Source organism: Polynucleobacter sp. es-GGE-1, from assembly GCF_018882005.1.
Classification (GTDB): domain Bacteria; phylum Pseudomonadota; class Gammaproteobacteria; order Burkholderiales; family Burkholderiaceae; genus Polynucleobacter.
The window spans coordinates 57,672-220,571 of sequence record NZ_JACVPE010000003.1 but is presented as its reverse complement, the minus strand read 5'-3'; the positions used below and the strand labels follow the sequence as shown (position 1 = coordinate 220,571).

Genomic DNA, 162,900 nt, shown 5'->3' with positions numbered 1-162,900 from the left:
TAGTCAGACCACACTCAAGTTTGGATTATCAAACCCCAACAGAGTTTGTCGCTGGATGGCAAAAAGAATTAATAACGGGAGCCAGAGTTTCTAGATGAGATTGGTCCGATAAAACCAGACAGGTCAGTACCATTCAACCAAAGATATCATAGATACCCAGTTGATTGTTGGAGATTTTATCCTGACAGCGGAAGTGCCCTTATTAATTGGGGAAAAAGAAATGGGTATGACTCAACGCTACTAGAATCCTACATCTCTAAACAAGGTGTAGAGGGCCTAAATGATTATGTCGGAGTTTTCTTAAAGGATAAAAATTTTGCAAGTCAATTTAAAATGCGAATAGTAGATAATCACCCGGGATTCTTTGATGGCTGGAGATCTGATCATGCAGAACTCCTGAACCCATCGAGCACAAGCGAAGATAAGCTAAATATAATTAAACTTAAAGCACTTATCAGACCTTAAGATAATTAACTCTCTATTCCCTCATTCAGATTTCTGTAATTGTTCCACCAAAATTCTGACATTTCACATTCTTTAAACTCTTTAAAACAGGGGGCCCCTAAGGTATAGTGAATTAAATTTGCATTTATATTGTCTTGGTATTCAGTAACAAGCCAATTCCAACTGATCGGCAAACCCCCAATTTGCCATTCTTCTAGCCACGAAAATCGATGTAGATATGAGCCTGTACTTTCTTGAATAAACTTTGGAGTTAGAATTTTATTAGAAGGATGTCCGCAATTGAACATTATCAAACTTGACCAATTTTTTCTGGGGTAGTCTACATTCTTATTGCCAAGATACTTGACTTTCATCTTTGTTTTATAGTCATGCTTTACAACCTGAACTGCAAGATTATCGTCATATAAATCAACTAAGTTTTTAATATCAGAGTTGAAAATCATGTCACTATCAACATAGATCGCGATACCTTCGTAATTGCATAGATAAGGTGTCAAAAATCTACTGTAAATAAATTTATTACTGCCATCTTGATGTTTTTCTTCATAAAAATTCATCGTATTTAATGCTAGCGGAATAAACTGAATTGGCATAGATGACTTATCAATGACGCTCTGGCAAAGAGCATGATACAGAATAGACTCCCTTTGATCAAAACCAACAACAATAGTTATCTTATCTATTTTCATAAGCATCTTCTAGAAATTATTTACTTGATTTGTGGGTTGAAAGATAAAGTCTAGTAATCATGGCCTTAATCTAACTTGAGACCCATTCAGTAGATGATCCCGTACCATTTGTATAGGCTTGTCCCAATTACTGAAATCTACTTGCTGGTAAATTGAAATTGTTGGATACCATATATTTTTGCCATTAAATTGATTGGCCCAATACCACAAACTTCCCTTGCCTTTTGGATAAAGCAAGTGCATTTCCTTGCCTAACGATCCAGCGATATGGGCAGAGCTATTACTAACTCCTACTAAAAAGTCGCATGCCCCAATTAAATCTACATGTCCCTCTAAGTCATGGTAGTTATCAATCAAAGGATATTCAATAATCTCTATCCCTTTAGAATTTTTTAATTGTAATATTTCACTACTTACATCCCCATATTGAAGATTTATAAAGGTAATCCCTGGAATTTCAAGTACAGGTAATAAATCAAAAAGTGAAATTGACTTTGACTCTTTTAAAGTAGCGTTATTACTCTGCCATGTAATTCCACATATCAAATTATTTCCCTGTTTGATTTTTGATCTTATATCACTTACTTCTATATTATTTGACTTAATATAAGGCCCAGCATTCAAAGCCACCTGCTCTAAGGAATCTCTGAAATATTTCATGCAATTTCCTAAGGGGATGTGCACTTCAAAATCTAATTCAGAAAAATCTTTATTTCCACTGACGAAATTCAATTTTGGGAATGATCTCTTGTAAATTGGAATTAATCTCTCGTCAATTGAAATTATTGAATTTGGCATCCTCCCGACAACTTCAGGTAAAACAGAGCTATAAAATATCTGGTCGCCAATACCCTGCTCATTCCAAATTAAAATTTTTTCTTCGGAATAGGGCTCTATACTTTTGATTTGAGGTTTCTCAGTTTTAATGTAAGAATTTTTCATCTCCTTTGTATTCCATCTAAACTCATAATCTAACCAACTATTTTTTGTCAGTTGACCTAGAGAGAGCATGAGCATTCCTTTATAGCTCCGTGTTTTAGCATCGCTGGGATCAATCTCAATCCCCCTATCATAAGCAGCAAGAGCCATTTCAAATAATCCAAGTTCCTGCAAAACAACCCCGAGATTTTTATAGGCTGATAGATAATTCGGATCTATGTTGATTGCTTTTTCATAACTAATGAGAGCTTGATCAAAATCTTTTAGTCCTTGTAAAGCAATCGCCTTATTCATATGGGCTTCTGAATGCTCGGGATTGATCTCTAGAGCCTTGTTATAGCAGGTTATAGCCTGTTTGAATTTACCAAGTGCAATTAACGCACCTCCTAAATTATTATGGGCTTCTACAAATAAAGGATTAATCTCAATTGCTTTTTCAAAGCTTAGAATCGCCTCTGAAAAATTTTTTAGCTCGTGAAAGGCTACTCCACGATTATTATAAGCACCGGCATAATATGGATTGATATCAATTGCCCTATCGAAGCTTCTAATTGCATCATCATATTGCTCAAGTTTATTCAGAATATTTCCACAATTACTGTGGGCATGCGCATAATTAGGATCTATATCTATTGCCTTTTTGTAACTCTCAAAAGCTTGATCTAATTTGTGTAGGTCTTGTAATATGTTTCCGAGATTACTTAAAGCTTCAGCATAATTGGGGTTGATTTTAATAGCTGCTTCAAAGCATATGACCGCCTCTTCATAATTATTTAGCGTTCGTAAAATATTCCCGCGATTATTGTATGCTTCAGCATAATTAGGATTAATTTGGATTGCTTTTTCAAAACTAGCAAGCGCTAAATCGAGCAACTTAAGATCCAATAAAACATTTCCACGGTTATTGTATGCTTGAGCATAATCAGGCTTAAGTTTAATAGCCCTGTCGTAACTTTCAAGTGAATATTCGAGCTGCTTTAGTTCTCGCAAAACAATACCCAGATTACAATGAGCTTCTGCATTATTGGGATCGACTTTAATCGCTTGTAGTAAATATTCATTAGCCTCGGAATAATTCTTAAGTCTCAATAATATTGCACCCGTAATTCCCAAACAATAAGAATTATTAGGCTGAACTTTTAAGGCATTCAAAAAGAATTGCTTCGCTTTATCAAATTGGCCTAATTTAATTTGGCCAAATCCATCCTCTATCAACTTTGAAACTTTTGATTTTTGTGTCGACATCCTACTGGTATTGACTGCTTGATTTCTCAGAACGGTGCTTGGAGGAGGCATATATTTAAAGAGATCCCATTGAACTATGAACCAGTACCAACTTTCTTAATAACACCGGCCAGTTTTTTTGCGTAATCAGGATCAGTTGCATACCCTGCTTTGGCCATTGCATCGGCATAACTGTTGATGTTACTCAGATTGTTTAAGACATTCTGGTAACGCGGGTTACTCGAAATCAGGTTCGCGAAATCTTTAAATGAGTCTGCATAAGAGTCGTAGGCTCTAAATTTTTCAACTCTGGTCTGCTTCTCACCATTGATAAATTCAGTCGTGACTGCAGAAACAGTCTTACCCGTCCAATTCCCGCTGGCCTTAATACCAAATAGATTACTACTGGGGGTACCATCAGCGCCTTTGATTTCTTTTTTACCCCAACCCGTTTCTAGTGCGGCTTGACCCAACATAAACTGCGCTGGTAGTCCGGTAGCATTACTGGCTTGCTGCGCATAACTAGACATTTTGTTCGTAAATGAGCTAACGGTTTCTTTAACAGCATTGCCCACTGAAGAAGCCATTGCGTCACCTGCATCTTCGAGCGAACTAAAGAGTTTGGAGACTTTATCCATAAATGAGGGAGTAGGCTTAGTGCTGCCATACATGGATGCTACCGAGGTATAGGCAGATACCTTAGAACTGATATTGGGATCAAATCGATTTAGACCTAGTGCTTTTGAGCTAATGGGTTCATCCCCTGGCTTGATCGCATCGGTTTGTATACCTGCGGCTTTACTGAGCTGTTTAACCAAGACGTCGGCTAAGCCAATGCCTTTGCCTGACGAGAGTTTTTGGCTCAACTGTTGGTCGAACATGGAGGTGTAGAGTTTATTTTGCTCAGTATTAAAGACACCATCCTGTGGACTAGCCTCTCGCATACTTTTGAGCATCATATTGATAAAGATCGCCTCAAATTGCTTTGCGACTCCCTTTATAGCTTCAGGAGAATTTTCTTTAGCAGATTTTTTGAGACTAGATAGGCTATTAGTATCCAATGCCAGTTGATTGCTGACATCAGACGCTGAAATAGAGTTACTAGGCAATGCCATGGTGGTGTTGCTTAAATAATCTCAAGCTCAGCACGTAGCGAACCAGCGGCTTTGATAGCCTGCAAGATGGCGACCAAGTCTTGTGGTGTGGCACCAACAGCATTGAGTCCGCGAACCACATCAGATAATGATGCACCACCAGCTAACTGAATCACATTACCTGGGTCTTGGTTCAGGCTCACTTGAGATACCTTCGCCTCAACCGTATTGCCCGTATTCGAGAATGCACTTGGCTGACTGATTACTGGTGTTGTACTGATCACCACAGTCAAGTTACCGTGCGCTACTGCACAGTTCTCTAGCTCAACCGTTTGATTAAGCACAATGGAACCTGTTCTTGCGTTAAGAATGACCTTCGCCTCACCCTTGGCTGGAATGACGTCGATACTTTCTAAGGCAGCTAAGAATTGCACTCGATTACCGTTCTCGACAGTATTCGGATCAATCTGAATCACTCTAGAGTCTTGGGCAAAAGCAATGGGCTTGCCAAAACGCTTATTAATGGCCGCAGTCACAATGCTGGCAGTAGAAAAGTCTGAGCTTCTTAACTCAAGACTGACCATTTCCATGCCCAACAAATTACTCGGAATGGTTCTTTCAACGGTTGCTCCTGCTGAAATACGGCCGGCATTGAGTTGGTTAATCGTTGCAGAGCTGCCGTTAGCAGATGCGCTTGCGCCCCCAATCACCACGTTGCCCTGAGACATTGCATAGACCTGTCCGTCAGCACCCTTTAAAGGGGTCAATAAAAGTGTGCCACCTCGCAGTGTTTTGGCATTACCCATAGCGGAAACAGTCACGTCTAAGTTCTGACCAATTTGCGCAAATGGCGGCAAGTTGGCAGTCACAATAACTGCAGCAACGTTCTTTAACTGAATTTGTGAATAGGTACCTGGCGGCAGTGTGACGCCTAATGACTGCAACATATTCAAAGTAGTCTGAAGAGTAAATGGGGTTTGGGTAGTTTGGTCACCAGTACCATCTAAGCCCACCACCAAACCATAACCAATTAACTGGTTACTACGAACGCCTTGAATATTAGCCAAATCTTTGATGCGCTCTGCTTGCGCTGCAGGAACAATCACCATGCTTGCCAAAACACCAGCGCAGACTACCAAGAATGCCACTAGGCTTTTTTGCCATTGCGGAGCTTTATCTGCTCTAAATAATGAAAAACGGTGGGTTCTGGTTGGCAATAACATAAGTAATTAGAAAGGCATCATAGTTTTGAAAAAACGGGTGATCGAACTTGCCATGTAAGAACTATCCATGGTGTTATTAGTACGATATTCGATACGGGCATCAGCTACAGTATTGGAATCCACTGTATTGTTGACAGTAATCATTTTTGGATTTACGGTTCCTGAAAAACGAATGAACTGGGCACCTTCATCAAAGCCAATTTGCTTCTCGCCTGCTACAGTTAAGTAACCTGTTGGCGATACTTCAAGCACAGTCGCAGCAATGCTTCCCGTAAAGGTGTTGTCTTGCTGGCCTCCACCTTTATTTTCATTAGAAAGATTGTTAGCCCAACTCCAAGTTGGACTAATCGTATTGCCAAACTGATCTTTTGCGGTAGCAGTAGATGAAGAGGTTTTAGAAGATAAATTATTTAAAGTCGTTTTAGATGTGGTGCTTTCAGCAACAACCACAGTCACGATATCACCTACACCACGGGCACGATTACCCTCAAAGATGGGGCGGTAACTTGCAGTGCTATAGATCGTTCCAGGAGCATTCTGCATATTGAATTGACGTGCAGTACCGGGACCAGGGTTTTGAGTAATGGTCGAAGGCGTCACGGCACACGCACCTAAGATGGATAGTACCGAGACAGTACTAACAAGCTTGATAGCGGAGTTGCAAGAATTAAACATTAAACGCATTTGGATTAGCCGCCTAATTGAGCTAAGCGTTGCAACATTTGATCGGATGTTGTAATCGCTTTACTGTTGATTTCATAAGCGCGTTGGGTTTGGATCATATTGACCATCTCCTCAACCACATTCACGTTAGAGGTTTCAATAAAACCTTGTACTAAAACACCAGTACCGTTCGCACCAGGGTTTGATGGATTTGGTGTACCAGAAGCAGCAGTTTCGGCGTAGAGGTTCTCACCTTTAGCACTCAAGCCAGCTGGGTTAATAAAGGTTGCTAACTGAATTTGACCAACCTGGGTCTGTGCCACGGTATTTGGCAAGGTAACGGAAACGACACCATCGGCTGCAACCGTAACAGTTTGAGCATTTGCTGGAATCGTAATCGGTGGCTGAACGGTATAACCACTAGAAGTCACTAACTGACCAGTGCTATTAATCTGAAAACTACCGTCGCGGGTATATTGGGTTGTGCCATCAGGCATCAATACTTGGTAAAAGCCACTTCCGTTAATCGCGATATCAGTATTGTTGCTGGTTTGCTGTAGGTTACCTTGCGTAAAGATGCGCTCAGTTGCGACTGGCTTTACACCAGTACCAATTTGCATACCAGAAGGGAGTTGGGTTTGTTGTGATGACTGTGCACCAGGCTGACGTAGAGTTTGATAGAGTAAATCCTCAAACACCGCACGTGATTTTTTAAAGCCAGAAGTACTCACGTTCGCCAAGTTATTGGAGATTACGTCCATTTGAGTTTGTTGTGCTTCTAGGCCAGTTTTTGAAATCCAGAGCGAGCGTATCATCTTATTTCCTTTAATTTAGGTGCATCTTGACACATAAAGTCTTAACTTAAATTGAAGAGCTGAGCGGCATGTTGGTCGCTATTCTCAGCATTCTTCATGAGTTGCATTTGAATATCAAAGCTACGCGCCAACGAAATCATATTGACCATGCTATGAATCACGCTCACGTTACTATCCTCCAAGGCGCCATTCACTACCTTAACGGTAGGATCTGCTACAAAACCAGCGCCACTGGCAGATTTAAATAGACCATCGTCACCGCGAACTAAGCTTTTTTCATCAGGATTAGAGAGCTTGATGACATCAATCGGAGTAGAAGGACCACCACTCACAGCAGGATCCACGCTGGATATCGTGCCATCGGCACCAATCGAGATATTGACGTTGGGAGGAATCGTAATCGGACCACCGCCACCGAGAACGTTACGACCACCTGCGGTTTGCAAAATACCATTCTCACTAATTTTGAATGAGCCATTACGGGTCAAACCTTCTGTACCATCAGGGCGTTGCACACTAAACCAACCCTTACCTTCGATTGCTACATCCAGAGTACGTCCTGTTTGCTTAATAGCGCCAGGAGAAAAATCTGTACCGCCTGAGGCATTGACTACAAAAGAGCGTGTATCCAAGCTGCCACCTTGAATCGGTACAGATAAAAAAGAATCAATCTGCGCCTTAAAGCCAGTAGTCGATACGTTAGCCAAATTATTGGAGTTCGTCGCCTGCTGATCCAAGATATGTTGGGCTCCAGTCATTGCGGTATAAATTACACGATCCATGGTTTCTCCTTAGCTTTCTCTGGCATTCAAAGTATTAATGGCCGTCTTAGCCATTCATTCCGATGAGGGTTTGATAGATTTGGTTTTCAATTTTGACCACCTGAGCACTAGCTTGATAAGCCTGCTGGGCTGCCAACAATGCCACCATATCTTGCGTTTGATTCACGTTCGAGCCTTCTAATGCAGAACCCTGAATCTTGCTGCCGACCAGTTGTACGCTACCTAATAAAGGCACACCTGATTTAGAGGTTTCCACCCAGGTATCGTTACCCACTGCTTTTAAACCGGTATAGCTTGGGATGCTTGCCACACCAATTTGCGCGAGTTCACTAGTAAGGCCATCGCTATAAGTACCAATGATGGTGCCCGTTTCGTTAATCGCCATCGTATTTAAATGTGCAATAACGGTACCGGGAGTTTTAGTCGCCACCATCGGAATAGAACCCGTTAAGAAACCAGATGCAGTCACATTAATCGCAGGCTGCTCACCAAATCCAGTAAAAGTCGCTTGGACCCAGCTGGTATTTGCTTGCTGAGCTGGTGTGATGTTTTGACCTAAGTACGTTGTTGGAATATTGGCTGGTATTGCAGCTAAGGTGTTGTAGTTACTCAACACTCCGCCAAACATACCCGTCATGACTGGTGCTGTATTGGCAACGATTGGAGTATTTCCATTCGAAGCGCTGATAGACAGCAGTGTATTTAAGGTGTTATTGCTATTGGTAAACGCTAATGCGCCATTGCTTGCTTGCGCACTCGTTGTTTGTACACCAGCCAATGTGCCATTGAGAACACCATTAGTCACGCTCACACTATTTTTCACAGTGCCATCAGCTAAACCAGTAAATGCTGCTGCCACATTCGCTGACGTTGCACCTGATGTACCAGCGGTAAAGGTAAGCCCTGCAACGGTAACGCTTTCGTTAGCAGCCAGATTATTAAAACTCACTGTATTGTTTGCAGGAGTAAATAATGGGTAATTATTTGTACTTGAATTACTAAAGCGAGCTGCAATCGTTGCCGGTGTATCGCCTGCTTGCAGACCACTAAATAGAGAGGCCACTTGCGCCGCAGTTAATACTTTGCCATCGGTATTGGTATAGCTTAAGCCACCAAAAGTAACAGTGCCATAAGGTGATAGCGGTGAATTAAAGCCAACCGCATCTACTTGATTAGTATTAGCAGAACCAGGGCGAATATCATTTGGTGCTAATGGCAACTTAATAGGTGCACCTGCAATATCGAGTACCTGAAAGCCGGAACCATTGACCAAGAAACCTTCGACGTTCTGAGTGAATTGACCATTGCGGGTATAGACTGTTTGACCTAAAACCGGGTCTTGTAGTGCAAACATGCCTTGACCATTAATCGCCGCATTAAGTGGTACGGTTGTTGTATTGATCGGGCCTTGGGTAAACGATTGCATCACATTTGATGCTAGTACCCCACCCCCAGTTTGTACTGGTGATCCAGAATTAGCGGCATTGAGTTGTCGGGCCAGCACATTGGTAAAGTCAACATGTGAGGCTTTAAAGCCGACCGTTGCACTGTTGGCAATGTTATTGCCCAACACGCTCAAATGTTCTGAGGCTGCATTTAAACCGCTCAATCCTTCGACAAATGACATATAGATCCTTTAGTGATTAACAGTGTTTTGGTAATTAGTGTTTAACTGACAAATTAGCGAATCTGCGCCACATTTGAAATATTGGTGGTCGTGTTGTTATCCAACATGATCTGTGCGCTGGTATTCGCGGTAGGATTGAGAATGCCAGTGACATTAGCCGTTGCTAAGCCAGTTGGATTCACATTCTTACCAGCTACGTTAGCTGCTAGTTGAAATCTATATGAGCCATCTGGTAACTGATTGCCATTGATATCTTTACCATCCCAAGCTAAAGGTACAGTACCGGCAGGTTGTGGGCCCAAGGTCATCACATCGACTGACTGACCTGCGCCGTTCAAAATATTGACCTTCAAGGAAGATGCGGGAGAATCTAGTTGTACACCAAAAGTCGCCTGTCCTTTTGTGAGGTTCAATGTATTACCTGGAACCAGCACACTTTTACCAACCAGACTTGAAGCTTGAAATGCCTGACTCGATTGCATTTGCGACAAGAGAGAGTTCATGGAGCTATTAAGCTTATTGACGCCTTCTACTGTAGAGATCTGCGCCATCTGACTAGTCATCTCCGCACTCTTCATTGGATCAGTAGGATCTTGATATTTCATTTGCGCAACCAACAAGGTCATAAACTGATCCTGGATTTGCGCTGCAGAACTAGCAGATGCGTTCAAGGCTGCCGTAGCACTTCCGCCGATAGATTTAGTGTTGATGCCATTACTTGCGCTATTGCTTGCACTGTTACTGACTGTATTATTTTGAATCGCACTCATCTTTAGTCCCTATTAGTTTTGGCCAATGGTTAATGTTCTTTGCAACATTGTTTTTGCAGCGTTCATGGTTTCAACGTTGTTTTGATAAGAGCGTGATGTTGAAATCATGTTCACCATCTCTTGGGTTGCATTGACGTTTGGCATCGCCACAAAGCCATCTTTATCTGCTAGTGGATTTGCTGGATCGTGCACCATACGTGGTGGCAACTGATCTTCAATTACCTTATTGACTTTGACGCCTTGATGACCAGAGCTACCTACTGGTGTTGCTTCAAAAACAACTTGCTTGGCTTTGTAAGGTTGACCGTTTGAACTAGTAGCACTATCCACGTTCGCTAAGTTACTAGCGACCGTATTTAAGCGCTGCGACTGTGCACTCATCGCTGAACTAGAAATATTAAAAACGTTTTGTAAGGAGGCCATTTGAATTTACCGTTCTATCGAAAAGAATTAGGAAGTAGGACTGAGTGCTGCAGTCATGTCTTTAATCTGGGCATTGAGCATCGTGATATTGGCTTCGTAATGAATCGCGTTATCCACGAAGGCTGTTCTTTCCACCTCACCATCGACCGAGTTGCCGTCAACGCTGCCCTGAATCAAGGGGCGATAGAGTAAGTCTGCTTCATTAACGCCGCCAGTACCCCCGGGAATATGTTTGCCATGAGTAGTCGCGAGCGACATATTGCCGTTAGAGCTCACCGCCGCATTATTAGCAGCACTAGCCACATTGGCTTCTAGGGCTTTTTTGAGTGAGGCAGCAAAGTCGATATCCCGTGCTTTATAGTTCGGGGTATCCGCGTTGGCGATATTGGCCGCTAAAATTTCCTGGCGTTGAGCCCTCACCCGCAGGGCGGTTGCATTAAAATCAAAGAGCGCGTCTAATTTATCCATTTATTTCTCCAATTTCCCTAAAGAAATCCTCAAGTCAGCCGTAATAGGTTATGTAGCATTGCAAATACCTATTAATGGCATTTTCACTAATGTAATTTGCCCGCCCCTTCCTTGATTTGCCAATAAAAGGGGTAATAGTTCGGCTAATTGAGGCATTGACTGGCCCCCAAAATCCTAAAATTATGTTTTCGCCATCCTTTTGGACTGGAATTAAGCATGCATTCCTCATACGAAACGCCCTTTGAATTCAAGAAAAGTACTGAAAAGCCCCTTTTCGGGTCTTTTTTGCGTGGTTTTGAGACCTTGATCATTGGCATGATTGCCAGTGTGTTGCTCTCATTTATGGTGCTCTACCCCAAAATCAGCTGGGCACAGGTACAAAATCAAGCACCAGCCCAAGGACAGAACCCAGGATCTAACTCAGCCACTAACGCTGGTAATCCACCTGCTTTCCAGAATCTGCGCATCATTAATCAAAAAGTGAAAGACTTTTTGACCACCCAAAGTGCCGGCTCCCCTGGCAAACCAGAAATTACCGTTACTCCGATGGAAGAAGGCACGCAATTAACCTATTGCCCTTCTCCAGAAGCCTTTTTTCCCCCAAATAGCGCTGCTTGGGGCAGAACAACAGTGGGCGTGCGCTGCGGCCAACCTAAACCTTGGACCGTGTATGTCCAAGCGAATGTGAGCATCATTGCCAACTATGTTGTCGCCGGAGCCCCAATTGGACAGGGTCAAACCATCTCCGCCAATGAATTACAACTCCAAAAAGGCGATCTCACTACACTCCCAACCGGCATTTTTACGGAATTTAACCGTGTTATTGGTCAAACCGCCAGAATGTCCCTAGTAGCAGGCACAGTCCTCAAAAAAGAAATGCTCAAAATGCCCCTGATTGTGCAAAAAGGGCAATCTGTGAGGGTTTCTAGTGGCGGCAAGGGATTTTCGATTAGCACCGACGGTCAGGCTCTAAATGAAGCCTCAGAAGGTGAACTAGTCAAAGTCAAGGTCAGTAATGGCAGTGTTGTGACCGGAATTGCCAAAGAAAATGGCGTAGTTGAGGTAGGCGGCCAAAGCAAGTAGGCTAACCAATAATTTATATTCTTCTAACGCGCCTAGGAAAGCCGGATTTAGCTAAAGTTAGGCTAGATAAAGCCGTTAGAGAAAATGTAGAAGTAGATCAGGTGATGTGGCAGTAAGTTGTATAGTGTTTTGATAGTTGACTCAAAAAAACTGAGAAACGAGCAGTACCTAAATTAGGCTAAAGTGTTCCCATGAAAATTAATGATTCTTTGAAGACCGCGCTGAACACCGTAGTGGAAAAACCCGCTGCGAGCGAGAGCATCCCTACTTCAACGATTGGGCCTAGTGCTAATTCAGTAAAGCCACCTGCTGCTGATATCACTACACTTTCTAGTCAGTTGCAAGCATTACAAGCGACGATTGCTAATAGCCCAGTGTTTGATTCTAAAAAAGTCGACATGATCCGCAGTGAAATTGAAAGCGGTCAATTCACAGTTGATTCTGGCAAAGTTGCTGATGGCATGATTAACGATGCCGTTGCTCTGCTCAAAAAATAATTAGACGCGTTACGTAATTACGTAACAAACCTAACTACAGTAAGCAAAGCAACAATACACAGAAACTAGGCAAGATCAAAGATCATTATGAGTATTGCCAAAACTACCTTAGTTGATACTTTTACTAACTATGTAAAAGATTTTCAGACAAAAATTAATTCCATTAATACGCAGTTAAAGAATGGCAAAGCCACGCTAACAACTGCGCAGCAAGACGAAGTTACCAAACTTTCTACAGCGGCAAAAAGTTATGCAACACCGCAAGACAGTATTGCGAATGCGCAGAAGACGATTGGGGTTGCGCAAACTGCAATTACTTCCATCTTAAAACTGATGCCGCAGATGCAACAGCTGGCAGCTCAAGCTAGCAACCCTACCCTGGGTTTTTCTGACAGCATTAACCTCAACTTTAGATTTCAACAACTCGTCACTGAGATTGGTAAGCTAGCTACTAAAGCAGGCTTAAATGGCACTAACCTACTCTCCGGTACAGCTGGCATGAATGTCATCATTGGTACTGATAAAACACCTGCCTCAAGATCATTCATTAATAGCGTCAATATCTACGGCATGATGACTACCGGCCTGATGAGTAATATCAAGCTCGATACACCGCAAAACGCTGAAGCAGCAATGAATGCTCTCAATAGCGCTCTAGCCCAGATCAATAATGGTCAAGCCTTGCTCAAGATGACTTCCACACGTCTCGCAGCCCAGGCAGACAAACTTACAGGTCAAGCAAAGACTGCGCAAAATTCGGTCAATGCAATCCAAAACATTGACCCAGTAAAACTTAAGGCTCAATTAGCTGAATTACAAAGTCGTCAAAATATTGACTACCAATTGATTAGTCAGCTGGACCCAAATGCCTATAAGGCTCTCATTGTTGCTAATGCCAAGGCAAACGCAAGCATTTAAGCCCACCATCTAATGATGATTAGTTGCTAATTTATACATGGCAACCTGGAATTAAATCCAAAAAGTACTTAAGTTTTACCAACCCACTCCGTTATAGAATATATAGAACGAAGGCTTCTTCGGAAGTTTTCAAATAGCTAATGTCATAGTTAGCGCCAAGCTCTGTTGATGTGGTCTACGCACTGCGCACTGATGCTTTTCGTAAGTTGGTTTGTTGTTATGCATTTCGCGTAACCAGACTATTTATTGCAATCCATTGTGGATGCATAAATTTATACTAAAGGAAAAGAATCATGCCAATGCCATTATCAGGTTTAGCACTTACTCTGTCATCTTCAGTAAAAGATATTCAGAATCAAGTCGTCGAAGTTCAAAATCAACTCTCTTCTGGCAAGAAAACTCTTAACCCTGCCCAAGATGGTATAGTCACCCGTTTATCAGCTCAGGCTGCAGCATATGGAACGGTTCAAGATAATATTTCAACCGCACAAAATGTGATTAACGTGAGTCAAACTGCGCTAAGTTCTATCGCAACAATCTTGACTCAGATGAAATCTCTAGCAACGCAGGCTAGCAGTTCTGGCCTCAACCAAACTGATTTAACTAGCTTAAATACAACCTTTACTGAGTTGAGAACGCAAATCTCTGGTCTCACAAATGCTGCGACTATCAACGGAAATAATTTACTCCAAGGTACGGACGGTCTTAGTGTTACCACTGGTATTGCAGGAGCTGCAAGTGACTCGACTTCGATTGGCGGCATTGGACTTACTGCTGGTGTGATTGCAAATATTGCCAGCTTAAAAATCAATGCAACCACCACATCTACATCAGTTACCTCAGCAATTACAACTACCTATGCGGCAGCAGCTGGTTCTACCGCTGCAGTTCCGCAAGTAGATACTATGACATTTGCAAATGATTTTTATTCTGGCGACACAGTAACAATTGGTGGCCTTACCTTTACGGCTTCAAGTGATGTAACAAAAGAAAACGTAATAACTGACATTGCAGCATATATCAATAACGGTACTACTTCAGCGTATGGTAATTTTTCACATACAGGAACCAGAGCAGCAGCCCTAACAGCAGGCACCATTCTCAGCGCCACAACTACGACTACAACGCTTTTAGTCTCAAGAACTGGATCAGCAGCAGCAGCTGTACTTTCACCCACTTCTAGTGTATCTACTACGACAGGTGCAGCAAGTGCTGCTACAGCCATTGCCACATTAACTACACAACTAACCACTGTATCTACTGGTCAGTCAAGTTTAAGTGCATCTGCTACTGGTTTAACTGCAAAAACTAAGGCAACTGCAGCATTGCAACAAGGCCTTCAAAACACTGTAGACACAATCCAAAACATTGACGCTACTGCGATGCAGGCTAAGTTACAGCAATTGAACAATCAACAATCGATCGATTATTATTTGGTTAGCCAAATGAATACCGAAGCAGCAGCGATTTTGTCGATTTTCCGTTGATTTAACTAGTGTTTTAGCTGTTTAAGCTTAGAAAAGCCGGGTAATTCCCGGCTTTTTTAATGGATTCAAAGGGTTGATAAACCCTTATAGTTTCCCTAATTATTGATTTTTGTCGTGTATAGGGCCAGGATTTACTAGAGTTTGTACCTGGATTTTACATAAAAAGATTGGATATTTAAGGAAAAAATATCATGAGCAATACAATTACTTCGCTAGCTTCAACACTGACTCAGTCTGTAAATGAGGTGCAAAAGGGCATTGTTGAAACCCAAACCCAACTTGCCTCTGGTAAGGCGACGCTAAATGCCGCTGAAACTGGGGTTGTCAGTCGAATGACTGCTCAAGTAGCGGGTTATGGCTCGGTTACCAAAAACTTAACTGATGCGGGTAGCGCGATTGATGTAGCGCAGTCTGCCTTAACGTCAATCTCTACGATCATGAGCCAGCTTAAAGGCTTGGCCACCCAAGCTTCAAGTGCGGGATTTGCCTCAACCGATCGCGACAGCTTAAATCTGACCTTTCAGAACTTAACAAATCAAATACAACAGTTAGTTACCAGTGCTAGCGTGAATGGCGCCAATCTACTCAATACAGATTTTGGTCTACAAGTGACTACTGGTATTGATGGCACCCCAGATTCTCAAACTCAAGTTAACGCAACCAATGTGGGTGAATTAGTTACGGCTCTAAAGCAGTTATTAATTACTGGCATGCAAATTACCGACCAGACCTTTGCAGCCACGAATTTAACTACTCCTGTGAGCACGATTGTTGGATCAGCCATTGGAACAGTAGCTGGAGCTGTAAATGACTCCACCGTAACAGCACCAATCGTAACCTTTCCAGCAGCCGGCCTTAAAGCGGGTGATTCTTATTCAATGACAGTTAATGGAACACCACAGACAACTATCACCCTTGCTGTTACTAGCGATATGACTGCCGCCCAGTTGGCTACTGCTTTTGCAGACTATATTACATCTGGTTCTTCAACAACTTATGGCAATTTCTCCATCACTGGTACTCGCACTGGTCTAGCTGGAACAGCCTCTGGCAGCGCTCTTAACATCACAGCAGCTGGAGCAACATCAACAACTGCCACATATACCAATCCTGCTAGCAGCCAGACTCAAACTATTACCCTTCCAACTACTAGTATGGCTCAAGGTAATTCTCTGACGATTGGTAATTTAACTTTTACTGCAGGTCCTGGACCAGGAACTAGCGCTGCTGGCATTTCACCATCACAAGTGAGTGCGGCGTTTGCTAACTACATTAATAATGGTGTTCAACCTGATCCAAGCATTGGAACTTTTACCACTACAACAAGTGCGGTTGCTCAAGTTCAAACAATTACTTTCCGTGATTTAGCAATTGGTGATAGCTTCTCTGCTGGTGGATTGACCTTTACCGCTACAGCAACTACAACAGCGGCTCAACTTTCAACAGCATTTCTAGCCAAAATTGGTAACTCCGCTACGCTGAGTCAATATGGTACTTGGAGTGGCTCTAAAGTAGGTGGACTAGGAGCAGCAGTTAGTGCTGGTGGTTCGACAACATCGATTGCGTGGAGCTACAGTGCGGCTGGTGGTCAGTTAACCAATCTTTTGACTACTGGCACCACATCCACCGGTCTTGCTTCATATACCCTTTCGGGCCAGAGCGCTGTAGCAGTGCCTTCAACTATTACAAAAATTGGTATGAACGCTAATACTGGTACGAAGATTACCGGTGGCTCCGCCTACGGTGTCAGCGCAACTGTTACTTCAAGCAACACATTTAGCCTAACAACAATAGATCCACTAACAACAGGCAGCGCTCCTGGCGAAATTGCCTTGCTGTCTCAAAACAGTAATACCACCACCAGAAATACCTTAACATTCACCAACACTAATTTATTGGCTGGTACTGCCAACTTATTTCCTGGTGACAGCGTCACAATTAATGGGCTCACTTTTACTGCATCACAAACTACAACGCCTCAGCAAGTTTTAGACGCTTTCAAGAATGTGATTAATAGCGGCGATACAGGCAATCTATATGGCACCTTTGCCAATACCGATGTTGGTGGTAGCTCTTTAACTGGTAAGGTTTCTGAATTCACCAATTACTTCACTGCTATTGATTTGGGTAATAACGTTTTAGCAATTGATAACAAGCCTGGTAATACCTCAACAGTTCCACCTGAAATCAAATGGAATACCCAGAATGCTGCAATTGCTAATGCTAATAAAGCTACTCAGGTGATTACTGGTCAAATTGATACCGTTTCTACAGCACAAGCATCTCTTGCTGCAGCTACAGCTGGTATTCAAGCTCAATTGAAAAATGCAACTAATATCAAGAATGGTATGCAAAAGACGATTGATGCAATTGCCAATATTGATCCGACTGCTTTGCAGGCTAATCTACAACAATTAAATACTCAGCAAAGCGTTGACTACTATTTGGTAAGTCAAATGAACACCGCAGCGGCTGCAATTTTGTCAATATTCCGTTAATTTGAACACTGATACCCTTTGATTTGCGCTAATGATCATTTCACCATTAGTTCATACAAATCAAAGGGGTTTCAGATAGAATACTTTTAACTAAGAACACAAAATAACGGATAACGAGAGACCATCATGTTTAATAGCAAAAACGCCATTAATGCTTATGTGTCAGTTGATAATAATCTGACTGGTGCTAGCTTTGAAAAACGCTGGTTTGAATCTGTCATTAGCATGGTCAAACGTATCATGGCTGGTGAATTTGATCCTGTAACTAATCACAAAAGATTATTAGAAATCGCTGAAGGCTTGCAGTGGGTGCAAGAGAACCTCAATGAGAAATTACATTCTCAACACCGCACCATGCTCAAGACAATCTATAGCACTAACATTCAGATTCTCAATGGCGCCATTCAGTCACAGAATTTTGAGTATCTTCCCCTGGTCATTGCCTCCATGGAAGTCATCTTGGGCCCCTATAACAAGGGAACCGCTGGAACCATAGCTGCACCAGCTGAGGCTGCAGAGCCAATGAAGCACACTGCTTAATTCTGTAATTCCCCATTCGATTGATATTCAATACACCTAAGCCGTAGCTTAGGTGTATTGCTTTGTGCTATGCATTAATTATCTTACTCAGTTGTATTGAGTAGACTGCTTTAATAGCGGTACCAGATCATGGCGGATTTTATCTAGAGGCGCATCCCAAACGCCCTGCTGCTCTTGTCGGTAAAGCCTTAAGCTAGGATACCAAGGGCTTAAAGTCACACCAGATAGCCAACGCCAATGAGGCGCCTTGGGTAATAAGACCCAACAAGGGATATTCATAGCACCTGCCAAGTGAGCCACTTCATTATCTACTGAGATGATGATGTCACATGCGCTGATAAGTGCTGCTAAGTCATCAAAACCCAATGAGCTATTGAGCTGCTCATATCCATAAACCTGGATCATCAGTTTGGACTGAAGATCTGCAAGCTCTTGATTACTAATACCCTGTTGTAAATTCACGAATTTAATGCCAGGCATGTTTAAAGAAGAGACTAATTGAGTAAGCTCTATGTTGTTTGTTTTGTTGGAATTGCTTGATTTATTAGCTGAGTGATCTTCTTCTTTCCAAGAAATGCCAATGAGTAACTCATCTTGCTTGGCTAGCGTTTCTTTAATGAGGTTTCTTTGCTCAAATTTTGGCTTGAGATACTGAAGTTTGACATTCAGGAAATCATCGATTTGATTTCTAAAGAGTCCAGGTAGATCTCCTAAGGGGATATGAGCATCGTAGAGTGATTCATCTACGGTTTCTGTTGCCGAATAAAAGGTAATTTCTGGCATCGAGCGTTCAAAAATTGGTATTAAACGCGGGTCAATCTGCACCAATAGATTTGGCACCAATCGCTGCATCTCTAGTAGTAAGCCGCCAAAGAGAATATGCTCACTTACGCCCTGCTCTGCCCAAACTAATAGTTTTTTGGCTGTGCTACCGTTTCGCCACTTTGGCTTGCTAGTTTTTAAGGGCTGGGTTGTCAGGCCAAGGCCTTTCCAGCGCCAGTGATACATACCCCAACCCGATTGCAAATTACCATTGAGCAAATACAGCTTTGCCAGGCTATCGTGTGCCGCTCCTAACTGAGGGTCTAGAGCAATCGCCTTTTCTTGGCTCTCAATCGCAGGATAAATCAGGTTTAAGTCTTGATACGCCAGCCCTCGATTAACATAAAAGGTAGCGTCTTCTGGGTCTAACTCAATCGCTGTTTGATATTCTAGTAATGCTTGTTCATACTGCCCTAGCTCCTTAAAGAGATTGCCTCTGTTGGAATAGAGTTTGGCCATGGTTGGCGCAATGCTAATAGCGGCATTAATCGAGACCAAAGCATCTTCTTGGCGCTGGAGATTACGTAATGCCTCTGCAGCATTCGCGTATGTCGTCCAATTTCCAGCTTCAAGTGCGATGGAATGACGGCAGCACTCTAGTGCTAAAGCGTGCTGCCCTAGCTTCATCAGCGCATGGGCTGCATTATTAAAGCATTCTGGCATGGTTGAATTAATCTCAAGCGCTTTGGAGAGTAATTGCACTGCTCTTGAAGGATCTTCATCGGTAACTGCCACTCCGAGCATATGCAGAGCATCAAAATGATGAGGATCATTTTGAAGAATATCTTCGTAAAGTAATTTTGCTTGCTCTACTTCACCTTGCTGGTGAAATATGAAGGCTTTTTCGAAGGATGTACTCATGTGCTTTATTGAATCACTCAGTAGCTAGTTTAATAAACCGCATCATGATCACCAACATTGATCAAAACAATCTCATATTCAGTAATAATCATTTCAATAGTGACTCGGTATTTCAGATTGATCGAAATGCTTTGTAAGCCATCAAGCCTTCCAGATAAACTATGAAGACGCAGAGAAGGATGATGGGGATTGAGCTCTAACAGTTCCAATGCTTTGGCATACTGTGTTTCCACATCAGGATGACGCTTTAGAAACTTCGCAGCGCGCCGGTTGTATTGCTCAGTAAAGATTAACTGCCAACTCATTAGGCTGACTTGTTGATTTGCTTAAGACGTTTAATATGCTCAGCCACGGTTTCTTTAACAAAGCGTCCACCCGCCAAATCAGCCCTGGATTCAGCTAGTGCAGCCTCCAGTTCGCATTCACGTAAATATTGATATTGCTCCTGGCTCATCACCACATACTTCACCTGTCCACGCACGGATACAGGCGCTTCTAGTTGATCTAGTAAAGCTTCCTCAATGGCTTTTATGCCCTTAGTTTTTAAATTATTTGCTACGACGGTACCCATTATCACCCCCTTAATAACACTATTAATAGCATTGTATAGAATATTATTTATGCTGGCAAGGCTCTTGGTTGGGTAAAAATCAATGCCTAACATGGAGAGTTCAAATAGCGGCATTCATTGCGCGTCAATTTGCACAAGTGCCCGGGTACACTGCACTGCTCTTGAAGGATCTTCATCGGTAACTGCCACTCCGAGCTTATGCAGAGCGTCAAAATGATTGGGATCATTTTGGAGAATATCTTCGTAAAGCAATTTTGCTTGCTCTACTTCGCTTTGCTGGTGAAGGGTGAAGGCTTGTTGGAAGGTTGTATTCATAGGCTGTTTTGAATAGCTGGCTGGTTATCTAGCTTGCAAGCTTATAGTCACGCCGACGTTCGAAAGCTTGGTAACTCTCAGCCACTTGCGGATCCGCATATTGCGCTGAAGAATCTACCCCTGCATTGACCCCATCAAGGCCTGGCAAGATTGATATACATTCCAACCACTGATCTCGGTGAATTTTCTCACCAATGAATGGGCGCAAATATTGATCTAAAGCACCAGAATGGGGATATTCAATTTCATGAGTTAATGCTTCTAGATAAGCAGTCTTGTCAGTAGCAATCCAATCAATCGACATATTCGCACGAAAACATAACTCAGCATGAACAAGGAGCATGGCACGTCCATTGTTATCTAGAAATGGGTGACCAAATGCAAACATGCCCATAATAAATCCTGGCCTTACTGCCATTTGTTGTTTGTCTTGAGCGGATGAAAGCCCCTCCTCAATCGCACGCTGACAATCTTTTGGGTGGCAAAAGTACACCTCACCTTTGCTGATGGACCTATCTGGCAAAAGCGTATTTCGATCTTCACCAGCCCAAGGATAAAGACCTAAAAATAGAATGCGGTGAACCTCCAAAAAATCAGAGTACTCAATTCTTTTGCATTGTGCTAAAAAATCCAAAGCAATTGGTAACTGAGCACGAAATAGTTCGTGCTCCGCAATTTTAATGATTTCTATATCTTTTTCGCCAGCGGTGTTGCGCAGATAACCACGTGAAGCATAATCGCCAAATGGATCAAACACGCTTGAGGTCTTTATGGTGTTTGATTACCAGTGCCACCATATCTTTGGGGGTCATTTTTCCTGAGCGTGTAAGAGCGACCAGTAAATCATCGGTTGAGTCACTCTTTACTTTATCACCGGCTAATTCAGTAACTGAACTCGCCCAACGATCTGCATAGATGGGATTAAATACAACGCCCTCACTTTTTGCCAAACTCTTGACATATCGAGCGGTTGGCGTCAAACGAGTTCGCTTACTGAGGCGTATGAATTGATCGCGCAAGTTTTTTACTCTCAAAGAAGCGCTTGCTAGCAACGCTTCCTTACCCAATTCCAACACCTTAGAAGGCTTAGCGTAAACACCTCGATCTAGCTTTTCAATAAGGCCACTATCAACCAAAGAACGCAGGGCATCAGAAACTTGACTAGGGCTGCCAAAAGACTTGGTGTCTAAGCGCAATAAAAGCCCATCTCGACGCGGGCGAAGGGATTGCAAGATGCGGCCTTTAATGTCCATGTGGTTATTGTAATTTAGATGTAAATATAAAGCAATATCAATAACTTAAAGAATTACTATATGCCGGTTTAAAGATCCATAAATTGGGGGGATAGTGTTCAATGCCGCATAAGACTAGATATTTTTCCACATCCAAACATCATCTCAACTTCAGCATATTTTTACTCGCCTCAATCCCCTGCTCGATCACGATTTGATAAGGAGCAGCTAGTGTGGGTAGCATCAACATGATTACTAAGAATCCAACCAATAGGGTTAGTGGAAAGCCGATACCAAAAATATTGAGCTGCGGTGATGATCTTGTCAAAATACCTAAAGCTAGATTAGTAATGAGTAACGTCGCCACAATCGGTAGTGAGAGTTGCAAAGCGATACTGAATAGCTTAGCGCCCCACAGAGCAATCATCATGCCATCCACCATATGCGCTTGTGCTGTGACGGGGAAGTCATAAAAGCTCTGCAGCAATGCAGAAATCATGATCAAGTGGCCATTCATACTTAGGAAGACTAAGAGTGCCAAGATACCCATGAGCTGACTAATCACCACGGTTGTGCCGCCTGACTGAGGATCGTAATTGGTTGCAAAACCAAAGCCCATGGTCATGCCACTCACCTGCCCGGCAAACTCAATCGCACTAAAGATAATCTGCGCCATAAAACCGATTGCCAAGCCTATGATCAATTGCTCGGCAACAATCAAAACACCACTCAAGGAGAGTAAGTCAATGTCTGGCATTACTGGTGCTGCAGGCGCAATCACCATGGCGAGCAAAATACCCATAGCCACTTTAATTTGCGGTGAGACAGCTTGATTACCAAAAAAGGGGGCGATGGCTACAAAGCCCAGAATCCGCGTGAGCGGTATTAAGATCGTGACAACCCAAGCTTGGATGAGTTCGCTATTGAGCGTCAGCATGGGTAAGAATGAATGGTGTTAGCCCATCAAGAGCGAGAAATTACTAAACATACCCCGCATATAGGTCACTAATACTGAGATCATCCAAGGCCCTGCGATGAGGAGTGTCAGCAAGATACCCAGCAGCTTTGGAATAAAAGACAAAGTCGCTTCGTTAATTTGAGTGGCTGCTTGAAATACCGAAATAATCAAACCGACTAGCAGAGAAACTAAGAGCAAAGGTGCGCCGACTAGTAAGGTGGTCTCCATTGCAAGGCGTCCGATATTCATTACTGATTCTGGTGTCATGACTTTTGTCCTGGTCCTATTATTTATTTTTTCTATTTTTTATCTGTTTGATTATTTAGTTTTTGCTGCCACCACTTAGGATGCAAAGCTAGCTGCTAAGGAGCCCAATAAGAGCTGCCAGCCATCTACCAATACGAATAGCATCAGCTTAAAGGGCAAGGAAATAATCGCCGGCGAGACCATCATCATGCCCATGGCCATCAGCACACTGGCGACCACCATATCAATGATCAAAAAAGGAATAAAAATACTAAAGCCAATCTGAAAGCCGGTTTTTAACTCACTGGTCATAAAGCTAGGCACCAAAACACTCATCGGAATATCTTCAGGTGAGGCAACTTTCTTGCCAGACATATTTAAGAACAAAGCCAGATCGGTTTCACGGGTTTGTTTGAGCATGAACTCTCTAATCGGGACTGAACCTTTTTCTAAAGCCTGCTGCATCGTGATCTTGTTTTCATTGAGCGGCTGATACGCCTCGTTATAGACTCGATCAAACACCGGGCCCATCACAAAGAAGGTTAAGAATAGCGCTAAGCCTAATAAGATTTGGTTTGGTGGGGTTGCTTGCGCACCAATCGCCTGGCGCAAGAGTGAAAGCACAATAATGATGCGGGTAAAGCTGGTCATCATTAATAAGACGGTTGGCAAAAAGGATAATGAAGTCAACAGAATCAGAGTCTGCAGACTCAAGCTATAGTTTTGACTGCCACCAGGTCCAGCGGAGCTGGATAAAACATTCAATGATGAATTATTGGCTGCATAACTGGGAATCGTGTAGAAAATACAAGCCAAGGCAAAGCCCAAGCACAGCGCCCAAAATATAGTCTTGGCATTGAGATGGATGGGCTTTATTTCATTGAGATCATTCATTGCCATCACCCACTCTGAGGACTTTACGTAAAAAACGCTTCACATTTTCTTTATGAAACTTGGCAGAATTGGTTTGAGGCTTAAAACTGCTTTGTATATTGCGCGGCTCTTCTTGGTATTTAGATGAAGGAGTTGACTGCTCTTCATCAAATTCAGATCTGAATTGAAAACGGGGTTCGGATTGGCGTTGCTCACGACCGCCCTGCTTAGTAGATGGTGCAGTCTCATCTTCATAGAATGGCGCTTCATCGTAGCCATCACTAAAGTCAAGATCTGCCACCTTAAAGTTGGCCAAGCTATTGACCTGACCTGAAGCCACGCCAACAACCACCCAATTGCCACCAATTTCAACGACTACCACACGCTCACGCGGACCGACACTCACGCCACCGACAATTTTGGCAACCGATTGATTGCCAATCTTGGCATGATTGAGTTTTTTCATCGCCCACGCTAAACCAGCGATTAAGGCTAATACCAATAACAAACCCAGAATCACTCGAAATGGTCCACCGTCAGACTCTGGAACACGAGTGACCTGAGCTAGCGCTACTTCAGCAAAGAAGAAGCTTGCGAGTATTGCCCAGTTTGGTGTTTTCAGGATGGTCATCGTGCTGTTTTCTGGCTTATTGAGCTTGTATGGTTTGATGATTGATTGATTTATTTATTAAGCTTGCGAATACGCTCGATTGGGGTAATGATTTCAGTCAGGCGAATACCAAACTTTTCATTAATTACGACCACTTCACCTTTAGCAATCATCGTGCCATTGACGAGGATATCCATCAAATCGCCAGAGTTAGCATCTAATTCAACAATAGAGCCCTGTGTCAGTTGCAAAAGTGACTTAATTGGAATTTTGGTGCGGCCGATTTCTACCGAGAATTGGACCGGAATATCTTTAATGAATTCCAAATCCTTTTCTTGTGGCAGGGACTTGTCGGCCCCTTCCAACTCATTAAATACTTCGGCACCCGTTTGATTGCCGGATTCAATTTCATTTGCCATCATTGGCTCCTTTAATATATTCAGATGCGTCAGGTTTCAAGAGTTTTTCAACTCGCAATGCGTATTGATTGTTATAAATGCCATAACGGCAAGATAAGACAGGCACGTTATCTACCGTTACCGGTATTTCTGCTGAATAAGGGAAGGGAATGACGTCGCCGCTCTTTAAGGCAATGATTTCTTCCATCAGCATGGTTTTATTGCCTAAATTAGCAACCACCTCTACTTCAACTGCTTCTACCTGTTGAAGCAAGGTCTCTTCCCAAACATGATCATGCTCAGCAACCATACCCTGAGTCTGGGATGTCAGAATATCCATGATTGGCTCGAGCATCATATAAGGGATGCATAAGTCAATCTCGTAGCTGGCTTCACCAATCACCAGTGTAAATGTGGTGGTTGACATCAATTCACTTGCCATAGCGATATTCACAAATGACAAATTCATTTCTGAGCTCACGTGATCACATTCGATCTCGTAGGCCGGGGCCCATGCTTCTTGATATGAAGCAAAGAAAGTCTTTAATAAAGTACCCACAATCCGCATCTCAGTAGCCGTGAACTCGCGACCCTCGATGGACACTGGGAAGCGAGCTCCACCGCCAAAAAGATTATCGACGGTGTACAACACCAAATTGGGATCGATGATCAACAAACCAGTACCACGTAGTGGTTTGAGTTTGATCAAATTAATATTACTTGGTTGACTATGTTTGGATAGTAGCTCACCATACTTACAGGTTGTTGTTGCTGAGGTCTTTACTTCTATAAGCGTGCCAAATAAGTTAGAGGCGGTAATTCTCAGCAAACGAATAAAACGTTCATGAACCGTTTCAATCGTGGGCATACGGCCACGAACTAGGCGCTCTTGGGTGCCTAAATTAAAAGTCTTCGCTGGTGCACCCTGCAGGCTTTGCTCCTGCATTTGAGCATTTTTTTGCTCTTCAGTGAGCTCAACGTCTTTTAACAGCTCGTCAAGTTCACCTTCGGTGAGATTCTCATCTGCCATGATGGGCTCTTACTTACTGAATAATGAAAGAAGTGAAATAGACGCCAGTGATTTTTTGTTCTGTCTCACTACCGCTAAATGGTTTTTGGAGTTGCTCAATAATCTCAGTCATCAAGGCATTCTTACCTTCAACTGAAGTGATTTCTGAAGCTTTTTTATTGGTGAGAATTAACAAAATACGACTTCTCAACTCAGGCATACGCGCTTTCAAACTGGCGCTCATCTCTTCAGAAGGCACTTGTAAGTTCAAAGTAGTTTGTAGGTATTGTTGCGGCTCTGTACTCTCAGGGCGCAAGTTCACTGTGAACACTTCCAAAGGTACAAAAATCTGGAGTTCTGGAACCTTTGGCTTGGAGGATTCTGCCGACTTAGAATCGGCTTTCATGACCAAGAAATAGTAAGCTGCCCCGCCACCGATGGCCAATGCGAGCACCACACCTAGGATGATGAATAACATCTTTTTAGATTTGGGCTTAACCGGTTGTTCGTTCTCTGCCATTTACCGCTCCATTGTGAAAATTATTCCTCATTATCAATGGAATTGATGACACTAGATACTTAGAAAAGAGGGAGAAACACCCCTTATAAAGGCGTTTAGAGGCTATTTTTGAAGCTTCTTAAGAGGTTTACTGGAGACTAAATTCCCTTAAAAGGGAGTATTCAGTAAAACTTAGGCCGAAGTAATGAAACTAGCCCCTGGGAAGGCAGCAGGCTGAGCTTGATAAGGGTGACGTGGCATCATTTGACCGGCAGAAGCAGTCATACCAGCTAATGCAGACATCTCATTTTTAGGCGTACTCGGGGTTTGTGAGCTCAGTAAACCATGTAACAAAGTACTGGCTGCTGCATCACCCAATTTAGAAATACCAAAAGAGGCGCCAGGCATGGCAACGGAGGCAACTGCTAAACCACCAGACAGCGTTTTACCTAAAAAGCTACCCAATCCATCCATAAAACTGGATAAAGGCTCGCCCACAGAAGATTTGCTATTTCCGGGTGCACCATGAAATTCAGCAGAAACCCCTTTAGCTAGAAAGCCGGAGTTCAGTGAATTACCAAAAGAGCTAGGTAGGTTGCCTAAATTAGTCATCATCTGATTTTAGAGGGATGGGCAGGATTCAAATCGGAGAATAAAGGGGGTTTTTGCTCTCAATTCTGAATTTTGTGCAGGCTCTAGAAGGATGATTTGACTATTCATGACCAGCTTCAAAGCTTATCTTGCCACTGAATCGGCGAGCCAACATGCTCATATTCCTCAGTCTGAGGGTTATAAAAAGTCATTGCCCAACTAGGATACTCACGGGTGCTAATTTCACCCTCCTGGATCACGCTTACTAGGGTGTGACGAGAATCTTGCTCAATTTTGCCAAAAAGTCCTTTCACAGCCAACTCCTCACCTTCGAGGACTTCCATGAAATTACCATCCTTAAATACCAACATACCAGTGATACCCACCTTGGTATTTTCACTGCTCATCACAAAAGCCATATCCAGAAACTTTTCTCGAGTAAAAGTCTCTGTAGCAGAGCTGACGTAGATGAGTTGATAAATAGCCATAAAAATTAGACGAATACGCTAACAGTGCCATCGTACTGCATCGGCAGGCCCTGAGCTTTGCTACCCTTGGGTGCTTGATCATTGAGCACTTGGCTCAAAGCATTTTGATGTTCTGATGAAAGGTCAAAATTGGCACCAGACTCGGCCTGAGAAGCTAGAGCGCTCGCCTGACTCTCTTCATAACTAAGCCCAGAGCGGACATCCGCCTGCTCCAAAACGAGATCTGCTTGACTCATCGAGCTACGCAACTGCTCTAAGCCGTCTTGCAAGGCTTGGCGTACATCGGCATTGTTCGATACAAAAGTCGCATTCACCTGATGATCTTTAACGGTAATCACAATTTTTAGAAGTCCAAGATTGTCAGGATTGAGATTTAAAACAGCTAAATGCATATTAGCACCAACCATCAAAATCATTCTCTGTGAGATCTCCTCGCTCCACTGTAAAGAACCAAACTGGGCATGCACTTGACCATGCACCGTATTGGCTTGAATAGGTGCATTACCAAACTCTGATTCACCACCAGTATCCGCTTGACTGCCTTGCCCCTGATTTTCTGATGCAGAGATTCCCATGGCAGTAATCGCCTCGGTTGCTAGATTTGTACTCTTTTTAGCTGCCAACTGATCTTTCTCTGGCATCTCAAACGTCGCATTTTTGGATAGCGCTTGGGTAGGACCTTGGCGTCTAGCCTGCGCTTGCAGAATCTCAGCATCAGCATTCAACCCCGGCTCTCTCGAAATCACCCGCATATTTTTGGCTTGCGCTTGCATTTCAGCTAGCTTGGCATAAGCGAACTCAGTACGAGGCTGCGTAATCTGAGGATTTTGCACTGTGCTTGTCTGAACAGAATGGATCTCGCCTGCCTTAGCAATGTTGATAAAGGCATCGGCTTGCCTACTCACAGCAGCCCTCACCTCTTCCTGGTGAGAATTATCCTTGGCTTGCAATTTGCTAGCCTGCACAACATTAGGCGAAAGTAATTGCGCGGTATTCACCGTGTTTTTAGCATCTAGCTCTTGAAATACTTTGACTTGAGAAGAAAGTAATTGACTAAAGATGGGCAAAGTCGCTGCACCCGCTTTAGCATTAGAAGATCCGCCAGCCTCCTGCCCAACACTATTGTTGAGTAAGGATTGGGTTTGCGCTTTGAGATCAATATTCATGGCGATCTTTTTTATACACCAGAGTGATTGGCCGATAAAAAGCGGCGTTGATTGCTACTGAACTCATCCATTTGCTTCTGCTCGCGCCTATTCGCTAACTTTTGCATTTGCAATTGATTTCTTTCGATGATGACTTCGTATGATCTTTTTTTAGCCTGACATTTTTGCCAGTACGCTAAATGGTGTTTGACGATTTCTTCGTATTGATGAATGGCACCACCCTGACTAACGATGGCCTGATCTAAATTCTTCAAGAAGAGCATGTAATTTTGCAGATCTGTAGCGCTAACCCCTTCAAGTGATAAAGCATTGCGCTGAGCAATATATTCATCGCGATAGGTTTGCAAGCGAGTTTCTTGTTCACGCGCCTGCGCGACATCACGATTCGCTTTAGCTAATCTTTCGGCTGCCTTATCCAGATTTCGTTTAGAAAGCTCTAAGAGGGTATTCATGCCATTCAGAGTGTTCGCCATGCTTAGCCTTGCTGCGTAATAATCTGATTAAGCTGCTCAATACTTTCCTGGGTGTTGCACTGTGTCGCAAAATCTTGCTGCAAGAAGCTTTCAATCATTATGCGTTTCTGAATCGCTTCATCCAAAACGGCATCCGCTCCAGGTACATAAGCACCCACATTGATCAGATCTTGATTGCGACTATATTTCGAGCTGAGCTGTTTGAGCTTACGAGCCGATTGTTGATGTTGCGTATCCACAATACTATGCATGACGCGACTAATCGACTGCTCAATATCAATGGCTGGGTAGTGCCCTGCTTCGGCTAAAGTTCTATCTAGCACAATATGGCCATCTAAAATCGCTCGTGCTGAATCGGCAATCGGATCTTGTTGGTCATCACCTTCTGTCAAGACAGTATAAAAAGCAGTAATCGAACCACCACCAACATCACTATTGCCAGCACGCTCAACCAACTTAGGGAGTTTTGCAAATACCGAAGGCGGATAACCCTTAGTTGCAGGCGGCTCACCGAGAGCCAAAGCGATTTCACGTTGCGCCATAGCAAAGCGGGTTAATGAATCCATGATCAGCAATACATGTTTACCTTGACTACGGAAATGTTCTGCAACCGTGGCTGAATAATTAGCGCCTTGCAAACGCATGAGGGGTGAAGCATCCGCAGGCGCTGCAATCACCACTGACCGTGCTAAACCAACCTCACCCAAAATATGCTCAATGAATTCTTTTACTTCGCGGCCACGCTCACCAATCAAGCCGACGACGATGACATCAGCATCGGTATAGCGGGCCATCATGCCAAGCAGCACACTTTTACCAACGCCGGAGCCTGCAAATAGGCCCATCCGCTGACCACGTCCTACTGTCAGCAGACTATTAATTGCCTTCACACCAACATCTAAAATAGTGTCAATCGGAGCACGCTTTAAAGGATTAATCGGCTCTGACTGCAAAGGAGCAAAATGATCCGCCTGTAGAGGGCCTAAGCCATCTAAAGGCACGCCTGCGGCATCAAGTACACGACCCAAGAGATGATCGCCCACTGGCAAGCGGGTTACACGAGTTTCACTCTGATTAGAATCATCATTGAGATCAAAGGGCTTATGAAATTGTGAAGTACGCACTGGTATAGACTTCAAGATCACTTTGGCGGATGGAGCAATACCTTCGATATTGCTTTGAGGCATCAAAAATAAGCGTCCATGATCAAAGCCAACGACTTCGGCTTCAACCTGCTGTCCATCACCCATTGGAATCACGCAAACACTACCAATCGGTAAAAATATGCCACCCGCTTCAATCACTAAACCAGTCACCTTCGTGACACGTCCAGCCACTTCAACATTATCGACAGTCGATACTGCGCTAGAGCAATGACGTAAATAATTACTGAGAAGCCCGTCTAGATTCAGGTGAGCATGATCACTGCCGATTGAATCCAAGGGGTTCGCGATGCTCATGATTTCTCCACCAGCCAATCATGGTTCTGACCTAAGGCATCACAAATTAAGCGCCAGCGATTTTCATGCGTAGCATCTACGGTGTTGCCTGATGTTTCAATGATGCAAGCGCCACGCTCAATCCGAATATCTTCTTCTATCTGCCAATTACTTAATTCAGCTTGTAAATATTTCTGCACAATCTGCACATCTTCAGGGTTTAACTTGAGATGGAGTGGCCCTTCGCTATCGATCAGGCTATTGGTAGCTTGTCGCAATATGGGTAAGATGGCTTCTTGATTGATCTTGAGATGCTCTTTGAGCATTGCTTTAGCAATATCTAGAGATAAGGCTAATACGTCTTCACACAAGACCTTACTTTTCTCTTTGGCGGTATTCGAAAATCCATTCATCAGATTTTTCAAATCGGCTTGTTCAACTGCCAATTTTTCATTCGCCATATTCATGCCGGCTTCGTGACCGCTTTTCATGCCACGGTCATAGCCATCCAAATAGGCTTTATCTAAAATCTCCTTGATTTTCTCAGGAGAAAAACTCATCGATTGAGCAGGACTAGGTTCGGGCTTAACAGCCGGCTTAGTTGGGATCAGATCAGTAAAAAAGGATTCGCCTATTGCTTTAGGCCAGGCGCGAGAAGTTTCCATATTAGAGATAATCCTCACCGCCTCCGGCACCCGGCAACATCACTGAGCCATCTTCGATCAAGCCCCTGACAACAATCAGAATTTCTTTTTGCTGTGCTTCCACTTCAGAAAGTTTGACAGGGCCTTTGTTTTCTAAGTCGTCGCGCATCATATCGGCTGCACGAGATGACATGTTCTTGAAGATCTTTTCACGCAACTCAGCGCTAGCGCCTTTGAGAGCAGTTACCAAGGCATCAGATTGAACGTCACGCAAGATGGTCTGAATACCACGATCATCAATGTTGATGATGTCGTCAAAGGTAAACATTTCATCATTAATCTTTTCTGCAATTTCAATATCGTATTCTTTAATGCGATCCATCAGCACTTGCTGCGGAGCTTGGCCAATATAGTTCATGATGTCTGCAGCCGCACGAATGCCGCCAATTTGTTTTTTAGTGGAAGTCTGAGCTCCACTCAATAAACGGGCCAGTACCACATTTAACTCTTTGAGCGCTTGTGGCTTCACTTCTTCTAAAGTAGCAATACGCAACATCGTATCTTTGCGTAAATCTTCATTAAACAAGGTCAGAATTTGAGAAGCCTGCTCAGGCTCAAGATGCACCAAAATCGTGGCAATAATTTGAGGATGCTCATAACGGATAAGATCAGCGACAGCTGTTGCATCCATCCACTTGAGGTTATCAATACCCTCTGAATCTTTATTTTCTAGAATGCGCTCAAATAGACCTGAGGCAGTTTCTTGCCCCAATGCCTGGGTTAAGACATTGCGGGTAAACGAATCGGTGTCAATATTAAGAGAGGCACCTTCACCAGCATAGCTAAAAAAATCCCGTAGCGTATCAGCTACCGTAGCCTGCTCAACCCTACGTAGGGTAGTCATGACGGCACTCAACTTTTGCACATCTCGTGGAGAGACGTGCTTCATCACCTGTGATGCGCCCTCTTCGCCGAGAGCTAACATCAAAATAGCAGCTTTAAGAACGCTACTTTCGTTTGGATTTGTTGCCATTAGCTATTTCCTACCCAACCCGCAACCACATCAGCTACTACTTTTGGATTTTCCTTAGCCAAAGCTTGAATGGTCTTGAGGTCTTTTTGATATGGCGTCAATTTTGGTATGGGTCTGCCATTTTCGTCAAAACTACCATCAAGCGTAGTCGGGGCCTCATCTGGCGCCAATAAATTGGCTAGCATCGGTTTAATTGCTTTGCGATACATAATGAATAGCACGATTAAGCCGACCAGAATTTGACCAATATTTTTGGCCATTTCGATATACACAGGATCTTTCCAGACAGGTAATTCAGATACATCAGCCTCTTTAGCAGGGGTAAAAGGGGTGTTCACCACGCTTAAAGTATCGCCTCTCGTTTCATTAAAGCCCATTGCTTGTTTGGCCAAATCGATAATCTGCTGCTTTTCAGCATCATTTAAAGGGCGTGTAGTAGGCTTGCCTTCAGCATCAACATCAGCCTTGTTATTAACAACGATACCTACTGATAAACGCTTCACCCCGCCCATGGATTTTTGGGTAAACGAGATCGTTTTATCAATTTCATAATTCGTAATCGAATTTCTTTGCGTGCTCATCGGATTTTGAGCAGCAGCATTATTGGCTCCGGCGCCGGCACCAGCAGCAGCGCCGCCAGGAGCTGCATTATTAGTGGTGTTCAGAGGAGCAGTTGCATTTGCGGGAGGCTGATTACTTAAAGCACCTGGTACGCCACCATTGGTCGATCCTGAAGGCACAATCGATTCATTAGTCTGCAAGCTACGTATAACGGCAACCTCAGGCTTTTGATTTGGCTTGTAAATTTCATTAGCCTCTTCGGTATTTGAAAAATCAATTTCGACATTCGCCTCAGCGCGCACATTTTTCTCGCCCACAATCGGAGTAATAATCGCCTGTACTCGCGACACAATATTTTTTTGCAAGTCCTCAACATATTTGAGTTGGTTTGCATCTAGAGTTTTTGAACCGCCTTTTTTGGCATCAGAAAGCAAGCTACCAGTCTGATCAACGATATCAACGCTGGCTAGACTTAAATTTGGGACGCTACTAGAAATTAAATGGGCTATTGCACTGACTTGATTTTGGTCTAGGGTACGACCTTGCATTAACTTCACTAAAACGGATGCCGTTGGTTTTTGCGCATCACGCACGAACACGGACGTTTTAGGGATAGCTAAATGGACTCGAGCACCCTCAACCCCAGAGATGGATTGAATACTACGCTCTAATTCACCCTCTAAGGCACGTTGAAAGTTGACCTGTTCTACAAATTGAGAAACTCCAAACTTTTGGTTTTCCAGAAGCTCAAAGCCAACATTGCCGCCTCTAGGCAAACCCATAGCTGCTAGTTTCAAACGGGTCTGGTACACCAATTCGGCTGGCACCAGAATGGAAGAGCCACCATCCGCTAATTTATAAGGAATGTTTTGCTGTTCTAAAACAGACACGATGGCACCGCCATCTTTATCGTTGAAATTAGAGAACACGACCTTATATTTAGGTCCCTGACTCCAGATCCAAAAGACGGCCATGATTGCAATCACCGCAGCAATACCCGCGGACAGCAGCACTTTTTTACTAGTGCCCTGCAAATTTAAGCGCGCTAACAAGCTTTCCATAACAATTTTCCCGACCTACTAGTGATATGAAAAGGCAGATTGAAGATCATTCTGGAAACTGATAAGATCGGTTTTTTGCATGATTTGTCCAATACGCCCTAAATAAATATGATGTTAGACGTCATTATGAATAGGGAAATTTCATTTCAATTGAAGGAATAAGGCCTTTTTTTCCTTCTTATTGCCAAAACTGCCGCCATTCTTTACTGCTACATTACTTCCATTGAAAAGTTTCAGTGAGGAGTTCCATCATGAGTGTCGGCGCTATTGATTCAGGGCGTATTCAAGCAATGTTGGCCCAATTAAAGGCTGCGTCTTCTGCCGCCCCTGCAAACCTAGCTACCCCAATTCAGGGCCTAGATAGTATTAAGGGAATTAACAACGGGGATGGCCCAAAGTCTGCCCCATCGATTGATTTTGCTACCGCGCTGAAGTCATCCCTTGACCAAGTAAACCAAAGCCAGACTAAGGCAGTTGAGCTAGGTAAAAACTTTGCTCTCGGTGACGATAGTGTCAATCTCTCCGATGTCATGGTAGCAACACAAAAGGCCAGTCTGTCATTTCAAGCAACTGTTCAGGTTCGTAATAAGCTCGTTTCCGCCTATCACGACATCATGAATATGCAGGTGTAATACCCTGTCACCAGTGTAATAGTGACAATTAGCTCGTTATCTTTTGTTGGGTAGCCTCAGTCAACTCAGCACGCGAGTAATGAGAACCCACAACATCACCCACTAGATAGACGATCACATCTACAGCAAAGTTTCGTAACTGCGCTCTGCTGGTAAAGGTTTTTCCCATGGAGAATAAAGCTAATACTTCCTTAGGGTTCACAGATCTGAGCTTGGGGTGTAGCGAATTGCACATCTCCATCATATGCACTAGGGCTTCGCCCGCATTTGCATTTTGCATAAAATGGGCGTTATAAGCAGCGCTCATTTGCAAAATTAGGGTGCTCTCAATGGATACAGACATATTCTCAATTCATACAATATAGGTTTGAAACTCAATGACTATGCTGACTACTGATATTTTAGCAATCCATTGCATTACTCTATCAGGTAATTCCCTAAGCCTGCTTTTCGAGCTGATATAGCCACGCCAGAATTTCTGCTACCGCCTGATATAAAGCCGGAGGTATATTCTCATCAAGATCGACCTGCATGAGCAAGCCCACCAGATCCTTTGATTCATGAATATAAATCTGATGTTCTTTCGCCTTGGCAATGATTTGCTCGGCCACTAAGCCCTTCCCGCTTGCCAATACCTTAGGGGCAAATTCACCATGCTCATAAGTCAAAGCTACCGCCTGCTGTAGATTCTTAGCCTTATCCATGTGCGATGACCTCCATCGCTTTAAGCTCCTGACCATTAGCATTAAAGGTATTCTTGAGATCTGATAATTCTTGTTTGAAGAGATTTTCAGTCTGCGACTTCTCAGCTTTAAGTTGCACACTTAAGGCCTTATCCCGCAAGGTCAGACGAGCCTGCACTTTACCTAAGTTGGGTAAATCTAACTCAATCACACTCACAATGGTTTGAGCGACACCTTCCTCTGAGACCGTTCGGGGTGACTGCTCTTCCTCATAAGTCAATTGCCAATACATTGGCTGCCCTGGCCAAATATTGCCGCTCCAGCGAATCGTCTGATTCTCCAAAGCATCTAACTGTTTATTCACAACTTGTGACGCATTAAAGTTAGGACGATTTTGAGGCTCTTTCATCAATGCATTTAAAGGCCACTTCCCTTTAGCAAAATTCGCCAGATGGGATTCATAAAAGAGCCCGCTCATGATGATGGCGTTTTGCAATTGGGCTGCCGTGAGTTGTGAGTTCAAGGGGCTTTGCATTAAAGGGGGCAGCAAACTCTCTACCTTCGAAAGCTGTCCTTGTAACTGAGCTTCGTCTTGCAATTGTGTAATCAGCAAGCTAGTGCCGCTCAAAATCACATTCTCAAAAGCAGATTGATTAGCACCAGTACTTAATAATAGAAAGGTAGGGTTTGGATCGCTGCCGAGAAAGCGAAAATGCAGTACATCCCCTACTACAAAATTACTACCCAGCTTCATGCCGAATACTTGTTCGCCAATTTGTACCTCAGCCGTTCCAGCAGGATCAAAAGAAACAATTTTTCCGACGTACTCTAGACCTACCTTGAGGGCAGGCTGGCTAGACTGCCCGATTGCCGTTGGCGCGATTGCTGGATTGATACCACCAATCGGATTGATAGCCATGAATGATCTACTTATTTCTTGAAAGACTGGCCATTCATGATGTCAGTCAAGCGCAACATCCAAGGCTGCATTAAATCCATAATTTCTTTATCGTTAGATAAGATAGTTTTAAGGCAAGCAATTTTTCGCTCAAGAGCTTCAGGAGTAAGTGGAGCTTGCTCACCATGCACCGGAATTTGATGAATATAGCCCTGACACAAAATCTCTAATTTACCGTAGCCATCCCAATCTTTTTGACGAGCAGCTTGCAACATCTGCTGACTGATTTCAGTCACAGCTTCATAGAGGGAGAGCATATCGCTATTGGGCATTAAATTTTTGACTTGTAAAAGCGATTGCGATGATCGTAAGAAAACCTTGTTTATCCAATATAGATACTACAAAACTTTGAGTCTAGACAATTCCAATATAAGACCTGTAAAAGCGGTTTAACTAGATTAATTAGGGACACCAATAGCAACTTTTATACTGCAAAGACCCGAATTAAGCCAATAAATTGTTTTTAATTGCGTAATGCACTAATTCTGCATTCGTTTTCATACCCATCTTTTTCAGCGTACGAGTGCGGTACATGCTGACCGTTTTCGGCGAAAGGCTGAGCTTTTCAGCAATTGCATTGACGGTCAATCCAGTAGCCACCATCATCATAAATTGATGCTCGCGGTCAGATAGGCATTGATGCGGGTCTGCAGCAGTCTGGGCATCCCCAAAGCGTTCCGCTAAAATTTCTGCAACGACAGGGCTGATATATTTCGCACCGGTTGCAACGCGACGAATCGCTAAGACCAACTCCTGAGTGGGTTCACTCTTCGTGATATAGCCCAAGGCACCCGCAGATAAAACCCGAGCCGCATACTGAGAAGGTGGATGCATTGAGAGCACCAAAATCGGTAGCTTTTGATTATTGCGACGAATCGATTTAATAACCTCAATACCATTGCGGTCCTGCAAATCAATATCGAGTACCAAACAATCCAATTCAGGATTGTCGGCTAATTTAACAGCCTCTTTACCTGACTTGGCCTCGGCCACAACTACGATACCAGGGTGTGTATTGAGCACCTGGACTAGACCCTCACGAATGATCGCATGATCATCTGCAAGGGCAATACGTAGGTGCTTCATTAATGTCATAAAAGCCGTCTCAATTTAGTTTTATGACATTCTAACGAAATCTTCAGAATTGCCAAAAATGGCAAAATTACCAGTACATCAGCCCTTCACCGCACTCATCTGCCGATCAAGCTCATTGGTCCAATGGATTGCCTGAAGCTGCAAATCCGTGAGAGATTGTGCTGAAATTCCCAAGTGACTCCTAGAGGCTTCCATGCGACCAAAGTCAGCTGCCTCAATCGCATCCGTCAAGACGAGTAATTGACCCAAAATACCTTCATGATGCAAGAGCGCATTTTGTAAATGCTCAGCTAGGTGAATATGCTTGAGCACTTCTTCCAAAGTTTGACCGGTGACCTTGTGCGCCAAAGAAAGGAGGCCCACTACAAAAGCCTGATCACTTAATCCTGGCTGAGTAATATCCTCATGCTGTGAGAGTAGTTCAATTAAACGGGCACGGTTCACGACACGACGCTGGAGTTCTGAAGTGGCAGCATTCCCTGCTTCTGTGTAGATGAGGAGCAACATCCACTGCAATAGTTGCTTTTGGCCCAAGGTAACCAAAGCCTGACGTACCGAACTAATTTGTAAATGCCCTGCTACACCAACAGAATTGACTAAGCGAAACAGTCCCAATGTGAGATCGGGGTTGGCCTTAAACAGAGGCTCTAAAGTCGCAATGCCCTCATCCTTAAATAGGAGTCCGACAATTTTCATTAGACTGACTTGCAGTGCTTGCGGTTTTTTACTGCGCATTACTAAAGGCTGGGAAAAATAAGGTCCGCTAAATAAACTAAAACCCTGTGCCTTACAAGCCGCTAAATCTTCACCAGTCTTAACTAGTGTTGCCCAAAAAATCGGGTTTGCTAATTGACGAACCCGGCTCATCAAATCAGCAGTATTTTCAGGTGAAGTGTTTTGTAGGTTTACCTTAACAATGTCAATCAAAGGCAAAATAGCGTCGATATTCTCTACTACGCCCTTTGCTGGAGTTGCATCGCTCAAGCTAGTATCTACAAGCGCAATCCGAAATCCAGCAGTTTTTAGGTCTTGTAAGCGCTTGAGCATTTCTGCATTGAGAGAAACGTCTGGCAAGATTTCTAAAATGATGCGCTGCGCAGGCAGAATCTCCAGGGTATTACTCTTGAGTAACTTCTCAGTGACATGAATAAAACCATCGGCCGAACCGAGCACGCCTTCTAAACCAAAGTGACTCATCGAATTGACAATCACTTGGGTGATTGTTGCTAAATCATCAGGTCGCCCTTCATCTACGCTTTCTCGGGAACGGAAAAGCATTTCATAGGCCATCACCCTGCCCGAGCTATCAAACACGGAATTGCGCGCAAGAAAGATTTCGGAGGTGCTTAAATCCACAGAAGACTCAGTAGTCGCAATCATATGATCCTTGTTGAAAGGTGCCCCAGCCAGCTAATGGACGGACTTTGGCTATCCTGATAAATAAGCTACCAATGTAGAGGAAAGGGGGGATTTTCAATTCGAAGAATAAGGCCACTTTTTCGGGCTTATTCTCAAGATTCCAGGTTTAACCTGAACTGAGCCTGATAATTGACTATTAAACCTTGATATTGACCAGGGTGCCTGTACCGGAGGCAGCCATTAACTGAACTGGCAAAGGTGCTTTTTGAGCACCAGGCATCTTTTCGCTATTGTGATACGGGTCAACTTGGCCCGATTTTCTGTACTCATCAAGAGCCAAAGAGGCTGACTTAATTTCATCCGTACGGCTTGACTTGATGGAGTTATCTATCTTTTCAAACAGGGCATCTGGGCTAACGCCACCGCCAACACCACGCAACTCAATCAAAGCCTGTTGAGCAGCAACTACATCACCATTGCGCAAAGCAGCAGCCAACGCGCCCAAGTACCCTTGGCGTGCTTGTGATTCGCTGGCTGATGAATAACTAGAAACAGCAGCCGAAGGTGTTATTTGCATATTCATATAACCTCCTCTAACCTTGCTATCCTTTCAAATCGTGCAATGAAACCTTAAAATTCGACCCAGGCTTACATAACTTACAAGTCCTCACCATCTTTTACGTCCCATAAACTCAAAACTTAAGCTCAATGACTAGAAATTTCTAATTATTATGGCTAATATTTCTTAAGATATTGATTTAATTGATTATTTATTATTATCTAGAGCGGCAATTTGGGCTGCAATATCCATCGATTCTTGGCTAGCTTGCAAAATAGCCTGGATTTTCTTCTTAATGGGATCAGAGCCCGATTCACCAAGAGAGTGCATTAATAACTCAGCATTTAAGCGAATAGCAAGCAATGGCTGACCCAAATCATGCAACAGAGTCTCTATTTCGGTTCTTTGATCCATTGCGTATCTATTTTTGACGGCAAAACTAGTTACAGGTCTTTTTATTGCCCTGCACAACGCAATTGCTGCCGTTGGAATAAATGGTGCGATTGCCGTTCGTCACAGAACTTCCGCCAGGGGAATAGTAGGTGGTAGTGCCGACCTGGGTTTGAGTAGAGCCGTTTGGACCATTCATTACGGTCACGGGCTGGTTGCTATTGGGAGCTCCAGGTACATTACCAGCGTCATAGGGCACCACAACATAGTTGTTATTGTTACCGTAGCCGTTGTTACCGTTATTGCCATGCCCAATATCTCGTCCCCCACCCTCTCTTTGGGCATAGGCTGATGAAGAAATCATGAGAGCAGCGAGGATGATGAATGGCTTGTGCTTCATTAGCTTTTTCCCTTTTAAGCTTTTGATACCCTAAGACTCTATCCTACTCTTGAATCTAGCTATAGTCTCTAGCCCAAAGTAAATTTGAGCTCTCCCAACTTTTCTACAACGCTGGTGACCACGTCGCCCTTTTTCAACCAAACTTGCTGATCCTTGGGCATATTGGCGATTACGCCCTGTGGGGTACCGGTGAAAATAATATCGCCAGGTTCGAGTGTCCAGTAAGTACTGATATAGGCAAGCAATCTTTGAACATTATGAATAAAGTCAGAGGTATTCGAGTTCTGTCGCATCTCACCATTCACAAAGGTCTGAATTTGCAACTGATTGGGATCGCCCACTAAATCAGCGGTCACAAAGTTTGGCCCGATAGGCGCATATTGGTCCAAAGTTTTACCCATCATCCATTGACCACCAGGAAGATCGAGTTGCAAATCGCGTGAGGTGAAATCATTTGCAGTGCAATAGCCAGCAACATAATTGAGCGCTTCTGATTCAGGGATATTGCGCCCTTTTTTGCCCACTACTACAAGGAGCTCAGTTTCATAGTCGAGCTTATAAGAAACATCAGGTGCAGGAATCTCTAATACAGAATTATGAGCAGCTAGACTATTGTCATACTTATTAAACAAAGCTGGAACCGCTGGCTTAGCGACACCCACCTCTTCTGCATACTGACGGTAATTAATGCCAACACAAATAATTTTGCCTGGATTCTTGAAAAGTCTGCCATAGCGAATTTTCGATTCCGACAAATAAGGTACACCAGACTTTTCTGCGCCAGCAACCACCTTATTAAACGCGGTGGCGTTACCCTCTTGTAGCAATTGATCCAGAGTGTATGGAGCCGCGATATTGAGTTTCTTCGCAACGGCACGAACGTCAATCACTCCTTTTGTACTAATGACTCCCATAGTCTCAGTACCATCACTATTCTTAATGGATAGGATCTTGGCATTTTTGACCATGATGTGGGGACCACTATAGGCCTCTTGCTCTTTGGCAAATTTAAATCTACGCGCAGCAGCATCCGAAGAAAAACCTAGAGTTGAGGCGGCCACAATACCCATTCCAGACAAGGAAAAGGTCTTAATAAAGCGGCGACGTGCGCTCATGATTGCTCCAGCGTGGTAATTGAGTTAGATAGTTTAACGGCTAAATGAGCCACTAATTGAGTCACTATAAGCTCATCACGCATTTAACAACTCAGCTAATAAGCCGGTTAAAACTCCGTTATTAACTGAATTACTCTTCCTCTGTCACTTCGGCTTGCTCCCAAACGTCCTCATCTGGGGCTAGCTGGGTTTGCGCAACGAAGGTTTTAATAGCCAACAGAGAATCTTGGGCAACATCATCCAAAGTCAACGACCCCAGTTCACCAGCGCATAGCTGCTGACATTTTTCTAAGTCGCCAATCTCAGCAGCCTCAGCCAGGGTGAGTAATTTACCTAAAACGCCACTGCGATCTGCAATCGCATCGACAACGACTCCAGGCAAATTGAATTTAGACAAAATCTCTCGGCTGGACTCATCAAAGAGGTTATCAATTAAGGATAATCCACCAACCAAGAAAGCCAAATCACTCGAGCCCAATCCAGCCCCAGCTGGCAATTTGACCGATGCTAATTCCATAAAGAATGCTCTCACGCAAACTAATTGTAGTAAGGGGGTAGATTCCAAAGAAACTTTAGCCTTGCTATCTGCATAGAGCAAGAGTTGAGTCCAACGGGTAATCCGCTTAACTCCAGAAATCACTGCAGCGTCTCGAACATTTTCTGGCTTTGCACGCTTCCTGCCAGCATCAACTTCCGCGATCACCATTAAGTGTTTTGCCACTACTGGATTGATCTCAATTTCATCAACCAGCTCGTGGAGTTCAGGCGACGAAAGCAGCAAAGTCAGTAGCTTTAATATCTTGCGGTAGTCATCACCACGATGTAAGGACAGATCTGGATCAGGCTTAATGAAATAGAAGCCCTCATAGGCATCAAAACCTAAGTCGCGAGCCTTATGAAAATCTTCAGGAGTTTCTACATGTGTTGCAATCATCTGCATTACAGCACCATCACTACCGGCTTTTGCACCTTTTTTCGCAGGCGACTTAGTATCTCTTGGTAAAGGCGTGGCTTTACATAATTCGATTAAGCTGGCTGCATTCTCTACCTGGTGAATATCCAGCTTGACATAGCGAAACTTCGGCAAGATATCTTCGAGACCATCAAATACTTCTGTCAAACCCGTCAGCACAAACTTGTAACCGATGTTCGACATCTTCTCGAGCTTTTCCAGAATCTCAGGCACCTTAGGCGCATCTGGATCATCGGGATTTTTGGCATCCTTCTTACTATCTTTCACAGTTTCATCCGTAGGAACTTCAGTTTTAATCGCCTCCAGGATCTCAGCCAAATCAATTTGCAAAGGAAACTTCATGGCAGGAATGCCGCGCAACTCATCTCCTAATTGATGGGGATGAATTTTGATAAAACCCAGATGCAAGCCAAGTGACTGAGCCACACCCTTAGTCTTGAGTGCGTAGAGCATTTCACTAAGAGTGACTTCTTTGACTTCAATGCCCTCATCATCCCGCAAATTAGCATCTGTAATTTCATCGGGATAAGTGACTTCTGCCTTCGGATCTGCTTCTAAGCGTTTGGCAATTTGCGCTAACACCTCATTACGTTCATTGACCCGCTTTGCCTTCAGAGTAGTTCCCGGGCGAAAAAAAAGTTCATACCCAATGATCGCTTGATCGCGATCGATGATAGGTTCACGTCCTAAATATGAATTTTCAGGCGCAACTTTTTCAGGCCCTTTAGGAGCCTGTACGGGTGCGGACTGCGTTTTTTTACCAAATAGTGCCATTTATTTTCTTACTAAGAAGATTTCCTTTTGAATGAATACGATTTTAAAAAAGTTATGAATCATTTTTTTTAGAGCTATCCCACTCTTTTATATAACGCTCTAAAAATTGAATCTGACCTGTTCTGTGTTCCAAAGTATCTTTCACCACATCTCCAACAGAAATCACACCTCTGACCTTGCCCTCATCCACTACGGGCAAGTGACGAATTCTTTTGGAAATCATGATTTGCATGCAGTCTCGCAAATCATCTTCATAAGCTACTGAGATGGGGTTTGGGGTCATGACCGCCTTGACTAATACTTCTTTGGCACTCAAACCTGGAAGCAGCACTTTAATAGCGCAATCACCCTGGGAAACAATTCCTACTAATTGATCAGAATCAATCACCAATACAGAGCGCACTAAATTATCGCGCATCAGCTCTAATACTTTGACAACATAGTCAGAGGAACTCACTGAAATCAGTGTATTCGATTTGTTGGCTAAACAGTTTTTTACCATTGGCATACGACGCTTATCCTTATATATCTTCAGAGCAATATCAGCGCCGGAAAATCCAGCTAGCAACATACATTGGTCATTCATCGATTCTATCCAAGCCATAGGCTGATCCAAACAAAAACAAAAGTCATGCCAACTTATGCGTATATCCTATCCTGATTGGCCTGTTTTTTGTGCAATCTTAGGGAAAATCCTAAAAAAAGGAGCTTAAATCGGGTTCTGTAACTTAGGAAGAAAGGCAAAGAAGCTCAAAACCAGCCCCAAATGCCTCAAGCAAAGTATTTGCTTAGTTCAAAACTGGCGCTCTAAATGCCAATGCCGGAGGGGCTGGCTCATAGCTCAGGAATTAGGTACGGCTCTTGAACTTCAAGTTCCAGCCATTACCGTTTTTATCCCAATACTCTCGGTAGACTGCAGAGCCTTCGCCCTGACCAATCGGCTGGTCAATCACCAAGGTGGATGTCGACTCAGTAGCATAGATAGCCTCGGGCGGAAGAACAATTTTCTTTTTAAGGCCTTCTGATCGATATGCGGCAATTTCATTACTAACCTTAGTGGCGCGTGCACTCCAATCAGCTTTCTTGAGCCATTGAACGGAGGGCACTACGGTTACATTAATTTGGCGCTTGCTCGCTAACTCAATAATTTCTCGAACATCATCGTTAGCAAAAGCGAGGCAACCATCAGAAGCTTTAGGTGCCCTGCTGTAAGTATCTTTAGGTACGCCGTGCAACCAAATTCCAGAGCCACTGATATCCAACTTCTTATCAAGCGCATTCGGGAAACTTAACTCCAATGCTCCAGCGCCAAAAATAGATCTCAATTGTTGCTTCGGAATTTGCATGGTGACGGAGTACACACCCAGAGGTGATTTAAGATCTCCCTCTTTTTGTTTACCCACGCCTAACTTTCCAATAGTGACGTAATAATCTTTTTCCCAGACTGGGTCGCCGTCTTTATTGCGCAAGAGATAGGCGCGAGAGAGTGATGCATCAACCAAAATGACATCTGCATTTTTAGGCATCTTTAAGACTTGAGCTGGGCGTAGATCAGTTAAATTGGGAATGACTGAGTTTCTTAACTGCAACTCAGACAATAGATTCTGTGGCGCTTCCCCATCACGCACTTCACTCTTGGACTTATTCGCAATAGCCCCGCCAGTCAGCGCAGTTAGCAATTCAGCGCGCATAAATGTTGCTAAACGGAAATTGGGGTGTTCGACTTCAGACTTATTTAAGATGTCCATGGCTTTATCTAAATTGCCATTGCGCACCAATTCTTGAGTGGCCTGCCGAACTGTAGTGTCCCCATTGGCCAAACTAACAACGGGAGTTATACAGATGCAAGCAATCAATAAAAGCTTACAACGCAATTTCAGCGCTCCGCTATCGAGAGATAAGTTATTTATTGAATTCACGCGCAATTAACCAAGTGCCCTTGTCATTAACCCATTCCAAAAGCTTCACAGAGTTCGTATTGACGTTTGCAGAGTTGTACTTCTGCCTGAAGGTTACAACAATTTTGCCCTTTGATTTAACGACTTTCATAATGCTGATTTCAACATTAATCGCACCCGGCTTGGCAACCCTCTGCTTCCTCTGCTCCAACCAATCTGTATAAGACAATCCCTTATCAGGCGAGAAACTTGGTGAGTAAAAAGCCAAATAAGACTTGACGTTTTTGCTCGACCACGCCTTGACCCAATTTTCCATATTGGCAGTGATCACTTCAAGCTCTTGAGGAGTTGGCGCCGCATCTTTCTCAGCTGCCGCAACTTGGGCTGGAGTCTCTACCACTGGAGTGGCTACAGGACTAGTCTTAGGTGCCTGAACGCTCGGGGCAGCAGTTGGTGCTGGGGCAGCTGTCTTTGGGGCTTGTGCCACCATTACAGGCTTATCGACTAAATCAGAGCCATTAACAGCAGCAGCTAAGAGCACGGGTGGGGGAGCTGAGTTCTTTTCATTGAGCGCTTTTGCATAGGCCTCTGCTGCCTGTGCTGAATAAATTTTGCGCAAACTTCTGAAAGCTGGAGAGGCAGTATTTAAGGCTTTTTCTAACACCTTCCGTGCTTGGTCTTTTTTATCCATTCCCCATAAGGCAACTGCATAGTTATTAGCCACGAGGAGATTAGAACTATCCTTTGAATAAAAAGGCTCTAAGAGATTGGCGGCTTCTTGCCACTGACCCAACATTAATAAAGCGGAAGCTTTGGTATTGGCATAGTCAATGGGCGATAGATCTTTTTTGAGTGACTCGGCCTGGGCAAGCGCCGCTTTGGAGTCCCCTTTTAATAAGAGATCCTCTATTCCTTGGGATGACACATAAGCAGACGCAGGGCTAATACTGATCAATGACAGTAATAAGGCACCGCAGAGGCATTGCAATAGTTTGTGCGATAGGCACAACTTTCTAGCTCTCAAGGGATGGACTGCAGTAAAAATGGATGGCATTAGGAAAAAGGGGCATTAAATCTAATCGATTTTAGCATTTTCATAGAAATTATCAATGCTGATAGCCCTTTAGAGCATTTATAGCCCAATTGCCCTCTTTAAAAAGCCTTATCAAAATAACTCCTAAAAAGGGTTTTGTGCCTATTTTTTACCCATTTTTTGTGAGCATTTATCTGTCTTTTCAAAAGACTTCAAGTCAAGCATCATGAACTGACAACTACATTAAAATAGCCTTGATCGGCAATCTCGCAATACGACCCAGCTTCTAAGGCCCACAAACCCGTGAAATACCTCCTCGCGCTTCTCCTTTTATCCACGCAACTGGTTTTTGCTCAAAATATAGAGGGCGACAAGCAAGGCGTTATCGGGATCCGCTACACCAAAAATGCGGAGGGGATGATTGTGGTTAAGCATGTCGAGGACAAGTCCCCAGCAGCTCAGGCTGGCATTCAGGTCAATGACATCATGATTAGCATCGATGGATCGCCCCTTAAAGGGATGGATCCAGCCAATATTAAAAATGTGCTGCGTGGCAAAGTTGGTAGCACTGCTGAAATCAAGTTGGAAAATTCTCAAACCAAGAGTGAATACTCCGTTAGCGTAGTGCGTAAGGTAGTGCATTTTGGGACCAGCGAGACCCCTAAAGACTCTTCAAAGAGCAACCCTCAGGCTGAGATCAAAAATACTGATAAAACTGAACCAGCTCCAAAAGCAGTAGCACCTAAAGTCAATGTCAAGCCTGCTGAGAAAGCACCAGCAATATCCAGCCCACCTGCGGTAGCTACAGTACCAGCGCAAACCTCTTCTAATGCTGCCCCTGATAAAGCTTCTACAAGTAGTGCTAGTGACTCAAAATACTTTATTCAAACAGGTGCTTTTTTTACCAAAGAAATTGCCAACGATCAAGTGACTGCATTTAATCAAAAAGGCTATACCAGCTTTGTTGATCCCGCGAAAATTAATGGCAGCAATATCTATCGCGTTCGAATTGGGCCCTTAGCAACACAACAAAGTGCAGAAGCACTATCCAAAAAATTGGCCAGCCAAGGCATTACAAACTCAATCATTGAAGCCTCACAAGCAAGCTCTAAGAACTAATCGAGTCATACTATGCAAATCATCTGGATTTCGGGGGCAACCTCCCACTACAGAAAATTTAATATCACCAAAACTCAACTAATGCGTTTTGCTGCTGCACTCGGTCTGTTGTTCATGATGATTGGTAGCGCCATCTATTTCATGGGCTTTAGGGTTGCGATTAAATTTGATCCAGGTATGGCACGTGATATGGGAGGTGTGATTACCTCAGAAGAGCTGTTCCATCTTGAAGAAGAATATCGCGAAAAACTCAGCAAGCTCCAAGGCTCTTTAAAGGCGATGGACCAAAAAATAGATGTGCTTAGCAAGATAAACGAGCAATATGCTGCACTGGCAACACCACTGCCGATGAAAGAAAAGCGCAAAGACAGAGAGAAAGAGAGCGAAGCCAGCACTGGTAAGGGCGGTCCTTATTTACCACTCTTTCCTTATCAAATTCGTTCTGAAGAAAATCCCAGCCTGCGAGTAAGCATCAACCAAACGCTAGAGTCTTCAGAAGGTCTGAGTAAAAAAATGCAGTCCCTCAAAGAAATATGGCTTGAGAAATACGAGCGCTTGATTCCATTGCCCACAAAACCACCTCTGGCCGCTGGCTATGGTTTAAGTAGCAACTTTGGTGCACGCGTAGACCCCATTACTAATAGTCCTGCCTTTCATCCTGGCATTGATTTCAATGCCAAGCCCGGCACTCAGGTATTAGCTGCAGGTAATGGCGTTGTCACCAAGGCAAAGTACGATGCAGAATTAGGAAACGTCATTGAGATCAAGCATAGCGAAGGCTTCACTAGCCTCTATGCGCATTGTCAGAAACTCTTAGTAAGCCAAGGAGACACTGTTAGTCGCGGTCAATTAATTGGAGAGGTCGGCAATACTGGCCGCTCGACGGGACCACACTTGCATTTCAGCGTTTATAAGAATGGCGCCCTACTCAATCCGATGGATGTGTTGGCTTTTACTAAGCCAGCAGCCAACAAGGAAAACTAAGAAGAAATACCGGCGTCCTGCTTGATCTTATTGATCGTATCTTGCAGCTGCGTCGCTGAATCAGGTGTCGTGTTCGGCTCTGCTCTTTTAGAAATCATCTGGCCATTGAGGGTTGCACCAGGCTCAATTCCAATCGTGTCGTAAGTCACATCTCCATGGACATTGGCGGTTGCGTGTAACTCTACTCTCTCATGCGCGTAAGTATTGCCATTCACCATACCCGCAATGAGTACGCGAAACGCATAAATATCGCCATGTACCTCACCACCCTTGCCAATCGCTATCGTAATTCTTTGGCCAGCACGCTCTTCAATATTGCCAAATATCTTGCCATCCACTCGCACGCTCTCAGAAACCATCAAGGCGCCATGAAATTCAGTAGCAGTGCCAACAATCGTCCCGAAAGATTCAATCTGAGGTTCAGAGAACTTATGTTCATTATTTTTTTTACCGAACATCATCACACCTCTTTAGTTTTGCTTGCTGAGAAAAGCCGGAATAGCAGTATCAGTAGGGCTCTGTTCATTCGTTTTAAATGCTTGCATTTGAGAACGAGCCTGCATGCCAGATATCTTTTTGTTCTGGCGGTAGCGATCTAAGATCAAAATACCTTTGCCTAGACCAGAATAAATAGCGCCCAATTTAAAAGTAGGCGCTTCGCGCTCACGCTTCTTATCCAAAATCTGTTGCGCAACAAACTCACCGAAGCGGCAGAAGTAAGTTGAGATAGTGGCATTACTGGAGACGCAGAAAAAATCTTCATAGACGAAGTTATCAATTTCATTGGCACGCAGTACTGGCGGGGTTATATAGCACATACCTAAAGAGGCAAGATTGGTGGAGATGCTAGTTTCTGCAAAATTGGTCTCGACTCTACTAGGCACTGCCATGATGATTTGTTTATTTTTAGAAATCAAAGGCGAATTACGCAATACATATTCCAAGATAAAAATTTCAGTACTCGCTAATTCAAACTTAGAGGTTGAAGTAGGAACCAAAACAATATCGAAATCATGCATAAAATTTTCAGCCATATTTGGCGTCCAAGTGAGATCAGAAATACTGACATCAAAACCTATTGAAAATTTACGCAATGAAGATCTAGCACTCAAAAGAGTCATGCCTGCGCTTTGATAAGACATTTCAGCGCGATAGGTCTCAATACCAATATTGGGAGCTTTTTTAATCCAAGCAGAAGATGAGCTCTGCTCATCGTAGTCAATCAATGAAATCTTTAAGCCTTTTTGAAGAGCTAGGTACGCAGCAAGATTGGCGGCAATCGTACTTTTGCCAACCCCACCTTTGCGATTTGTTACCAGCACTTTTATCGTTTCCATGACAATCACTCGCTCTGCTTTACTGAAATAGGACATTTATCCTATTGCTATGCATCACAATTTGCAACAAATTTCTCATAAAAATTAAGGAATTGCAGATCAAACTTCAACTTAAAAACACGCAGTCACGCGCAAGAGCATGTAAAAGTCAGTATTTTCCTTACAGAGGTACATGATTAGGGCACTGGATTGCCTGATCAATGCGGACTCTATTTTGTAGAAGAAGAAAGCAGGTTTAACTCTCGTTTACTGACAAATGATTTCTCTTGTTTGCTAATGGGATCTACAAAATAAATTGCTTTCGCCAAGAGCTGCAAAGGTTTGGAAAAATCTAGGTCGTACTCTTGATAGGGCGTCAGGTGCGGATAAATTTGATCATCCCGAATGGGTATACCTAGAGCATTTAAATGACTACGCAATTGATGCTTCTTACCGCTACCAGGAGTTAAGCGATACCGAGCCCAGGGCTTATCGACTTCGATTAACTCTATATAAGTATCTGTGTTCGGCTCGCCCTGCTCTTCTTTCATCTGCAAAAAATGTTCGGACTCTACTAATCTGCTTTGATAAGTCATAGGCAATCTGAGGGCTTGCTCTTCATCATATGGCGCTATCGCTTCATATACCTTCTTAACCGCTCGATCTCTAAATAGATTTTGGTACTGCGCTCTTTCTGGTGGCCTGACTGAAAAGATCACCAAGCCTGCAGTATCACGATCAATGCGATGAATCGGGCTCAAGGTTTGAATACCAGTTCGCTTCTTAAGCCGATTCAATAAGGTTTGATGCAAATAAAGGCCACTGGGTGTCACTGGTAAAAAATGGGGCTTATCTGCAACCACGATATGCTCATCCTGATAAAGGATTTCTTCTGCAAAAGGAATTTCAGGTTCACGTACCAATCGCCTGAAATACATTAAATGGGTATTCGCTTGATAAGGATCGTCACCATGCACTGGCTCGCCATCCATAGTCATGACTAAACCTTCAGCAAAACGGGTCTGCCATTCTCCAGACTCAATATGGGGAAAGGTGTGAATAAAGAAAGCCAATAAATCTTGGTATTCTTGGTCAGCCGGCAAATAAATGCGTGATGAAGAGACTCCTTCAGCATTAACTTTCATAAATTGGATAGGCTGTCAGTAGCAATATTGATGAAATTGTAGAGAGACTGTCACCTATTGATTCTATTGCATGCTTATACTTAGCTATCAAACAGACATAAGTGAGTGCGCAAAATGAGCCCCATCCTACCAATACGCCTTAGCACTTTTGTAATTTGTATTACTGGAACCCTGATCAGTATCTTTGGCCTTTTTGTAAATACTGCCGCATGGTATCCACTAGCTATTTTTGGCTTCCTGACAATCGTCGGAATTCATGATCGCCTCCAAACGAGGCATGCTGTGTTACGCAACTACCCCATTTTGGGTCATATGCGTTTCTTATTGGAATTTATTCGACCAGAGATTCGGCAATATTTTATTGAGGGTGATAACGACAAAACACCCTTCTCCAGAAGCCAGCGCACCCTGGTTTACTCACGCTCTAAGGCAGTTTCAGATAAACGTCCATTTGGCACCACGCTTGATGTCATGGCACCCGGTTATCAATGGATTAATCAGTCGCTCGCTCCCACTCATCTTTCTGACTATAACTTTAGAATCGAGATTGGCGGCAAAGATTGCTCCCAAAAATATTCAGCTAGCATCTTTAATATCTCAGCCATGAGCTTTGGCGCTTTGAGTGCTAACGCAGTCATGGCACTCAACTTAGGTGCAAAAAAAGGAAATTTTGCACACGATACTGGTGAGGGCTCGATTTCTCGTTATCACCGCATGCATGGCGGCGATCTCATTTGGGAAATTGGCTCGGGGTATTTTGGTTGCCGTACAGAGGATGGTCAATTTGATCCTAAGAAATATGCGGAGAATGCCCTAGACCCCCAAGTCAAAATGATTGAAATCAAACTCAGTCAAGGCGCAAAGCCTGGTCACGGCGGCATCTTGCCAGGACCTAAGGTCACCCCAGAAATTGCCGAAGCGCGTGGTGTGAAAGTGGGTGAAGCTTGCGTCTCGCCATCTTCGCACAGCGCCTTCACTACCCCATTAGAAATGATGGCGTTTATTCAGCGCTTACGTGAACTTTCTGGCGGCAAACCAGTAGGCTTTAAATTATGCATTGGCCATCCTTGGGAATGGTTTGCGATTGTGAAGGCGATGCTGAAGTCACAAATTTATCCAGACTTCATCGTGGTAGATGGCACTGAGGGCGGGACTGGAGCATCTCCTGTTGAGTTTAGCAACCATGTTGGCACTCCATTGCAAGAAGGCTTACGCTTAGTACACAATACTTTGGTTGGAGCCAATTTACGTGACCAAATTAAAATTGGTTGCTCCGGAAAAATCATCAGCGCTTTTGACATGGCGGTTGTCTTTGCCTTGGGGGCTGATTGGTGTAATAGCGCTCGCGGCTTTATGTTCTCAGTCGGCTGTATACAGGCTCAAGTTTGCGATACCGGCTTCTGTCCCACTGGCGTTACCACACAAGACCCAAGCCGACAAAAAGCATTAGTAGTCACCGATAAATCAGAGCGTGTGTATCACTTTCATAAAGAAACACTCAAGGCTCTCAAGGAAATTGTGGAAGCAGCAGGCCTTCATCATCCAGTTGAAATTAATACACGTCATATCGTGCGACGGGTGAGTGCAAATGGGGTGCGGCTGCTTGAAGACCTCTTACCAGACGTTAATGCAGGCAGCTTGTTATCCAATGAGGAAGGTAGTACTTTGCCAAAAGTATTTCAGCTTTACTGGGATATTGCGCAAGCAGATAGCTTTGCCGCTAAGCAGCATTAAACAGTCTAGTGCACTACAACTTTTACTTGGCCTGACCAAAGATTGGATCACGCCTTTCTAAAAATGCAGTAATACCTTCTCGGTAGTCGCTACCCATGTAAACATTCCTACGAAGGGATTGAAGATGCTCGAATACGGCAGGATTCATCACAGCCGCATCAGAGAGCATTTGTGCCTGGGCTTTAAGAACAGAGTTAGCTTGTGGTGAACGTGAGGCAATCGTTCTAGCCATTTGATAAGTCTTTGCCTCTAACTCGCCCGAGACATAAAGATGGTTAAGAATACCGATTTGTAAGGCACGATCAGCGCCAATCGGATCCGCAGTTAAGAACATTTCTTTTACGACATTCAGCGGCATACGAGACATGAAATGCAAGATACCGCTGGCAGTATACGGAAGACCTAACTTTGCAGGGGTAATCGCAAAAGTGGAGTCATGATCCCCAATCGCAATATCGCAACTCATAATTAGGTCCGTAGATGCACCCCAAACAGAGCCATCAACCATTGCAATGACTGGCGCTCTAAATGCACGGATGGACTTGAGTAAGACCATGACAGGATCATCTGCTGGCAAGGGATCACGTTCAGATCTCGGCAACTCCATCACATCGTGCCCTGCTGACCATACCTTATTCTTCTGGTCAGATCTCAGTACCAACACACGCACATCTTCTTTACCAAATACATCAAGGGCATGGTGCATTTCTTCAATCAAGCATTCGCTTAAAGCATTGCGCTTGCTGTAATGATTGAAACGAATGGTAGCGATTAAATCCGCCTGCTCGGTCTTGATGTACTGATAATTCATTTAAATTCTCTTTTTTCTTTGGTTACTTATGCCGCAATCAAGATATCCCCAAGCTCCATCTTCTCCCACCAGATAAATGGCAGTAGATAAACTGGCTCACCTGCATCTTGAAGAATTTCGAGGGCGCCATCATTGGTTTTATTAGCCTCATATTTGCCGGGATGTAGTGGAAAGCAACCTTGATCCGTACCATCGTTGCGACGCTTTCTGGCGACAATATTGCGAGTGATGTAAACGACCATATTTACTCCTTGATTGATTCAGGATATTTAGCCTAGGTGAATTTTCTTTCAGATAGCCTGCAACTCCAAATTATTCCTTTTGATTAAGGTGAAATATTAAGAATGCCCTCTTTTTGACGACTTTAACCCAATTTTGGGCATAGCTACTACTGACGCACTAATCTTGTGCGGAGCAATAATCTACCTTTGAGAAAAGTTCTACGTTAATGAAAAAAGCCACCCGCAGGTGGCTTTTGTTACTTCATTTGAGCTAGCTCTTATTCGCGTGAAGCTTTTTTACGCTCATGCTCCTTGAGGTAGCGCTTACGAATCCGAATACTCTTAGGCGTAACTTCAACCAATTCATCATCATCGATAAACTCTACTGCGTACTCTAAGTTCATAGCAATTGGAGTGACCAAGCGCACTGCTTCGTCAGTACCAGAGGCGCGAACGTTAGTTAATTGCTTGCCTTTGATGGGATTCACTACCAAATCATTATCACGGCTATGAATACCAATCACCATACCTTCATATAAAGGATCGCCAGGGCTCACAAACATACGGCCGCGGTCTTGCAACTTCCACAAAGCATAAGCAACTGCTTCGCCGTCATCTTGGCTAATCAATACGCCGTTATGACGCTCACCCAAAATACCTTCTTTTGCCGGAGCATAAGAGTCAAAAGTGTGGCTCATCAAACCGTTACCACGGGTCATGGTCATGAAGTCGCCTTGGAAGCCAATCAAGCCCCGTGCAGGAATACGGTACTCAAGACGAGTACGGCCTTTACCATCGCTCACCATATCGAGTAATTCACCTTTACGCTTACCTAAGTCTTCCATGACAGCACCTTGTGTGATGTCTTCAAGGTCGACTGTTAAGTTTTCGTATGGTTCCATCTTGACGCCGTCTTCTTCATGGAACACCACGCGAGGACGGGAAACAGCCAACTCGTAACCTTCACGGCGCATCGTCTCTACCAAGATGGTGAGGTGCAATTCACCGCGACCAGACACTTCAAACACGGTGTCATCATCAGTATCTTTAACACGCAATGCCATGTTGGATTTTAATTCGCGGTCTAACCGCTCACGAATCTGACGGCTTGTTACAAACTTGCCTTCACGACCAGCTAATGGGCTAGTGTTGACCATGAAGTTCATGGTCAGGGTAGGCTCGTCAATCTTGAGCATTGGCAACGCTTCTGGCACGTCTGGTGCGCAAATGGTTGTACCAATAGCCAAGTCTTCAATACCATTAACCAATACGATATCGCCCGCTTGCGCTTCATCTACTAATTCACGCTCTAAGCCACGGAACTTCAATACTTGATTGATACGCCCCTTACGCTGAGTGCCATCAGGGCCATCCATAAAGACTACGTCCATCAATGGCTTCACTGTTCCACGGTTTACACGACCCACACCGATCTTACCGACGTAAGTACTGTATTCAATAGAGGTGATTTGTAGTTGCAAAGGACCTTCAGGATTGTCATCGCGCACTGGAACATGTTTGAGTACGGTATCGAATAATGGGCGCATATCCCCTTCGCGGACATCATCAGTCAAACCAGCATAACCATTCAAACCAGATGCAAATACGACTGGGAAGTCTAGCTGCTCTTCAGTAGCGCCTAATTTGTCAAACAACTCAAAGGTTGCATTGATCACATAATCACAACGTGCGCCTGGGCGATCTACCTTGTTGATCACCACGATAGGCTTTAATCCCAAAGCCAAGGCTTTCTTGGTGACAAAACGGGTTTGTGGCATTGGACCTTCAACCGCATCCACCAAGAGTAACACGCCATCCACCATCGAGAGTACGCGCTCTACTTCACCACCGAAGTCTGCGTGTCCAGGGGTATCGACGATGTTGATATGTGTGCCGTCATATTCAACTGCACAGTTCTTGGATAAAATAGTAATGCCGCGTTCTTTTTCAAGATCATTTGAATCCATGACGCGTTCGGTCATTTTTTCATTAGAGCGGAATGTGCCAGATTGACGCAAGAGTTGGTCAACCAAAGTAGTTTTACCGTGGTCAACGTGGGCGATGATGGCAATGTTACGAAGTGCGCGTTTAGTCATGTGAAGCTTCTAAGGTTAAAGATCAGTAAAAAAGGTTAAGTTGCCTGCGAAATCAAACGCTTAGGATGCAATACTCCAGAGCGCCAATCAGCAGTGCCAATAAAGTTATGGGGTGCAGCTGTAGTGCGATAAATACGAACTAAAGCTTCAATGGAAGCCAGGTTTAATGGAACCCGTTGGCCCATTTCTAAACGTTTAGCTTGTTGCTCATCTACCGTCAGATGGGGCAAAGTCTGCAAGAGCGCATCCACCGGGAGGATATAGCTAGAGCTATCGCGCAAAGCCTGATGAATCGATTCAATCGTAAAGGATTGCTCAAGACTTAAGTGACCTACTTCCGTTCTGCGTAGCCCTACTAAATGAGCGCCACAACCTAAAGTGTTACCAAGATCTTCAGCGAGCACACGAATATAGGTACCCTTGCTGCAAGAAACTTCTAAAGTAGCTTCTGGCCATTGAATATTCGTCCAGCGAATCTTGTGAATCGTAATCTCACGCGGAGTGCGCTCAAGCTCAACACCAGCACGAGCATATTCATATAAAGGCTTGCCATCGCGTTTTAACGCAGAATACATCGGCGGTATTTGTGTAATGAGGCCAGTAAATTTTGCTAGCAATCCATCTAATGCGTTTTGAATCGCCGCTTCATTTTCAAAAGTAGGTAATGGCAATTCTTCTATGACTAAGCCTTCAGCATCACCAGTGTCGGTGCGAGAGCCGAACTTCACTTGAGCGATATACGTTTTATCTGCTTCCAGTAAGTCTTGAGAATATTTGGTGGCCTCACCCAAGCAAATTGGCAGCAATCCGGTGGCCATGGGATCTAAAGTACCAGTATGGCCCGCTTTCTCTGCGTTGAATGCGCGTTTGACGGCGGTCACCGCCCCCTGAGAGCTCATGCCTGCGGGTTTATCTAGCAATACAACGCCGTCGATACGCGTGGACATGTTTATTTATTCTCGTCTTGATGATCGCTCTCTAGAGCTTGGTCGATCAATCGAGACATTTCTATGCCATGCTCTACTGAGCTGTCATAGTGAAAGTGCAAAGTTGGCACAGTGTGAATATGCAAACGCTTAAACAATAAAGAATGTAAGTAACCCGCTTTTTCCTGCAAAGCCTTCAGAGCATGTTCTGGTTCTGCACCTAACACTGTGAAGAAGACTTTGGCATGTGCCAAATCAGGCGAGAGTTCAATACTTTGCAAAGTAATTAAACCTAGACTTGGGCTGCGCAACTCGCGAGGAATTAACTCGGCCAGGTCTCGCTGAATCTGATCAGCAAGACGCTGGTTACGATGCGGGCTCGTCTTATGCATAGTGAATCAATTAGAGTGAACGAGCGACTTCAGTCACTTCAAATACTTCTAGTTGATCGCCTTCTTTAATGTCGTTATAGCCTTTTAATGACAAGCCACACTCAACACCGGCACGAACTTCTTTTGCGTCATCTTTAAAGCGTTTGAGCGAATCTAATTCGCCAGACCAGATCACGACATTCTCACGCAAGAGGCGCACACTTGATGTACGTTTAACGATACCGTCAACAACTAAGCAACCTGCAATAGCGCCAACCTTAGATACCAAGAAGACCTGACGAATTTCAACCAAGCCAGTGATCTCCTCTTTCTTATCTGGAGTCAACATACCGCTCAAGGCGAGTTTCACCTCATCCACTGCATCATAAATAATGTTGTGATAACGAATATCGACACCATTATTCTCAGCCAGCTTACGTGCTGCTGCATCGGCGCGGGAGTTAAAGCCAATGATGACCGCTTTAGAGGCAACCGCTAAGTTCACATCAGTTTCAGTAATACCACCCACAGCAGCATGGACGATTTGTACCTTGACTTCTGGTGTAGAAAGCTTCATTAAGGACTGTGACAAAGCTTCTTGAGAGCCTTGCACGTCAGCTTTGATGATCAATGGCAACAACTTCGCTTCAATCGCGCCCTCTTCCATGTTTTCCATCATGGTTTCGAGTTTGAATGCTTGTTGTTTAGCTAACTTCACATCACGGAACTTACCTTGACGGAAGAGTGCAATTTCACGCGCCTTACGTTCATCAGGAACCACTTGAACTGACTCGCCAGCAGCTGGAACTTCGGATAAACCTTGAATCTCCACTGGAATAGAGGGGCCAGCTTCATTACAGGGTTTGCCGTTTTCATCCAACATAGCACGTACACGACCAAAGGTTGAACCCGCTAGCAACATATCACCACGCTTAAGTGTGCCCGATTGAACCAATACCGTTGCAACCGGACCTTTACCTTTATCCAAACGCGCTTCAATGACGAGACCTTGTGCAGGAGCATCTTTAGGTGCCTTGAGTTCCAAGATTTCGGCTTGTAAAAGAACGTTTTCTAACAAGGCATCAATACCTTCGCCCGTTTTGGCAGACACGGGAATAAATGGCACATCGCCACCGTATTCCTCAGGAACCACTTGTTCAGCCACTAACTCAGTCTTCACACGCTCTGAATTGGCTTCTGGTTTATCGATCTTGTTGATGGCAACCACCAAAGGTACGCCAGCAGCAATCGCATGGTGAATCGCTTCTTTGGTTTGCGGCATGACACCGTCATCTGCAGCTACTACCAAGATCACAATATCAGTTGCCTTAGCACCACGTGCACGCATTGCGGTAAACGCTTCGTGACCCGGGGTATCTAGGAAAGTAATCATGCCGCGCGGAGTTTCTACGTGGTATGCGCCGATATGCTGAGTAATACCACCAGCTTCACCAGAGGCGACTTTTGCTAAGCGAATCTTGTCGAGCAAAGAAGTTTTACCGTGGTCAACGTGACCCATCACAGTCACCACTGGAGGGCGCGGCAACAATTCAGCATCATGACCGTCAGTACCAATATCTAAATCTGGATCATCTAATTTTGCAGCGTGGGCTTTATGACCCATCTCTTCAACAATGATCATCGCGGTATCTTGGTCAAGCACCTGATTGATGGTAACCATTTGGCCCATACCCATCAATAACTTAATGACTTCTGCGCTCTTGACTGCCATAGCGTGAGCAAGCTCTGCCACGGTAATGGTTTCTGGAACATGCACATCACGCACTACTGGCTCAGTTGGCACTTGGAAGTTGGTATCGACGTTCGCTTCAGCGATTTGACGCTGCTTCTTACGACCGCCACCTGAACGCCAACCACCCACACCACTAGAGGTATCGCCACGGGTCTTCAGACCGCCTGGTTTTTTAGCGCCCTCTTCTTGCCAAGTAGATGAAGTCTCGGAAGACTTAATCGTTTTGCCACCAACTTTAGCGGGTGATTTTTTCTTATCTTCAGCACCTTCAGCTTTAGCAGGCTTATGTAAAGTCCCTTTTTTCGCATCTTCAGCAGCAATCTCGCTTGGAGCCTTCAGGACACGAGCAGGCGCACTCATCATGTCACGAATGGCTAAGGCTTCTGCCTCAGCAGTTGCACGACGTGAACGAATATCCGCCAACTCTTTTTCTTTGCTGGCAGCTAATTCTTTTGCAGCTTTATCTGCCTTTGCTTTTTTCTCAACAGCTGCAGCGTCAGAAGCTTTGCTGTCATCCTCAGCAGGAGCAGCAGCTTCTTTTTGACGCGCTTCTTCAGCCGCCTTCATCTCTGCTTCTTGACGAGCTAATAGCTCGGCTTGACGTGTGGCTTCAGCGGCGCGTTTTTCCAATTCCTCTTCTGACAAAATTGGTTTAGTTGGCGAAGCTGCTTTAGCTGATTTTGCTGGAGCTTCCTCAGCTACAGGTGCTTTATCTCCTGCTTTTACTAGCACACGTTTTTTACGAACTTCAACCTGCACAGTACGAGTACGTCCAGCAGAGTCTGCTTGACGAATCTCAGAGTTCTCGCGCTTGATCAAAGTGATCTTCTTACGAGCCCCTGCTTCAGTATTGCCATGTGCTTTTTGCAAATACTCGAGCAAGGCAGTTTTGTCCTTATCGGTAATGCTGTCATCCTCAGAACCTTTATCGATCCCGGCTGCCTTCAATTGATCCAAGAGGTCAGCCGCAGTTCTTTTCAGTTCCTTAGCGAGTACTTTTACTGTTGTTGTTGCCATGCACTACTTCCTCTCATGAAGTAAACCAATGTTCGCGCGCTTTCATGATGAGCGTTTTCGCAGTTTCTTCGTCAATTTGTGTCGCCTCAACTAGCTCATCAACAGCCAGTTCAGCAAGGTCGTCACGGGTATGTACTTGATTGTCAGCAAGCTTGGCAATCAATTCTGTGGTCATTCCTTCTAGGGAACGTAGGTCTTGTGACACCTCGCCAATACGCTCCTCTTTTGCTAACTCCATCGTCAACAAGGAATCACGTGCGCGGGTACGCAACTCATTCACAGTATCTTCATCGAATGAATCAATTTCTAACATTTCAGACAATGGCACATAAGCCACTTCTTCCAATGTATTAAAACCTTCTTCAATCAAAATATCAGCCACTTCTTGGTCTACGTCCAATTTGTCCATAAACAATTGGCGCACGGAAGAAGCTTCTTTTTCAGTTTTCTCAGCAGACTCTTCAGGCGTCATGATGTTGATTTGCCAACCAGTCAAATCACTTGCCAAACGAACGTTTTGTCCGCTACGGCCAATGGCGATTGCCAAGTTCTCTTCATCCACCACCACGTCCATGGCGTGACGCTCTTCGTCCACCACGATTGAAGATACTTGTGCTGGTGCCAAAGCACCAATCACAAACTGCGCTGGGTCTTCAGACCACAATACGATATCAACCGCTTCGCCAGCCACTTCATTACGCACTGCAGTAACGCGTGTACCACGCACACCAACGCATGTACCGATTGGGTCAATACGCTTGTCATAAGTCACCACCGCAATCTTTGCGCGGATACCAGGATCACGGGCAGCGCCCTTAATCTCTAGCAAGCCCTGCTCCATCTCTGGAACTTCGTTCTCAAACAACTTGATCAAGAAATCTGGGCAAGTACGGGACAGTTCGATCTGTGGGCCACGAGCTTCACGATCCACTTTGAGGATGTATGCACGTACGCGATCACCAGAACGCAAATTCTCTTTAGGAATCATTTGATCACGACGGAGCAATGCCTCAACACGGCCAGATTCAATAATCAAACCATTCTTGTCAGCACGCTTAACGGTACCCGTCATGACTTTTTCGCCACGCTCGAGGTAATCATTCAAAATCTGTTCACGCTCAGCATCACGAATACGTTGCAAGATGACTTGCTTAGCAGCCTGTGCACCGATACGACCGAAAGCTAAAGATTCGATTTGCTCTTCAATATAGTCGCCTACTTCCATATCTGGAATTTGCTCTTTGGCTTCAAATTGCAAAATCTCTTTATCTGGCTCTTGCAAACCGGCTTCATCAGGAACCACCAACCAACGGCGGAAGGTTTCGTATTCACCAGACTCACGGTCGATAGATACACGAATATCCACATCTTCAGTTGCGTAACGTTTCTTAGTGGCTGATGCCAACGCCATTTCAAGCGCCTCAAATACAATGGCTTGATCAACGTTCTTTTCACGCGCTAGGGCGTCTGCCAACATGAGAACTTCTCGGCTCATGACTTTCTTCCTTTGAAATCAATAACAGGGACCAACCGAGTCTTATCGACCTCGGCTAAAGAAAACTCCAATTGAGAGGGCTGACCATCAGCACCCTCAAATACCAAACCAAATTTCGCATCCGGTGAATTCAATTCACCACTCAGCAAACCTTGCAATACACCACGAAAATTCTTACGACTACCAACAGCAACACGCAACTTCAAATCTACTTCCATTCCAGTGAAGCGCTCAAAATCAACTGCTGTCTTAACGGGACGATCCAGGCCTGGGGAAGAAATTTCCAAACGCTCGTAAGGAATGTTTTCTACCGGCAAGGTGTAACTCAATTGATGACTTACCTTCTCGCAATCCAAAACAGTAATCAAACGCTCGTAATCCGGGTTTTCAATTGTGACGCGCAGTAATCCTCCAGCTTCACGCTCAATATCGACTAGCGTGTAGCCCAAGTTCTCCAACTCTGCAGAGATGATCTTCTGATCCCTCACAACTTCCCTTCAAACCAAAACGGCAAAAAAAAATGGGCTTCAAAGCCCATATTCTCGAAATTCAGAACAGGCCGACTTACGTTGATCGCAACATCAGTCGGTAACAACACTTGCAGCATGTTTGTGCTGCAAGACCAAAATTATAGCTGATTTTTAGAGAAAACTGTTAGAAATCAGAAGCTTTCGCCAGGATTTCGGGGCTTTCTAGGGCCTTTATTAAAAGGTTTACGCCCTTTTGGTGCGCCGCGCTTAGGCCCATTTCCAGGGCTTTGGGCGTTGGCGGTCACAAATGCAGACTGGCCATGGTGCACTTTTTTAGCTTTATTGCGGCCTTGGCCATTTCCACCCTGGCCACCTTGACCACCCTGACCAGGTCGACCGCCTTGGGTGCGACCCCGGAAAGGACCGCGTCCTTCGCCAGACCCACCGCCGCCAGGCTTGCCGCCCCTACCTTGGTGAGTCAGACCGTTATGACCACTCGCTAGGGTTAAAGCATCGCGTGAGCCCCAATAAGAAACCGAGGTTTGCATTGGATCGGGTTGGAAATCTGCGCTAGCAGGATTACGACTTTGTCCACCAGCATTTGGATTGCGACTCTTATCTTGCGGCTGTGGCATTTTTAAGCCAGCAGACTTCATCAAGTTATAGATGCCACCGGCCTCAACTTCCTCCCATTTTCCCCGCCTTAAACGTGGAGGTAAAAGGAACATGCCATAACGTGTCCGAATCAAACGAGAAACTGTGTGACCTACTGCTTCAAACATGCGACGCACTTCACGATTACGACCTTCTGTTAAAGCAACGTGATACCAACGGTTTGCACCATCGCCGCCACCCGTTGCTAACCGTAAAAATCGTGCTTGACCATCATCGAGCTTGATACCACTCTTTAATTGTGCAGTGTTGTCTTGACTTAGCTCACCCAAAATGCGCACTGCGTATTCACGCTCCACCCCATAACGCGGATGCATTAAACGATTAGCCAATTCACCAGAGGTGGTGAACAATAACAAGCCTTCAGTATTAAAGTCCAAGCGACCAACTGCGATCCAGCGACCTTGACGAGGCTTTGGCAGGCGATCAAATACGGTTGGACGACCCTCTGGATCGGATTGGCTTACGATTTCGCCAGCAGGCTTGTGATACAAAATGACGCGTGGTGGCTTCGTCTGAATCTTACGATGCACTTGCTTGCCATTAATGCGCACCTGATCTGTAGGTCCAATACGTTGGCCGATATGTGCAGGCAAACTATTAACTGATACGCGCCCTTGCACAATCAAATCTTCCATGTCACGGCGTGAGCCCATGCCAGCATCTGCTAACACTTTATGGAGCTTGACGGTATCTTCGTCATCAGCATCATCATCTAAACCATCGAGGTCAGACCATACTTCATCACGCAAACTGAGAGGCAATTCATCGATGTTTGTAAACTGCAAACTGCTCATCTCTTCTTCAGTAGGCGCATCTGGATCTTCATCCTCGCGAGCACCATGTGCGCGTTGTGCGCGACGCTCGGCACCTGTTTGATGAGAGATTTCATTCTCATTGAAGCCATCTGAATTTTTAACCTCTAATGCTTCTGGCGCATCAAGAGCTGCATCAAACTCACCGGACACCACCGAAGCAAATAATGCTTCAACGTCTGCAGGATTTGGGGCTAACTTAGCCGCATGATTGCCACCACCTTCACGCGGACCTTGCGAGGCCTCACCTTCACGACGAGGCTTGTCCTTATTGAAGGGGCGCTTCTTATTAAAAGGGTGCTTACCTGTTCCAGCGCGACGAGGATGGCGTGGGCCACGATCATCTCGTGTGGGGCGCTCACCTCCCTCACCCTGAGGGCCTTCTGCATGAGAAGAACCTGTATCAGTATGTGATGGCGTTGCTGCAGGTACTACTGGAGTTGAATCGTTTTCGTTAGAACTTGTCATTAATAATTATTTTATTTCGCCTGATGGATTTTCAGAGTCGGGGGTAACTTCTTCAGCGATGATTTCGGAGCTTTCTTCAACTACCACTTCTTCAGACTCTTCAATCACAACGGTTTCTACTGTGGCAGTAGGATCAAATTCCATGACAACCTGACCTAATTGTTCAGCAGCAGCCATCGGCGCTGCATCTTCCAACATAGGTAGGCTTTGAAGATTAGTCAGACTCAAGTCGTCTAAAAATTGTTTAGTAGTGGCATACAAACCAGGGCGGCCAATCGTATCTTTATGGCCAATCACTTCCACCCAACCACGGTCTTCTAATTGCTTCATCACGTTGCTACTCACAGCAACACCACGAATTTCTTCAATCTCACCACGAGTGACTGGTTGACGATAGGCAATAATTGCCAAGGTCTCCATCACTGCACGAGAGTACTTCGGTGGCTTCTCAGGCGTTAAACGATCAAGATACTCACGCATCGATAAACGACTCTGGAAGCGCCAGCCAGTTGCAATATGCACCAGCTCCATGCCTTTATTGTCCCAAGCGCGCTGCAAATCAAGCAATGTCTCATCAATATCAGCAGTAGTGATGTCCTCGATAAATAGACGAGACAGGTCAGCAACCGTGAGTGGCTCCTGCGCGCACAGGAGGGCTGTTTCAATAACGCGCTTGTTGTGATCGTCCATAAAAGTCGGGCTGTCAGGAATCATCCTGAATAGGCTTTAAAAAATGTATTTCAGTAATGGGTTTTGGTGTTTTCTAGCGACTACGGACAATCCATCTCATAATTTCTAGTTAGGGAATATGCCCGCGCTGCAACGAAGTCCTTTTCGTTCACCGTGAACCTATTATAAGGTAGGCTCAATACAATAGCCATATGCACAATATTTCATCAAAACGCCTAGTTTCTCCTGAACGACGCCACTTATTGGGCCTTGGCATCAGTATGGGCGCCCTATTCAGTGCTGGAGCCCTCAGCTCGTGCGGCCTCATGGGAACAAAAAAGCCAATAGTTGGCTTGGCTTTAGGTGCTGGTGCAGCAAGAGGATTTGCCCACATTGGGGTAATTAAGACCCTAGAGGCTCAAGGCATCCGCCCCGATATTGTGGTTGGCAGCAGTGCCGGTAGCGTCATTGCTGCCCTGCTTGCCTCTGGCGCCACTGGTAATGATCTCAATCGCCTAGCCCTCAATCTCGATGAAGCCACGATTGCAGACTGGGGGCTGCCATTTGCGGGACGTTTTGGCGGACTGATTAAAGGTGATGCCCTGCAAAACATGGTAAATCGAGAAGTACAAAACAAGGCCATTGAACAGATGCGTATTCCATTAGGAATTGTCGCCACTGAATTGCAATCAGGCAAAGGTGTTTTATTTCGTACAGGCAATACTGGCCAAGCAGTGCGCGCATCGTGCAGCGTACCTGGAGTCTTCCAACCCACTCTGATTGGCGGCAAGGAATATCTGGATGGCGGTCTGGTAGCCCCCGTGCCTGTAAGTTATGCCCGACAAATGGGAGCTACTCTAGTGATTGCAGTGAACATCTCTTCAGAGCCAGTCCATCAAGATGCCAGTGGCACCTTTGGAGTGTTACAACAAACCATTTCGATTATGCAAAGAAGCATTAATCAATATGAACTCAAGAGTGCCGATATCGTGATTACTCCGCAACTGAAGCAAATGAGTAGTGGCGATTTCAAGTCCAGAAATGCAGCCATCTTGGCTGGCGAAGTCGCAAGCCAAGAACAAATGGCTTTGATCAAGGAAAAGCTGAAAGGCTAAGCAGTTAAAGCCCTGAAAGGGAGGACTTTAGAGACTGCGTGACTTACGCTTGAGATTCTTGACTTCGTTTAACAACTCTTGACGCTCGGCATCATTGAGGTTATCACTGCCATCTAGACGACGGGCGCCATCAAAACGTTTATCCCAATACAGGCTACCTAGATCGTCGACACGAACACTGGTGCCTTTGGATGGTGAGTGAATAAATTTATTGTCACCAACATAAATACCCACATGAGAAAAAGTTAAACGCATCGTGTTGAAAAATACAAGGTCGCCTGGTTGCAGCTCATCGCGACCAATCGGTTTACCAACCCGACTCATTTGCGTTGACTTGCGTGGCAACAAGAAGCCCAACTTGTCTTTGAATACATAACCAACAAAACTACTACCGTCCAAACCAGACTGAGGTAATTCAGCATCCCAGCGATAACGCACACCAATCACTTCCATGGCGCGATTAATCATCTCTTCAGATTTTCCGGTCACGGTATCCGCCAATCGGTCAGACACTCGAGAGATATAAGCCCTACCAGCTTGAAACATACTTTCTTTTGGAACAACTGCTTCAGTTGGTGCGTCAGCTACCACCACGGTATCTGCGGCATTTGCAGATATAGAGATAGTCAAACCCAGGGCGAGGCCCAAGATTTGTGAAAGTAGCGCTTTTTTTAGTGACATCGAACCAGTTTAACAAAGAACCCTTATTTAACCAAGTCTTGACTATAGTCTTAAGTCTTTGTTTACATGGATGATTTTTCAGAACTTGGTGCATGAATGCGGGTCAAATGCACCAAAATAGCCCATAGAATAGGGTTTTAGGCTCTAACTAAGTCAGTTCGGCAGCCGCAAATAATTCTCTGGTGTAGACCTGTTTGGGGTGCTTAATCAGGGTCTCAGTGTCGCCAAACTCAACCACCTTGCCCTCTTTGAGCACCATCACCTCATGAGACATGGCGCGGATGACTGCTAAGTCATGACTGATCATCAAATAAGCTAAGTTGTACTTCTTCTGCAATTCTGAAAGTAAGGCGAGCACTTGTTTCTGAATCGAAACATCTAATGCGGATGAAGGTTCATCCAAGACCAATATCTGCGGCCGCAAAATCAAAGCGCGGGCAATCGCAATACGCTGCCGTTGACCTCCAGAGAACTCATGCGGATAGCGAGTTAACGCTGAGCGATCCAAGCCCACTTCTTTGAGCATATCGACCACACGAGATTCACGCTCGGCTGGCGATAAGTTCGGATGGTGAACATCCAAACCCTCCGCAATAATTTGCATCACATTCATCCGCGGTGAAAGCGAACCAAAGGGATCTTGAAATATCACTTGCAGGCTAGAACGCATCGCACGTCGATCTACCGGCTTCAGTGTTTGCCAATCTTTACCAAGCACATCGACATCACCTGTTACTTGCGCTGCAGAATCTCCTAACAGACCAAGCACGGCCATACCTAAAGTAGTCTTACCTGAACCCGACTCACCAATGACGCCAATGGTCTGGCCTTGCTTCAAATGAAAGCTGACTTTTTTCAAGACCTTATGGGGAGGTGCTTTTTTAAACCAAGACGTCGACTCTGAACTTGGGTATGCGACAGATAACTCTTCCGTCTTTAATAGTACGGGCGCTAATGGCATCACCGGTGCGAGTTCGCGAACAGGCTCGCTATTCACTAAAGCGCGCGTGTAAGGATCGGTCGGATGATTAAACACTTGTTTAGTTGGCCCAGACTCCATCAAGTTGCCTTGATTCAAGACGGCCACACGTCCAGCAAAGTGCTTTACAAGATTGAGGTCATGGGTAATCAATAAAATTCCCATGCCACCATCTTCTTTAGATTCTTCTTGTAACTCTTTTAGCAAATCTAAAATTTGCAAACGCAAACTGACATCTAACGCAGTAGTTGGTTCGTCTGCAATCAACAGACGTGGCTTACAAGCTAATGCCATCGCAATCATGGCACGCTGACGTTGACCGCCAGATAGTTGATGTGGGTAGGAATGAAAGCGGCGCTCGGGTTCCGGGATGCCCGTCTTTTTGAGGAGATCAATCGCTGCATCTATGCAGTCAGACTTAGTAATGAGGGGCTGATCAATCTGCACTGCTTCAATAATTTGATTGCCGATGGTAAATAAAGGGTTGAGTGCTGTCATCGGCTCCTGAAACACCATGGCAATTTCACGACCACGGATCTCACGAATATCTTCTATGGGCAAGGACAACAAATCGACTATCCCTTCATCTTTTTGATTCCACAGAATTTTTCCAGAGACTTTAGCGCCCTCAGGCTCTAGCCGCAAAGGGGCAAGCGCAGTTAAGGTTTTTCCTGAGCCAGACTCGCCTACTAAGGCTACTCTCTCACCAATGCCAATTTCTAAGTTGAGATGATTAACGGCAAACTTCTCACGGCGCCCAGCGCCGAAAGAAATACAAAGGTCTTCATAGCGCAGCAAACTCATGAGCGACCTCCACTCATCAGGCCAGCTTTGCGAGAGTCATACGCATCACGCAGCGCTTCACCCATAAAGGTCAGCAACAGTAATGTGGCCACCAAGACAATAAAAGTGGAGAGCGAAATCCACCATGCATCCAAATTACCTTTGCCCTGTGACAGTAACTCACCCAAGCTAGGCGTTCCCGGTGGAACACCCAAACCAAGAAAATCTAAACTCGTCAGCGACAAAATGGCAGCACTCATTCGGAATGGCAAAAAGGTGATCACCGGTGTCAAACTATTGGGCAGAATATGACGCCACATAATTTGTAGATTTGTGAGGCCCAATGCCCGCGCAGCCCGCACATACTCTAGAGCACGATTACGAAAGAACTCTGCACGGACGTAATCAGATAAACCCATCCAACCAAATGCCGCTAACAAAATGATGAGTAGCGAAACGCTGGGATTAAAGATTGAGGCGAAGATGATCAGCAGATATAACTCAGGCATTGCCGACCAAATCTCAATCAAGCGCTGGGAAATTAAGTCAAACTTACCGCCGAAAAATCCCATTAGAGAACCAGTAATGATGCCGACGCTCACGCCCACAATCGTGAGTGCTAAACCAAACAGAATTGATAGTCGGAAGCCATAAATGAGACGCGAGAGTACATCGCGTCCACGATCATCGGTGCCTAACCAGTTTTGCCAAGACGGTGGCGCCGGATTAGGAACTTGAGAAAAATAATTCAGCGTCTCGTAGCTATAAGTAATTGGTGGATAGATCGCCCAATTGCCATCACTCGTAATATTGTGACGAATATCAGGATCCAAGAAATCCGTTGGCGTCGCAAAGTCTCCACCAAAGACAGTCTCAGGCTGATTCTTTGCTATTGGAAAATAAAAGTGGCCGTCATAACGCACTAATAGAGGCTTGTCATTCGCAATGAGCTCAGCGCCCAGAGAAAGACCAAAGAGAACTAGAAAGATCCACAGGCTGGCATAACCTCTGCGGTTACTTCTAAAACGCTGCCAACGACTCATGACCCGCCTCCAGCACCAAATTGAATGCGAGGATCAACATAGACGTAGCAAAGATCAGAGATCAACTTCGTAAATAAGCCAATCAAGGTAAAGAGATATAAAGTACCAAAGACCACTGGATAATCACGGCGCATTACGGATTCATAAGAGAGCAAACCAAGACCATCTAGCGAGAACAAGGTTTCGATCAAGAGGGATCCAGTAAAGAAGGCGCCAATGAAGGCTGCTGGAAAACCGGTGACTAAGGGCAACATCGCGTTGCGAAACACATGCTTCCAAAGCACTTGCTTTTCCGTGAGGCCTTTGGCTCTTGCGGTCAATACATACTGCTTACGAATCTCTTCCAAGAAAGAGTTCTTGGTCAACATCGTCACCACTGCAAAGCTACCCAATACCGAAGCGGTAATTGGTAACACTAGGTGCCACAAATAATCCATCACCTTACCAATGAAGCTCAGATCACTCCAGTTATCGGAGGTCAGCCCTCGTAAGGGAAAGATTTGTAGAAAACTACCGCCGCCAAAGATCACCAATAAAAGAACGCCTAAGACAAAACCTGGAATGGCATAGCCTACTAAGATCATGGTGCTAGTCACCGCATCAAAACGAGAACCATCACGCACTGCTTTGGCTATTCCCAATGGAATAGAAACTAAATAGGTAATAAAGAATGTCCACAAACCAATGCTGATTGATACCGGCAACTTAGAAATTACCAAACGCCAAACACTCTCATGTTGGTAATAACTGTCGCCTAAATCAAATCTAGCAAAGCGACCCAACATCATGAAGTAACGCTCGAGTGGTGGCTTATCAAAACCATATAAGGCTTTGACCTCTTCTAAGCGTTGCGCATCAATGCCCTGACGTCCGCGATAGGTCGCTCCAGCACCAGAAGATTCTGTACCCCCAACCGCTGCATCACCTTTACCCTTGAGTTCCAATACCATTTGCTCAACTGGACCACCCGGCACAAACTGAACCACTGCAAAGGTTAAGGTCAAGACACCCAACAAAGTTGGAATCATGAGTAACAAACGCTTAAAAATATAGGCGCGCATTTGTCCTTGCATTATTTAGCCCCCTCTTTCCACCAGTTTTGCATGATCCAAGGTTCTGCCTGGTAATACAAAGGAGGCTCTGGGTAGCGCATCTCATTGCGGAAGGCAACTCGATGAGTGGGGTTGTACCACTGCGGTATCACGTAATAGCTATTCCACAGTACACGATCGAGCGCTCTACAAGCAGCACGCAACTCTTCGCGATTCTGCGCCTTAGTAATTTCTTCGATTAAAGCGTCTACGACTGGCGACTGCATACCAATGATATTGTCTGAACCCTTTTCTTTGGCAGCCTGACTACCAAAACGATCCCACAATTCATTACCAGGATTCTGAGAATCTGGGAAGCGAGTGGTCGTCATATCGAAGTCATATTCATTCATGCGCTTTTGGTACAAGGCAAAATCGCTCGTACGAATATCAAGCTGAATACCCAACTTTTCTAAGTTGCGACCATAAGCAGAAAGGATTCTCAAGAAAAAGCCGCCGTTCTCCACCATCTCCATACGAAACGGTTCACCCTTTTCATTGCGCAAAGCACCGTCACGATACTGCCAGCCAGCGTGCATGAGTAATTCACGAGCTTGACGCAGATTTTGACGAAGACTACCCGGTGACTTGGTTGATGGTGGTAATGGCATCGGACCAAACACCGCATCTGGCACCCATTGTGGATATTTCGCCTTGAGCGGTTTGAGTAATTTGAGTTCTGCTTCTGTGGGTTTACGGGGCCCATCGAAGTTTGCGCTTAAATCACTATTAGTGAAGAAGCTATTAATACGACCGTACTGATCAAAAAATATTTGGCGATTCAACCACTCGAAATCCAAAGCTAAGCCCAATGCTTGCCGCACGCGCGGATCTTGAAAAATCGGTTTACGTACATTCATGGCAAAGCCCTGCATACCTGCGCCATTATGGTTTATGAAGGCCTTCTTTAAGAGTGTGCCGTTGTCAAATTTAGAACCGACATAACCCTTCGCCCAAATCTTGGCGCGATATTCCACCAGAGCATCAAACTCCCCTGCTTTGAATGCCTCGAGTCGCACAGCATCGTCACTATAAAGTTTGTAGAGCACGCGATCAAAGTTATAGAAACCCACCCGCACATTTAATGGCTTTGCAAGTTGATCAGCCCAATACTGCGAGTTTCTTTTAAAGACAATCGATTTCCCCGCCTTAAAGGACTCAATCAGATAGGGGCCACTGCCAATCGGTGCGTCAAAGGCTAGCTTATCAAAAGCAATCATGCTGCCATCAGGACGCCTTCCCCAGTTACGAGAAAAAATGGGCAGCGTTCCTACCATGATCGGCAATTCAGTATTGTTGTTCTTAAAGTCAAACCGTACTACTCGATCCGAGATGATGACTGCTTGTTTCACATCAGCAAACGTCGTTTTATAGCGAGGATGTGCAAGGCCACTCATCAAGGTGTCAAAACTATGTTTTACATCTGCCGCCAATACAGGACTGCCATCTGAAAATTTAGCTTCTGGACGAATATGAAACGTGACTGACTGACGATCCTTAGCTATCTCAATATCATCAGCAAGTAGGCCGTAAATACTAGATACTTCATCCGCACTACCCTCGGCGAGGGATTCAAACATCAAATCTATTCCTGGAGCCGTGACACCCCGCAAGGTGAATGGATTGAACTTATCAAAACTGGTTCTTTGCCCAGGGTTTGGCAAAGTCAGAGTGCCGCCTCTGGGGGCATTGGGATTGACATAGTCAAAATGGGCAAATCCATCTGCGTACTTCGGCTTACCGTACTGCGCTATACCTTGCGCCGCTTGCGCAATATTGCTGCCAACCCCGACTAGCAGGGCTAACAGCAAGAAATGAGCAATTTGGCGAAAAGGGGTTTGAGCTGACATATATGCAACAATTGTAGATAGCAAATCATATTTGAAGTAAAGGACACATCATGGGCTTTCTCTCCGGCAAAAAAATCCTCATTACCGGCCTCCTCTCCAACCGCTCTATTGCCTATGGTATTGCCAAGGCCTGCCATCGCGAAGGCGCTGAACTTGCCCTGACTTACGTGGGTGAACGCTTTAAGGACCGAATCGTCGATTTTGCAAAAGAATTCAATACCGAACTCATTTTTGACTGTGATGTTGGTAGCGATGCGCAAATTTCTGCCCTCTTTAAAGATCTAGCCAAATCCTGGCCTCAATTTGATGGCTTTGTCCATGCGATTGGCTTTGCCCCACGTGAAGCGATTGCTGGTGACTTTTTGGAAGGTCTCTCACGCGAGGGCTTCAAGATTGCCCATGATATCTCTGCTTACAGCTTCCCAGCAATGGCTAAGGAAGCATTGCCAATGCTGCGCGATAAATCTTCATTACTAACATTGACCTACCTTGGATCAATGAAGAATGTTCCCAACTACAACACCATGGGTTTAGCCAAAGCATCCCTCGAAGCTTCCGTGCGCTACCTCGCTGGCTCTGTTGGTCCTAAGGGTATTCGTGCAAATGGTATTTCTGCTGGCCCAATCAAAACCTTGGCTGCTTCTGGCATTAAAGGTTTCAGCAAAATTTTAGAAGCGGTTGAACAAACTGCACCACTGCGTCGCAACGTCACGATTGATGATGTTGGCAATACTGCTGCTTTCTTGTTATCGGATTTAGCCAACGGTATTACCGCTGAAATCATCTATGTTGATAACGGCTTTAGCCAAGTCGTTGGTGGAATGGAAGACGCTTGAGTAGTTCGGTTCCATTAGGCGAAGCCCTCAAATTCTGGGCTAAGTTAGGCTTGATTAGTTTTGGAGGGCCCGCAGGACAAATCGCTGTCCTACATCAAGAGTTAGTAGAGAAGCGTCGCTGGATTTCTGAGCGGCGCTTTTTACATGCGCTGAACTATTGCATGGTCTTGCCTGGCCCCGAAGCCCAGCAACTAGTTACCTATATTGGGTGGTTAATGCATCGTAGTTGGGGCGGCATTCTGGCTGGCACCCTATTTGTATTGCCCTCACTATTGATTTTGATTGGTCTGTCTTGGGTATATCTCACCTATGGACAAGTGCCTTGGATCGCTGCGATTTTCTTTGGCATCAAACCGGCGGTCACCGCTATTGTTTTGCATGCAGCAGTGCGTATTGGCAAACGTACGATTCACAATCAAGCGTTGCAATGGATTGCATTGGGTTCATTCTTAGCAATCTTTATTTTGAACTTATCGTTCCCCATCATTATTTTGCTTGCTGCCGCTATTGGTTACTGGGGCGGTAAGCGTTACCCAGAATACTTTCAGCAAAGCGGTCATAGCAACAAAGCAGTGAAAAGCTACGGCAAAGCCATCATTGATGATGACACCCCTACCCCAGCGCATGCTCAATTTCATTATCAAAAAACTTTAGTTCATAGCGCCATTGCCTTTGCTTGCTGGCTACTTCCGATGAGCATCTTAATAGCTATCTTTGATTGGAAAACGCTCTATCCCAATCTTGCTTGGTTCTTTACAAAGGCAGCCTTTTTGACTTTTGGTGGCGCTTATGCCGTGTTGCCATATGTCTACCAAGGTGCAGTAGATCAATTTCATTGGTTAAGTGCCAACCAAATGATTGATGGTTTGGCTCTTGGTGAAATGACTCCGGGACCACTGATCATGGTTGTTGCTTTTGTTGGTTACCTCGCTGGACATATTCAGCACCTCATTGGCAATAGCAGTCCATTTTGGTTTGGTGTACTAGGGGCAGTTGTGGCTACTTGGTTTACCTTCTTGCCATCCTTCTTCTTCATCTTGGTTGGTGGACCCTTGGTGGAATCAACCCATGGCAAGATGAGCTTTACAGCACCTCTCACGGCGATTACAGCAGCAGTGGTTGGTGTGATCGTCAATCTTGGTCTCTTTTTTGCTTATTACGTATTTTTACCCCATGGTCTAGGTGGCACCATCTCTTGGATCTCTATGCTGATTTGTGGCTTGGCAGCGATAGTTCTCTTTAAATTCCAAAAAGGGGTGATGACCGCATTGGGTGGCTCGGCCTTAGCGGGCCTGTTGATCCACTTTTCCGCTATTTTGATCCACTAAGATTCTTTCCTAAGATTGGCATAATAGAAGTTATGCGAATCGAACCTCAAACCATCATCCATCTTCAAGAGTGGCTCGGTAAAACGGAGTCTCTATCTGACACCGTCACTGCCGCGCCAGTGCGCGCTTTATCAGCAACCCTAGATAGGCCTGATCCCGAACCCAGTAAGGGCAGCTTCCTACCTGAACTATGGCATTGGCTCTATTTTTTACCTCATGCACGACAGTCTGAAATTGGTCCTGATGGCCACCCCAAGCGTGGCGGCTTCTTACCACCCGTTCCTCTGCCACGGCGGATGTGGGCTGGTAGTCGTATTCAATGGCTAGAGCCTATTAGGGTCGGTGATGAGATTCAGCGTGTTTCGAAAATTGAATCCGTTACTCATAAAGCAGGTCGTACTGGTGATTTAATTTTTGTTTTGGTGAAACATGAAGTCTCAAATCAACAAGGCTTAGCCATCATTGAAGAACATGACATCGTCTATCGTGATGCGCCTGGTCCTGATGACAAACCGGTGGCACCAACACCAGCGCCTACCGATGCCAAGTGGAGTAAAACGATTACTCCCGATGATGTTCTCTTGTTTCGTTACTCAGCATTGACTTTTAATGGACACCGCATTCATTACGACCGTCAATACGTTACCGAAGTGGAAGGCTATCCAGGCTTGATCGTTCATGGCCCGTTGATTGCGACACTCTTGGTTGATCTTGTGCGTCAGAGTATTCCTGGTTGCAAGTTAAAGAGCTTTGAGTTCCGCGCGATACGCCCTACCTTTGATATCAATCTCTTTAAAGTTAGTGCTAAGCCTGATTTAGAAAAAGATCCTTCTGGCAAAACACTTGCAATATGGGCACAAGACCACGAAGGCTGGCTCACGATGCAAGCTACCGCTGTTCTTGCGTAATAAGACAGTCGTTTAAAAAAGAAAACTTGAGGCCGCACCCCGATGAGTAATGAACATTTATCTCGTGAATTAGCAAGCTTTGCTAGCAATCTAAAAATTGCTGATATTCCTAACGATGTGATTAGTCGCGCAGAAGATCTTTTAGTAGACTGGTTTGGATCTGCAATTGCGGGTAAGGGTTCGCACCCTGTAGAAACGATTACCCAGTTCGCCCTAAGTATGAGTGGCTTTGATGCTACTCATGCTGGCCCTTCTGAAATCCTGATCAATCGTAAAACCTCGAGCCCATTCTTAGCAGCGATGGCGAATGCTGCGGCCTCACATGTAGCAGAGCAAGATGATGTTCACAATGGCTCAGTCTTTCATCCGGCTACCGTAGTTTTTCCTCCAGCCTTAGCGTGTGCGCAAGCGATTGGGGCCTCTGGTGAAGATATGTTGGTTGCCGCAGTAGCAGGATATGAGGTAGGCATTCGGGTAGGAGAATTTTTAGGCCGCTCACACTACAAAGTTTTTCACACTACGGGTACTGCAGGTACGCTTGCAGCAGCTGCTACTGTCGGTCGTTTACTCAAACTCAACCCTGAAAAAATGCTTAATGCTTTTGGTTCTGCAGGCACTCAATCGGCAGGTCTTTGGGAATTTTTACGCGATGCCGCAGACTCTAAGCAATTGCACACGGCACACGCTGCCGCCACTGGCTTAATGTCGGCCTATATTGCACAAGCTGGTTTTACTGGCGCACAGCATATCCTAGAAGGCAAGCAAGGTTTAGCTGCTGGCATGTCTAGCGATGCAGACCCTAGTAAATTAGTGGACCGCTTAGGTAGTCGTTGGGCTTTAGCAGAAACGAGTTTTAAATATCATGCCTCTTGTCGCCATACCCATCCTGCTGCTGATGCTCTTCTGCAAGTCATGCTTGCCAACAAACTCAAACCTAGTGATATCGCTAAAGTGGAAACTTTAGTACACCAAGGTGCAATTGATGTCTTGAGTCCAGTGACCGATCCTGCAACAGTGCATCAATCGAAGTTTTCTATGGGCACTGTATTAGCACTCATTGCACACTATCGGTTTGCTGGCTTACAAGAATTCGATGAACACTTCCATGATGAAGCGATTTGCTTGTTTAGAGATCGCGTCACGATGACGCTCGATCCCGAAGTGGATAGCGCTTATCCCCAACGTTGGATTGGCAAAGTCAAAGTTCATTTGAATAACGGTCAAGTTCTCGATGGTCGCGTTGATGAACCCAAAGGCGATCCTGGCAATACCCTTTCACGCTCTGAAATCACCGATAAGGCAATGCGCTTAGCTGCCTTTAGTGGTGGAGCTAATCCAGCTGAGATGAGTAAAGCAATTGATCTCTTGTGGAATATCCGCAAACAGGCCAAGATGGGTTCTTTACTTCCTGCCAATTAAATCCCCAATTTAGACTTTCATGAATCCACTTGATACCCCGCTAGGCTTTAGTTGTGACTTTTTATTTGTGCCAGGCACTCGCCCCGAGCGTTTTATCAAAGCCCTGGATAGCGGTGCTCATGGGGTTATCTTAGATCTAGAGGATGCTGTAGCAGAAGAAGATAAAGAGACGGCTCGTAATGCAATCCGCACTGCTTGGCCGCAGTTTTCAGCTGAACAAAAGAAGCGTCTTGTGATTCGCACCAACTCTCCGGGAACCAAGTTTTATTCCGCTGATTTGATTCTGACCCAAGAATTACAAGTAGCCTGCTTACTGATTCCCAAGAGCGAGTCCGTTGATCAAATCAACGGTGCAGCCCTAGTACTACCGAACACCGCCATCATTCCCATGATTGAAACAGCGATTGGCTTAGACCGACTCCAAGAAATATCCACCGCCAATCAAGTGCTCCGTCTTGCCCTAGGCAATCTTGATTTACAAGCTGACTTGGGCATGATCTGTGATCCCCAAGAAACCGAACTGCAAACGGCTCGCTATCAAATCGTTTTAGCTTCCCGCTTGGCCCAAATTGCCCCTCCAATTGATGGGGTGACACCCTCAACCGATGATCTGCCTCGCATCACTGACGATGCTGAAAGAGCGAAACGGATGGGCTTTGGCGCAAAACTGTGTATCCATCCTAAGCAAGTGGCTATTGTTCAGACTGCGTTTATGCCCACTGAAGAAGAAATTCGTTGGGCCCAGAGAGTGATCGAAGCAGATCATGCCTCAAAAGGGGGTGCTGTGAAGCTGGATGGCAGAATGATTGATCGCCCAGTGGTCCTATTGGCCCAAAGAACGCTGGCGCTTGCTGGTAAACACTAATCCCCAGCAAAACTCATTTTTATCAAAAAAACTGGCAAAATGGCTCTTAACGAATCTGTACCCCAACGTTTTAATCACTAATACTAGAGACTAACTATGAAATTACGTAAATCACTTTTCACTGGTTTCTGCGCAATGGCTGCTTCAGCACTACTCGCTGGCAATGCATTGAGTGCAGATGTTTACCCAAATAAACCGATTACGCTTGTTGTACCCTTTTCTGCTGGTGGTCCAACTGACGCCGTTGCGCGTCTGATTGCCGTACCAATGGGCAAAGAATTGGGACAAACGGTCATTGTTGAAAATACCGTTGGTGCTGGCGGCACGATTGCTGCAACCAGGGTGGCACGTTCTGCTCCAGATGGATACACCGTGTTTATTCACCACATGGGTATGGCAACCGCACCAGCTTTGTATAAAAAATTAAACTTTGATCCAATGAAGGATTTTGAATACATCGGCCAAGTAGTAGATGTACCCATGGTGCTCTTAGGTCGCAAGAATTTCCCACCGAATAACTTTAAAGAGTTAGAGGCTTACATTAAGGCCAATAAAGATAAAGTCACTTTGGCAAATGCCGGTCCTGGTGCAGTGTCTCAGTTATGCGGCCTCTTATTCATGTCACGTGAAGGTGTTGAATTAACCACCGTACCTTACAAGGGAACTGGTCCTGCTCTAACAGATTTACTGGGTGGGCAAGTAGACCTCCTTTGTGATCAGACTACACAGACTGTTCCTTACATTAAAGATGGCTTGGTTAAAGCTTATGGTGTGACAACACCGAAGCGTCTGCCAGCTCTGTCGAACATCCCTACTTTGGATGAACAAGGTCTTAAAGGGTTCGAAGTGAAAGTTTGGCATGGTATGTATGTCTCCAAGGGCACGCCTCCTGCAGTTGTTAATAAGATTAACAAGGCACTGAACGTTGCTTTGAACGATCCAGAAGTCAAAGCCCGCTTAGCGGAGTCCAACATTGAAATCGTTTCACCAGCGAAGAGAACTCCAAAAGGATTGCAAGATCATCTCGATGCTGAAATCAATAAATGGGGTCCTGTGATTCGTAAGGCTGGAGCTTACGCAGACTAAGCAGTTCACCCTGTCTATGAATAAAGCCAGCTACACGCTGGCTTTATTTTTGATATCAACCCGGTCTAAATAAATAACCAGAGCGGAACTTCTCTTTGCGCTTTTGAAGAAACAAACTCACTAGCGCAAAGATTGACCAAATTACCAAGAGTGGATCCAATAGGTAATCCCAAAGATTAGCAGACTCATGCCAATGAATGACCCAAGCAATGATAGCTAGGCCAATGATCCAAGTTCCCTTAGTCCAATTGGCAAGCGCACAAATGACAGCCGATAGAAGTACGGCAAGCAAGAAAATATTCGAGCCGTAACCCCATGCATAAGGATCAATCATGCTCAGACCTAATGCGAAAGGATAAAAACAGAGTGCAATGATGGCAATACTCCACTTGAATGCTAGGGGCGCACTCTTATGACTAGGCAGCAAGGTGCCCCATAACAGCAAAGTGCTCACCATACTTAAATCACCGACCACCCCACGCACATAAGCCGCTAATGGAAGCTCCATAAACATCCCTAATCGCCAAAAAAAGAGGTTGGTCAGTACGAATAACAAAAGGAGTTTTGCTGCTAATGGAAATTTCAGTTGAGATAGCTTTTGAATTCCTAACATGAGGACCAAAGAGCAAGTAATAGACATCTCTATCAAAGCAAAGGTTTGCATCAGATCATTCATTATTGCGCCTCCTTCACTTCGATACTCGATCCCGCATTGCTTTGTACCGGTAACTGACTATAAGCACGCTCAAGCCATGCGCTGGAGAAATACAAATGCCGAATCTTTTTACGGTCCCAGGTATAGACTAAGTGCGCATCATTACCACTGGCACTGATTAGGTAGGGATAAGAAAACTCTTTGCGCTCTTGGTCTGGTAATGCTTCATCATTTTCTAGCACCTCAACAACTTGCCATTGTCCCGACTTAGGATTGCTCATCATGAATACCAAGCGATAGCGCCCTGCCTCAATATTATTTAGCACCAATAGATGGGCGCCGTTCTTCAGAATTAATCCAGCTACCGCTGAATTAGGATTCTCAATTTCCAGATCGGTAGCAGATTGCCATGATTGGCCCGCATTTCGCGTGTGACTCACCGGAATGCGCTTTGCTTGCCCAGCGCTTCTAGTTTGTCTGAAATATGCAGTAGCATCTTGAGCTTCATTCGCAAACACAGCCGGCTGAATTGCGCTACGACCCGAACTCATACGCCGCTTATCAATGACTTGAGTTGTATCTAACCTCAAAAACTCACCAAAGCGGCCGATCCATTCATGATAAGCCGGCAGTCCCAAGCGTCCATCGGTCATTTGCACTGCAGGCGACTTCACTAAGGTACTTAGATTAACAAATGGCGAAGTAATTAAGCGTTGAGGACGACCCCAAGTCAAACCATCATCATCTGACAACATGGTAGAGATTGAACTTCCAGCCCAGCCCCCAATCGAGACCGTCACAAAAAATAATTGCAAGCGGCCATCTGGCAAACGCGCAGGAACGGGGTTGCCTAATTTGGCGATATAGCGTGATAAGTCTTTTTCGGCACCCACTCGATCGATCACCATTGTAGGCGCCGCCCAAGCGTTTGTTTTGGGATCGAATACGGCTGTATTAATCACCACATCAGGAGCGCCTTCGCGGCTACCTGCAAACCAAAACGCTCTGATAGCACCATCTTTTAATGCAATCAGTGAAGCAGCATGCACAGACGGTGCACCGGTATCGGGCAGCCAATCAGTACGCGGGCTAGCGATAGGAGGTTGTGAAGGTACTTTTGTCTTGGCGGTTACTTTACCTTCTGGCTGCGCTTGATTTGTTTCATCTGCTTCTTGTGCAATCACTTCATTTCCTGAAAATGGCGCCCAAGCAGGGCGACTATCAATATGGAGAAATCCAATGACAGCAGCTAGCAACAAAAAACAAAGGGCGATCACACGACTCATCTACAAACATCCTTTACATTCAACAACTCTGCATTAGAGACCGGGGTTGCTATTAAGTACTCAGTAACAAAAAGATGTTCGCCAACCTTGCCAAGTAACATGGCTTTAATCTCTTCATCAGAGTGACGCGCCCTCATTTCCATTCTTTGGCCAATGATCTGACATGAGCTACAAATGCTAGGCGCAACGCCTAATGGAGACTGCACCGCAACTAAGGGATAGGTTTTGATAAGACCCTCTACATCACCAGCCTCTTTAGCAAGATAGCCATGCAATTGAGCACCTGGTAATAGCAAGCGATATTCTTCATCTTTTGCCCGATAGTCACAGGGAGTCCAAACATCTTTACCATTGACTTGCGCAATCGTCGCAGCAGAAAAGCGGCCCAATTGCCCCTCTAATGGACTAAGACTACTCGTAAGCGCGCAGTAAATGAAAAAGCATCCGATGAGTGCCAAAGTCTTACATTGACTTCTCTTGATCAGACCAAGTAAAACAATGATGAAAGAGGTGCCCATCAATAGCCAGTGCAGCGGGTGATATGCCCACGACTCTGAACTACCATCAAAATGAGAGCCTTGTAAATGCAACCCAAGCCAGAACAAAATCGCTAGCACCATACCCTGCAATACCAAGCTAATGCGAAAGCCCCATAAAGGCAAATGTTCCCAGCGCACAGCAATCAGTACTGCAAAAGCAGGCATCACGGGCAAGAGATAACGACCAGAGCGTTGACTTGGTAAGCTGAACACCAGCAAGAATGTAGAAATAAGCAAGAACAATAAAATTTCTTCTGTCGACAAAAGACGACGTTCACGCCAACATTGGATTAATGTGGACAGAAGTACAAATATAAATAAGCCAGTATTAGCGATCGTCGTAATGAGCAACATCCAGATGCTATCGCCACCGCGAACGAAATCTAGCAAGTAGTTAGAGCTACGTGCGGCAAACTTACCAGCATTCTCACCCAGCACAAATTCTTTCCAAACTGCATCTGGCTGAGGATCAAGAACAAACCATAACCCGAAAACGCCCAAGGCCAACAGGCCAATGAGGATTAATTTATAGAGATCTCGGATGAGCGTTTGAGAAATATTCCATTTTCGCCAGTACCAGTAATACAAGCCGAGCGCTAAGGAAGCAGGAACAATATACGCAAATGATTTTGCAAAGAGTGCTAAACCAAAACTCAGGCCTGCCAATAGTGGGAATAAGAGTTTGGACTCAAAGGCGCTCTTCCCCCAATATAAAAGCGCCAAGAATGGCAAGCTTAGCCACAGCACTTCTGGAGGGTCCGTGAGAAATGGGCGCCCATAACGATAAGTTGCAAAAAAAGATAACCAAACGAAGGCTGCCAAAAATCCAGTTTGGGTATTACCGGTAAATCGACGTACTGCTAAAAAGAGAAAAAAAGCAGTGAGCCCTGTATAGAGAACGCTAGGCAAACGTAAGTTTTCAAGACTCCATTGGCTTGCCCAACTGGTACTCACAATGCCTTGCCAAAAAATCAATGGGGGCTTGGTATTTTTAATCCCGTCCATTTGAGATTGGAGTGGCAACCAATGACCAGTATCAGCTGTCATCCGAACAATATGCATATAGGGATACTCGTCCCCATTTTTAGGGGCAAAGCGACTGTCCAAGCCATAAAGATAGGTAATTACCACTAAAACGAGGGTAAGGAGTGCATATCGAAGGGGAAAGGAACCACGCATACCTATAGTTTATAGGCTTAAGCCCCTTGCCAATGAAAAGCTGACATATACACTTTATTGAATGAGCTTATGAAAAATCCCTATGAGTCATATACCCCTAATCAGGGATTTCTTGTTTAAGATAGGGCTAGAAACTTTTATGCGACCGCTTACTTTTGGCGCATATTCATCAGAACGGAGATTGCTTCCTATGCAAGCTAAACAAATAAAGTCTGCCCTATTGATGGGCGCCCTTGTTCACTTTTATGCATTGATTGGTATCAGCCATGCACAAAGTGCCGATGCTACCAAGTTATATCACCGTGGATTAGCTGCGACTTGCGCTAACTGCCATGGAACTGATGGTAAGGGTGTGGTTGATGGTGGTATGCCACTCATCAACCAATTGAGCAGCGAGCAAATGCTGACCCAACTCAAGGCATTTAAATCTGGAGCGCGTGAAGGCACCATCATGCCGCAGTTAGCCAAAGGCTACTCTGACGAGCAACTCGAAATCATCGCCATTCAACTCGGCAAGAAATAATAGGAGCACATCATGGATCGTCGTCACTTTATTGGCCACAGTGCAGCAACACTGGGATTGCTTGCTGGCTTCTCTGGTCAAGCACGCGCAAACTTACAAAAAGCAGAAATCCTTGTTATTGGTGGCGGCTATGGTGGTGCTACCGCCGCCAAGTATCTGCGCCTCTTTTCAAACAACACTGCTAAGGTAACCTTAATTGAGCCCAATGCTTCATTTGTTTCTTGCCCACTCTCGAATTTAGTGATTGGCGGCTCACGTAAGCTAGCAGAGCTTACTAGTTCATATGACAATTTGAGCAAACGTCATGGCATCAAGATTATTCAGGACAGCGTGGCTAGTATCGATCCAGATAAGAAGACCGTAAAGCTTGCATCCGGAAAAATACTTCCTTACGACAAAGTCATTGTTTCGCCCGGCGTTTCCTTAATGATGAATAGCATTGAAGGGCTTGCGCAAGCCAACAAAGCGGGCGTCACCCTCCAAGCATGGAAGGCTGGAGCTGAGACTGTTGCACTCCATAAACAACTCGCCTCCATGCGCGATGGTGGGACTTATGCCCTGAGTATTCCAGAAGCCCCTTATCGTTGCCCTCCTGGTCCTTATGAACGCGCCTGCCAAGTAGCGAGCTACTTCAAACAGAACAAACCAAAGTCAAAAGTGCTCATCCTCGACGCTAATCAAGATGTCACTTCTAAGGGTGCCTTATTTAAGAAGGTATGGGCTGAACAATACGCCGGCATGATCGAGTATCTGCCAAAACATAATGTGACTGCTGTAGATGCTAAAACCAAAACGATTAAGTTTGAAATACAAGACGACCTCAAAGCGGATGTTTTGAACTTATTGCCAGCCATGAGCGCTGGTGACATTGCTGTCAAAACTGGACTTGCGAATTCAAATGGACGCTGGGTGAATGTGAACTTCATCAATTTTGAATCAACTGCTCAAAAAGATATCCACGTATTGGGCGATTCGATTCAAGTGGCCTTTGCTATGCCTAAATCCGGACACATGGCTAACCAGCACGCTAAAGTTGCAGCCGCAGCCATTGTGGCCGAACTCAGCGGCTGGGAAATGAATCCCGCCCCTGTGTTGACCAATACTTGCTACAGCTTTGTCAATGCCAAAGAAGTGGTGCACGTAGCGAGCGTTCATCAATACATCACCGCTGAAAAGACCTTTAAGCCAGTCCCTGGTTCTGGAGGAGTCTCACCTGGCCCAACCACCCTAGAAGGTGTTTATGCCTGGGGCTGGGCTCACAATATCTGGGCTGACACCCTTGGTTAATTTTGCCTATTTGAGAAACATACAGAAACTCATTGATAAAACGATAGAGGCCTTATACATATGACCCCGACTTCCCCAAAAGACGCGAACAAGATTGAGGCTATTGTAGAAAAATGGACAGTGCCTATTGGCAATCTATTTGTCTCGCTCTTTCATCGCATTGCCTTGTTTGGCATTGGTGCTGCTACCGTTTGGTCTGCAGCAGTCGCCTTCATGGGAATGGTAGGTAAAGGGGTTGCATCGATTGAAGACTTGCTACTTCTATTTATCTACTTAGAAATCGGCGCGATGGTAGGTATTTATTTCAAGACCAATCACATGCCCGTGCGCTTCTTGATCTATGTTGCCATTACTGCGGTCACTCGCCTCATTATTGATTTAGTCAACACTAAGCATGAAGCAGATATGGCAATTCTTCTCATGGGGTTAACTATTCTCATCTTGGCCATCGCAAATGCGATTGTGCGTTACGCTTCCTTTAAATTCCCCAGCAGATCCGGGGAAAGTGAATAAGTTATACAGGTGGCTCCATCTTATTAATTACTTGTGTTGCAAGTGCGACTGATGTCTCGTTAATCTGATAAGGTTGAACCCCTCGATTGAGACAGTTACGCACATAGTCAATGCTAGTGCGCAAAGCATAGCAATCGCTTGCTAGACGCCTAGAAACCCGAATGGTGAGCGCTTGATATTCGAGGACGTCCAATCTTTTCAGGTACTCATCCCGAAGACTTAAATCAAAATTGGTCAGCAACTCTTGCTCAAAACCCTTTAAGTCCGAATACAAGCGATTAATTTTGTTTTGCATCCGCCTTGTTCTATAACCAGGCAGTGCTTGCAACAAGGGATAAGAAATCACCAGGAATGGCAGCAAAATAAAAACCAGTCGATTGACTAATTCTGCAAGCCAGAATGGTAAATAGGCCACTAAAAATGGATAGCTATTCTTTTCGTAATGAATCGCAACCGAGCTTTCTGGAAGCATTGTATTTTTAAATGAGGGGAACTCACCTCTAGCAGCAAAAAAAGATGCCTTGCCATTAATTTCTTTTGTGGCTTCTAGAAATAAAAATTGTATTGCCGGATGCATGCGATCATCAATCAGCAGATTGGTAGTAGTGGCAAGAAGCTTCATATCACTACTGGGGAAATTACGTTTTAAATCAAATGCACCTTCAGGTACATTCAGTATGCGCAGATATGGAATCAGTTTGACATAGGCCTCTGCTCTTCCAAACGTACCAATTTGTAAATTAGGGTCATTCAATAAAGCTTGTACATTTGGAGAGTAGTAGGCATCAACAATAAAAACCCCATCAATCTCCCCTTTCTGGATGGCTTGAATAGCCTGATCTGGTGGAAGTTTTAGAAAACTGGGTCCTGGCTCATAGCCTGAAAGCTTGAGAATTTTCGTGGCCTGTGCGTAAGTACCGCTACCCTCCATGCCAATGGAGATTTTTTTGCTTAAGAAATACTGAAACTTGCTATCAAAACCTTGAAAATCTTTCTCCTTCAGTTCTGAGCCCCGATAGAAAAACCAAACAGGGTCATAAGCAATAACGCCTAAGGACTCGACACCAGTCACTCCTGACGTATGGACAACGCCTGCCTGAACAAAAGCAGCTTGGAGATCATCTTTACGGTCTGCTAAGCGATCAATATTTTCCTGTGCGCCATTGGTAGCCACTAGCTCTAGAGTAATTCCTTTTTTAGCAAAAAATTCAGCGTAACGTTTGCCTAAAAGCTCATTAGAACTACCGGGAGATCCGGTTGCCATTAATACATGGCGAGGTGGAGGTGGATCTGCGTACCACCAGATACCCATGAGAATAGCTAGGAGCAATATCAAAAGCGGCCAAGTCTCTTGCAAGAATTGAGTAAAGTCTGCCCACCATTCCTGAGCGCTCTCAATGAGACCTAAAAAGGTTTCCTTAGTATTGTCTTTAAAGCTTGCCATACGCTACCGATCAGCAAATATTCTAAAAGCTAATGATAATGTCCTTATCCCAATTTCATCAAAATAAACGGCGGTCAACATGTTATTTCTCAGAAAATCTGAAGATAGGGGCTATGCAGATCATGGCTGGCTCAAAAGCTTCCACTCATTTTCCTTTGCGGGATACCAGGACCCGAAGTTTATGGGTTGGGGGAATCTCAGAGTCATTAATGAAGACCGCGTTGCGCCAGGAATGGGCTTTGGTAAGCACGGTCATCGCAATATGGAAATCATCAGCTATGTACTATCCGGTGAATTGGCACATCAAGACAGTATGGGAAACGTCAAAGGTATTCCTCCGGGAGATATCCAACGCATGAGCGCAGGTAGCGGTGTCACCCATAGCGAGTTTAATCACGCAAAAGATCAAACGACTCATTTCCTACAAATCTGGATTGAGCCTAATGTTTTAGAAATTGCACCTGGCTATGAGCAGAAGACCATTCCACCAGCAAGCAAAGAAGGCACTCTCCGCTTGGTCGCATCACCAGATGCTCAAGATGGCTCGGTATCGATTTCTGCGGATGCGAAGATGTACGCGGGCCTATTTAATGACGATCAATCCACTTCGCTTACATTGGACCCGAGCCGCAAAGCCTACGTTCACCTGATTCGTGGCTCACTGCAGGTGAACGGTCAAGTGTTGCATGGTAGAGACGCCCTCATGCTTCAGGATGAAAATAAATTGGCTATCTCTCATGGAAAAAGCGCTGACGTCTTAGTATTCGACCTCAGCGCTTAATGATGTTTAGAGAAATGAAGAGCTAATCTAGCTTGATCTTGGCTTTCTCTATGACGACTTTCCACCGAGCAATATCGGAGAAATAAAGGTCTGAAAATTGCTGTGTATTCATTGGGGCAATTTGTACACCGGCCTTTTGAAAGCGATCTTTCATTTCAGGTGTTTCTAAAATCTTCAAAACAGAATTGTTCAGCTCTTTAATAATGGCTGGTGACGTGCCAGCTGGCACAAACATACCCTGCCACAAAGCCATTTCATAACCCTTCACACCCGCCTCTTGAATAGTGACCAATTCTGGAGCACCACTAAAGCGATTCTTACTAGTCACTGCCAAGGCCTTGACCTTATCGCCCTTATATAGAGGTAGACCAACTGGCATGCCGGCAAAGTAAAAATCAATTTGACCACCAACTAAATCCGTTGCGGCAGGTGACCCACCTTTGTACGGAATATGAATCGCTTGCAATCCAGTAGTAGCTAAAAATAATTCGCCTGCCATGTGATCTGAATTACCAATTCCAGAAGAACCAAAACTTAACTTACCGGGATCGGCTTTGAGCATCCCAATTAAATCGGCCACTGTCTTAGCTGGAGAATTATTATTGACGATCAAGATATGAGGAGTCGCTGCAACACCGACCACTGGAAGTAAATCTTTTTGTCCATTAAATGGTAGCTTTGGATTGGCTGCCACATTAATTGCTAAACCATTTTGCGCAAATAAAATGGTGTAGCCATCTGAGCTACTTTTTGCAACTGCGTCTGCAGCTAAGCTACCAGCAGCCCCGCCACGATTTTCTACAATGATGGGCTGCTTTAAAGCAAGACTAAGATCATTGGCAATCATCCTACCAACAATGTCAGTAGAGCTTCCGGGAGCATAGCCGATCATCATCTTGATCGGTTTATCTGGGTAAGCAGCAAATGCTGAACCCATCAGGACTGGAACAACTGCTGGTATCACTGCTGCACTGATTGCTATGTTTTTAATAAATTTTTTGAACATATTGTCTCCTCCAGTCATGTTATAAATCTAAAGCTGTAATACCGCACTCCTGAGCGCAAGTGTTTAATGCATCGAGCAGCTCCGGGGAAACCGGAATACCCATTCGATTTCTCTCGGCCATAGTCTTGGCTGAGCCTTCACCTGGAACACGAACTGCTTTAACACCAGGTAGTGTGGCAGAATTTTTTAAGTCCTCTACCAATGCAATCACTCTACCAATAAAAGCTTCCTGATCTCCAAAAGCGCTTGGATCAACTGCAATAATCGTTTGCCCAGTGTTGGTTACTAAGTCGTGATGTGCATTGAAATCAATCGTACCTTTACCAACTGCCGCATTATTCAGGGCGCCCGCAAGCAAGCCAATCATCACTGCTAAGCCATAGCCCTTATAGCCACCAATGGGCAATAGTGAACCCTCAGCCGATTTTTTAGGATCTGTAATGGGCTTACCTTGACGGTCAATCATCCAATCATCCGGAATAGTCTCGCCTTTTTGTGCCGCGACTTTCACCTTGCCATAAGCCGCTACAGTCGTCGCAATATCCAGCAGTACCATAGGGCCATCACCCGCTGGCACTGCAATAGCGATAGGGTTAGTAGAGAGTAATAAGTCAATTCCTCCCCAGGGCGCCATATGGTTTGCATTACCAACTGCCATATAAATTCCAATATAGCCTTGCTCTGCTATCTTGCGAACATAGACTGAGGCTGCGCCTGAATGATTGCCGTAATGACTACCAATCCAGCAGACACTATGTTGCTTTACCTTTTCAATGGCAAGTTGAACGGCTTTGTCCATCACTAAATGACCTAAAGCGTTATCACCATTAATCAGTGCTGTAGCACCCTGCTCACGCTCTATATGAATGTTCGGCTTGAGATTCACGCCCCCAGCCTGAATTCTTTTGAGATAAGCGGGTAAACGAAAAATGCCATGACCATCAGCCCCAACCAGATCAGACTGCACCATGAGATTTGCAATCGTATCGGCATCAGCCGCAGGAACTTTTTGCGACTGCAGTGCTTTTGAAATGAATGCTTCAGCGTCAGCAATGGCTAAATATTTCATCGTGACCTAAACCTCTGAGCTCGCTTTAAATTCCATGCTGTAGACATACTTATTCTCTGGGTGATGCGTTACTGTTACCTCAAACAACTTATCTTGATCATCGAAATAGCGACGAATAATGACCAAGCATGAGGTGTCAGGCTTGATGTTGAGCTTTACTGCAACCTCAGGTGGCGCCAAAGCGGCGTACACATCGACTTCAGCCCGCTCAATTCGAGCACCATACTTTTTCTCGATCTGCTCATAAACCATCACCTGAGTATGTTCGGGATCTTTTGTCAGCGAGGCAAACCGAGGCAAGATATAAATATCAGTCCAAGCAATAACTTCTTCGGCTTGTTGACGTTTACGAATCCCACCAATGTGGTACCAAGATGATCCCAGCGGCGCCCCAACAATTTGACTGAGGCGCTCATTGAGCTCGATATATTCTTCAACTAGATTCTCACGATAAGTATCTCGTGAATAACTCAAGATATCGATTGGAGAATTAAAGCTTTGTGTAAAGCGCCGTAAGCGCTGCCGTGATACCACTTTAGTAGGGGCGCCCTGATGACGATAAATCAAGCCATTCGTTTCCAGAATTTGCAGGGCATGCCGCAAGGTGTGCCGACTGGATTGAAAATCGCGACAGAGGTCCGCCTCGGCAGGCAAGACAGACCCCACAGGCCAATCACCGTTATAAATACGCTGCTCTAGTGTATTTGCTAGAGACTTATATAACGGTAATCGCTCAGCCAATTAAGAAAGCCCAAACATTTTTTTACCAGCAACTGGTACGCGTGCTTTCAGAATGTCGCCAGATAAAGACTCGGTGATGTAGAGATCTTTACCATCCGCACCACCAAAACACATATTGGCCAAATGATGGTGATGTGGGTTCTCAGAATAGATCAAGTGAGTTGGCAACATATTGTTATCAAATCTCCAGATACCAATCCCAAGATGACATACCAACAAGCCATTTTCTGAATCCATCTCAATCCCGTCAGGACCTGCTACGCCGCCAGTCAGTTGAACTGCCACGCCTGTTTTAGACACAGAGCCGTCAGCCATCAAAGGTAGTCTCCAGATTTGCTGGGACCTAGTAGCAGCTACGAATACATGCTTTTCTTGTGTATTCAAAGTGATGCCGTTAGGACTTGGTACGTTGAGCGCTAAGCGATCTAATTGACCATTGGCGCGCAATCTAAATACGCGCCCTGTTGGATCAGCAATACCTGTCTGCCCTTGATCAGTGAAATATAAATCGCCATTGGAGGCAAAATGCAAATCATTTAAACCTTTGAAGTTTTCGCTGTACATCGAACCCAAGATTGTTTCGATTTTCCCAGTCTTTGGATCAAGTGCAAGCAAGCCTGCTTTGTAGTCGCAAATAAATGCGCGTCCGTCTTTATGAAACTTCAAGCCATTTGGCCATCCGTCGTACTGGGTAATAAGCTCCCATTCACCCTTGGTATCAATGCGGAAAACGCGGCCGAAAGGAATATCGACAAACCATAAATTGCCTTCACGATCAAAGGAGGGTCCCTCTAAAAAGCACTCTACTTCGGCGCCTTGACGATTTGGATCGGACCAACCTGTGCGTGATTTCTTTCTGAATTTTTCAGGCATCGTAGAAAAAACTTCTGTTTTGATCTTCTCAACCGGCTGGAAGGGGTTATGCATCGTCATGAAGGAGGCTCCTTAAATAAGTTATACGGACAAGTAAGTTTTATTATTGAACTATTAAACCATAATTAATGATAACCTTAAGCACTTATTGATCAGAAGTGATCGACAATCATTTATTACTTAACCGTATAGGTTTAAAACTATGAAATCTGTAGCTGTTATCGGAACCGGAATAATGGGTGCTGGCATTGCAGCCGGCTTTATTGCCAAAAATATCCCAGTGGTTATTTTAGGTAGATCAAAAGACAAGGCTGATGCTTGCTTGGATAAAGCCATCGCTCTGGCAAAAAAAATTGGCGTGGATGGAGACAATGCCACCAAAGATGAAGCTGACATGAAGAAGCAGCAATTCGTTGGAGTCTTAGAGGAATGGCAAGATTGGGGCAACTTTTCTTGGGTGATTGAGACCGTGGCTGAGAACTTAGAACTCAAGCAACAGATATTCCAATATCTTGATCAAGTGGTGCCAGAAAATATTCCGATTGGTAGCAATAGCTCTGGCTTCCCCATCAGCAAAATTGCAGAGGGACTCAAGACTGCCAAGCGCATGATGGGTGCTCACTACTTCATGCCAGCAGAAGTCGTACCCTTGGTTGAAATCGTCATGGGACAAAAGACTGCCATCCAATTTGCGGAGCAAGCTTGCGAGCTTTATAAGGCCATAGGCAAGAAGCCTGTCTTGGTCAAAAAAGATATCCCCGGATTTTTAGCCAATCGTATTCAACATGCATTAATGAGGGAGGCCCTCTCGCTAGTTCAAGAGGGTATCGCGACACCGGAAGATATTGATGATGCAGTGAGATATAGCTTTGGTTTCCGCTATGCTGCCGTTGGACCCATGACCCAAAAAGAAATTTCAGGATGGGATGGCATGGCTAATGCCGCTAAAGAGATTTACCCATCACTTTCTAATATCACCACCCTGCCACCTAAAGTCGTTCAACTCATGGCTGATGGAAAAACGGGCATGAAAGCAGGCGAAGGCTTTAGGAAGTGGACCCCAGAAGAAATTAAAACCGTTTCAGACTCCTACTCCAAGAGATTAAAAGCTGCTTTTGATGTTCTTAATATTGAATGATGGAATAGGCTTGAGCTATAGCATCTTTAACGCGATCCAGGTTGGGAGTAATTCCAACTCCGGTACTGTTCAGTTGATGAACATCAAGATGACCATGCTTAGCTATTAATGGTTGATCGCAAATATCAAAACGTAGATATTGATTTGACATGCTAAATCCCCAAGGCGCTTCACCGATCGCAAAACCAACAGCTGCCGTTGCAGCACCTGATAAGGATGTTTCGGCTACTTTGCAGGCAAGATTGAGCTTGAGATTATTGCTTCGCAAGAGCTGCGCGCATTTCCATGCCTCTAATACTCCGCCCGTCTTAATTAACTTGAGGCTTGCGCCATCAAGCGCATTCGCCTTCCTGAATTCCTCAATTTCATTAGAGCCATGGATAGACTCATCTAGGCCAATTGGAATTGGCGAGCGCTGCTTGAGCAATACAAAATCTGCCAAGGGAGAATCTGCATGGATGAGCTGCTCTGCAAAAGATAATTTGCTTGCTTGCGTGGATTCACAAAAACGAATTGCATTATCCAAAGACATGGTACCGTTAGCATCTACCGAGATAACATCACCTTCGAGTAGATCGGAAAGTAGCTTTACGCGATGTAAGTCTTCTTCAAGTGATAACGAGCCTATCTTAATTTTCCAATGCTTAAATCCAGCTTCGCGAAATGATTTGGCATCAGCCATCTCTTTTTCTAGCGAACCGCCTAGCATCCGAAGCAATGGAAGATCAGCCGGCGCCGATGTAACAGCATCACTAGTTAATGTGCGCAAATATTTCCATAAAGGAATAGATTTTTTCTGCGTATATAGATCAAGTAATGCCATCTCTAGGCAAGATTTGGCAGATGGATTGCCATACAGGATCGCATCACAAGATGTGGAGAACAGCACTGGGTCACTCCAGTCGATAGCGCGGGCGCTTTCTACCAGATACTTGACGCTAGCCAATAGACTATCGAGAGTCTCCCCAGTCATGAGTGGTGCAACAGAAGCCTCACCCCAGCCTTGGCGCCCCTCATCATCCGTTAAACAAAGTAATACGGTTTTGGCATCCACAATCAGCTCTTTGGCCATTTTGATGGGCTCAATCAGCGGTATTGACAGCGGAAAAATTGTCGCCTGAGTAATTTTCATTTTTTACAATGCATTTAAATCAAGATTGAATAAGAATACACATTAAGAACACGGAGAACATTACATGAGAAAAATCTTTTTAGCATTGTCGTTGGTCACTATGAGCTTTGCCACAAGCTCACAGGCACAGAGCTACCCTACTCAACCCATCAAATTGATCATTCCATTTGCTGCTGGCGGTCCTTCAGATGTTTTGGCGAGAGGTTTTGCTCCTAAGCTGGGTGACAATCTTGGTCAGCCCATTATTATTGAAAATAAACCAGGTGCTGGCGCTAACCTAGCAGCAGAATATGTTGCTAACGCCAAACCAGATGGATACACCCTCTTTCTCATGATGGTAGGTACACAAGCGATTAACGAAACTTTGTATAAAAAATTAAATTACAACCTGATTAAAGACTTTGCACCAGTAAGCCTAGTCGCTTCTTCATCTTTGCTATTTGTAGCAAACCCTTCCGCACCTTTCAAGACTATTCCTGAATTGATTACTTACGCTAAAGCCAACCCAAATAAGGTGAGCTTTGGTTCATCGGGAGCTGGCACACCGCTTCACCTTGGTGGCGAGCTCTTTAATTCTCAAGCAGGGACCGATATTCTGCACGTGCCTTACAAAGGTGCTGCACCGGCATTAACAGATGTGCTTGGCGGTCAAATTGAGACTGCGCTAGTAGGTACTCCAGCTGCACTCCCCTATGTTCGCTCTGGAAAATTAATTCCTCTAGGCATTACGAGCCTGAAACGCTCCCCTAGTGCTCCTGAGATTCCAGCGATTTCAGAATACTTACCAAAATTTGAAGTAGAGCTCGTGTATGCAATCGTAGCGCCAGCGAATACGCCAAAATCAGTAGTTGACAAACTCAATTCTCAACTCATTAGCGTTCTGAATAATCCAGAAATCAAAGGTCAAATCAATGGCAAAGGATTTGAAATCATCACCAGCACACCCAATCAATTAGGCGAATACATTAAGTCCGAGGTTGCTAAGTGGGGTCCGATTGTGAAGAAATCTGGCGCGACTGCTGAATAATCAAACTATCTTATTGAAAGAAATCCATGATTGAAATTTCCGAAAAACGCCTGATCGGCCCGATCATTCGCTTACACCCAAACGACAATATAGTCGTGGCACGAATTGACATCGGCATTGGTGCTGAAGTGCCGAGCGAGGGCTTTACAAGTCGTAGCCAAGTGCCTGCAGGTTACAAGATAGCTGCCAAAAAGATTCTCAAGGGCGAGCCCATTCTGAAATACAACGTCACTGTAGGTTTTGCTAACGTCGATATTGAACCTGGCACCATGGTTCATAGCCACAATACAGAGTTTCGGGAATTTGATCGTGACTATGCCTATGCAAGCGAATTCAAGCCTACACAAATGTTGCCTGAGTCAGAGCGTGCCACTTTCCAAGGCTACGTCAGACCGAATGGTCAAGTAGGCACCCGCAATTTCATAGGCATCCTGTCAACCGTAAACTGCTCTGCAACGGTTGTGAACAAAATTGCGGATTGGTTTACACCCGAAAGATTAAAAGAGTTTCCGAATGTAGATGGTGTGGTGGCATTTAGCCATGACATCGGTTGCGGTATGGAAATGAGTGGTGAGCCCATGCAATTGCTACGCCGCACGATGGCTGGTTATGCTCGCCACCCTAACCTCGCTGCTGCACTCATCGTCGGTTTAGGTTGTGAGCGCAATCAACTCAAAGGCTTGATGGAACAGGAAGATCTCAAGGCAGGAATAAACTTACATACCTTCATCATGCAAGAGTCTGGTGGCACTCGCATAACAATTGAAGCGGGTATTGAGGCAGTGAAGGCTCTATTACCAGAAGCCAATAAAGCCAAACGAGAAACTGTTTCCGCCAGTCATCTGACTGTTGGCTTGCAATGCGGCGGTTCCGATGGCTTTTCTTCGATTACTGCCAATCCAGCATTAGGAGCAGCGATTGATATTTTGTCTCGTCATGGCGGTACTGGAATTTTGTCTGAGACGCCAGAGATCTATGGCGTTGAACATACCCTCACCCGCCGCGCAGCAAATCAATCGGTTGGCGAAAAACTCATCAAACGGATTCGTTGGTGGAAAGATGAGTACTCAGTGGGTCGCGATGTGCAAATTAATGGTCAAGTGAGCCCAGGAAATCAAATTGGTGGTCTCGCCAATATTTTTGAGAAGTCTCTAGGTTCTTCTATGAAGGGTGGCACTGGCCCACTCATGGAAGTCTACCGATACGCAGAACCAGTTACGACTAAGGGGTTTGTCTTTATGGATACCCCTGGATTTGATCCAGTTTCTGCTACCGGGCAAATTGCCGGCGGTGCTAATCTCATCGCTTTCACGACTGGTCGTGGATCGATGTTCGGTTCCAAGCCCGCTCCTTGTATCAAACTGGCTACGAATACCCCAATGTATCAGCGACTTACCGAAGACATGGACATTAATTGCGGGGAAATATTGGATGGCACGGTCTCGGTTCAGGAGATGGGTCAACGCATTTTTGAATTGTTCCTCAGAACTGCCTCAGGCGAACCCTCCAAGAGCGAGCTTTTAGGCTTGGGGGATTATGAGTTTGTGCCCTGGCAAATTGGTGTCATGAGCTAATACGCCTGTAGAATTAATCCACTACGTATTTAGGATTAATACTGGCTTATGAAATTTAGGGATTACTACGAAACCCTCGGTGTTGCACGGACGGCCACCGAGGCAGAAATCAAAGCAGCTTACCGAAAGTTAGCTCGCAAATATCACCCAGATGTGAATAAAGAGGCTGGTGCTGAAGAGCAGTTCAAAGAAATTGGCGAAGCTTACGCAGTCTTAAAAGATACCGAGAAGCGTGCTGCCTATGATCGCTTTGGTGCTAACTGGAAAAACGGTCAAGACTTTACGCCTCCCCCAAATTGGAATGAAGGCTTTGAATATTCTGATGCCGACTATGGTGGCGGTCACCCTGGCTATGGTGGCGGCTTCGAGGGTGATCAAAGTGAATTCTTTGAATCTCTTTTTGGTAGAGGCAAGCATGGCCAAGGTGGACGAGGCAGTAACAGCAGTAATCCACGCCAAGGCATGAATTTCAAAGGTCAAGATCATCACGCCAAAATTTTGATTGATCTTGCTGACGCCTATAACGGAGCCAAGCGGACGATTGCCTTACACATGCCGACCCAAGATGCGAGTGGGCATGTCACTACGCAAGAACGCAAACTTGATGTCAGCATTCCGAAGGGAATTAAAGCTGGGCAAAACCTCAGGCTCTCCGGCCAAGGTGGACCTGGAATTGGCGAAGGGCCAGCGGGTGATCTCTATCTCGAAATTGAATTCCACCAAAGCCCGATCTATCGCGTGGATGGAAAAGATGTATTCATCGATATTCCTTTAGCACCATGGGAAGCCGCCTTGGGCACAACAGTGAATATCCCCACTCCTGCAGGCTCTACCTTAGAACTGAAGATTCCTGCAGGCACTGTGGCTGGCCGCAAGATGCGCCTTAAAGGTAAAGGTATTCCAAGTGCTGAACCGGGTGATCTGTTTGTTGTCCCAACCATTGCACTACCACCTGCAGATAGTGACGCCCACAAAGAGGCTTATCAAGCTTTTGAAAAGGCTTTTGATTTCAACCCCAGAACCCATTTGAAGGGATGATGCGATGACGCAAATAAACACTACAAATATCACTTGGATTGAAGGTAGCGTGGTTGAAAACGAAGTACATATGAGCATTGTGGAGCTCTCACACGCTTCACGTACACCTGAGGACATGATCATGTCGTGGGTCACAGAAGGAGTTTTAAGTCCTACCGGCTCTTCCCCGGAGGATTGGCGTTTTGGTGGTGACTCTTTGAGAAGAGCTAAGACCGCAGCGCACCTGAGTCATGACTTAGAACTCAATGTTCCTGGCGTTGCTCTGGCTTTGAATCTTCTTGATGAAATCGCTGAGTTACGGGCTCGCCTGAAACGGGGCGATTGATACCATAAGGAATTAAGACTCAGAGCGACTTAAGAGTTGCTCCCAACGCTGTAATTTTTGTTCTAACTGCTCAGTAATTTCACTTAAGCGCGCTTGCATACTAGCAGCTAACTTTGGTTCATTCTTATATAAATCAGGATTGCTCATGGCAATGCCAATATCAGCTTGCTCTATTTCTAATTGCTCAATTTCCAAAGGCAAGGTCTCTAGCTCTTGACGCTCTTTGCCATTGAGTTTTTGCACCCCACTCTTAGCTGCTGACTTAGCCACTGACTTTACTTCTACTATAGGCTCAGACTTGACTTCTGCCTTCGGGGTAGACTTTTGATTAGAGTTTGCAGCACGAATTTTGTCAGAGCGCGCCTTTTGAATTTTCCAGTCTTCATAGCCACCTTCATACTCACGCCAGAAGCCATCACCCTCATTAGCAATAATGCTGGTCACTACGTTATCCAAGAAATAACGATCATGACTCACCAAGAAAACCGTACCCTTATAGTCTTGTAACAATTGCTCCAGCAAATCAAGGGTATCGATATCTAAGTCATTGGTTGGTTCATCCAAGACCAAGACGTTGGCTGGGCGAGCAAACAAACGTGCGAGTAAAAGACGGTTACGCTCACCACCAGATAAGGTGCTGACAGGGGAATTGGTTCTCTCAGGTGCGAATAAGAAATCGCTCAAATAACTCTTGACATGTTTTTTATTGCCGTTAATTTCAATCCACTCGCTCCCCGGACTAATGTAATCCTCTAGAGAAGCATTGAGATCAAGGCCTTCCCGCATCTGGTCAAAATAAGCCACTTCAATACGAGTACCCATCGTTGCCGTTCCAGAATCGGGTGCAATCGTGCCCAAAATGAGTTTTAGCAAAGTGGTTTTGCCTGCGCCATTAGGTCCAAGTAATCCAACCTTATCACCACGCAAGATGGTTGCCGTGAAATCTTTCACAATCGGTCTGCCGTAAGATTTACTCACGTTTTCTAGTTCTGCAACGATCTTGCCGCTGCGATCTCCAGCGGATACTGCAAGCTTGACTTGACCGATCGCATCTCTGCGCTCCGCACGACTAGAGCGTAACTTTTCCAAGCGAGTGATTCGGGCCACACTGCGTGTGCGGCGCGCCTCGACCCCTTTCCGAATCCAGACTTCTTCTTGAGCTAGCAATTTATCTGCACGAGCATTAGCTAGGGATTCTGCATTTAGCTCTTGATCCTTAAGAACTTCGTATTGCGTGAAATTACCAGGGTAGCTCCTCAAAATACCGCGATCAAGCTCAACAATTTGAGTGCAAACGTTATCCAAGAAAGCACGATCATGGGTAATCAAAATGACAGAGCCTTGATATTCTTTCAGGAGCTCTTCTAGCCAGGCAATCGAATCTAAATCTAAGTGGTTGGTAGGCTCATCCAATAACAGCACATCAGGCACCTCTACTAAAGCACGCGCTAGAGCCACCCGCTTCTTTGTGCCACCAGAAAGAGTGCTGATCTTGACTTCGGCATCTAAATGCAAGCGGTCTAAGGTTTCATGAACACGCTGCTCCCAGTTCCAGCCACTCAAAGCCTCAAGCTTAGATTGCACCTCGTCTAAACGATGGTGGGCGGCGTCATCCCACTCGCCCACGCTCAGGGCTTCGTACTCTTCGCGCAGGGCTTTAGCCTCAGCTACACCCTTTGAAACTGCTTCAAACACGGTTTCTTCAGCATCAAAGATCGCTTCTTGAGGTACATAAGAAATTCGCAGACCTTGTTGATATTGCAACAAGCCATCATCCATTTTTTCAATACCAGCCAAAATCTTCAATAAAGAAGATTTACCTGTGCCATTGCGGCCAATGAGGCCAACACGTTCGCCAGATTCGAGTGAAAAAGCGGTATTTGCGAGGAGGTCAACATGGCCAAAAGCCAGTTTTGCATCAGTCAGTACGATTAAAGCCATGGCGACATTATCGTCACTTCAGAAAAATAGGAGATATTTCCACTCTTACCCCTCATTTCTGCGAGACTAGTAACAAATGATCTGCAAACTCACCCCTAACGCACCCCGCCTGATCCTCTTTGCAGGGCACGCAGGGAATGGCAAGTCCACTTTAGCCAAAAAGGCACTTCCCCTCATTATTGAGAAAACAGGAGAGGACTTTTTCTTCTTGGATAAAGATACGGTCTATGGAGCTTATAGCGCCCATATGATGCAACTTACTACCCAGAACCCCAATGATCGCGATAGCCCCTACTATCTCGAGAATCTACGTGACTGGGAATATCAGGGCTTACTAGATATCGCCAGAGAAAACTTATTACTTGGAGTGAACGTGATTTTGGTGGGTCCCTTTTCGAAAGAAATACACAGCGGCAGGATGCTGGATCCAGAAGCATTGGGAATTCCACTCCAGACCAGCATATCCATTGCGTGGATTGATCTCGATGAGAATGAAGCAAAGGTTCGTATGCAAAAGCGTGGCGACGCTAGAGATGAATGGAAGTTAGCGCACTGGGATCAATATGCCCAACGTAGAATTGATCCGCCTCAGCATCTTTCGATCATGCGCTTTGATAATCTCCACTTCGATGAAGCCAACTTTGAAAAACTGATTGGCAAATTAATCAAGCAATAAAGTGGCTCAAGAAAAATAGTCCAGCGCTACTGCTTCTGCTACTTTAATCCCATCCACTCCAGCAGATAAGATGCCACCGGCATATCCAGCCCCCTCACCAGCTGGGTAGAGGCCTTTAATATTCAAGCTCTGAAAGTTTGATCCTCGAGTAATGCGCAAAGGTGATGAAGTTCTAGTCTCAACGCCCGTGAGAACAGCATCCTTCATTGAAAAACCTTTGATTTGCTTTTCAAATTCAGGCAAGGCCTCACGAATAGCTTCAATCGCATAAGCAGGCAAGGCTTGTGCTAAGTCAGTCAAATGAACACCTGGCTTATAGGATGGCAATACGCTTCGAAACTCAGTTGAAGCCTTGCCCTCTAAAAAATCTCCCACTAATTGCCCTGGAGCCTCATATGTGCCACCACCAAGTTCAAATGCTTTTGACTCCAGTTGACGCTGAAACTCAAGTCCAGCAAGTGGTCCGCCTGGATAGTCTTCTGGAGTAATGCCAACAACGATGCCAGCATTTGCATTGCGCTCGTTACGAGAATATTGACTCATTCCGTTGGTAACAACGCGATTAGGTTCTGAGGTTGCAGCGACTACGGTTCCACCGGGGCACATACAAAAACTATAAACGGCTCGTCCGTTCTTGGCGTGGTGTACCAACTTGTAATCTGCAGCGCCAATTAATTCATTACCTGCATGGGGCCCTAAACGCGCCTTATCAATCAAGGATTGAGGATGCTCAATACGAAATCCCACCGAGAAGGGCTTGGCTTCCATGAATACGCCTGCATCATACAGAGCCTTAAAAGTATCACGTGCACTATGTCCCAAAGCCAACACTACGTGCTTAGCCTGCAAATCAGGCTGCCCTTCGATTTTGACTCCAGTAATTTGCTCGTTCTCAATATTAAAGCCAATCACTTTTTGAGAAAAACGAATTTCACCACCCAGATCAATAATTTCTTGACGCATTTTTTCAACTACGCCAACTAGGCGGAAAGTGCCAATATGGGGTTTTGCCACGTATTGAATTTCTGCTGGCGCGCCCGCTTTGACAAACTCCTTAATCACCTTACGACCATAGAACTTCGGATCTTTAATTTGACTATAAAGCTTGCCATCGGAAAACGTTCCAGCACCACCCTCACCAAACTGGACATTAGACTCAGGATTCAAAATATTTTTGCGCCACAAACCCCAAGTATCTTGAGTGCGCTCTCGAACCTGCTTACCGCGCTCAAGCACGATGGGCTTAAATCCCATTTGCGCCAAAATCAAAGCAGCGAAGATGCCACAAGGGCCAAAACCAATCACTACAGGTCGTAATACTTTGCCAGCGCTTATAGTTTCAGGTGCTTTAGCTACGAAATGGTAACTAGTATCTGGCGAGGGTCTGACATGAGTGTCGTTCGCAAACTGTTTGAGCACCGTTGCTTCATTTTTGACTGAAAGATCTACTGTATAAATGAAGGCTAGAGCAACATTCTTACGCGCATCATAGCTACGCTTAAAGATTGCAAAAGAAATTAAATCTTTTGATGATAAATTCAGACGCTTCAGAATCGCCAGCTCAAGATCATCTGGAGCATGAGCAATGGGTAAACGCAGTTCGGTGATACGGATCATGGGGCTCTACGGTACATATTCATTTTCTTATTCGGCTTTCGCGCCGGAAGCTTTTACTACATTAGCCATACGTACATAATCCCTCACCAATAGCTGATTGAAGTCATTAGGTGATAAGTTGCCAATTTCAATACCTTGGCGGCGCATACGTTCAATAATCTCTGGCTGCTTTAATAACTTACTCATTTCAGATTGCATCTTCGTGATGATTTTATTCGGAGTACTAGCTGGGGCAAGTAGCCCAAACCAGCTATCAAAGACATAGCCTTTCAAGGTATCGCCAATTGGAGGAACACCAGGCACAAACGGTGATGGTTTTTCTGAGGAAACGCCCAAGAAACGAATCCGTGAATCATTAGCAAAAGGCAATGCCGCTACATTAGCAGCGATGACTGCTTGAGCACGTCCTGCTAACAACTCGGTAATAGCGTCTCCCGTACCCTTGGTTGGAATATGCACCAGCTGAATTCCGGCCATACTATTAAAGTGAGCCATGGCCAAATGTGAAGCACTGCCATTGCCGGCGCTGGCATAGTTATATTGCCCTGGGTTTGCTTTTGCTAAGGCAATAAACTCTGCAACAGACTTCGCTGGAAACTCTGCATTGGTCATCATGATGTAACTACTAGTACCAATATATGCTGCGCCCGTAAAATCTTTTATCGGATCAAAACTGAGTTTATTAAATAGGCTGCCATTAATGTTATGACTTGCGGCTGCCATTAAAAAGGTATATCCATCGGGCGCAGACTTTCCTACAATGCCAGTGCCAACTGCACCACCTGCACCTGCTTTGTTTTCAACTACGACTGGTTCACCTAGTGCTGAACCTAATTCATTGGAAAATGATCTTGCCAAAGCATCCTGAACACTTCCGGGAGAAAAAGGTACGATGATCTTCATGGGCTTACTCGGCCATACATCTGCCGCTAATGCTGCATGATGAAAACTGGCAGCACAAATACCTATCAAAAAAATCGCTGCAATGCGAATTTTCCAAGTAATAGCAGTATTCATAGAAGACCCAAGGGAAGAATAAATTACTAAAATGATACGGCAATCTGAGGTGCCACCATTTAAAGGCGATAATGCCGTATGGCTCTCCGCGCAACTATTCATAAAGTCGACCTTCATGTCGCAGATTCAGACCGCCACTACTATGGCAGTCATTCTCTAACCATCGCAAAGCACCCCTCTGAAACTGAGGAACGAATGATGGTCAGAATCATCGCTTTTGCATTGCAGGCTCATGAAGACCTCGTCTTCACAAAAGGCTTGAGCGATACCGATGAACCTGATTTATGGATTAAAGATCTGACAGATGCTATTAAGCTCTGGATTGAAATTGGTCAACCCGATGAACGGCGCATTCTCAAAGCCTGTGGAAGGGCAGACCAAGTCGTTGTGTATTGCTATGGTGGGCATACTAGCAAAATCTGGTGGGATGGCATTGCCAACAAACTAAATCGTGCTCGTAATCTACAAGTCATTTCCATTCCCGCAGAACAGGCTAAAGAGCTCAATAAGCTGGTTGAGCGCAGTATGGTCATCCACGTCAATATTCAAGATGGTGAAGCCTATATTTCGTCCGATCAAGGCCAGGTGACCATCACCCCAGAAATCTGGCGCTCCAATCAAAGTTAGACTAAATGAAGTCTGTTATCTTTGATACCAATGTCTTATTAGATATCTTTGTATTTAATGACTTCAGAGCAATTCATCTCAAGCAGGCACTCATTAATAGGCAGATTCATGCTTTAGCAAGCCCAAAAACTTTTGAAGAGCTTGCTGATGTTATTAGTCGCCCCCTCTTCTGTCTTGAACAAATTCATCAAGTAAATATCCTTAATGAGTGGCGCAGTTTGGCTAGAACCATAGACGACAAAACCTTGATCAACGCACCATGGCAATGTCGTGATCCAGATGATCAAGTCTTTTTAAACATTGCTTATACGGCAAAGCCCTGCATGTTGATCAGCAAAGACAATGAAGTCCTCAAGCTAGCGAATAAAGCCACAAAGGAAAGTGTTTACATCACCTCTGACTACAACGCTATTTTGGAGTGAACGCTTTATAGACTTTGAGCAGCCCTCGCTGCTATCTCAAATGATTTGAGACGCGCTTGATGATCAAAGATCTGGCCAGTAAATAAGATTTCATTTGCACCGGTACGATCTAACCAAGTACGTATTCCTTTTTTAATCGTCTCGATTGAACCCACCAAAGAACATTGCAAAGTGTGTGCTGCCGCTGCTTGCTCATGGGGTTCACAAAACCCATCCAGATCAGCAATTGGCGGAGGTAGTTGACCACGTGTATTGCGACGCATGCGCACTACATTTTGTTGCAAGCTTGTAAACAGATACTGCGCCTCTTCATCGGTATCGGCAGCTACCACATTCATGACAAATGCAGAATAAGGTGTCGCTTGTTGCGCAGATGGTTTAAAGAGTTCTCGATAAATCGACATCGCCTCTAATAGCTGCTCAGGCGCAAAATGAGATGCAAAGGCATACGGTAAACCAAAATGAGCGGCCAATTGAGCGCCATAGAGACTAGAGCCTAAGATCCAAATCGGCACATTAGTATCGGCTCCTGGAATCGCTTTTACAGACTGCCCCTCCTGAATAGGTCCAAAGTAATGCTGTAGTTCGCGCACGTCTTGGGGGAAGCGATCATCGCTGCCTAGTAGATCACGACGCAATGCGCGCGCTGTCATTTGATCAGTTCCAGGTGCTCGGCCTAAGCCCAACTCAATACGACCAGGATATAGAGATTCTAGAGTGCCAAATTGTTCTGCAATCACTAGAGGGGCATGATTGGGGAGCATCACTCCACCAGAGCCTACTTTAATATGTGATGTACCCGCTGCCAAGTATCCAAGCAATACAGCCGTTGCTGAGCTAGCGTTACCAGTCATATTGTGATGCTCTGCTACCCAATAGCGGGTATAGCCCCACTTCTCAGCATGCTGCGCCACATCCAAGGAGTTTCGCAGCGCATCGGCGGCAGTAAACCCCTGTGGAATGGGAGATATATCTAGAATGGAGTACGGGATGGAATTTGCCATCACTAAATCATACCTAGAAAGTGCGTTTTATGAGTAAACCCAAAATGGCTGATCCTGATGATGGACTTTTTAAACCTGGAGCAAAGTTGAGACATGTAAAGACCGGTGGATTTTATAAGGTCGCTTTTCTAGCAAATATTGAAGCCACTCTAGAGCCAGCTTATGTCTATGAATCACTCCAATCGCACGATTTTTGGATTAGACCCAAAGCTGAAATGGAAGATGGTCGATTTGAGCTTGTTACTAAATAAGGCGCCGCCAATGACTGATGACAGAATTACCAACCTCGAAATCAAACTCAGTTTTACTGAGGACCTTATTGAGAAACTCAATGAGACTGTCTATAAACAACAACAGCAAATTGAATTTCTGTATCGCGAACTCAAAGCCATTAAAGAGCAAGCTAGCAGTGGTGGTGCAGGTAGTGGTAGCTTAAAAGATGATATTCCGCCGCATTATTAGATCGGCTGATACTATATAAACACTAGACCAATCATTAATAATAATTAAAAGGATAAATCATGGGCAACTTAATGCCATTTCTAATTCAATGGGGTTTAACTTCCTTGTCTCTATGGGTGGCTAGTTATATCTTTAGCGGCCTGCGATTTGCTGATGGCGGCTCGCTATTAATCGCCGCCCTGCTGCTCGGCTTTGCTAATGCCATCGTGAAGCCTCTGCTGATATTGCTAACATTGCCATTAACCGTGTTGACCTTGGGTCTCTTCTTATTGGTAGTGAATGCCTTGGTGTTAATGCTGGTATCAGCAGTAGTGAGTGGCTTTACGATCTCCAGCTTCTGGACCGCATTCTTTGCCAGCATCTTTATTTCTTTGTTTAGCCTATTTGTGAGCGGCTTAGTTTTTTAACTAATTAGCACCTGGATAAATATCTGACCAAGAATGTAGCGCTGCTTTACAAGGCTGGACCGCATTCTTGGTAGCGATAGATTTAGCGTTCTCAGCCAAGATCGTTGCCCCACCTGTCAGAATCCCTAAGCCAATCGATATAGCGCTGTTCACTACGCCTTCTTTATTGACACCTGCCTGAGGATTGAGCAAGGTTCCCTGAAGCTTCAATAAGCCCGCTAAATTGACGCCCGTTGTCAGTCCAGATTTTTCTCTAGGATCAATCTTGATATTTAAAGCCTCTGTTTTTAAATCTACTGAGCCAGATAGCACCATATCCAAACGATCTGTTACCACCCCAATAGAATCATTCAAGGCGACCTGGCCATTACTGACTGGTAGATAGACAACTGCGCACTCTAACAAGGTTTGATCAGTTTGCTTACGCATTGGGTTCACGGCATTCACAATCGTGATGAGGAGATCACCACCACCATCGATAAAGCGAGAATCTAGACTACCTTTACCAATCGAAACTTGCACTGCGCCATTTGCCCGACTCGCTAATTGATGCATCGAAATTCCAGTACTGCGAAGATTAAAGGCAAGCTCTGTATCTCCACCCTTGACCTTCGTATTAGCATCAACTGCATCCATCAGCTGCTCCAGAGTAAATCCCTTTGCCATACCTTTCATTGAAATGCGCGGATTAGGACCTTGAAATTCAGCAAGGCTAGCGCGCACTTGAGCAGTACCTTTGCCAAGACCGAAAGAGAGATCATTGACATCGATTTTAGGGCCATTAAAAACAAAGATTCCTTTTAAATCCGTCAGCGGCACATGACCTGGAATACTCAGCTCTTGAATATTGATAGCAAGCTTTCCACTAGCATAGGGCAACATATCGAATGGCAAGGCTTCATCACTAAAGAAAAACTTTCCACGTGGTTTTGAAGAGGGAGAGCTTTTAGCACCACTAGCGCCAGCGAGGACTGCTGAGCCAGCTAAGGGAGCAAACTCAAAAGCTTTAGAGCTCAGATTGATATTAAAGTTTGGCAAGCTCTTAGGCTTTTTATCTATTTCGCCATTGATGGCCAAGGTTTTGCCATTCACTGTGAGATCAAAATCTAAGGGCAGTTTGACGGGGCTCAGATCCCAGTTGTCTAAAGCATTATGCAAATTACTAGTCCTGCCTTTAATCAGTAATTGATAGTTGGCGTACTGCGCTTGACCCACTATCTCTGTTTTATTGCTACTACCCACTAGCGATAACTTAGACAGCAGAATAGATTTAGGTTCAGCACCAAAACCTTCATAACTCAAATGTGCATCTGTAATGCTGAAATTTTTAATCCTGACAGGGTCAACTTGGTCTGAGGTCGAACTTGATGCAGCTACAGAACTATTCGATGGTGACTGAGTCGCATTGCTCACCTTAGCTCCCAATGAAACTGGTGGCGAGAAATCCCAGTTACCGTCGCCAGCTTTATTGGTCTGTAATTGTGCCTCTACACCATTCAGATTGATCGCATTGAATGCAATCTCTTTTCTTAACAAGGGGAGTAATTCGATATCTAACTCTACATGCTTGACCGTTAACATATCAGTCTTACCAGCCCATGATGCATTACTCAAAGAAACTTTCTGTGCAACAATCCCCAGTGAGGGAAATAATTTCAGGCTAACAGGTCCAGCAATCTTCAAATCACGGCCGGTAGCGTCTTTCACGGAGGAACTCAGCAATTGCGTTAACTGAGCTGGGTTGATCGACGATGCTGCATACCAAATGCCTAAAGTAGCGATAGCAACAATAGATGCCAAAAAGAGTAAGAAGAGTTTGAGAGATTTGTTCATTACATCTTCATTTTAAATGGGCACAAATAACTTACCTAAATGCCCCGCCTGTCAAGAAGAGCTTAGCTACCCCGATGGGGATAACGATGTTTACGGCCAATGTAGCCATGAGGTGGGCGCACAACAGAAGCAGGCAATCAGTTGCTCAAAGCCTGCTTCCTCAAGAAAGATTAACCCCTCTATTGGGCACTGGCTTTCTTAAGCACTGCGTATATCTGGTCTTTTAGTAGCAACTTTTCTTTCTTTAGAGTTTCAATTTCCTCTGGCGTACTCGGCTCTTTATGGTCTTCCATCCGCAGAATCTTGGCATCCAGGTTATTGTGTTTATCAAACAGATGGGAAAAGTGACGGTCTGTTGTCTTTAGCTTGGTGATTAATTCGCGATATTCTGGAAACATAGATTCCCTCATTCAAAAGTGACTGGGTTTATTCATAATGCGTAGTTTCAGTGTATCAATGCCTACCCAAGAGAACAATAAGCTAGGCAATATTTTTATTCTGCCCCACGTAATATATTTAGCAGGAAAAACCCCATATAGGCTTAGTATTTATTGCAATTAATTTGCAGTAATATCTACCAGTGCTGATGCACATTAACTACCAAAAATGAAGGGTAATAGACCATGGCTACAAAGAAGTCACCAGCAAAAAAGAAAGTAGCGACCAAGGTGGTAAAAAAAGCCCCTACAAAGAAAGCTGTTAAGAAGGTAGCTGCTAAAAAAGTAGCCTCTAAAAAGACGGTAAAAAAGGTAGTGAAACCTGCTGCTAAAAAAGCGGTAGCTAAGAAGCCCACTAAGAAACCAGCAGCGAAGAAAGTTAGCAAAAAGGCTAGCACTAAACCTGTTGCCAAATCATCTAAGGTTGATCAATATGGTCTAGAAAAAGAGGATGAGTTTTATGGTCTCTACTTCGCTAAATCGACTAACAAAGGGTTGGTAGAGGTAAAGCCCTGCACTTTCTCTCTCATGTATTGGTGGAAAGGTTTGCTTGGCTACCCTGACATGATCGAAATCTCCAAAGGCAGCAATACGGCAATGTTGCAGTTTGAGTCTACTTTTGGTGGTGGCGATTCAGGTGAGACTGAGTTAACTGAACAAGATGTTTTGGATATTGATCACATCATTGAAGTAGATGAAGAAGAGATGTTGATTTCGCTTTACTCCTATGTACCAATCCCAGTACCAGAGAAATTAGTTGGTGCATTAAGCTTATCCATCCTCAATATCAATCCTGAAACCCGCTATGGCAATCTAGAACTTTGCTCAACGGAGAATGAAGAAGGTGAAACTGAGCACTTCCTGCGTTATCGTGCAGCGACTTATCTACGCGGCATCAAGTCAGGCAAAGTAGAAGCCATTGAAAGCATGGTCACTAATGGCTCTGAGTTCTTTGGTCTTGCCTTAGATGCTATGTGTGTCAATAAGTCTATTAAGAAATGGTTGCTAAGCTAATCGCTTCATCTCACTTAATTTAAGACTCATCTACACAAATAGTTGTACGTCATCGGAAAGCGGTCATTGACCGTTTTCCGACTATCAACAATCGTCGCAGTTCGTTTTCCGAGCTTCTTGCACTCTGCTACCGCCATTTCCTGAGCTTCTTCTTCCTTGGCATCCTTTGGAGAATGCACGCCAATAGTTCCATCAGACTGCTGATAAACACCAAATCTGCTCGGTGGTGTTGAGCAGGCAAGCAAGATGACGCCCATACATACCAAGAAAAGCCGACTCAATACAGCTGTAAAACTAGCCATGTTTTTACCTTGCAATTAAATTACCCCAATCTATACTTGCATATAGCCATATCGCAGATTGGTTCTACCATCACCAAACTCGTCATAACTAAATTTAGCCAGAGCCACCTTATCCCCTGCAAGCGCACTGCGTTGTGCTTGAGTAAAGTGATAGAGTCGCGCTGAGTTATCGCCAAAGATAGCGCGTTTGACTGGTCCATCAGCAGAGCCTAAGGGGCTAAAACCATACTTCTTTTGCATATCCTCTGGGATCTCAAGACGGCGTAAGGCTTCAATCTGCCATTGCGGTGATCCTGTCCAGATGGCATCGGTTCCCCAGACAACGTGATCAGAACCAAGGCCCTGAATAAGTTGACCTAACATCGCAGCACAGAGTCTTGGTTCAGCAATAGTACTCTGAGCAAAGATTTGTCCTAAATCACCATAGACATTATTGACACCGGCTTTTTGAGGAATCTGTGCCAAGTCAGTTACCCAGTCAATTCGGCCTGTGCGCCTGAACTGCTGCCAACCCTCATCCCAAGTGCCACCTGTATAGCGAAAGGCGGAGTGATAAATTACGAAATTTAATTGTGGCCAATCTTTTGCCGCTTTGGCAACGTCATCGACTTTTGCATAAGGCAATAGATGTGGGTACTGCTGTGTTACAGACGGTGGATATAAACCTTTATGCACACAAACGTTCGCAAGACTTGGCTGCGTCTTACTCCACTTTGCTAGCTTTTCATAAAAGGGATACAGCAACTTCTCATCATCAAGCCGCCAAGGATGTGTAGAAAGTTGTTTATTGGTGTTATCGCCAATGGTGTAGCCTTTAAATGAATCTGGCTTGAGGTTTTCATAATCTGCTTCTGCTTTTTCTAGCCATCCAGGTGTTCCGGGCATGAAAATTGCATGTGAGAACATGCGCTTAGTACCAGCCTCTTGGTTTACTGTTTTACGTGCCTGTGCCTTCATTTCATTCGTTAGAAACCAATCCCGAGGATCTTCGGAGCCTGATCCGGAAATTAAGGCGACTTTAGTATCACTATCTAAGAAGACCTCTTTAAAATAGTTTGCAAATTTCAAATCATCTAAAGTTTGTGGCTTGCCTGCAAGGGCGGGATTCCAAGCCGCCTTCCCTACCGCCTCGCGTGATCTGACGAACCCCTCTAAGCGAGTGTCATCTCGCAGATAGTGAGTATGCATATCCATGATGAATTGACTTTTGAGCGATGCAGCGCGTTCGTTTGCCAGTTCTGGTGTTGCCGCTTCAGCGTGACTAACCCCATAAAGCGGGCCAAAGGTTTCATTCATGGCAACAAAGGCTGCCGCCATTCCTGCGGCACCTTGAAAGAATCTCCGGCGAGAGACCCCTTGATGCTTGGCAAGTCTTGAGCCAAGTTCTTTAATACGCTTCTCAAGCTCTTTTTGCTTAGGAGTTTGTATAGACGGCATAAACTCATCGCTTGATATCGCTTGAGTAGGAATGGGTGAGCGAAATTTAGCAGTTTCTGCAGGTATTAATTTTTCTATCTCATCGGGGGTCATCATGATATGAGCTTCCTTTAACCGTTCGAGATCTTACTCACTAAAAATAAGGTCGTTGATAGATTTAAGCACTATTTTGACAATTTGGCGGAGAGGGAGGGATTCGAACCCTCGGTACCTTTGACAGTACGCCTGATTTCGAGTCAGGTACATTCGACCACTCTGCCACCTCTCCGAACCGAAGGGCAATTATAGCTATCGTCTAATAAAGTCACTTGCTCAATGTTGGGTATTGCAAATTATTTGCATAGATAAATTAATTACGTTACTATGGATATACATTAATGTATATCCATAGTAAGGAGAAATAGCATGAATATTCAAATTTCAAAGTGGGGCAACAGTCTTGCAATGCGTATTCCGGCATCACTCATCAAACAAATTCACCTTAAGGAAGGTGACAAAGTTGAGGCAACCCTATCAAAGGATGGCTCCTTAATAATTAGGCCGCAGAAATTGGATCGCAAAGCAATTGCAGCGCAACTAAGAGCGTTCAGGGCTACACTGAAAATGGGCAAATCTGTAATGGATGAAGTTCGTTCTGAGGCACGCTACTAATGATTTATGTTGATACAAGTATTTTTGTAGCCCTATGTACAACAGAATCAAAGAGCGATGCCGTTGACAAATGGCATGAAAATAGTTCAGCAAGAATGATTTCTTCAACCTGGACATTTGCCGAATTCGCCAGCGCACTTAGCCTTAAAGTCAGAACAAATCAAATAACAGAGAAGCAAAGTCGCGAAGCCTGGAAAAAATTTGACGACCTCTGTCAAAATGATATTGAGCTATTGCCCATTGAGACTAAAACGTATTATTCCGCTGGAATATTGGTTGTTGATAGCAAGTCAAGCCTTAGGGCTGGTGACTCACTTCATTTGGCCGCCGCGAAACAATTCAAATCCAAATCTTTAGCAACACTTGATAAGGTTTTAGCAAAAAATGCTGATAGAGTAAAAATTAAAGCTGTATTAATTTAATTCGGCTTTAATAACTCTAAACCACCCAAATAGGATTGTAATGCTTTTGGAATCGCAATGCTGCCGTCCACCTGTTGCTTGTTTTCAATTAACGCGACCAATGTCCTGCCCACTGCAAGTCCAGAACCATTTAATGTATGTAGGAGTTCTGGCTTGCCTTGCCCCTCCTTAAATCTAGCCTGCATCCGTCTTGCTTGGAAGTCACCCATGCTGGAGCAAGAACTAATTTCTCTGTATGCCTTTTGTGAAGGCACCCATACCTCTAAGTCGTAAGTCTTAGTGCTACCGAATCCCATATCACCAGTACAGAGCAATACCTTTCTGTATGGCAATCCGAGCAACTCTAAAATCTTCTCAGCATGACCCGTTAAATCTTCGAGGGCTTGCATGGAGTTTTCTGGTTTAGTGATTTGCACTAACTCGACTTTGTCAAACTGATGTTGACGAATCATCCCGCGGACATCACGACCATAACTACCGGCTTCAGAGCGAAAGCATGGGGTATGAGCAACAAACTTTAGAGGGAGATTATCGGCATTGACGATCTCATCTCTTACTAAATTAGTTACCGGAACTTCCGCCGTTGGAATGAGGTAGAAGTTTTCCGTTTTTGACTCTCTGTTACCATCCTCCTCACCCATTTGACGAGGAACCTTAAAGAGGTCTTCTTCAAACTTCGGTAATTGGCCAGTACCACGCATTGAGGCAGCGTTTACCATATAAGGCGCATAGACTTCTTGGTAACCATGATTACTTGCATGGGTATCGATCATGAATTGCGCTAAGGCACGATGTAATCTTGCAATCGGCCCTTTGAGAACCACGAAGCGAGAACCGCTAATCTTGGCAGCTACTTCAAAATCCAATCCTAATGGACCGCCTAGATCTATGTGATCTTTGATCTCAAAATCAAATATAGGTTCTGTACCCCACCGCTTGATTTCTTTATTTTCAGTTTCGTCTTTACCCGTTGGCACAGAATCATCTGGCAGATTGGGAATACCCATCAAGAAATCAGAAATCTCGACTTGTAGCGTGCTTAATCTGCTTGCACCAGCTTCCATATCAGTATTAACTTGAGCAACTTCAACCATCTCAGCAGAGGCATCCTCGCCTTTGCCTTTCTTCATGCCGATCGCTTTAGACAACTGATTGCGTTTGGCTTGTAATTCTTCAGTGCTAGTTTGTAAAGACTTACGCTCAGACTCAAGGGTGTTGAACCTCTCAACATCTAGCTGGAATTTACGAGTAGCTAAACGCGCTGCAACAGCAGCGATATCTTTGCGGAGTAATTGCGGATCAATCATTTAATGCTCTATAGATTAGGTGTGCTTGTTTATTTAGACTCTAGTTTAAGCGTAAGACTTCAGCTCCTGCAGGAGGCGTGAAATTAAAGCGGTTGGCAGGCAAATGAACATTGAGTTGGATTTTATCGAGGGTGACTAAGACCACACTTCCCAGGCCATCCATTAACTCCAGCGCTTTAGGTAGTCCATTGACCATACCAATCGAGATCTTGGTATATGGCAGGTCACCTTGTTTCTTGGCATTGGGGTCACTATTAGGAACTAAGGCGACCCATTTCATTCCTAAGCGCTCTTCTCCCTCGATCAATTCAAAATGTTGATCTAATGAGTTTTCACCAAACAAAATAGCTGCTGGTGTTGATGCCAACGCTTGTCCTGCTGGACGAAAAGTGGCTTGATTTAAATCCTTATCCCATAAGATGAGTTGATTGCCATTTGCAATCAGTTTTTGCTCATATGGTTTTTGGGTATCCCACACAAAACGACCCGGACGCTGAAATACAAAATGGCCTTGCGTCTGACGCACGACTTTGAGACCTTTGTCTTGCGGCTCATTCCCTTTCGGCGCGCGCAACTGCTGTTGTACAAAATCACCTTCTGCCGTTTTGGAGTTACGCACAAACTGGCGCAATTGGTCTGAGCCACTCTCACTTTGCGAGATCGCTACACCTGAAAAAAGAATCGTCGCAATACCGATGGAGATTTGCATCGCTAATGCTGATAAGAATCTTTGCAAAATCAAACCTTACTCGGAGGAACGATGCAAAATCTCGCGATTGCCGCCATTGCCCATCTTGGATACAAGACCGGCTTTTTCCATATCTTCTAAGAGGCGAGCTGCACGGTTGTAGCCAATACGCAGATGACGCTGCACTAATGAGATGGATGGGCGTTTGTTTTCTAGAACAATCGCGACTGCTTGGTCGTACAGTGGATCAGACTCGCCACCGCTCTCACCTGTTAAGGCATCGATGTTGGATTCATCTGCACCTTCGAGTACACCATCAATATAGTTGGCTTCGCCCTTCTCTTTAAGCCATTCCACCACACGATGTACTTCATCATCTGATACGAATGCGCCATGTACCCGAACCGGCAGGCCAGTACCTGGGGCCATATACAGCATGTCACCCATACCGAGAAGTGCCTCAGCACCCTGCTGATCCAAAATCGTGCGGCTATCGATCTTGCTGCTGACTTGAAAAGAGATACGGGTTGGCACGTTCGCTTTGATTAAGCCCGTAATCACATCTACGCTAGGACGCTGTGTTGCCAATACCAAGTGAATCCCTGCAGCACGCGCTTTTTGCGCAATACGGGCAATGAGTTCTTCAATCTTCTTGCCAGAGACCATCATCAAGTCAGCTAACTCATCAATCACGATCACGATAACTGGTGCCTTGTAGATTGGCTCTGGATCTTCTGGCGTCAAGCTAAAAGGATTAGTGAGCTTCTCACCCTTTTCTTCTGCTTCCAGAATCTTCTTATTAAAGCCAGCTAAGTTACGTACGCCAAACTTACTCATGAGCTTGTAACGACGCTCCATCTCGTTTACCGCCCAGTTCAATGCGTTGTACGCTTGTTTCATATCAGTCACTACTGGGCAAAGCAGATGCGGGATCTTGTCGTACATTGCCATCTCAAGCATCTTTGGATCAATCATGATCAGCCGCACTTCATCCGGCTTCGCTTTAAAGAGCAGCGACAGAATCATGGCATTGATACCAACCGACTTACCAGCACCCGTTGTACCCGCTACCAAACAGTGCGGCATCTTCGCCAAGTCAGCCACCATAGGACTGCCTGAAATATCCTTACCTAAAGCGAGAGTCAATAAAGAATGATTGTCGTTATATACCTGTGAAGTCAGAATCTCAGACAAGTAAACCGATTGGCGCCTTGGGTTTGGCAACTCCAAAGCCATACAAGTTTTACCTGGAATGGTTTCTACTACACGCATACTGACAACACCCAGTGAGCGTGCTAAGTCACGGGAGAGATTAACGATCTGACTACCCTTCACGCCGATCGCCGGATCAATCTCGTAACGCGTTACTACGGGACCAGGGTAAGCGGCAATCACGGTAACCTGAACATTGAACTCAGCTAACTTCCGCTCAATTAAACGAGACGTAAATTCCAAGACATCAGCGGAGATGGTTTCTTTTACTTCAGGAACTGGATCTAACAATGCCAGTGGTGGCAATTCAGAATCAGGGATATCAACGAATAGTGGTTGTTGTTTCTCACGCTCTACACGAGCGCTCTTTGCGATCTCTATGGGTGCACGCACAATCTGTACTGGTGCTGCCACTTCAACGCGCCCCCGAATTTCTTCCACAAACTCTTCCCGCTCTTCAGCAGCAGCTTCACCTAGCTTACGATCTTCCTCACTATCACGACGCTCGCGTATGCGATGAAAAGATACTTCCAAAATTCGCCCTACTTTTTCAGCAATATCTAGCCAAGAGAAATGCAGGAATAAAGAAAGGCCGGCACAAAGTCCAAATAGAAGTACTAAGGTTGCACCTGTAAAACCCAAGGACATTTGCAAAGGGTCGCCGATTAACTCTCCCAAAATACCACCAGGAGGTCTAGGAAGCTGCCAGGACAGAGTATGCAAACGAATGGACTCAAGCCCCATACTGCTCGCCAAAGTTAAACCAAAGCCCAACCAACGCATTAAGAGAGAGTCGGGTTTAGCTTCTGGATCTGGGGGCAAAGGGATACTCCAAAGCTCCCTCCAGCCATTTAGAACCCGGCGCCCGAATAGCACAACCCACCAAAAAGCAGAAATCCCAAAGATGTAGAGCATCAAATCCGCTAAATAAGCCCCAAAACGGCCACCTAGATTCTTGGGAGCCTGAAAACTGGCATGTGACCAGGCTGGGTCAGCCTTGGAATAGGTAATCAAAATGGCAAATAGTCCAAGGCATAAGCCTAGGGAAATAAACCAACGGGCCTCTAGGAGCAGGCGGGGCATCCGATCCGGCCCGCCTTTTTCTGGGGACTGGGGCAATTGGGATTTCGGGTATATGGTTCTCGCCATGTTCTACCGATTGTAAACAAGCAAACCTATAATTTGGGTATGACTACAAATACCCCAAAACACTCAAAAGTTCTCATCCTCGGATCTGGTCCTGCCGGCTATACCGCTGCAGTCTATGCCGCCCGAGCCAATTTACAGCCTACCCTCATTACTGGCTTGGCTCAAGGGGGTCAATTAATGACCACCACTGACGTTGAAAACTGGCCCGCCGACCCAGAAGGCGTGCAAGGCCCAGAGCTCATGGACCGCTTTTTGAAGCATGCGGAGCATTTCAATACCGAGATCATTTTTGACCACATTCATACAGCGGCTCTCAAAGAGAAGCCGATTCGCTTAGTGGGTGACTCTGGAACCTATACCTGTGATGCTTTGATTATTAGCACCGGTGCTTCCGCTCAATACATTGGCCTTCCAAGTGAAGAAGCGTTTATGGGGCGCGGCGTATCTGGTTGTGCAACTTGCGATGGGTTTTTCTATCGCAATCAAGATGTATGCGTGGTAGGTGGTGGCAATACTGCGGTGGAAGAAGCGCTCTATCTCACAGGTATTGCCAAAAAAGTGACCGTGATTCACCGTCGCGATAAATTCCGTGCCGAACCTATTTTGAATGATCGCTTGATGGCCAAAGTTGCCGAAGGCAAGGTAGAGCTGAAATTGAATGCCACACTAGATGAAGTGCTCGGTGATGAAAAAGGCGTGACTGGTGTGCGCATCAAGAAACAAGATGGCGGCACGGAAGATATCGCCGTTACTGGTGCATTTATCGCGATTGGTCACAAACCCAACACGGAACTCTTTATTGATCAGTTAGAGATGAATAATGGTTATATCAAAACTCACTCAGGATTGGAGGGCAATGCGACAGCTACCAATATTCCTGGTGTGTTTGCTGCTGGTGATGTTCAAGACCACATCTACCGTCAAGCGATTACTAGTGCCGGCACCGGTTGTATGGCCGCTCTAGATGCGCAACGTTACTTAGAAACTTTAGATTAGTTTTTAGAGGCTGAATAATAAAAAACGCCTAGCATTGCTAGGCGTTTTTTCTTTGATGCTTTGGCTACTAATGCATATTACTTACTAAGCATTATTTAACGTGAGATCACTGGCAAAAGTGGCACGATGAGCAATGCCACAATGTTGATAATCTTGATTAGTGGGTTGACTGCAGGACCTGCAGTGTCTTTGTAGGGGTCACCTACAGTGTCACCAGTCACAGCAGCTTTGTGAGCCTCAGAACCTTTGCCACCGAAGTTACCTTCCTCGATATATTTCTTGGCATTGTCCCAAGCGCCGCCACCAGTACACATCGAGATTGCCACGAACAAACCTGTCACGATTGTGCCCATGAGCAAGCCCCCCAATGCAGCAGGTCCTAGCAAGAGGCCAACTACGATTGGAGCAACCACTGGCAACAATGAAGGAACGATCATCTCTTTAATCGCCGCAGAAGTAAGCATGTCTACAGCCTTGCCGTACTCAGGCTTCGCGGTGCCCTCCATAATTCCTGGAATATCGCGAAATTGACGACGCACTTCCTCAACAACTGCACCAGCACAACGGCCTACTGCTTCCATCGCCATCGCCCCAAACAAGTAAGGAATCATGCCCCCAATAAAGAGACCAATGATCACCATGTGGTTTGACAGATCAAAAGAGACTTGCTGGCCGATACCTTCTAAAGCATGGGTGTAATCGGCAAAGAGGACTAATGAAGCCAAACCAGCAGAACCGATGGCGTAACCCTTAGTAACTGCTTTAGTTGTATTGCCCACTGCATCCAATGGATCAGTAATATCACGCACTGCTTGTGGCAAACCTGCCATCTCCGCAATACCACCTGCGTTATCGGTAATCGGTCCGTATGCGTCTAGTGCCACAACGATACCGGCCATCGACAACATCGAGGTAGCGGCAATCGCAATGCCATATAAACCAGCCAACCAATATGCTGCATAAATCGCTGCGCAAACAAACAAGACTGGATAAGCAGTTGACTTCATTGAGATGCCTAAGCCAGCAATGATGTTTGTGCCATGACCTTTAGTCGATGCTTCAGCAATATGCTGTACTGGCTTGAACTGAGTACCAGTGTAGTACTCGGTAATCCATACCAAAGCAGCAGTAAGCAAGAGGCCAACGATAGTTGCACCAAATAAACGCCACTGACTACCTGGAATACCCAGCGCATCATCTGGCATGATAAAGTTGGTGACAAAGTAGAAGGCAACCAGTGATAAGCCGCCCGCAATGATCAGACCTTTATACAAAGCAGGCATCACATTCTTCATGCCAGGGGTTGCTTTAACAAACGAACAGCCAACGATCGAAGCAATAATCGATACGCCACCTAGCACCAATGGATAGATGATGGCTGCTACGGGAGCACCAGCGACCATCAATGAACCCAGCACCATGGTTGCAATCAATGTCACAGCATACGTTTCAAACAAGTCAGCAGCCATACCAGCACAGTCGCCAACGTTATCGCCCACGTTATCGGCAATCACTGCTGGATTACGTGGATCATCTTCCGGAATACCTGCTTCTACTTTACCTACCAAGTCAGCACCAACATCTGCACCTTTAGTAAAGATCCCGCCACCTAAACGTGCAAAGATCGAAATCAATGAAGAGCCAAATGCCAAGCCAATGAGGGGATGCAATACTGCAGAGAGGTCTTGTCCTGCGCCTATGGAAACGAGGAACATGAAGAACAGACCAACCCCCAAGAGTCCAAGACCCACTACCAACATACCGGTAATCGCGCCACCCTTAAAGGCAACGTTGAGAGCTTCATTCATACCCTTGGTTGCTGCCTCAGCAGTGCGTACGTTTGCACGAACTGACACATTCATACCAATGAAACCACATGCACCTGAGAGAACCGCGCCCACGACAAAGCCAATCGCTGTCGCAAAATCCAAAAAGAGCGCCATCAGAATGGTGAGAATCACTCCAACGATCGCAATCGTTTTATATTGGCGTGATAAGTAGGCCGCCGCACCCTGCTGGATCGCTTCCGCAATCTCTTGCATTTTGGCGTTGCCCGTACTTTGCTTCAAAATCCAGCCGCGCATCACAAAACCGTAAATCACGGCTATGACTCCGCATACCAAGGCAAAATACAAGCCTAAAGTGACATTACTCATGCTTGAACTCCCTAAATTTAATCTTTATTGTTTTTTACTACTTGCGCTTAGGTCGACCCGGTTTCTGAAAGCTTTAAACTATGTCTTTAAGCCGTAACAGTATGTAACAGAATCACCCCTGCGCCCCCTCCACAGGATCAGGGTATTTACTAATCATTATTCGGAGTATTTATGAGTCTCGACAACGTCAAGCCAGGTAAAAAGATCCCTGAAAGCTTCAACGTCATTATTGAAATCCCCATGAATGCGGATCCAATCAAATATGAAGTTGACAAGGAAAGTGGCGCCATTTTCGTTGACCGTTTTATGGGTACTGCCATGCACTATCCCTGCAATTATGGCTACATCAATAAAACCATTGCTGGCGATGGTGACCCTGTTGACGTTCTCGTAATTACTCCATTTCCACTGATTCCGGGCGTCGTGGTTGCTTGCCGCGCACTTGGTGTTTTGCAAATGGAAGATGAAGGCGGGCAAGACGCTAAATTGTTGGCCGTCCCAGAAGATAAGATTTTGCCAATCTACACACACTGGCAAAAACCAGAAGATATCAACCCATTGCGCTTAAACCAAATTCAGCACTTCTTCGAGCACTATAAAGATCTCGAGCCAGGCAAGTGGGTGAAAGTAAAAGGCTGGGGTGGCGTTGCCGATGCTCATACAGAGATTCTTGAGGGCATCGATCGTTACAACAAAGAGCACGCTTAACTTAGTGTTGATTCAATTGATAGCAAAGGCTTTGTGATTCGGAGTGAGCGCACAGAAAATTGCCTTAGCCCAAATGAACCCACTGCTGGGTGATCTGGCTGGTAACGCGCAACTGATTCACAAAGCAGCTCAAGAGGCCTTTTCTCAAGGCGCCAAGCTTGTTGTTACTCCTGAGCTTTCTCTGACCGGCTACCCCCCAGAAGATTTATTGCTCCGGCCTGCCTTCATTGAGGCTGCGCAAAAGCAGCTTGATGCTTTGGTACAAGATCTATCCCAATATCCAGATCTGACGGTCGTAGTAGGTCACCCAAAATTAACGTCAGCAGGTCTACAAAACTATGCTTCCGTTTTACGGAACGGCAAGGTCATTGCAGGCTATGCCAAACAAGAGCTACCTAATCACGAAGTCTTTGATGAGGTGCGTTACTTTGTGCCCGGTAAGCAAGCTTGTGTATTTGACTGCGCAGGCATTCAGTATGGCCTGATTCTCTGTGAAGATGCATGGCATCCAGGGCCAGCGAAACAAGCCCATGCGGCTGGCGCACACGTTTTACTCGTTCCGAATGCATCGCCCTATCACCTGAAAAAAGAGGCGCTGCGTATCGATGTATTGCGTGCTCACATTGAGCAAACCAAAATGCCTTTAGTCTATGTCAACGCCGTTGGTGGTCAAGATGAATTGGTGTTTGACGGCGGGTCTTTTGCATTAAATAGCCATGGCGAAGTGGTCATGTCTATACCCCAGTTTGAAACTGGACTAGGTGTTGTAAATGTCACTTCCGGAGGTGAGCTCGAAAAAGGCTCAATCTCCCCACCCCAAAGTGTTGAGGCTCAGGCTTATCAAGCCTTAGTACTGGGTGTGCGCGACTATGTGAACAAGAACCGCTTTCCTGGTGTGATTATTGGCTTATCAGGCGGCGTAGATTCCGCTCTTGTATTGGCGATTGCAGTCGATGCCCTTGGTGCAGACAAAGTACGTGCTGTGATGATGGCATCACGCTATACCGCCGATATCTCTTGGATTGATGCCCGTGAATTAGCCCAGAATCTGAATGTTCAATACGATGAGATCCCAATTAGTGGTCCCGTTGACGCTCTCGAGCAAGCCTTAGCTGAGCAGTTCAAAGACATGCAGGTTGATGCCACAGAAGAAAACATTCAAGCGCGTGTGCGTGGCACGATGTTGATGGCGCTCTCGAATAAAACGGGGCGACTCGTTCTGACTACCGGTAATAAGAGTGAAATGGCAGTGGGTTATTGCACTTTGTATGGCGACATGGCTGGTGGCTTTGCAGTGATTAAAGATATTGCTAAAACTTTGGTCTATCGTTTATGCGCTTATCGCAATAGCATCGCTCCCGTCATTCCGGAGCGCATTTTGACGCGCGCTCCTTCTGCTGAATTGCGCCCAGATCAAAAAGACCAAGACAGCCTGCCAACCTACGAGGTTTTAGATGGCATCGTTGAGCGGTATATGGAGCAAAACCAATCCATTGAGCAAATCATTGCTGCCGGCTTTGATCCAGAGAGTGTTGAAAAAGTAACGCGCCTGATCAAATTAAACGAGTACAAGCGCCGCCAGGCTCCTCCAGGGGTGCGCGTGACAACGCGTGCCTTTGGCCGCGATTGGCGCTATCCGATTACTTCTCAATTTAGAGCCTAGTCTGTCAGGAAAGTCCGAATTTGGCACTTTTTTCCAGTTCTAGGTATGATTACTGCATCAGGGGGAATACATGAAACTCATTACATCAATCATTAAACCGTTCAAACTCGATGAAGTTCGTGAAGCATTGGCCGAAGTAGGAGTTACTGGCCTAACTGTGACTGAAGTCAAGGGCTTTGGCCGTCAAAAGGGTCATACCGAACTCTACCGTGGTGCTGAGTATGTGGTCGACTTTTTGCCTAAAGTAAAGGTTGAGGCTGTGGTTGCCAGTGATCGCGTTGAGGTAGCACTTGAGGCAATCACCAAAGCTGCGCGCACAGGGAAAATTGGTGACGGGAAAATTTTTGTTACCGCGGTTGAACAAGTGATTCGTATTCGTACTGGCGAAACAAACGAATCAGCGGTTTAATCAAGACTGTCGATTGACAGGCTCAGCTTAACCACTCAACAACGTTAACGTAACTGAGAATCTAATGGAGCGGAAGGCTGAATAATTTCAGCCTGCTCCAAAATAATAGTCTTGGCAGTGGGATTGGAAAGACGAACTTTCATTCCTTGGTAATACATATCTACTTGAGCTAAGCCAGAAGTTAAAACCTTTAAAGGTGGTTTTCCCAAAATACTAGCTCCCACTCCAGGCTCTAGAGTTTTGTTTTGCGTCTTGCCACTAGCGTCAACAACACAGACTGTTTGCGCAGTTTTAGATTGAAAAAATACAACATCCCCAGACTTTTTGGGCGCATCCGTTTTGTAGCTCACTACTGACGAATCTGCAGGCGGGCACTCCAAGGAAATTGCTGGAGCGGCCGCTGGTGCAGGAGGAGCAACAGCAAGCACAGTCGCAACAGGCTTTTCCTCTGGCTTGGCTTCAGCTACCGGCTCTGCAGTTGGATTTGCTGGAGCAACTTCTTCCAAAATCACAATCTCTTGCTTAACTGGCTCTGGGAAAAATAGTGGGCGTAGATTTACAACTGCAAAGATTAAAGTTACCGCGATGCCTAGAAGAATCAATAATTTTTTCTGAGGATTTTTTTCTTGGCCTGATGAATTCGATGAAATAGTGACGAGTTCTTTTATTTTCTCTAGCGGCTTAGCTGTTTCAGGCTTTACAGGTGATACTTTTTTTTCTACCGGTGGAGTGATTACAGCAGGAATTTCTTTCTTTTCTTCTGCTACCTTTTCAACTTCAGCTTTCTTCGCCATCGGCGCCTCACCAAAGTCAAAAGCATCTTCTAAATTGAGTTTTAATAATGCGGCAACTTTTTTTGCTGCAGTGACCTTAATTTGAAGACCATAGAAAGAACTGGATTCGCCATTTTCAATTTGCTCAATTTGGCGAACAGAAAGACAGGCCATAACCGATAAATCCTTAGCGCTTAAACCAAGACTCTCCCTGGCCTTAGAAAAAGCCTCTTTTCGTATCTCCGGAAGTTTTGCAGGATTGTCCATGGCGGAACTGTCTCACTATTTTTATCGTAGTAATTCTAATGCATTGATAAATATAATACTTCATTGAACATTGGCCTTACGCAGAAATATCAGCACGACATTTTTCAGCCCCTGAAAATCCGAAGGAAGCGGCTTTTCTAGTCAAACTTACCTGAGAGAACGAGGCTCGTTTTTTAGTATTGCAGTGCAACATTAAGATGGGTATGCATTACCCCTTCGTGCAGCACACCCTTTAGCCCATCTCACGGCACAATAGAGCCTTTCAAAACAAACCTTTTCTGGAGTAATAAGCATGAAACGCCTCAACGAACGCTCACGTATGGTCACCGAGGGAGTAGCTCGCGCACCTAATCGCTCGATGTATTACGCCATGGGTTATCAAGAAAAGGATTTCTCCAAGCCAATGGTTGGCGTTGCGAATGGCCACTCGACGATTACTCCTTGTAATAGTGGTCTGCAAAAATTAACTGATGCGGCTGTAACTGCACTTGAAGAAGCAGGCGCAAAAGCACAAACATTTGGTACGCCCACGGTTTCTGATGGGATTGGCATGGGCACTGAAGGCATGAAATACTCGCTCGTGTCTCGCGAAGTCATTGCTGACAGTATTGAAACTTGTGTCAATGGTTTATGGCAAGACGGTGTAGTAGTGATCGGGGGTTGCGATAAGAATATGCCCGGCGGCATGATGGCTATTGCCCGCACCAATGTTCCTGCCATTTATGTTTACGGTGGGACGATTAAGCCAGGTCACTACAAAGGCAAAGACCTCAATATCGTTTCTGCATTCGAAGCTGTTGGTGAATTTACTTCCGGCCGCATGAACGAAGAAGACCTGAAGGGTGTGGAACAACATGCCTGTCCAGGAAGCGGCTCTTGTGGCGGTATGTACACAGCCAATACGATGAGCTCCTCCTTTGAAGCCCTCGGTATGAGTCTGCCCTACTCTTCTACGATGGCCAACGAAGATGCGGAAAAAGTCGCAAGCGCCGCTGAATCTGCCCGCGTTTTAGTAGAAGCTATCAAGAACAATCTACGTCCACGCGACATCATTACCAAGAAATCGATTGAGAACGCAGTCAGCGTCATCATGGCAGTCGGCGGGTCTACCAATGCGGTATTGCATTTCCTCGCCATTACTAGTGCGGCTGAAATCGATTGGACGATTGATGACTTTGAACGTATTCGTAAGCGCGTTCCTGTCATTGTGGATATGAAACCATCCGGCACTTATTTGGCAACCGACTTGCACCAGGCTGGCGGCATTCCACAAGTAATGAAAATTTTGCTTGATGGTGGCTTGCTACATGGCGATTGCATGACCATTACTGGCAAAACGATTGCAGAAGTGTTGAAAGATATCCCTTCGGTGCCGCGTGCTGATCAAAAAGTGATTCGCGCTTTAGACAATCCTTTATACAAACAAGGCCACTTAGCCATTCTGAAGGGCAATATCTCTCCAGAGGGTTGCGTAGCCAAGATTACGGGTCTTAAGAACCCATCGATTACTGGCCCAGCGCGTGTATTTGATTCTGAAGACGATGCTATGGCAGCCATCATGGCGCAAAAGATCAAAGATGGTGACATCGTGATCATTCGCTATGAAGGCCCTAAAGGTGGCCCCGGAATGCGCGAGATGCTTTCCCCGACCTCTGCCTTGGTAGGTCAAGGCTTAGGTGAGTCTGTAGGCCTTATTACTGATGGTCGCTTCTCTGGTGGAACTTGGGGCATGGTCGTTGGTCACGTAGCTCCAGAAGCTTATGTGGGGGGCGTCATTGCCCTCATCCATGAAGGTGACTCTGTAACTATCGACGCTCACAAGCTCCTCATTCAACTCAATGTGAGTGATGAAGAGATTGCAAAACGCCGCGCAGCTTGGAAACAACCTAAGCCACGCTATACCCGTGGCCTCTTGGCAAAGTATGCAAGCCTTGCTAGCAGTGCTAGCAAAGGTGCGGTAACAGATTTGGATTTAGATCTTACTTAAGCAAACTGAATCAGCAGTCTAGTAAAAAAGCCCCTGATTTGATTCAGGGGCTTTTTAATTTCTACCACTCAGCTACTATCAATGCTTCATTGGAGCTGTAGTATTGACTGATAGCCTCACTTCGACTTCACCTGCTTTGGCAAACTTCAGTTTGACTGGAACAGTTTCACCTACAGTCAAAGGTGCTTTAATATTCATGAACATTAAATGCAGACCACCGGGTTTTAGCTCAACAGCGCCATTAGCGGGTAAAGCGATATCTTTTACTTGACGCATCCTCATCACATTGCCATCCATGGCCATCTCATGTAACTGCACTTCACCTGCAGCCGGTGAGCTAGCCGATATCAATTGATCAGCAGCCCCTTTATTTTCAATCTTCAGAAAGCCGCCAGCAACTTGTTGCCCAGGGGCAGTAGCACGGGTATAGCCATTCTCAATCTTGATAGAGCCCACTGAAGCGTTTTGCGCAATAGCAGTACCGCTTAAAGCAATTCCCATTGCCGCACACATGGTTACGAGTAATTTTGATTTCATATTGACATCCCTCTTCTTTAAAACAGTTTTAAATTTATTCTAACGATTACCTAAATGCGCTTTCAACTCCTGCTCAAAGACCTCAAACTGGTCTTGACGGACAAATAGTCCAATGGGCAGAGAATGATCTGAGCTTTTTAATGCCAAACGCCTGCCCTTAAAGCCCTCGCGTTCTAACCGAGTCCACAAGGTATTAAATACATGGGTTTTTAATTTGCCACCCCAACTTTGCTCAACAACCAAGACTTTGTCGTCAATAGAAATTTTTTCATAATCTAGCGCATGACGGGTGTAGATATAAAGAGCAAATGTTAAAGCCAAGATATCTAGGGAAGTAAAAATAATTACCATCCAAATACCAAGGGCCAAAAAGAATCCTGCAATTAAGAAAGAAAAAGCGCAGATGGACGCATAGAACCACCCCACTTGTTTGGGTGTCAATGAGCAATTTCGTTTCATTAACCAGGTACGCATATTTGCTGATGCCTAATTTCTATCGATTAGATGATTGCTCTAGACACCAGTAACCAGCTTGGACTGTAGTTGCTGAAAATTAATCAAACCTGTTTTACGGGTAGCCTTCCCATTTTTATCTATCAAGATTGTTGTTGGCGTCTCGCCATGCCACTTAGGATCGATCTCATAACGCAAGCGCTCATCAAAAGGCGCAGCGACATAATAATTATTCGCCTTATCCAAGCCCGCTTTGCTCAGCATTTTTTTCATTGCGTCTTGTGAAACATCATCAACCTGAATAAAAACTATTTTTGCATTCGGATTATTCTTCACGAACAGCCCCCACTGCGGCATCTCCTTGACACATGACGGGCAGGTAACCCCCCAAAAATGAATGGCGATGGGTGCGCCATTAGCACTCTTCACTAAATTAGACCATTCACCACTTTGATAAGGCTTCAGGGTTGCTTTATCAGCAAAGGCAAGGTTTATCGACCCAATAGCAATGATTAAGGCGAATAAATATCTTCTCATTGTTTTTGTCCAAGCTGAATCAATTGATACCCGTCGACCCTTGTCAGCCATGATAAAAATACCGTATCTCCTTGATTGATCAATAAGGGGTGGTCGCTATACCCATTTGTTTTAGAAATCATCTGTGGAGTACTCCACGTTTTACCATCATCAGTAGATTGTTTCATGTAAACCAAAGCGTGGGTTCCATCAAATTCTTTCCATACTAACCATACCTGTTGCCCCAAGGCTAAGAGATAAGGCCTAGAAACGTTCGCTCCTTCTGCTCCAATTCTGACGGGCGCAGAATAACTCAATCCTTGATTGCTAGAGTTGGCATAAAAAACACCAGAGCGCTTATTTCCCTGGGTATACCAAGCGACATGAAATTTTCCAGATCCAGAAACTGCAATTGATGGACCGTGATGCGGACAAGCATCGGTCTTCCAATCATCATCTGCGACTCGACGAATTAGCTCAGCACCTTTGGTAGCAATAACTTGGCTTGCTTGATCCCGAATACCCCCTGGGAATATAACTCGATACACAATCACGGGTTGGTTTTGTGGATCTAGACCGCTACCAATGCGACAACATTCACAACTACTCTCATTAGCAAATTGCTCAGCTTTAAATGTTTTTCCGCTATCACTTGAAAATGAATAAGCAATTGAACCGCCTAAACGTTTAGAACCACCCTGCTTGGCAGATACTACTAGGCGCTTATCTATCCAAGAAATAAAAATAGAGTCATCCGGCCTGATCAATACCGATGGGAAACGTTGACTAGAACTATCCTGAACCAAGGATACCGGAACAGTAAAAGATTTACCGCCATCAGTAGATCTAGCCGTATTAATTTGTGCATTCCAATGGGAGTCTTTGAAAAAAGCATAGGCTAAAAATATATTGTCCTGTTTATCAGCCACTATTTGGGGGCGGGCATCGCTACCAGTATCTAATGACTTACCATGCTCTACAATTTTGACAGTCGCTATCCATGTTTTTCCGAGATCAGATGACTGCCCTACTGATACAACTCCATTTGCAGTCCACGCCAGGAGTAATTTGCCATCAAGAGCGAAAAATGGAGTGGCTGCATTGGCGCACTCCAAACCAACTCCTTGGCAAGTATTGCTTATCTTTGCTGCCGCCATAGGAGATGAATAATCGATTTGGGCCTCTGCTCGACCACATACACAAAGCACCCCTATTAAGAAGGCTCTTAATGTAGTTAACCATGCCGAAAGAAAAAAATAGGATTTCATCATTAGAAGATGATACGTGCGCCAACGGTAATTGTCTGAGGCTGACCAGCAATATATTGAGAACCAGAGCCAAAGGTAATGTAATTACGATTCAACAGATTTACCGCACTTAAATAAACTGATGTATTGGGAGTCAACTCATGGTTCACCCTCGCTCCCAATACTGCATACGCCGGAATTGGCAGGGTATGGGCTGTGTCATACCAAGAATTTCCAATATAGCGCACTGAAGTCGTCAAGCTTGTTTTTGAAATGGAATAGTAAGTGATATTTGCACTTGCCATATTTCTAGGCGTGCCGGCGATCTGTACGCCCGTAGGATTTAAGGCTGTATCAATTGCCCCATAAGTAGAAGTTAACACTGCCTTAGTTAAGGTATAGCTAAGATCGGTAGCCCATTTTGAGCTGACATCCCAATGTGCCTGCATCTCCAATCCAGTACTACGAAGTGATTGATCATTGCTATACGATTTAGCGCCACTACTACATACTGGAGAACAGGTACTAGCAATTTGACTACTTGAAAGGGTGTAGGTAGCAATTGCATTAGTAACATTTGCATTAAACCCAGTAACTTGAATAAATCCTGACTTCCATCGATAGTCAGATCCAAGCTCATATCCAGTCATATTTTCTGGAGTTAAGAACGGATTATTACCAACATAGCTCGAGCCCGATCCATAACTGCGGATAGAGTTATTGAGACCAGGAGCATGAAATGCCTGATAAGCTGCAGCCCTAAAGTCCAACTCCTTAGATGCGCGGTATAACAAACCCAGATTTGGACTTAGTTTTGTTTTGGATTGATTGGGTACAGCCGTGCTGACCTGTGCGCCTCCCAGAGCTTGCGTATAGTTCGTTGGGATCTGACTAGTCCAGTTATCTACCCTAGCCGATAAAGTTACCTGCAGAGGAATGGCATTGAGATTTGATTTCACTTGACCTAAAACACCTGCAAAATTTTGGGTGCCCTGTGCAACAACCTGCGAGGTCAGCGCCCCTAATTTACTGGTTTGATAATTTGCAGCACCAGGTGAGGCATAGTTATTCTGAAAATTAGATGCCGATAACTGCTTCGCATCTACGCTCATAATCACTTGATCAATTGCCTGATCCTGAAGATTTTTTGTATATTGACCCGATCCACCAACTTGATAATAGGGATTATGAAACGTAGCATTAATATAAGGATTGCTTGAGCTCACATTTTGCTGTTGCAATGTGGTGTTCTCATAATAGGCATTTACTTGAACCTGCTCGCTAGAATTTAGTCTTGTGGTTGAGCCTCCAGAAAGCGTCATCTCGTTAGTAGATTTTCTTGCAAAACTATAACCGCCCGTTGGTAGGTTTGACATTGAATGCAGACCAAGATTAAAAAAGCTATCTGTATCTTGACTGAGCTTTGCTGACCCTTGCAATCTGTAATTTGCATTTTCAGCACTTTCATTACCCATGCCCGTCTTTAAAGCACTCTGCGAAGAAGGAGAAATGGTTGCAATATTCTGATATCCCTCGGTACTGAAATAATCAGCTGAAGCTCGCAATTTAAATGAGTCACTCATTGCCAACTCTTTTGATACTGCTACAGTTCCAGTGGCATAAGAACCAATACTTCCCGATATCTCCCCCTTATTTTCGCTAATAGGCTTGGTTGTAATATTAATCACGCCACCCATACCCATATTTCCATACAAACTAGAAACGCCACCACGGATGAATTCAACATCTTGAATGGCTGACATGGGAACTAAATTCCATTGCACAGTTCCATACATAGCATCATTGGCAGGAACACCATCAATCAAAACCAATGTTCTAGCATTTCCCAATCCACGAACGTTAATACTTTGACCAGTAGGATCTTTTTCATAAAAAGGTTGATCATTCAAAAAAACGCTTGATTGGTTCTTTAATACTTGGTCAATGGTTTGATCGGGCGAAATCTCCAACTCTTCCTTAGTCAAAACTGTGGTGTTCTGAGTCATATCACGCAGAAGGGTTCCTGATTTTGTTGCAGTAACAACCATATCAGCCAACTTTTGATCATAGTTAGGCGGCGGAGCAAACTGTGCTTGTGACTGGGCACTAATGACGATTGAAGCCAATAACATGACAATGCATGCTCTGATTTTCTTTGTGTACAACAAAGTTTACTTCTCCACACAACATGACGGCAACTTGATTGCCAACTACATAGCTAGGCTATGCCCTAAAAAGTATTTAGGCTTGTACTGGAGGTGCTGCTGAGGGAGGTGTTACCCAAACCGTGAGTGGCTTGGGTGATTGATAGAAAAGCTGAGGTAGCAACGCAACAGATGTTGGTGCTGCAAATGTGAGGCTGGTATTGAAAGCTGGGGTGATACTGTTCTGAGATACACAATATGGACAGGGCTGCGCTTGATCAGCGACCTCTTGGTCATCTGTCTGCACCTTGATTTCCATCTTGGCGCCACTAGTAGAGCAAATCTCCATCGTAAGGCCTTGACCATGCTTTGCCAGCGATACTGCTTGTGAAACGGCTGGGGCAAGTGCACTCATTGCGATTGCGCCTGCAGCAATCCAGTGAATGAGGTGGTTTTTGCGGAAATTCATGTTGGGGGGATTTTATCGGATTTATGACTTTTGCATGAAAAAAGGGGCTTGCGCCCCTTTTCTACTGGAAATCGCTTTTTTAGCGTATTTCTTCTTAAGCTGCTGTAGCCTTTTTCTTACCAATCACCTTGCCAATCAATGGCCAGAAGAGAAGCACTAATGCAAGGGATGTAATACCGCCCACCAATGCGTTAGAGAAGAAAATATCTAAGCTTCCCTGTGAGAACAACATCGACTGACGGAAGGAGTCTTCTGCACGATCGCCTAATACCAAGGCCAAAACCATTGGCGCCATTGGGTAGTCCAGTTTCTTAAAGACATAACCAACCACCCCAAAGCCAAGCATCAACCAAACGTCAAACATTGCATTGTGAACGGTATAGGCACCTACCGCACAAATCACAATAATGACTGGTGCAATGATGGAGAATGGAATTCTCAAGATAGAGGCAAACAAAGGCACGCAAGTTAAGACCACAAACAAGCCAGCCAAGTTACCTAAGTACATACTGGCTATCAAGCCCCAAACAAAGTCTGGTTTCTCAACGAAGAGTAATGGACCAGGTTGTAGACCCCAGATCAATAGACCACCAAGCAACACTGCTGCGGTTGGTGAACCTGGAATGCCTAAGGACAACATTGGGAGGAGCGCTGCTGTTCCTGCAGCGTGAGCTGCTGTTTCTGGCGCAACAATACCTTCCATCTTGCCAGTACCAAACTTATCACCGTCTTTAGATACGCGCTTGGCTACGCCGTAAGCCATGAAGGATGCAGGAGTAGCGCCGCCTGGAGTAATGCCCATCCAGCAACCAATCAGACAGCTGCGTAATGAAGTAGCCCAGTACTTAGGCAATTGCTTCCATGTCTCGAGCACAACCTTGCCACGAATCTTCGCTGCAGCACCTTGGAATGCCAAGCCCTCTTCCATGGAGAGGAGAATCTCACCAATACCAAACAAACCAATCACCGCGATCAAGAAGTCAAAGCCACGCATCAACTCTGGATTACCGAACGTCAAACGCAATTGACCGGTAACGGTATCCATACCAACAGTTGCCAGGGCGAAGCCGAGCATCATGGCAGAAATAGTCTTAAACGGCGAACCTTTGTTCATGCCTACGAAACTACAGAAGGTGAGCAGATAGACCGAGAAGAATTCTGGCGGACCAAATTGGAGCGCAAACTTCGCTACCAACGGCGCCAAGAAAGTAATCATCACAATTGCAAAGAAAGCACCTACAAATGAAGATGTGAATGCAGCAGTCAGCGCCTCACCAGCTTTACCATTACGAGCCATTGGATAACCATCAAAGGTTGTCGCAACCGACCATGGTTCGCCAGGAATATTAAATAGAACCGATGTAATTGCACCGCCGAATAATGCGCCCCAATAAATACAGGAAAGCATGATGATTGCAGAGGTTGGCGGCATAGTGAAAGTCAATGGCAACAGAATCGCAATTCCGTTTGCGCCACCCAAACCTGGCAACACACCGATGATCACACCGAGCGTTACGCCAACGAGCATCAACAATAAGTTAAAGGGCGTCATTGCAACGGCAAAGCCGTTGAATAGAGCATTAATTTCTTCCAACTTGGACTCCTTCTTTTCTAATCTTTTTTAATAGTTATTCTTTTTTATTGCACGCCTACGAACTCGAGTGGATTGATCCATGAGCCATGTGGCAATGGAACTTGGAACCAGAATTCGAACATGAGGTAAAGGGCTGCACTTACTCCAATCGATACAGCAGCCGCCTTCCAAATTGGGTATTTTCCTAACCACACCATAAAGATTGCGATATAGATAGCGGAAGAAACATAGATACCAATCAATTGCACACCTAGAACAAAAACAATCGCTGGTAGTAATACCGCCATGACTTGCTTGAACGGCTCTTTTTCAACAAACGTTTCTGTTTTCTTTTTCTTATTCACGATGGCAGCTTGATACAAAGTAACCGTGCTTGAAAGCATGATGATCAAGCTGATATAGAAAGGAAAGTAGCCAGCCTCCGGGCCATCAGCGCCCCAACTAGCACCCAACTTAAGGCTGCCAATCATCACTGTCAAGCCTACAGCAAGAAACAAGATAGAGGTAATCACATCCATTGCTCTTACGCTAATAACTGAGTCTTGATTTGTATTATTTGTATGTTCGGACATTTTTATATTTTTATTAAAGTTAATTAATGCACTTACTCAAAAAATAGGACCCCCAATGGAGGCCCTATCAGATTTCCACAAATTACTTAGCCAAGAAGCCAGCTTCAGTCATTAATTGCTTATGCAAAGCTTCATTTAATGTCAGCCAGTTTCTAAACTCTTTACCTGTCATAAATGTCTGATTAAATGCCCCATCAGCCATGAACTTTTTCCACTCTGGTGTAGCACGTACCTTTTTAAATAAATCGATATAAAAATCAACCTGCTCTTGAGTGACACCTGGAGCCATGAAAATACCGCGTAACATGGTGTAGTCAGTTGTTACACCTGCCTCTTTACAAGTCGGCACGTCGTACCATGATTGAGTATCGGTAATTTTTTCTTTGTATGGCATGCGGGTGTCATCAAATACGCACAATGCACGTAATTTGTTAGCACGCCACTGCGCTACCGCCTCGATTGGGTTGTTCACGGATGAATCAACGTGGTTACCAACCAGCTGAACAGCAACATCGCCACCCCCTTTGAAAGGAATGTAGGTAAATTTAGCGCCTGTTGCTTTTTCAATGGCTACGGTAATGATTTGATCTTCTTGCTTAGAACCGGTTCCGCCCATTTTGAATTTACCCGGACCAGCAGCTTTAGCAGCGTCAATGTATTCTTTGGCTGTCTTATAAGGCTTTTCTGCGTTGTCCCACAACACAAACTGATCTAACGCCAACATTGCTACCGGAGTAATGTCTTGCCAATTAAATGGAACACCGGTTGCTAATGGCGTTGTAAATAAATTAGAAAGTGTGATCACAATCTTATTGGGATCACCTTTGGCTTCTTTCATTGCCAAGAAACCTTCAGCACCAGCACCAGCACCCTTATTCACTGGAATCACTGCTTGCTTCATTAAATTATTTTTGGTGATGATTCCTTGGATCATGCGAGCCATTTGGTCAGCACCACCACCAGGACCAGCAGGAATAATGAATTCAACTGGCTTGTTTGGTTCCCATGCTGAAAATGCAGGTGAAACACCAACTACACCGAGGGCTAAGGTGGTGGAAATCAGTGCTCTTTTAAACTTCATCTTCATAAAGTATGTCTCCAAAAATGTTTACCAATTTAATTTGGCTTATTTACTTATTTAATTTGTGTGTGATTTTTAAACAAGATGTGCATGTTGAACTTGACTACCATCAATAATTTCAAAATCGTTACACATGGGCAACCTTAACATAGTGGAAACCCTGATAAATAAAGCCAAAGGCTAAGCTTAGTGTACTTACACTGCATGTTACTAATGGCATTTAATGCACAAAAAGCATACAAAAAATAAGTCTATTGATTGCAGCGGGAATTGCAATATGGGCTTGGTGAGTCTTATAGGGTTTACCCTAAATAAAATGAGGATTGGTGCCGCATGCCGGAATCGAACTGGCGACCTTTTCATTACGAATGAACTGCTCTACCAACTGAGCTAAAGCGGCTTACCGAAATAAATTCTAGCGGAAACGGTCTAAAAGCTTTTTGCTGAGCTTGTCTAACTGGGTAGAGTCTTTGATTAAAAACTGCAGGCCATTGGAGTCTGCAATTAACAAAGTATTACCAGCAATTCTGCGAATATCTTCCTCACCCTTCAGGCGAATGCGAGTTGGGCCTCGGTCTGTATCAATATCCCAAATACTGGGCGTAGCAAAAGTAGAGACTTTGGTAATTCTCTCAATCACTGGCATAAATTCGCGCGCAGCCAATTCTTCTTCAATCACAGCAAGCTCATCCCTTGGAATGGCAGCAACATCGGGATACCAAAATACTTCTTTACCAGACTGATCCATGATGCCCACTCCAGCACCTGGAGCCGTAATTGGAAATGCTCTTACAGGATGTACGCCAATATGCGTATTGCCCTTAGCATCTACGAAGATCATGCGACCCAGAGAGTCCCGCTTTAGTTGATGTGCAGATTGATTGGCTTGCGTCATACCCCGCCCCCAATATTTTTCGCGATCTCTTGTAGTTTCTCTTCTCGTTTTTCTTCCTGCTTTTCTCGTTTACCCTCTTCTGAGCTTTCTTCCAAACTCTCTCCAATGGCGCCGCCCTCGACTAACTCTGCAGCATGACGCAACTGAGCTTGATACAAGGTGTAGTAAGCCCCTTGGGCTTCCATTAGATGTTCGTGTGATCCAATCTCCACAATCTCACCCTTATCTAATACCACGAGGCGATCTGCCTTTCTGAGTGTTGATAAGCGATGTGCAATCGCAATGGTTGTGCGACCTTTAACAAGGTTATCTAAAGCACGCTGAATTTCTTTTTCTGTAGTGGTATCAACGGATGAGGTTGCCTCATCCAAAATCAAGATGCTTGGATTAATGAGGAGCGCACGGGCAATCGAGATGCGTTGACGCTCACCACCAGATAAAGATTGACCGCGCTCACCCACTAATGAGTCATAGCCTAGTGGTAAGCGCAGAATAAATTCATGGGCATGGGCAGCACGTGCTGCTTCAATGATTTCTTCACGAGTAGCATCAGGCTTGCCGTAAGCAATGTTCTCTGCAATCGTGCCAAAGAATAGGAATGGCTCTTGCAATACCAGGCCGATACACTTCCGATAATCGGCAATACCAATACTACGAATATCGCGCCCATCTAAGGATATAGAGCCAGAGCTCACGTCATAGAAACGGCAAATCAAATTGACCAAGGTGCTCTTGCCTGAACCACTGTGACCTACTAAACCAATCATCTCACCTGGAGCAATATCTAAATCAATACCTTTAGTTACCGCACGATTGCCATAGCGAAAACCCACGCCGCGCATCGAGATACGCCCACTGACAGGCCCTAGAGGTGCGGGATTAATCGGTTCGGGAACGCTCGAGACATGATCCAAAATATCAAAGATACGCTTGGCACCCGCAGCTGCTTTTTGGGTGTGCGACACAATACGACTCATTGAATCAAGTCGTACATAAAAACGGCCGATGTATGCAAGAAACGCAATCAAGACACCAACGGTGACTTTCTGATGTGCTACTTGCCAGATACCAAAGCCCCACACCACCAATAAACCAGTCTCGGTTAAGAGTGTGACTGTTGGCGAGAACAAACCCCAAACACGATTTACACGATCATTAATTTGAAGGTTGTGTTTATTGGAATCTACGAAACGCTTTAACTCACGATCTTCTTGCGCAAACGCTTTGACTACCCGAATACCTGGGATCGTATCTGCCAAAATGTTTGTGACTTCAGACCAGATACGATCAATCTTCTCAAAGCCAAAACGCAAACGATCGCGCACAACATGAATCATCCACACAATGAATGGCAATGGCGCTAAGGTCACTAGTGCCAGCAAAGGATCAATCGAAACCAAGATAGCTGCGGTCATCGTGATCATGAGGACATCAGTCGCAAAGTCCAATGCGTATAGCGACAAGAAGACGCAGATGCGATCAGTCTCTGCGCCAATACGTGCAATCAAGTCACCAGTGCGCTTACCACCGAAGTACTCGAGCGAGAGTTTGAGTAAGTGCTCGAAAGTCGTATTGCGTAAATCTGCACCAATACGTTCACTCACTAAAGCCAGTAGATAAGTTTTCCACCAACCCAATCCCCAAGCAATGATGGCCGCGCCAAATAGCGCAAACAAATACATACTTGCTAAATGAAAATCAATGGGGTTACCACGCTCATAAGGAATCAAGACATGATCCATCAGGGGCATCGTCAAATACGGTGGAATCAGAGTTGCGCCAGTCGATAGCAGTGTCAGCACAAAACCGAGTAACAGTTGATTTTTATACGGCTTAGCAAAACGCCATAATTTGAACAAGGTCCAAGTTGATGGCGGTTTGTCATCTTCAGGATCACAAGTTGGACAACCATCAGAGTTGGCCGGTTTAGGACTCAAGCAAACAGGACAAACCTGCTTGTCATACTCACTCACTTCGTCCCGACCCTGCTCAGCGCCATGGGTCAGCTTTCTGAAGCTGGACTGCAAACGCAAAACCTGAGGATTGACTGCCAAGGTGAAATACCAAATTCTTTGCAGCGCATCCGCTGTTTCGAGCTTTAAATGACCCACACCAGCATGATCGCCATGAACGAGATGCTCTCTTGAGCTAGCGGGCCAAGATTCAAACTTTGCACCATCGGTCCAAAATAAGCCTTCTTCAGTGAGCAAAAGTAGACTTCTTTCAAAGTGCAAGTCAGCACCCAAATCAAGCTCGACCCAAGCCAGTACTGCCTCTAGGCTTTGAATGGGGGATTTGTCACCCTTAAGAACGCTCAGCCAATGACTTGGTAGCACAGGGGCAAAAGGAAGGATTTCTGGCTTCATTAACCCTAAAAGTATAGTGGAGCTAGATTTTTTAGATTTATCGGTCCTGTCAACTTTCGGGGGTAGAAAACCGTTAAATTATCCAAGTAGTCTTTTTTATGTATTTTTGCTATTTTTGTAGATTTTCAATAAAACTATAAACAGAGAGACAGTGAACAGCGCCACCTGCTAAATCCAGGCGCCAACCCCTTTGCAACACCATACATGCCCCAATTACTAGATAAATCCATCGAGATCCTGAGTGTTAAGCATCTCCGTGGCCCCAATATGTGGACTTACCATCCCGTGATTGAGGTTTGGATTGATATCGGGGATCTTGAAGACTATCCCTCTAATCTGATTCCCGGCTTTTATGACCGCCTGGTTAAAGCACTGCCTAGCTTAGTTGAACATCGCTGCAGCTACGGAGAAACCGGTGGCTTTCTCAAGCGCGTCGAAGAAGGCACTTGGCCTGCTCACATCATGGAGCACCTGACGCTCGAGTTGCAAAACCTAGCAGGTATTCCAGGTGGCTTTGGTAAAGCGCGTGACGGTGATCGCCGTGGTGTCTACAAAGTGATGGTAAGCGCGATCAATGAGGAAGTCACCCTCACTGCCCTCAAGTACGCACGCGACCTCTTTCTTGCTCTTGCGCAAGACAATAAAGATTGTGTTGCTGAAGTTCAAAATATTATTGAGAGTCTGCGTGACATTGGTGATGATTTATTACTAGGACCTAGCACTGCTTGCATCGTTAATGCAGCTGAGGAGCGTGGCATTCCTTCTATCCGCCTATCGGCAGGCAATTTAGTTCAATTGGGTTACGGCGCAAAACAGCGGCGCATCTGGACTGCTGAAACAGATCAAACTAGCGCAATCGCTGAAACAATTTCCCGTGATAAAGATTTAACGAAGAGTTTGTTACGCAGCGCTGGCGTACCAACCCCAGAAGGCCGAACTGTTACTAGTACTGATGATGCCTGGGAGGCCGCACAGGATATTGGCTTGCCAGTGGTTGTCAAACCCATCGATGGTAATCATGGTCGAGGTGTGTTTATTAATCTGTATACCCAACAAGAAATTGAAGCTGCTTACGCAGTAGCCATTGATGAGGGTAGCGAAGTATTGGTGGAGCGTCATATTGTTGGCGATGAACATCGCTTACTCGTAGTTGGTAACAAAGTTGTCGCTGCGGCAAAAGGGGAAACTGTATGGGTCACTGGCGATGGCAAACATACTGTTCAAGATCTGATTCAGATTCAGATTAATTCTGATCCCCGTCGCGGCACCGCAGAAGAACATCCACTCAATCCAGTACGTATTGATTCTGCAGTAGAACTCGAACTTGCTCGCCAACAATTAACTGGCGCTAGCATTCCAGCAACAGACCAAAAGGTATTAATTCAGAGTAACGGCAACGTGGCATTTGATGTCACTGATTTAGTTCATCCTGATGTTGCTAGTCAAGTAGCCCTAGCAGCACGAGTGGTTGGTTTAGAAATTGCAGGCGTTGATTTGGTAGCCCAAGACATTAGCCGCCCACTTGCTGAGCAGAACGCTGCCATCGTAGAAGTCAATGCTGGCCCAGGCCTCCTAATGCATCTCAAGCCTGCTAGCGGCAAACCACAACCCGTTGGTAAAGAGATTGCAAACCACCTATTTCCTCAGGGCACAGATTTCCGCATTCCACTAGTAGGCATTTGTGGCGAGAGCGGCAAAACACCCGTTGCTGAAATGATTGCTCATTTCCTCCGCCTCACAAACGTCTATGTTGGCTTGTCTTGCAGTAAAGGTTTATTTTTTGGTAGTCGCTCGATTCCAAATACCAATGCATCCAATTGGGAAAACGCACGTCGCACCCTCCTGAATCGTGCCGTAGAAGCAGCGGTGATTGAAAATAACCACCTATCTATGCTGATCGAAGGATTGGCCTATGATCGCTGCCAAGTTGGTGTCGTACTCAATGTTGATCCTAAAGCCAACTTCCCACAGTACGCTATCTATGATGAAGATCAGGTCTTTAGTATTGTGCGCACTCAAATTGATGTAGTTCTACCAACCGGTGTGGGGGTTCTAAACGCCGATGATCCAATGTGTCTGCAGATGGCTGAGCTATGTGATGGTGAGGTGATTTTCTTTAGCGAGCATTCAGATTCAGAAGTGATTAAAAACCATCTGCTCAATGGTGGTCGCGTCGTACTAGTTGGCAAACAACAAATTACCTTGAAGTCTGGAAAGCTGGATCAAAAATCAATTCCCGTGCCGCGCCACTCTGAATCTAATAGCGCCATGCCATGGAAGACTATGAATCTCGGCGCTGCGATTGCTGCTGCTTGGGCATTAGATATTCCATTTAACGTGATTGAAGCTGGTGCAGAAACTTATGTACCAGATGCTACAACTGCAATAGGGGCTTAATTGGAAATCACCCGTATTCGTATGCTACGTGGCCCCAATTTATGGAGCCGCCACACTGCCCTAGAAGCCATCGTTACTTGCGATCGTTCTGAGCGCTCGATTGATGCTATTCCCCAATTTGAAACGAAGATTCGTGAACGCTTTCCACAACTAGGAAGCATGCGTCGTGGTGGTTTAACTGAGCCCCTCTCATTAGCGCATGCGCTAGAACATGCTGCTCTGGGATTACAAGCTCAAGCAGGTTGTCCTGTGACTTTCAGTCGTACTGTTCAAACAATAGATGACGGCGTATATCAAGTAGTCGTGGAATACATCGAAGAAGTTGTTGGCCGCATGGCCTTTGATTTTGGTTTTGCATTGATTCAAGCAACGCTAAACGATGCCCCCTTTGATTTAGCTGCGGCACTCTCAGAGTTAGAAGCTTTGTACGAAGATGTGCGCCTTGGACCAAGCACTGGCTCAATCGTTGATGCAGCACTTCAGCGTAACATTCCCTTCCGTCGTATGACCGAAGGCAGCATGGTGCAATTTGGCTGGGGCAGCAAACAAAAACGAATTCAGGCAGCAGAGACCAGCGACACCAGCGCTATTGCTGAAGCCATTGCACAAGATAAGGAACTTACCAAAAATCTCTTGGCTGCGGCTGGAGTATCTGTGCCGATTGGTGAAGTTGTGACTAATGTAGATGATGCATGGCGTGCTGCTCAAAAGATTGGTGGCCCGATTGTGCTCAAACCAAAAGATGGCAATCAAGGAAAAGGCGTAGTTGCCAATATCCAAACCGAAGAAGAAGTCCGTGCAGGCTTTGAAGTCACCCAAGGCTTTGGACGCGAGACGATCGTAGAGCGATATCTTCCTGGTGCTGACTATCGCTTACTCGTCGTTGGTAATCGTTTGTCTGCTGCAGCCCGTCGTGAGCCTGCTCAAGTAGTTGGCGATGGCAAACACACTGTTGCAGAACTGGTTGAAAAAGAAAATCAAAATCCATTGCGGGGCGATGGACATGCAACAGCATTAACCAAGATTCGCTTTGACGATATTGCATTAGCTCATCTAGCAAGCTCTGGACTCACACCACAATACGTTCCTAAAACTGGTGAGCGCGTGTTATTACGCAATAATGCCAACCTCAGTACCGGCGGTACTGCTACCGATGTTACCGATGATGTTCATCCTGACGTCGCTGCTAGTGCTATAGCGGCCGCCCAGATGATTGGTTTAGATATCGCCGGCGTAGATATCCTTTGCGAATCCATTTATAAACCTTTAGAACAACAAGGTGGCGGCATTGTTGAAGTCAATGCTGCCCCAGGATTGCGCATGCATTTAAAGCCCTCCTACGGCAAAGGCCGCCCTGTAGGAGAAGACATTATTAATACGATGTTCCCGCCAGGCGAAGATGGTCGCATTCCAGTAGTTGCTGTGACGGGAACTAACGGCAAAACAACCACAGTCCGTTTAATATCCCACCTCCTCACCGAAACTGGTCTGAGGGTCGGCATGACTGGCACTGATGGCGTATATATCAATCATCGCCTGATTGATACCGGTGATTGCAGTGGCCCTAAAAGTGCGCGCAACGTATTAATGCATCCCGATGTCGATGCTGCTGTTCTAGAAACTGCTCGCGGCGGTTTATTGCGTGAGGGCTTGGGCTTTGATCGTTGTGAAGTTGCCGTAGTAACCAATATTGGTGAAGGCGACCACTTAGGATTGAACTATATCTCTAGCGTAGAAGATTTAGCGATCCTAAAACGGGTGATTGTGCAAAACGTAGCACCAACTGGTGCGGCTGTTCTCAATGGAGCAGATCCTATGGTTGCCAAGATGGGTGATAAGTGCTCTGGGCGGGTCATCTTCTTTGCCCAAAATCAACATCACCCCGTCATCACTGCGCATCGCGCCAAGAATAAGAAAGTCATCTTCTTTGATGGTACTTACATTGTTGCCTCTAAAGGATCGCGCGTGATGTATCGCTTCCCTGTAAGCGAAATTCCCCTCACCCAAAATGGCGTACTTGGTTTTCAGATTGAAAATGCTATGGCAGCCATTGGTGCTGCTTGGGCCTTAGGCCTTGATGCTGAGAAGATTGCGCGTGGCTTAAATAGCTTTGAGAGTACTGCCAACGCTGTACCAGGTCGCTTTAATCAATTCAAACACAAGGGAGCTACGGTAATTGCTGACTATGGTCACAACCCTGATGCGATGCGTGCTTTAGCAAGTGCTGTTGAATCTATGAAGCCCAAGAAAAGTCACGTGGTTATTAGTGGTGCCGGAGATCGTCGCGATGAAGACATTCGGGATCTCACGCGCATCTTGGGCAACGCTTTTGATAACGTCATCCTCTATCAAGATGCTTGCCAACGTGGTCGTGAAGATGGCGAAGTCTTAAAGCTTTTGCAAGAGGGCTTAGTTGGCACTACGAAAGCCAAACAAGTGAAAGAGATCCATGGAGAATTCAAAGCAATTGATACCGCCTTGGATGAAGTCTCTGAAGGCGATGTTTGCTTGATTCTGATTGACCAAGTAGAAGAGTCTTTGGCCTACCTAAAGGAAAAGGTAAAGCCATAATCAATGAAGTAAAAATGGTAAACCCTATTTAAAAGGCCCAGTCTTATGATTGGGCCTTTTGCATTCTCAATCCTACTGAAAAATAGGCTTGCTAAAAAGATTGAATCTCATTAAAGTATATATCACTGATACATATCAAAAGAGGGGAAATCATGGACATAGCCCAAATCTTCAAAACCGGTCGTAGCCAAGCGGTGCGACTTCCCAAGGAATATCGTTTTACAGATTCCGAAGTCACTGTGCAGCACTTTGCTGGCGGCGTCCTCCTCTTGCCAAAAAATGGTTTATTTACAGCAATTTGCACGTCTTTAGACAGTTTTGAGCCAGGACTGCAATTAAATCGTGATCAACCAGTGCAACAAGATCGGGTGGAGATTGCCCCTTGATTTTGCTAGACACCAATATTTGCATCTACATCATCAATCAAAAACCACCTAGCGTTCTAGAGCGTTTCAAATCATTTCAGTCTGGCGAGATTGGCGTATCTACCATTGTTGCTGCGGAGCTCGCTTATGGCGTAGAAAAAACAAATTCAATCAGAAATAAACAGGCACTCAATTTATTTCTAGCACCAATGACTATTGTTCCTTTTGATACCAACTGCATTTGGGCCTATGCTACATTGCGCGCTCAGTTAGAGAAACAAGGGCAGCCCATTGGTTCGCTAGATACGATGATTGCAGCACAAGCGCTAGCATTAGACTTACCGCTAGTCACTAATAATCTCAAAGAGTTTTCAAGAGTTTCTGGCTTAAAGCTAGAAAACTGGGTTTGATTTTTTAATTCACCTTATGCGTGGTAATGCTGTAAACGATCAATCTCTTCTTTAGAACCCAGCATGACGGAGACACGCTCATGCAAATCAGTAGGTTGTAAATCCATAATCAGATCTTTACCATTTGTAGACGCACCACCTGCTTGTTCAACCAAGAAGCTCATTGGATTGGCTTCATACATTAAGCGCAATTTTCCAGGTTTATGGGGCTCACGTTGATCCCAAGGGTACATAAAAACACCGCCACGGGATAAAACACGATGCACATCAGCCACCATCGATGCAATCCAGCGCATATTAAAATCTTTTTCACGCGCACCACCTACACCAGCTAAACACTCTTCTACATAGCGGCGCACTGGGTCAGCCCAATGGCGCATATTAGACATATTGATAGCAAATTCTTTAGTAGAGTGCGAAATCGTGACAGCATCTTTAATCAACAAGAACTCACCGGTCACTTTATTTAAGGTAAACATCACTACGCCATCACCCAAAGTTAAAGCCATCGTTGTTTGAGGGCCATACACCACATAACCCGCCGCTACTTGGTGACGACCCGATAATAGAAAGTCAGAGGTTTGTAATGGCGCTTGTGGATCTTGCTTTTTGAGTACCGAAAAGATCGTGCCGATAGACACATTCACATCGATATTGGAAGAGCCATCTAATGGATCAAACAATAAAAGATAGTCGCCGGTACCTTGCACTGGTACTGGTAATTCCATTTCTTCAGACGCCAGCCCAGCAAGTGACTTACAAGCTTTAACGCCCTCAATTAATAAATCGTTGGCAATGATGTCAAGCTTTTGCTGAACTTCACCTTGCACATTACCAGTGCCAGCAGATCCCAATAAACCAATTAAAGCTCCTTGAGCGACTTCATGACTTAAGGTAGAACAAGTATTAACAACAGCAGCCAGCAAATCTTGTAGTCCAACGGGAATTGCTACGCCCTGAGATTTAGTTGTTGCTAGATATTGCTTGAAATTTGTATGGGTACTGGAAGACAAAGCGATTTCTCCAAGGTGCTATTGAGATTAGGGTCTATTTTGCCCTGTAATGAAAGTTTTACCTAAAAGAAGGTTCTTATTTGCTTTCGATCTAATTTTCCTCTTTTCAAGACTAAAATCATCGTATATGATGACTAAATTGATGTTTTTTTACATCAAATTTGATGAGAATAATCATGAGAACTACAGTAACCATTGATGACGACCTATATCAAAGCGGGCTAGATCTTGCTGATCCTGGCATGGATAAGGCAGACCTTTTCCGTGAAGCCATGAATGTATTTGTACGGGTACAAATCGCTAAACGACTTGCTGCGTTAGGGGGCAAGGCGCCCCAAATGAAAAACATTCCTCGGCGCAAATCCAATGGTGCTCAATAAACATGACGATGGTTTTAGCGGATACCTCAGTGTGGGTATCTCACTTCAAAAAATTGAATCCATCATTTACGTCTTTGTTAGTAAACGATCGAATTCTATGCCACCCTCTAATTTTGATTGAGCTTTCATGCGGATCTCCTCCGTCGCCACGATCCAGAACTCTAAATTATTTAAAAAAACTGCAGCAAGCTTCTGTAGCCACTACCGAAGAAACATTACAGTTTATTGAAACGCATAAACTTCATGAATCCGGATGCGGTGCAATTGACATCTCTCTGCTTGCCTCCACTCTTCTATCAGAAAATGCACTCATTTGGACTCTTGATAAACACCTTGAGTCACTAGCGATCCAGCTTGGTATTTCTTATAACCAACAACTTCACTAAGGAAGTCATAAGAAATCAGTCCCCCAAAGCCTTACCAATGACCTCGCGCACATCTGGCGAGAGGGTTGGGCATGCAGCCACCCGCTCTAAGGCAGCCTTCATCTTGCCTTGATAAGGCTCTGCAAACAGGCGCCAGCGATCCAATGCTCTAGCGAGGCGCGCAGCAACTTGTGGATTGATGGGATCTAGAGCTAAGACACTTTCAGCCCAAAAAGCGTAACCACTGCCATCAGCTTGATGAAAGCTTGCTGGATTGTTGGTACAAAAAGCATGAATCACACTACGTGCACGATTTGGATTGTTCAGCTTGAATGCTGGGTGCTCACGCAAACGTTTGACATCAGCAAGAGTTTGCTCAAGTCCATCAACCGGTGGACGGCTCGATTGCAATGCAAACCACTTATCAATTACCAGAGCATCATTTACAAAGCGACTAAAGAAATCATGCAAACAATCATTGGCAGGCGTAGCACCATGAATGACTAATGTCGCCAATGCGGCATAGCGATCAGTCATATTGTCAGCAATTTGATATTGATTTGCTGCCATTGGCGCCCAAATCTTTGGATCAGCCTCAAGCAACATACTGAGAGCGAGATTTTTGAGCGCACGCTTTCCTGAATCAAGAGCATCAGACTTAAATGGTCCAGGCGTTTGGTTCTGCTGATAAAGCGCAGCCCACTCTAGTTGCAACTGCTTAGCAATTTCTCTTCGGAATGCACGACGTGCAGTAAAGATTTGTTGGGGATCTACACTAGCGCACTGCTCATATAAATAAGACTCTGCAGGCAGGGTCAAAGCAAGCTCTTTAAATGCAGGATCTAAATTGGGATCAAGCAATAGATTGCGGTAAGCGTCAATCAGACCAGCATCAGGCAAGCGCTTGTTCAAAATCATTTGCATGGCTAGTTTTTGACCCGCCTCCCAGCGATTAAAAGGATCATCATCGCCAGAGAATAAGGTTAAGAGATCTACCTCGCTTTGCTCAAAATCGATGTTAATTGGCGCAGAGAAATTACGATTAATAGATAGAACGGGACGCTCAGTGAGATTGTCAAAAGTCCATGACTGAGTTGGTTCAGTAAGCTCTAGTAATTGCTCTGTTTGATCATTGGCAGCATTAATCAAGCGGATCTTTAGTGGAATATGAAATGGCTTTTTCTCATTCTGACCAGGGCTTGGAGCACAGCTTTGCGTCAGAGTGAGTTGATACTGATGATTGACCATATCATAGTGCTCTGCCACTTTCACCCGTGGCGTACCTGCTTGGCTATACCAGTTTCTGAACTGAGTGAGGTCTTTGCCGTTAGCATCAGCCATCGCCGCTAAGAAATCATCACAAGTGACCGCCTGTCCATCATGGCGCTTGAAATACAAATCCATACCCTTGCGAAAACCTTCTCTGCCCAGCAAGGTCTGATACATTCGGACAACCTCTGAACCCTTTTCATATACGGTAACGGTATAGAAGTTATTAATCTCCTGATACTCATCAGGGCGAATGGGATGGGCCATCGGACCCGCATCCTCTGGAAATTGCAATTGACGTAGCAATCTCACATCTTCGATACGCTTAACCGCCCTGCCAGACTCAGTACCCATTTGATCTGCGGAAAACTCTTGATCCCTAAAGACAGTTAGGCCTTCTTTGAGAGAAAGTTGAAACCAATCTTGGCAGGTCACCCGATTACCGGTCCAGTTATGAAAATACTCATGGGCTACAACGCTTTCAATATTGGCAAAGTCAGCGTCTGTTGCAGTTTCAGCTTGAGCTAGAACAAACTTGGTATTGAAGATATTCAAGCCCTTGTTCTCCATCGCACCCATATTGAAGTCACCTACTGCAACAATCATGAAACGCTCAAGATCTAACTCCAAACCAAAGCGCTTTTCATCCCAATGAATCGAGGCAATCAATGAATCCATTGCATGACGGGTCTTCTTCAGATCATGCGGTTCAACCCAGATCTGTAATAACTTTCTGGCACCACTGCTAGTAGTGATGGTTTCTTCGATGCACTCCAACTTGCCAGCAACTAAGGCAAATAAATAAGAGGGTTTTGGAAATGGATCTTCCCAGCTTGCGCTATGCCAACCGTTGGGTAACTTCTCTTCTTTTAATAAATTGCCATTTGAAAGGAGTACAGGGCATTCAGCTTCACGCGCTCGCAGAGTCACACGATAACGCGCCATCACATCAGGGCGATCTAAGAAATAAGTAATCTTCCGAAAGCCTTCTGCTTCACATTGCGTAAAGAAGTTCCCATTCGAAACATATAGTCCCATGAGGCTGGTGTTCTTATTGGGAACGCACACTGAAATAATTTCAACAATGAATTTATCTTTACCTTCATTTGGCAAAGAATGAATACTCAAAGTTTCTGGGGTGAGTTCAAAATGGCGATGCGCTTCGCCATTAATCCGTAAACTCACAAACTCCAACTCCTGACCAACCAACACTAAAGGTGCGCCAGGTTCAAAACTTTTGCCTGGTAATACTTCGATTTTGCTTTTCACGATCGTGCGGGCGGGATCTAAAGCAATATCCAACTCAACTTGGTCAAAGGTATATACGGGGGGAAGATATTCGAGCCGACGAAAGCTCTGAGGCAGATCAGTTTTCATCTGACTATTTTAAGTCGAGAGATCCCCAAATGTAGAGGATTAGCTTAACTCCATGCCAGAGTGGCCACACCAATAGCAATAAACGTGATTGCTGCAACAGCATGCACCCATTTGATTGGCATACGTTGGGTAAATTTCTGACCAATCCATACCGCTGGGGCATTAGCCAACATCATCCCCAATGTAGTGCCGATCGTTACCGAAACCACATCCTCATATCGAGCACCCAAAGCAATAGTTGCAATTTGCGTCTTATCTCCCATCTCAGCCAAAAAGAATAGGACAACCGTCAGCATCAATACCTGAAGCGCACGATCGGCCACTTTAGAATCTGCCGCATCATCAATATGATCGGGAACCAAAAGCCATAAACCAATCCCTAAAAAACTGGTGCCCAAAATCCAACGCATCACATCTGGAGAAACTAGGGTCATCAGCCAGTGTCCAAGTAAGGCAGCGCAGGCATGGTTTGCAATCGTGGCAATAAAAATACCTGCAATGATGGCTAGTGCTTGCCTAGGGTAGCGAGCAGCAAGCATTAAAGAAAGTAATTGGGTTTTGTCACCCATCTCCGCTAATGCAACTACACCAGCGGAGAGGGTTAAGGCTGAAACGTCCATGGATCTTGTGGCTTTAATGAGTAAGTATCTAGCCAGTGTAAATCCTTCAGGTGACTAGACTACAAAGAGCTCCTCCGCAAGAGCAAAGTCAAGACCCTGAGCCTGTGCGACAGGCTGAGAAGTCAAAACACCTTTATGAACACTCAAGCCATTGCGTAGGTGATGGTCAATCGATAATGCCTTCACCACCCCACGATTAGCTAATGCCTCTACAAAAGGATAGGTTGCATTGGTTAATGCAAAGGTAGATGTCCTTGCGACTGCACCTGGCATATTGGCTACGCAGTAATGCAGTACCCCATCCACCAGGAAGGTCGGATCTGCATGAGTGGTCGGTTTCGATGTTTCAAAGCAACCGCCCTGGTCAATCGCAACATCCACAATCACTGCACCTGCTTTCATTTTCTTGACCATCTCTCGTGTCACCAGTTTAGGCGCAGCAGCGCCTGGCAAAAGAACAGCGCCAATCACTACATCAGCCTCACACACTTCTTGCTCAATTAACAAACTATCAGAATAAAAAGTGCGTACGCGATTGCCATAGAACATATCAATCTGACGCAGGCGATCAATATCGCGATCGAAGATGCAGACATCTGCGCCCATACCTACTGCCATTTGTAAAGCATTGCGACCGACTACTCCACCACCCAAAATCACAATCTTAGCCGGCGAGACACCAGGTACACCTGCCATCAATACTCCCAAACCACCATGGGTTTTTTCTAAATGGGAAGCTGCAGCCTGAATCGACATTCCTCCTGCTACTTCACTCATGGGAGCAAGTAAAGGCAAAGCGCCATTCATGGCGGTAACCGTCTCATAAGCAATACATGTCGCGCCGGATGCTAATAAGGCTTTGGTTTGGGCTGGATCTGGAGCGAGATGTAAATAGGTAAATAAAATTTGATCCTCACGCAGCATGGCACATTCTTGTGGCTGGGGCTCTTTCACCTTCACAATCATCTCTGCCTTCTGAAATACTTCTGCTGCACTGTTGATCAAAGTAGCACCTGCAATACGATAGGACTCATCACTCAAACCAATTTGCATCCCAGCACCTCTTTGAATCAATACCGAATGCCCTTGCTTACATAAGCCACTGACATTACCTGGTGTGAGGCCCACCCTAAATTCATTATTTTTTACTTCTTGTGGAACGCCAATAATCATTGCTATCTCCTGTTATTTAAATTGACGACTATTTTTTGTTTTACGGTGCAAGCCAACGATGTAAAACATAGCGAGATACACCCCTAATAGACATGGGCCTAATATCAAGGCCATGCGCGCATCTTCATGAAAGCCCATCAGCACTACAACTAAGAAAATAAATGCCAGAGCAAACCATGAGGAATAAGGCCACCAAGGTGCGCGGTAACCCAATTCAGCTACTTGCGCTTTGCTTAAAGAGCGACGGAACTTCATTTGGGTAAACAAGATGGCAATCCATACCATCAAGCCCACAAAGGTGACCGCTGCCATGATGTATTGGAAGGCCTTATCAGGCACAAAGTAGTTCAGTACTACGCCTGACATACAAACCGCCACAGTTACTATCACCGCACGATGCGGCACACCATACTTTGAGAGCTTGGCAAAAGACGCTGGGGCATAGCCGTTTGAAGACAAAGCATACAAAAGGCGACCACCGCTGAAGATGCCAGCATTGCATGATGAGAGAGCCGCAGTGATCACTACGAAGTTGATCAATCCGGCTGCCTCGCGTAAGCCGATCCGCTCAAACATCACCACAAATGGACTGCCCTGCTGACCTACCTCATTCCATGGAAAGATCGCTAAAATAACCAAGATCGCACCCATATAGAAAATGAGGATGCGCCAAGCTAAAGAGTCAATCGCCATGGGTATCGTTTTCTTCGGATTCTCCGCCTCTCCAGCAGAAAGACCAATCATCTCGATGCCAACGTATGCAAATAAGACCATTTGCAAAGAGAGCAGCATACCGCTAATGCCATTAGGGAAGAAACCACCATGCTGCCAAAGATTACTCAGGCCGATTGGCTGCCAATCATTCGTAAAGCCAAAGAGAATGACTGATCCACCCAATGTGATCATCGCCACAATGGCTACCACCTTAATGAGCGCAAACCAAAACTCAAACTCACCAAATACTTTTACGGCAATGAGATTGATCAGACCCATCATGACGATCGACGATAACGCCCAAACCCATTGAGGTATCTCTGGAAACCAGATCCCCATATAGATCCCAACTGCTGTGACCTCGGCGATTCCGACCACAATCCAGTAGGTCCAATAACCCCAACCCACCATATACCCCGCTAGTGGTCCAACATAGTTATTGGCGTAAGCAGCAAAAGAGCCTGCTACGGGCTCATGTACCGCCATCTCACCTAGAGTACGTAATACGATGAATGCCACGATTCCGGCAAGTAGATATCCCAAGAGAATGGACGGTCCAGCGATTTGTATTGCACTCGCAGATCCCAGAAATAATCCAACGCCAATCGTTGAACCTAAGGCCATTAAACGAATGTGCCTTACTTTAAGGTGGCGTTTCAAGCCGGTTTGTTCAGTCTGCAAAAGAGACCTCCTTTCGATTTGTCGTTGGCGGTTTACCAACGAAGCAAAGTCTAGGGAGGACTTGTCATCTGCACTAGGGGATGAAAATAACTAAAGTGACTAAATGATCAAAAGTAAATACTCAGCAAATATAAATTGCTTTTAAATCATGAGGCATCAGGTTCGTTTGCTGGATATGACTGCAACAGAATCAGTAATTTCCTACAGGGAATCCCCTTAAGGATTTATAGGAATTTTTCTGAGTTAACTGGTCAATGCCATTATTTTTGATCTTGACCGATCAGATTGAGGATCTCTGCAGCAGCAGCTAAACCGCAAGTGGCCGTAACCATGACAGTTGAGCCGTAACCAGAACAAGCCAATCCGCCGGTACTAGCACCAGCACGAGGCTCATGAGAGTAGATGGCTCGAATACCAATCTGGTGTTTTAGGTTTCTAGAGAAACCATGGTCCTGCCGTAAGCCTTGGCGTACTTTGGCTAGCAAAGCATCTTGTTCAGTGCGGGATAAATCATCACAGCGTACCGAAGTAGGATCAGTTTTGCCGCCTGCTGCACCACACATGACTAAAGCGCGCTGATTTTTCCGAGCCCAAACTGAGAGTGCAATTTTGGTTTGCACTGAATCAGTAGCATCCAAAACATAAGCATTCATAGGAATAATGCGGTCGAGATTCTCTGGCTCTAAAAATTCATCACAGGCAGTTAGTTGAATTTCAGGATTGATTTGCAAAATACGTTGGGTCATTGCTTCGACTTTAGCCTTACCATACTGACCATCGAATGCATGTAACTGACGATTGGTATTACTCTCTGCAATATGATCAAAATCGACCAGTACTAAATGGCCAATGCCAGTTCGTGCCAGCGCTTCTGCGGCCCAAGATCCCACGCCACCAAGGCCCGCTACTACAACAGTGGCATTCTGAAAGCGGGCACGCAACTCAGGTCCATAGAGTCTAGAAACCCCTCCGAAGCGGCGCTCTTCAACACCACCTTCATCCACGTTTTCAATCTTGTCTTCTGCCATAGCTTCTCTTTATACTGAATAAATGGACTCTATTGCTCAACTCCGTAAAAACTACACCTTTGGTCAGCTTTCAGAATCTGAGGTTCCACACAATCCTTTGCCGCTGTTTCAGCTTTGGTTTAACCAGGCCATCACAGCAGAGTGTCCTGAACCCAATTCCATGACCTTAGCTACCGCCGATAAAGCCGGAAATCCCTCTGCCCGTATTGTCTTACTAAAAGGTGCCGACGAAAATGGCTTTACCTTTTTTACTAACTACGAGAGCCAAAAGGGTAAAGAGCTTGCTGTGCGCCCTCAAGCCGCACTCCTCTTTCATTGGCATGAGTTAGAACGCCAAGTCCGCATTCAGGGAGTTGTCGAGCGCGTTAGCCCAGAGGAAAGTGATCAGTATTTCCATTCTCGTCCTCCAGCATCTCGCATTGGTGCCTGGGCTTCCCCCCAAAGCACTGCTATTCCAAACCGAGAGTTTTTAGAAGAAGCTGAAAAACGCTTCAAGTCCGAATTTGGTGATGAACCTCCCCGCCCTGAGCACTGGGGTGGTTATCGCCTAAACCCAACCGAGATTGAATTTTGGCAAGGGCGTCCTTCTAGGCTGCACGATCGCATTCATTACAAGCGCGATGGCAGCAATTGGAAAATCAATCGCCTTGCTCCTTAAGCACCTTAGCGATTAAGCATACTTTGGCGCAATCAGCGATTTAAATTTCGCTCTAAATTTCGCCAACTTTGGTGCCACTACAGCAGCACAATACCCTTGATGGGGATGTTGCTGGAAATAGTTCTGGTGATAATCTTCAGCTGGGTAAATTATTGGCGCATCATCAATTTGCGTCACGACCGGATCCGCATAAACTTTAGAATTCTCCAACTCTTGCACGACCTCATGAGAAATCTTGGTCTGCTCGTCACTATGGGTAAAAATCACCGAACGATATTGCGTCCCACGATCATTGCCTTGATAGTTCAAGGTGGTAGGGTCGTGAATCACAAAGAAGATTTCCAGTAGATCTCTGAAAGAGATTACCTGGGGATCAAATTGAATATCAACAATTTCTGCATGGCCTGTGACACCTGTGCAAATGGATTCATAAGAGGGGTTGGGTCTAGCGCCCCCAGCATAGCCCGAGACGACACTTTTCACACCTTGAATCTGCTGGTAAACAGCCTCAAGACACCAAAAACATCCTCCGCCTAGGGTTGCTCGCTCTAAGGAAGGTGGTTTTTTATCAGTAATTTCAGTCATGGCTTTATCCTAATACCTTATTTACATGTTTGCCAACTATTAATCCGCTATGAATCGCTTCACTATCCAGTTTGATGAAATCAAAGCAGCCTACGCAGCTGAACCCAACCCCACCCTAGAAGTGAGGCTCGAGCGCATTGGTCGAATTGAAAAAATGATTGCGGCCAATGAAGAAAAGCTATGCAAGGCCTTGATCGCTGATTTTGGCGTTCGCCATCCGATCGAAACTCGCCTCGCTGAATTTCAGATGGTGTATCAAGCCTGCAAATACACTCGCAAGCATCTAAAACACTGGATGAGACCAGTACCCATGGAAACCCCCTGGTATATGGGCTCTTCAGAGGCTTGGCTAGAAAACCAATCGATTGGCGTTGTTGGCATCATAAGCCCTTGGAACTATCCAATACAGTTAGCTCTCCTTCCTACTATTGCTGCATTAGCTGCTGGCAATCGCGTTTGGCTAAAGCCCTCCGAACGGAGCTCACGTACCTCTGGATTTTTGGCAGGCTTAATTCAAGAATACTTTCACCCTAGTGAATTTTGCGTCAGCACTGGCGGTCCTGATGTAGCGGAACCATTTGCCGCTCTACCATTTGCCCATTTATTATTTACTGGATCAGAGGCTATAGGCAAAAAGGTGATGCGCGCAGCCGCAGAAAACCTAACACCAGTGACACTAGAACTTGGCGGCAAGACCCCTGCCATTGTTGATACCTCTGCAAAACTTAAGGAAACTGCTGCAGCGATTGCTTATGGCAAGTTGCTCAATAGCGGTCAAACTTGTATTGCGCCCGACTATGTCCTCATTGAAAGTAGCAGTCAGGCTGAGTTCATTCAAGAACTGCAAACAGCAGCACAGACTCAATTTAGTAACCCAGAAGAGCTGACTGGCCCGATTGATGATGCCCAGCTAGAGCGTTGGCAGCACCTTGTTAGTGATGCCGTGGAGCGTGGCGCAAAAGTCATCCCTCTATTGAATAATCCTGCTGCAGGTGGAAGACGCTTTGAACCCCTTGCTTTAATTGATGTTCCTCATGATGCTCGGGTACTGCACGAAGAAATCTTTGGCCCGATTTTGCCAATCATCCCCGTAGCCGATACTGTGGCAGCTATCGCTTATGTCAATAGCACACCGAACCCTTTAGCCTTGTACTGGTTTGGTAAAAACAAAAAGCATTTGCAGCAAGTGATAGAGAACACGCGCTCTGGCGGCATCACCATTAACGATGTCTTCTTGCATGCCACCGTTGATTCCTTACCTTTTGGCGGCGTGGGGGCTAGCGGCATGGGCAGCTATCACGGTAAAACAGGCTTTGATACCTTTAGTCACCAAAAACCAATTCTTCAAGTGCGTGGGCTGTTTGGCACAAGCCTCTTAAAGGGCACTCAAGCTGTGCGTCCGCCTTATGGAAAAAAAGTGGAGCAGTTGTTGCGTCGCTTAAAGTAGTCAGTCAACTATTAAACGAATTGCAAATCCAATAAATAGGATGCCTGCAAGCATCCATAATGCCGCAGTAAAGCGGTAGTGATGCTTGAAATACTTTGAGAAAAATTGCCCAATAAAGATCAGCCCTGTTAGATGGGTCATGCTCATCATCTGCAGAACCGTTGCAAGGTAAATAAAAGTCAGGGCTGGATGTGCAAAATCTGGCCAAATAAATTGCGAGAAGAAAGCGATAAAGAAAAAGATTGCTTTAGGGTTTGTTAAGGAAAGTGAGAGTGCAGCGAGCAGCGGATGTAATTGCATTAAGCGCGCTTGAATTTCAAATACTTTTGAATGCGATTGCGTCGTCCAGCGCTGTTGCCCGCTTCGTAGTAAAACTATTCCCAACCAAACCAAATAGATGGCCCCGATGATGCGTACACAATGAAACAGTAAAGGTGAGGACATCAAGAGTGAGGCGGCTCCTAGAGCAACAGCACTCATCAACACTAAATCGCCGATGAATATTCCAAGCGCACCCCAAGCGCCAGCACGCCAACCCCTTTGCGTTGCAATTGTTAATACATAAAGCGAATTAGGGCCAGGTAGCAAGATGATGAGCAGCGTCCCAAGCAAATAACTTGAGAAGTCCACGAATCCTGCATTTGAAGGTGATAAGAGGCTTAATGTGAACCATTCCATCACAACATCATAATTAATTCGGGAAAACCCTTGTAATCACAGTCTCAAACTGCCATAATGAGAGGCTTTTTTAAGCAATATGATTCATCGCCCCCCAGCTCTATTTCAGCGTATCGTTTAGAAGTTATAAACACCGAAGTTAAAAAAACGCGCTGCCGCTTGTCTGATGGTCGATGCCTTTGACCATCGCACCCTATAAAAAACCATGGGTGCAACATACGGAGACATCCCTTTAAGGGGATGTGTAAGAGCATGACTTTTTCTAAAGAAACTAAACCTGAGTCGAATGACTCAAAGAGCACTGGAACTGAATTCCAGAATTTCGCCTTAGCGGCGCCACTTCTTAAAAACGTTGCTGAACTAGATTTCACCCAAGCTACTGCTGTGCAAGCTCAGGTTATCCCTGCTGCTTTGGCCGGTGGCGACTTATTGGTCAGCAGCCAAACCGGTAGCGGTAAAACCGCAGCCTTTTTATTGCCTTTAATTAATCAACTGATTGAAAGCAACCCAAATAATTCACCAGTACCCGGTCGTGCACAACCTAAAGTATTAGTGCTCTGCCCTACTCGTGAGTTGGCGCAACAGGTTGCCGCCGATGCAGTGAACTTAGTTCGTGGCATGAAAGGCATCCGCATCGCTACTGTCATGGGTGGTATGCCTTACGGCAAACAAATCCAAGCATTAAAAGGTGCATTACTAGTTGTTGCAACCCCAGGTCGTTTACTCGACTTGTGCGATAGCAAAGCAATTCGTTTAGATGATGTTAAGCAGCTCGTGATTGACGAAGCTGATCGCATGCTCGACATGGGATTTGCTGATGATCTAGAAGCGATTGACAAACGTTGTGCTGGTCGCAACCAAACCTTGATGTTCTCTGCAACTTTTGCGCCCAAGATTATGTCTTTAGCAAACGAGTTGACTACAGATGCCAAGCGTATCGAACTTGCTCACGCCGGTGAAAAGCACGCCAACATTGAGCAGAAGTTGCACTGGGCTGACAGCATGTCACACAAGCACAAACTCCTTGAGCATATTTTGGCTGACGCCTCTTTGGATCAAGCGGTTGTCTTTGCAAGCACTCAAGTAGAAAGCGAAAAGATCGCTGATACCTTGCGCGCTAATGGCTACGAAGCTACTGCCCTGCACGGTGCAATGCCTCAAGCTGTGCGGATGCGTCGTCTCGAATCACTTCGTAAAGGTCATACCAGGATTTTGGTAGCAACCGACGTAGCGGCTCGTGGTATTGATGTGCCACGCATTAGTCACGTCATTAACTTTGGTCTGCCAATGAAGCCCGAAGACTATACACACCGCATTGGTCGTACAGGTCGTGCTGGTCGTAATGGCGTTGCAATCACTTTGGTTGAACATCGCGATCGCGCCAAGATTCGTAATATCGAACGCTTTACTCAACAAGATATTGTTGCTTCAGTCATCGCAGGTCTTGAGCCACAAGCCAAGCCTAGCTTTGGTGGTGGCGGTGGCCGCCCTGGTGGTGGTCGCTCTGGCGGCGGCTTTGGCGGTAATCGCTCAGGCGGCAGTGGTCGCTATGGCTCCGGCGCTCGTTCTGAGTCACGCTTTGGTGGCGGTGGCGGCGGTAATACAAGTGGAAGCCGCTCAGGTGACTCCCGTCCAGCTCGCTCAGCGGATTCACGTCCCGCACGTCCGGCCGGCCCACGCTTTGCCAAACCAAAGTCTGGCGGCCAACGTCGTAACTTTAGCGGTAGCTAAATATGACTGACCGCAATCGTCTCCGTTCTGCATGGAATCGAGTCGGTTCCGGTCAAATTCATCGGGCGCCACGAAAGTGGCAACCATGGCTAAGGGACACTGGGTCTCTAACCCAAAAAATTGAGGATGCGATTGGTCAAAAACTGCAAGTTCAGGTTTTGCGTGATTGTCCTCAAACCTTAAATAGCGATGAGAGTCGCTATTTTCATTTCAAGATCAGACGCTGTCGCGTTCGTGAGGTTTTACTCTGCGTGAATAATATTCCTCTCGTCATGGCGCATAGCGTCATCCCTACTTTCAGTGCGAGTGGTAGCAATCATGCAGTATTGCGCTTAGGCACAAAGCCATTAGGTGCAGTGCTCTTTGCGAAAACGCGCATGCACTCGAAAGTAAAGCCTGCTCGCGATATTGCTCTTTTAGATAAAAGCAGTGCTCTATGGAAAAAATGTTCGAAGAGTCATGTTGGCCTGAGCTCACCGTTGTGGGCACGGCGTACCCTTTATCGCTTAAAGGGTCATCCAATTTTGGTGAACGAAATTTTCTTGCCAGCCTTACTAAACTACTCAACTACGAAATCGTGAGCCAAGCCAATACGGCCTTAATTAAGGCTTCATCGCCTGACTCGGTAGTAAACACTTCACCAAAGCCAATAACTTTGGCTGCATCAGCGATATTGTGATGCGGACATAAGGCGCTAGCACTTTGCAAGCCCTGCACCAATTGACCCTTCATCACTTGGCCAAGATAACGTACTGCCTCTGATGAGGTTAACAGCCAAAGAGATTTAGAAACATCCATTTGCTGTATGGCGTGCCATGCGGGATTATGAGTATCCAAGGGCACACGAGTGTATGTAGAGATGGCTTCTACTCTTGCGCCAGACTTTTTGAGGGTCTCTGCCAGCCAATCGCGGCCACCCTCACCCTTAAAAATCACAACCTTCTTGTTGGACCAATCCCACTGCAGCCCTTGCAGTTCTTGCCACAATCCTTCTGAATCCCATTGCTCATTATTTTTCGGCATCAACACAGGGGTCGGATTTGCTTCTGACCCAATGCCATGGTTCCTGAGGGCTAAAGCACTACTTCCACCCATGACGCCAATCGGAATAATCTTCTTAGAAAAGTCTTGCCAGTCCCGCTCAAGCAAGCGCATGACAGATTCAACGGCATTAGGGCTAACAAAGATTGCCAAGTCAACATCTTTTAAGTCACTAGCGATGTGGTCAGCAAGCTGCTCATCATCCTTAGGAACAATCGTTAACAAAGGAAGTGCGACGATTTCTGGCAGACTTCGCTTAGCAATCCCGCTCTTCTCGATAGTTTGGGTGAGCACTTCGATCAACTGGCGAGCTTGACCGCTCGGCCTGGTGATCACAATCGTTTTTGTGCTCATCGCAACTATTAATCAAATTTTATTTTGGGATGTTTGGAATTAAATCAGCAGCGCCCTGAGCGAGTAAATCTTTTGCAACCGCAAGCCCCAAAGCTTCGGCATCTTCCACTGACTGAACCGATGCATTGCCATTGGCCAAACAAATTGCTTTGCCATCGGTGCTGGCGACAAAAGACCGAATTTGCATTTGGTTCTGATCCCATACGGCATGCGCTGCCAAGGGTACTTCACAAGAACCGCCTAACTGACGCGAGACCATGCGTTCTGCTGAGACAGCATATAGGGTTGGCAGGTCATTGAGTGGCGACAACCATTGCTTGATATTAGGATGACTACTTAGCGTCTCAATTCCTAAAGCACCTTGCCCAGCGGCTGGTGTGTAGGGATCGTACGGAAGACAAGCACGAATACGATTTTCTAGACCTAAGCGCTTTAATCCTGCTGCAGCCAAAATAATGGCTTGATACTCGCCACGATCCAACTTACTCATACGCGTATCTAAGTTGCCACGTAAAGGTTGAATTTCTAAATCAGGAAATTTAGCGCGGAGTACGGATTCGCGACGTAAACTCGAGGTGCCTACAACAGCACCTTTTGGAAGATCTTCCAGGCTTGCATAATCATTCGATACGAAGGCATCACGGGCATCTTCTCTAGCCATCACACAAGATAGATCGAATCCCTCAGGCATCACCATCGGTACATCTTTGAGGGAATGTACCGCTAAATCTGCTCTTCCATCTTCGAGGGCAGTTTCTAATTCTTTGACGAAAAGGCCCTTGCCACCCACTTTAGAGAGGGCTCGATCCAAAATTTGGTCTCCCCGAGTGGTCATCCCCAGAATCTGCACGTTGCAGCCTGGATAGAGCTTTTTGAGGCAATCTCGCACGTGTTCGGCTTGCCACATAGCCAGACGACTTTCACGGGAGGCGATAACTAGACGCTTTGGGGCTTCCAGAGCGCTTAAAGGGGATGCAGAATTTAAGTTTTGGGACATAACATTTAAAATAATTAAAGACCTACACCAATATACTGTGTTTATGAGCTCATCCAAAAATTCCCTAGCCAACAAAGCCCAAGCTTGGTCGGCACGTTTTGCTGAACCAGTTGACGAACTTGTTCAACGTTATACAGCCTCTATTGGCTTTGATCAACGCTTTGCGATGGTCGATATCGCAGGTTCCTTGGCTCACGCCCAAATGCTAGCGGCCCAAAAGATCATCAGCGCCCAGGATTTAGCTGACATTCAAAAAGGGATGGCTCAGATTAAAAGCGAGATTGAGGCCGGTGAATTTCACTGGCAATTGGCGCTAGAAGATGTCCACCTCAATATTGAAGCCCGCCTAACGGAGCTTGTCGGTGATGCAGGTAAGCGCCTGCATACCGGTCGCTCGCGGAACGATCAAGTTGCTACTGATTTGCGCTTATGGTTGCGTGGCAGTGTAGATGAGATTGCCGCCACTTTAAAAACCTTGCGTACCGCCCTATTGGATCTTGCAGAAAAGCATGCTGGCACCATCATGCCGGGTCATACTCATCTTCAAGTAGCCCAGCCCATTACCTTTGGTCATCACTTGATGGCCTATTACGAAATGTTTAGTCGTGATTCAAGTCGCCTGGCAGATTTACGCGCTCGCTTTAACCGCTTACCTCTCGGTGCCGCTGCATTAGCTGGCACCACCTATCCGATTGATCGTGAGCGGGTGGCCAAGACTCTTGGCTTTGACGGCATCTGCAATAACTCTTTAGATGCAGTATCAGATCGTGACTTTGCGATTGAGTTCTGTGCTTTTGCATCTATTTTAATGATGCATGTTTCTCGCCTATCAGAAGAGCTTGTACTTTGGCTGAGCCTACGCTTTGGCTTTATCGATTTACCAGATCGCTTCTGCACAGGGAGCTCAATCATGCCGCAAAAGAAAAACCCTGATGTTCCAGAATTAGCACGGGGTAAAACGGGTCGCGTCTATGGTGACTTGATTTCTTTATTGACGCTAATGAAGAGTCAGCCTTTGGCATATAACAAAGACAATCAGGAAGATAAAGAGCCTTTATTTGATGCAGTTGACACTGTGCAAGATACCTTACGCATCTTTGCTGATATGGTTCCCCATATTGAAGTCAAGGCTGATGTGATGAAAGCTGCTGCTGAAGAAGGGTTTGCAACCGCCACCGACTTAGCAGACCACTTGGTGAAGAAAGGTTTAGCATTCCGCGACGCCCATGAAGCTGTCGCGCACGCCGTGAAGGCTTGCGTTGGCAGAAACTGCATGCTGACTGATCTGAGCTTGTCTGAACTGCGCTTTGCTTGTGGCTTAGATAATCGCCCAGAGCTCATTGGCGATGATGTCTTTGCATTGCTCACTGTTGATGGCTCTGTGCAATCTCGTCAGCATGCTGGTGGTACAGCACCCATACAAGTACTCGCTGCCATTAAGCGAGGTCGTGCAGATCTCTAGATCACATGGGGTTTTGGTCCAAACTCTCTTCGGGTATTGATCACGTTAATCAATTGCTAGGCAAGGCCGCTAGCATCATGATTCTATTATCTTGTGTAGTCTCCGCGGCAAACGCATTACTCCGCTATGGTCTTGATATCAGCAATAACTGGCCACTCGAATTACAGTGGTACTTGTTTGCTGCTGCAGTCATGTTGGGTACTTCATACACCCTGAAGCGTAATGAGCATGTCCGGGTTGATCTGATTTACTCCCAACTCTCAGATCGGGGTCGACTCTGGGTAGACCTTTTTGGTTTGACGTTTTTTTTAATGCCTGCCTGCATGTTATTTACTTGGCTCTCGTGGACCACCCTCTTTTATCCATCCTGGTTAGTGATGGAACATTCGATGAACTCCGGTGGTCTTGCGCGTTACCCCATTAAATTGATTGTGCCCTTTGGTTTTTTTATGTTGAGCCTGCAAGGCTTATCTGAAATGATCCAACGCATCGGTGCACTCAGGGGGAAGATGATCTTGTCAGTTGAAGATCTCCATTACGACAAGCCCATGCAATGATCTCCCTAGAATGGATGCCTCCCTTGATGTTTGGTGGTCTAGTCATCTTTATGTTGATTGGCTTTCCGGTGGCATTCTCATTAATGGCGGCTGGTTTATTCTTCTCTCTCATCGCCATGAGCGAAGGCTTTTTTGGTATGGCTTTTTTACAAGCTATTCCTCAGCGTATCTTCGGCAGTGTTCTAGCCAATGATCTTCTTCTAGCAATCCCCTTCTTTACCTTTATGGGTGCGATCCTTGAACGCTGTGGCCTCGCCGAAGAAATGCTGGACTCGATGGGGCAGCTCTTTGGCAGAGTACGTGGAGGCCTAGGATATTCCGTGATCATTGTCGGCTTTATTTTGGGAGCAATTACAGGCACTGTAGCGGCTCAGGTGATCGCTATGGCGATGATCTCTTTGCCGGTAATGATGCGTTACGGATACAACATGCGCTACGCTACGGGTGTTTTAGCGGCTTCTGGAACGATTACCCAACTTGTTCCCCCGTCGCTAGTTCTGATTGTTTTAGCCGATCAACTCAAAACCCAAAGCGGTAGTGCAGATGTGGGCAGTATGTATCTAGGTGCATGGGGGCCTTCGCTTTTACAAATTGCCTTATTTGCTCTTTACACTTTTTTCTTGGCACGCATTCGTCCAGGTGATTTGCCACCCGCCCCTGAGGGTGAGTTGACGCTTAAGGGCTGGTCTCTCTGGAAAAAATGCCTCTTGGGCATCATTCCCTCTGCAGTACTCATCTTCTTAGTGCTTGGCACCATCATGACTGGGATTGCTACTCCTACAGAATCAGGCGCCATGGGTGCGATGGGTGCATTGTTACTAGCCTGGATACGACGTGCAAATATTCCCAATCTCAAAGGGCTCATTCAAGAGGCCTATCAAAACACCATGCGGATTACAGCGATGGTGGTCTTCATTTTGATTGGCTCGACTTGTTTCTCAGTAGTCTTTCAAGGGGTCGATGGGGGTCGCTGGGTTGAAGAGCTTTTTTCAAGTCTGCCCGGTGGCTGGATTGGCTTTCTGATCGTTGTGAACCTTTTTGTATTTTTCTTAGCGTTCTTCCTAGACTTCTTCGAAATCGCCTTTATTGTGGTGCCCTTGCTTGCCCCGGTAGCAGTCAAGTTACTCTCACCCGTATTGCTCGACTCAATGAATGGTAATCCACAGGCCGCAGCAAGTGCAGCTCTAGTTTGGTTTGGTGTGATGCTCTGCGTCAATATGCAAACTTCTTTTATGCACCCTCCTTTTGGCTTTGCGCTCTTCTATCTCAGAGGTGTAGCACCAAAAGAGGTGAAAAGTAGTGATATTTATTGGGGTGCATTGCCATGGGTGGGACTGCAACTCATGATGGTTGTCGTAGTGATGGCTTTTCCAGCGCTAGTCACTACTCTCTTGGATAAACCTGCCGCAATTGTGCAAAGTCAGGATTTCAATTTCACTGGCGAAGAAAATAAATCAGATAACTCGACGAGCAAAGTCGATGAAGATGCGCCAGTAAGCTTCCAGCTAGATAAGTCAGTTAAATAAGAAGACCTCCCAGAAGCAGGGCATGGCCCTTATCCTGAAGCAGACTTAAAGCGTGATATCTCGCTCTTGCCTGACGCAATCCACGTAGTATTCACTACGTCCATCTAGATCAGCTTTTACTAAGCCGTGGATATCAGTTTCAAAGCCTGGGAACTTTTCATTAAAGTCACGCGCAAAGTAGAGATAGTCCACGATTCGTTTGTTAAAGCGCTCACCTGGAATCAAGAGGGGAATGCCTGGCGGATATGGAGTAACTAACATCGCTGTGACACGACCATCTAATTTATCCAGCGGTACACGATCCACTTCTTTATGCGCCATCTTGGCCCAAGCTTCTGAAGGCATCATCGCTGGCTCCATATCAGAGGTATACATCTCTGTCGTCATGCGCGCTACATTGCGACTCTTATAGAACTCATGAATCTGTTGGCAGATATCTTTTAGACCAACGCGCTCATAGCGTGGGTGTTTTGCTACAAACTCAGGCAAGACTTTCCAGAGAGGTGCATTTTTATCAAAGTGATCTTTGAACTGCTGCAATTCAGTTACAAGCGTATTCCAACGCCCTTTAGTGATACCGATGGTAAACATAATGAAGAAGGAGTAAAGACCACACTTCTCTACGATCACACCATGCTCTGCAAGATATTTAGTCACGATGCTCGCTGGAATGCCCATAGAACCAAAGTTACCTTCGATATCTAAGCCAGGGGTCACAACTGTTGCCTTAATGGGATCAAGCATATTGAAGCCTTTGGCGAGTTTGCCAAAGTCATGCCAGCTTGCATTGGGCTCCAATACCCAGTCAGAGCGCTCGCCAATACCCTCTTCCGCTAAATGATCTGGGCCCCAAACCTTAAACCACCAATCAGCGCCAAATTTATCATCCACCTCACGCATCGCGCGACGGAAGTCCATGGCTTCTGCAATCGATTCCTCAACCAAGGTAGTGCCACCTGGAGATTCCATCATGGCAGCAGATACGTCACAAGACGCGATGATCGCGTACTGTGGACTAGTGGAGGTGTGCATCAAGTAGGCTTCGTTGAAGCAATCACGGTCTAACTTCGTATCTTCTGCATCTTGGACCAAGACTTGCGAGGCCTGTGAGAGACCAGCCAATAACTTATGGGTTGATTGGGTGGCAAACATCAAACTCTTCTTGGTGCGCTTTCGATCAGAGCCAATCGCATGCATATCCTTATAAAAGGGATGGAAGGCAGCATGCGGCAACCAAGCTTCATCAAAGTGCAGTGAATCGACTTTACCGTCAAGCATCTCTTTGATCATCTCGACGTTATAGACAATGCCATCATAGGTACTCTGAGTAAGCGTCATCACACGAGGGACAACATTCTTATTCTTAATGAATGGATTGGCATCAATTTTTTTCTTGATATTGGTCCACTCAAATTCTTCTTTTGGAATCGGTCCAATAATGCCTAAATGATTGCGCGTTGGCATTAAGAAAATTGGGATTGCACCCATCATCGTGATGGAGTGAATCACAGACTTATGGCAGTTACGGTCTACTAAGACGACATCGCCAGGAGCTACTGTCGAATGCCAAACAATCTTGTTAGATGTGGAGGTGCCATTAGTGACAAAGAACAAATGGTCAGCATTGAAAATGCGGGCTGCATTGCGCTCACTCTGCAAGACTGGTCCGGTATGGTCTAAGAGCTGACCTAATTCTTCTACGGCATTGCAAACGTCAGCACGCAGCATGTTCTCACCAAAGAATTGATGAAACATCCGGCCTACTGGGCTCTTAAGGAAAGCTACGCCACCTGAGTGCCCTGGGCAATGCCAGGAGTAAGAGCCTTCTGAAGCGTAGTTCGTGAGCGCGCGGAAGAAAGGGGGCGCTAAAGAATCAAGATAAACCTTAGCTTCACGAATAATGTGACGCGCCACGAATTCTGG

The 162,900-nt window shown here is 45.2% G+C and carries 159 protein-coding genes, 2 tRNA genes and 1 pseudogene (1 of these 162 cut by a window edge); 52 read left to right on the top strand and 110 right to left on the bottom strand.

The annotated features are described in order from the left end of the window. Positions 1 to 470 precede the first annotated feature (470 nt). The 11 genes from ICN35_RS03210 to flgB form a co-directional block, all read right to left on the bottom strand. Positions 471 to 1,154 (bottom strand): glycosyltransferase, encoded by a 684-nt coding sequence (locus tag ICN35_RS03210; RefSeq protein ID WP_216124242.1) that lies wholly within the window; start codon positions 1,152 to 1,154, stop codon positions 471 to 473. Positions 1,155 to 1,211: 57 nt separating this feature from the next. Further along, positions 1,212 to 3,338 carry a tetratricopeptide repeat protein gene (locus tag ICN35_RS03205; RefSeq protein WP_216124240.1) on the bottom strand — a complete coding sequence of 709 codons (2,127 nt, stop codon included), beginning with the start codon at positions 3,336 to 3,338 and terminating at the stop codon, positions 1,212 to 1,214. Between the two features lie 74 nt (positions 3,339 to 3,412). Further along, the gene (gene flgJ, locus ICN35_RS03200) at positions 3,413 to 4,432 is read right to left on the bottom strand and encodes a flagellar assembly peptidoglycan hydrolase FlgJ (RefSeq protein WP_216124238.1); all 1,020 of its coding nucleotides are present in this window, start codon (positions 4,430 to 4,432) and stop codon (positions 3,413 to 3,415) included. Between the two features lie 11 nt (positions 4,433 to 4,443). Further along, positions 4,444 to 5,520: a flagellar basal body P-ring protein FlgI gene (locus ICN35_RS03195; RefSeq protein ID WP_240553885.1), complete on the bottom strand. Its 1,077-nt coding sequence runs from the start codon at positions 5,518 to 5,520 to the stop codon at positions 4,444 to 4,446. 120 nt (positions 5,521 to 5,640) lie between these two features. Next, positions 5,641 to 6,318 (bottom strand): flagellar basal body L-ring protein FlgH, encoded by a 678-nt coding sequence (locus ICN35_RS03190; RefSeq protein WP_216124231.1) that lies wholly within the window; start codon positions 6,316 to 6,318, stop codon positions 5,641 to 5,643. 5 nt (positions 6,319 to 6,323) lie between these two features. Then, the gene (flgG, locus tag ICN35_RS03185) at positions 6,324 to 7,112 is read right to left on the bottom strand and encodes a flagellar basal-body rod protein FlgG (protein ID WP_088526011.1); all 789 of its coding nucleotides are present in this window, start codon (positions 7,110 to 7,112) and stop codon (positions 6,324 to 6,326) included. Positions 7,113 to 7,153: 41 nt separating this feature from the next. Further along, complete coding sequence (gene flgF / locus ICN35_RS03180) at positions 7,154 to 7,894, bottom strand: flagellar basal-body rod protein FlgF (RefSeq protein ID WP_088526012.1); 741 nt, start codon at positions 7,892 to 7,894, stop codon at positions 7,154 to 7,156. Between the two features lie 46 nt (positions 7,895 to 7,940). Beyond that, a complete protein-coding gene (locus ICN35_RS03175; protein WP_216124230.1) occupies positions 7,941 to 9,521 on the bottom strand; it encodes a flagellar hook-basal body complex protein in 1,581 nt (526 codons plus the stop codon). A 53-nt stretch (positions 9,522 to 9,574) separates the two neighbouring features. Beyond that, a complete protein-coding gene (locus ICN35_RS03170; protein WP_216124229.1) occupies positions 9,575 to 10,291 on the bottom strand; it encodes a flagellar hook assembly protein FlgD in 717 nt (238 codons plus the stop codon). Between the two features lie 12 nt (positions 10,292 to 10,303). Then, positions 10,304 to 10,714, bottom strand: a complete 411-nt coding sequence (gene flgC, locus ICN35_RS03165; RefSeq protein ID WP_088526015.1) for a flagellar basal body rod protein FlgC — start codon at positions 10,712 to 10,714, stop codon at positions 10,304 to 10,306. Between the two features lie 27 nt (positions 10,715 to 10,741). Next, positions 10,742 to 11,182 carry a flagellar basal body rod protein FlgB gene (flgB, locus tag ICN35_RS03160; RefSeq protein WP_088526016.1) on the bottom strand — a complete coding sequence of 147 codons (441 nt, stop codon included), beginning with the start codon at positions 11,180 to 11,182 and terminating at the stop codon, positions 10,742 to 10,744. Positions 11,183 to 11,398: 216 nt separating this feature from the next. On the opposite strand from flgB, the gene flgA reads away from it, so the two are divergent. From flgA to ICN35_RS03130, 6 genes are all read left to right on the top strand, one after another. After that, positions 11,399 to 12,265: a flagellar basal body P-ring formation chaperone FlgA gene (flgA, locus tag ICN35_RS03155; protein WP_216124225.1), complete on the top strand. Its 867-nt coding sequence runs from the start codon at positions 11,399 to 11,401 to the stop codon at positions 12,263 to 12,265. A 191-nt stretch (positions 12,266 to 12,456) separates the two neighbouring features. Continuing rightward, positions 12,457 to 12,762, top strand: a complete 306-nt coding sequence (gene flgM / locus ICN35_RS03150) for a flagellar biosynthesis anti-sigma factor FlgM (protein WP_216124223.1) — start codon at positions 12,457 to 12,459, stop codon at positions 12,760 to 12,762. An 87-nt stretch (positions 12,763 to 12,849) separates the two neighbouring features. After that, positions 12,850 to 13,680 carry a hypothetical protein gene (locus tag ICN35_RS03145; RefSeq protein WP_216124221.1) on the top strand — a complete coding sequence of 277 codons (831 nt, stop codon included), beginning with the start codon at positions 12,850 to 12,852 and terminating at the stop codon, positions 13,678 to 13,680. Between the two features lie 293 nt (positions 13,681 to 13,973). Beyond that, a complete protein-coding gene (locus ICN35_RS03140) occupies positions 13,974 to 15,167 on the top strand; it encodes a flagellin (protein ID WP_216124220.1) in 1,194 nt (397 codons plus the stop codon). A gap of 191 nt (positions 15,168 to 15,358) precedes the next feature. After that, positions 15,359 to 17,665 (top strand): flagellin, encoded by a 2,307-nt coding sequence (locus tag ICN35_RS03135; RefSeq protein ID WP_216124218.1) that lies wholly within the window; start codon positions 15,359 to 15,361, stop codon positions 17,663 to 17,665. Between the two features lie 126 nt (positions 17,666 to 17,791). Beyond that, positions 17,792 to 18,205 carry a hypothetical protein gene (locus ICN35_RS03130; protein WP_088526022.1) on the top strand — a complete coding sequence of 138 codons (414 nt, stop codon included), beginning with the start codon at positions 17,792 to 17,794 and terminating at the stop codon, positions 18,203 to 18,205. Between the two features lie 87 nt (positions 18,206 to 18,292). On the opposite strand, the gene ICN35_RS03125 is transcribed toward ICN35_RS03130, so the two are convergent. From ICN35_RS03125 to fliF, 21 genes are all read right to left on the bottom strand, one after another. Next, complete coding sequence (locus ICN35_RS03125) at positions 18,293 to 19,888, bottom strand: tetratricopeptide repeat protein (protein WP_216124216.1); 1,596 nt, start codon at positions 19,886 to 19,888, stop codon at positions 18,293 to 18,295. Between the two features lie 29 nt (positions 19,889 to 19,917). After that, positions 19,918 to 20,193 carry a hypothetical protein gene (locus ICN35_RS03120; protein WP_216124214.1) on the bottom strand — a complete coding sequence of 92 codons (276 nt, stop codon included), beginning with the start codon at positions 20,191 to 20,193 and terminating at the stop codon, positions 19,918 to 19,920. Continuing rightward, entirely contained in the window at positions 20,193 to 20,459 is a 267-nt protein-coding gene (locus tag ICN35_RS03115) for a hypothetical protein (protein ID WP_215320182.1), read from the bottom strand. Before ICN35_RS03115 ends, ICN35_RS03120 begins: the two co-directional genes overlap by 1 nt. A gap of 114 nt (positions 20,460 to 20,573) precedes the next feature. After that, the gene (locus tag ICN35_RS03110; RefSeq protein ID WP_216124212.1) at positions 20,574 to 20,774 is read right to left on the bottom strand and encodes a hypothetical protein; all 201 of its coding nucleotides are present in this window, start codon (positions 20,772 to 20,774) and stop codon (positions 20,574 to 20,576) included. 28 nt (positions 20,775 to 20,802) lie between these two features. Next, entirely contained in the window at positions 20,803 to 21,531 is a 729-nt protein-coding gene (locus ICN35_RS03105; RefSeq protein ID WP_216124210.1) for a Fic family protein, read from the bottom strand. Next, positions 21,524 to 22,027 carry a DUF4423 domain-containing protein gene (locus ICN35_RS03100; RefSeq protein WP_216124208.1) on the bottom strand — a complete coding sequence of 168 codons (504 nt, stop codon included), beginning with the start codon at positions 22,025 to 22,027 and terminating at the stop codon, positions 21,524 to 21,526. Before ICN35_RS03100 ends, ICN35_RS03105 begins: the two co-directional genes overlap by 8 nt. A 139-nt stretch (positions 22,028 to 22,166) precedes the next feature. Continuing rightward, on the bottom strand, positions 22,167 to 22,943 hold the full coding sequence (gene fliR / locus ICN35_RS03095; RefSeq protein ID WP_215296739.1) for a flagellar biosynthetic protein FliR: 777 nt from the start codon (positions 22,941 to 22,943) through the stop codon (positions 22,167 to 22,169). An 18-nt stretch (positions 22,944 to 22,961) separates the two neighbouring features. Continuing rightward, complete coding sequence (gene fliQ / locus ICN35_RS03090; protein ID WP_088524967.1) at positions 22,962 to 23,231, bottom strand: flagellar biosynthesis protein FliQ; 270 nt, start codon at positions 23,229 to 23,231, stop codon at positions 22,962 to 22,964. A 75-nt stretch (positions 23,232 to 23,306) separates the two neighbouring features. Next, positions 23,307 to 24,110, bottom strand: a complete 804-nt coding sequence (gene fliP / locus ICN35_RS03085) for a flagellar type III secretion system pore protein FliP (RefSeq protein WP_255535687.1) — start codon at positions 24,108 to 24,110, stop codon at positions 23,307 to 23,309. Beyond that, positions 24,097 to 24,714 (bottom strand): flagellar biosynthetic protein FliO, encoded by a 618-nt coding sequence (fliO, locus tag ICN35_RS03080; RefSeq protein ID WP_088524968.1) that lies wholly within the window; start codon positions 24,712 to 24,714, stop codon positions 24,097 to 24,099. Before fliO ends, fliP begins: the two co-directional genes overlap by 14 nt. Before the next feature lie 50 nt (positions 24,715 to 24,764). Continuing rightward, the gene (gene fliN / locus ICN35_RS03075; protein WP_216124207.1) at positions 24,765 to 25,115 is read right to left on the bottom strand and encodes a flagellar motor switch protein FliN; all 351 of its coding nucleotides are present in this window, start codon (positions 25,113 to 25,115) and stop codon (positions 24,765 to 24,767) included. Then, positions 25,102 to 26,121 (bottom strand): flagellar motor switch protein FliM, encoded by a 1,020-nt coding sequence (fliM, locus tag ICN35_RS03070; RefSeq protein ID WP_215296737.1) that lies wholly within the window; start codon positions 26,119 to 26,121, stop codon positions 25,102 to 25,104. The genes fliN and fliM overlap by 14 nt, the downstream gene beginning before the upstream one ends. Positions 26,122 to 26,134: 13 nt before the next feature. Continuing rightward, entirely contained in the window at positions 26,135 to 26,620 is a 486-nt protein-coding gene (gene fliL, locus ICN35_RS03065) for a flagellar basal body-associated protein FliL (RefSeq protein WP_216124204.1), read from the bottom strand. A gap of 171 nt (positions 26,621 to 26,791) precedes the next feature. Further along, positions 26,792 to 27,211 (bottom strand): hypothetical protein, encoded by a 420-nt coding sequence (locus ICN35_RS03060; RefSeq protein ID WP_216124200.1) that lies wholly within the window; start codon positions 27,209 to 27,211, stop codon positions 26,792 to 26,794. 116 nt (positions 27,212 to 27,327) lie between these two features. Then, on the bottom strand, positions 27,328 to 27,678 hold the full coding sequence (locus ICN35_RS03055) for a BLUF domain-containing protein (protein ID WP_088524973.1): 351 nt from the start codon (positions 27,676 to 27,678) through the stop codon (positions 27,328 to 27,330). Positions 27,679 to 27,683: 5 nt separating this feature from the next. Beyond that, positions 27,684 to 28,844, bottom strand: coding sequence for a flagellar hook-length control protein FliK (locus ICN35_RS03050; RefSeq protein ID WP_216124199.1), 1,161 nt, complete (start codon positions 28,842 to 28,844; stop codon positions 27,684 to 27,686). Between the two features lie 11 nt (positions 28,845 to 28,855). Then, the gene (gene fliJ / locus ICN35_RS03045) at positions 28,856 to 29,317 is read right to left on the bottom strand and encodes a flagellar export protein FliJ (RefSeq protein WP_216124192.1); all 462 of its coding nucleotides are present in this window, start codon (positions 29,315 to 29,317) and stop codon (positions 28,856 to 28,858) included. A gap of 2 nt (positions 29,318 to 29,319) precedes the next feature. Further along, positions 29,320 to 30,777, bottom strand: coding sequence for a flagellar protein export ATPase FliI (fliI, locus tag ICN35_RS03040; protein ID WP_216124190.1), 1,458 nt, complete (start codon positions 30,775 to 30,777; stop codon positions 29,320 to 29,322). Next, entirely contained in the window at positions 30,774 to 31,421 is a 648-nt protein-coding gene (locus ICN35_RS03035; RefSeq protein ID WP_215296731.1) for a FliH/SctL family protein, read from the bottom strand. Before ICN35_RS03035 ends, fliI begins: the two co-directional genes overlap by 4 nt. A 1-nt stretch (position 31,422) precedes the next feature. Continuing rightward, the gene (gene fliG, locus ICN35_RS03030) at positions 31,423 to 32,433 is read right to left on the bottom strand and encodes a flagellar motor switch protein FliG (RefSeq protein WP_088524978.1); all 1,011 of its coding nucleotides are present in this window, start codon (positions 32,431 to 32,433) and stop codon (positions 31,423 to 31,425) included. After that, a complete protein-coding gene (gene fliF / locus ICN35_RS03025; protein WP_216124186.1) occupies positions 32,433 to 34,055 on the bottom strand; it encodes a flagellar basal-body MS-ring/collar protein FliF in 1,623 nt (540 codons plus the stop codon). The genes fliG and fliF overlap by 1 nt, the downstream gene beginning before the upstream one ends. Positions 34,056 to 34,306: 251 nt before the next feature. Here fliF and fliE point away from each other — a divergent pair, with 251 nt between their 5' ends. Continuing rightward, positions 34,307 to 34,687: a flagellar hook-basal body complex protein FliE gene (fliE, locus tag ICN35_RS03020; RefSeq protein WP_216124185.1), complete on the top strand. Its 381-nt coding sequence runs from the start codon at positions 34,307 to 34,309 to the stop codon at positions 34,685 to 34,687. A 28-nt stretch (positions 34,688 to 34,715) separates the two neighbouring features. Here fliE and ICN35_RS03015 read toward each other — a convergent pair whose 3' ends face one another. From ICN35_RS03015 to ICN35_RS02950, 14 genes are all read right to left on the bottom strand, one after another. Beyond that, a complete protein-coding gene (locus ICN35_RS03015; RefSeq protein WP_088524981.1) occupies positions 34,716 to 35,030 on the bottom strand; it encodes a hypothetical protein in 315 nt (104 codons plus the stop codon). Between the two features lie 94 nt (positions 35,031 to 35,124). Next, on the bottom strand, positions 35,125 to 35,391 hold the full coding sequence (locus ICN35_RS03010) for an EscU/YscU/HrcU family type III secretion system export apparatus switch protein (protein ID WP_088524982.1): 267 nt from the start codon (positions 35,389 to 35,391) through the stop codon (positions 35,125 to 35,127). Further along, positions 35,384 to 36,289, bottom strand: coding sequence for a flagellar hook-length control protein FliK (locus ICN35_RS03005; protein WP_216124183.1), 906 nt, complete (start codon positions 36,287 to 36,289; stop codon positions 35,384 to 35,386). The genes ICN35_RS03010 and ICN35_RS03005 overlap by 8 nt, the downstream gene beginning before the upstream one ends. An 11-nt stretch (positions 36,290 to 36,300) precedes the next feature. Next, positions 36,301 to 36,600, bottom strand: coding sequence for a flagellar protein FliT (locus ICN35_RS03000; protein WP_215296727.1), 300 nt, complete (start codon positions 36,598 to 36,600; stop codon positions 36,301 to 36,303). Positions 36,601 to 36,772: 172 nt separating this feature from the next. Further along, positions 36,773 to 37,423 (bottom strand): response regulator transcription factor, encoded by a 651-nt coding sequence (locus ICN35_RS02995; RefSeq protein ID WP_088524985.1) that lies wholly within the window; start codon positions 37,421 to 37,423, stop codon positions 36,773 to 36,775. 78 nt (positions 37,424 to 37,501) lie between these two features. After that, complete coding sequence (locus tag ICN35_RS02990) at positions 37,502 to 38,803, bottom strand: EAL and HDOD domain-containing protein (RefSeq protein WP_216124180.1); 1,302 nt, start codon at positions 38,801 to 38,803, stop codon at positions 37,502 to 37,504. Between the two features lie 175 nt (positions 38,804 to 38,978). After that, positions 38,979 to 39,365 carry a hypothetical protein gene (locus ICN35_RS02985; protein ID WP_215296724.1) on the bottom strand — a complete coding sequence of 129 codons (387 nt, stop codon included), beginning with the start codon at positions 39,363 to 39,365 and terminating at the stop codon, positions 38,979 to 38,981. Between the two features lie 183 nt (positions 39,366 to 39,548). Continuing rightward, the gene (locus tag ICN35_RS02980) at positions 39,549 to 39,755 is read right to left on the bottom strand and encodes a hypothetical protein (RefSeq protein ID WP_088524988.1); all 207 of its coding nucleotides are present in this window, start codon (positions 39,753 to 39,755) and stop codon (positions 39,549 to 39,551) included. 25 nt (positions 39,756 to 39,780) lie between these two features. Continuing rightward, the gene (locus tag ICN35_RS02975; RefSeq protein WP_088524989.1) at positions 39,781 to 40,131 is read right to left on the bottom strand and encodes a hypothetical protein; all 351 of its coding nucleotides are present in this window, start codon (positions 40,129 to 40,131) and stop codon (positions 39,781 to 39,783) included. A 68-nt stretch (positions 40,132 to 40,199) separates the two neighbouring features. Further along, a complete protein-coding gene (locus ICN35_RS02970) occupies positions 40,200 to 41,246 on the bottom strand; it encodes a fumarylacetoacetate hydrolase family protein (RefSeq protein ID WP_255535685.1) in 1,047 nt (348 codons plus the stop codon). 130 nt (positions 41,247 to 41,376) lie between these two features. Continuing rightward, a complete protein-coding gene (locus ICN35_RS02965; protein WP_216124179.1) occupies positions 41,377 to 42,993 on the bottom strand; it encodes an EAL and HDOD domain-containing protein in 1,617 nt (538 codons plus the stop codon). A gap of 52 nt (positions 42,994 to 43,045) precedes the next feature. Beyond that, a complete protein-coding gene (locus ICN35_RS02960; protein ID WP_255535684.1) occupies positions 43,046 to 43,597 on the bottom strand; it encodes a CBS domain-containing protein in 552 nt (183 codons plus the stop codon). A gap of 244 nt (positions 43,598 to 43,841) precedes the next feature. Continuing rightward, complete coding sequence (locus tag ICN35_RS11475) at positions 43,842 to 44,912, bottom strand: L,D-transpeptidase family protein (protein ID WP_216124177.1); 1,071 nt, start codon at positions 44,910 to 44,912, stop codon at positions 43,842 to 43,844. Continuing rightward, the gene (locus ICN35_RS02950) at positions 44,896 to 45,900 is read right to left on the bottom strand and encodes a tetratricopeptide repeat protein (RefSeq protein ID WP_216124171.1); all 1,005 of its coding nucleotides are present in this window, start codon (positions 45,898 to 45,900) and stop codon (positions 44,896 to 44,898) included. Before ICN35_RS02950 ends, ICN35_RS11475 begins: the two co-directional genes overlap by 17 nt. Positions 45,901 to 46,227: 327 nt before the next feature. Between ICN35_RS02950 and ICN35_RS02945 the strand changes: the two genes are divergently transcribed. Both ICN35_RS02945 and ICN35_RS02940 read left to right on the top strand, forming a co-directional pair. Continuing rightward, positions 46,228 to 47,043 carry an SPOR domain-containing protein gene (locus ICN35_RS02945; protein ID WP_216124169.1) on the top strand — a complete coding sequence of 272 codons (816 nt, stop codon included), beginning with the start codon at positions 46,228 to 46,230 and terminating at the stop codon, positions 47,041 to 47,043. Positions 47,044 to 47,055: 12 nt separating this feature from the next. Then, positions 47,056 to 48,027: a M23 family metallopeptidase gene (locus tag ICN35_RS02940; protein WP_216124167.1), complete on the top strand. Its 972-nt coding sequence runs from the start codon at positions 47,056 to 47,058 to the stop codon at positions 48,025 to 48,027. On the opposite strand, the gene ICN35_RS02935 is transcribed toward ICN35_RS02940, so the two are convergent. The 3 genes from ICN35_RS02935 to ICN35_RS02925 all read right to left on the bottom strand — a co-directional run bounded on the left by ICN35_RS02935 (position 48,024) and on the right by ICN35_RS02925 (position 50,488). Continuing rightward, on the bottom strand, positions 48,024 to 48,488 hold the full coding sequence (locus ICN35_RS02935) for a polymer-forming cytoskeletal protein (RefSeq protein ID WP_216124166.1): 465 nt from the start codon (positions 48,486 to 48,488) through the stop codon (positions 48,024 to 48,026). The two genes, ICN35_RS02940 and ICN35_RS02935, sit on opposite strands and share 4 nt — an antisense overlap. 9 nt (positions 48,489 to 48,497) lie before the next feature. Further along, entirely contained in the window at positions 48,498 to 49,400 is a 903-nt protein-coding gene (locus ICN35_RS02930; RefSeq protein WP_216124164.1) for an AAA family ATPase, read from the bottom strand. Between the two features lie 173 nt (positions 49,401 to 49,573). Further along, positions 49,574 to 50,488, bottom strand: coding sequence for a pseudouridine synthase (locus ICN35_RS02925; protein WP_216124162.1), 915 nt, complete (start codon positions 50,486 to 50,488; stop codon positions 49,574 to 49,576). Positions 50,489 to 50,602: 114 nt separating this feature from the next. On the opposite strand from ICN35_RS02925, the gene ICN35_RS02920 reads away from it, so the two are divergent. Next, a complete protein-coding gene (locus ICN35_RS02920) occupies positions 50,603 to 52,222 on the top strand; it encodes an FMN-binding glutamate synthase family protein (protein ID WP_216124160.1) in 1,620 nt (539 codons plus the stop codon). 22 nt (positions 52,223 to 52,244) lie between these two features. On the opposite strand, the gene scpB (ICN35_RS02915) is transcribed toward ICN35_RS02920, so the two are convergent. The 10 genes from scpB (ICN35_RS02915) to scpB (ICN35_RS02870) form a co-directional block, all read right to left on the bottom strand. Beyond that, a complete protein-coding gene (scpB, locus tag ICN35_RS02915) occupies positions 52,245 to 53,033 on the bottom strand; it encodes a methylmalonyl-CoA decarboxylase (protein WP_216124158.1) in 789 nt (262 codons plus the stop codon). A gap of 26 nt (positions 53,034 to 53,059) precedes the next feature. Next, positions 53,060 to 53,275, bottom strand: coding sequence for a hypothetical protein (locus ICN35_RS02910; protein WP_216124155.1), 216 nt, complete (start codon positions 53,273 to 53,275; stop codon positions 53,060 to 53,062). A gap of 257 nt (positions 53,276 to 53,532) precedes the next feature. After that, a complete protein-coding gene (typA, locus tag ICN35_RS02905) occupies positions 53,533 to 55,350 on the bottom strand; it encodes a translational GTPase TypA (protein ID WP_216124153.1) in 1,818 nt (605 codons plus the stop codon). Positions 55,351 to 55,385: 35 nt separating this feature from the next. Further along, positions 55,386 to 56,297 carry a tRNA pseudouridine(55) synthase TruB gene (gene truB / locus ICN35_RS02900; RefSeq protein ID WP_216124151.1) on the bottom strand — a complete coding sequence of 304 codons (912 nt, stop codon included), beginning with the start codon at positions 56,295 to 56,297 and terminating at the stop codon, positions 55,386 to 55,388. Between the two features lie 2 nt (positions 56,298 to 56,299). After that, positions 56,300 to 56,668, bottom strand: a complete 369-nt coding sequence (gene rbfA, locus ICN35_RS02895) for a 30S ribosome-binding factor RbfA (protein ID WP_215296709.1) — start codon at positions 56,666 to 56,668, stop codon at positions 56,300 to 56,302. Positions 56,669 to 56,678: 10 nt separating this feature from the next. Further along, positions 56,679 to 59,417 carry a translation initiation factor IF-2 gene (gene infB, locus ICN35_RS02890; RefSeq protein WP_216124149.1) on the bottom strand — a complete coding sequence of 913 codons (2,739 nt, stop codon included), beginning with the start codon at positions 59,415 to 59,417 and terminating at the stop codon, positions 56,679 to 56,681. Between the two features lie 13 nt (positions 59,418 to 59,430). Next, complete coding sequence (nusA, locus tag ICN35_RS02885; protein ID WP_071465019.1) at positions 59,431 to 60,912, bottom strand: transcription termination factor NusA; 1,482 nt, start codon at positions 60,910 to 60,912, stop codon at positions 59,431 to 59,433. Beyond that, positions 60,909 to 61,400 carry a ribosome maturation factor RimP gene (rimP, locus tag ICN35_RS02880; RefSeq protein ID WP_215320133.1) on the bottom strand — a complete coding sequence of 164 codons (492 nt, stop codon included), beginning with the start codon at positions 61,398 to 61,400 and terminating at the stop codon, positions 60,909 to 60,911. The genes nusA and rimP overlap by 4 nt, the downstream gene beginning before the upstream one ends. Before the next feature lie 173 nt (positions 61,401 to 61,573). Continuing rightward, the gene (locus tag ICN35_RS02875) at positions 61,574 to 63,337 is read right to left on the bottom strand and encodes a pseudouridine synthase (protein ID WP_216124141.1); all 1,764 of its coding nucleotides are present in this window, start codon (positions 63,335 to 63,337) and stop codon (positions 61,574 to 61,576) included. Between the two features lie 6 nt (positions 63,338 to 63,343). Beyond that, complete coding sequence (gene scpB, locus ICN35_RS02870; RefSeq protein WP_255535683.1) at positions 63,344 to 64,027, bottom strand: SMC-Scp complex subunit ScpB; 684 nt, start codon at positions 64,025 to 64,027, stop codon at positions 63,344 to 63,346. 191 nt (positions 64,028 to 64,218) lie between these two features. Between scpB (ICN35_RS02870) and ICN35_RS02865 the strand changes: the two genes are divergently transcribed. Continuing rightward, positions 64,219 to 65,121: a patatin-like phospholipase family protein gene (locus ICN35_RS02865; protein WP_216124136.1), complete on the top strand. Its 903-nt coding sequence runs from the start codon at positions 64,219 to 64,221 to the stop codon at positions 65,119 to 65,121. A 27-nt stretch (positions 65,122 to 65,148) separates the two neighbouring features. On the opposite strand, the gene ICN35_RS02860 is transcribed toward ICN35_RS02865, so the two are convergent. From ICN35_RS02860 to ICN35_RS02840, 5 genes are all read right to left on the bottom strand, one after another. After that, positions 65,149 to 65,802 carry a C40 family peptidase gene (locus ICN35_RS02860; protein ID WP_216124134.1) on the bottom strand — a complete coding sequence of 218 codons (654 nt, stop codon included), beginning with the start codon at positions 65,800 to 65,802 and terminating at the stop codon, positions 65,149 to 65,151. A gap of 148 nt (positions 65,803 to 65,950) precedes the next feature. Next, complete coding sequence (locus ICN35_RS02855) at positions 65,951 to 67,585, bottom strand: ABC transporter ATP-binding protein (RefSeq protein ID WP_216124132.1); 1,635 nt, start codon at positions 67,583 to 67,585, stop codon at positions 65,951 to 65,953. Continuing rightward, the gene (locus tag ICN35_RS02850; protein ID WP_216124130.1) at positions 67,582 to 68,607 is read right to left on the bottom strand and encodes an ABC transporter permease; all 1,026 of its coding nucleotides are present in this window, start codon (positions 68,605 to 68,607) and stop codon (positions 67,582 to 67,584) included. Before ICN35_RS02850 ends, ICN35_RS02855 begins: the two co-directional genes overlap by 4 nt. Further along, complete coding sequence (locus ICN35_RS02845) at positions 68,604 to 69,668, bottom strand: microcin C ABC transporter permease YejB (RefSeq protein WP_216124252.1); 1,065 nt, start codon at positions 69,666 to 69,668, stop codon at positions 68,604 to 68,606. The genes ICN35_RS02850 and ICN35_RS02845 overlap by 4 nt, the downstream gene beginning before the upstream one ends. A gap of 11 nt (positions 69,669 to 69,679) precedes the next feature. Next, complete coding sequence (locus ICN35_RS02840) at positions 69,680 to 71,548, bottom strand: extracellular solute-binding protein (protein ID WP_216124128.1); 1,869 nt, start codon at positions 71,546 to 71,548, stop codon at positions 69,680 to 69,682. Positions 71,549 to 71,598: 50 nt separating this feature from the next. Here ICN35_RS02840 and fabI point away from each other — a divergent pair, with 50 nt between their 5' ends. The 6 genes from fabI (at position 71,599) to ICN35_RS02810 (ending at position 77,990) form a co-directional block, all read left to right on the top strand. Continuing rightward, complete coding sequence (fabI, locus tag ICN35_RS02835; protein ID WP_215296699.1) at positions 71,599 to 72,384, top strand: enoyl-ACP reductase FabI; 786 nt, start codon at positions 71,599 to 71,601, stop codon at positions 72,382 to 72,384. Next, on the top strand, positions 72,381 to 73,712 hold the full coding sequence (gene chrA / locus ICN35_RS02830) for a chromate efflux transporter (protein WP_216124119.1): 1,332 nt from the start codon (positions 72,381 to 72,383) through the stop codon (positions 73,710 to 73,712). Before fabI ends, chrA begins: the two co-directional genes overlap by 4 nt. A gap of 32 nt (positions 73,713 to 73,744) precedes the next feature. Next, positions 73,745 to 74,620 (top strand): MaoC family dehydratase N-terminal domain-containing protein, encoded by an 876-nt coding sequence (locus ICN35_RS02825; protein WP_216124116.1) that lies wholly within the window; start codon positions 73,745 to 73,747, stop codon positions 74,618 to 74,620. Between the two features lie 42 nt (positions 74,621 to 74,662). Continuing rightward, positions 74,663 to 76,039 (top strand): MmgE/PrpD family protein, encoded by a 1,377-nt coding sequence (locus ICN35_RS02820; protein WP_216124114.1) that lies wholly within the window; start codon positions 74,663 to 74,665, stop codon positions 76,037 to 76,039. Between the two features lie 19 nt (positions 76,040 to 76,058). Then, a complete protein-coding gene (locus ICN35_RS02815) occupies positions 76,059 to 76,904 on the top strand; it encodes a CoA ester lyase (RefSeq protein WP_216124112.1) in 846 nt (281 codons plus the stop codon). Between the two features lie 96 nt (positions 76,905 to 77,000). Continuing rightward, positions 77,001 to 77,990 (top strand): tripartite tricarboxylate transporter substrate binding protein BugD, encoded by a 990-nt coding sequence (locus ICN35_RS02810; RefSeq protein WP_215296694.1) that lies wholly within the window; start codon positions 77,001 to 77,003, stop codon positions 77,988 to 77,990. Positions 77,991 to 78,045: 55 nt separating this feature from the next. Here the strand turns inward: ICN35_RS02810 and ICN35_RS02805 are convergent, their stop codons facing one another. The 3 genes from ICN35_RS02805 to ICN35_RS02795 are packed head-to-tail and all read right to left on the bottom strand — an operon-like array spanning position 78,046 to position 81,649. Next, positions 78,046 to 78,666, bottom strand: coding sequence for a hypothetical protein (locus ICN35_RS02805; RefSeq protein ID WP_216124107.1), 621 nt, complete (start codon positions 78,664 to 78,666; stop codon positions 78,046 to 78,048). Beyond that, positions 78,666 to 79,931, bottom strand: coding sequence for an exo-alpha-sialidase (locus tag ICN35_RS02800; protein WP_216124105.1), 1,266 nt, complete (start codon positions 79,929 to 79,931; stop codon positions 78,666 to 78,668). Before ICN35_RS02800 ends, ICN35_RS02805 begins: the two co-directional genes overlap by 1 nt. After that, positions 79,928 to 81,649, bottom strand: a complete 1,722-nt coding sequence (locus ICN35_RS02795; RefSeq protein ID WP_216124103.1) for a glycosyltransferase family 39 protein — start codon at positions 81,647 to 81,649, stop codon at positions 79,928 to 79,930. The genes ICN35_RS02800 and ICN35_RS02795 overlap by 4 nt, the downstream gene beginning before the upstream one ends. 190 nt (positions 81,650 to 81,839) lie before the next feature. Here ICN35_RS02795 and ICN35_RS02790 point away from each other — a divergent pair, with 190 nt between their 5' ends. From ICN35_RS02790 to ICN35_RS02780, 3 genes are read left to right on the top strand one after another with little or no spacing between them, the layout of a single operon-like run. After that, the gene (locus ICN35_RS02790; RefSeq protein ID WP_216124102.1) at positions 81,840 to 82,172 is read left to right on the top strand and encodes a c-type cytochrome; all 333 of its coding nucleotides are present in this window, start codon (positions 81,840 to 81,842) and stop codon (positions 82,170 to 82,172) included. A 12-nt stretch (positions 82,173 to 82,184) separates the two neighbouring features. Then, positions 82,185 to 83,459: an NAD(P)/FAD-dependent oxidoreductase gene (locus ICN35_RS02785; protein ID WP_216124101.1), complete on the top strand. Its 1,275-nt coding sequence runs from the start codon at positions 82,185 to 82,187 to the stop codon at positions 83,457 to 83,459. A 60-nt stretch (positions 83,460 to 83,519) separates the two neighbouring features. Continuing rightward, positions 83,520 to 83,972 carry a phosphate-starvation-inducible protein PsiE gene (locus ICN35_RS02780; protein ID WP_216860801.1) on the top strand — a complete coding sequence of 151 codons (453 nt, stop codon included), beginning with the start codon at positions 83,520 to 83,522 and terminating at the stop codon, positions 83,970 to 83,972. A 1-nt stretch (position 83,973) separates the two neighbouring features. On the opposite strand, the gene ICN35_RS02775 is transcribed toward ICN35_RS02780, so the two are convergent. Then, positions 83,974 to 85,416 (bottom strand): TAXI family TRAP transporter solute-binding subunit, encoded by a 1,443-nt coding sequence (locus ICN35_RS02775; RefSeq protein WP_216124100.1) that lies wholly within the window; start codon positions 85,414 to 85,416, stop codon positions 83,974 to 83,976. A 79-nt stretch (positions 85,417 to 85,495) separates the two neighbouring features. Between ICN35_RS02775 and ICN35_RS02770 the strand changes: the two genes are divergently transcribed. Next, positions 85,496 to 86,197: a pirin family protein gene (locus ICN35_RS02770; protein ID WP_216124099.1), complete on the top strand. Its 702-nt coding sequence runs from the start codon at positions 85,496 to 85,498 to the stop codon at positions 86,195 to 86,197. Positions 86,198 to 86,219: 22 nt separating this feature from the next. Here ICN35_RS02770 and ICN35_RS02765 read toward each other — a convergent pair whose 3' ends face one another. From ICN35_RS02765 to ICN35_RS02750, 4 genes are read right to left on the bottom strand one after another with little or no spacing between them, the layout of a single operon-like run. Beyond that, positions 86,220 to 87,203, bottom strand: coding sequence for a tripartite tricarboxylate transporter substrate binding protein (locus ICN35_RS02765; RefSeq protein ID WP_215320099.1), 984 nt, complete (start codon positions 87,201 to 87,203; stop codon positions 86,220 to 86,222). Between the two features lie 19 nt (positions 87,204 to 87,222). Next, positions 87,223 to 88,272, bottom strand: coding sequence for an Ldh family oxidoreductase (locus ICN35_RS02760; RefSeq protein ID WP_216124098.1), 1,050 nt, complete (start codon positions 88,270 to 88,272; stop codon positions 87,223 to 87,225). A gap of 6 nt (positions 88,273 to 88,278) precedes the next feature. After that, on the bottom strand, positions 88,279 to 89,013 hold the full coding sequence (locus ICN35_RS02755; RefSeq protein ID WP_216124097.1) for a GntR family transcriptional regulator: 735 nt from the start codon (positions 89,011 to 89,013) through the stop codon (positions 88,279 to 88,281). Next, positions 89,014 to 89,946 (bottom strand): SMP-30/gluconolactonase/LRE family protein, encoded by a 933-nt coding sequence (locus ICN35_RS02750; RefSeq protein ID WP_251370061.1) that lies wholly within the window; start codon positions 89,944 to 89,946, stop codon positions 89,014 to 89,016. A gap of 142 nt (positions 89,947 to 90,088) precedes the next feature. On the opposite strand from ICN35_RS02750, the gene ICN35_RS02745 reads away from it, so the two are divergent. After that, positions 90,089 to 91,024, top strand: a complete 936-nt coding sequence (locus ICN35_RS02745) for a 3-hydroxyacyl-CoA dehydrogenase family protein (protein ID WP_215296683.1) — start codon at positions 90,089 to 90,091, stop codon at positions 91,022 to 91,024. On the opposite strand, the gene ICN35_RS02740 is transcribed toward ICN35_RS02745, so the two are convergent. Further along, positions 91,011 to 92,156: a mandelate racemase/muconate lactonizing enzyme family protein gene (locus ICN35_RS02740; RefSeq protein WP_216124095.1), complete on the bottom strand. Its 1,146-nt coding sequence runs from the start codon at positions 92,154 to 92,156 to the stop codon at positions 91,011 to 91,013. The two genes, ICN35_RS02745 and ICN35_RS02740, sit on opposite strands and share 14 nt — an antisense overlap. 64 nt (positions 92,157 to 92,220) lie before the next feature. On the opposite strand from ICN35_RS02740, the gene ICN35_RS02735 reads away from it, so the two are divergent. The 4 genes from ICN35_RS02735 to ICN35_RS02720 are packed head-to-tail and all read left to right on the top strand — an operon-like array spanning position 92,221 to position 96,120. Continuing rightward, positions 92,221 to 93,183, top strand: a complete 963-nt coding sequence (locus ICN35_RS02735) for a tripartite tricarboxylate transporter substrate binding protein (RefSeq protein WP_216124093.1) — start codon at positions 92,221 to 92,223, stop codon at positions 93,181 to 93,183. 26 nt (positions 93,184 to 93,209) lie between these two features. Further along, positions 93,210 to 94,757 (top strand): UxaA family hydrolase, encoded by a 1,548-nt coding sequence (locus ICN35_RS02730; protein WP_216124091.1) that lies wholly within the window; start codon positions 93,210 to 93,212, stop codon positions 94,755 to 94,757. A gap of 48 nt (positions 94,758 to 94,805) precedes the next feature. Next, entirely contained in the window at positions 94,806 to 95,795 is a 990-nt protein-coding gene (locus tag ICN35_RS02725; protein ID WP_216124089.1) for a DnaJ C-terminal domain-containing protein, read from the top strand. A 4-nt stretch (positions 95,796 to 95,799) separates the two neighbouring features. After that, positions 95,800 to 96,120, top strand: coding sequence for a chaperone modulator CbpM (locus ICN35_RS02720; protein WP_215296678.1), 321 nt, complete (start codon positions 95,800 to 95,802; stop codon positions 96,118 to 96,120). Positions 96,121 to 96,132: 12 nt separating this feature from the next. Here ICN35_RS02720 and ICN35_RS02715 read toward each other — a convergent pair whose 3' ends face one another. Then, positions 96,133 to 98,061, bottom strand: a complete 1,929-nt coding sequence (locus ICN35_RS02715) for an ATP-binding cassette domain-containing protein (protein WP_216124085.1) — start codon at positions 98,059 to 98,061, stop codon at positions 96,133 to 96,135. 76 nt (positions 98,062 to 98,137) lie between these two features. On the opposite strand from ICN35_RS02715, the gene ICN35_RS02710 reads away from it, so the two are divergent. Next, on the top strand, positions 98,138 to 98,737 hold the full coding sequence (locus ICN35_RS02710) for an AAA family ATPase (protein WP_216124070.1): 600 nt from the start codon (positions 98,138 to 98,140) through the stop codon (positions 98,735 to 98,737). 6 nt (positions 98,738 to 98,743) lie between these two features. Here the strand turns inward: ICN35_RS02710 and ICN35_RS02705 are convergent, their stop codons facing one another. After that, positions 98,744 to 100,354 carry an NAD(P)/FAD-dependent oxidoreductase gene (locus ICN35_RS02705; protein ID WP_216124069.1) on the bottom strand — a complete coding sequence of 537 codons (1,611 nt, stop codon included), beginning with the start codon at positions 100,352 to 100,354 and terminating at the stop codon, positions 98,744 to 98,746. Between the two features lie 27 nt (positions 100,355 to 100,381). Beyond that, positions 100,382 to 101,371 carry a tripartite tricarboxylate transporter substrate-binding protein gene (locus tag ICN35_RS02700; protein ID WP_216124067.1) on the bottom strand — a complete coding sequence of 330 codons (990 nt, stop codon included), beginning with the start codon at positions 101,369 to 101,371 and terminating at the stop codon, positions 100,382 to 100,384. Between the two features lie 78 nt (positions 101,372 to 101,449). On the opposite strand from ICN35_RS02700, the gene ICN35_RS02695 reads away from it, so the two are divergent. Beyond that, positions 101,450 to 101,998: a YaeQ family protein gene (locus ICN35_RS02695; protein WP_216124065.1), complete on the top strand. Its 549-nt coding sequence runs from the start codon at positions 101,450 to 101,452 to the stop codon at positions 101,996 to 101,998. A 5-nt stretch (positions 101,999 to 102,003) separates the two neighbouring features. After that, positions 102,004 to 102,420 (top strand): putative toxin-antitoxin system toxin component, PIN family, encoded by a 417-nt coding sequence (locus ICN35_RS02690; protein ID WP_216124064.1) that lies wholly within the window; start codon positions 102,004 to 102,006, stop codon positions 102,418 to 102,420. A 5-nt stretch (positions 102,421 to 102,425) separates the two neighbouring features. Here ICN35_RS02690 and ICN35_RS02685 read toward each other — a convergent pair whose 3' ends face one another. Next, positions 102,426 to 103,424 (bottom strand): LLM class flavin-dependent oxidoreductase, encoded by a 999-nt coding sequence (locus ICN35_RS02685; RefSeq protein WP_216124063.1) that lies wholly within the window; start codon positions 103,422 to 103,424, stop codon positions 102,426 to 102,428. A gap of 29 nt (positions 103,425 to 103,453) precedes the next feature. On the opposite strand from ICN35_RS02685, the gene ICN35_RS02680 reads away from it, so the two are divergent. Genes ICN35_RS02680 through ICN35_RS02670 form a run of 3 tightly spaced genes read left to right on the top strand, consistent with a single transcriptional unit; the run spans position 103,454 to position 104,293 of the window. Then, a complete protein-coding gene (locus ICN35_RS02680; protein WP_215296671.1) occupies positions 103,454 to 103,675 on the top strand; it encodes a hypothetical protein in 222 nt (73 codons plus the stop codon). Between the two features lie 10 nt (positions 103,676 to 103,685). Further along, positions 103,686 to 103,886, top strand: coding sequence for a SlyX family protein (locus ICN35_RS02675; protein ID WP_216124062.1), 201 nt, complete (start codon positions 103,686 to 103,688; stop codon positions 103,884 to 103,886). A 56-nt stretch (positions 103,887 to 103,942) separates the two neighbouring features. After that, positions 103,943 to 104,293, top strand: coding sequence for a phage holin family protein (locus ICN35_RS02670; RefSeq protein ID WP_215297330.1), 351 nt, complete (start codon positions 103,943 to 103,945; stop codon positions 104,291 to 104,293). On the opposite strand, the gene ICN35_RS02665 is transcribed toward ICN35_RS02670, so the two are convergent. Together ICN35_RS02665 and ICN35_RS02660 are read right to left on the bottom strand one after the other, a co-directional pair. Beyond that, positions 104,294 to 106,126: an AsmA family protein gene (locus ICN35_RS02665; protein WP_216124061.1), complete on the bottom strand. Its 1,833-nt coding sequence runs from the start codon at positions 106,124 to 106,126 to the stop codon at positions 104,294 to 104,296. It abuts the gene before it with no gap. A 179-nt stretch (positions 106,127 to 106,305) separates the two neighbouring features. Beyond that, positions 106,306 to 106,524, bottom strand: a complete 219-nt coding sequence (locus tag ICN35_RS02660; protein WP_216124060.1) for a YdcH family protein — start codon at positions 106,522 to 106,524, stop codon at positions 106,306 to 106,308. 225 nt (positions 106,525 to 106,749) lie between these two features. Here ICN35_RS02660 and ICN35_RS02655 point away from each other — a divergent pair, with 225 nt between their 5' ends. Then, a complete protein-coding gene (locus ICN35_RS02655) occupies positions 106,750 to 107,577 on the top strand; it encodes a hypothetical protein (RefSeq protein WP_216124058.1) in 828 nt (275 codons plus the stop codon). A gap of 26 nt (positions 107,578 to 107,603) precedes the next feature. On the opposite strand, the gene ICN35_RS02650 is transcribed toward ICN35_RS02655, so the two are convergent. The 3 genes from ICN35_RS02650 to ICN35_RS02640 all read right to left on the bottom strand — a co-directional run bounded on the left by ICN35_RS02650 (position 107,604) and on the right by ICN35_RS02640 (position 109,584). Continuing rightward, positions 107,604 to 107,879, bottom strand: a complete 276-nt coding sequence (locus ICN35_RS02650) for a hypothetical protein (RefSeq protein WP_255535682.1) — start codon at positions 107,877 to 107,879, stop codon at positions 107,604 to 107,606. A 30-nt stretch (positions 107,880 to 107,909) separates the two neighbouring features. Beyond that, complete coding sequence (locus ICN35_RS02645; protein ID WP_216124056.1) at positions 107,910 to 109,412, bottom strand: amidohydrolase family protein; 1,503 nt, start codon at positions 109,410 to 109,412, stop codon at positions 107,910 to 107,912. Between the two features lie 82 nt (positions 109,413 to 109,494). Next, a tRNA-Ser gene (locus ICN35_RS02640) sits at positions 109,495 to 109,584 on the bottom strand. A gap of 137 nt (positions 109,585 to 109,721) precedes the next feature. Between ICN35_RS02640 and ICN35_RS02635 the strand changes: the two genes are divergently transcribed. After that, complete coding sequence (locus ICN35_RS02635) at positions 109,722 to 109,967, top strand: AbrB/MazE/SpoVT family DNA-binding domain-containing protein (RefSeq protein WP_216124054.1); 246 nt, start codon at positions 109,722 to 109,724, stop codon at positions 109,965 to 109,967. Beyond that, positions 109,967 to 110,389 (top strand): type II toxin-antitoxin system VapC family toxin, encoded by a 423-nt coding sequence (locus ICN35_RS02630; protein ID WP_216124052.1) that lies wholly within the window; start codon positions 109,967 to 109,969, stop codon positions 110,387 to 110,389. The genes ICN35_RS02635 and ICN35_RS02630 overlap by 1 nt, the downstream gene beginning before the upstream one ends. Here ICN35_RS02630 and serS read toward each other — a convergent pair. From serS to ICN35_RS02615, 3 genes are read right to left on the bottom strand one after another with little or no spacing between them, the layout of a single operon-like run. Beyond that, positions 110,386 to 111,696, bottom strand: coding sequence for a serine--tRNA ligase (gene serS, locus ICN35_RS02625; RefSeq protein ID WP_216124050.1), 1,311 nt, complete (start codon positions 111,694 to 111,696; stop codon positions 110,386 to 110,388). The two genes, ICN35_RS02630 and serS, sit on opposite strands and share 4 nt — an antisense overlap. Positions 111,697 to 111,736: 40 nt before the next feature. After that, the gene (locus ICN35_RS02620) at positions 111,737 to 112,432 is read right to left on the bottom strand and encodes an outer membrane lipoprotein carrier protein LolA (protein WP_216124045.1); all 696 of its coding nucleotides are present in this window, start codon (positions 112,430 to 112,432) and stop codon (positions 111,737 to 111,739) included. A gap of 9 nt (positions 112,433 to 112,441) precedes the next feature. Continuing rightward, positions 112,442 to 114,745, bottom strand: coding sequence for a DNA translocase FtsK (locus tag ICN35_RS02615; RefSeq protein ID WP_216124043.1), 2,304 nt, complete (start codon positions 114,743 to 114,745; stop codon positions 112,442 to 112,444). A 39-nt stretch (positions 114,746 to 114,784) separates the two neighbouring features. On the opposite strand from ICN35_RS02615, the gene trxB reads away from it, so the two are divergent. Further along, on the top strand, positions 114,785 to 115,741 hold the full coding sequence (gene trxB, locus ICN35_RS02610; protein WP_216124041.1) for a thioredoxin-disulfide reductase: 957 nt from the start codon (positions 114,785 to 114,787) through the stop codon (positions 115,739 to 115,741). Positions 115,742 to 115,836: 95 nt separating this feature from the next. Here trxB and ICN35_RS02605 read toward each other — a convergent pair whose 3' ends face one another. Beyond that, on the bottom strand, positions 115,837 to 117,897 hold the full coding sequence (locus ICN35_RS02605; protein ID WP_216124040.1) for a sodium-translocating pyrophosphatase: 2,061 nt from the start codon (positions 117,895 to 117,897) through the stop codon (positions 115,837 to 115,839). 171 nt (positions 117,898 to 118,068) lie between these two features. Here ICN35_RS02605 and ppa point away from each other — a divergent pair, with 171 nt between their 5' ends. The 3 genes from ppa to ICN35_RS02590 all read left to right on the top strand — a co-directional run bounded on the left by ppa (position 118,069) and on the right by ICN35_RS02590 (position 120,677). Beyond that, the gene (gene ppa / locus ICN35_RS02600; RefSeq protein WP_215296658.1) at positions 118,069 to 118,605 is read left to right on the top strand and encodes an inorganic diphosphatase; all 537 of its coding nucleotides are present in this window, start codon (positions 118,069 to 118,071) and stop codon (positions 118,603 to 118,605) included. 43 nt (positions 118,606 to 118,648) lie between these two features. Then, a complete protein-coding gene (locus ICN35_RS02595) occupies positions 118,649 to 120,268 on the top strand; it encodes an NAD+ synthase (protein WP_216124039.1) in 1,620 nt (539 codons plus the stop codon). A gap of 70 nt (positions 120,269 to 120,338) precedes the next feature. Then, a complete protein-coding gene (locus tag ICN35_RS02590; protein ID WP_215296656.1) occupies positions 120,339 to 120,677 on the top strand; it encodes a P-II family nitrogen regulator in 339 nt (112 codons plus the stop codon). Between the two features lie 44 nt (positions 120,678 to 120,721). Here ICN35_RS02590 and ICN35_RS02585 read toward each other — a convergent pair whose 3' ends face one another. Beyond that, on the bottom strand, positions 120,722 to 121,717 hold the full coding sequence (locus tag ICN35_RS02585) for a RodZ family helix-turn-helix domain-containing protein (RefSeq protein WP_216124037.1): 996 nt from the start codon (positions 121,715 to 121,717) through the stop codon (positions 120,722 to 120,724). A gap of 292 nt (positions 121,718 to 122,009) precedes the next feature. Here ICN35_RS02585 and ilvD point away from each other — a divergent pair, with 292 nt between their 5' ends. Beyond that, a complete protein-coding gene (gene ilvD, locus ICN35_RS02580) occupies positions 122,010 to 123,704 on the top strand; it encodes a dihydroxy-acid dehydratase (protein WP_216124035.1) in 1,695 nt (564 codons plus the stop codon). Between the two features lie 78 nt (positions 123,705 to 123,782). On the opposite strand, the gene ICN35_RS02575 is transcribed toward ilvD, so the two are convergent. The 12 genes from ICN35_RS02575 to ICN35_RS02520 all read right to left on the bottom strand — a co-directional run bounded on the left by ICN35_RS02575 (position 123,783) and on the right by ICN35_RS02520 (position 135,578). Then, the gene (locus tag ICN35_RS02575) at positions 123,783 to 124,241 is read right to left on the bottom strand and encodes a copper chaperone PCu(A)C (RefSeq protein ID WP_216124033.1); all 459 of its coding nucleotides are present in this window, start codon (positions 124,239 to 124,241) and stop codon (positions 123,783 to 123,785) included. A 39-nt stretch (positions 124,242 to 124,280) separates the two neighbouring features. Continuing rightward, entirely contained in the window at positions 124,281 to 124,715 is a 435-nt protein-coding gene (locus ICN35_RS02570; RefSeq protein ID WP_216124032.1) for a DUF2244 domain-containing protein, read from the bottom strand. Positions 124,716 to 124,754: 39 nt separating this feature from the next. Continuing rightward, positions 124,755 to 125,282 carry a thioredoxin-like domain-containing protein gene (locus tag ICN35_RS02565; protein WP_216124031.1) on the bottom strand — a complete coding sequence of 176 codons (528 nt, stop codon included), beginning with the start codon at positions 125,280 to 125,282 and terminating at the stop codon, positions 124,755 to 124,757. After that, positions 125,228 to 126,478, bottom strand: a complete 1,251-nt coding sequence (locus ICN35_RS02560; protein WP_216124030.1) for a sialidase family protein — start codon at positions 126,476 to 126,478, stop codon at positions 125,228 to 125,230. Before ICN35_RS02560 ends, ICN35_RS02565 begins: the two co-directional genes overlap by 55 nt. A gap of 2 nt (positions 126,479 to 126,480) precedes the next feature. Further along, a complete protein-coding gene (locus ICN35_RS02555) occupies positions 126,481 to 128,589 on the bottom strand; it encodes a TonB-dependent receptor (RefSeq protein ID WP_216124029.1) in 2,109 nt (702 codons plus the stop codon). A gap of 109 nt (positions 128,590 to 128,698) precedes the next feature. Then, on the bottom strand, positions 128,699 to 129,070 hold the full coding sequence (locus ICN35_RS02550; protein ID WP_216124027.1) for a DUF2946 domain-containing protein: 372 nt from the start codon (positions 129,068 to 129,070) through the stop codon (positions 128,699 to 128,701). A 94-nt stretch (positions 129,071 to 129,164) separates the two neighbouring features. Beyond that, positions 129,165 to 130,664, bottom strand: a complete 1,500-nt coding sequence (locus ICN35_RS02545) for a tripartite tricarboxylate transporter permease (RefSeq protein ID WP_216124026.1) — start codon at positions 130,662 to 130,664, stop codon at positions 129,165 to 129,167. Between the two features lie 44 nt (positions 130,665 to 130,708). After that, entirely contained in the window at positions 130,709 to 131,236 is a 528-nt protein-coding gene (locus tag ICN35_RS02540; protein ID WP_216124024.1) for a tripartite tricarboxylate transporter TctB family protein, read from the bottom strand. A gap of 82 nt (positions 131,237 to 131,318) precedes the next feature. Further along, the gene (locus tag ICN35_RS02535; protein WP_216124022.1) at positions 131,319 to 132,317 is read right to left on the bottom strand and encodes a tripartite tricarboxylate transporter substrate binding protein; all 999 of its coding nucleotides are present in this window, start codon (positions 132,315 to 132,317) and stop codon (positions 131,319 to 131,321) included. A 324-nt stretch (positions 132,318 to 132,641) separates the two neighbouring features. Beyond that, positions 132,642 to 132,717, bottom strand: a tRNA-Thr gene (locus ICN35_RS02530). A gap of 15 nt (positions 132,718 to 132,732) precedes the next feature. Continuing rightward, complete coding sequence (locus ICN35_RS02525; RefSeq protein ID WP_216124020.1) at positions 132,733 to 133,212, bottom strand: DUF1854 domain-containing protein; 480 nt, start codon at positions 133,210 to 133,212, stop codon at positions 132,733 to 132,735. Next, a complete protein-coding gene (locus tag ICN35_RS02520) occupies positions 133,209 to 135,578 on the bottom strand; it encodes an ABC transporter ATP-binding protein (protein WP_216124017.1) in 2,370 nt (789 codons plus the stop codon). Before ICN35_RS02520 ends, ICN35_RS02525 begins: the two co-directional genes overlap by 4 nt. Positions 135,579 to 135,782: 204 nt before the next feature. On the opposite strand from ICN35_RS02520, the pseudogene cphA (ICN35_RS02515) reads away from it, so the two are divergent. From cphA (ICN35_RS02515) to ICN35_RS02500, 4 genes and pseudogenes are all read left to right on the top strand, one after another. Further along, positions 135,783 to 137,963 (top strand): annotated as a pseudogene (gene cphA, locus ICN35_RS02515) (cyanophycin synthetase); the annotation flags it as partial. A gap of 12 nt (positions 137,964 to 137,975) precedes the next feature. Beyond that, positions 137,976 to 140,546, top strand: a complete 2,571-nt coding sequence (gene cphA, locus ICN35_RS02510) for a cyanophycin synthetase (RefSeq protein ID WP_216124013.1) — start codon at positions 137,976 to 137,978, stop codon at positions 140,544 to 140,546. A gap of 152 nt (positions 140,547 to 140,698) precedes the next feature. Then, positions 140,699 to 140,932 carry an antitoxin gene (locus ICN35_RS02505; RefSeq protein ID WP_216124011.1) on the top strand — a complete coding sequence of 78 codons (234 nt, stop codon included), beginning with the start codon at positions 140,699 to 140,701 and terminating at the stop codon, positions 140,930 to 140,932. Further along, the gene (locus ICN35_RS02500) at positions 140,929 to 141,321 is read left to right on the top strand and encodes a type II toxin-antitoxin system VapC family toxin (protein ID WP_251372111.1); all 393 of its coding nucleotides are present in this window, start codon (positions 140,929 to 140,931) and stop codon (positions 141,319 to 141,321) included. Before ICN35_RS02505 ends, ICN35_RS02500 begins: the two co-directional genes overlap by 4 nt. A gap of 14 nt (positions 141,322 to 141,335) precedes the next feature. Here the strand turns inward: ICN35_RS02500 and ICN35_RS02495 are convergent, their stop codons facing one another. After that, positions 141,336 to 142,334: a class 1 fructose-bisphosphatase gene (locus ICN35_RS02495; protein WP_216124009.1), complete on the bottom strand. Its 999-nt coding sequence runs from the start codon at positions 142,332 to 142,334 to the stop codon at positions 141,336 to 141,338. Positions 142,335 to 142,510: 176 nt separating this feature from the next. Between ICN35_RS02495 and ICN35_RS02490 the strand changes: the two genes are divergently transcribed. Next, positions 142,511 to 142,714, top strand: a complete 204-nt coding sequence (locus tag ICN35_RS02490; RefSeq protein WP_215296639.1) for a type II toxin-antitoxin system VapB family antitoxin — start codon at positions 142,511 to 142,513, stop codon at positions 142,712 to 142,714. A 401-nt stretch (positions 142,715 to 143,115) separates the two neighbouring features. Here ICN35_RS02490 and pepN read toward each other — a convergent pair whose 3' ends face one another. From pepN to ICN35_RS02465, 5 genes are all read right to left on the bottom strand, one after another. Then, a complete protein-coding gene (gene pepN / locus ICN35_RS02485; RefSeq protein WP_216124007.1) occupies positions 143,116 to 145,725 on the bottom strand; it encodes an aminopeptidase N in 2,610 nt (869 codons plus the stop codon). A 44-nt stretch (positions 145,726 to 145,769) separates the two neighbouring features. Further along, the gene (locus ICN35_RS02480) at positions 145,770 to 146,345 is read right to left on the bottom strand and encodes a TMEM165/GDT1 family protein (RefSeq protein ID WP_216124005.1); all 576 of its coding nucleotides are present in this window, start codon (positions 146,343 to 146,345) and stop codon (positions 145,770 to 145,772) included. 54 nt (positions 146,346 to 146,399) lie between these two features. After that, the gene (gene ald, locus ICN35_RS02475) at positions 146,400 to 147,518 is read right to left on the bottom strand and encodes an alanine dehydrogenase (RefSeq protein ID WP_216124003.1); all 1,119 of its coding nucleotides are present in this window, start codon (positions 147,516 to 147,518) and stop codon (positions 146,400 to 146,402) included. Between the two features lie 12 nt (positions 147,519 to 147,530). Next, on the bottom strand, positions 147,531 to 148,856 hold the full coding sequence (locus ICN35_RS02470; protein ID WP_304608872.1) for an amino acid permease: 1,326 nt from the start codon (positions 148,854 to 148,856) through the stop codon (positions 147,531 to 147,533). Positions 148,857 to 149,173: 317 nt separating this feature from the next. Further along, on the bottom strand, positions 149,174 to 149,941 hold the full coding sequence (locus tag ICN35_RS02465; RefSeq protein ID WP_216124001.1) for a ThiF family adenylyltransferase: 768 nt from the start codon (positions 149,939 to 149,941) through the stop codon (positions 149,174 to 149,176). Positions 149,942 to 149,963: 22 nt separating this feature from the next. Between ICN35_RS02465 and pdxH the strand changes: the two genes are divergently transcribed. Then, entirely contained in the window at positions 149,964 to 150,599 is a 636-nt protein-coding gene (pdxH, locus tag ICN35_RS02460) for a pyridoxamine 5'-phosphate oxidase (RefSeq protein ID WP_216123994.1), read from the top strand. Positions 150,600 to 150,611: 12 nt separating this feature from the next. Here pdxH and msrA read toward each other — a convergent pair whose 3' ends face one another. After that, the gene (gene msrA, locus ICN35_RS02455) at positions 150,612 to 151,184 is read right to left on the bottom strand and encodes a peptide-methionine (S)-S-oxide reductase MsrA (protein WP_216123992.1); all 573 of its coding nucleotides are present in this window, start codon (positions 151,182 to 151,184) and stop codon (positions 150,612 to 150,614) included. Between the two features lie 49 nt (positions 151,185 to 151,233). Here msrA and ICN35_RS02450 point away from each other — a divergent pair, with 49 nt between their 5' ends. Continuing rightward, entirely contained in the window at positions 151,234 to 152,631 is a 1,398-nt protein-coding gene (locus ICN35_RS02450; protein ID WP_216123990.1) for a coniferyl aldehyde dehydrogenase, read from the top strand. On the opposite strand, the gene leuE is transcribed toward ICN35_RS02450, so the two are convergent. Further along, complete coding sequence (gene leuE / locus ICN35_RS02445) at positions 152,632 to 153,309, bottom strand: leucine efflux protein LeuE (RefSeq protein WP_216123989.1); 678 nt, start codon at positions 153,307 to 153,309, stop codon at positions 152,632 to 152,634. 252 nt (positions 153,310 to 153,561) lie between these two features. Here leuE and ICN35_RS02440 point away from each other — a divergent pair, with 252 nt between their 5' ends. Beyond that, the gene (locus ICN35_RS02440) at positions 153,562 to 155,040 is read left to right on the top strand and encodes a DEAD/DEAH box helicase (protein WP_216123987.1); all 1,479 of its coding nucleotides are present in this window, start codon (positions 153,562 to 153,564) and stop codon (positions 155,038 to 155,040) included. A 2-nt stretch (positions 155,041 to 155,042) separates the two neighbouring features. Further along, complete coding sequence (locus ICN35_RS02435) at positions 155,043 to 155,621, top strand: chorismate lyase (RefSeq protein ID WP_216123986.1); 579 nt, start codon at positions 155,043 to 155,045, stop codon at positions 155,619 to 155,621. On the opposite strand, the gene ICN35_RS02430 is transcribed toward ICN35_RS02435, so the two are convergent. Then, positions 155,608 to 156,435 (bottom strand): uroporphyrinogen-III synthase, encoded by an 828-nt coding sequence (locus tag ICN35_RS02430; protein ID WP_216123985.1) that lies wholly within the window; start codon positions 156,433 to 156,435, stop codon positions 155,608 to 155,610. The genes ICN35_RS02435 and ICN35_RS02430 overlap by 14 nt on opposite strands. A 19-nt stretch (positions 156,436 to 156,454) precedes the next feature. Beyond that, a complete protein-coding gene (hemC, locus tag ICN35_RS02425) occupies positions 156,455 to 157,432 on the bottom strand; it encodes a hydroxymethylbilane synthase (protein WP_216123984.1) in 978 nt (325 codons plus the stop codon). Between the two features lie 43 nt (positions 157,433 to 157,475). Between hemC and argH the strand changes: the two genes are divergently transcribed. The 3 genes from argH to ICN35_RS02410 are packed head-to-tail and all read left to right on the top strand — an operon-like array spanning position 157,476 to position 160,977. Further along, positions 157,476 to 158,894 (top strand): argininosuccinate lyase, encoded by a 1,419-nt coding sequence (argH, locus tag ICN35_RS02420; RefSeq protein WP_216123983.1) that lies wholly within the window; start codon positions 157,476 to 157,478, stop codon positions 158,892 to 158,894. A 5-nt stretch (positions 158,895 to 158,899) separates the two neighbouring features. After that, positions 158,900 to 159,451, top strand: a complete 552-nt coding sequence (locus tag ICN35_RS02415) for a TRAP transporter small permease subunit (RefSeq protein WP_216123982.1) — start codon at positions 158,900 to 158,902, stop codon at positions 159,449 to 159,451. Continuing rightward, positions 159,448 to 160,977: a TRAP transporter large permease subunit gene (locus ICN35_RS02410; RefSeq protein ID WP_215296624.1), complete on the top strand. Its 1,530-nt coding sequence runs from the start codon at positions 159,448 to 159,450 to the stop codon at positions 160,975 to 160,977. The genes ICN35_RS02415 and ICN35_RS02410 overlap by 4 nt, the downstream gene beginning before the upstream one ends. 45 nt (positions 160,978 to 161,022) lie before the next feature. Here ICN35_RS02410 and ICN35_RS02405 read toward each other — a convergent pair whose 3' ends face one another. Then, on the bottom strand, positions 161,023 to 162,900 hold the 3' portion of the coding sequence (locus tag ICN35_RS02405; protein WP_215296623.1) for an arginine/lysine/ornithine decarboxylase. The gene runs 390 nt beyond the window's last position; the window shows 1,878 of its 2,268 coding nt (coding positions 391–2,268); the start codon falls outside the window, past its right edge; it ends in the stop codon at positions 161,023 to 161,025.

Coding starts and splice junctions, on each gene's coding strand:
- ICN35_RS02865 (WP_216124136.1), top strand. CDS start 64,219: ATGCACAATATTTCATCAAAACGCCTAGTTTCTCCTGAACGACGCCAC.
- leuE (WP_216123989.1), bottom strand. CDS start 153,309: ATGGAATGGTTCACATTAAGCCTCTTATCACCTTCAAATGCAGGATTC.
- argH (WP_216123983.1), top strand. CDS start 157,476: ATGAGCTCATCCAAAAATTCCCTAGCCAACAAAGCCCAAGCTTGGTCG.
- ICN35_RS02910 (WP_216124155.1), bottom strand. CDS start 53,275: ATGGTCGTTTACATCACTCGCAATATTGTCGCCAGAAAGCGTCGCAAC.
- ICN35_RS02440 (WP_216123987.1), top strand. CDS start 153,562: ATGACTTTTTCTAAAGAAACTAAACCTGAGTCGAATGACTCAAAGAGC.
- ICN35_RS02715 (WP_216124085.1), bottom strand. CDS start 98,061: ATGGCTTTAATCGTACTGACTGATGCAAAACTGGCTTTTGGCCATGTT.
- ICN35_RS02630 (WP_216124052.1), top strand. CDS start 109,967: ATGATTTATGTTGATACAAGTATTTTTGTAGCCCTATGTACAACAGAA.
- ICN35_RS02970 (WP_255535685.1), bottom strand. CDS start 41,246: ATGAGCGCACGTCGCCGCTTTATTAAGACCTTTTCCTTGTCTGGAATG.
- nusA (WP_071465019.1), bottom strand. CDS start 60,912: ATGAGCCGAGAAGTTCTCATGTTGGCAGACGCCCTAGCGCGTGAAAAG.
- ICN35_RS03130 (WP_088526022.1), top strand. CDS start 17,792: ATGTTTAATAGCAAAAACGCCATTAATGCTTATGTGTCAGTTGATAAT.
- fliL (WP_216124204.1), bottom strand. CDS start 26,620: ATGGCAGAGAACGAACAACCGGTTAAGCCCAAATCTAAAAAGATGTTA.
- flgF (WP_088526012.1), bottom strand. CDS start 7,894: ATGGATCGTGTAATTTATACCGCAATGACTGGAGCCCAACATATCTTG.
- ICN35_RS02760 (WP_216124098.1), bottom strand. CDS start 88,272: ATGAAATATTTAGCCATTGCTGACGCTGAAGCATTCATTTCAAAAGCA.
- ald (WP_216124003.1), bottom strand. CDS start 147,518: ATGATTATTGGCGTTCCACAAGAAGTAAAAAATAATGAATTTAGGGTG.
- ICN35_RS02850 (WP_216124130.1), bottom strand. CDS start 68,607: ATGAGTCGTTGGCAGCGTTTTAGAAGTAACCGCAGAGGTTATGCCAGC.
- ICN35_RS02975 (WP_088524989.1), bottom strand. CDS start 40,131: ATGAAGCACAAGCCATTCATCATCCTCGCTGCTCTCATGATTTCTTCA.
- ICN35_RS02645 (WP_216124056.1), bottom strand. CDS start 109,412: ATGATGACCCCCGATGAGATAGAAAAATTAATACCTGCAGAAACTGCT.
- flgG (WP_088526011.1), bottom strand. CDS start 7,112: ATGATACGCTCGCTCTGGATTTCAAAAACTGGCCTAGAAGCACAACAA.
- fliP (WP_255535687.1), bottom strand. CDS start 24,110: ATGGCAATGAATGATCTCAATGAAATAAAGCCCATCCATCTCAATGCC.
- ICN35_RS03010 (WP_088524982.1), bottom strand. CDS start 35,391: ATGGATAAGGCTAAGAATCTACAGCAGGCGGTAGCTTTGACTTATGAG.
- ICN35_RS02680 (WP_215296671.1), top strand. CDS start 103,454: ATGAGTAAACCCAAAATGGCTGATCCTGATGATGGACTTTTTAAACCT.
- ICN35_RS02940 (WP_216124167.1), top strand. CDS start 47,056: ATGCAAATCATCTGGATTTCGGGGGCAACCTCCCACTACAGAAAATTT.
- ICN35_RS02785 (WP_216124101.1), top strand. CDS start 82,185: ATGGATCGTCGTCACTTTATTGGCCACAGTGCAGCAACACTGGGATTG.
- ICN35_RS03210 (WP_216124242.1), bottom strand. CDS start 1,154: ATGAAAATAGATAAGATAACTATTGTTGTTGGTTTTGATCAAAGGGAG.
- ICN35_RS02685 (WP_216124063.1), bottom strand. CDS start 103,424: ATGGCAAATTCCATCCCGTACTCCATTCTAGATATATCTCCCATTCCA.
- ICN35_RS02840 (WP_216124128.1), bottom strand. CDS start 71,548: ATGTCAGCTCAAACCCCTTTTCGCCAAATTGCTCATTTCTTGCTGTTA.
- ICN35_RS02810 (WP_215296694.1), top strand. CDS start 77,001: ATGAAATTACGTAAATCACTTTTCACTGGTTTCTGCGCAATGGCTGCT.
- flgM (WP_216124223.1), top strand. CDS start 12,457: ATGAAAATTAATGATTCTTTGAAGACCGCGCTGAACACCGTAGTGGAA.
- ICN35_RS02815 (WP_216124112.1), top strand. CDS start 76,059: ATGAATCCACTTGATACCCCGCTAGGCTTTAGTTGTGACTTTTTATTT.
- ICN35_RS02550 (WP_216124027.1), bottom strand. CDS start 129,070: ATGAATTTCCGCAAAAACCACCTCATTCACTGGATTGCTGCAGGCGCA.
- ICN35_RS02525 (WP_216124020.1), bottom strand. CDS start 133,212: ATGACGCAAGCCAATCAATCTGCACATCAACTAAAGCGGGACTCTCTG.
- ICN35_RS02635 (WP_216124054.1), top strand. CDS start 109,722: ATGAATATTCAAATTTCAAAGTGGGGCAACAGTCTTGCAATGCGTATT.
- ICN35_RS02925 (WP_216124162.1), bottom strand. CDS start 50,488: ATGAAAGTTAATGCTGAAGGAGTCTCTTCATCACGCATTTATTTGCCG.
- ICN35_RS02745 (WP_215296683.1), top strand. CDS start 90,089: ATGAAATCTGTAGCTGTTATCGGAACCGGAATAATGGGTGCTGGCATT.
- ICN35_RS02505 (WP_216124011.1), top strand. CDS start 140,699: ATGGACATAGCCCAAATCTTCAAAACCGGTCGTAGCCAAGCGGTGCGA.
- ICN35_RS02980 (WP_088524988.1), bottom strand. CDS start 39,755: ATGGATCAAAGAACCGAAATAGAGACTCTGTTGCATGATTTGGGTCAG.
- flgJ (WP_216124238.1), bottom strand. CDS start 4,432: ATGGCATTGCCTAGTAACTCTATTTCAGCGTCTGATGTCAGCAATCAA.
- ICN35_RS02820 (WP_216124114.1), top strand. CDS start 74,663: ATGAGTAATGAACATTTATCTCGTGAATTAGCAAGCTTTGCTAGCAAT.
- ppa (WP_215296658.1), top strand. CDS start 118,069: ATGAGTCTCGACAACGTCAAGCCAGGTAAAAAGATCCCTGAAAGCTTC.
- fliG (WP_088524978.1), bottom strand. CDS start 32,433: ATGGCAACAAATCCAAACGAAAGTAGCGTTCTTAAAGCTGCTATTTTG.
- ICN35_RS02430 (WP_216123985.1), bottom strand. CDS start 156,435: ATGAGCACAAAAACGATTGTGATCACCAGGCCGAGCGGTCAAGCTCGC.
- ICN35_RS03120 (WP_216124214.1), bottom strand. CDS start 20,193: ATGAGTTGGCAGTTAATCTTTACTGAGCAATACAACCGGCGCGCTGCG.
- ICN35_RS02560 (WP_216124030.1), bottom strand. CDS start 126,478: ATGAAATCCTATTTTTTTCTTTCGGCATGGTTAACTACATTAAGAGCC.
- ICN35_RS02575 (WP_216124033.1), bottom strand. CDS start 124,241: ATGAAATCAAAATTACTCGTAACCATGTGTGCGGCAATGGGAATTGCT.
- ICN35_RS03110 (WP_216124212.1), bottom strand. CDS start 20,774: ATGAATACAACCTTCCAACAAGCCTTCACCCTTCACCAGCAAAGCGAA.
- ICN35_RS02605 (WP_216124040.1), bottom strand. CDS start 117,897: ATGAGTAATGTCACTTTAGGCTTGTATTTTGCCTTGGTATGCGGAGTC.
- ilvD (WP_216124035.1), top strand. CDS start 122,010: ATGAAACGCCTCAACGAACGCTCACGTATGGTCACCGAGGGAGTAGCT.
- ICN35_RS02675 (WP_216124062.1), top strand. CDS start 103,686: ATGACTGATGACAGAATTACCAACCTCGAAATCAAACTCAGTTTTACT.
- fliF (WP_216124186.1), bottom strand. CDS start 34,055: ATGGAAAGCTTGTTAGCGCGCTTAAATTTGCAGGGCACTAGTAAAAAA.
- ICN35_RS02775 (WP_216124100.1), bottom strand. CDS start 85,416: ATGGCAAGCTTTAAAGACAATACTAAGGAAACCTTTTTAGGTCTCATT.
- rbfA (WP_215296709.1), bottom strand. CDS start 56,668: ATGCATAAGACGAGCCCGCATCGTAACCAGCGTCTTGCTGATCAGATT.
- ICN35_RS02985 (WP_215296724.1), bottom strand. CDS start 39,365: ATGAATATGCAAATAACACCTTCGGCTGCTGTTTCTAGTTATTCATCA.
- ICN35_RS02765 (WP_215320099.1), bottom strand. CDS start 87,203: ATGTTCAAAAAATTTATTAAAAACATAGCAATCAGTGCAGCAGTGATA.
- ICN35_RS02450 (WP_216123990.1), top strand. CDS start 151,234: ATGAATCGCTTCACTATCCAGTTTGATGAAATCAAAGCAGCCTACGCA.
- ICN35_RS02735 (WP_216124093.1), top strand. CDS start 92,221: ATGAGAAAAATCTTTTTAGCATTGTCGTTGGTCACTATGAGCTTTGCC.
- ICN35_RS02930 (WP_216124164.1), bottom strand. CDS start 49,400: ATGTCCTATTTCAGTAAAGCAGAGCGAGTGATTGTCATGGAAACGATA.
- ICN35_RS02470 (WP_304608872.1), bottom strand. CDS start 148,856: ATGGCCTTAGGTTCAACGATTGGCGTTGGATTATTTCTGGGATCTGCG.
- scpB (WP_255535683.1), bottom strand. CDS start 64,027: ATGGACGATCACAACAAGCGCGTTATTGAAACAGCCCTCCTGTGCGCG.
- ICN35_RS02855 (WP_216124132.1), bottom strand. CDS start 67,585: ATGAGTTTGCTGCGCTATGAAGACCTTTGTATTTCTTTCGGCGCTGGG.
- ICN35_RS03175 (WP_216124230.1), bottom strand. CDS start 9,521: ATGTCATTTGTCGAAGGATTGAGCGGTTTAAATGCAGCCTCAGAACAT.
- flgB (WP_088526016.1), bottom strand. CDS start 11,182: ATGGATAAATTAGACGCGCTCTTTGATTTTAATGCAACCGCCCTGCGG.
- fliI (WP_216124190.1), bottom strand. CDS start 30,777: ATGAGCATCGCGAACCCCTTGGATTCAATCGGCAGTGATCATGCTCAC.
- ICN35_RS02490 (WP_215296639.1), top strand. CDS start 142,511: ATGAGAACTACAGTAACCATTGATGACGACCTATATCAAAGCGGGCTA.
- ICN35_RS02700 (WP_216124067.1), bottom strand. CDS start 101,371: ATGAATACTGCTATTACTTGGAAAATTCGCATTGCAGCGATTTTTTTG.
- ICN35_RS02590 (WP_215296656.1), top strand. CDS start 120,339: ATGAAACTCATTACATCAATCATTAAACCGTTCAAACTCGATGAAGTT.
- ICN35_RS02995 (WP_088524985.1), bottom strand. CDS start 37,423: ATGACATTAATGAAGCACCTACGTATTGCCCTTGCAGATGATCATGCG.
- ICN35_RS02655 (WP_216124058.1), top strand. CDS start 106,750: ATGGCTACAAAGAAGTCACCAGCAAAAAAGAAAGTAGCGACCAAGGTG.
- fliQ (WP_088524967.1), bottom strand. CDS start 23,231: ATGACACCAGAATCAGTAATGAATATCGGACGCCTTGCAATGGAGACC.
- hemC (WP_216123984.1), bottom strand. CDS start 157,432: ATGTCCCAAAACTTAAATTCTGCATCCCCTTTAAGCGCTCTGGAAGCC.
- ICN35_RS02725 (WP_216124089.1), top strand. CDS start 94,806: ATGAAATTTAGGGATTACTACGAAACCCTCGGTGTTGCACGGACGGCC.
- ICN35_RS02690 (WP_216124064.1), top strand. CDS start 102,004: ATGAAGTCTGTTATCTTTGATACCAATGTCTTATTAGATATCTTTGTA.
- ICN35_RS02535 (WP_216124022.1), bottom strand. CDS start 132,317: ATGAAGTTTAAAAGAGCACTGATTTCCACCACCTTAGCCCTCGGTGTA.
- ICN35_RS02585 (WP_216124037.1), bottom strand. CDS start 121,717: ATGGACAATCCTGCAAAACTTCCGGAGATACGAAAAGAGGCTTTTTCT.
- ICN35_RS03170 (WP_216124229.1), bottom strand. CDS start 10,291: ATGAGTGCGATTCAAAATAATACAGTCAGTAACAGTGCAAGCAATAGC.
- ICN35_RS03195 (WP_240553885.1), bottom strand. CDS start 5,520: ATGGTGATTGTTCCTGCAGCGCAAGCAGAGCGCATCAAAGATTTGGCT.
- flgA (WP_216124225.1), top strand. CDS start 11,399: ATGCATTCCTCATACGAAACGCCCTTTGAATTCAAGAAAAGTACTGAA.
- ICN35_RS03005 (WP_216124183.1), bottom strand. CDS start 36,289: ATGGCTATCAATCCGATTGGTGGTATCAATCCAGCAATCGCGCCAACG.
- ICN35_RS02650 (WP_255535682.1), bottom strand. CDS start 107,879: ATGGCTAGTTTTACAGCTGTATTGAGTCGGCTTTTCTTGGTATGTATG.
- ICN35_RS02555 (WP_216124029.1), bottom strand. CDS start 128,589: ATGTTATTGGCTTCAATCGTCATTAGTGCCCAGTCACAAGCACAGTTT.
- ICN35_RS03135 (WP_216124218.1), top strand. CDS start 15,359: ATGAGCAATACAATTACTTCGCTAGCTTCAACACTGACTCAGTCTGTA.
- ICN35_RS02465 (WP_216124001.1), bottom strand. CDS start 149,941: ATGGCAGAAGACAAGATTGAAAACGTGGATGAAGGTGGTGTTGAAGAG.
- scpB (WP_216124158.1), bottom strand. CDS start 53,033: ATGAATTATCAGTACATCAAGACCGAGCAGGCGGATTTAATCGCTACC.
- ICN35_RS02780 (WP_216860801.1), top strand. CDS start 83,520: ATGACCCCGACTTCCCCAAAAGACGCGAACAAGATTGAGGCTATTGTA.
- ICN35_RS03100 (WP_216124208.1), bottom strand. CDS start 22,027: ATGGACATTAAAGGCCGCATCTTGCAATCCCTTCGCCCGCGTCGAGAT.
- ICN35_RS02990 (WP_216124180.1), bottom strand. CDS start 38,803: ATGATTGCGACTACTGAGTCTTCTGTGGATTTAAGCACCTCCGAAATC.
- ICN35_RS02875 (WP_216124141.1), bottom strand. CDS start 63,337: ATGACAAGTTCTAACGAAAACGATTCAACTCCAGTAGTACCTGCAGCA.
- ICN35_RS02520 (WP_216124017.1), bottom strand. CDS start 135,578: ATGAAGCCAGAAATCCTTCCTTTTGCCCCTGTGCTACCAAGTCATTGG.
- ICN35_RS02665 (WP_216124061.1), bottom strand. CDS start 106,126: ATGAACAAATCTCTCAAACTCTTCTTACTCTTTTTGGCATCTATTGTT.
- ICN35_RS02705 (WP_216124069.1), bottom strand. CDS start 100,354: ATGATCCGTATCACCGAACTGCGTTTACCCATTGCTCATGCTCCAGAT.
- ICN35_RS03190 (WP_216124231.1), bottom strand. CDS start 6,318: ATGCGTTTAATGTTTAATTCTTGCAACTCCGCTATCAAGCTTGTTAGT.
- ICN35_RS02805 (WP_216124107.1), bottom strand. CDS start 78,666: ATGAATGATCTGATGCAAACCTTTGCTTTGATAGAGATGTCTATTACT.
- fliE (WP_216124185.1), top strand. CDS start 34,307: ATGAGTGTCGGCGCTATTGATTCAGGGCGTATTCAAGCAATGTTGGCC.
- ICN35_RS03140 (WP_216124220.1), top strand. CDS start 13,974: ATGCCAATGCCATTATCAGGTTTAGCACTTACTCTGTCATCTTCAGTA.
- pepN (WP_216124007.1), bottom strand. CDS start 145,725: ATGAAAACTGATCTGCCTCAGAGCTTTCGTCGGCTCGAATATCTTCCC.
- truB (WP_216124151.1), bottom strand. CDS start 56,297: ATGTCCACGCGTATCGACGGCGTTGTATTGCTAGATAAACCCGCAGGC.
- ICN35_RS02860 (WP_216124134.1), bottom strand. CDS start 65,802: ATGTCACTAAAAAAAGCGCTACTTTCACAAATCTTGGGCCTCGCCCTG.
- fabI (WP_215296699.1), top strand. CDS start 71,599: ATGGGCTTTCTCTCCGGCAAAAAAATCCTCATTACCGGCCTCCTCTCC.
- ICN35_RS03050 (WP_216124199.1), bottom strand. CDS start 28,844: ATGAATATTGATCTCAAAGCGCAAACCCAATCCTTACTCAACAATAGT.
- fliM (WP_215296737.1), bottom strand. CDS start 26,121: ATGGCAGATGAGAATCTCACCGAAGGTGAACTTGACGAGCTGTTAAAA.
- ICN35_RS02435 (WP_216123986.1), top strand. CDS start 155,043: ATGACTGACCGCAATCGTCTCCGTTCTGCATGGAATCGAGTCGGTTCC.
- ICN35_RS03205 (WP_216124240.1), bottom strand. CDS start 3,338: ATGTCGACACAAAAATCAAAAGTTTCAAAGTTGATAGAGGATGGATTT.
- fliJ (WP_216124192.1), bottom strand. CDS start 29,317: ATGGCGAACACTCTGAATGGCATGAATACCCTCTTAGAGCTTTCTAAA.
- ICN35_RS02965 (WP_216124179.1), bottom strand. CDS start 42,993: ATGGCACTATTTGGTAAAAAAACGCAGTCCGCACCCGTACAGGCTCCT.
- ICN35_RS03115 (WP_215320182.1), bottom strand. CDS start 20,459: ATGGGTACCGTCGTAGCAAATAATTTAAAAACTAAGGGCATAAAAGCC.
- ICN35_RS03125 (WP_216124216.1), bottom strand. CDS start 19,888: ATGAGTACATCCTTCGAAAAAGCCTTCATATTTCACCAGCAAGGTGAA.
- ICN35_RS02695 (WP_216124065.1), top strand. CDS start 101,450: ATGGCTCTCCGCGCAACTATTCATAAAGTCGACCTTCATGTCGCAGAT.
- ICN35_RS02730 (WP_216124091.1), top strand. CDS start 93,210: ATGATTGAAATTTCCGAAAAACGCCTGATCGGCCCGATCATTCGCTTA.
- msrA (WP_216123992.1), bottom strand. CDS start 151,184: ATGACTGAAATTACTGATAAAAAACCACCTTCCTTAGAGCGAGCAACC.
- ICN35_RS02660 (WP_216124060.1), bottom strand. CDS start 106,524: ATGTTTCCAGAATATCGCGAATTAATCACCAAGCTAAAGACAACAGAC.
- typA (WP_216124153.1), bottom strand. CDS start 55,350: ATGACTAAACGCGCACTTCGTAACATTGCCATCATCGCCCACGTTGAC.
- ICN35_RS02920 (WP_216124160.1), top strand. CDS start 50,603: ATGAGCCCCATCCTACCAATACGCCTTAGCACTTTTGTAATTTGTATT.
- ICN35_RS02740 (WP_216124095.1), bottom strand. CDS start 92,156: ATGAAAATTACTCAGGCGACAATTTTTCCGCTGTCAATACCGCTGATT.
- ICN35_RS03000 (WP_215296727.1), bottom strand. CDS start 36,600: ATGCCCAATAGCGATATGCTCTCCCTCTATGAAGCTGTGACTGAAATC.
- fliO (WP_088524968.1), bottom strand. CDS start 24,714: ATGACCATCCTGAAAACACCAAACTGGGCAATACTCGCAAGCTTCTTC.
- flgC (WP_088526015.1), bottom strand. CDS start 10,714: ATGGCCTCCTTACAAAACGTTTTTAATATTTCTAGTTCAGCGATGAGT.
- ICN35_RS02790 (WP_216124102.1), top strand. CDS start 81,840: ATGCAAGCTAAACAAATAAAGTCTGCCCTATTGATGGGCGCCCTTGTT.
- ICN35_RS02710 (WP_216124070.1), top strand. CDS start 98,138: ATGATCTGCAAACTCACCCCTAACGCACCCCGCCTGATCCTCTTTGCA.
- ICN35_RS02540 (WP_216124024.1), bottom strand. CDS start 131,236: ATGTCCGAACATACAAATAATACAAATCAAGACTCAGTTATTAGCGTA.
- ICN35_RS02565 (WP_216124031.1), bottom strand. CDS start 125,282: ATGGCTGACAAGGGTCGACGGGTATCAATTGATTCAGCTTGGACAAAA.
- ICN35_RS02770 (WP_216124099.1), top strand. CDS start 85,496: ATGTTATTTCTCAGAAAATCTGAAGATAGGGGCTATGCAGATCATGGC.
- ICN35_RS02570 (WP_216124032.1), bottom strand. CDS start 124,715: ATGCGTACCTGGTTAATGAAACGAAATTGCTCATTGACACCCAAACAA.
- serS (WP_216124050.1), bottom strand. CDS start 111,696: ATGATTGATCCGCAATTACTCCGCAAAGATATCGCTGCTGTTGCAGCG.
- pdxH (WP_216123994.1), top strand. CDS start 149,964: ATGGACTCTATTGCTCAACTCCGTAAAAACTACACCTTTGGTCAGCTT.
- ICN35_RS02795 (WP_216124103.1), bottom strand. CDS start 81,649: ATGCGTGGTTCCTTTCCCCTTCGATATGCACTCCTTACCCTCGTTTTA.
- trxB (WP_216124041.1), top strand. CDS start 114,785: ATGACTACAAATACCCCAAAACACTCAAAAGTTCTCATCCTCGGATCT.
- ICN35_RS02845 (WP_216124252.1), bottom strand. CDS start 69,668: ATGCGCGCCTATATTTTTAAGCGTTTGTTACTCATGATTCCAACTTTG.
- ICN35_RS02750 (WP_251370061.1), bottom strand. CDS start 89,946: ATGACGATGCATAACCCCTTCCAGCCGGTTGAGAAGATCAAAACAGAA.
- ICN35_RS03055 (WP_088524973.1), bottom strand. CDS start 27,678: ATGGCTATTTATCAACTCATCTACGTCAGCTCTGCTACAGAGACTTTT.
- ICN35_RS02720 (WP_215296678.1), top strand. CDS start 95,800: ATGACGCAAATAAACACTACAAATATCACTTGGATTGAAGGTAGCGTG.
- ICN35_RS02825 (WP_216124116.1), top strand. CDS start 73,745: ATGCGAATCGAACCTCAAACCATCATCCATCTTCAAGAGTGGCTCGGT.
- ICN35_RS02800 (WP_216124105.1), bottom strand. CDS start 79,931: ATGAGTCGTGTGATCGCCCTTTGTTTTTTGTTGCTAGCTGCTGTCATT.
- ICN35_RS02415 (WP_216123982.1), top strand. CDS start 158,900: ATGGGGTTTTGGTCCAAACTCTCTTCGGGTATTGATCACGTTAATCAA.
- ICN35_RS02960 (WP_255535684.1), bottom strand. CDS start 43,597: ATGGCTTGGATAGAATCGATGAATGACCAATGTATGTTGCTAGCTGGA.
- ICN35_RS03060 (WP_216124200.1), bottom strand. CDS start 27,211: ATGACTAATTTAGGCAACCTACCTAGCTCTTTTGGTAATTCACTGAAC.
- ICN35_RS03035 (WP_215296731.1), bottom strand. CDS start 31,421: ATGGAAACTTCTCGCGCCTGGCCTAAAGCAATAGGCGAATCCTTTTTT.
- ICN35_RS03145 (WP_216124221.1), top strand. CDS start 12,850: ATGAGTATTGCCAAAACTACCTTAGTTGATACTTTTACTAACTATGTA.
- ICN35_RS02615 (WP_216124043.1), bottom strand. CDS start 114,745: ATGGCGAGAACCATATACCCGAAATCCCAATTGCCCCAGTCCCCAGAA.
- ICN35_RS02935 (WP_216124166.1), bottom strand. CDS start 48,488: ATGATGTTCGGTAAAAAAAATAATGAACATAAGTTCTCTGAACCTCAG.
- fliR (WP_215296739.1), bottom strand. CDS start 22,943: ATGCTGACGCTCAATAGCGAACTCATCCAAGCTTGGGTTGTCACGATC.
- infB (WP_216124149.1), bottom strand. CDS start 59,417: ATGGCAACAACAACAGTAAAAGTACTCGCTAAGGAACTGAAAAGAACT.
- ICN35_RS03015 (WP_088524981.1), bottom strand. CDS start 35,030: ATGTCTGTATCCATTGAGAGCACCCTAATTTTGCAAATGAGCGCTGCT.
- fliN (WP_216124207.1), bottom strand. CDS start 25,115: ATGATGGCAAATGAAATTGAATCCGGCAATCAAACGGGTGCCGAAGTA.
- ICN35_RS02410 (WP_215296624.1), top strand. CDS start 159,448: ATGATCTCCCTAGAATGGATGCCTCCCTTGATGTTTGGTGGTCTAGTC.
- ICN35_RS02480 (WP_216124005.1), bottom strand. CDS start 146,345: ATGGACGTTTCAGCCTTAACCCTCTCCGCTGGTGTAGTTGCATTAGCG.